Consider the following 220,453-nt stretch of genomic DNA (forward strand, 5'->3'; position numbering starts at 1 on the left):
ACGGGCTGGAGCTGGTCGGTCTCGGGGGTGAGGGGCGTGGCGGTGGGCACCACGACCGTCGTGTTGATGAACTCGGTGAGGACTGCGGTCATGTCGGACTCGCCCGCCTGGCCGCGCGCGATGGCCTGCTCGAGGGGGGTGGGCTCTCGGTCCTGTGAATCGGTCATGCGTCCATCGTGCCCGATCCGGCGGGGCGGCGGCTGACCGCGACGCCCGGACCGGGCCTCCTCGCGGCCGCGCGCGGAGTTAGGATCGTCTCTTCCACCCGCCATACGTCCCGAGGGGAGACGCCCGTGTCGATCGGACGCCAGCGCCCCCGCGGCGAGCTCGAGGCCGCCATCATGGACGCGCTCTGGGACGCCGACGAGCCGCTCACGGCCAAGGACGTCGTCGCCCGCATCCCGGATCCGCGCCCCGCGCTCACGACCGTGCTCACGGTCCTGGAGCGGCTCGGCCAGAAGGGGCTCGTCACGCGCTCCGACGAGGCGCGCGCGCTCACCTTCGCGCCCGCCCGCTCGCGCACCGATCACGCGGCGTCGCTCATGTCGGGCGCGCTCGCGGCCACGAAGGACCGCGAGGCCGCGCTGCTGCGCTTCGCCGGCACGCTCGACGGCGACGACCTCACGGCGCTGCGCCGCGCGCTCGGCGGGGACGACCGGGCGTAGGCGGTCCGTTCGCCCGGCTAGCGCGGGTCGTCGGCGCCGTCGTACGGACCGCCGACGCTCTCGCCGTCCTCGCCGGGGAACCGGCGCGACGACCGGCGCACGACGCCGACCACCACGAGCACGGCGGCCGCGAGGATCACGAGGCCGATGAGCACGAACACCCAGACGGGCGTGGTCTCCGCAGCGTCGGCGAGCGGCACGGACTCGCCGGACCGCGCGTCCGACGTGGGAGCGGGGGCGACGGACTCGGCGCCCTGCGTCGTCATGGTGCCCTCGGGCTCGGGCGTCGCGGTCGCCGCGCTGCCCGCCCAGGCGTCGCCGCAGGCGGGGGCCGCGGTGATGGCCGGGGTGCCCGTCGTGTCGCCGGTCGGCGCGTAGGTGAAGGAGTAGGTGCCGTCGATGGGGTGGCTGTCGCTCGAGACCGCGCGCCAGGTGACCTGGTAGGTGCCGGCCGTGCCGAGCGCGATGCGGGTCGTGGCGGTGGATCCGTCGACCGTGACGCAGCCGTCCTCATGGAAGGAGCTGTCGGAGGCGTTGACCACCTGGATCGCGAAGCCGGAGGCCTGCGCGTCGAGCGCGAGCAGCTCCTCGCTGAAGTCGAGCGCGATGGTGCCGGGCTCGTCCGTGACGGTGGCGTCGGCGGCGGGGGTGGATCCCACGAGCCGGTCGTGCGCGGACGCGGCGCCCGCCGGGATGAGCGCCCCGCCCAGCACGAGGGCCGCGGCTCCCGCGGCGAGCGCGGCACGACGGAGGAGGGACGGGGTGCGGGGGTGGTGCGGAGACGCCATGGGTCCATCATCCCCTGCGCTCCGCGCAGGCGGGGAAGGGCATCCGTGACGCCACGCCCGCGCCCGTGTTGCGCCGAGGGCCGCGGCGCGATGGACTCGTCGGATGCACATCGCTCCGCACGACAACCCCGGCCACGGCCCGGCGCGATCCGCCGGCCTCACCGCCGACGAGATCGACCGGATCCGCCGTGACTTCCCCCTCCTCGACTCACGGGTGAACGGCCACCCGCTCGTCTACCTCGACTCGGCCGCCACGTCCCAGAAGCCGCGCCAGGTGCTGGATGCGGAGCGCGCGTACCTGGAGCACCGCAACGCCGCCGTCCACCGCGGCGCGCACACGCTCGCGGCCCTCGCGACCGAGGAGTTCGAGGAGGCGCGCGAGAAGGTCGCGCGCTTCGTGGGCGTCGACGCGGGCGAGATCGTGTGGACCTCCAACGCGACCGAGGGGCTGAACCTCGTCGCGTACGGCCTCGGGAGCGCGGCCGCGCCCGCGTCCATCCGCGTGCGGGAGGGCGACGAGATCGTGGTCACGGAGTCGGAGCACCACGCGAACCTCATCCCGTGGCAGCAGCTCGCGCTCCGCACGGGCGCCACGTTGCGGTTCGTCCCCGTCGACGACCAGGGCGCGCTGCGGCTGGAGACGCTGGGCGACGTCATCACGGAGCGGACCCGTGTCGTCGCGCTCGCGCACGTCTCCAACGTGCTGGGCGGCGTCGCGCCGCTCGCTCCCGTAGTCGCGCGGGCGCGGGAGGTCGGCGCGCTCGTCGTGCTCGACGCCTGCCAGTCCGTGCCGCACCTGCCCGTGGACCTGCGCGCCCTGGACGTCGACCTCGCCGTCTTCTCCGGGCACAAGATGCTCGCGCCCACGGGCATCGGAGTGCTGTACGGGCGCCGCAAGGTGCTCGAGGCGCTGCCGCCGTTCCTCACGGGAGGGTCGATGATCACGACGGTGACGATGGAGTCGGCCGAGTTCCTCCCGCCGCCGCAGCGCTTCGAGGCGGGCACGCAGCGCATCTCGCAGGTCGTGGCGCTGGGAGCGGCGGTCGACTACCTGGAGGCGGTGGGCATGGACCGGATCCAGGAGCACGGGCGGCGCATCGGCGCACGGCTCGTCGCGGGCCTCTCCGGGATCCGGGGCGTGCGCGTGCTCGGACCCCGCGACGACCGCATCGGGCTCGCCGCGTTCGACCTGGCGGGCGTCCACGCGCACGACGTGGGGCAGATCCTCGACGACCGCGGCATCGCCGTGCGCGTCGGCCACCACTGCGCGCAGCCGCTGCACCGCAGGCTCGGGCTCACCGCGTCCACGCGCGCGAGCGGGACGCTGCACACGACGGACGCCGAGATCGACCTGCTGCTGCAGGGCGTCGAGGACGCCGCCGCGTTCTTCGGGGCCGGCCGATGAGCGCTCCCGCGTCCGGCGGCGGCGCGCTGTACCAGGAGCTGATCCTCGACCACTCGCGCACGCCCGAGGGCACGGGCGATCCCACCGGCTGGCCGCTGCACGCGCACCAGGTGAACCCGACGTGCGGGGACGAGATCACCCTCGGCGTCCGCGTCGAGGACGGCCGGCTGGTGGAGATCGCGTGGACGGGCCACGGCTGCGCGATCTCGCAGGCGTCGGCGTCGATGCTCGTCGGCGTGCTCGACGGCGCGGATCTCGACACGGTGCACGCGCGCGCCGCCGCGTTCCGCGAGGTCATGCGGAGTCGCGGGGCGTCCCACCTCGACCCGGAGGAGTTCGGCGACGCCGTCGCGCTCGACGGGGTCTCCCGGTACGTCGGCCGCGTGAAGTGCGCGATGCTGCCGTGGACGACGCTGGAGGACGCACTCCGGAAGAGCTGACGCGCCCGCGGCCAGCCGGGGCGGGCAGAGTGGGGGACGGCGACCGCGCGAGGCGGCGCACCGCGACACCAGGAGGATCCGTGGCCCCCGACGACGACATGCCGAGCACCATCCGCCGCTCCCCCGAGCACGCGCAGGCCACCTGGTCGGCGGCGCACGCAGCGGCCGAGGAGCAGTACGGATCCGGCGAGCGCGCCGAGCGCACGGCATACGCCGCCCTCAAGCACGGCTTCGAGAAGGTCGGCGACCACTGGGAGCCGAAGGAGTCGGCGGGGCCGTCGGACGCGGGCGCCGAGGAGCGCGGCGCGGGCACGGCAGGCGGGGTCGACGCGAACGCCTCGAAGGCGCACCTGATGGAGGTCGCGCGCCGCCTCGACGTCGCCGGCCGCAGCCGCATGACGAAGGACGAGCTCGTGGACGGGATCCGGAAGGCGAACGACCGGGAGACCCGGCGGGCGCGGCAGCGCGAGAGCTGAAGCGGGGCGCCGGACGCGCCTAGGGCAGGTCGACCCGGAAGAGCGCGCACTCCTTGTCGTAGTAGGCGCGCGTGACGCCGAGGGGACGCATCCCGATCCGCCGGCACACGGCCTGCGACGGCGCGTTCGCCGGGTTCGTCACGGCCAGCACGCGCGTCAGCCCGCCCTCGGCGGCGTGCGCGAGCACCCGCCGCGCCGCCTCCGTCGCGACGCCGCGACCCCAGGCGTCCGGGTGCAGGTGCCAGCCGATCTCCGTCTCGCCGTCCTCCGGCGCGTCGCGCGGGGCCGGGTCGTCGCCGGCGAGCGGCGCGGCCGACGCGGGCAGGTCCTTGAGCAGCAGCGTGCCGAGGAGCGCACCGCCGTCGCGGTCCTCGATCGCCCAGATGCCGCGCACCGGGTGGTCGAGCGCGGCGTAGCGGGCGGCGCGCGCCACGGCCTGCGCGGGATCCGTGTAGACCTGGCCGGTGCCGATCCACCGCATCACCTCGGGCCGCGCATGAAGGTCGAGGAGGAATGGGACGTCGGCCTCCGTGAAGCGGCGGAGGAGCAGGCGGTCGGTCGCGAGGTCGGGCATCGCCCCAGGCTAGGGGGACGTCGGTGGTCCCCCCTAGCGTGACGGCATGCCCGAGCCGGTGGATGCGTGGTGGGCGCGGCGCAGCTGGTCGCGCGGCCTCGACGTGCCGTACCCGGTGGGCACCTACCGGGAGGCGTGGGCGTCGTTCCCCGTGCTCATCCGGCAGTACCACCCCGAGTTCAACCGCGGCATCACGCTCACGCAGGTGCCGCCCGCCGCCGACGTGCTCCTCACCTGGCAGTGCGACGCCGGGCACGTCTTCGTCGCGACGCCCGAGGAGCAGCGGAGGCGGCCGGGGCGGGAGCGCCGCCGCTCGTCGTGGTGCCCGGACTGCGCGGAGGCCGCGGCGCCGCGCACGCCCGTGCTGCCGATGGTGGATCAGGTGCGGTGGCCGGGGGCATCGCCGCTGGTGGCGGGGCCGGTGGCGGGCGGATCCGCGTCCGCCGCGTCCGCCGCGTCGGGCGCATCGCCGTCGACGACCGGCGGCTCGGCGCGTCTCCGGCGGGGCGCGCGCGACGGACGGCCCGCGGTCGGCGGCACGTCCCGCGACCGGCGCGGGAAGGACGGCACCCCGAGCGCTGTCGGGCCCGCCGAGCGCCGCGGATCCCCCGCCCCGGCCACGTCACCGGCGCGCGCCCGCCGCTCCCCCGCCGTCTGCGCGAAGACGCCCGACCTCCCCGTCGGCGAGCCGTTCGCCAGCGCGTGCGCGCCGCCACCCGCATCCGCCGTCGAGGAGCGCCTGCGGCAGGATCTGGCCGCGCGCCTGGATCACACGCCCGGCCTGAACGCCGTCCGGCTCGCGCGCCCGTTCTTCGAGCACCTCGAGGCGTGGCCCGACATCGTGCTGCCGGAGCTGCGGGTCGCGATCGAGTACGACTCCACAGGCCGCCACGGCCTCGAGCACGTCGGCCGTCGCGAGGAGGCCGACCGGCGCAAGGACCGCGCGCTGCGGGCCGCCGGATGGGAGGTGATCCGGATCCGCACCGGCAAGCTCCCGCCCCTCGGCCCCTACGACCTGTGCGTCGCGGGCCTCACCCGCGGCACGATCGACCAGATCCTCGACCTGCTCCGCGAGATCCGCGGGCCGCTGTTCGTGGACGCCTACCTGCGCGAGGCGCCGCCGTCGGCCGCAGCCGGATGAACCGCGCCTACGCCCGCCTCAGCTGACCCGCAGCGCCAGCGCCTCGCTCCGCCAGCGCGCGAGGAGCTCCCACGGATCCGGCTGCCCGGCGGCGAGCGCGGCCACGTGGACCCGCAGCTCCGCGTCGAGCTCGAACCACTCGGTGCGGGCGAAGCGCTGCCGGGCGAACAGCGCGTGCCGCGCCCGCTCCACCGATCGCCCTCCGCGCTCGAAGGCCAGCAGCTCGTCGTGCCGGAGCGTGCCGAGCCGCTGCCGCGGGTTCGCGCTGGTGCCGATCTTCAGCCGGTCGCCGAAGCGGATGTAGTAGACGACGTCGACCCGCGGCGGCGCCAGCTCGCCGTCCGGGTGGTCGCCGTGCCGCCACTCGCACACCGCGCAGAGCCAGCTCGACGGGTACCGCACGCCGAGGCGGGATCCGCAGGCAGGGCACGGCGACGGCAGCACGTCCTCGACGCCGTGCTCCCGCTCCGCCCACGCGGCCGCGGCCACGAGGTGCGCGGCGCACAGCCGCACGGGTGCGCCGGGCTCGGCTCGCGCCGCGCACCCCTCGGCGAGGCAGGGTGCTGATCCGGTCGAGGTCATGCCCCGACGCTAGGCGCGGGCGCCGACACCGGCACCCGCGGGAGGCGGCCCGGAACGCCTCAGCGCGACGCCCGCACGACGACGGGCGCCTGGTCCTCGAGCCCGCGGCGGAGCTCGACCGAGGTCCACGGCACGGGAGCGTCGGCGAAGATCGGCTCGAGCACCTCCCACATGATGCGGCGGTCCGGGCCGACGAAGTAGACGTCGTAGGAGTCCTCGCCGAACTCGTTGCCGTCCATCCATCCGGCCTCGAGCAGCTGCAGGGCGTCGTCGCCCGCGATCTCGGTCGCGGCCAGCGACTCGAACGCCTCGTACGCGGTCGCCGCCTCGCCGGCCTCGAAGCGCAGCACGACCCAGTCGTCGGGCTCGTCCTCGCGCGTCCACGGACGCGCGGCCGCGACGATCGCCATGGTCAGGCCGGTGATGATCCCGGTGAGGAGGAGCGCCCGGATCCGCGGCGTCATGGCCGCGCCCGCCCGGCGTCTCCTGCTGCTGCGCTCATGCGACATCCCCGTCCCGGCGGCCGTCCACCCGGGACCCCGCACCACGTCCCAGTATCCCCGCACGATCGCCTCCGTGACGTGTCGACCGCGAACCTGGACCGGGAACGGTCCTGATGGGTACCTTTCCCTCCACGAGCAGGCGGTCCGCCTGCTCACCCCGTCCGCTTGGCCGAAGGAGCGCCGTGTCCGAGCCGAGCGCACACGAGGAGTTGATCTCCTCGATGGCGACCGTCTTCGACCTCATGGATGCCGCGACGCTCGACGCCTGGGAAGGCCTCACCGGCCTGCAGATCCAGCTGCTGCGCGTCGTCGCCACCGGGATGCAGGTGGACCGCCAGTCGCTCTCCATGTGGACCCGCACCTCGCGCGCGGCCCTCGTGCCGAGCCTCGCGGCGCTGCTGCAGCGGCGGATCCTCGTGGAGGAGGCGGATGGGGAAGGGGCGCGCCTGGTCGTCGGGCCGGCCGGCCGGCAGCTCCTCGAGACGGTGATGCGCGCCCGCACCGGCTGGATCCGCGGGGCCTGCGCCTCCGTGCAGCCGCCCGTCGACGAGGGCGAGCTGCGGCGCGCGATCGGCGCGCTGCAGCGCATCGCCGACGGCGCCTGACCCGGGGATACCACGGGACGCCGGCCGATCCTGCCCCCTCGACCCCTCGCCAGCACGCCCCTAGGGTGGGGAAATGGCGAATCCCATCGAGGCCCAGGCACCCCCGAGATCCGAGCTGAAGCGCTCCATCACGGTCAAGCAGCTGTACTTCTACGTGGTCGGCGACGTCCTCGGATCCGGCATCTACGTGCTCGTCGGCCTCGTGGCCGCGGCCGTGGGCGGCGCGTTCTGGATGGCCTTCCTCGTGGGCGTCTCCATCGCGACCATCACCGGCCTCGCCTACGCGGAGCTCGTCACGAAGTACCCGCAGGCCGCCGGCGCCTCCCTCTACATCAACAAGGCGTTCCGCAGCCCGGTGCTCACGTTCTTCATCACCATCTGCATGCTCAGCGCCAACATGGCCGCCGTCGGATCCCTCGCGGCCGGCTTCGTGCGCTACCTCGCCGACCTGATCGGCCTCCCCGAGTCCGCGATCTGGGCGACGACCGGCATCGCGGTCGCGTTCGTGGCGGTCATCACGCTCATCAACCTCATCGGCATCAGCGAGTCGGTCATCGCCAACGTCGTCATGACGTTCGTCGAGATCAGCGGCCTCATCATCGTCGTCGCCATCGGCGTGATCGCGCTGGTCGAGGGCGTGGGCGACCCCGCCGTGCTGCTGCAGTTCCAGGTCGAGGGCGGCCCCGGATCCGCGGTGCTGGCCGTGCTCGCCGGCGTCTCGCTCGCGTTCTTCGCCATGACCGGCTTCGAGAACGCGGCCAACGTGGCCGAGGAGACCATCGACCCGTCGCGCGCGTTCCCCCGCGCGCTCATCGGCGGCATGATGACCGCCGGCGTCGTCTACGTGCTGGTCTCGATGGCCGCCGCCCTCGCCGTGCCGATCGACGACCTGGCGGGCAACACGCTCCTCGAGGTCGTCCGCGCGGACCTCTTCTTCATCCCGGCGGCCGTGATGCTCGTGATCTTCGGCCTCATCGCCATGGTCGCCATCAGCAACACCGCGCTCGTGACCGTGGTGGCGCAGTCGCGGATCCTGTTCGGCATGGCCCGCGAGAACGTCGTGCCGGCGATCTTCGCCAAGGTGCACCCGGCCCGCCGCAGCCCCTACGTGGCGCTGATCTTCGGCGGCGCGGTGGTGGCCGGCCTCCTCATCATCGGCGCGGCGATCCGCTCCAGCCAGGCCGGGATCCCCGAGGACGAGCGGCTCGACATCGTCGACCGCCTCGCGACCATCACCGTGGTGTTCCTCCTCTTCATCTACGCGCTCGTGATCGTCGCGTGCCTGAAGCTCCGCGGCCACGACGAGCGCGACGACACGTACCGCGCGAACACGCCGCTGCTGATCGTCGGGATCCTCGGGAACGTCGCCGTGCTGATCTACACGCTCGTCGACGACCCCGGAGCGCTGTTCTGGGTCGGCGGGCTGCTCGCGCTGGGGCTCGTGCTCTACCTCGCGCAGCGCACGTTCGGCGCGAAGAAGCCGGACCTTGAAGCGGCGGCGGGCGTCGCCGCCGCCGGACCCACGGACAGGGAGGTCTGACCCGTGCACGTCATCGTCACCACCGACGGATCCCAGGCGTCGCTCCAGGCGGCCCGCCAGTTCCAGGTGATCGCGGACTCCCGCGAGATCACCGAGGTCACCGTGCTCGCGGTCGTGAGCCCCTACGCGGCCGCGCCGTTCGCCAACGAGCTCGGCCCGCGCCGCGCGACCGGCCAGACGGAGCTCAGCTACCGCCGCGACGCCGAGGCCGCCGTCGACACGGTCGCGGCGGTCTTCGACGGCTGGGGCCCGACCATCCACCACGACGTGCGCAGCGGCTCCCCCGCCACCGAGATCATCCGCGCAGCCGAGGACCTGTCCGCGGGCCTGATCTCCATGGCCGCCGGCAGCCGCGGCCTCACCGCCACGATCCTGCTGGGCAGCACGGCCTCGCGCGTGCAGCACTCGGCGCCGTGCCCGGTGCTGATCTGCCGGCCGACGGTGCGCGGCGTTTAGCGAGAGCAGAGCCGGGTGCGACTCGGTCGAGCCGCCAAGCCACCATGCCGCGACTCCAGTCACCCGCCCGAGTGCAGGAAACATGAGTCGCGCTTAATAATTGCCTTTACGGCAGCGCGGCATAACCTGGCCCGCAAGCTAGCCTGTTCCACGCAGCGCATTGCCGAGTGGCACTCCGCCATCACGAAAGCGCTGGCGCCTTACAGGGCCGAAAGCATCGCCACCCGCACATGCGCAGCCTCGGCAACCTGACCAAGCAAGCCCTGCTCCTCGAATACAAAAATGCAATACCCCCGAAAGGGATTGCAAGGCGCCGCCCAACCCGGCGTGCGCACCATATACTCATAGCAATTGGCGAGTCGTCGCCAAGTGCCCAATGAGGTCGAGCACGCGAGAGCATGCGATGACCTCAGCCATCGCCAGGCAGCTGGCGACAAGTCCACTTGTCGCATTTATCACGTAGCGATAGGGCAGCTGTCCTCTCAAGAGCCGCCTGGGTCGTAGAGAATCACCAAGAACAATTTCCTCGGCGCGCCGACATCTACCACACATATCAAAGGACAAGCATGACCGATGCAGCGCACGCTTCGCGAGACGCCCTTCCCATGTGGATGACGCCGCAACGGGTCACATCGGCCGAGAAAAACGAAGCGGCCTTGTCCTGGCATGACGAATCAGATCCTCGTTTTCAAGTCTCGATACCGAAGCTCAGGGAGCTACTCGAAAGCGGCTACGTCGCCACTCCCCGGTACTACTTCAAAGTCGTCGGCGACGCCCTGGGTGACACAGGATTCAACGCGTGGTGCCGCAAACTCGGTCGTGATCTGCACGAGCTTGTCGCACAACACGTCGACGACACCATAGCTGCTGAGCTTGAACCGCTGAGCAGGGACATCGGCAATGTCATGTCATGGACCCAAGGATTCGAATCTATTTTTCCGTATCTCGACGCCATCGAGCGCCGCACAGACATCGACGTCACGACGTTGACGGTCGTTGGTCGACCCGGACGCCCCCTGCTCGACGCCGCCAGAGGCCTCGCGCTCGAGGCTGAGCCGAGTGGAACCCACAGCGCGCTGAGGCGGGAAGGAAATGTCGACCGAGTTCACCGGCTGCTCCAGCAGGAAAAGAACGTGGTCGTCGAGGGCGTCGCCGGATCCGGCAAGTCACATCTGCTTGGAGGATTGACCTCGCTTTACAGTCACGTCGAGGTGGTCGTGTTTCATCCGTCCACCAGCTATGAGGAATTCGTCTCCGGTCTGCGCCCCACACAGAAGGGTGCATTCGAAGGAGTAGCCGGCACCTTTGTACAGGCATGCGAACGTGCTGCTCAAGACCCGGAAACACAACACCTCTTATTCATCGACGAGATAAACCGCGCAAACACGTCCAAGGTCTTCGGCGACCTTTTGCTCCCAATCGAGAAGAGCAAGAGAGCCGACGTGCATCGACTAGATGGGCGAGCGCTCTTCGTGAACGCACCCGACGACACCACCAGCGTGACACTGCAGACACCTATAGGCCGAGACGGCTGCAATCGCTTGGTGGTTCCCGACAATCTCCACGTCCTCGGCACCATGAACTCCACGGATCGCTCGGTAGGAACGATCGACCTCGCTCTCAGGCGTCGATTCACGTGGTTCTCTATGGAGCCACTGACTGCTGAAGCCCTTCTGCAGGACACCGACTTTCAGTCGAAGAAAGACGGCGAGAGTGCGGCTGCGCAGGAAGACTGGGATCAGGTGGTGGAGTGGTTTGGAGAGACGAACGAGACCTTGCTCACGCAAATCGGACCTGATGCACGGCTGGGACACGCATATGTGTTCGGCGCGTCATCTCCCTTGGCGGCGGCACGCAGTCTCGTGACACAGCTGGCCGAGATCGCGTTCACATTTAATCTGGCTCCCGAGACGCTCGACGAGATGCCCGCCGTCGAACTTCGCGGCGAGGCCCTCAGCCTGAACGCGACCTATCGGGGCCAGGGGCTCGGTCGCAGGCCGTCAGTAGTCATCCAGCGGCTCTCGCCGACGGAAGTCATACCGGGCAGCTCAGCGTGATGAACAAATCTGAAGACTCCGACCTGTTGTGGCTGCGGGCAAGCCGCAGAGGAGACGGTGTGGGCTTGACTGCCCTTTTTGACACGTCGACGAAAACAAAGCTGATAGTGCATGTCCTCCCGAAGCTCTGGCGTCCTTCGCGTGAACCGAGTGCGGTGGTGACACCGGACTCAAGCGCCACGCTACATGTTTACGAGGGTGACTTCGTCGGCTTCGGTTCCCGATGGCTAAGCCTCGCGGACAGACGGCTGGCTCCCGCCACTTGGTCTTCTTCGACGGCCGCGCAAGACGCGCAGAATAACGAGGCCCAGACCGTCGGCGACCCTCTATGGTCTCGCGAAATACCACTGAGACGGGTGCCACGTTCCCTCGGCGGCGATCCCGGTAAGTATGTCGAGAGCATGTGGAGATTATTGCTCGGTACCGGACAGGAGCCTGCACTTACGAAGGGAACGGTTCTCCCCTCCACAGCAGGAGTCCGGGTGCTGAACGAGATCCCGCAACTCGAAGCCCTGGTCAAGGCTACGTTCATCGCCGCTTCCTCTGAAGCTATTCCGAGAAGACGTCCGGTGTATCAATCGACCACGCAGCGAACCGATTCTGTCCGGGGACGCCTCGTCGTGAACGACCTCTTCATTCGTGACCTGCGTGGGGAGGCAGCGATCAGCTGCGAGTTCGACGAACTCACGGGGGACCATCACTACTGGCAGGTCGTGCGGGCAGCCCTAGTGGCCTGCATCAGCTCACCCGGCCAGGCTGAGCTGGTGATGGACAACCTCGCACGACTGCACGATGTCGGCACTCCGTCACTGGGGCAGGCTCTGCGGTACGCGACGAGTCTCAATCAGACCACGCGCGACCCCGCGCTCCTCAACCTACTCAGCCTCGCTGTCTTCGTACTCTCGCGCGATTTTCCGCTTGCGAGCGAGACATCGGAAATTCCTGGTGTGCTGGCGAACGTGAAGTTTTCGACCAGCTCACTATGGGAGGTGCTCTTGGAACGTGCATTCGTCCAGGCGGGTTGCTCGGTGACCCGACACGAGTCCCTCGATGTCGTTTATCGACCCACAGGACGAGGCTGGGTTCGAAGTCCCGCGAAACATCCCGACCTCTGGGTGACGACTCCCTCGGGCCAGCAATTCCTTGTCGACGCCAAGTACAGCGAGAAGACAGACTTCACAAAGGCCAGCATGAGCGATCAATATCAGGCGATCGCCTACGCGCAACGAACAGAACTCACCACATTGCTAGTGTTCACTCGGTCCAACCGCAATCCTGAGACTACCGAAACCTCGGCTAGTGAACTCGTACTGCGGGCGACACCGCCTCCAGGCTTCGACGCTGGAAGGGCAACATCACACGAGCTCTCAGACGGATGGGGCCTAGTCGGTTCTGCTTCATTCGACTTCCCCGACCCAAGCCTAATCGGCGACCTCAAAGAGGCATTGGGGGGCCTAAAGAGGTCCGCTGAAAGCGCCGTCGAGCAAGTCGAAGGGGCACGCGCCGTCAGATGACGCGTATCTGATCACCCGGGTGACGGCGCTCCAAAACGAGAGCCTCTGCTGCCCTATCCCCCGTCAGCAGGTCGAGCAGGGCGCGGCCGTTGTGCTCGTGAGGCACGGATGCCCGCGTGAATTTGGCCGGGACGAAGGCGTCACGTCCGACGGCTTGAGCGCAACATTGTGCGGCAGGGACGTGTGAGTTGTTCGCGGGACCAATGCTCGCAGCCCAGGACCAACGGCGCCCTCGATGTTGGTCTGCCGGGTGAAACCGCCACCCCGGGCGCATACCGCGATACTCAAATCTCCTCTGCCCTCAGTCGATCGCCTCAAACACCATCGTCGCCTGGATGCGGTCGCCGCCGCCGAGCCCCTTACTGCCCGACACAGCCGTCGAGATGGTGTGCAGCCGGTAGCCGCGAGCCGCCTGCGCGTTGATCGCGTTCTCCAGCTCGGTGAGGTTGCCGGATCCGGTGCCCCACACCTTCTCCTTGAGGATGGTCTGAAGGACCACGTAGCTCTTGCCGCGCTTCCGCGGAGCTGCATCCGACGTCGTCGCGGCTGCTGCTCCGGCGGAGACGGGCGTTGCCGCCGACGCGCCATGTCCCGGAGGCGGCGGAGGCTGCACCGTCTCCGTCCAGCGCGTGCCGTCCCACCAGCGCATGGTCCCGGAACCGTCGTCGTACCAACCGGCCTGCGTCTCAGCTGCCATCGTCTCGCCTCTCGTCGTGTGATCCTCCGGCCATCGTGCTCCCTGGGAAGGCGGCGGGCTCGTCCGCGGGCGGTCGGTAGCGCAGCACGGCCGCCGGCCCACCACGCCCGCCGCCCGAATGTAAAGCCCTTGTGAACACTTCGCGGTCGGGTCGATACCGTGCGTATCGTGCTCAGCACCTCCCGGCCCGACGCGTCGCCGGCTGACCGGGAGGATCCCCCACCGGAGAACGCCGACCCCCTCGGAGGCATCCATGGCATCCGCGCCCCAGCTGCGCAAGAGCCTCACGCAGAGGCAGCTCACCATGATCGCGATCGGCGGTGTCATCGGCGCCGGCCTGTTCGTCGGGTCCGGGGTGGTGATCAACGGCGCGGGTCCCGGCGCGTTCCTCACCTACGCGATCTCCGGCGTGCTGATCATCCTCGTGATGCGCATGCTCGGCGAGATGGCGACCGCGAACCCGAGCACCGGATCCTTCGCCGACTACGCCCGGCACGCCCTCGGCGGCTGGGCCGGCTTCTCGATGGGCTGGCTCTATTGGTACTTCTGGGTCATCGTCGTCGGATTCGAGGCGGTCGCCGGCGCGAAGGCGCTCACCTACTGGTTCGACGCGCCGCTCTGGCTCCTCTCCCTCGGCCTCATGGCGCTGATGACCGCCACCAACCTCATCTCGGTCGGCGCGTTCGGCGAGTTCGAGTACTGGTTCGCGGGGATCAAGGTGGCGGCGATAATCCTGTTCCTCGGCCTCGGCAGCCTCTACGTGCTGGGCATCTGGCCTGGCCGCTCCCTCGACTTCTCGAACCTCGTCGTGCACGGCGGCTTCTTCCCGAACGGCGTCGGCGCGATCTTCTCCTCGGTCGTCGTGGTGATCTTCTCCATGGTCGGCGCGGAGATCGCCACCATCGCAGCGGCCGAGTCGAAGGATCCCGCGAAGGCCATCCGGAAGTCCACCAACTCCGTGATCCTCCGCATCTCGCTGTTCTTCGTCGGCTCGCTCTTCCTGCTCGCCGTGATCCTCCCGTGGGATTCCACGGAGCTCGGCGCCTCCCCGTTCGTGAGCGCATTCGACCGCATGGGCATCCCGTTCGCGGGCGACGTGATGAACGCGGTCGTCCTCACCGCCGTGCTCTCGTGCCTGAATTCCGGCCTCTACACGGCGAGCCGCATGCTCTTCGTGCTCGCCGCGCGGCGGGAGGCACCCGCACGACTGGTCAAGGTGACGGAGCGCGGAGTTCCGCGCGCGGCGATCCTGCTCTCGTCGGTCGTCGGCTTCCTCTGCGTGATCGCGGCGGCCGTCTCCCCCGACACCGTCTTCCTGTTCCTGCTCAACTCCTCGGGCGCGATCATCCTGTTCGTCTACCTGCTCATCGCGATCTCGCAGATCGTGCTCCGCCGCCGCAACGGATCCTCGGGTCTCGTCGTGCGGATGTGGCTGTTCCCGGGCCTCTCGATCCTCACCGTCGTGGGGATCGTCGCGGTGCTCGTGCAGATGGCGCTGGATCCCGAGATCCGCCCGCAGCTCGTGCTGAGCCTCGTGGCGTGGGCGGTCGTGCTCGTGCTGTACGTGGTGACGAAGGCGCGGGGCGGGTCGGTGGATCCGGTGGCGGCGGAGCCCGTCGACGCACCGGAGACCGCCGTCCCGGTGGCGCGCGAGGCCTGATCCCTCCCGCCGGGGTCGGCGGGCACGCTGGTTAGGCTGGCCGCATGGCGACAGTGATCCTCGTGCGGCACGGACGAACGACAGCGAACGCGACCGGGATCCTGGCGGGGCGCACCCCCGGCGTCGACCTCGACGACACCGGGCGCGACCAGGCGGACCGCGCCGGCGACCGGCTCGCGGCGGTGCCGCTGGCGGCCGTGGTGTCCAGCCCGCTGCAGCGCTGCTGGGAGACGGCGCAGCGGATCCTCGAGCGGCAGTCGGGGAAGCCCGCCCAGCCCGTCGACCCCGACCTCACCGAGTGCGACTACGGCGACTGGCAGGGCCGCGCCCTCGCCGACCTCGCCAAGGAGGACCTCTGGTCGCGCGTGCAGTCGCACCCGTCCGCCGTCGTCTTCCCCGGCGGCGAGTCCATGGCCGGGATGCAGGCGCGCGCGGTCGCCGCGATCCGCCGCCACGACGCCGCCATCGAGGCCGAGCACGGGCCGGCCGCCGTGTGGGTCGCGGTCAGCCACGGCGACGTCATCAAGTCGATCCTCGCCGACGCCCTCGGCACGCACCTCGACCTGTTCCAGCGCATCGACGTGGGCCCCGCGTCGATCTCCATCGTGCGCTACGGCGCCGGCCGGCCGACCGTGCACGCGACGAACACCGACGCGGGCGACCTCTCGTGGCTGGCTGCGAGCGTCGGATCCGGTGACGCTCCCGTGGGCGGCGGCGCCGGGCACGCGACGCCGTGATCCACCGCGCATAGAGTGGACGCATGCCCACACGAGCCCTCGAATTCGACTGGCCGGACCGGGCCGTGGTCGGCACCATCGGCCTCCCGGGCGCGCGCACGTTCTACTTCCAGGTGCGATCCGGCCCGCAGCTGGTGACCATCGCCCTCGAGAAGCAGCAGTCCGCGCTGCTCGCCGAGAAGATCGACGAGATCCTCGACCAGCTCGTCACCGTCGAGGGCAACCCGTTCAGCATCCCCGAGAGCACGCCCCCGGAGCTGGTGGACAACGACCCGCTCGAGGATGTCGACGAGCGCTGGCGCACCGGTGCGATGGGCCTCGGCTGGGATCCGTCGATGGCCCAGGTGGTCATCGAGGCGTACCCGCTCGCGGAGGACGACGACAGCGACGACTTCGACCTGCCGGGCGTCGACGACGACGAGGCGGACGACACCGAGATGCTCGTGGTGCGGATGCCCGTGGGCGCGGCCCGCGCGTTCGCGAAGCGCACCCACGAGATCGTGGGCGCCGGCCGCCCCATCTGCGAGCTGTGCGGCTACCCCATCGACCCCGACGGGCACATCCACACCTTCCCCGACGAATGATGTCGGAGACGGACCCGCTGGACGGCGAGCTGATCGTCACCGGCCGCATCCGCACCGCGTCGAACGCGACCTTCCTCGGGACGATCGGCGACGTCGCCGTCGTCTACAAGCCCATCCGCGGCGAGAACCCGCTCTGGGACTTCCCCGACGCGGTGCTCGCGCATCGCGAGGTCGCCGCGTACCTGGTCTCCGAGGCGCTCGGCTGGGGCGTCGTCCCTCGCACGTGGCTCCGCGACGGCCCCGCGGGCGAGGGCATGGTGCAGCTCTGGCAGGACGAGGATCCCGACCAGGACGCCGTAGACCTGGTCCCCGCGGCCGAGATCCCGGAGACGGGCTACCGGACGGTCCTCGGCGGCGAGGACGAGGAGGGCAACACCGTCGCCCTCATCCACGAGGACACTCCCGCGCTGCGCCGCATGGCCGTCTTCGACGTCATCGTCAACAACGCTGACCGCAAGGGCTTCCACGTGCTCGCCATGCCCGACGGCCACCGCTTCGGCGTCGACCACGGGCTCACGTTCCACCAGGAGCACAAGCTGCGGACGGTGCTGTGGGGGTGGGTCGGGGAGGCGCTGACCGCGGAGGAGCTCGAGGGTGTGGATCGGGTGCTCGCGGGGCTCGATGGGGAGCTGGGGCGGGAGTTGGCGGGGTTGCTGACGGCGGCGGAGGTCTCGGCGTTGCGCGCTCGGTGCGCGCGGTTGCGCTTAGAGGCGCGATTCCCGGCGCCTGCGGGGCAGCAGTCCGCGGTGCCGTGGCCGCTCTTCTAGCTCCCCGGGAAGATCAGGCTGCACCGACGGTGCGGCGCACCGACCTTAGTTGCGAAACAAGCACCCCACTACGCGGCCCGAGCAGCGCGACTAGAGCCGAATTTGAAAAGCCAGCTCAGCCTGACGACCGCGCCTAGCGATGCGGGACGCGTCGGAGGCACGGTTTGCTCATGCAATGATTCGGACATGACTATTCCGCTCTGGCTTCAACTCGTGACGCTCGTTGTTCCAGCAACCATCAGTATCTTCTCGGCGGTTTGGGCCACGCGGGCCGCCCGCCGCGCCCAGCAAGCCGAACACGAGTCAGCACGACTTCGTGCCCTGGAAGACAGAATTGCCCAGAAGAAATACGAACTTTATCAGCCGTTCCTACAAGTTCTAGGTGACACCCTCACGCCAGCTCGGACAAAAGAGGCCTTATTGCGCGTAGAGGACGTGATGGCGGACTTCCAGACCTTTGTGACGATTTGGGGTTCCGACGACGTGGTGGACAAGTTCTTCCGCTACCGAACCGCAGCGCCTACGTCTCCGCCTACAGCCGTCATCATGAGACTGATGGCCGACTTCCTTTTGGCGGTCCGCCGCGACATTGCATGGCCGGACACAAGCATCACCGGCCTGCACGTGATCGGTATGCGCATTAACGATCTTGCGGAACACCCCGAAATGTCGGCCGCGTTGTCAGTACCGATCAAATCGCTCTTCGAGTCGGAGGGCTGGACTCCCCCGTTTGATATCGACGATTGGCTCTCGACCGGGACGGACAAGAGGAAACCAAAGTGCTAATTGCACTGAACGTCTCCGGCGTCACCAGCCGCCGGCGCCGCCGTTTAGCCACGAGCCGGGACGATACTTCACGGCGTAGCGACCTCCCCCGAGCGGCGAAATCTCGACCTCAATGCAGTGCTCACCTCGGATATTTGCCATGTAAAACGGCTGGTCATACTCGTACTCCCACGTGTCCGGCCCCCCGCTAATCCCCGGACCCATCGCTGTGGCGTACTCATCGTTCTCGAGCTTGCCCGTGAAGTACTGCCGCCCACCATCGAAGCCATCTCGCCGTGGGTTTATCAACCCAAAACCCTTCAGTGGGATCCAGCCATTTCCCTCTGCTACCTGCCACTCGTCAGTCATGACGCTCCTTTGCGGTCTGTGAGACTTTAATTGCGGAAGTGATCCGTAACGGACTCAGTTGTTAAACCGGAACTCCACCACGTCGCCGGCCCGCATGACGTATTCCTTGCCCTCGATTCGGGCCTTGCCCTTGGAGCGCGCCTCGGCGATCGATCCGGTCTCGACGAGGTCGCCGCAGGGGATGACCTCGGCCTTCGGGGACGCACCCGTATCGATTCGGTGCACTGAACTACTCCCCCGCCCCCGCTACACGCCACGTGGGATCGTTGGGATCCTTGTCGTTCTGTTGAAAAAACCTCGCTAAATCCTCGAGGTTCTCGTCTGAGAGATTTACGTCTCCATTGATGATAATGGTCTTACCATTGTCCACGTGCACATTAATAGGCTGCTCGGGGTGCTTCTTGAAAAGCTCGATGAACAAAGCCGCGATCCCCGTACCAGCACCAATAAGGCCGGTCGCGGAATCAAGTATAGGCTGAATCGACAGGTAAATTTCGTATGGACCCGCCCACACCTCCGTTGACTTGGAGACAACAGCTCGACCTTCAGCTTCTCTGCCGAGGTCATCGTAAATCTCTTTGAACTCAGACCATTCCAAGTCGGAGTCCATTCGGACGCTACCCGTCTTTGATGCCCTGAAGTGCAGTCCCGCTACGCCGTCGTTGGTCATGAGCCAATAGTAGAGCCGGGTCTAACTGATATCCACCCCCAAAAGGTGGCCACGACCGCGCTGCCGCAACTCCGCCTCAGGCGCGTTATAGCTGATCACTTGCACTTACCGCCGCAGTGCAGCACCAATACCTCTACTCAAGGCTATGGCCGCTAAACGAACCTACGGCCGAGTCTCGCATAGGACGCTGAGATTACTTGGCCCAACGAACAGGCTCGTCGAACAAGCGAACCGCAATCTAGTTGTTGAACCGGAACTCCACCACATCGCCGTCCTGCATGACGTACTCCTTGCCCTCGATGCGAGCCTTGCCCTTGGAGCGCGCCTCGGCGATGGAGCCGGTCTCGACCAGGTCGTCGTAGGAGATGACCTCGGCCTTGATGAAGCCCTTCTCGAAGTCGGTGTGGATCACGCCGGCCGCCTGCGGGGCCTTCCAGCCGCGGCCGATGGTCCAGGCCCGCGTCTCCTTGGGGCCCGCCGTCAGGTAGGTCTGGAGGCCGAGGGTCTCGAAGCCGATGCGAGCGAGCTGGTCGAGGCCCGACTCCTCCTGGCCGGTGCTCGCGAGCATCTCGGCGGCGTCCTCGGGGTCGAGCTCGATGAGCTCCGACTCGATCTTCGCGTCGAGGAACACGGCCTGCGCGGGCGCAACCAGAGCGGCCAGCTCGTCCAGACGACCCTTGTCGCCGAGCACCTGCTCGTCGACGTTGAACACGTAGATGAAGGGCTTGGCGGTCAGCAGGCCGAGCTCACGCACCGGCTCCAGGTCGATCGAAGACGCCGACAGCGGCTTGCCCGAATCCAGCCACTCGCGCGCCGCCTTCGCGGTCTCGAGCACGACGGGCTCGATGCGCTTCGTCTTCAGCTCCTTCTCGTAGCGCGGCTCGGCGCGCTCGAGGGTCTGCAGGTCGGCGAGGATCAGCTCGGTGTTGATGGTCTCCATGTCGCTCGCCGCGTCGACGCGGCCGTCGACGTGCACGACGTCCTCGTCCTCGAATCCGCGGACGACCTGCGCGATGGCGTCCGCCTCGCGGATGTTGGCGAGGAACTGGTTGCCGAGGCCCTCGCCCTCGCTCGCGCCGCGGACGATGCCCGCGATGTCGACGAAGGAGACGGGCGCGGGGAGGATCTTCTCGCTGCCGAAGAGGCCGGCGAGCACCTCGAGGCGCGGGTCCGGGAGGTTCACCACGCCCACGTTCGGCTCGATCGTCGCGAACGGGTAGTTCGCGGCGAGCACCTGGTTCTTGGTCAGGGCGTTGAAGAGCGTCGACTTGCCGACGTTGGGGAGACCGACGATCGCGATAGTGAGAGCCACGGGAGTCCATCGTACGGGGCCCTCCGGCTCCTCCCCCGCCCGCGCCGGGCTGGGCTGTCCCGGGATCCGGCGTCGGTCGTGCGTGGAACACTCGAACCCATGCCGTTGGACTTCACCGCGATCGACTTCGAGACCGCCAACAACTCGTCGGCGAGCGCGTGCTCGGTGGGTCTCGTGAAGGTGCGCGACGGCGTCGTCGTCGAGACCGCGTCCTGGCTCATCCGGCCGCCGGCGGGGCACGACACCTTCTCGGTCTGGAACACGCGGATCCACGGCATCGTCGAGGACGACGTGGCCGGCGCCGACGGCTGGGCCGACCAGCTGCCGCGCCTCATGGCCTTCGCGGGCGACGACCACCTCGTCGCCCACAACGCGCGCTTCGACATGGGCGTGATCCAGGGCGCGTGCAAGGCCACCGCGCTCATCACGCCGCCGTACTCCTACCTCTGCAGCCTCCAGGTCGCGCGTCGCACCTACGCGCTCGACTCGTACCGGCTGCCGGTCGCCGCGCGGGCCGCGGGCTTCGAGGACTTCTCGCACCACGAGGCGCTGGCGGACGCACGGGCGTGCGCAGCGATCGTCGTGCACGCGGCCGGACGGCACGGCGCCGCGTCGATCGCCGGGCTGGCGGAGGCCGCGGGCGTGGGCCTCGGCCGCATCGGCGCGCCGCGCACGCAGACCGTCACGCAGGCGTCCGCCGCCGCGACGCCGCCCATCGACTGGGCCTGATCCTCCCCAGGCGCACCCCGCCGGATCCGTCCCTCGGGCGCGCGCCCCGCGTCCCGGCCGTGTCGGGGGCCGCTGGCACACTGCACGCATGGATCCCGTCATCGCCCTGCTCGTCGGCCTCGTCATCGGCCTGGCCGTGGGCGCGGTGGTCGGGCTCGCCGTGTCGCGCGCCCGTTCCGGGGTGGATGCGCCGGGTCGCGCGGGCGAGGCCGCGCGCCTCGCCGCCGCGGAGGCCACGGTCACGGCGCTGCGCGAGCAGCTGGATCGCACGGAGCGGCTCGCCGAGGAGCAGGTCGCCCACACCACCGCGCAGTTCGCGGAGCGCGCCCAGACGCAAGACGCGCTGCACCGCGAGCGGCTCGACGCGCAGGAATCCCACCTCCGCGAGCAGATCGGCCAGCAGGAGGACCGCATCGCGGAGCTGCAGACCCGGCTGCGGGAGATCCAGCGCGCCGAGGTCGCCCGCACCGAGGAGGACGGCCGCGTGCTCACCGCGCTCAGCCCGGTCGCCGAGAGCCTCAAGCAGGTGCAGGCGAAGGTACATGAGCTGGAGGAGCAGCGGCGGCAGCAGCACGGCGAGCTGAGCGAGCAGCTGCGGAGCGCCACCGAGGCGGAGGAGCGGCTGCGCGCCACGGCCGAGACGCTCGCGTCCGCGCTCCGTTCCAACAGCACGCGCGGCGTGTGGGGCGAGACGCAGCTGCGGAGCGTGGTCGAGGCGGCGGGCCTCATCCACCGGGTCGACTTCGATGTGCAGACCTCCGTCTCCACCGCGCAGGGCGTCGGCCGGCCCGACATGGTCGTGCACCTGCCCGGCGGCAAGCACATCGCGGTGGATGCGAAGGCGCCCTTCACCGCGTACCTCGAGGCGAGCGCCATCCCCGCGTCCGCCACCGGGCCCGAGGGCGCCCGGCGCGACGCGCTCATGAAGCAGCACGTGCAGGCGGTGCGCGACCACATCACGGCCCTCGGCAGCCGCGCGTACTGGGAGGGGCTCGACGCGAGCCCCGAGATGGTCATCGCGTTCATCCCGAGCGAGTCGCTGGTGTCGTCGGCGCTGGAGGCGGATCCGAGCATCATGGAGTTCGCGTTCTCCCGCCGCGTCGCGCTCTCCTCCCCCGTCACGCTGTGGTCGGTGCTGAAGACCGTCGCCTTCAGCTGGCAGCAGGAGGTGCTCACGGAAGACGCGAAGCAGCTCTTCGACCTCAGCCGCGAGCTGCACGCGCGCCTCGCCACCAGCGGCGAGCACATCGCCAAGCTCGGCCGCTCGCTCACGGGCGCGGTGGGCGACTACAACCGCGTCGTCGGATCCCTGGAGCGGCAGGTGCTCCCCACCGCCCGCCGCCTCACCCGGCTCGACGAGTCGAAGGTCATCGGCACGCTCGAGCCGCTCGAGGCCACCACCCGGGAGCTCACCGCGGACGAGTTCACGCGCCCGCCCGCCCCGGCCGCTGGCACCCCCGCTGGGTAGAGTGGCGAGCACGCGGGGCCCGGCCGCACGACTCCATCCGCCGGCCGATCAGGATCCCGCGACAGCCGCACGGCGTCGCCGTGGATCCGCCGAAGGAGATGCACCATGCCCGTAGCAACCCCCGAGCAGTACGCCGAGATGCTGGATCGCGCCAAGGCCGGCGGATTCGCGTACCCGGCCGTCAACGTCTCGTCGTCGCAGACCATCAACGCGGTCCTCCAGGGGCTCACCGACGCCGGATCCGACGGCATCATCCAGGTCACCACGGGCGGCGCCGACTACTTCTCCGGCCACACCGTGAAGAACCGCGCGGCCGGCGCCCTCGCCTTCGCGCGCTTCGCCACCGAGGTCGCCAAGAACTACCCCATCACCGTCGCGCTGCACACCGACCACTGCCCGAAGGACGCCCTCGACGGCTTCGTCATCCCCATGATCGAGGCCAGCGAGGAGGAGGTCCGCGCGGGCCGCAACCCCATCTTCCAGTCGCACATGTGGGACGGATCCGCCATCCCGCTCAACGAGAACCTCGACATCGCGACGGACCTGCTCCCCCGCATGAAGGCGATCAACGCGATCCTCGAGGTCGAGATCGGCGTCGTCGGCGGCGAAGAGGACGGGGTCAGCCACGACACCGGCTCGCACCTCTACACGACCCTCGAGGACGCGATCTCCACGGTCGAGGCCCTCGGCCTCGGCGACAAGGGCCGCTACATGGCCGCGCTCACCTTCGGCAACGTCCACGGCGTCTACAAGCCCGGCGGCGTGCAGCTGCGCCCGGCGCTGCTCAAGGAGATCCAGGACGGCATCGCCGCGAAGTACGGCACGGGCGAGAAGCCGTTCGACCTCGTCTTCCACGGCGGATCCGGCTCCTCCGACGACGAGATCTCCGAGGCCGTGCGCAACGGCGTCGTGAAGATGAACATCGACACCGACACGCAGTACGCGTTCAGCCGCTCCATCGCCGACTCGGTGCTCCGGAACTACGACGGCTTCCTCAAGGTCGACGGCGAGGTCGGCGACAAGAAGACGTACGACCCCCGCGCCTGGGGCAAGACGGCGGAGTCGGCCATGGCCGCCCGCGTCGTCGAGGCCACGCGCCAGCTCGGCTCGCACGGGAAGTCGCAGAGCTAGCCAGACGCAGCGCGACGCGCGGCAGCAGCACGCGAACGACGGCGGGGCCGGTCCACCAGGACCGGCCCCGCCGTCATGCGCGCAGGAGGATGCGGGCGCGTCAGGGCCCGCGGCTCGACATGATCTGCTGGAACGCCGGATCCTGGACGATCAGCGTCAGCACGAGCACGCTCGTGATCACGGTGGCCACCACCGCACCGACGATCGGCACCCAGAAGGCCAGGCGCTTGCGCTTCACGAGCTCGAGCGAGATCCACGCGGCGAGCACGAAGACGACGATGTTCACGACGTTGACCGCTATGCCGATGACGGAGGTCTGCGGGGTCACCTCGTAGGTGCCGCCGCCGAAGAGCGCGTACGACTGGTTGATGGCCTGCGACGGATCCGCGTTCGCGCCGATGCTGCCGGCCACGTTCACGAGGCCCGCGGCGAGCAGGCCGACCGTGATGGCCGCGTCGAAGCGACGCGGTGCGCGGCGCGGCTCCTGGCCGGCGAGGTAGCCGGGGCGCTCGGGGCGGGTGCCCGGGGCGGAGGCGGCGGGATCCGGCGTGGACGCGATGCCCGGCGCACGGCGCGTGCCCCGGCGCTCGGCCGCGGCGGCCTTCTCGGCGACGCGACGGGCATCCGCCGCGGCCTTCTCGGCGTCGCGGCGCTCCGCCTGCTGACGCTCGCGCGCGGCCTTCCGCTCCTCGGCCATCTGCTCGGCGAGGGTCTGCGGGGCGGCCGACCTACCGGGCTTCCTGCCGCGGCCGGCGGACGCGGGGGCATCGCGCTCGGCCTGCGCCCGGCGGTACTCGGCAGCCTCCGCGACGATGCGCGCATCCGCCTCGGACAGCCCAGCGTCCTTCGACGAAGAGGACGAGGACGAGGTCGACGACGACGCGTACTCGCCGTAGCGCGGAGCGGGTCGACCGGGACGGCGCGCGCCGTCGTCGTCGCTCACGCGCGGGTGCGCCCGCCGATGGCGCGGGAGTCCGTGTTGCCGGACTGGTCCTTGCGCAGCTCCTTGGGGAGCGAGAAGACGAGGTCCTCCTCGGCCGTGACGACCGCGGTGACGTCGCCGTAGCCCGCGTCGGCCAGGTCGTCGAGCAGCTCCTGCACGAGGACCTCGGGCACGGACGCGCCGCTCGTGACGCCGACGGTGTTCACGCCGTCGAGCCACTCCTGCTTGACCTCGGACGCGTAGTCGACCCGGTAGGACGCCTTGGCGCCGTACTCGAGCGCGACCTCGACGAGACGGACGGAGTTGGAGCTGTTCGCGGATCCGATGACGATCACGAGGTCGGCGTCGACGGCGACCTTCTTGATGGCGACCTGACGGTTCTGCGTGGCGTAGCAGATGTCGTCGCTCGGCGGGTCCTGCAGGTTCGGGAATCGGGCGCGGAGTCGGCGGACCGTCTCCATCGTCTCGTCGACCGACAGCGTGGTCTGCGAGAGCCAGACGAGGTTGTCGGGGTCCTTGACCTCGATCACGTCGGCGTGCTCCGGGGAGTTGACGACGATGGTCTGCTCGGGCGCCTCGCCCGCGGTGCCCTCGACCTCCTCGTGGCCCTCGTGGCCGATGAGGAGGATCTGCATGTCGGCCTTCGCGAAGCGCACGGCCTCGCGGTGGACCTTGGTGACGAGCGGGCAGGTCGCGTCGATGGCCTGGAGCCCGCGGTCGGCCGCGCCCTGGACGACGGCCGGCGAGACTCCGTGCGCGCTGAAGACGACGTGGGCGCCTTCGGGCACCTCGTCGACCTCCTCCACGAAGATCGCGCCCATGCGCTCGAGCGTCGAGACGACGTGCACGTTGTGGACGATCTGCTTCCGCACGTAGACGGGGGCGCCGTAGCGCTCGAGCGCCTTCTCGACGGCCACGACCGCGCGGTCGACGCCGGCGCAGTAGCCCCGCGGTGCGGCGAGCAGGACCTTCTTGGGCCCTGCCACCGGGTTATCCTTGAGCCTGTTGCGGACGCCGGGCATCCGCGGCATCGACAGGCTGACGACGGGTGCTCCCACGAGTCGCTGGTCAGTGGTCGCTGTAGTCACAGTCCCGAGTCTAAGCGCCCGTGCTGGGCGACGAGTGGGGGAGCCATGAGCGAGACGCGCAGCGTGTCCATGCCCGCGGCAGATGCCCCGACGGTCGACGCGCCGTGGCCCGTCTCGGTGCTGTCCGGCAAGATCAAGGGCTGGATCGACCGGCTCGGCACCGCCTGGGTCGAGGGCGAGATCACCCAGTGGGGCGGATCCGGCGGCAATGTCTACGGGAAGCTCAAGGACCTCGACGTCGACGCCACCATCAGCTTCACCGTCTGGTCGTCGGTGCGCGCGAAGATCCCGGCCGACCTCGGGCAGGGCGCCCGCGTGGTCGCGCTCGTGAAGCCCAACTACTGGGTCAAGGGCGGCACGCTCACGATGCAGGTGCTGGAGATGCGCCACGTCGGCCTCGGCGACCTGCTCGAGCGGCTCGAGCGGCTGCGCCAGACGCTGCGCGCCGAGGGCCTCTTCGACGCCGACCGCAAGCGCCGCCTGCCCTTCCTGCCCGGCTGCATCGGCCTCATCACAGGCAAGGACTCGGACGCCGAGAAGGACGTGCTCCGCAACGCGCAGCTGCGCTGGCCGAGCGTCAGGTTCCGCGTCGTGCACACCGCGGTGCAGGGCGACCGGGCCGCGGGCGAGGTCACGCGCGCCATCGGGGTGCTCGACGAGGATCCCGAGGTCGACGTCATCGTCATCGCGCGCGGCGGCGGCGACTTCCAGAACCTGCTCGTCTTCAGCGACGAGAAGCTCGTGCGCACGGCGGCCGCGTGCCGCACCCCGCTCGTCAGCGCGATCGGGCACGAGGCCGACCGGCCGCTGCTCGACGACGTAGCCGACCTCCGCGCATCGACCCCCACCGACGCCGCGAAGCGCGTCGTGCCGGACGTGTCCGAGGAGCTGTCGCGCGTGCAGCAGGCCCGCGCGCGCATCGGCATGCGCCTCACCTCGCAGGTGCGCGGCGAGATCGACCGCATCGAGCAGCTGCGGTCGCGGCCGGTGCTCGCGAGCACCGCGTGGATCGTCGACTCGCGCGCCGAGGAGCTCGGCCGCTACATCGCGCGCTCCGCGGAGCTCGCCGGCCGCGTCGTCGAGCGCGGGATGCAGCAGACGAGCGAGCTGTCGCGGCAGCTGCGCACGCTCTCGCCGCAGCACGTGCTCGACCGCGGCTACGCCATCGTGCAGACGGCCGACGGATCCGCCCTCCGCGCCCCCGAGGACGCGCCCGACGGCACCGGCCTCGTGCTGCGTCTCGCGGCCGGCGCGCTCGGGGCCACCTCCACCGGCCCCACCGACGACATCCCGTCGTCGGCCGCGCGGCTGCCCGCATCCCCCGCCCCGGACGCCCGGCCGGCGTCCGGCGCCGAAAGCTAGGATCACCCCCATGCCCACCAGCCCCGCCGACACCGGCGCACGCCTGCCCGACGTCTCCGAGCTCAGCTACGAGGAGGCGCGCGACGCCCTGGTGCGCGTCGTCAACGACCTCGAGCAGGGCGCGTCCACGCTCGAGGAGTCGATCGCCCTGTGGGAGCGCGGCGAGGCCCTCGCGGCCCGCTGCGAGGAGTGGCTGCTCGGCGCCAAGGCGCGGCTCGACGCCGCCCGCACCACCGCATCCGACGCCGGCTGACCGTGGCGAAGGACCGCACCCCGAACGTCGTCGCCGAGCTCGGCCGACCGGAGACGCCCGAGGAGACCGCCGCCCGCAAGGCCGCCGACTCCCGCCGCCACCGCGCCAAGCAGACGTTCCGCAACCTGCTCTACTCGCTCATCGTGACGGTCGCGACCGTCGCCGTGATCGTCGCGCTGGTCCCCCGCTCGAACACCACGATCCTGCCCGACGTCGACTACGGCGCCGCGGCCGCCGAGGCGCAGGGCGGCTTCCCGCAGACGCTCGTGGTGCCCGACCTGCCGACGGCGTGGAAGAGCAACGACGCGGAGATCCGCCCGGCCGGCCGCGACGGCGTGGCCGTCTGGTACATCGGCCTCATCACGCCGAGCAACCGCTACATCGGGATCTCGCAGGGCATCGACGCGAACCCCACCTGGCTCGACGAGACGCTGCAGTCGGCGCCCGAGGTGAGCTCCGAGGAGATCGGCGGCCTCGAGTGGACCCTGTACGACAACTCGCAGGCGGACGACCCGGGCAACGTCGTCCTGGCCGCGAGCGCCGTCGACGGCGACAGCACCTACGCGATCTACGGCACGGCCGACGCGAACGAGCTCCGCACCGCGATCGACGCGGTCGCCGCCGCGCGCACCGCCCCGGCCGGGTCGACGCCAGCGCCCACGAGCAGCGGCGACACGAGCACCGACGGCACCACCAGCACCACCGCACCTGGAGAGGGGATCGAGGGATGACCGATCAGGACGACACCGTGCAGGCGCCCGCCGCAGTCTGGGCGGAGATGGTGGAGGGCAACGCGCGCTTCGTCGCCGGCACGCCCGAGCACCCGCGCCAGGACGTCGAGCGCCGCGCCGCCCTGGCCCACGTGCAGCGCCCGGTCGCTGCGCTCTTCGGCTGCAGCGACTCGCGCCTCGCGGCCGAGATCATCTTCGACAAGGGCCTCGGCGACCTCTTCGTGATCCGCAACGCCGGCCAGATCATCTCCGACTCCGTGCTCGGCAGCCTCGAGTACGCCGTCGCCGTGCTGGGCGTGCCGCTCATCGTGGTGCTCGGGCACGACGAGTGCGGCGCCGTGCGCGCCGCGATCGAGAGCGCCGCGCCCGGAGCAGAGGCGCTGCCGCCGCACATCGCGAACCTCATCGCGCCCATCGCGCCCGCCGTCCGCCGGGTCGCGGGCGACCACGTCGTCCCCAGCGAGGTCGACGCGGGCGAGGTCGGCCGCCAGCACCTGCGCGGCACCGTGACCCGCATGCTGGAGGCGTCTGAGATGATCTCCGACCGGGTGGCGGCCGGTAGCCTGGCCATCGTCGGCGCCAACTACAAGCTCCTCGAGGGCACCGCGGTGCCCGACGTCATCGTGGGCGACATCCCTCGCTAGAGGGCCCGTCCGCGCTGACCCCCCAGACCCCCGCGGCCCACGGGCCCGGGTGCATCACCCGTTCCCGAAGGAGAGAAGCAGCGTGGCCGACATCGCCCCAGGATCCCCGAGCAGCGCGGACGAGTTCCGCATCGAGCACGACACGATGGGCGAGGTGCGGGTCCCCCGGGATGCGCTGTACGCCGCCCAGACGCAGCGGGCCGTCGAGAACTTCCCCATCTCCGGCCGCGGGCTCGAGCCCGCCCAGATCCAGGCGCTCGCCCGCATCAAGCGCGCCGCCGCGATCGTGAACGGCGAGATGGGCATCATCGACGCCGACGTCTCGGCCGCCATCGTGTCGGCCGCCGACGAGGTGGCGGGCGGATCCCACCACGAGCACTTCCCCATCGACGTGTACCAGACGGGCTCCGGCACGAGCTCGAACATGAACATGAACGAGGTCCTCGCGGCCCTCGCGACCGCGTCGCTCGGCAAGCCCGTGCACCCGAACGACCACGTCAACGCGTCGCAGTCCTCCAACGACGTATTCCCCACCTCGGTGCACGTCGCCGTGACGGGCGCGCTCCTCGCCGAGCTGATCCCCGCCCTCGAGCACCTCGCGGAGGCGCTGGAGACCAAGGCCGAGGCGTGGAAGGGGCTCGTCAAGGCCGGCCGCACGCACCTCATGGACGCGACCCCGGTCACGTTCGGGCAGGAGTTCGCGGGCTACGCGCGCCAGGTCCGCCTCGGCATCGAGCGCGTGCGCACCGCGCTCCCCCGCGTCGCGGAGGTCCCGCTCGGCGGCACCGCGACGGGCACCGGCATCAACACCCCGCTCGGCTTCCCGCAGAAGGTGATCCGCGTGCTCGCGGACGACACCGGCCTGCCGGTCACCGAGGCGCTCGACCACTTCGAGGCGCAGGGTGCGCGCGACGGCCTCGTCGACGCCTCCGGTGCGCTGCGCACCCTCGCGGTGAGCCTCACGAAGATCTGCAACGACATCCGCTGGATGGGCTCGGGCCCGAACACGGGCCTCGGCGAGCTGCACATCCCCGACCTCCAGCCCGGGTCCTCGATCATGCCCGGCAAGGTCAACCCGGTGATCCCCGAGGCGGTGCTCATGGTGTGCGCGCGCGTCATCGGCAACGACGCCACCGTCGCGTGGGCGGGTGCCTCGGGCCTCTTCGAGCTCAACGTCGCGATCCCCGTCATGGGCTCGTCGCTGCTCGAGTCGATCCGCATCCTCGCCTCCTCCACGCGCCTGCTCGCCGACAAGACCGTCGACGGCCTGCGCGTCAACGAGGAGCACGCGCGTGCGCTCGCGGAGTCGTCGCCGTCGATCGTGACGCCGCTCAACCGCATCATCGGCTACGAGGCCGCGGCGAAGATCGCCAAGCACTCGGTCGCGCAGAAGATGACCGTGCGCGAGGCCGTGGTCGACCTCGGCTACGTCGAGCGCGGCGAGATCACCGAGGAGCAGCTCGATGCGGGCCTCGACGTGCTGCGGATGACGGCGCCCGGCCTGTAGCCGCCGCTTTCTCCCCGACGCCGACGGGCGCCGATCCCCTCGGGGACCGGCGCCCGTCGTCATGCGCGGGGCGGGTGGATCACACCGGGTCGCCGTCGAGCAGCCCCGTCACGAGCGCCGCGATCGCGCTGCGCTCCGAGCGGGTGAGCGTGATGTGCCCGAACAGCTCGTGGCCCTTCAGGGTCTCGATGACGCTCGCGACGCCGTCGTGCCGGCCGACGCGGAGGTTGTCGCGCTGCGCCACGTCGTGCGTGAGCACCACGCGCGAGTTCTGGCCGATGCGGCTGAGCACCGTGAGCAGCACGTTCCGCTCCAGCGACTGCGCCTCGTCGACGATCACGAACGCGTCGTGCAGCGAGCGCCCGCGGATGTGGGTGAGCGGCAGCACCTCGAGGATCCCGCGCTCCACCACCTCGTCCATGACGTTCTGCGAGACGACCGACCCGAGGGTGTCGAACACGGCCTGCGCCCAGGGGTTCATCTTCTCGGCCGCGTCGCCCGGCAGGTAGCCGAGCTCCTGGCCGCCCACGGCGTACAGCGGCCGGAACACCATGATCTTGCGGTGCTGCTGCTTCTCCAGCACCGCCTCCAGCGCCGCGCAGAGGGCGAGCGCCGACTTGCCCGTTCCGGCGCTGCCGCCGAGGGACACGATCCCCACCTCGCGGTCGAGGAGCAGGTCGATCGCGAGCCGCTGCTCGGCCGAGCGGCCCTTGAGGCCGAACACCTCGCGGTCGCCGCGCACCAAGTTGACGGTGCCACGGCGGACGACGCGACCGAGGGCGGATCCCCGGTCGGAGTGCAGCACGACGCCCGTGTTCACGGGCAGGTCCTGCACGACGCGCGTCTGCAGCGACTCGCCGTCGTAGAGGTCGGCCATCTGCTCGCTGGAGAGCGTGACGTCGGCCATGCCGGTCCAGCCGCTGTCGACGGCGAGCTCGGCGCGGTACTCCTCCGCCTGCAGCCCGATGGAGGCCGCCTTCACCCGCAGCGGCATGTCCTTGGAGACGACCGTGACCGCGAGGCCCTCGGCCGACAGGTTGAGCGCGACCGCGAGGATCCGGGAGTCGTTGTCGCCCAGCTGCAGGCCGTTCGGCAGGCCGGCCATGCTCGAGTGGTTGAGCTCCACCCGCAGCGTGCCGCCGGCCTCGCCCACCTCGATGGGGAAGTCGAGCCGCTCGTGCTCCTCCCGGAGCTGGTCGAGGAGGCGGAGGGCCTGGCGCGCGAAGTAGCCGATCTCCGGGTCGTTCCGCTTCGACTCGAGCTCGGTGATCACGATGACCGGGATCACCACCGCGTGCTCGGCGAAGCGGAAGAGCGCACGCGGGTCGGACAGGAGGACGGAGGTGTCGAGCACGTACGTGCGCTCGGCCTGCGGCGTCCCCTCCTGCCTGCTCGCGCGTCGTGCGGTGCTGCTCTGGCTGTCCATCGGGGCCACGGGCCACTCCATCCCCGAGCGGTCGCGCTCGGATCCTGACGGCGATCGGGCCACGGTGGCGAGAAGAGATCCTGCGGCCCTCTCGATCGGGCGCCATGCCCGATGAGTGCGAACCTACGTCGCGCACCGTCGACATGACCAGAGCGACGCGGGTCCGGATGTGTCGTGGACATTAACTCTTGCCCGGCGCGGTCGACCGACCGCGTCGGCGGCCCGGATCGGGCGTCTCAGGAGCCGAAGCGCCGCTGCCGCGAGGAGTAGTCGCGCAGGGCGCGGAGGAAGTCGACCTCGCGGAGGTCCGGACCCAGCGCCTCCATGAAGTAGAGCTCGCTGTGCGCCGACTGCCACAGCATGAAGTCGCTGATGCGCTGCTCGCCCGAGGTGCGGATCACGAGGTCCGGGTCCGGCTGCCCGCTCGTGTAGAGGTGCTCGCCGATGAGGTCGGGGGTGAGGAGCGCCGCGAGGTCCTCCAGCGTGCCGCCCGCGAGGTGGTGCTGCTGCACGATGCTGCGCATGGCGTCGGCGATCTCGGTGCGCCCGCCGTAGCCGACGGCCAGGTTGATGTGGAGCCCGGCGTTGCCCTTGGAGCGCTCCTCGGAGGCGTCGAGCCGGGCGATGAGCTCGGGCGGCAGGCCCTCGTCGGATCCGACGTGCTTGACGCGCCAGTCGCGGTGCTTGGAGAGGTCCTCCGCGAGCTCGCCGATGATGTCGATGAGCGCCGTGAGCTCGGCGCTGCCGCGGCCCGTGAGGTTGTCGGTGGAGAGCAGGTACAGCGTGGTGACCTTGATGTCGAGGTCGTCGCACCACTCGAGGAACTCGAGGAACTTGGCCGCTCCCGCGCGGTGCCCGTGCGCCGCGGACTCGAGCCCGAGCTGGCGGGCCCAGCGGCGGTTGCCGTCGAGGATCATCGCGATGTGGTGCGGCAGCGCGTTCCTGTCGAGGCCGCGGCGGATGCGCTTCTGGTACGCCCGGTAGAGCAGACCGCGCCACGGTCGGATCGGCTTCTCTCGCACGGGGGCAACGCTATCCCACGCGCCCGGGAGCCGGATCGCCCTCCCGGCCGACGTCGTGGACGGCTGTCCTACACTCGCAGGATGACGCGCGACGCCTCCTCCCCCGGACCGCTCGGCAGCCCGGAGGACGCGTCGTCGGGTGAGCAGGCGCACGTCGCCCACCTCCCGCTCGTCGAGGACGCGCAGGACGCGGGCCCCGAGCCCAAGCCCACGTGGCGCGGCTGGCTGCATGCGGGCATGACCCCGGTGGCGCTGGTGCTCGGGATCGTGCTCATCGCGGCCGCCGACGGGGCCGCGGCGAAGATCGCATGCGCCGTGTTCGTGGCGTCGTCGCTGCTGCTGTTCGGCGTCTCGGCCGTCTACCACCGGTTCGACTGGTCGCCGCGGGCGAGGATCCTCCTCAAGCGGATGGACCACGCCAACATCTTCCTGCTCATCGCGGGCTCGTACACGCCCATCACCGTGCTCGCGCTGCCGCACGGGAAGTCGGTGCTGCTGCTCTGGCTGGTGTGGTCGGGGGCGGCGCTCGGCGTGCTGTTCCGCGTGTTCTGGATCCACGCCCCGCGCTGGCTCTACGTGCTGCTCTACCTCGTGCTCGGCTACGCGTCGCTCGCGTTCATCGTCGACTTCTTCCGCGCCGACGCCGCCATGATGACGCTCATCCTCGCGGGCGGCCTCGCCTACACGGTGGGCGCGGTCGCGTACGCGCTGAAGCGGCCGAACCCCTGGCCCGGCCGCTTCGGCTTCCACGAGATCTTCCACGCGTTCACCCTCGTGGCGTTCCTCTGCCACTGGACGGGCATCCTCCTCGTGGCGACTCACCCGCCCGTCGTCTGACCGGAGCTCGCACCGGCCTGCGCAGCCGGGTCAGGCGTCCGCGTTCAGGCGCCCGCGCGCCCGAAGCCGGGGAACCGCGCGACGAACCCCGGGTTTGCCGCGAGCAGCTCGCGGGCGTACCGGGGGTGGTTCGCCGTGGTCGCGTCCACGTCGAGCTCCACGATGCGGCGCACCTCGCCCGGTCCCTCGAGGAGGGACGCGTGCACGCGGAGCCCCGCGTCGTGCAGCCCGTCCACGAGCGACCGCGTGAGACCGCGCCACGGCAGCATGATGGTGCGCGCCCGCGTGGGCGCGACCGCATCGCGCCACTCGCCGTCGATGTCGGCGACGAGCAGGCCCGTGCCGCGCGGGAGGTCGGGCAGCCCGGCCATCACGTCCACGAGCGCCTGCGGGTGGAAGCTGATGACCGTGCAGCGTGCCCGGTCGGCGTCGCCGCGGGCGCGCAGGAGCGCGACCAGGGGTCCCGCCGCCGCCGGCGCCTTGACCTCCACCTGCACGAGCCCACGCGTGCGGTCGAGCACCTCGTCGAGGGTCGGCACGCGCTGGCCCGAGCCGAGGTCCACCGAGCGGACCTCGGCCAGCGTCAGCTCCTCGACGGGCGTGTCGAGGTGCGGGCCGGGCGCCGCCGCCGTGCGCTCGAGCGTGCGGTCGTGCAGCACGACCACCTGCCCGTCGCGCGTGAGGCGCACGTCGAGCTCGATCTCGTCCGCCCCGGCCCGCTCCGCCGTCGTGAACGACAGCATCGTGTTCTCCGGGCAGTCCGCCATGCTGCCGCGGTGGCCCGCCAGCAGGAAGGTGCGCGGAGCGCCGGTCACAGGTACGGCTCGACGTTCTCCGTGTAGGCGGACGTGAGCTGCGTCGCGGCGGCCGGGAACACGGCGGCCGGGTCGGCGTCCTGCGTGAGGATCTGCGACCACGGCTGCTGCAGGTCCGTGTCGCCGTTCGGGATCAGTGTGCGCGCCCAGTCCTGCGAGCGCACGTGGTCGAGGCTGTCGTACACGGTGCGGAAGGCCGGGTTCGACGCCCAGAAGCCCGTGAGGTCGGACGACTCGCCCGCCGAGGTGCGGGAGGGCGCGTAGCCGGTCTTCTTCGCCAGGGCGACTTGCTGGTCGACCTCGGTCAGGTGCTTGATGAACATGGCCGCGGCGAGCTGCTGCTCCTTGGTCTTGCTGCCGATGACCGCGAGACCCGTGCCGCCCGTGGGGACGAACTGGCCCTGGGGGCCGCCCGGCAGGACGCCCGTGCCGATGGGGAACTTCGCGCTCGCGGTGACGATGCCGACCGCGCCAGCCGAGGCGATGGTGCAGGGTGCGAGGCCGCCCGCGAAGTCGACCGCGGTGTCGCCGCTGGCCGCCGCGACGTTGGCGATCTTGGAGTCGAAGACGAGGCCGCGCGCGTATCCGGCCGCCTCGAGCGTCTCGGGCTGGTCGAGCTTCAGGTCCCAGCCGTCGGAGTACTGGCCGCCGCGGCCCCAGAGGACGTTGCTCATCGCCCAGGTGCCGATGGATCCCTGCGGCAGGCGCACCGCGGGGTTGCCGCCGGTGACCTTCATGATCGCGGGCGCCCACTCCTCGAGCTCGGCCCAGGTGTCGGGCGCGCGGTCCGGGAGGCCGGCCTTCTGCCAGATCGACTTGTCGTAGTAGAAGATCGGCGTCGAGCGGGCGTACGGCACCGCGTAGCGCGCTCCGTTGTAGAGGTAGTCGTCGAGGAACACCTTGTTGAAGTCGTCGACCTCGAAGCCGAGGTGCGACATGAGGCCGTCCATCGCGATCGACTGCTTGTTCACCATGTAGCGGAACCACCAGGTGTCGCTGGCGTTCACCATGTCGGGCATGCTGTCGGTGCCCGCGGCCGCCTGCAGCTTCTGCGCGATCTCGTCGTAGCTCGCGCCGCCCGTCACCACGTTCACGGTGATGCCGGTCTTCGCGAGGAAGTCCGCCGCGAACTGGGCCTCGAGGTCGGAGGTCTGGCCGGGGTGCGTGGTCCACCACGTGATGTCGGTGGCGGGCTGGATCCCGTCCCAGTCCGTGTCGGGGGCCGCGGTGGCCGCCGTGTCGCCGCCGACCGACGGGCCGGAGCAGGCGGCGAGCATCGCGGTGCCGCCGAGGACGGCGCCGAGCTTCAGGACGCTGCGGCGGTCGAACGGGCGGGCGGCGAAGCCGCCGAGGGCCGAGCGGGGATCGATGGGCATGGTTCTCCTGGGTTCGGGATGCGGGTCGTGCGGGAGGGGATGAGGCGGGGAGGGAGGGGCGTCAGCCGGTCACGGCGCCGGCGGTGAGGCCGCCGACGATGCGCCGCTGGAAGACGAGGAAGACCGCGAGCACCGGGATCGTGACGATGACGGTGCCCGCCATGAGCACGCCCCAGTTGGTGATGCCCGTGGTGTCCTGGAGCAGGGTCAGGCCGACGGGCAGCGTCATCATGCGCGGGTCGGTGGTGACGAGGAGCGGCCAGAGGTAGTCGTTCCACTCGCCGACGATGGAGACCAGCGCGACCGCGGCGATCGTGGGGCCCGACATGGGGATCACGAACGACCACAGACGGCGGAGGTGGCCGGCCCCGTCCATGGAGGCGGCCTCGAGCACGGAGCCCGGCAGCGTGAGGAAGTGCTGGCGGAACAGGAACGTGCCGTACGCGCTCGCGACGCCGGGGAGGATGAGGCCCGGGTAGGTGTTGATCCAGCCGAGGCCCGCGATGACCTGGTAGTTCGGGATCATCACGATCTGCTGGGGCACGAGGAGCGCGAGGATCACGACGCCGAACCACACGTTCTTGAACGGCACGCGGATGAAGACCAGCGCGTAGGCGGTCATCAGGCCGAGCAGCACCTTGAGGCCCGAGCCCGCGATCGTCTTGATGAGGCTGTTGGTCGCGAGCGTGGAGAACGAGACGGTGTCGGACGCGGTCGCGTAGTTCGTCGGGGCGAAGGACGACGGCAGGAGCTTCAGCGGCAGCGAGTAGATCTCGCCGAAGTCCTTGAAGCTCGTGAGCACCATCCAGACGAGCGGGAGGAGCATAACGACCACCGCGAGGGCGAGCGCGAGGTAGGTGCCGGCGAGGGGCGGGCGGGAGGAGCCGGACGCGTCCGGGCGGCGGCGGCCGGAGCGCGGACGGCGCGACCCTGCGGTCGCCCCCGCGGACTCGGGACGGGCGAGGGTCGTGGTCACGAGTAGTGCACCTTCCGCTGGACGATCACGAGCTGGACGAGCGTGACGACGAGCAGCACGAGGAAGAGGATCGTGGCGACGGCGGACGAGTAGCCGGCCCGTCCGGCCACGAAGCCCTCGTGGTAGATCTGGTACATCATCGTGGTGGTCCCCTGCAGCGGCCCGCCCTTGGTCATGGCGCTGATGAGGTCGAAGGTCTGCAGCGAGCTCAGCAGCGTGGTCACGCTGAGGAAGAACGTGGTCGGGCTCAGCAGCGGCAGCACCACGCGGAGGAACGTCCGCACGCGTCCGGCGCCGTCGAGGGCGGCCGCGTCGAGCAGGTCCTTCGGCACCGCCTGGAGCCCCGCGAGGTAGATGAGGGCGCAGTAGCCGAGATCGCGCCAGACCTGCACGGTCGTGACCATGGCGAGGGCGGCGCCCGGGTCGCTGTACCAGTCGGGCGACGGGAGCCCGATGAACTGGAGGCCCGCAGAGATGAGACCGAAGTTCGGGTCGAAGACGTAGAGCCAGAGGAAGCCGACGGCCACGCCGGAGAGCACGTACGGCGCGACGATGATCGTGCGCACGGGCCCGCGCAGCCGGATCCGCCTGTTCAGCAGCACAGCGACGCCGAGCCCCAGCACCATCGAGCCCACCACCGTGACGCCGGTGAAGATCAGCGTTACCCGGATGACCGTGGGCGTCTGCGGGTCCTGGAACCAGGCGACGTAGTTGGCGAGGCCGATCTCGCGGGCCACCGAGGAGCCGATGTTCCACTGCAGCGTCGAGTAGTAGAAGGACTCGAGCAGGGGCTTGTACGTGAAGACCGCGAGCAGCAGCACGTTCGGACCGACGAAGGCGAGGAACAGCAGGCCGTCGCGCAGCCGGCCCGGGCGACGACGGCGCGGGCGCGGCGCGGCGGACGCGCGTGCGACCGTCGGCGGGATCGGGGCCGATGCCGCTCCGGGCGGCGGTGCGACCCGGGCGGGCGCGGGGGCATGCGTCATGTCGGGCTCCTCATGCGGCTCACGAGAGGGAACGTTCCCTCCGCGCCTGGCAAACGTAGGCAGGGATGGTTAATCGCGGACGACCAGCTCGTGACGCGCCGGGGGACGGGCGACGGCCGGCGTCCCCCTCATGGGGGACGGGCGACGGAGACGGGTCAGCCGGTGGAGTCCGGCATGGGTCCCGTGCGCACCAACCGCTCGCGGCCCGAGGTGGTCTCGTCGGCCCGCGCGGACGACGACGAGCCGCTCACCTCGGGTCAGGGTGCGGACGCGGTCGCCGGACCGATGCGGCCTGCTGGGCGAGGGCGTGGTGGAGGGCACGGCGGTGGAGCTCCGATCTCGGGTGGAGCCCGAGACTAAGGAGCGGACGGAGCGGCGGGACGCGCGGCTCCACAGGGATCGGACGGACGCGCCCCCGGGTGGGGGCGCCCTTCAGCCGCGGGGCGGGGCGCCCGTTCAGGCGCGGGGCGGGACCGCCGGGTCGTCGGGATCCACGGTGCCGTCGGTGCCGTCGGCGTCGGCGGCCGCGGTGCCCGTCATGCGACGGTCGCGCTCGGGCGCGGCGTCGCGGGCGAGGTCGGCCTCGAGCTTCTCCGCCTCCAGCCGGCCGCGGATCTCCTCGCGGTAGCGGGTGCGGCGGATCCGTCGGGTCATGTCGACCATGAGCAGCAGCACCATGACGGCCACGAAGAAGATCGCGATGAAGCCGACCGGGCCGGGCGAGACGGTGTCCGGGTCGAACTCCGCGGAGGGCGTGGGGCTCGGGGTGGTGACCGCCGCGGCGACGCGCAGGACGATGTCGGCGCCCATCACGCGACGGCCGCCTGCTCGTCGTCGACGATGCCGGCGAAGAGGTCGTGCTCCTCGTCGGGCGCGGCGACGCGCGACTCCACGAGCTGGAAGTCCTCGAACGGCCAGGCCCGCTGCTGCAGGTCGCGCGGCCAGCGGAAGAACGAGCTGTCGGGCGCCACCTGGCTCGCGTGCGAGAGCAGGGCGCGGTCGCGGGCCTCGAAGTGGTCGGCGACGTGCACGTGCGTGGTCGCGAGGTCGGGACGGTCGCCCATCCAGCCGAGCATCTCGTCGACGGCCTCGAGCATCTCCGGAGCGGCGTCGCCGGCGACCAGGTGCTCGCGCACGGCGCGGAGCTTGGCGCCGTTGAAGATCCGGTCGAAGTAGAGCTTGGAGATCTCCCACGGCTCGCCCGCGTCGGGGTACGAGCCCGCGACGCCGGACTCGCGCCACGCCTCCATCGCGACCACGTGAGCCTGGATGTGGTCGGGGTGCGGGTAACCGCCGTTCTCGTCGTACGCCACGAGCACGTGCGGGCGGAACTCGCGCACCAGGCGGACCAGCGGCTCAGCCGAGACCTCTACCGGGATGCTCGCGAACGACGCGGGCGGCAGCGAGCCGTCCTCGCGGGCCATGCCCGAGTCGACGTAGCCGAGCCAGCGGTGCTGCACGCCCATGACGGCCTGCGCGCGCGCCATCTCGATGCGGCGGAGTCCCGGCAGGTCGCGCTCGGCCATCGCGCGCTCGGCGAGGCCCTCGTTGAGGATGTCGCCGGCCTCGCCGCCCGTGCAGCTGACGACCATGACCTCGGCGCCCTGGCGCGTGTAGTGGGCGTACGTCGCCGCGCCCTTGCTGGACTCGTCGTCGGGGTGGGCGTGCACGGCCATGAGGCGCAGGGTCACGGGGCTCCAAGGGTGGGGAAGGTAGTCTGGATCCCCAGAGTACAAGGTGCGTGTGAGGAGATCGCCGTGACGACCGAGTCCCGCTCCCCCGCCCCCGCGGCGCCGCACGCGGACGACGACGAGACCGTCGAGCACCGCGTCCCCGCCCCGCGCTCGACCGCCGCGCTCGACGAGCGGTACGGCCGCACCCGACCGGCGCGCATCCGCCAGCGCTGGCTCTACGGCACGGCCGGCGGCCTCGTCGCCCTGGTGTTCGGCGCGTGGGTGCTGTGGGCCGGGCTCGACCAGGCGTCGGGGAACATCGACGCCACCGACCGCGCCTTCGACATCGTCGACGACCGCACCATCGACGTCACCTTCTCCGTCGTCATGCCCGCCGGGACCCGGGCCTTCTGCGCGGTGCAGGCGCAGGACGAGCAGCGCTCCATCGTCGGCTGGAAGGTCGTCGAGCTGCCGGCCCAGGACGGGTTCGAGCGCATGGAGACGGTGCGCCTCCGCACCACCGGTCCCGCGGTGACCGGGTTGATCCACAGCTGCTGGCCCGCCTAGAGTGGGGGATTCGCCTCGACGGTTCCGTCGGGGCGTCCGTGCGAGTGCAAGGAGTCCATCGTGGCGCAGGAGCAGGCAGTCACCTGGCTGACCCAGGAGGCGTTCGACCGCCTCAGCAGGGAGCTCGACACCCTCAGCGTGCAGGGCCGCGAGGAGATCGCGAAGAAGATCGAGATCGCCCGCGAGGAGGGCGACCTCAAGGAGAACGGCGGCTACCACGCCGCCAAGGAGGAGCAGGGCAAGATCGAGGCCCGCATCCGCCAGCTCACGCAGCTGCTGCGGACGGCCGAGGTCGGCGACGCCCCCGAGAGCCACGGCGTCGTGGAGCCCGGCACGGTCGTCACCGCGCTCATCGCCGGCGACGAGACGAAGTTCCTGCTCGGCAACCGCGAGATCGCGGGCGACAGCGACCTCGACGTCTACAGCGAGCAGTCGCCGCTCGGCGCCGCCATCATCGGCTGGGAGGTCGGGCAGAAGGGCGCGTACACCGCGCCGAACGGCCGCGAGATCCCCGTCGAGATCCAGGCCGTGGAGAACTACACGCCCTAGGGCGAGGGGCACGAGGACCAGGGGCGCGGACCGCATGGTCCGCGCCCCTCGTCGCGTGCGCGCCGCTCAGTCGCGCTGGAGGCGCGGGTCGTAGCCCGCGTCGCGCAGGCGCTGGACGACCTCGCCCGTGTGCTCGGGTCCGCGCGTCTCGACGCTCACCTCGAGCTCGACCTCGCTGATCTGCAGGCCGCGGCCGTGGCGCGTGTGCAGCACCTCGACGACGTTCGCGTTCGCCTCGGAGATGATCTGCGAGGTGCGCGCGAGCTGGCCCGGGCGGTCGGGCAGCATGATCCGCAGCTTCACGTACCGGTCGCTCGCGGCGAGGCCGCGGCTGATGACGCGCTCCATCATGAGCGGGTCGATGTTGCCGCCGGAGAGGATCACGACGGTGCGGCCGGCGTCCGTCACGAGTCCCGCGAGGATCGCGGCGACGCCCACAGCACCCGCGGGCTCGACCACGAGCTTCGCGCGCTCGAGGAGCAGCAGCAGGGCGCGCGCGGTGTCGTCGTCCTCGACCGTGACGACCTCGTCGACGCTCTCGCGGATGATGTCGAAGTTCAGCAGGCCCGGCTTCGCGACCGCGATGCCGTCGGCGATGGTGGGCGTGATCTCGATCTCGGTCGCGCGTCCGGCGGCGAGGGACGGCGGGTAGGCGGCGGCGTTGCGCGCCTGGACGCCGATGACGCGGATCGTGCGGCCCTCCTCGGCGGCGCGCAGCTTGAGCGCGGTCGCGACGCCGGAGATGAGCCCGCCCCCGCCGATCGGCACGACGACCGTCTCCACGTCGGGCGTCTGGTCGAGGATCTCGAGGCCGAGCGTGGCCTGGCCCGTGATGACGTCTTCGTGGTCGAACGGCGGGATGAGCACGGCTCCCGTCTGCGCGGCGAACTCGGCGGCCGCGAGCAGCGGCTCGGCGACCGTGTGCCCGCGCAGGATGACCTCGGCGCCGTACTGGCGGGTGGCCTGGAGCTTGGGGAGCGCGACGCCGACCGGCATGAAGATCGTGGCCCGGATCCCGAGCTCGCGAGCGGCGAACGCCACGCCCTGCGCGTGGTTGCCGGCCGACGCGGCCACGACGCCGCGCGCCTTCTCCTCGTCGGTGAGGCGCGAGATGCGGTTGTACGCGCCGCGGATCTTGTACGAGCCGGTGCGCTGCAGGTTCTCGCACTTGAGGTGCACGGGGCTCCCGAGGATCTCCGCGAGGAACCGCGACGACTCCATCGGCGTCACCTCGGCGACGCGGCTGACGACCTCGCGGGCGGCCTCGATGCGCGCGAGCGTGGGCGCGGATCCGCGGGGCAGCTCCCCGGCGAGCGCCGCGGCCTCCTCCCCCAGCTGCGACGGGTCGAGCTCGTCGCCGACGGCGCGCAGGTGCGGCAGGTCGGCGTGCGGCGCGGCGGCAGCCTCTTCGGCGGGGGTCCGGGCGGGTGCGGCGTCGGTCATCGGGTGGGCTTCCTCGGGTTCGGGCGGCGGGTGGCGTGCGCGGCGTCGGCGGGGACCGCGGGAGGCGGCGGTTCGGGCTGCCCCCGCCACGCCCCGCTGGCGACGTGCTTGACCATGGAGTTGAGGGTCGCGACGAGCGGCACGGCGAAGAAGGTGCCCGCGATGCCGGCGACCATGCCGCCGGCCGCCACCGAGAGCACGACCGCGAGCGGGTGCACCTTGACGACCGAGCCCATGATGAGCGGCTGGAGGATGTGGCCCTCCACCTGCTGCACGAGGAGCACGATGCCGACCATGATGAGCGCCTGCGTCAGCCCGTTGTAGACGAGGGCGACGAACACGGCGAGCGTCCCCGTGACGACCGCGCCGACGATCGGGATGAAGGAGCCGAGGAACACGAGCACGCCGATGGGGATCGCGAGCGGCACCCCGATGATCGCGGCGCCCCCGGCGATGCCGACCGCGTCGATGAGGGCGACGAGCACCTGCACCTTCACGAAGTTCTGCAGCGTGCTCCAGCCGGCCCTGCCCGCGCCGTCGACCGCGGGACGCGCGAGCCGCGGGAAGAGGCGCACGACCCAGCGCCACATGCCCGCGCCGTCGATGAGGATGAAGAGGGTCGAGAAGAGCACCAGCAGCACGCCCGTGAGCACGTGGCCGAGCGACGAGGTGACGGACAGCGCGCCGCTGAGGAGCGCGCCCGCATCCCGCTGCACGGCGTCGACCGCCTGCGCGTAGGCGTCGTTGAGCTGCTGCTCGGACAGCTGGAGCGGCCCGTCGGTGAGGAAGCCGCGGAGGTCGGCGTAGCGGGTGAGGGTCTGCGCGCGGAGGGAGTCGTACTGGCCGATGATCTGCGTCGTCACGAGGTAGACCAGGGCGGCCACCGCGACGATCACGCCGATCTCGGAGATCGCGACGGCCAGCCACTTGGGCACGTGGTGGCGCTGCATCCAGTTCGAGATGGGGACGAGCAGGGCAGCCAGCACGATGGCGAGGAACAGCGGGATGACCACGTACTCCAGCTGGATCACGAGCCACGCCACGACCCCGAGCACGCCGAGGATGAGGAGCAGCCGCCAGGCCCACGCGCCCGCGATGACCATCCCGGGCGGCACCGCCTCGGCGACGGTGCGTGCGACGGGCTGGACGGTGTCGATGTCGGGCTCGGCGGGCCGCTCGGCCGCGCGGGCGGCCGCCGCGGCGCGCGCACGGGATCGCTGGCCGAAGATCATGCTGGGAGTCTAGGACGGGGCTCCCGTGCGGCCGCTCCCCGCCGGGCCGGTGCCGGCCGGTCCCCGCCGCCCGGTCGGGGGTCGCCGCTAGCGTCGCACCATGGCCGACACCGTCTCCCCCGCCCTCGCCCGCCGCGTGGCCCTGGGGGCGCAGGGGCTCGGCCGGCCGCATCCGGGAGCCGCAGGCACGCGGCGCCTCGCTGCGGAGATCCGGCGTCTCGGGCTGCTGCAGATCGACTCCGTCAACGTCTTCGAGCGCAGCCACCACCTGCCGATGCTCGCCCGGGTCGGGCCCTACGACCGGGCCGCGCTCGACCGGATGCTGTTCGGCGGCGGCGGCGCGTACACCGAGTACTGGGCGCACCAGGCGGCCGTGCTGCCCGTCGACGACCTGCCGTTGTACCGCTGGCGGATGGAGGCGGAGCGGGCCAGGCGGACGCGCCCCGGCTCGTGGGCATCCGAGCACCTGCCGCTGATCGCCGAGGTCCGGGCCGAGCTCGCCCGCACCGGTCCGGTGCCCGCGAGCGCGATCGAGCACGAGTCCAACGTCCGCACGGGACCGTGGTGGGGCTGGTCGGACGTGAAGCGCGCGCTCGAGGCGATGTTCGCGTGGGGCGAGATCGCGAGCGCCGGACGCCGCGGGTTCGAGCGGGTGTACGGGCTCGCGGAGGACGTGCTGCCCGCCGACGTCCTCGCGCGCGCGGTGCCCGAGGAGGACGCCGTGCGCGAGCTCGTGCGCCGCGCCGCCGTCGCGCACGGCATCGGCACGGCCGCCGACCTGGGCGACTACCACCGTCTGTCCCGCGCCGCGACCGACCGCGCGCTCCGCGACCTCGCCGACGCGGACGAGGTCCTGCCCGTCACCGTGCCCGGCTGGGAGGTGCGCGGGAAGCCGCTGCCCGTGTGGCTGCACCGGGATGCGCGACTGCCCCGGCGGATCCGCGGCGAGGCCCTGCTCTCCCCCTTCGACCCCGTCGTGTGGTTCCGCGACCGGGCGCTCCGCCTCTTCGACCTGCACTACCGGATCGAGATCTACACGCCGGCGGCGCAGCGCGTGCACGGCTACTACGTGCTGCCGGTGCTGGTGGACGACGAGATCGTCGCCCGGGTGGACCTCAAGAGCGACCGGCAGGCGGGCGTGCTGCGCGTGCAGGCGTCGTGGATCGAGGGGCGGCACGATCCCGCGACGGTCGCCGAGCGCATCGCGCCGCTGCTCGAGCGGGCCGCCGCGTGGCAGGGGCTCGACGTCGTCGGTGTCGTCGACCGCGGCACGCTCGCCGCCTCGCTGCGGGCGCACCTGCCCGCTGCAGCTGCCACCTCGGAGGAGACGCCGTGACCGACTCGCCCACGACCCATGCGCTCGGCCGGATCGACGTCGTCATCCTGGAGGACGCTCCGGCACTCAGCCGCGACGTGCCGCTCGACATCGAGGCGGTGCAGGCGGCCTGGCCGGTCTTCGAGGCGGGCTTCGACTCCCTGCGCGGACGACGGATGATGGGGCTCGTGCTCGCCGCGGACCACGTGTACCGCATGGCGTCGGTCCGGCTCGAGCGCGACGGCGAGGCCCCCGCGGACCTGGACGAGACGGTCGTCCCCGGCGGCTCCTACCTCCGGCTGAGGCTGCGCGGGAGCGCCCCGGAGATCTACGAGGACATCGGCCCCGCCTTCGACGTGCTGTTCGGCCTGGCGGACCACGACCCGGATCGACCCCACATCGAGCGGTACCGCCGGGCGGGCGAGATCGACTGCCTCGTGCCGATCCGCTCCACGAGCCAGCCGGCGGTGTGAGGCGGCGCCGTGAGGCGGCGCCGCTAGAACTGGACGCGGGGCGGCTCGGCGATGGACGCGAGGCTGGAGACCTCGTAGAAGTCCCGCTCGCCGAAGCCGAGCCCACGGACGAAGAGCGTGTTCGGGAACTGCGTGATCTTCGTGTTGAGCTCGCGCACGCCGCCGTTGTAGAAGCGGCGGGACGCCTGGATCCGGTCCTCGGTGTCCACGAGCTCGCCCTGCAGCTGCAGGAAGGTCTGGCTCGTCTGCAGCTGCGGGTAGGCCTCGGCGACCGCGAAGAGGGACTTCATCGCGCCCTGCAGGTGCTCCTCGGCGGTGCTCGCCTCCGCGGGGCTCGCGGCGCTGATCGTCTCGGTGCGCGCGGAGGCCACCTTCTCGAAGACCTTCTGCTCGTGGTTCGCGTAGCCCTTGACCGACTCGATGATGGTCGGCAGCAGGTCCGCGCGCCTCTTCAGCTGCACCGTGATGTCGCTCCACGCCTCGTCCACGCGGACGTTGAGGGTGACGAGGGCGTTGTACGTGGCCCAGAGGTAGATGCCGACGAGAACTGCCAGGAGCACGACGACTCCGAGCGCGATCCACAATTCCATGCTCAGGATCCTACGCGCGGGCCTGGGGAGGACCCGGGGGATCCGCGGCCCGCGCACCCGTTCTGGGGGCGTCGCCGGGCCCCGCGCCCGGACCCGGCGTCAGCCGCGCTCGCGCAGGGTGTCGCGGAGGAAGCGGTACGAGGAGCGGGGCGTGCGGTCGCCGGTGCGCGGATCCACGTGGACGAGGCCGCGCGGATGGGCGCGTCCCGCCTCCCACTCGAACCCGTCGAGGAGGCTGCCCGCGATGACGGCCTCGAGCCGCACGCCCTCCGCCGCTCCCCCGGGCGCGACGGCGGCGATCGCCTGCACGAGGTGGTCGGAGATCGCGTGGGCCCGGCGCGGATCCCGGCGGGAGCCGTCGCGGTCGTCGACCTGCTCGGGGTGCGCGGCGTCGAGGCCCGAGAGCACGACGGGCGGCAGGGCGTCGCCGTAGCGCGCGCGGAGGTCGGCGAGGACGGCGGGCACGAGGTCGGGGGCGACGGGGTGGCCGTCGAGGGAGGCGGGGTGGTCGGTCCAGGGCAGCTCGGCGAACGGGATCGCGGTGGATCCGGTGACGAGTCGCGGCACGGCGGCCACGCGGATCGGGTCGGCGAGCGCGACGCCGTAGTGGTCGAGCGGCTCGCCGATGACGCGGAGGTCGGCGGGGTCCACGCGCCCGAGCCGCTCGAAGGCCTCGGCGTGCGGCCCGCCGAGGTCCGGGTAGCGGCCGAGGAGCACGGCGTCGGCGAAGAGGTCCTGGTGCAGGGCGCGCGCCACGGCGGCGGCGGCGCGGTCGTCGTCGTCCGCGGAGGCGGCCTCGACGACGCGGTGGGCGTTCACGATGCCGACGCGGGCTGCGGAGCGCGAGCCGCGGATCGCCTCGACGGCGAGCCCGTGGGCGAGCAGCTGGTGGTGCACGGTGGGGAGCGCGTCGAGGCCGAGGCGGGAGCCGGGCGCGTGCGTGCCCGTGACGTGGCCGGCCATCGTCGTGAGCCCGGGCGTCCGGAGCGTGACCCAGTCGGGCACGCGGTCGGCGAGCGCCTCCGCGGCGAGGTACGCGAGGTCGCCGAAGCGGAGCGCGGTGTCGCGGTGGAGCCAGCCGCCGCGATCCTGCAGCTCGACGGGCAGGTCGTGGTCGTGCAGTGCGGCGCGCGGACGGATCCCCGCGGCCAGCAGGGCGTCGACCAGCTCGTCGTAGAACGCGATGCCCTCGCGGCGGAGGCCCCCGCGCGCCTCGGGTTGGAGCCTCGACCAGGAGAGGGAGAAGGAGAGGACGTCGACGCCGAGCTCGGTCGCGAGCGGGACGTCCTCCCGGTACCTCTCCATGTGCCGGGCCCCGCGCTCCGGGTCGCTGCCGTCGGCCACCGCGCCGGGCAGCCGCGAGAACGCGTCCCACACGGACTCGGTGCGGCCGCCCTCGTGCGCGCGGCCCTCGACCTTGGTCGCGCTCGTGCTCACCCCGATGCGCGGGCCGCCCGCGAGCAGACCCGCCAGCTCGGTCGGCGTCGGGCGGTCGGGGGCGGCGTCGCGAGGGGTCACGTGAGCCAGTATCGGGCACCGGCGACGCACACCCCGCGCACCGGCGCCGGGCACGCGGCGCACAGGTTCCCGTACCACTTCCGTCACGGTCGGTGCGTGCGGTTGACACGCCCGGATGCACCCGCCTGAATGGACGCACGGTGCAGCGACTGGCGAGGAACGAGGGTCGTCCGTCCACGGGGGGTGGAGCGGGCGGCGTCCGTCGATCCCGGCAGCGGCTCGCCCGCACGGCCTCGGTGCTCCTGCTGCTCGCGGCGCTCACCGCCGGCGGCGCGGTCGCCGCCTCCGCCGCCACCGACACCCCGACCCCCACGCCGAGCCCGATCCCCTCCGGCGCGCCGGCACCCGCCCCGACGGTGGAGACGCCGCCCTTCTCCACCGACGGCGCCATCGCGGTCACCGGCACCCGGCCCGCGGGCGCCGACGTGCAGGTCACCATCGCGAGCGTGCCCGCCGCCGTCACGCTCACCTCGTCCACCACCTGGCGCGCGACCGCGACCGGCGTCCCGGACGGGCAGAGCCAGGTGCGCGTCAGCGCGGGAGGGCAGGAGGCCGCCGCCACGGCATCCGTCCTGCGCGCCCCCGGCGTCAACAGCTTCTCGGTCGTGACCACCGGGCTCGTCAGCGGCACCGGCTACCCGGGCGCCATCGTCGACGCGCGCTCGGGATCCGCCGCCTGCCGCGCCACCGTCGGCGCCTCGAGCACGTGGGCATGCCTCCTCTCCCCTCCGCCGCCCTCCGGCACCGGCATCCCGGTCACCGCGACGCAGACCACGCCGTGGAGCTCGGGCACGCCCGCCGTCGGACGCGGCACGGGCAGCTTCGACACGACGGCCCCCGGCGCCGCGGTCATCACGGCCCCTGCGGCGGGAGCGACGGTCGAGGCGACGGGGATCACGATCTCCGGCACCTCCGACGAGGACGGCGCCCTGGTGCGCGCCTACCTGTCGGGCTACGGCGACGCCGCCTGCCAGGCGCAGGTCGCCGGCGGTCGCTGGTCGTGCACCACCGGCACGCTGCCGCCCGGGCCGCTCGGGATCACGGCGACGGTCACGGATCCGCTCGGCAACATCAGCACGCTGGCCCCAGAGGTCGACGTCACGGTCGCGACTCCCGCCTCCTCGCCCACCCCGGGCGCGACCACGCCCCCCGCGAGCCCCACTCCCGAGGCGACCAGCTCGCCCGAGGGCACGCAGGCGGCTCCCGCGCCCGGATCCGGCTCCGGTCCCGGCGGCGAGGACGGCGGCGGCGGCGGGGCGACCGGGACCGCGCCCGGACCGGATGGCGCTCCCGGATCCGGATCCGCGCCCTCCGCCGCCGCGCCCGGCACCTGGAACGCGCCCACGCGCTTCGGCACATCGCTCCAGCCGCTGCCCGCGGCGTTCACCGACGGCCGCGGCCTCCTCCCGCTCCTCCTCGCGCTCGGCGCCGTGCTGCTCGTGACCCTCCCCGCCCTCCTCCTCCGTGGGGCGCTCATCGCGCGCTTCGGCGGCCGCCACCGCGCGGCGGAGGACGTGACTCCGCTGCGGATCATCGTGCGCGGCGACGCCGGCGCCCTCACGACCCGGGCCGCGGCCGCCGCCTTCACCGACTCGACCGCGACGACCGGCCAGCTGCGCATCGTGCCGGGCCGGCTCGACTCCGCCCCCATCCCCGTGCCCGCCCGTCGCGAGCCAGCGCCGACGCTCCTCGGAGCGCGACCCGTCCGCGAGCCCGGCCGCGCCGGCCGCTGGAGCGCCGCCGCGGCGGCCCTCGCCCTCGCCGCCGCGCTGGCCGCGCTCTCGCTGCCCGTGGGATCCGACCCCAACGCCGTCCGCCTCTTCCTCGCCGCCCTCGTGGGCCTCGCCGTCGTCAACGGCGTCGGCGTGGTCGCCATCGCCGCGGTGGCCGGACGCGTCGGCGCCGGCCCCGCCCGCGTGCGCGCCGTGCCCGCCCTGCTCGTCCTGTCGGCGACGGCCGTGCTCGCGTCTCGGGCGTTCGGGCTGGCCCCGCCCGTCGTCATCGGCCAGGTCCTCGGCCTCGTCGCCGACGACCGCGACGACCGGTCGCGCGCTCGCCTCGCGCTGGTGCAGTCGGGGTCGCTCGCGACGCTGGGCCTCGTGGCCTGGATCCTCTACGGCTTCGTCCCCGCCGACGGCGCCATGTGGCCGCAGCTGGCGAACGAGCTGCTCAGCGTGGTCACGCTCGCCTCCCTCAGCTCCGCAGCACTCGCGCTCGCGCCCGTCTCCCTCGTGCTCGGCCGCTCGCTGCTGCTGCGCTCCCTGCCGCTCTGGGCCGTCGTCAGCGTCGCCGTGCTCACGCTCGCGTTCGCGGCGGTCGCCACGACCGCGAGCGGCGTGCCAGCCGAGGTCTGGATCACCGCCCTCGTCGTCGCCGGCGCGTTCGCCGCGGTGAGCGTCGCCGTGTGGCTCTGGATCCGCGTGGTCGAGCCCTCGCTCCAGCGCCCGTAGCACCCGTCCCCCGCCGCTGTCCGGCTCCCGCGCCGCGTCTGGTGCGGATCGACGGCCGGGGCCACACTGGGTCCGTCGCCGGCTCCGGCGGCCTCGACCCGGCCCGCGCGGCCCCGACGGCAGGAGTCCTGCATGAGCACATCGAGCACATCCCTCTGGGCGGCGCTCACGCGGCGGAAGCCCGTGGAGACGATCGAGGCGGAACCCGGCGCGGCGATCGAGGAGGGCGGCCTCACCCGCTCGCTCGGCCTCTGGCAGCTCACGGCGATCGGCGTGGGCGGCATCATCGGCACCGGCATCTTCACGCTCGCGGGCACGGTCGCCAACCAGACCGCCGGTCCCGCGGTCCTCATCTCGTTCCTCATCGCCGGCATCGCGAGCGCGGCGGCCGCCCTCTCGTACGCGGAGTTCGCGGGCATGATCCCGAAGGCCGGATCCGCCTACACCTACGGCTACGCGGCGCTCGGCGAGATCGTCGGCTGGTTCATCGGCTGGGACCTGCTGCTGGAGTACACCGCCATCGTCGGCGTGGTCGCCATCGGCGTCTCCGGGTACGCCGGCTTCCTCCTCGACCAGTTCGGCGTCGACCTGCCCGCGTGGATGCTCGGCGCCGCCGGCACGGGCGACGGCCACGTGGTCGACCTCTTCGCCGTGATCCTCTGCCTCGGCACCGCCTTCGTCCTCACCCGCGGCATGAAGAGCGTCGGCCGCTTCGAGCTCTACCTCGTGGGCCTCAAGGTGACGCTCGTGCTCGTGATCGTCGTCATCGGCTTCACGCAGATCACCGGCGCCAACTACCAGCCGTACTTCCCGTTCGGCGCGGCCGGCGTCTTCACGGGCGCCGCCACCGTCTTCTTCGCGGTGTTCGGCTACGACGCGATGAGCACCGCGGCCGAGGAGTCGAAGGACGCGACCAAGCACATGCCGAAGGCGATCCTGCTGTCGCTCGCGATCGCGATGGTGCTCTACGTGCTCGCGACCATCGTGCTCACGGGCATGCAGAAGTACAGCGACATCAACCCGGAGAGCGGCTTCGCGACCGCGTTCGAGTCCGTGGGCCTGCCCGCCGTGGCGAACGTGGTGGCGGTCGGCGCGATCGTCAGCGTCGTCACCGTGATGCTCACGTTCATGCTCGGCGCCAGCCGGGTGTGGTTCTCGATGAGCCGCGACGGCCTGCTGCCGAAGTGGTTCGCCGTCACCGACCGGAAGCGCAACGTGCCGACGCGCGTGACGTGGATCATCGGCATCGGCTCCGCCCTGTTCGCGGGCTTCCTGCCCATCACCGTGGTGGCGGAGCTGACGAACATCGGGATCCTGCTGGCGTTCGTGGTGGTGTGCGCGGCCGTGATCGTGCTGCGCTACAAGCGCCCGGAGATCCCGCGGGCGTTCCGGCTGCCGCTCATGCCCGTGGTGCCGATCATCGGCATCGGCTTCTCGCTCTGGCTCGTCTCGTCGCTGCCGTGGGAGACGTGGGTGCGGTTCGCGGTGTGGCTCGTCATCGGCCTCGTGATCTACCTCACCTACTCGCGCCGCAACTCGGTGCTCGCGCCGGACAGCCCGCGCAACCGGCGCTGACCGGTCGCTCCCCCACCGGAGTCCCCCGCACTTGCGACAGGGGCGCCGCCCCCCCCGCGAGGGGGGCGGCGCCCCTGCTGCATGTCGCCTGCTGGCTAGTTCGCGCCGCTGGTGTTGATGCCGCCGTTGACGCCGTTGGGGTAGAACCCGCCCTTCGTCACGGCCTTGTTGTTCAGGTACACGATGTTGAGGACCTGACCCGTGGTGCGGCTGAACGCGATGCCGTTCGCGTCGGTCGGCACGAGGTTCGCGCCGCCCGAGATCGTGATGCCCTGGTCGAGGTCCGTGGACCCGTCGAGGGAGTCGCGGGCGTTCGAGATCGCGTTCGTGGGAGCCGCGAGGCCCTTCGCGAACAGCGACGTGCGGATGATGCCCGCGTGGTAGGCCTCGACCGCGAGGATGCCGGCGGCCGCCTCGAGGTAGGTCTTGTTCGTGATGAGCGGGGCCGCGCCCTTGTAGGCGGTGACTCCGACGTCCTCGAACACGAACGACGCGAGCAGGAAGTTCTCGTCGCTCGCGAACGCGTCGAACTTCTCGCCCGCCTTGATGAGGCCGGCAGCCTGGGCCGCGGCGGAGAAGGCCGCGTCCAGGTCGATCGCGGGACGCGCGACCTTCGCCGAGCCGAGCGCAGAGCGCAGGAACTTGACGTGGGCCTTCTCGTCCTGGGCGATCTCGCGGGCGTACTCGCGGATGGCGCGGTCCTTGAACTGCACCTGGCGACCGCCCGTGACGCCGCCGGCCGTGCCGACGCCGGAGATGTCGTTCGGGACGAGGCCCGCACCCGTGGAGGCGCGCAGGTAGAACTCGGCCTCGAGGTACTCGAGGTTCAGCGCGAAGTTGAGGACGGCGAGGTCGGTCGCCTGGCCGGAGTCGGCCTCGGCCTGGGCGTCGGCCGCCTGGGCTCCGGTCGCGGGGATGAGGGCCGCGGCGCCGACGCCGAGTCCCGCGACGCCCGCGGCGCTGAAGAAGCGACGACGGTCCAGCGGCGACTGCGCGCTCCGGTCGATGGCCTGGGTGATGAACTTCTTGTCGAACATGGATTGAGCTCCCTTGATCGGCGCGTCCGTATCCCAGATACCGAGCGCGTGGTGGTTCGAACGCTAAACGGGTGGTTGGCATCCGGATAGGGGCGCGATGCACTGTTTCGCCGGATGTCACGAACCCTTCGGAACGCGGCTCTCCGCGGATTGGCCCGGGAGGCGGCGGATCTCGGGGAGCCGGATCAGGTCGGGATGACCTTGAACAGGAACTTGCGCTTGACCATGAACCAGATCACCGCGAGCACGAGGGTGTGGATAGCTGTCCCCTGCCAGAAATTGGACCTGTCGAGGAACGGCAGGCTGCCCACCAGCAGCACGAAGAACACGTGGACGATGAACACGTAGAGGCTCGCGGATCCGAGCGGCGTGTAGAACCAGCCGAACGCGCGGTCCACGGGCTTCCACACTCGGGTGAGGAACGTGTACGCGACCACGAGCATCAGCGCGAGGTCGATGAGGCGGCCGGGCTGGAGGAACGTGCGCTGGTACATGGACTCGTACAGCGACGAGTAGAGGCCGTCGGGCACGCCGGGGATCGCGACGCCGAACGTGTGCCCGGCCCAGAGGACCGCGAGCCCGCCCGTGTAGGCGACCAGCAGGATCGTCACGAGCACGCGGCCGACGCGGCCGGTGAGGGCGCGCGTGATCTGCCTGCGGTAGTAGCCGATCACCATGCCGTTGAGGAACGCGACCTGCCAGGTGAGCAGCGGGAACACGTCCTCGAACATGGACGGCAGCACGCGGATGTCGAACTGCGCGTTGAGCACGTACGCGGCCCAGCTGACGATGAGCACGACCCACCACATGCGGCGGCGGAGCAGCCACACGATCGCGGGGACGAGCAGGGTGAGCACCACGAACAGGCCCATGATGTTGAACACCCACGGACCCATGCGGATCAGCAGCAGGTCGCGGATCGCGTACCAGGGCGGCGGGTAGTCGAGCAGGCGCGCGCCGTTCGGGTAGAGGTCGTAGACCTGACCCGTCGTGACCTTGCCGTCGGCGCCCGTGCCGCGGTCGGTGAACGTGGTGATGACGTCGGTGTTCAGGAACGGCACGAACGTGAGCGCGAAGACGATGACGACCACCGCGATCGCCACGATGTACTGCTTGAAGGCTCGCCGGAGGATCGAGACGAGCGCCTTCGCCTCGCCGAACTTCTTCACCGCCATCGGGTAGACCATGCCGAGCACCAGGCCGGAGAGCAGCACGAACATCTCGGCGCCCGTGATGGCGCCGATCGCGTTGATGCTGACGAAGGAGTACGGGCTCGCCACCTCGATGTGCGTGACGACCACGACGACGATGATCCAGCCGCGGAAGAGGTCCAGGCGGCGGTCGCGAGGCGAGTTCTCGTCGGGGTAGCGCCAGCCGGGCTTGAGCCGCCCGATGGGGCCGGAGATCGCGAACAGCAGCAGGAGCACGACCGCGCAGAGCACGATCCAGCCCATCTGCTCGTCCTCCGGCGATCCCGGGTCGCGGTACTGCGCGGTCGCGACGTTGGCGCGCTCCTGGTCGAAGACCTGCGTGACGGCGCCGAGGGTGGCGGTCGCCGGATCCAGGTGCGCGAGCAGGGCGGACGCGATGGCAGGAGCCCCCGTGGCCCGCCAGTCGATGACCGCGCCGTCGGCCTCCGCCTCCGTGCGCTGGACCTCGCGCCACACCACCATGCCGATGCCGGGGTGGGCGGCCCGGATGTCGGCGGAGAGCACCTGGTCCCACCACGCGCTCTTGATGTCGATCTCGCTCGCGCCGTCGGTGCGGGCCGGGTCGTAGAGGGCGCCCGTCTCGATGACGGCGGGCTTGCCGGTGCCCTCGATCCACTCGGCCGCGAAGTCGCGCCCGGCGCCGCCCTGGTCGGCGTACCCGTACTGGCCGGCGAGCTCGCGGGCGAACTTGCCGTCCTCGGGCACCACGTTCTTGCCGAACTCCTGCTGCGGGATCACCTCGCTGCCCAGGTAGTCCCGCGTGGGCTGCCCGATCGTGAAGTCCTGCTCCGCGCCGAAGTGCGACGCGGACAGCCCGACCCAGTCGACGGCCTCGTCGCCCGGGTAGTAGGGCCGGTAGGCGTCGTCGTCCACGTCGACGCGGCCGTTGCCGTCGGTGTCGAGCTCCGCGATGGACCGGGTGCCGGACGCGTCCGTGAGCCCGTCGGCGGATCCGAACGGGTAGCCGGCCGCGTACGCGGGCGACCACACGGTGACGGCGCCCGCGTCGGATGCGTGCACGGCGTCGGCCACCTGGCGGAACGCGGTGACGTACGCGGTGGGCTGCTGGCCCCACGGGGTCCACGAGCCGTTCATCTCGGGGGCGAACCGCACGAGCGCGCGGGAGTCGTAGCGCTCGCGCAGCGCCTCGAGCCGGCCCATGAGCGCGGTCGCGTCCGCCGCGGTCAGGTCGGCGAGCGGCTTCGTCGGCTCGAGCGTGAGGAAGAGGAGCGATCCCTGCTGCGCGGCCTGCTGCGCGAACTGGTCGAGGTAGGTGACGTCGTCGGATCCGAGCGGGTAGCGCACCGACTGGCCGAGCACCGCCGGGGTCGCGCCGAGGCGGTCGGCGTAGCTCTGCGCATCGTCGGCGGTCCAGTCGATGATGCCGCCGAACCACGGCGCGGCGGGCGCGCGGGTGAGGTCGACCTCGTCCGCGGGTGCCGCGGGCGCGGCCGCCCGGGGCGATGCAGCCCGCGGCTCGGCAGGCGCCGCAGGCACGGCGAGCGCCGCCGTCGCCGGGACGACCGCGATGGCGAGCGCCACCATGGCCGCGACCCAGCCGCCGAACCGTCCCCGCGTGCGCCCGCCCCCGCGTGCACGCATCCCCCCGTCGCGCATCAGCCGCGCAGCCTGACCAGCCGCCAGCGGTTGCTGCCGTCGGTGCGCTCGTAGGTGAGGTCGTCGAGGACCGCCTGGGCGAGCGCCAGCCCGCGGCCGCTCTCGCTGAGGTCGTCGGGCATGGAGACGCGCGTCAGGTCGACGACGGCGGGCTTCCCGTCGTCCTCGAACAGCGCCACGATGCGGTCGTGCTGGCAGATCACGGTCATGGTGAACGTCACGGGGTATCCCGCGCGCTCCCCCACCGAGACGCCGTGCTCGACCACGTTGCCCGCGATCTCCACCACGGCCGTCTCGAACAGCATCCGCTCCTCGTCGCTCACGTCGGACGCCTGGTCCCAGACCGCGGCGATCACGGCGTGCACCGCCGCGAGGCTCTCGTCCACCGCGGGCAGCGTGACGTTGGCGCGCACCGGCGGCGCGTGGTGCGTCATGCCCTCATCGGTCACGGAACACTCCCTCGGGCGACTCGTGCACCGTCAGCACGCGGTTGAGGTTCGTGAGCTCCAGGACCGCCTTCACCTGCGCGTTGGGGCGCGCGAGCCGGAGGTCACCTCCTGCCTGACGAGCGCGCTTGAGGCCGGACACGAGGGCGCCGAGGCCGGAGGAGTCCATGAAGTCGGTGCTGCCGAGGTCGACGACGACGAATGGCCGTCCGCCGTCGATGACCTCGGTGACGATGGCGGTGAGCTGGCGCGCGGAGACCATGTTGAGGCGACCGGTCGGCGTGACGACGCTCACGTGCGTGCCCTGCTCGTTGACTGCGATGTCGATCATGCGTCCTCCTTGGCCGGCGTGAAGCCCCGGTAGCGGGCCGCACGGATGATGATGCTGAAGATCGCCAGGTCGAATACGACCCAGGCGAGGTTGGTGAACGTGCCGAGCGGCGTCGCCTGCCCGACCCCGAGGCGCAGCAGTCCGATCGCCGACGCGACGATGAGCGCGCCGATCACGTAGAGCTGCGGCTTCACGAGGTCGTACCGCGGCTTCCCGCTCGCGGCGCGGACCTTCGGGGTGACCGCGAAGTCGAGGGGCTTGCGGAAGAACACGTTGGCCACGGCCGTGGTGACCGAGGAGATCCACACCGGGAACAGCGCGAGCGAGTACTGCTGGCCCCGCCAGGTGCGCTTGCCGCGGCCGACCACCGCGAACAGGAGCTGGTTTACGAGCAGGAACGGGATCAGCCGGATGAAGAAGTCCGTCGAGATCGCCTGCACCGGCAGCACGCCGAAGACGAGGTAGATGATCGGCGCGGCCACGTAGACGATCGCCGTGAAGCCGGAGAAGTAGCTCCACATCGTCGCGAAGTACATGAGGCGCTGCGGGATGGAGAGCGCCTTCTGCAGCAGCGGGTTCTCGCGGAAGAACACCTGGATCGTGCCCTGCGCCCAGCGGAGCCGCTGCGTGAGCATGGTCGGCAGGTCCTCCGGCGCCAGCCCGTACGCGAGGACCTCGTCGTGGTACGCCGACTTCCAGCCGAGCCCGTGCAGGCGCATGCAGGTTGCCATGTCCTCGGTGACGGAGATGGTGGCCAGCGGCATGATCGACTGCGCGTCGTCGTCGCGGTGCACGTCGATGTCGCGGACGATCGCGCGCACGGCGTCGAGCGCCCCGAGCGGCGACCAGTCGCGCTGCGCGAGGCGCGTCATGGCGCTCTCGTCGACGAGCGAGACCGCGTCGCGCTCGGCGGAGTGCCGTCCGGCCAGCGCGGCGATCTCGGCGAGGTCCGCGTTCAACGCGGCCATGTCGTCCTGCACCATGCGGGCGGCGATGGAGTCGACGCGCTTCTGGAAGCGGTAGGTCACGTCCGCCAGCGCCTGGCCGCGGCGGAGCTCGGCGCGGGCGCGGCGCACGTCGTAGGCGACGTCGTCGAGCGCCTTGCGCAGCTCCTGCTGGTCGGGCTCGAGCTCCTCGCGGGCCTTGTCGATCACGTCGCCCGCCGTCCGGAGCGCGCGGAACACGGTGATCTCGATGTCCGTCACGTAGCGCGAGACGCCGAGGAGCATGAGGGCCTCGCGGCGGAGGATCGCGTTGGAGCCGCAGAAGAACGCCGCGTTCCAGCCGTCCTTGCCCTGCTGGATGGGGCCGTAGAACAGCGGCGCCTGGCTGCCGAGCGGATCCGCGTCCGGCACGTTCACGAACACCTGCGGCGTCTGCACGAGCGCCATGCGCCGGTCGTCGAAGTAGCCGAGCGTCTTGTCGAGGATCTCGGGTGTGGGCACCTGGTCGGCGTCGAGGATGAGCATGAACTCGCCCTCGGTCGTGAGCAGCGCGTTGTTGAGGTTGCCGGCCTTGGCGTGGCGGGCGCGACCCGACCAGTCGGCCGAGCGGGTGATCCAGCCGATGCCCTCCGCCTCCGCGAGGTCGCGGAGCTCGGTGCGGTTGCCGTCGTCGAGCACCCACGTCTTGTGCGGGTAGGTGATGCGCTGGGCGGCGCGCGCCGTCTCCATCACGAGGTCGAGCGGCTCGTTGTACGTCGCGATGAACACGTCGACCGTGAGGCCCGGCTGCGGCGCGGGCGGCTTGGGCCGGTCGCGGGCGCGCCACATCGTGAGCCCGAACAGCAGCGAGTCGATGAGGCTGTACGTCTCCGCGAGCACGAGCGGGATCGCGATCCAGAGCGCCTCGGTGTTCACCGAGAACAGCAGCCGCCAGATGATGTAGTTCAGGCCGAGGATCGCCGTCACCACGGCCAGCAGGCGGATGAACGCGAACCGCAGCGGCGACCTCCCCGTGGTCGGTGCGCGGTGCGTCGAGCGGCTCACGCGCGGCTCACGGCGAGGACGGTCACGTCGTCGAGCGGCGTGCCGGCTGAGGCGAGGATGCGGACGCGCTCGACGAGCGCGTGCACGCCGCCTGCCTCGGTGACCAGGCGGCCGATCGACGCGAACGCGGGCGCGCTGCCGCCGAACATGTCGAAGAGGCCGTCGCTGAAGGTGACGAAGGTGTCGCCGCGCCCGAGCACGACGTGGCGCTCCTCCCAGCGGTGGTCGACGTCGATGCCGACCGGCAGGTCGCTCGTGTCCAGGTGGGTGACGCGGCCGTCCGGGTGGACGACGATGGTCAGCCCGTGTCCCGCGTCGGCGTAGCGGAGGAGGCCGGACGCCTGGTCGAGGTGGCCGTGCTGCAGCGTGACGAAGGATCCCGTGCGGTCGAGGTCGGCGTCGAGCGAGCGCGCCGCGTCGGTGACCATGAGGCCCGTGTCCTCGAGGACGCCCGCGCCGTAGCGGTCGGCGGTGCTCGCGATGCCGCGGAGGACGGCGCGGACGGTGGCCGTGAGGATCGCCGCGCCCGTGCCCTTGCCCATCACGTCGGCGATCGAGAAGCGGATGCCGGATGCGGTGCGCTCGTAGTCGTAGAAGTCGCCGCCCACGACCTGCGCGGGCACGCACACGGCGGCGATGTCGTAGCCGGGGATCTCGACCTCGGCGGCCGGCAGCAGCGCCATCTGGACCGCCTGGGCGCGCTCCATCTCCGCGTTCGCGATGAGCTCGCGCTGCGCCCACTCGGCGAGCTCGGCGAAGAGCGCGAGCTGGCCGGCGTCGAGACCGCGCGGCTCGACGTCGTACAGGCAGAAGGTGCCGACGACGAGGCCCTCGGGGTCCCGCAGCGGATGACCGGCGTAGAAGCGGATGTGGGGCTCGCCCGCGACGGTGGGCAGGTGCCGGAAGACGGGGTGGTCCCGCGCGTCCTCGACGACGAGGATCCGCTCCTCGCGCACCGTGGTGTCGCAGAAGACGGTGCTGATCGGCGTCTCCGAGAGCTCGGCGCCGGCGCACGACGCGAACCACATGCGGTCGTGGTCCGCGAGGCCGATGGTCGAGAGCGGCACGCCGAACGCCGTGCGAGCCAGGCGCGTGACCCGGTCGAAGCGCTCCTCGGGAGGTCCGTCGAGCAGTCCCAGGGCCTCCACGGCACGCTGCGACGCGCTCGACCGTGCGTCCTCGATCAGACTCATCCCCGCCCCCACCTCGCCGACGTGGACCCCCATCCACGACCCGATTCCACGGGCGCGCTCAGCTTACGTGCCCGGATCCATAGGGGACGTACTAAGTAGCGCTACGCGGATGACATGAGTGGTCGTCCCAGTGGTGGCGGTGGCGGCTGCTAGCTTCGGGACGAGGATCGGGGGATCGCATGGCATCAGAACGGCGACCGGAGCTGCCCTACCTCGACGGCATGCGGGGCGCCGCCGCCCTCGCCGTCGTCGCGTTCCACGCGTTCCTCTACACCGGGCTCAGCGGCCAGGCCTGGCGGGACCTGCCGCTCCTCGGCTGGATCACCGGCTACGGCTACCTCGGCGTGCCCGTCTTCATCGTCCTGTCCGGCTACGTGCTGATGCTCCCCGTCGCCGGCCGCCCCGGGCTCGACCTCCGGCACGGCACGGCGACCTTCCTCCGGCGCCGGGCCAGGCGGATCCTCCCGCCCTACTTCGCGGCCCTCGCGCTCAGCCTGCTCATGGCGCTCGCGATCCCCGTGATGCGCGACGGCGCCGGCACCGAGTGGGAGAGCGCGGCGCCCGCCACCCCCGCGGGCATCGTCTCCCACGTGCTCCTGCTGCAGGACCTCTCCCCCGCCTGGGTCAGCCAGGTGAACGCGCCGCTGTGGAGCGTCGCCGTGGAGTGGCAGATCTACTTCCTCATGCCGCTGGTGCTGCTGCCGCTCTGGCGTCGGTGGGGCGGGCTGCCCGTCGTCGCCCTCGCCACGGTCGCGATGACCGGCGCGTCCCTCGCCGGCTTCGCCCCGTGGGCCTGTCCCTGGCTGCTCGGCCTCTTCGCCGCCGGAATGCTCGCGGCCGAGCTCACCGTCACCGCGCGCCCGCGCTGGGCGTCCGACCGGCTGCTCCTCGCGGTGGCCGTGGGCGCCGCGGCCGTGCTGCTCCTCGGGATCACCGTGCTGCAGGGCAGCGTGTGGGCCGCGGAGCTCGTCGCCGGGGCGGGCTTCGCGTCCCTCCTCGCGTGGGCGGGCGGGCGCACCATGGCCGGATCCCGTCCCCGCGCGCTCGGCGCATTCGTCACCCGGCCGGCGCAGCGGCTCGGACTCGTCTCCTACAGCGTGTACCTCGTGCACAGCCCGTTCCTCGCGCTCGGGAACCTCCTGCTGCTGCCCCTCGGGCTGCCGACCGCCGCGCACGCCGCGGTGATGCTGCTGGTCGTCGCGCCGCTCGCGGTCGCGGCCGGCTTCGGCTTCTTCCACCTCGTGGAGCGGCACTTCCTCAACACACGGCAGGTGCACGTGACGGAGGCGGCGGTTCCGGATGCGGCGCGCGTCGTGCCCCGGCCCGAGGCCTGAGCAGCTCGCCTCGACGGTGCCCCCGCAGGGACTCGAACCCTGACCTGTAGCGATTTTAAGTCGCCCGTCTCTGCCAATTGGACTACGGGGGCGGCGCGCGATGCGCTCCCGACAGCCTAGGTGCCCGCATGGAGACCCCGGGCATGACGACGGCCCGCAGGCTGCTGCCTGCGGGCCGTCGTCGGTGGTGCGGGTGGATCAGGCCGAGGGCTTCTCGTCCGCGTTCTCCGCGCTGGGCGAGGAGCTGTAGCTGCCCGCGAGCGCCGGGGACTTCTCGCCCTCGGCAGGCGCGTCGGCCTTGTCGTCCGCGGCCTTCTTGGCGGGCGCCTCCTCCTTCTTCACGGGAGCGGCGGGCGCGGCATCCGCGGCCGGACGCGGGCGCGACGCGAACGTCTCGAACGCGGTGCGCGGGGTCTCGCGCGCCTCGAGCGAGACGATGTCGCGGCCCCAGACCAGGTTGTTCAGCCAGCCGGTGACGACGCGCGCCTTGCGCTCGAAGGACGGGATCGCGAGGCCGTGGTAGCCGCGGTGCATGACCCAGGCGGGGAAGCCGGTGATGCCGAGCTTGCCGGACTGGAACGCGCCCTGGTACAGGCCGAGGCCCGCGACGGCACCGAGGTTCTTGTGGAAGTAGTCGGTGATCCCCTCGCCGCGGATGCTCGCGGTGAGGTTCTTCGCCATGAGCTTGCCCTGGCGGACGGCGTGCTGCGCGTTGGGCACGCAGAAGCCGCCGACGCCGCCGCCCGTGAGGTCGGGGGTGGCCGCCACGTCGCCGGCGCCCCAGGCGTCCGCCACGATGCCGTCGTCGCCCTCGACGCGACCGTCGGCGCGCACGCGCAGTCGCCCGCGCTCCTCGATCGGGAGGTCGGTGTTCTTGAGCATGGGGCTGGCCATGACGCCGGCGGTCCAGACGATGACGTCGGACTCGAAGGACTCACCGGTCGACAGCTCGACGACGCCGCCGACGGCGGACTTGAGCTGCGTGTCGAGGTGCACGAGCGCGCCGCGCTCGGCGAGGTTCTTCAGCACCCAGTGGCTCGTCTCGAGCGACACCTCGGGCATGATGCGGCCCATCGCCTCGATGAGGTGGAAGTGCGTGTCCTCGAAGTCGATCTCGGGGTACTTCTTCACGAGGTCGGTCGCGATGCTGCGCATCTCGGCGAAGACCTCGATGCCGGCGAAGCCGCCGCCGACCACCACGAAGGTGAGGAGGCGCTCGCGCTCGGGGCCGGCGGGCAGGGTCGCCGCGCGGTCGAAGTTGGCGAAGATGCGGTCGCGGATGGCGACGGCCTCCTCGATCGTCTTCAGGCCGATGGCCTCGTCCGCGACGCCCGGGATCGGGAACGTGCGCGAGACGCTGCCCGCGGTGACGACGATGATGTCGTACGAGAACTCGTAGGGCTCGCCCACGGGCGGCGTGATGGTCGCGGTCTTCGACGCGTGGTCGATGCCGGTGACCTTCGCCGTGACGACGTTGGTGGTGCGGAGGTGGCGCCGCTGCGAGACGACCGCGTGGCGGGGCTCGATGGATCCGGAGACCACCTCGGGCAGGAACGGCTGGTACGTCATGTACGGCAGCGGGTCGACCATGGTGACCTCGGCCTCGCCGGATCGGAGGTGCGACTCGAGCTTCCATGCCGTGTAGAAACCGGCGTAGCCGCCGCCGACGATCAGGATTTTGGGCACGATGGATGACTCCCTGCAGGTTGTGGTCGAAATCAGGCTACCCCTTCCGGAGCAGCCGCCTGAAATGCCGCGATGCGACGACGGCCATGGCCGCCGCGAGCGCCGCGAAGACGGAGAGGACGAGGGCGGGGATCCCCACCTCGCGGAGCGTGCCGACGGTCGGCAGCGCGCCGGCAGCGGGGTCGGGGGTGGGGCCGCCGGCGGGCACCGCGGGCGCGGGGTCCGGAGTGGCGGATGCGGCCGGATCCGGCGTCGCGGCGGGCGCGCGGCGGTACAGGCGCACCCACTCGGCGAGGTCGCCCAGCGGCTTGCCGCTCGCGGGCGCGACGTCGGCCGTGACGGCGGCGGCCGCGTCGACGAGCCCGCGTCCGTAGATCTCCGGCTGCCCCTTCTGCCGGGCCGTGGCGAGCACGCGCTCCACCACGTCGTCGGCCTCGAGCTCCGGATGCGCGGCCCGCACGAGCGCGACCACGCCGGACACGAGGGGCGCCGCGCCGCTCGTGCCGCTCCACTGCACGTACCGACCGCCGGGCTCCACGCCCACGAGCTGCTCGCTGGGAGCGGCCACCGCGATGGTGATGCCCTGCGAGGACGCGTCGAAGCTCGCGGCTCCCGCGCGGTCGACGCCCGCGACCGCGAGGACGCCGGGGATCGTCGCGGGCGCGCCGACCTCGGTGGTGCCGCTCCCCCGGTTGCCGGCGGCCGCGACGACCACGACGTCGTGCTCGTACGCGTAGAGGAAGGCGCGGTCCCAGCTCTCCGGCCAGTCGAGCGAGTTGCGGGTGAGGGACATGTTGATGACGCTCGCGCCGTTGTCGACGGCCCAGCGGACGGCGTCGGCGATCTGCGCGTCCTCGTCGCGCGCGCCCGGGGTCGGGCCGCCGAGCGCGACAGAGACGCTGAGGACGCTCGCGCCCGGGGCGACGCCGATGACGCCGGATCCGGTGCCCGTGCCGCGGCCCGCGAGGAGCGACGCGACCATCGTGCCGTGCTCGCTCGAGGCGCCCACGGGCTCGGTGCCGTCCGCGGATCCGACTCCCGAGACGTCGGTTCCGCCCACGACCGCGCCGCGCAGGTCGGCGACCGACGCGTCGACGCCCGTGTCGATGACTGCGATCTTCACGCCCTCGCCGCGGGTGGTCTGCCACGCCTGCTCGATGCCGTAGTCCGCGAGCCAGTACTCGCGCTCCCGCACCGGATCCGCGTGGGCGGGCGTCGCGGTGGGCAGCACGGCGACGAGGGCGAGGATCCCCACGGCGGCCGCGCGCGCGACGCGGCGCCCGGACCGGGCCGGCGCCGGCGTGCCTGGCGCGGGGAAGCCGGACCCTGGGGTCATGGCGCGTCGTGGTCGGCGCACTCGCAGACGTCCGGCGACCAGGAGGCCCGGGCCAGCGCGATGTCGCCGATGGGGTTCACGCCGGGACCGGCCGCGAGCGCGTGGCCCGCGAGGGCGTGCAGGCACTTGACGCGCACGGGCATCCCGCCCGCGGAGACGCCCGCGAGCTCGGGCACCACGAGGATCGACTCGCGGTCGGCGAGGTAGGAGGCGTGGGCGGCCGCGTACGCGTCGCGCAGCGCCTCGTCCTCCGCGAGGTCGTCCTGCAGCTCGGCCATGACGTGCTCGGCCTCGAGGTGCGAGATGGCGGCGGTGGCCGCGGGGTGGCACAGGTAGTACAGCGTGGGGAACGGCGTGCCGTCGGTGAGGCGCGGGGCGGTGCTCACGACGGTGGGGTTGCCGCAGACGCAGCGGGCGGCGATGCCGACGACGTCGCGCGCGGGGCGGCCGAGCTGGGCGGTGACGACGCGCACGTCGCGCTCGGAGGGCGGGTCGAAGGGGGGACGGGTCACTGGTCGCCTCCCTGGACGGATCCCTGGAGCTGGTCGGGCGGGGTGTCGCTGAGGGCGCTGGTGAGAGCGGATCCGAGGAGGGCCTGCACCCAGTCCTGCTTCGTCTCCTGCAGGTCGGCGCTGATGGGCGCGCCGTCCGGCGTGGTGGTGGCGGCGTCGCCTGTCGCGGCGGGCAGCCCGCGGACGAGGTAGCTCGTCTCGCCTGGCATGACGTAGAAGAGGCGATCCCGGACCTGCGCCTTGAGGAAGGCCGGGTCGTCGTAGCGGGCGCGCTGGTCCTGGAGCTGGGCGATGGTGCCCTTCTGGGCGTCCACCGCGCTCTGCAGGCTGCTGAGCTGCTGCCGCTGCTCGAGGTAGATGCGGAGACCCGGGGCGAGCACCACCACCGTGAGGACGAGCAGCACGAGCACCATCACCGAGAAGCCGGAGAAGCGCATGCTGCGGAGCCAGTTGCCCGCGGGGGCGTCGCCGTCGGGCAGCGCCACGGGGACGCGCTCGGTGCGCGGACGCGGAGCGCGTCGGGCGCGGAGGGTGTCGAGGCCGGGGAAGCGGGCCATCGGTCCTCCTTCGTGTGCGGGTCGGGTCGTGAGGGGGTGGAACGGCGATCCGCCCGCGCCACGAGGGCGCGGGCGGATCGGCCGGGTCAGGCCTGGAAGCGCGGGAAGGCGCTGCGGCCGGCGTAGACCGCGGCGGCGCCGAGGTCCTGCTCGATGCGGAGGAGCTGGTTGTACTTCGCGACGCGCTCGCTGCGGGCGGGGGCGCCGGTCTTGATCTGGCCCGCGTCCACCGCGACCGCGAGGTCGGCGATGGTCGTGTCCTCGGTCTCGCCGGAGCGGTGCGAGAGCACCGTCGTGTAGCCGCTGCGCTGGGCGAGGCTGACCGCGTCGAGCGTCTCGGTGAGCGTGCCGATCTGGTTGACCTTCACCAGGATCGAGTTGGCGACGCCGCGCGTGATGCCGTCGGCGAGGCGCTTCGGGTTCGTGACGAACAGGTCGTCGCCGACGATCTGCACCTTGGAGCCGAGCTCGGCGGTGAAGTGGTCGTAGCCGGCCCAGTCGTCCTCGTCCAGCGGGTCCTCGATGGTGATGAGGGGGTAGGACGCGACGAGGTCGGCGAAGTACGCGGTGAGGTGCGCCGCATCCACCTTCTGGCCCTCGAACGTGTACGCGCCGTCGGAGAAGAACTCGCTCGACGCGACGTCGAGGCCGAGCGCGATCTGCTTGCCGGCCGTGAAGCCCGCGGAGTCGATGGCCTCCATGAGCAGGTCGAGCGCGGCGCGGTTGCTGTCGAGGTTCGGCGCGAAGCCGCCCTCGTCGCCGAGGCCGGTGGAGAGGCCCTTCTTCTTCAGCAGGCTCTTGAGCGCGTGGTACGTCTCGACGCCCCAGCGCAGGCCCTCGGAGAAGGTGGACGCGCCGACGGGGAGGAGCATGAACTCCTGGATGTCGACGTTGGTGTCCGCGTGCGAGCCGCCGTTGATGACGTTGAGCATGGGGACGGGCAGCGTGTGCGCGTTCGGGCCGCCGAGGTAGCGGTACAGGGGCAGCTCGGCCGAGTCGGCCGCGGCCTTCGCGACCGCGAGGGAGACGCCGAGGAGCGCGTTGGCCCCGAGGCGGGACTTGTTCTCGGTGCCGTCGAGCTCGATCATCGTGGCGTCGATGATGCGCTGGTCCGCGGCGTCGAGGTCCTGGATGGCCGGGCCGATCTCGTCGACGACGGCGGCGACGGCCTTCTGGACGCCCTTGCCCAGGTAGCGGCCCGCGTCGCCGTCGCGCAGCTCGTACGCCTCGAATGCGCCGGTGGATGCGCCCGACGGGACGGCGGCGCGGGTGAACGTGCCGTCCTCCAGGAGCACCTCGACCTCGACGGTCGGGTTGCCCCGGGAGTCGAGGATCTCGCGTGCGTTGACTGCTTCGATGGCTGCCACGGGATGGTCTCCTTGCGTTGCGGTGAGGGGTGGGAAGTCGGATCCATCCTAGCCGCGGGGTCATTCCGGGCCGCGGGCGGCGAGGCCCGCGCGCAGGTGTCGCGCAGGTGACGGATCAGCCGCGCGGGCCGCCGTCGAGCGGTCGCTCCTGGAGCGACGCGGCGTCGCCCGTGTCGGCGTCGACGGAGGCGAACGTGCGGAATCCCTGCTGCTTGAGCGCCTCGAGGAGCGGCGCGACGTTCTTCGGGCGCGGCTCCAGGCGCACGCGACGGCCGGATGCGACGAGCTCGGCCTTGAGGCGCGCGAGCACGGCGACCGGGGTGCGCCGGTCGTGCACGAGCGCGATGGCGTCGGCGTCCTCCGCCGCGGGCAGGACGGCCAGGTCGACGATGCGCTCGAAGCCGATGGAGAAGCCGGCCGCCGGCACGTCCTGGCCGAGGAAGCGGCCGATCATGCCGTCGTAGCGGCCGCCGCCGCCGACCGAGCTGCCGGACGCGGGGTGCGCGATCTCGAAGATCGTGCCCGTGTAGTAGCCCATGCCGCGCACGAGGGTCGGGTCGAAGCGGAGGGTGACGCCGTCGGGCAGGCCGACGAGCGCGTCCGCCAGGGTCTCGAGGTCGGCGGCCGCGTCGGGGTCGACGCCCGCGGGGAGGATCCCGGTGATCGCCTCGGTCGTGAGCGGCACGCCGCCGTCGGCGAGCGCGGGCTCGATGCGCTCGAGGATCCCGCCGAGCACGTCGGCGGCGTCGGCACCGCCCTCGGCGAGCTCCGCGACGACGCCCTGGGCCCCGATCTTGTCGAGCTTGTCGATGCTGATGAGCGCCTGCGCCTGGCGCTCCGGCGCGAAGCCGCACGCGTCGAGGATCCCGCGGAGGATGCGGCGGTCGTTCACGCGGATGGTGCAGCCCGTGAGCCCGAGGGCGGCGAGCGTGGCGGCGGTGGCGGAGATCAGCTCGACCTCGGCCAGCTGCCCCGCCTCACCGATGATGTCGATGTCGCACTGCATGAACTGGCGGTAGCGGCCCTTCTGCGGGCGCTCGGCGCGCCAGACGGGCGCGGCCTGGATCGACCGGAAGACGCCGGGCAGCTCCGCGCGGTGCGAGGCGTAGAAGCGCGCCAGCGGCACCGTGAGGTCGAAGCGGAGCCCGAGGTCGGAGAGCGCGAGCACGTCGCCGGCGTCGGCCGCGGCGTGCAGGTCGTCGCCCGAGAGGCCGCGCTTCAGCACCGAGTAGGCGAGCTTCTCGTTGTCGCCGCCGAGGCCCGCGTGCAGCCGGCCGGACTCCTCGACCACGGGGGTCTCGATCTCGTCGAAGCCGTGCGCGCGGTAGGTGCGGCGGATGATCGCGAGCGCCTGCTCGCGGCGGGCCTTCTCGGCGGGCAGGAAGTCGCGCATGCCGCGGGGCGGCGTGATCTGCTGGGGCATCCCCCGATTCTGTCAGGCGGCGGGCGGCCGCTCCGGCGCTGCGGGAGGACCCTGCTCCTCGGCCAGGTCGAGCCACGGCTGGATGCGCGGGGTGAACGCGTCGATGAGCGCCTCGAAGCCGCGCATGGCCCGGTCGCGGTCGCCCGAGATCACGAAGTCGAACTGGAGGCCGTAGGACCCGGCCTGCAGGAGGTCGGCCGTGTCGAGGGCGACGTCCTCCGGGACGCCGTGCGCCAGCATCCACTCCAGCCCGAACCGGCGCCACGCGGTGACGCTCGCGATGGCGTGCGGCCGGACGACGCCGTCGCGCGTGCGGAGGAGGGCGGCCTCGAACTCGAGGCGCTGGAAGTCGCGGTTCACGTCGGTGAGGCGCCAGCTCCAGGCCCGGGTGATCCACTCGCGGAGCTCGCCGGGTCCGATCTCGCGCGGATCGCCCTCCACCATCTCCGCCTGGCGGTGGTCGATGGCGTCCATCGCGGCCTCGAGCAGCCGCTCCTTGGACCCGAAGTGGTAGACGAGCACGAAGGTGCTCTCGCCGAGCGCGTCGGCGAGGCCGCGGAAGGTCACCGACTGGAGCGGGTGCGCGCGCAGGTGGTCGAGGATGTGGGCCAGCAGGTCCTGGCGGCGGTGCGGATCCGGGGCTGCCACGCCTCACCATAACAACCGTGATGGACATGCGGCGAAGGCCGTTACCGTGTGATCGCCCAGATCTGTCCGCCGTCTCCTTCGGGTGGAGGCGACGGACGTGGCCGCTCGGGATCGGGTAAATCCCGGGCGATGCCCCCGCGGGCCGGAGCTCGCCTCAGGCGGTCCGGCCCGCGCCGGGGGATGCGTCGTGGGCGTCGATCCCGTCGTCGCCGAGCTCCGCCGTCTGGAGCTCCGCCGTCTGGATCTCCGCCGTCAGCGACCGCAGCGTCGTCCGCAGCGCGCGCTCCGCGTCGAGCCCCCGCGACCGCGCCGAGACCACGACCGCGAGCAGCAGCCGGCCGAGGTCGTCCTCGTCGTCGACCGGGATCGCGGCCGGCGCGCCAGCCTCGAGCAGCCCGACCCGCTCCGCCCGGCCGAGCAGCTTGTCGGCGAGCGCGAGGGACGGCATGCTCATCGGGATCCCGTCGACGACGCTCGTGCGCGCCGCCTTCTCCTGGTCCTTGGCGGCGCCCCAGACGCGCAGGACCTCCTCGACGGTGTCCGCGCGCTCGTCGCCGAAGACGTGCGGGTGGCGGCGCACCATCTTCTCCGTCGCGGTGCGGGCGACGTCGGCGAGGTCGAACCCCTCGCCCTCGGTGCGCGCGATGTCGGCGTGGAAGACGACCTGCAGGAGCACGTCCGCGAGCTCCTCGCGCATGCCGGGCACGTCGTCGGTCTCGATGGCCTCGACCAGCTCGTGGCTCTCCTCGAGGAGGTACGGGACGAGGCTCCGGTGCGTCATCTCCCGGTTCCAGGCGCAGCCGTCGGGTGCGCGGAGGACGGCCATCGCGGCGGCGAGCTCGGCGACGGCGGCGGATGCGGGCTCGGATCCCGATGCGGTGGCGGATGCGGACGGGGACGCGGGCTCGCTCATCCCGCCATCCTCGCACCGGGCCGCCGGTAGGCTGAGGGTCGGTGTGCCGGGAAGTCTGGTCGGCGGCGGGTGACCGTCTCCCCCATTCCCGACCCCGGAAGGCCCAATGACCTCCCTCATCCGCTCCGAGCGCGTCGCCGCCGGGCTCCTCCTCCTCGCCGCCGTCGTCGGCCTCGTCGTCGCGAACACGCCGGCCGGTCCCGGCCTCATCGCGTGGGCCGACGGGCACCTGGCGATGCCTGCGATCGGCGTCGACCTGTCGCTCCGGCACTGGGTCAGCGACGGCCTGCTCGTCGTCTTCTTCTTCATCGTCGCGGTCGAGCTCAAGCACGAGTTCCTGGCCGGCGGCTTGAACAGCGTCTCCGCGGCGCTCGTGCCCGCCATCGCCGCGGTCGGCGGCGTGGTGGTGCCCGCGGGCGTGTACCTCGCGATCACCGCGGGCAGCGGCTTCGAGCGCGGCTGGCCCGTGCCTACCGCGACCGACATCGCCTTCGCGCTGGGCGTCCTCGCGGTGTTCGGCCGCGGCCTGCCCGCGGCCGTGCGCGTGTTCCTCCTCGCATTGGCGGTGCTCGACGACCTCATCGCCATCGGGATCATCGCGGTCTTCTTCACGACCGACCTCGCGATCGTGCCGCTCGTCGTCGCCGTGTTCGGCGTCGTGCTCTTCGCCGTCGTCGGCCGCCTCGGCGTCGGGCGCACGGGCGCCGCGCGGATCGCCGTGGTCGCGCTGCTGGTGCTCATCGCGCTCGTGACGTGGTGGGCGACGCTCTCCTCCGGGATCCACGCGACCATCGCGGGCGTCGCCCTCGGCTTCGCGCTCCCCCGCCTCTCCGGCCTCCGCGCGGCGCATGCGCTGGAGCCGTTCTCGAACGGGATCGTGCTGCCGCTCTTCGCGTTCTCGGCCGCGCTCGTCGCGATCCCCGCGATCGGGCTGGCGGAGCTCGCGCCCGCGTTCTGGGGCATCGCGCTCGCGCTGCCGCTCGGCAAGCTCGTGGGAATCACCGCGGGCGGGCTGCTCGGCGCGTGGGTCGCGCGCCGCCGCGGATCCGCCGGCGGCCTCGCCGTGCCCGACCTCGTGACCGTGTCGCTCCTCGGCGGCATCGGGTTCACGGTGTCGCTGCTGATGAGCGAGCTCGCGTTCGCGGGCCTCGATGAGGTGCGCGACGAGGGCACGCTCGCGGTGCTGCTGGGATCCGGCGTGTCCATCGTCGCGGCAGCCGTCACGCTGTCGATCCGCAGCCGCCGCGCCCGCCGCGACGGCACCCCCGCGGACGGGGACGCGGATGGGGACGACGCGACACGGGACGACTTCCCGGCGCACGTCGACGGCGGACCGGCGCGCGTCTAGGCGCAGCCCGCCCGCCGCCGGGTCACGCCTTGGGCGCGGACTCCTTCGCGGCCGGGGCCGGCTCCACCGTGAAGACGGCGTCGAGCAGCTGCCGCACCCAGTCCACGAGCTCGGCGTCGGGCAGCGGCTCGCCGTCGCGCTTGGGCAGCGGCACGGTCACGGCGTTGGTCTGCGCGAACAGCCGGCTGCCCGGGTACATGCGCTGGAGTCGCACCTGCTTGCTGTCGGCGAGGTCGGCCGGCGCGATGCGCAGGTTCGGCCCCATCGCGACGACCTCGCTGAGCCCGGCCCGCTGGGCGACGCGACGCAGGCGCGACACCCGCACCAGGTTGTCGACCTCCACGGGCGGCTCGCCGTAGCGGTCGGACAGCTCCTCGATGACCCGGTCGATCTGGTCGTCGGTGGCCGTGGGCGACGCCGCGGTGGACAGCTTCTGGTACGCCTCCAGGCGAAGCCGCTCGCTGTCGACGTACTCCTCGGGGATGTGCGCGTCGACCGGCAGCTCGAGCCGCAGCTCGGTCTGGCCCTCCGCGACGTCGCCGCGGAAGGTGGAGACGGCCTCGCCGATCATGCGGAGGTAGAGGTCGAAGCCCACGCCCTGGATGTGGCCCGACTGCTCGCCGCCCAGCAGGTTGCCCGCGCCGCGGATCTCGAGGTCCTTGAGCGCGACCTGCATGCCGGATCCCAGCTCGTTGTTCGCCGCGATGGTGGACAGCCGGTCGTGCGCGGTCTCGGAGAGCGGCTTGTCGGCGTCGTAGAGGAAGTACGCGTAGGCCCGCTCCCGCCCACGGCCGACGCGACCGCGCAGCTGGTGCAGCTGGCTGAGGCCGTACTTGTCGGCCCGGTCGATGATGAGCGTGTTCGCGTTCGCGATGTCGAGGCCGGTCTCGATGATGGTGGTCGACACGAGCACGTCGAACTTGCGCTCCCAGAAGTCGACGATGACCTGCTCGAGCATCGCCTCGCTCATCTTGCCGTGGGCCACGGCGACGCGCGCCTCGGGCACGAGCTCGGCCAGCTCGGACGCGACCCTGTTGATGCTCGACACGCGGTTGTGCACGAAGAACACCTGGCCCTCGCGCAGCAGCTCGCGCCGGATGGCGGCGGCGATCTGCTTCTCGCTGTTCGGGCCCACGAAGGTGAGGATCGGGTGCCGGTCCTCCGGCGGCGTCGCGAGCGTCGACATCTCGCGGATGCCCGTGACCGCCATCTCGAGCGTGCGCGGGATAGGCGTGGCCGACATCGCGAGGATGTCGACGTTGGCCTTGAGCTTCTTCAGCGCGTCCTTGTGCTCGACGCCGAACCGCTGCTCCTCGTCGATGATGACGAGCCCCACGTCCTTGAACGCGATGTTGCCCGTGAGCAGGCGGTGGGTGCCGATGACCACGTCGACCGAGCCGTCCTCGAGGCCCTTGACGGTCTCGCGCGACTCCTTCTCCGACTGGAAGCGGCTGAGCTGGCGCAGGTGCACGGGGAACCCGGCGAAGCGCTCCGAGAAGGTCTCGAAGTGCTGCTTCACGAGCAGCGTCGTGGGCACGAGCATCACGACCTGCTTGCCGTCCTGCACGGCCTTGAACGCGGCGCGCACGGCGATCTCGGTCTTGCCGAAGCCGACGTCGCCGGAGACGAGGCGGTCCATGGGGATGGGGCTCTCCATGTCGCGCTTGACCTCGTCGATGACCGTGAGCTGGTCCGGCGTCTCCATGAACGGGAACGCCTCCTCGAGCTCGCGCTGCCACGGGGTGTCCGGCGGGAACGAGTGCCCGCGCGACGCCATGCGCGCGGAGTACAGCTTCACGAGCTCGACCGCGATGTCGCGGACGGCCCGGCGCGCCTTGCCCTTCGCGGCGGCCCAGTCGCTGCCGCCCATCTTGCTGAGGGCCGGCTCCTCGCCGCCGACGTAGCGGCTGAGCAGGTCGAGCTGGTCGGTGGGCACGAAGAGCTTGTCGCCCGGGTAGCCGCGCTTCGAGGGCGCGTACTCGATGACGAGGTACTCGCGGCGGGTCTTCACGGCGTTGCGGCCGCCCGAGGAGACCTCGCGCTGCGTGAGCTCGACGAACCTCCCGATGCCGTGCGTGGTGTGCACGACGTGGTCGCCGGGCTTGAGCTGCAGCGGATCCACCACGTTCTTGCGGCGGGTGGCGAGCTTCTTGACCTGACGGCTGTCGTAGCCGGCCGCCCGCCCGTAGAACTCGCTCTCGGTGAGGAGCGCGAGCTTCACCTCGGGCATCTCGAAGCCCGCGTCGATGGCGGAGCGGAGCAGGTAGGCGATGCCGGGCTCGGGCTCGGCGGGGAACTCCTCGACCACGCGCGCCGGGACGCCCGCCTCGCGGAGCACGGTGTCGGCTCGTTCGACCAGTCCGGATCCCTGGGCCACGACGCCCACGCTCCAGCCGTCGGCGAGGCGCTGGCGCACGTGCTCGATGGCGCCGTCGGCGTTGCCCGCGAAGCTCGGCACGGGATCCGCCTGGATGCGCACGGTCATGACCTCGTCGATGCCGAGGTCCTCCGGCAGCACGTCGGTGGCCTGGAAGCCGGACAGGGTCCACCAGCGGCGCGGGCCGCGGGCGTCGCGCAGGCGGCCGAGCGAGAGGAAGTCGCCGGACGCGAGGTCGATGGGCGCCTGCGCTCCCGCGGTGGCGGCGTTCCACGCGGCGTCGAGGAACTCGCGGTTGGTGTCGGCGAGGCTCTGGGCGCGCGTGGACACCCGCTCGGGCGAGACGACGGCGATGGCCGCGTCCACCGGCAGGTAGTGCGTGACCGGGACGAGCCTGTCGACGAGCGCGGGGGCCAGCGACTCCATGCCCTCCACCGGGATGCCCTCGGCGATCTTCGCGAGCATCTGCTGGAGGTTCGGGAACTCGTGCTGCATCTCGCGGGCGCGCTGGCGCACGGGCGCGCTCAGCAGCAGCTCGCGACTCGGCGGCAGCTCCACCGAGGTGATCTCCTCCTCGAGCGAGCGCTGGTCCGCCACCGCGAACGGCCGCATCTGGTCGACCTCGTCGCCGAAGAACTCCACGCGCACCGGGTGGTCGGACACGGGCGGGAACACGTCGAGGATGCCGCCGCGCACTGCGAACTCCCCGCGGCGCGTGACCATGTCGACGCGCGAGTAGGCGAGGTCGACGAGCCGCACGGCGAGCTCGGAGAGGTCGTGCCCGCGGCTGCCGGTGGCGAGCTGCACGGGCGCGAGCTCCGTGAGGTTGTCGGCGACGGGCTGGAGGGCCGCGCGCACCGAGGCGACGATGACGAGCGGGCGCACCCGGTCGGCGGGCACCTCGCGCGCACCCTGGCCGAGCGCGGCGTGCCACTGCTCCATGCGGCGCAGCGCGTGGATCCGCTTGCCCACGATCTCGGCGCTCGGGCTCAGCCGCTCGTGCGGCAGCGTCTCCCATGCCGGGAACTCGAGGATCTCGGCGTCCGGCAGCACCGCGTCGAGGCTGCGGCGCATGCCCTCGGACTCGCGGCCGGTGGCGGTGACGACGAGCAGGCACCCCGGGATGCCGCGCTGGATGCGCTGGCGCAGGAGCCCCGCGAGCAGCGGCCCCTGGAGCCCCTCGGTGAGGGAGAAGTCGGCGTCGCGGGAGGCCGATGCGAGGGCGTCGTCGAACGTGGAGGCGCGCGAGAGCGCCGGGATCAAGCCCTGGAGGATCACCAGATGATCGTACGCGCCGCCACCGACGCGCTCGCCGTCGTCCGCCGAGGGCGGACGCGGGATGCGCAGACCGGGCCGGCCGGGCGGATCAGGACGCGGCGGTGTGGAACCGCAGCTGCGCCGCGATGAGGCCGTCGGAGGCGATCATCTCGATGGCGTCGGCGGCGTCCTCCAGCACGTTCGGCAGCACCTGCCGCTCCGTGGAGGAGAAGGGCTTGAGCACGAAGTCGGCCGCGTCCTGGCGACCGGGCGGGCGGCCGATGCCGATGCGGACGCGCGTGAAGTCGCCCGTGCCGGCGGAGGAGATGATGTCGCGGATCCCGTTGTGGCCGCCGTGCCCGCCGCCCTGCTTGAGCTTCATGGAGTCGAAGGGGATGTCGAGCTCGTCGTGCGCGACCACTAGCTGCGCGGGCTCGAGCGAGAAGTACTTGAGGAGGTTCGCGACCGGGCCGCCGGACAGGTTCATGAACGAGCTCGGCTTCGCGAGGATGAGCTTCGGCCCGCCGGGGACCGCCCGCCCCTCCGCGACCTGCGCGTTGGCGCGGTGCGAGCGGAACGTGGCGCGCATCCGGTCGGCGAGGACGTCGAGCGCCATCTGGCCGACGTTGTGCCGCGTGCCCGCGTACTGCGGGCCGGGGTTGCCGAGGCCGACCACGAGCAGGGTCCGGTCGTCCACGTGCGCTCTCCTCGTCCGTCGATCGCATCCGGGGCGGATGCGCGGAGCCCGCCGGCCGCTGCCGGTGTCCCGGACGGCGGCCGACGGGCTCCGTGGTGCTGGTGGTGCGGTGCCGCACGTCGCGGCGACGCGGCCCGGGGGCCGCGGCGGATGCTACTTGTCGTCGCCCGACTGGTCGCCGGTGGCGCCGTCGTCGGTGACCGCGACGTCCGCGTCGCCCTCGGCCACGACGTCCTCGTCGACCGCGTCGGTCGTGAGGTCGAGCTGGGGCACGGAGATCGCGAGCACGAGGGTCTCGGGGTCGGTGACGAGCGTCGCGCCGGCGGGCAGGTCGACCTGGCCGGCCGTGATCTGCGTGCCCTCCTCGAAGCCCTCGATGGAGACGACGAAGCGCTCCGGGATGTGGGTGGCCTCGACGTCGACCGTGATGGACGTGTACTCGAGGTTGTGGATCGTGCCGGGGTAGGACTCGCCCTCGACGTGGATCGGGACCTCGACCTCGACGCGCTCGCCCTGGCGGACGACGATGAGGTCGACGTGCTCGATGATCTGGCGCACGGGGTCCTTCTGGACGTCCTTCACGAGCACCAGCTGGGGCGTGCCCGCGATGTCGAGCGTGATGATCTGGTTGGCCTTGCGGATGATGAGCATGAGCTCGTGACCCGGCAGCGTGACGTGCTGCGGGTCGGTGCCGTGGCCGTAGATGACCGCGGGGATCTTGCCGATCGCGCGGATCTTGCGAGCCGCGCCCTTGCCGAACTGCGTGCGCAGCTCCGCGGAGAGGTTGTTGTCAACCATGGTGTCGCTCCAATTGCGGCCCGTGAGGGCTCGCGTCGTGTGTCTGTGTCTGCTCGAACGCTTGCGCGTGAGGAATGAGGTGCGAGCCCCGTCCACCGCGTCGATAACGGACCGCCGCCGCGCTCTCGCGCGGCCCCTGCGATCCCTCGCCGAAGTTCAACCCCCGATGCTACCGGACGGACGGGTCCCCGGTCGACGCATCCAGTTCGTCCAGTGCGGCCGGTGCGGCCGTCGGCGACGGGGATCCCGGCAAGGCCGGCGTGGACTGGCCGACCCGGAGGCGCAGGCCGTCGTGGACGCCGTCGACGACGTCCTCGAACGCGACCGGCGCGCCGAGCGTGGCCGAGACGTAGACGCTCACCACGGTCGCGAGCGACAGGAAGGCGTCGTCGACCGTGACCCCGGCCGGTCGGCCCGAGCGCAGGGCATCGGCGATGTCGTCGTACTGGCGGTAGTGGCCCTCGAGGTACGTGTTGTCGAGGCGCGGCGACCGCGGCAGGTCGGCGGCGTGGATCTCGAGCTCGGCGTCGTTGCGCACGTCGGCCTGGGCGGGCACGCCCGACTCGGGCGCCGCGTGGAAGTAGGTGAGGGATCCGGCCTCGATGACGGCGGATCCGCGCGTGCCCTGCACCTGCACGCGGGTGTCGAGGCCCGGGTAGCCCGCGGTGGTCGCCTGCAGGGTCGCGAGGGCGCCGGAGGCGAAGCGGATCACGGCGACCGCGACGTCCTCGACCTCGATGCCGTCGTGCGCGAGCAGCGCCGTCTGCGCGTACACCTCGACCGGGCGGCCGAGGTAGGAGACGAGGAGGTCGAGCGTGTGCACGCCCTGGTTCATCAGCGCGCCGCCGCCGTCGAGGTCCCACGTGCCGCGCCAGTGGCCGGAGTCGTAGAAGCCCTGGCTGCGCCACCACGGCGCGCTGGCGACGGCGGAGGTGAGGCGGCCGAGGCGGCCCGAGCGCACGGCCCGGTCGACGACGACGCTCGACGGGTTGAAGCGGTGCTGGCTGATGACGGTCGAGAGGATCCCCCGCCCGGCGGCCTCGCGCGCGAGCTCGGCGATGCGTCGGCCGCGGGCCAGGTCGACGTCGAGCGGCTTCTCGATGACGACGTGGAGGCCGGCGGCGAGCGCCTCCTCTGCGAGGCCGATGTGCAGGCCGCTTGGCGTGCAGATGACGACGAGCTCGGCGGCGTCCGCGCGGATCATGTCGCCCAGGTGCGCGAAGACGCGCGGGCGGTCGGCGTGCAGCTCGTCGACCACCACGTCGGCGAGCTCGGCGGCGGTGGCGGCCGTGACGTCCACGAGCGCGGCGACGCGGAACTCGGGGTGCTCGGCGAGCACGCGCGCGTGGTGCGTGCCGATGACGCCGCAGCCGACGATCGCGACGCGGATGGGCTCGTGGACGGCGGCGGCGGGCGCGCCCTCCGGGCCCGCGGACGGTGCCGCGTCGGCGCGGAGCACGTCGACGCGCGGCACGTCGGCCTCCGACCGCGCCTCCCTGACGACAGCGGGGACGTCCGCCTCGGGCACCGCGGCGGCGGGCTCGGTCGCGGTGGCCGGCGCGTCGTCGACCCGGCCGGGCGACGCCGTGCGGCCGCCGGGCAGCAGCTCGCGGACGGCCGCGTCGGCGAGCGCGACGGGATCGTCGGTGATGTCGAGCGTGATGCCCTGCTCGTCGTCGCCGAGCGGCTCGAGCGTGCGCAGCTGCGACGCGAGCAGGCTCGACGGCATGAAGTGGCCCTCGCGGCCGCCGAGGCGCTCGGCCAGCAGCTCGTGGTCGCCGGCCAGGTGCACGAAGACGGCGTCGGGCGCGGCGGCACGGAGGACGTCGCGGTAGGAGCGCTTCAGCGCGCTGCACGCGACGACGGGTCCGCCATCGGGGCGCCCCGCGAGCGCGCGACCGACCTCCTCCAGCCAGGGCCGGCGGTCGTCGTCGTCGAGCGCGTGGCCCTCGGCCATCTTGCGGCGGTTGGCCTCCGGGTGGAGGTCGTCGCCGTCGATGAAGGGGACGCCGGCATCCTGCGCGAGCAGCTCGCCCACCGTGGACTTCCCGGATCCGGAGACCCCCATCACGATCACGGGCGGGAACGGGCGGACGGCGTCGATGCGGATCACTCCCTGCGGTTCGGTGAGGAACTCGTGCGGCGCGACCGTGTGGGTGCGCTCGTCCATCCTACGAGACGCTCCCCGACGCCCCGCTGACGGTCGGGGGCCCGGGCGTAGCCTGATGGCGACTGTCGACAAGGAGGCATCAGATGTCAGATGACCAGCAGGCCACGGCGAACATCGGGGTGGTGGGGCTCGCGGTGATGGGGTCGAACCTCGCCCGCAACCTCGCCAGCCGCGAGGGCAACACGGTCGCGGTGTACAACCGCACGACCCAGAAGACCACCGACCTCGTCGAGGAGCACCCCGAGGCGGGCTTCGTCGCCGCCACCACGATCGAGGAGTTCGCCGCGTCGCTGCAGCGCCCCCGCACCGCGATCATCATGGTCAAGGCCGGGCGCGGCACGGACGCCGTCATCGAGCAGCTGACCGAGGCGTTCGAGGAGGGCGACATCATCGTCGACGGCGGCAACGCGCTGTTCACCGACACGATCCGCCGCGAGAAGGAGGTCCGCGCGAAGGGCCTCCACTTCGTCGGCGCCGGCATCTCCGGCGGCGAGGAGGGCGCGCTCAAGGGCCCGAGCATCATGCCGGGGGGCACGGCCGAGGCGTACGAGACGCTCGGCCCCATCCTCGAGTCGATCGCCGCGGTCGCGGAGGGCAAGCCCTGCGTGACCCACATCGGGACCGACGGCGCCGGCCACTTCGTGAAGATGATCCACAACGGCATCGAGTACGCCGACATGCAGCTCATCGCGGAGTCGTTCGACCTGCTGCGCCGGGTCGGCGGCCACGAGCCGGACGCCATCGCCGACGTGTTCGAGGAGTGGAACGGGGGCGACCTCGAGTCGTACCTCATCGAGATCACCGCCGAGGTGCTCCGCCAGAAGGACGCCGCGACCGGGAAGCCGCTCGTCGACGTCATCGTCGACCAGGCCGGATCCAAGGGCACCGGCGTCTGGACCGTGCAGAACTCGGTGGGCCTCGGCGTGCCGGTGGGCGGGATCGCGGAGGCCGTGTTCGCGCGCGCCGTGTCGTCGAAGCCCGAGCAGCGGAAGGCCGTGCAGGCCACCATCACGAGCCGTCCGGAGATCCAGTCGGGCGGCGACACCTTCGAGGACGACGTCCGCGCCGCGCTCTACGCGAGCAAGGTCGTCGCGTACGCGCAGGGGTTCGACGCGATCATCGCGGGCGCGAAGGAGTACGGCTGGGACATCGACAAGGGCAAGGTCGCGGAGATCTGGCGCGGCGGCTGCATCATCCGCGCGCAGTTCCTCAACCGCATCGTCGAGGCGTACGAGAAGGACTCCGGCCTCGCGACCCTCCTCGAGGACCCGTACTTCGCCAAGGCCGTCGCCGACGGCGAGCAGGCCTGGCGCCGGGTCGTCTCGGTCGCCGCGCTGTCGGGGATCCCGGTGCCCGGCTTCGCGTCGGCGCTGAGCTACTACGACTCGCTCGCCTCCGAGCGCCTGCCCGCCGCCCTCGTGCAGGGCCAGCGCGACTTCTTCGGCGCGCACACGTACCACCGCACCGACAGGGAGGGCACCTTCCACACGCTGTGGTCCGGCGACCGCTCCGAGGTCGAGGCGGAGGACACGCACTAGCGTCCACCGACCGTCGCCGACGCCCCGCCGCCCCTCGTGGGCGGCGGGGCGTCTGTCACACTGGGGCGGATGGACGAGGACGAGCACCCGGAGCTCGCGGGCTACGAGCCGCACCGCCCGCGGAGCCTGCGCAGCAAGCGCACGCTCGTCGTGATGCGGGTGGTCGTCGTGGTCGGGATCGTCAGCCTGCTGCTCCCCGGGGTCGTCACCATGGTGCGCGTGGGCGCGAGCACGGCCGACATGGCCTGCAAGGACTTCGTCGCGTACGAGCGGCCCGACTCCCCCTCCTACGAGGTGCGGTTCCAGCTGTTCGGCCCCGGCGGCGTGGGCTACGAGTGCTACACGAGGTACGCCTTCGGCGGCGACGAGCACATCGTGTCGCTCGGGCTCATCCCCTCCGGCCGCGTCGCGCGCGAGGTCGTCGAGCGGAACTCCCGGGACTGATACCCCGGGCGTCCGAGCCGCCGACCCGGACCGCGGCGCTGGGGCCTAGGCCGCGCCGTCGAACATGCTCGTGACGGATCCGTCGTCGAACACCTCGTGGATCGCGCGGGCCAGCAGCGGCGCGATGGGCAGCACCGTGAGCTTGTCCCAGCGCTTGTCCTCGGGGATCGGCAGCGTGTCGGTGACCACGACCGAGTCGATGTGCGGGCTGTCGAGGATCTGCGTGGCCGGGTCAGAGAAGACCGCGTGCGTGGCCGCGACGACGACGCCCGTGGCGCCGTTCTTCTTCAGGGCCTCGGCGGCGGAGACGATGGTGCGGCCGGTGTCGATCAGGTCGTCCACCAGGAGGCACACGCGACCGGCGACGTCGCCGACGATCTCGTGGACGGTGACCTGGTTGTGCACCTTCGGGTCGCGGCGCTTGTGGATGATGGCGAGCGGGGCGCCGAGCTTGTCGCTCCAGATGTCGGCGACGCGCACGCGGCCCATGTCGGGCGAGACGACCGTGAGGGTCTTGGAGTCGAGCACGGAGCGCATGTGCTCGAGGAGCACGGGCATGGCGAAGAGGTGGTCGACGGGGCCGTCGAAGAAGCCCTGGATCTGCGCGGCGTGCAGGTCGACCGACATGATGCGGTCGGCGCCCGCGGCCTTGAACAGGTCGGCGACGAGGCGGGCGGAGATCGGCTCGCGGCCGCGGCCCTTCTTGTCCTGCCGGGCGTAGGGGTAGAACGGGGCGACCACGGTGATCCGCTTGGCCGATGCCCGCTTCATCGCGTCGACCATGATGAGCTGCTCCATGAGCCACTCGTTGATGGGCGCGGTGTGCGACTGGATGACGAACGCGTCGCTGCCCCGGACGCTCTCGTCGTACCGGATGTAGAGCTCGCCGTTGGCGAAGGTCCGCGCGTCGGTGTGCACGAGGGTCGTCTCGAGCTCCTCGGCGATCTGCTCGGCGAGCTCGGGGTGCGCGCGACCTGTGACGATCACGAGCCGCTTCTCTCCGGCGGTCTTGATTGCGGACACGGGACTCCGTCTCGTCAGTGCTGCTCGGTGTGCTCGGTCCCGGACGGATCGTCCTGGTGCCCCTCGGCCGCCTCGACGGCGGCCCGGGCCTCGGGGGTGCCCGGTCGCTTCGCCTCGGTCCAGCCGACCATGTTGCGTTGCGGCGCCACCGAGATGCCGAGTGCGCCGGGCGGGACGTCCTTGCGGATGACGGCACCGGCACCCGTGTAGGAGCCGGTACCGATCCTAACCGGTGCGACGAGGACGTTCCGCGAGCCGAGGTGCACGTGGTCGCCGACCTCCGTGCGGTGCTTCGTGTGCCCGTCGTAGTTCGCGAAGACCGCGCCCGCGCCGATGTTGGTGTGCGCGCCGATGGTCGCGTCGCCCACGTAGCTGAGGTGCGGGACCTTGCTGCCGGCACCGATCTCGACGTTCTTCGTCTCGACGTAGGCGCCGATCTTGCCGTCGTCGCCGAGGCGCGTGCCGGGTCGCAGGAAGGAGAACGGGCCGACCGTCGCGCGGGCGCCGATGACGGCCAGCTCGGCGTCGGTGCGGCGGACGGTCGCGTCCTCGCCGACCTCGGTGTCGCGCAGGGTGGTGTCCGGGCCGACCGTCGCGCCCGCGGCGACCGTGGACGCGCCGAGGATCTGCGTGCCCGGGAGGACCGTGACGTCGGCGGCGAGCGTCGCCTTGACGTCGATCCAGGTGGTGCGCGGATCCTGGATCGTCACGCCCGCGAGCTGCCAGCGGCGGATGATGCGGGCGTTCAGCTCGGTGGCCGCGGCCGTGAGCTGCAAGCGGTCGTTGATGCCGGCGACGAGCCAGCTGTCGCGGACCGGGAGGCCCTCGATGGCGCCGCCCGCGCGGCGGATCACGTCGGCCGCGTCGGTCAGGTACTTCTCGCGCTGCGCGTTGTCGGTGCCGATCGCGCCGAGGGTCTGCCGGAGCGCCTCCGCGTCGAACACGTAGACGCCCGCGTTGACCTCGTCGATGCGGAGCTGCTCGCCGGTCGCGTCCTTCTGCTCGACGATGGCCTCGAACGCGCCGTCCTGGCCGCGGATGATGCGGCCGTTGCCGGTCGGGTCGTCGAGGCGGGCGGTGAGGAGCGTGAGGTCGTTGCGCGCCTGGCGGTGCGCGGAGACGAGCGAGCGGAGCGTGGCCGCGTCGAGCAGGGGCACGTCGCCCGAGAGCACGACGACCTGGCCGGTGAAGCCGTCGGGCAGGGCCGTGATGCCCACCTCGACCGCGCGGCCGGTGCCGGGGATCTCGTCCTGGTCGACCACGAGGGCCTCGGGCGACAGCGCGCGCACGACCTCGACGACCTGGTCGCGGTCGTGGCGCACGACCGTGACGATGTGGCGCGCGCCGAGCTCCTCCGCGGTCGCGAGCACGTGGCCGACGAGCGGCAGGCCGGCGAGCGGGTGCAGGACCTTCGGCAGGCGCGAGCGCATGCGGGTGCCCTGGCCGGCGGCGAGGATCACGACCGCGATGGAGGGGCTGCGCGGCTCGCCGTCGACGTCGAGCTCGCCCGTCACGATGGGGATCTCGCGGGTCGTCGGCGTGATGTCTGAGTCGGTCATGGCGATCTCCCTGATCCTCGTGCGTCTGTCCGGCGCGGCCGGCGGGCGTGGCTCCGCCCCCAGGATTCGAACCTGGACCTCACAGCTCCAAAGGCTGAAGTGCTGCCGTTACACCAAGGCGGACCGCTCACGGTCCGGCCGTGCGCAGGACGAGTCTGCCAGAGGTGCCCGGACGCGGAGACCGGGACGCGGCGGGCGCTCAGGCCCCGCGCGCGCGGCGCCGGCGGAGGACGCCGCGGATCCGCAGCACCAGGAGCAGCGCGCCGCCGACCGCGAGCCCCACGGCCCCGCCGACGAGCACGCGCGCATCGAACGCGCTCTGCTGGAAGGGCCACAGCTGGCTGGCGAGGGCGGCGATCCCGAGCAGGAGCGGCGTCAGCACCGCCGCGACGAGGGCCTCCTGCGACGGCGTCATGGGCTCGGCGCCGCGTCGGCGGTCGCGGATCGTCGTGCCAACGAGGGCGCCCCACAGCGGCAGCACCAGACCGAGGTTCGCGACCGGGACGAGGACGAGGGCGATGAGGAGGGCCAGCGCGGCCCCGCCCACGTACCACCACGGCATGACGGAGCGGATGGAGGGGAGGTCGGCCATGTCCCTCACGCTAGCGACGGGACGGGTGGCCCCGGACCGGCATGATGGGGGGATGCCCAGCCGCGACGAGGTCGACCGCATCGTCGACGCGTGGCGGCGCGAGCGGCCCGACCTCGATTTCTCCCCGCTCGAGGTCCTGTCCCGGGTCGGCCGGTTGTCGCGGCTGCTGGAGCGCGCCCGGCGCTCGGCGTTCCAGGAGTCGGAGCTCGAGTCGTGGGAGTTCGACGTGCTGTCGGCGCTCCGGCGGGCGGGCGATCCCTACCAGCTGAGCCCCAAGGCCCTCCTGCAGCAGACGCTCGTCTCCTCCGGGACCATGACCAACCGGATCGACCGGCTCGTGGCGCGCGGGCTCGTGGAGCGGCGGACGGATCCGCACGACGGGCGCGGGATCCTCGTCGTCATGTCGGACGCGGGGCGCACGCGGGTCGACACCGCGATCACCCGGCTCGTCACCGAGGAGGCGGAGCTGCTCGAGACCCTGCCCGCGGCCGACCGCGACGTGCTCGCGGGGCTGCTGCGGCAGCTGATCCTCGACCTCGACGACGACGGGGCCTGACCCGCTCCACCCCGCCCGCCCGGCTCAGGCGTGCGCGACGCAGCGGCGCGCGGCGGGGCGGATCTCGAGCCGGCCCGCGGGGATCGCCTCGCCGCAGACCTCGCACCGGCCGTAGGTCCCCGCGTCGAGGCGGGCGACCGCCGCGTCGACGTCGGCGAGGCGGACGCGGGCCTCGCGGATCATCGCGTCGGACTGCGAGCGCTCGAACGCGAGGGTCGCACCCTCGGGGTCGTGCTCGTCGTCGGAGTTCGCGTCCTGGCGTGCCTCGACGATCGCGGCCACGTCGCGGTCGAGCCCGCGGATGAGCGCGAGCGTGTCAGCTCGCACCGCTGCGAGCGCCGCGCGCGGGTCGGCCGAGGCGGGCGCGGCGTCGTCGGCCACGGATCCCGCGCTACGCGGCGACGAGCGCGTGCGCGTCCGCCATCAGCTCGACCGAGCGGAGGCGCTCGGGCGTCTGCTGCGACGCGTGTCCGACGATTACCTCGTCGACGCCCGCCTGCTCCGCGAACCGGTTGGCGTAGTCGGAGACCTCGGCGCCGGTGCCGACCGCCGTGTAGGTCATCATGCTGGCGACGTGCGCGCCGACGGGCGCCTCGAGGAGCCGGTCGAGCTCGTCGTCGGTGAAGGTCTGCGTGGCGGGGATCTGGCCGCTCTGGCGGAGCAGCATCATCAGGCGCGCGCGGCGGACGCCGGCGAACTGGCGCTCGGCGTCGGCGCGGTCGTCGGCCGCGATGGCGTTGATGCCGGCGATCGCGTAGGGCGCGTCGAGCTGCTCCGACGGGCGGAAGTCGCGGCGGTAGATCGCGATGGCGTCGAGCAGCATGTCGGGCGCGAAGTGCGAGGCGAAGGCGAACGGCAGGCCGAGTGCCGCGGCCAGCTGGGCGCCGAAGGTCGAGGATCCGAGGATGTACAGGGGGACGCGCGTGCCGGCGCCGGGCGTCGCGGACACCCCGGGGACCTGGCTCTCGCCGGCGAGGAAGGCCTGCAGCTCGACGACGTCCTCCGGGAAGCGGTCGGAGGATCCGGGGTCGCGGCGGAGCGCGCGGAACGTGGCCTGGTCGCTGCCGGGGGCGCGGCCGAGGCCGAGGTCGATGCGTCCCGGGTGCAGCGTCTCGAGCGTGCCGAACTGCTCCGCGATGGTGAGCGGCGAGTGGTTCGGCAGCATGACGCCGCCGGATCCGAGCCGGATCGTCGACGTCTGGCTGGCGACGTGGGCGATGAGCACGCTCGTCGCGCTGGACGCGATCGACGCCATGTTGTGGTGCTCGGCGTACCAGACGCGACGGTAGCCGCTCCGCTCGGCCTGCTGGGCGAGGGCGACGGAGGCCTGGAAGCTGTCGCGGGCGGTCTCCCCGGGGGCGATGGGGGCGAGGTCGAGGATGGAGAGCGGGACGGTCATGCTCATCCCAACAGCGCGGACGCCTCCGGTGTTCCGAGCCCGTCCGGGGCGGGGGCGGCGGGCGCGTCGGCCGTCGTCTCGTCGCGGCGCGCGGCGTCCGCGCGACGACGGCGCACGACCGACCACACGGCCACGACGCCGGCGAGCGCCGCGCAGATCGCGGTGGCGACAGCGATCCGCGCCGCCTCCCCCAGCCCGGTCGGCGTCAGCGGAAGCAGGATCTGCACGGCGAGCACGAGCATCACCCCGGCGATCACGGTGTCGAGCACGCGCCAGGCGGCCGGCCGCGCGAGCACGGGCGCGAAGACGCGGGCAGCCGTCGCGAGCAGCGTGAACCAGACGCAGCTGGCGACCATCGCGCCGACCCCGAACGCCCAGCGGCCGTCGCCGTGGCCCGCCGCGACGGATCCGACGAGGAGCACGGTGTCGAGGTACACGTGCGGGTTCAGCCAGGTGAGCGCGAGGCATGCGGCGACCACGGTGCCGAGCGCGCGGGGCGCGGACCCGGCGACGGCCAGGCCCTGCGGCGCGACGGCCCGCAGCAGCGAGAGCGCCGCGTAGCCGGCGAGGAAGCACGCGCCGAGGATGCGGATGACGACGATCGCGAGGGGCGCCGCCTCGATGATCGCGCCGATCCCCGCGACGCCGAGGCCGATGAGGATCACGTCGGAGACCGCGCAGATGAGGACGACGACGAGCACGTGCTCGCGCCGCGTGCCCTGCCGCAGGATGAAGGCGTTCTGCGCGCCGATCGCGGCGATGAGCGAGAAGCCGAGGCCGAAGCCGGAGAGCGCGTGCGCGAGCGGGTGCATGACCTCCACGCTAGGCATCGGGCGCGCATCAGGCCAGCTCATGTTCCTGCTGCACCATTAGCATCGCTGATGATGGACATCCGCACCGAGCACCTGCGCACCCTGGCCGCCGTCATCGACACGGGCACGCTCGACGCGGCCGCGCGCGCGCTGCGGCTCACGCCCTCCGCGGTGAGCCAGCGGATCACCGCGCTCGAGCGCAGCGCCGGCCGCGTGCTCCTGCGCCGCACCCGGCCCGCCACCACCACGGAGGCGGGCGACGCCGTGCTGCGGCACGCGCGCCAGGTGCTCCTGCTCGAGCGCGACCTCGACGGGCTGCTCGGCGTGGGCGACGGGGACGGCGACGCACCGCGGGCGGGGACGGCGGCCGTGCCCGTGGTCGTGAACGGCGACTCGCTCGCGTCGTGGCTGCTGCCCGCGTTCGCCGCGCTCGCGGCCGAGACGGGCCAGGCGGTCGAGGTGCTGCGCGAGGACGAGCACCACTCCCTCGACCTGCTGCGCGACGGATCCGCGATGGCCGCCGTCACGAGCGTGAAGGACCCGGTGCAGGGCTGCACCTCGGAGCGCCTCGGGCGGATGCGGTACCGCGCGCTCGCGACGCCCGCCTACGTCGCCGCGCACCTGCCCGACGGGCCCACTCCGAGCGCGCTGGCCGTGGCGCCGCTCGTGATGTTCGACCGCAAGGACGCCATGCAGGACCGCTGGCTCCGCGGCCGTCGCGCGTCCGCGGGACAGCCGCGGCACTACGTGCCGTCCTCGGCGGAGTTCGTCACGGCGGTCACGCTCGGCATGGGCTGGGGCATGCTGCCCGACCTGCAGAGCGAGGAGCTCGTCGCGTCGGGCGCGCTCGTGCCGCTGGACGCCGGATCCCACGTGGACGTGGCGCTGCACTGGCAGCGCTGGAGCGTCGACTCCCCCGTGCTCGCCGACCTCACCCGGCACGTGCGCGCCGCGGCCGCCTCGCTGTGATAGCGAGGCGAGCCGGGCGGCCGCGGCGGGTGGCGCGCGGGACGGTCAGCGCCGGAGCGCCGCCCGCGCCATCCGGTTGCCGGCGAGCTGCACCACCTGCACGAGCACGATGATGATGAGCACCGCCGCCCACGTGACGACCGGCTCGAACTGCCGGTACCCGTAGACGATCGCGAAGTTCCCGAGGCCGCCGCCGCCGATCGCGCCCGCGACTGCCGTCATGTCCACGATGCCGACGAATGCGAAGGTGTACCCGAGGATCAGCGGGCCGAGCGCCTCGGGGATCAGCAGCGTGAAGATGATCCGCACCGGGCTCGCGCCCACGGACCTGGCCGCCTCGATCACGCCCGGCTGCACCGTGAGCAGGTTCTGCTCGACGATGCGGCTGATCGCGAACGACGCCCCGAGCGACAGCGTGAAGATGACCGCCGGCTGCTGGATGCCGGTGCCCGTGACCAGGCGGGCGAGGGGTTGCGCCGCGACCAGGAAGATCACGAACGGGATGGGGCGGAAGGTGTTGACGACCAGGTTCAGCACCGCGTATACGGCCCGGTTCGGCAGCAGGCTGCTGGCGCGCGTGAGGTAGAGGCCGAGGCCCATCAAGAGGCCGCCGAGCCCGCCGAACAGGAGCGTGAGGAGCACCATCACGAGCGTCTCGACCGTCGACTGGCCGAGGAGCGGCAGGAGCGGGTTCAGCGTGTCCATCTCAGACCACCTCCGTCACGGTGACGCCGGCGCGGTCGGCCGCGAGCACCTCGTCGATGCGCGCGGGGTCGCCCCCGAGCGCGAGGGTCAGGTTGCCGAACGTGCGGCCCTGGATGTCGGTGATGCCGCCGTGCACGACCTCGAAGGCGATGCCCGCCTCCGCGAGCGCCCGGAACACCTCGGCCTGCGTCGCGCCGCCGTCCGCGAAGGACAGCGTGACGAGGCGTCCCGGGTGCCGGCGGCGGAGGCGCTGGACCTCGTGCGGCTCGGGCACGCCCGCGACCACGGTCGACACGAAGCGGCGCGCGGCGTCGCTCGTGGGACGCGAGAACACGTCGAACACGTCGCCCTGCTCGATGACGCGGCCCGAGTCCATGACGGCCACGCGGTCGGCGATGGACTTGATGACCTCCATCTCGTGCGTGATGACGACGATGGTGACGCCGAGCTCCTCGTTGACCCGGCGCAGGAGCGAGAGGACCTCGCTCGTGGTCTCGGGATCCAGCGCGCTCGTGGCCTCGTCGGCCAGGAGGATCGCGGGGCTCGTGGCGAGCGCCCGGGCGATGCCGACGCGCTGCTTCTGGCCGCCGGACAGCTCGTCGGGCCGCGCGTGCGCCTTGTCGGCGAGGCCGACGAAGTGCAGCAGGTCGCTGATCCGCCGCTGCTGCTGGTCCTTCGGCATGCCCGCGACCGTGAGCGGGTACGCGACGTTGCCCCACACCGTCTTCGACGTGAAGAGGTTGAACTGCTGGAACACCATGCCGATGCCGAGGCGCAGCTTCCGCAGCTCGCGCTCGGGGAGGGCCTGGATCTCGCGCCCGTCGACCGCGACGGTGCCTGCGGTCGGCCGCTCGAGCGCGTTCACGAGCCGCACGAGCGTGCTCTTGCCCGCGCCGGAGTAGCCGATGATGCCGAACACCTCACCGCGGCGGATGTCGAGGTCGACGTCGGCGAGGGCGTGGAGCCCCGCCTCCCCCTTCGCGCGGGGCGGGTACTGCTTGCCGACGCCGCGGAGGGAGACGTGCGGGGCGTCCGTCATCGAGCCGCCTTCTTCTCGGCGACGGCCTTCTCGGTGGTGGTGAGGAGGCTCTGCAGCTCGTCGGCCGGCGTCTGCAGCGGGATCGCCGTGCCGCCGGAGTTCTCGACGACCGCGTCCACGACGGCCGGGGTGTCCCGGAAGATCTGCGCGAGCTTCAGGTACGTCTCGTTGTCGGCGTCGGCGGCGCGGGCCGCGAAGACGTTGACGTAGGCGAGCGCCTTCGGGTCGCTGGGGTCGTCCTGCGCGATCGCGGCGTCGGCGGTGAGGCCCGCGTCGGTGACGAAGTCGTTGTTGATGATGACGGCGTCCGCGTCCGGCAGCGAGGTGGCCGTGAGCGCGGCGTCCACCGTGGTGACGGTGACCTTCGAGGCGGACTGGTCGATGTCGTCGAGCGTGGAGACGCTGGATCCGCCGCCCTTGAGCGTGAGGAGTCCCTCGCGCTGGAGCAGGAGGAGGCCGCGCGCGAGGTTCGACTCGTCGTTGGGCAGGATCACGGTGCCGCCCTGCGGGATGTCGGCGACCGACGCGTGCTTCGACGAGTACAGCCCGAGCGGGTAGATCGCCGTGGCGCCGATGGGCGTGAGGTCCTCGCCCGCGCCCTCGTTGTACTGAGCGAGGTAGACGAGGTGCTGGAACTGGTCGAGGTCGATCTCGCCCTCCGACAGCGCGGGGTTCACCTGCGGGTACTCGGTGAAGTCGACGATCTGCACGTCGATGCCCTCCTCCTTGGCCGCCTCGACGAACAGGGGCCACTGCGGGTCGCTCGCGCCCACGACGCCGATCCTCACGGCCTTCCCGCCGCCCGAGAACGCGCCGACGGCGAAGAGGACGGCCGCGACGATCGCGAGGACGACGACGACCGCGCCGATGATGAGGCCGAGGCGGTTCCTCCGCTTCGGGGCGTCGATCAGGGGTGCCTGGGTGGTCATGGTGGTCCTCTCGGTGGTGCGGGGCCGGTGCTGTCCGGTGGTGGTGCGGGTGCGGTCGTGCGTATGCGGTCGTGCGGGGATGCGGGGCGGCCGGATGGCGCGCGGGTGCGCGCGCCGACGCGGTCGAGCGGACGCGCCTCGGCACCCGGTCGGATCGCCGGGGAGGCGTGCACGGGACGACGCTCCCGCCTGCGGTGCGGGACGCCGACGACGGCCGGTGGCCGCGTCCCTGCAGCACCTCGACGGTAGGCGGACGGACGGGGGCGTGTCGAACCCGGCCGTAACACGGGGACACCCCGCATCGCCCGCGGGATGTGGCAGGGTCGGCCACGGAGGTGCCCATGCACGAGGACGACGACGCCGTCTCCGCGCTCCCCGTCGAGGAGCTGCGACGCCGCGTCTACGCGCAGGGGGCCGACGAGGCCGACGAGCGGTGGATCCGCGCGGCCGCCGAGCTCACCCGCCGCGAGCGCGCGTCCCGGCCCGCCGCGGGCGACGCGGTCCTCGAGGCGGGAGCGAGTGCGGGACCGGGTGCAGACGGGCGGGCGGATGCGGCGGATGCGGCGGATGCGGCGGATGCGGCGGATGCGGCGGATGCGGCGGATGCGGCGGATGCGGCGGATGCGGCGGTCCCCGCGTCCGCCGACGCGACGGCGGACGACGGGTCCTCGGACGACGGGTCCTCGGACGACGACGCCGACGCCTCCCCCTCCCCTCCCCGCGGATCCCGACGCGTCCTCGTCGGGATCGCCGCCGCCGCGCTGGCCGTGGGCCTCGCCGCGGGCGGAGCGGTCGGCGCATCGCTCGGCGCCGGATCCGCCGTGACGGACTCCGCCGACGGCACCCCGAGCCCCGGCGCGGACGCGCCGCCGGCCGCCGCGGGATCCACCCCGGCCGCCGCCGCGAGCCCCGACGGCCCCGCGCTCCTCGGCCCCGACTCCACCTCCGACCAGCGCAGCCGCCCGGTCGGCGCGATCTTCGACGGCCCGCAGGAGGACGGCGACCGCCCGCCCAAGGCCGTCCGCGCCGACGTCGACGCCACCACGATCCGCGCCGTGCAGACGAGCGTCGGCCTCTACGCCGGGCTCTCCGTGTCGGGCGACCTGTGCCTGCTGGTGTTCCCGAGCGGCGGCGCGGGCGTCGTCACGTGCGCGTCGCCCGACCGCATCGCCGCCGACGGCCTCCGCATCGCGTGGACCACCGAGTTCCCGTCGCGCAATCGCGACGGCTCGACGGGCATGATCACGGGCGACGTGACGGCGACCTGGTCGGGCGACGACCTCATCACGCTGACGACGCCTGACCGCATCCTCGCGTACTGAGCGGCGCCTCCGGGACCGCGTCGGACGTGTGGGAGGGTCGTCGCGGGAAGGGGACACCACCATGGACGCACGCGCATCGGGGTCGGACGACGACCTCACCACGCTCCCGCTCGACGCGCTCCGCGAGCTCGTGTACGCGCAGGGGGCCGACGAGGCCGACGAGCGGTGGATCCGCGCGGCCGCCGAGCTGACGCGCCGCGAGCGCGCGGCCTCCCCCGCCGCCCGTCCGGCGGAGGCGGACGGACCGGACGCGGAGGGCGACGGGGCCGACGCGGCGGATCCGCCCGCGCGCTCCCGCCGGACGCTCGCGTGGGCCGGCGGCGCCCTCGTCGTCGGGCTGCTCGCGGGCGCGGGCATCGCCACCGGGCTCGGCGGATCCGCGGCGCCGTCCGCCGACGCGACGGCGACCCCCTCCGCCGCTGCCACCGACTCCGCCGCTGCGCCGCCGGATCCCGCGAGCGTGCGGTCGCTGCTCGGCACCGACATCAGCCGCACCTCGGCCGCCCTCGCGGTCGACGGGATCCTCGCCGCTCCGCAGCAGGAGGCCGACCGGCCGCCGCGCTCGCCCGGCGGCGACATCGACCTCACCTCCATCCGCGGGGTGCAGACGAGCGTGGGCCTCTACGTCGCGCGCACGATCTCCGGCGACGCGTGCCTGCTCGTGTACCCGTGGACGGGATCCGTCCCGGACGACGAGAGCAGCCCCGGCTCCGGCGTCGCGTCGTGCGCCCCGCCCACGCAGCTCGCCGTCTCGGGCCTGGAGATGACGTGGATCGCGAACGTGCCGGTGCTCAACATGGACGAGACCGTGCGCATGGCCGGGGGCGGGCTGACCGTCGTCTGGTCCCCCGACGGGAAGCTCACCCTGAGCTCGCCAGACGTCCCCGTCGCGTACTGACCGCTCGGCGGATCAGCCCTCGAGCAGCTCGCTGAGCTCCATCCACCGGCTCTCGAACGCCTCGACCTCGGCCTCGATCGCGCGCACGCCCTCGTTGAGCTTCCCGAGGCCGTCGTAGTCGTTCGGGTCGTGCTCGGCCATGGCGTCGAGCGCCTGGCGGCGGCGCGTGTCCGCCTTCTCGAGCTTCCGCGTGATGCTCGCGAGCTCCTTCTGCGCGTTCCGCAGCTCCGCGCCCTGGAGGGACGAGCCGCCGGATCCGCCGAGCGTCGCCGTGGCCTGACCGCCCACCTCGTCGGGCCGGGCGATGGTCGCCTTCTCGGCGTTGCCGGGCTGCGACCGGAGCTTCAGGTACTGCTCCACGCCGCCGGGGAGGTGGCGGAGGTTCCCGTTCATCACCGCGTACTGCTGGTCGGTGACGCGCTCGATGAGGTACCGGTCGTGGCTGACGACGAGGAGCGTGCCGGGGAACGAGTCGAGCAGGTCCTCCATCGCGGCGAGCATGTCGGTGTCGAGGTCGTTGGTGGGCTCGTCGAGGATCAGCACGTTCGGCTCGTCGAGCACGATGAGGAGCAGCTGGAGGCGGCGCTTCTGGCCGCCCGAGAGGTCCTTCACCGGGGTGGACAGCTGCGCGCTCGTGAAGCCGAGACGCTCGAGCAGCTGGCCGGGCGTCATCTCCTTCCCGCCCGCGACGTAGGTGGTGCGCTGGCGGCCGATGACGGTGGACACGCGGTCCTCGAGCACGTCCTTCAGCTCGTCGAGCTGCTGCGTGAGCACGGCGACCTTGATGGTCTTGCCGCGCTTCACCCTGCCGGTGGTGGGCTGCAGGGATCCGGCGACGAGCGACAGGAGAGTGGACTTGCCCGCGCCGTTGACGCCGAGGATGCCGGTGCGCTCGCCGGGCGCGATGCGCCACTCGACGTCCTTGAGGATCTGCTTCTCGCCGTAGCTGACGGACACGTCGAGGAGGTCGACGACGTCCTTGCCGAGCCGCTGCATCGCCATGGACGCGAGCGAGACGGTGTCGCGCGCGGGCGGCTCGTCGGCGATGAGGGCGTTGGCCGCCTCGATCCGGAACTTCGGCTTGGCCGTGCGCGCGGGCGCCCCGCGGCGCAGCCACGCCAGCTCCTTCTTCATGAGGTTCTGGCGCTTCGCCTCGGAGACCGCGGCGCTCCGGTCGCGCTCGACGCGCTGCAGGATGTACGCCGCGTACCCGCCCTCGAACGGCTCGATGAGCCGGTCGTGGACCTCCCACGTGGCGTTCGCGACCTCGTCGAGGAACCAGCGATCGTGGGTCACGACGATGAGGCCGCCGGAGTTGGGCGCCCAGCGGCGGCGGAGGTGGCCGGCGAGCCAGGCGATGCCCTCGACGTCGAGGTGGTTGGTGGGCTCGTCGAGGAAGAGGATGTCGTGGTCGCCGATGAGGAGCTTCGCGAGCGCGACCCGGCGGCGCTGACCGCCCGAGAGGTTCGCGACGTCGGCGTCCCACGGCACGTCCGAGGCGAGGCCGTCGATCACGTCGCGGACGAGCGGGTTGCCCGCCCACTCGTGCTCGTCGATGCCGCCGACGATGGCCTCGCCGACGGTCTGGCCGTCGGGCAGCGTGTCGCTCTGGTCGAGCACGCCGATCGTGATCCCGCGACGGCGCGTGACGCGGCCGCGGTCGGGCTCGAGCCGGCCGGCGAGGAGGGAGAGGAGGGTCGACTTGCCGTCGCCGTTGCGTCCGACGATGCCGATGCGGTCGCCCTCGTTCACCCCGATGGTCACGTCGTCGAAGATCACGCGCGTCGGGAACTCGAGGTGGAGCGCTTCGGCTCCCAGCAGATGGGCCACCGCACGAGCCTAGGTGACCCCCGGCCGGGGAATTCCCGCGAGCCGCCCGCCGTTGCCACTGATCGTGGCCCGCGCAGGGCCGCGCGCTCGACGGGGAGCAGCCCGCCCCGCCGCCCGTGCGCCGGGATCCGCCCACCGCGAGGAGCGCACATGACGACCAGCCGCACCGAGACCGCATCGATCCCCGTCACCGGCTCGACCGCCGCATCCGCCGCGTCCCCCGCCCGCCGCGAGTCCGCCGCCGGCCTCCTCGTCTACGCGCTCACGCTGCTCGTCCTCGTCGCATCCGGCGCCGCGCCCTCGCCGCTCTACCCCGTGTACCAGGAGGAGTGGACGCTGCCGCCCGTGGTGCTCACGCTCGTGTTCGCCGTCTACGTCGCCGGCCTCCTCGCGACGCTCCTGACGGCCGGCCGGCTCTCCGACCACATCGGCCGCCGCCCGGTGATCCTCGGCGCCCTCGTCGTGTCCGTCGCCGCCATGCTCGTCTTCGCCTTCGCGCACGACGGGCTCGCGCTCGTGGTCGCGCGCATCCTCCAGGGCCTCGCGATCGGCCTCGCGACCGGCGCCCTCGGCGCCGGGATGATCGACCACCAGCCGTCGCGCCGATCCGGCCTCGCCGCCTTCCTCAACGGCGTCGTGCCGCCCGTGGCGCTCACGGTCGGCGCGCTCGGCAGCGGCTTCCTCGTCGCCTACGGCCCCGCGCCCGAGGAGACGGTGTTCCTCGTGCTCGCCGCGCTCATGGTCGCCGCGGGGATCGCCGTCGCGTTCGTGCCCGAGCGCCAGCCGCGTCGCGCGGGCGCGCTCCGCTCGCTCGTGCCGTCGGTCGCCGTGCCGCGCGCCGCCCGCTCCGTCTTCACCGCGGTCGTCGGCGGGATGATCGCGAGCTGGGCGCTCGGCGGCATGTTCCTGGCCTTCATCGGATCCGTGCTCGGCACGACGTTCGGCCTGCACAGCGCCGCGCTCACGGGGACCGCGATCGCGCTGTTCACCGGCACGGGCGCGATCACCGGCATCGTGATCCGCACCCGCGACGCCCGCCGCAGCCTCATCGTCGGCGTGGTCGCGCTCGTGCTCGGCCCGATCGGCCTCGTCGCCGCGATCTGGACCGCGTCGCTCCCCCTGTTCGCGATCGCCGCGGTGATCGGCGGCGTCGGCTTCGGCGCGGGCTTCCAGGCGGGCCTGCGGCTCGTGCTCGCGGAGGCGCCGGTCGACCAGCGCGCGAGCCTCCTCTCCTCCGTCTACGTCGCGAGCTACCTCGCGTTCGGCGTGCCGAGCATCGTCGCGGGCGTGTTCGTCGAGGCGGACGGGCTGCCGATCGTGCTCACCGTCTACGGCGCCTTCGTCGCGGCGAGCGCCCTGGTCGCGCTCGTGCTGCAGCTCACGGGGCGCCGCACGCGCCGCGCCGAGCGGATCGCCGACGCGCTGGACGCCGCCGCCCGCTGAGGATCGCCGCCCCGCGGGCATCCGGGTAGCATCGTCGTCGCCGTGCGGCCGAGCTGTCCCGGCGCGCGTCCTACCGGACCGGCATCCCGCCCGGCGCCGGCCCCGAACGGAAGGTCGCCCCCATGGCGTTCATCGTCGTCCTGCTCGTCCTCTGGCTGATCCTCACGGTCGTCGGCTTCGCCATCAAGGGCCTCATCTGGCTCGGGATCATCGGCATCATCCTGATCCTCGGCACGATCGTGCTCGGCAGCCTCCGCCGCCGCTACAACGCCGCGAAGACCCCCAGGGCGTAGCCGCCGGAGGGGCCCGCGACCGCGGGGGCCGCGGGGACGACGGGCTATCCTCGTCTCGGACCGCGGGACCGCCACGTGCAGGTCGCCGTCCGCAGGGGGCCCGCCGGCCGCTCCTGTCCGCACGCGCTGCACGTCCCGGAGAGACCATGATGCGAACGCCCCCGCACGCCCGCGCCCCGCGCACCGACGGCCGGCCGGGCAGGGCGTCGCTCCTGGTGTTCCTCGCGGCCCTCATCGGGATCGGCGTGCTGAGCGCGCTGTGGGCGGTCACGACGCCGCTCGGGGCGAGTCCCGACGAGCCCGCCCACATGAACAAGGCGGCCTCCGTCGTGCGCGGCCAGTTCCTCGGCGACGTGACGGACGACCCGCAGGTGCGCGTCGTCCAGGTGCCCGCTGGCGTCGCGTACTCGGATCCCTCGGCGTGCGCCCGGCACGACGGCGACAGGACCGCCGACTGCGCGCCCGGCTTCCCCGCCGGCGACGCGGCCGACCGCATCGTCTCCACCGAGACGAGCGCCGGCCTCTACGACCCCGTCTACTACCTGCTCGTCGGCTGGCCGACCCTCATCTGGGGCGGCAGCACCACGGCCGTCTTCGGCATGCGCCTCGTGAGTGCGCTCCTCTGCACGCTGCTCGCGGCGGGCGCCATCGCCTACCTCGCCCGCCTCCCCCGCCCGGTCCTCCCGGTGCTCGCCACCTTCGCGGCGCTCACGCCCATGACGCACTCGCTGTTCGGATCCGTGAACCCGAACGCCTTCGAGATCGCGGCGACCGCGGCGTTCGCGGCCGCGTACGTCACGGGCCTCGTGCGCGGCGGGCCCGTGAGCTGGCGCACCGCGGCGTTCCTCGCGGTCACCGGCGGGCTGCTCGTGCACGCGCGCGGCCTCTCGCCCATGTGGCTGGGCGTCGTCGTGGTCGCCGGCGCGTCCCTCGTCGGCTGGTCCCGCTTCTGGACGTACCTCCGCCGCCCGCAGGTGCTCACCGCGGTGGGCGTCGTGGCGGTGTCGACCGTGCTCGCGATCGTGTGGATCCTGCGCACCGGCTCGCTCGCGGCCGTCGGCGTCTACGAGCGCGCGGGCACGAGCTTCGCCGAGGGCCTCGTGATCATGCTCGAGCGCACCTTCGACTACGCGCGCGACATGGTCGGGAACTTCGGCTGGCTCGACACCGCCATCCCGTCGTACGCGGTCTTCCCCTACTTCGTGGGCTGGGGCGTCATCGTCGCCGCGGCCGTCATGATCCCGTCCGCGAAGGGCGGGCGACGCGCGGTCGTCGTCGCCCTCGTCGGCTTCGTGCTCCTGCCCGCGCTCGTGCAGGCATCGTCGGTGACGAAGTCCGGATTCGTGTGGCAGGGCCGCTACAACCTGCCGGCGTACCTGTTGCTGATCATCGTCGCGGCCGTCGTCGCCGCGCCCGCGTTCGACCGGGTTCCCGCCCTCGTGCGCCGCCGGATCCTGGTGCTCGTCGCGGTCGTGCACGCCGCGGCCGGGTTCGTGGGCCTCATGACCTTCCTGCGCCGCAACTCCGTGGGCCTCAGCGCCTCGTGGTCCGACCTCCTGCTGCGGCCCCGCTGGTCGCCGCCCGTCGCGGGCGTCGAGCCGTGGATCCTCGCGATCGCGGTCGCGTCGGTCGTCGCCGGCGCCGCGCTGCTCCTCGCGGTGCTGGCCGCGCGCCGCGACGCCCCGGCGGGGGCGACGCTGGACGCCGGGCCCCGCGGGCTCCCGGGCGTCGGGATGCCCACGGCGGCAGGGACCGGCCGCGGCACCGTGGCCGCATCGGCCGAGGCGCATGCCGACGGGGATCCCGCGTCGACGCCGATCCCGCACGCGTCGGCTGACGCGTCGTCCGACGGATCGCGCGGCGCATGAGCACCGGCATCCCCGGCCGCCTCGCGCGCTTCCGCTCCGGCCGCCTCTACGGGCCGTTCGTCTACCTCGCGGTGGGCGGCGTGGCCTTCGTCGTCGACCTCGGCCTGCTCATCGTCGGCCGCGACCTCCTCGGCTGGCCGCTGGCCGCCGCGAGCGCGACCTCGTTCTGGGCGGGCCTCGTCGTCAGCTACGTGATGCAGCGCTTCCTGACGTTCCGGGACCAGCGGTCGGACTGGCACAGCCTCTGGAAGTACGGCGTGCTCGTGGCCGTCAACTCGCTCGCCACCGTGCTGATCATCGAGCTGTTCGACCGCATCGGCCTCGGATACATCGTCGGCAAGTTCGTGTCGACGGCGCTCACGACGCTCTGGAACTACGCGGCCTACAGGTTCTGGGTGTTCGCGGACCGCTCGGGGGACGCGGGCGCGGCCGGCGACGCCGGAGACGCGGACGACCCGCGCCCCTCGGAGCCCGCCGCCGGCTGATCCCGGTCGGCGGGCGTCGCGGCCGTCGCGTCGGTACGGCCGGCGCGCGCCTCCTGCTCGAGGTCGCGCAGGCGCAGGTCCGTCATCGCGCTCTCCTCCGCGAGGCGGCGCACCTTGTCCTCCAGGTCGGTGAGCTCAGCGCTGAACTGCACGCACACCAGGAAGATCACCACGATGCTCGCGAAGAACGCGAGGTTGAGCGGCTCCTGCACGCCGAGGAACCGGGCGGCCCCCGAGAGCAGCGGCGGGAAGACGCTGATCACGAGCGCGACGAGCCCCGCGACCAGCCACCACACGGCGTGGCGCTCCCGGAGGCGGCGACGACGGAGGCGCTCGATCACGACGCCCACGGCGAGCAGCGCCGCGACGAGGGTGAAGACGTAGCTGGTGGGGTTCACGCGGTGACCGCCTTGACGGGTCGGCTGATGGGACGGATGAGGGCGATCACGAGCGCCATGCCGGCGCGCGCCAGGTAGATGGCGGCCTTCGCCGGGTTGTGCGAGGCGACGCCGCCGGCGCGGGGCCGCATGGACACGGGCACCTGCTCGATGGTGAGGCCGTGGCGCGCCGCGATCACGAGCGACTCGACCGTGTCGCCGAGGTACTCGGCCGGGTAGTTCTCGGCGAAGAGCGCGACGGCCCGGGGGCCGGATCCGCGGTACCCGGAGGTCGTGTCGGTGAGTGGCGTGCGCGCGATGCGGCTGAGCGTGAAGCTCAAGAACCTCATCGCCCACTTGCGCGGACCGGAGACCTCGTAGTCGCCCTCGCCGGCGAACCGGGCGCCGATGACGACGTCCTTGCGCTCGAGGGCGGCGAGCAGCTGCGGCACGCTCTCGGGGTTGTGCTGGCCGTCGGAGTCGATCTGGATGACGTTGTCGAAGCCGTGGCGCTGCGCGTAGCGGAAACCGGCGCGCATGGCGCCGCCGACGCCGAGGTTGAACGGGAGCTCGAGTACCCGCGCGCCCGCGGCCTGTGCGACCTCGACCGTGCGGTCCTTGGATCCGTCGCTGACCACCAGGCACGCGATGCCGGGGAGCGTGTCGAGGACCTCCCGCACCACCTGGCCCACCGCCTCCTCCTCGTTGTACGCGGGCATGACGATGAGGGTCGTGCTCAGGCTGGCGGGCATGCTGAGAGGGTAGCAAGCCGGCGCCGGGCGCCCGCGCGGGATCGCCGGGTCAGCCGAGGGACGCGACCCACTCGCTCGTGCCGTCGTCGACGATGCCGACGGCACCCGAGCCGCCCTCACTCACCGCGCTCATGACGTCCGTGGCGCACGACGGCCGAGATCGCGAGGCCGCCAATGACGATGACGATCCCGAAGGCGACCGACCCGATGACACGGACCATCACGGATCGTTCGAACGTGAGGCACTGGATGAGGAGGACGGCGCCCAGTCCGAGGGCGACGATCCCCGCAATTCTCTTCTTCACGAACGCCCCGCTTCCGGTGATGGGCACCGCCGAGCGGGTCGGTCCCGCCGTGGCTGTCGAGCGCGAGGGTAAGGATGCGCCGCGCGCCCTCGCCTGAACCTAGGACGCGCGCTCCGCCCCTGCCGCCCCTGTCCACCTCCCCGGGTCCTCCGGCGCTCGATGCGGCGGGTGCCTGGCCTAGCCGAGGGACGCGACCCACTCGCTCGTGCCGTCGTCGAAGGCCTGCTGCTTCCAGATCGGGACGCGCTGCTTGACCTCGTCGACCAGCAGGCCGCACGCGGCGAACGCGTCGGCGCGGTGCGCGGAGGAGACGGCGCAGGTGAGCGCCACGTCGCCGATGCCGAGGCGGCCGATGCGGTGCTCGACGGCGATCCGCACCTCGGGGTAGCGCGCGGAGACGTCGAGCGCGACCTGCCGGATCGCCTGGCGGGCGGCCGGATGCGCGGAGTAGTCGAGCCAGAGGACGCCGCGGCCGTCGTCGTGGTCGCGCACGAGGCCCTCGAAGGTCACGACGGCGCCGGCGTCGTCGGCGCGCACGGCGTCGGCGGAGTCCTCGACGCGGATCGCGCCGCCGGCGATGCGCGCGAAGAGCACGCGGTCGGCGGTCACGAACGGGCCTCGGCGTCGGGACCGGTGTCGGCGGCCGCGTCCGTCGCGGGGTGCACGGCGCCGCGGGCCTGCTCGAGCACGTGGTCGAGGATCCGGTCGAGGAGGCCGAGGCCGTCGCGCACGCCGCCCGGCGAGCCCGGCAGGTTCATGACGAACGCGCCGCCCGCGAGGCCGGCGTGCCCGCGCGTGAGGACGGCCGTGGGCGTGTGGGCCGTGCCGATGCGGCGGGCCTCCTCCATGATCCCGGGGATCTCGAGGTCGAGCAGCGGCAGGGTCGCCTCGGGCGTGCGGTCGGTGGGGGTGATGCCCGTGCCGCCCGTGGTGAGGATCACGCGCGCGTCGCCCGCGACGGCCTCGGCGAGCGCCGCGGCGACCCCGGGGCCGTCGGCGCGGACGACCGGCGCGGCCACCTCGAACCCGCGCTCGGCGAGCCAGGCGACGATGACGGGGCCGGTGCGGTCCTCGTACTCCCCCGCGGCGGCGCGCGTGGAGGCGACGATCACGACGGCGCGGCCGCGCGGATCCGCGGCGCTCACGATCGCTCCCAGTCGCCGGACTTGCCGCCCTGCTTCTCGCGCACGAGCACGTCGGTGATGACGGCGCGGGCATCGACGGCCTTGACCATGTCGTAGAGCGTGAGCGCCGCGACCGAGGCGGCGGTGAGCGCCTCCATCTCGACGCCCGTGACGCCCGTGGTGCTGACCGAGGCGACCACCGTGAGCCGGTCGTCGTCGCCCGTGATGTCGATCTCGATGCGGCCGAGGGGCAGCGGGTGGCACAGCGGGATGAGGCTGGAGGTCTGCTTCGCCGCCATGATCCCCGCGATGCGCGCCGTGCCGACCGCCTCGCCCTTGGGCAGGTCGCCCGAGATCACGGCCGCCACCACCTCGGGCCGGGTCACGAGCACGGCCTGCGCGACGGCCCGGCGCTTCGTGACGGCCTTGTCGGTGACGTCGACCATGTGCGCGGATCCGTCCTGCCGCAGGTGGGTGAGGGACGTCGCGGCGGCGCCCGTCGCGGCTTCAGTCATCGATGCTCCAGACGGTGACGGGGTCGCCGGCCTCCAGCCGGTCGACACCTGCGGGGACGTGGACGAGGTGGGTGGCGGTCGCGTACGCGTGCAGGAGGTGGGATCCGGGTCCGCCGACCGCGACGACCCGGCCGTCGGCGTCGATCCGGCCGCGCCGCACCTGGTGCTTGGCGGCGGGCGAGTCGAGCGGCGCGGCGAGCGGCGCCTCGCGGGACGGGCGGTCGGGGCGCGGGTGACCGGCGATGGCGCGCAGCACCGGCCGGAGGAACAGCTCGAAGGAGACCAACGCGCTCACGGGGTTGCCGGGGAAGGCGACCACGGGGATCCGCGCGCCGGCGACCTCCGCCGACCCGAGCCCCTGCGGCCCGCCCGGCTGCACCGCGACGGAGACGAACTCGACGCCGCCGCCCTCGAGCACGTCGCGCACGACCTCGTAGGCGCCGGCGCTGACGCCGCCCGTCGTGACCAGGAGGTCGATCCCGGCGGCGGCGGCGCGGATGGCGTCGCGCACCCGGTCGGCGTCGTCGGACGCGACCCGCAGCGCGCGGACCTCCGCCCCCGCGCCGGAGAGCGCGGCGGCGAGCGCGACCGAGTTGGCGTCGTGGATCTGCCCGGGCGCGAGCTCCTCGCCGGGCCCGCGCAGCTCGAGGCCGGTGGACAGGAGGAGGACGACGGGTCGGCGGCGCACGGCGACGGTCGCGATGCCGGCCGAGGCGAGCACGCCCCAGTGCGACGAGAGGAGGCGCGTGCCGGCCGTGACCAGCACGGCACCCGCGGCGAGGTCGCTGCCCTGGGCGCGGACGAAGGCGCCGGGATCCACGGGGGCGGCGAAGGAGACGGTCGCGTCGGTCGCCTCCTCGTCGACGAAGCGGTCGGGGATCGCGGCCTCGATGGGCACGATGGCGTCGGCGCCGGGCGGGACGGGCGCGCCGGTCATGCAGGGTGCGGCTGTGCCGGGCGCGAGGGGCTCGGGGGCGACGCCCGCGGGGATCCGCGCGGCGATGCGCAGGACGGTCGGGACCGCGTCGCTCGCGCCCGCGAGGTCCGCCGCGCGCACCGCGTAGCCGTCCATCTGCGAGTTGCGGAACGGCGGCAGGTCGAGGGGGCTCGTGACGTCGCGGGCGAGCACACGGTCGGCGTACCGGTGCGGATCCGCGCTCACGGCGTCCGCGGCGACGCGCAGCTCCTCGGCGGGCAGGCCCGCGAGCGGGGCGAGCAGCGCGGTCACGGCCGCGCGGTGCTCGTCGACCGTGCGTCGTCGTCGGTCCGCGGGGCGGTCGGGGGTCATGGGACCATCATCCCCGACGCGGGTGCGTCCTCTCCGGTCGCCATCGGATCCCGAGTCGCGGTCGCCCTCCCCGTCATCCGCCCCCGGACACGGGCCTTGCCGTCGCGGTCCGGGCGCGGGACCCTGTGCGCATGGATCCGCACGAGCGCCGCGCCGCCCTCCGCCGCCGCACGGCCACCGCGATCGGCGCCGTGCTGCTCGCCGCCGGGATCGCGCTGGGCGTCGCCGGGGTCGTCGTCTACACGGGCGGATCCGACCTCGGGCTGCTGCTGCTCGTGGCGGCGCTCATGCTCCTCACGGCGAGTGCGGGCCTCGTCGTCGCGGCCGTGCGATCCGCCGCGGACCGCCCGCGCTGACGCGCACCCGCTCCTCCCCGGTACGCGTCGGCGGATCCGTGTCCGCCTCCCGAACGAGCCCCTGCCGCACGCCGCGCAGCCGCCCTAGGGTCGGAGCATGACCATCGCCGCCCGCGGGCAGACCCTCGTCGACCTCCACACCGCACCCGAGCTCCTGAGGGTGGTGAACGTGTGGGACGCCATCACGGCCGCCGCCATCGGCGCTCTCCCCGAGACGAAGGCCCTCGCCACCGCGAGCCACTCCATCGCCGCCGCATTCGGCTACGAGGACGGCGAGAGGATCCCGCTCGACCTCCACCTCGACATGATCGGCCGCATCGTCGCCGCCGTCGAGCAGCCCGTCTCCGCCGACCTCGAGTCGGGCTACGGGGACGCGGGCGAGACCGTGCGCCGCGCCATCGGCGTCGGCGTCGTCGGCGCGAACCTGGAGGACGGCATGCGCCCCCTCGACGACTCGATCCGTGCCGTCGAGGCGGCCGTCGCAGCGGCGCAGGCCGAGGGCGTGCCGTTCGCGCTCAACGCCCGCACCGACGCCTACGTGCTGGGCGGCGACCGCGACCGGTCCGAGATCCTCGCCGACGCCGTCGAGCGCACGCGCGCCTACATGGCCGCGGGCGCCACGAGCGTCTTCGTGCCCGGCCCGCTCACCGAGGACGAGGTGCGCACCCTCGTCGAGGCCGTCGGCCCGCAGCGCCTCACCGTCATCGGCGTCCCCGGATCCCTCTCCCCCGCGCGCTTCGAGGAGCTCGGCGTCGGCCGCATCTCCTACGGCCCGTGGACCCAGCGCGTCGCGCTCACCGCCCTGCAGGACACGGCGAAGGACCTCTACGCGGGCGGCGCGCTGCCCGAGGGGACGCGGCCGCTCAACTGACCGGATCCCGGCGTCGTCTCGGTCGACGTCGACCGGGGCGCGGCGGATGCGGTCGAGCCCGCGTCCACCGCGCCCTGGTTGACTGGGCACCCACCCGAAGGAGCACGACGTGACCGACACCCCCGCCCCGGCGACCGCCGCACCCGTCCCCCGCGCCGACATCGGCGTCATCGGCGGATCCGGCCTCTACTCCCTGCTCGATCCCGCGACGAGCGCGTCGCACCGCATCGAGACGCCGTTCGGCCCCACGTCCAGCGAGGTGACGGTCGGCGAGCTGGCCGGGCGGCGCGTCGCGTTCCTCACCCGTCACGGCGCCGACCACTCGGTCGCGCCGCACCTCATCGACTACCGGGCGAACATCTGGGCCCTGGCGTCGCTCGGCGTCTCCGCCATCGTCTCGTCGTCCGCGGTCGGCGGCGTCTCCCCGGACTACCCGCCGGGATCGCTCGTGCTCACCGACCAGCTGCTCGACCGCACCTGGGGCCGCCCCGACACCTTCTTCGACGCCGGCGTCGTGCAGCACCTCTCGGCAGCGGATCCCTTCGACCCCGACCTGCACGCGCTCGCGGCCGCCGCGCTCGTGGAGCTCGAGGGCGGCGACCGGGCGGATCCGGCCGGGCCGCTGCGCACCTCGGGCACCGTCGTCGTGATCCAGGGCCCGCGCTTCTCCACGCGCGCCGAGTCGCTCTGGTTCCGCCAGGCGGGCGCGCACATCGTGAACATGACGCAGTACCCCGAGGTCGTGCTCGCCTCCGAGCTCAACATCGGCACGGTGAACCTGTCGTTCGTCACCGACGCGGACGCGGGGCTCGCGCCGCTCCCCGGTGAGCAGGGCGACGCGGTCACGGCCGAGCTGGTGTTCGCCCGGCTCCGGGAGGCGCAGCCGCGCATCGTCCGGGCGATCGAGGCGGTCATCCGCGCCATCCCCGCCGACTACCGCGGACGGCCGCTGATCGATCCTGATGCCGTGGCGTCCGTGCTCGCGCGGCCGGTCTCCGGCACCGGCCCGACGACCGGCAGCGCTGACACGACGGACGGGCGATCGTGACCGACGGGATCCTCCTCGTCACGGGAGGCGCCGGCTTCATCGGCGGCGCGATCGTGCAGGCCGCGCTCGAGGAGGGGCGGCGCGTGCGCGTGCTCGACTCGCTGCGCGCCGACGTGCACGGCGGCGACCCGGAGATCGACCCGCGCGTCGAGCTCGTGCGCGGCGACGTCACGGACCCGGGCGCCGTCGCCGGCGCGCTCGACGGCGTGGACGTCGTGTGCCACCAGGCCGCGAAGGTCGGCCTCGGCGTCGACTTCCTCGACGCGCCCGACTACGTCGCCACGAACGACGGCGGCACGGCCGTGCTCCTCGCGGCCATGACCCGCGCGGGCATCGACCGGCTCGTGCTCGCGAGCTCGATGGTCGTGTACGGCGAGGGCGCGTACGCGGGCGCCGACGGGCCCGTGCGCCCGCCCGCCCGCCGCGTCGCCGACCTCGACGCCGGGATGTTCGACCCCCTGGATCCCGCGACCGGCGAGCCGCTCGTGCCGCAGCTCATCGGCGAGGACGTGCCGCTGGATCCGCGCAACGTCTACGCCACCACCAAGCTCGCGCAGGAGAACCTCGCGAGCTCGTGGACCCGCGCCACCGGTGGTCGGGCGGCCGCGCTGCGGTACCACAACGTGTACGGGCCGGGCATGCCGCAGAACACGCCGTACGCGGGCGTCGCGTCGCTGTTCCGCTCGGCGCTCGCGCGCGGCGAGGCTCCGCGCGTCTTCGAGGACGGGCGGCAGCGCCGCGACTTCGTCCACGTGCGCGACGTCGCCGGCGCCAACCTCGCCGCGCTGGCGTGGACCGGGACCCGCGAGGCCGGGTCCTTCCGCGCGTTCAACGTCGGCAGCGGCACCGTGCACACCATTGGCGAGATGGCGGCTGCGCTCGCGCGGGAGGCCGGCGGATCCGCGCCCGTCACCACGGGCGAGTACCGGCTCGGAGACGTGCGGCACATCACGGCGTCGTCGGAGCGGCTGCGCACGGAGCTCGGCTGGGAGCCGCGGATGACCTTCGAGGAGGGCATGCGCGAGTTCGCGACGGCGCCGCTGCGCAGCGCGGTGGTCTGAGCCGCGGGAGCCCGGCAGCGGCGGCGGATCCTCCGCGGGTCGTACCCGGGTGCCGCTCGTGCGCCGAGCCCGGCACCTCCGACGGACGAGGCCGGGGCCGTCCGCTCGCCACACTGGGGGCATGACCTCCGCATCGCCTCGCCGCACGGCCGCGCGCTCCGGCATCGCCCTGGCCGTCGGCGCCGCATCGCTCGCCCTCGTCGGCTGCTCGGGCATCACCGACGACATCGCCGACATCTACTCGATCACCTACGAGGTGACGACCTCCGGCCCGGCCGACAGCGGCCTGGCGGACGTCTCGTACGCCGAGGCCTCCCACCGCGGGCGCCCGTCGATCGTGAAGGAGGTCGGCCAGGCCTCGCTCGCGCCCGGCGACGACTCGGCGAGCTCCGTGTGGTCGGTCGAGTCCGTCGTGACCGCCGAGGACTGGGCGTTCGTGCAGGCCGCCCCGGTGGACGGCGAGGCGCTCACCTGCCGGATCCTCGTGGACGGCGTGAAGGAGATCGCCACATCGACCGCGGCACCGGGTCAGCCCGTGACGTGCCAGGTCCCGACGGCGCCGTTCGACTGAGCGCACCCGCCGCGCGCGGCCCGCCGCCCGAGCCGACCGCGCCGTCCGCCCTCGCGGCCGACGCGGCCCGCGGGCATCAGTACTTCGCGGACTGCCCGCCGTCGATCGGCAGCACGGCCGCGTTGACGTACGCCGCGTCGTCCGAGAGCAGGAACGCGACGACCGACGCGATCTCCTCGGCCTCGCCGTAGCGCTTCGTCGGGTTGCCCTGGATGAACTGCTCGGCCGCTCCGCGCGGGTCGTCGGCGCTGATCTGCTTCATGGACGCCTCGACCATCGGGGTCCAGATGGCGCCGGGCGCGATGGCGTTGATGCGGATGCCGAACTCCCCGTACTCGACGGCCGAGTTGCGGGTGAGGCCGACGACGCCGTGCTTCGCGGCCGCGTAGCCGGACTGGTTGCCGACTCCGCGGATCCCGCCGACGCTCGCGGTGTTCACGACCATGCCGGAGCCCTGCGCGCGCATGACGGCGAGCACCTTCTCGAGACCGAGGAACACGCCGCGGAGGTTGATGGCGACGACCTTGTCGAACTCGGCGGCCGTGAAGTCCTCGGTGAGATTCTGGCGGCCCTCGATGCCCGCGTTGTTGAAGAAGCCGTCGATGCGGCCGAATCGCTCGACGGTCTGCTGCACGTAGGCGTCGACGTCGGACTCCTGGGACACGTCGGCGATGACGGTCAGGACCTCGGCGTCGGGCGCGGCGGCGCTGACGGCCTCGACGGTCGCGGCGAGGCCCTGCTCGGAGATGTCGACGAGGGCGAGGCGGGCGCCCTCGGCGGCGAGGCGCACGGCGGCGGCGCGGCCGAGGCCGGATCCTCCGCCGGTGATGAGGACGACCTTGTCGGTGAAGCGGGTGGTGGTCATGGGGTCTCCTGACGAGTGGGGCGGTGGCCCGCGTCTCGTGGGCGGAGCCACTGGTCCATGCGATCGCATGGACATGCCTACCGTAGGTCGGTTTCCTGGACGCGGGCTCCGCGGGTCGGCCGCAGCTCGGGCTGCCGCCGCTCCATCCGCTTCCGCACCGCGACGAAGACGAGGCCGGCCAGGACGATGTGCACGAGCACCAGCGCGATCGCGTCCGGCTCGACGAACGCGACGTCCCAGCCCGACGACGCCCAGTCCATCCCGCCCAGCAGCATCCGCGTGACCGTCAGCTGCGTCCAGTGGAACGCCATGGCGATGAGGAGCGCGCCCTCCATCGGGATCCGCCGTGCGGCGATGAGCGCGAGGCCGAACAGCCCGAGCTGGAGCACGTACACGATCGCGTCGTTCCCGGCGGGGATCGGCGTGAAGTCGCCGGTGTCGGATCCCGCGATCGTCCGCACGATCCAGCGGCCGGACTCGATCACGACGCCGATCGCCGGGAAGAGGGCGGTGGTCACGAGCGTGGCGACGACGAGGCCGGTGCCGTCGCGGAGGTTCGTCCACATGTACCCGCGGAGGGCGAGCTCCTCGGGGATCGCCTCGTAGAGCGCGAGGACGACGCCGTTGAGGAGGAGGAAGCCGGCGAACGCGGCGAGGTCGACGCCGTCGACGCGGATCCAGCCGAGGAGGCCGGCCGGGACCCAGACGACCGCGCCCGTCACCGCCCCCACCCCGACGCCGAGCGCGATCGGCCGCCCGATCCGCCGCGAGAGGCCGAGGCTCGCGAGGCTCCTGCGGTCGAGCCGCCGCCGCAGGAGCACGACGGCGGGCACGACGATCGCGGACATCAGCACGGCCTGCAGCACGACCTCCAGGAGGAGGCCGGCGCCGGTCGACTGCACCACCGCGTCCGCGAGGCCGATGGCGAGGCCGAGCCCGAGTCCGAGCACGACCCAGGCGAGGAGCGCGACCGCGACGGCGCGGATCCAGGACTGCGGGCGTCGCGTCTGCGCGTCGAGGCGGCGATCCGGGGACTCGGCGCGCGCGGCGGTCAGCTCGGAGGACACGGCGGCAGGGCGGGCGGATGCGGGCACGGGACTCGTCTCGTAGGCGTCGGGCGGTCGATCCAGACTGGCGGGAGGGTCGATGCCGCGCGACCCCGGCGGCGGCCCGGCCCGCATCTGGGGCGCGGGATCAGGCCGCTGGCGCCCCCGCCTGCACGTCCGCCGACGTCGACGGCTCCGTGAAGTCGAACACCAGCACCCCGTGCGGATCCGGCGCGAGCAGCGGCCCGACGAAGTCCTTGAAGGCGGCGTGCTGGTGATCGATGCGCGCGGGATCCGCGATGAGCGGCTCCCCGAGGTAGAGGTTGCGGTCGCCCTCCGAGGAGAAGGTCAGCACGAAGCCGAGCTCGAAGCCGCGGCCGACGCCCTCGGGGCTCGACTGCCGGCCGGCGTGCAGGGAACGGATGTACGGCCCCGACCCATCCGGGTGCGGCGAGTCGGCGAGCGCCCGGAAGCGGCGCTCGACCTCGTCGCGGTCAGCGGGCGACGCGTCGTCGCGGAGCCGGAACAGCACGACGTGGTGCACGAGGCCGGGGACGTGGTCGCGGGCGGTGAGCTGGGCGTCGGTGAGGGCGGGGCGGTCGTCGATGGTCATGTCCGGATCCTGGCCCGATCCGGGCGCGACGGCGCGGTCACGAGGTGACGGCGCGGCCAGGATGCGGCGGCGCGGTCAGGAGGTGACGAGGAGCGGGACGCCGAGCGCCAGCCCGGCGGCGCCGACCGCGAGCTGCGGCCACGTGCGGCGGGCGATCCTGCGGCCGACTCGGCGCGCGACGACGATCGCGGCCAGCGCGTCGAGGGTGACGAGGGCACCGGCGACGGTCAGGGTCCAGGCGATGACGGTGGTGGCCACCCGCCCAGGGTACGGGCCGCCCCGCCGTGACCCGGACGGGGCCTCGCCGTCCCGGATCCGCCGCCGTAGCCTGGCGGTACGCGACCACCGCCCCGGCCGCGACTCCCGGCCCTCGACGAGGAGGCCTCATGACCGACCGGCTCGACGGACCCGACGACGCGCTCGCCCGGCGCCTCCGCGACGACCCCGAGGCCGCGCGCCGTCTCGAGGAGCTGCGACGCCGCGCCTACGGCCGGGACGGATCCACGGCGCCGCTCGTCGAGATCCCCGCCGACCTCCGCGCGCGCACGGGCTACGACGCGGACGAGCTGCCGGCGCCGCTCGTCGCCCTGCTCGCGGAGGAGGCGCGGCTCGTCGACGAGGGCGCCGCGCTGCTGGCGTCCGAGCGTCCGGCGGCCGATGCCGCGCGGGCCGCGCAGGCGGACGCGGGAGCGCGATCCGGAGACGCCGCCGAGGCGGCCGCTCCACGCCGGCCACGCGCCCGCGGGATCCTCGTGATGGTCGTCGCGGGCCTCGTCGTGCTCGCCGGTCTCGGCACCGCGGCGGCCGTGGGGTCGCTCGACGCCGGATCCACCACCTCGACGCCCCCGACCGCCGAGGGCGTCGGATCCGCCGTCACCTCGACCGCCACCCCGCGCGGCCAGGCGATGGGCACGCCGGACGGCCGACGCGGATCCGTCGTCCCCGACTTCACGGCGGATCCGCCCGTCCGGGTCCCGATGACCGACGCCGAGCTGGCCGAGGACCTGCAGGTCCGCGCCGACCGGGCCTGGGACATGGTGCTCGAGCAGCAGCCCGACGCGGTGCGGCCGGACGTGGGGACGGAGCGGGTGGTCGACGAGGAGGACTACGTCGATCAGCAGGTGGCCTGCCTGCGGGACGCGGGGATCACGGCGTCCGTGATCGGCCAGGACAGCTACAGCCTCACCGACGCGGATCCGGTCACCGTGTACACCTGCCAGGTCCGGTTCCCCCAGCGCGAGGCCGGCCCGCGCACCGACGCCGAGCTCGCCTACATCCACGACTACTACGTCTCCTACCTGATCCCCTGCTACGCCGCGGAGGGGAGGCCGTACGAGGGTGACGTCCCCGCCGTCGACGACTTCATCGCCGACGTGCGCGCCGAGCGGCCCTGGACCCCCTTCCCCGACGTGATGGACGGCGGGCTGGCGGCGGCGTGCCCGGTGCTCCCCGCTGCGTACCGGTGACGACTCCGGGCTCGCCCGCCGACGCCCTGGGTCGACGGCTGCGGGACGACCCGGACGCCGCTCGCGCCCTCGACGCCCTCCGGCGCGCCGCATACGGTCGCGAGGACGGAGACGCTCCGCACGTGGGGGTGCCCGAGGAGATCCGGCTGGCAGCCGGGATCGAGGTCGACGCGCTCCCGGCACCGCTCGTCGCGCTGCTGGTCGCGGAGCACCGCCTCGTCGGCGAGGGCCGGGAGCTGCTCGCCGCCGATGCGCGGACGACCCCGCGCGCGTCGGAGGACGTCCCGACCGCGGCCGCGGAGACCGCGGATCCGCGCGCGCACCCGCCCGCCCCGCGCCGCCGTCGCCTCCTCCGCCCCGGCCCGGTCGCCGCGGTGCTCGCGGGCGGGCTCCTCCTCGTCGGGCTCGGCACCGCATCCGCGGCCGGCCTCCTCTCCGACGACGACAGCTGGCGATCGCAGGAGCCGACCTCGACGCCCGGCCCGCCGAGCACGCCGGATCCCCGCATCGGCACGCCCGTGCCCGCGTTCACGGAGGAACCGCCGGCGAGGCTGCGCGAGGACCTCACCGACGTCGAGACCGCGCAGGCGCTCCGGGAGAGCGCCGACTCCCTCTGGGACCGGGTGCTCCTCGAGCGTCCCGACGCCGTGCGCCCGGATCTGCCCGTCGAGCGCGTCCTCGACGGCGAGGAGTGGGTCAGGCAGCAGGCCGCGTGCCTGGGCGAGTCGGGGGTGCGCGTCCAGGTCATCGGGACGGGCGAGGACACCCGGCTGGGCGCCCACTCCGCGGATGTCGCCGTGGAGTACGCCTGCTCGGTGCGCTTCCCGACCACGCCCGGCGGCCCGTTGACGGACGCCGCGCTCGGCTGGCTGCACGACTACTACGTCGACTTCCTCATCCCCTGCTACGCGTCCGAGGGCGAGCCGTTCGAGGGCGAGGTCCTGGATCGGGAGGCGTTCATCGCCTCGTCCCGCGCCGGGGATCCCTGGCAGCCGTACGTCGCGACGCGCGACGGCATGCTCGAGTCACGCTGCTCGCAGGCGCCCGCTGGCCTCCGCTGACCCGCCGCCGCACCTGCTGAGGACGCTTCTCAGCGCGGTTAGGGTTGAAGCCGTGTGCGCCCCCATCGGACCCCGGCCCCGCGCCACCGGTCCGCGATGACGGATCGGCACACACCGTGGGCGCCGGACGACGACGACGCGTCCCCCTTCGACCGGCGCGCGCGCCCGCGCCGCGAGCGGGCACCCCGCGCACGACGGACCCGTGAGGACCGGACCGCGGACGGATCCCCCGCCGCGACCGCCACCGCGACGGCGACCGCCACCGCCGCCCGCACCCGCCAGGACCACGACCACCCGCACGACCACGACGCCCCGCGCTCCACCCTCGCCGCCCCCGCCGGGATCCGCACCGGCCTCGCGACGGGCCTCGCCCTCGTCCTCCTGCTCCTCGCCCTCCGCGCCGCCTCCCCCGCGCTCGGCGACGGCATCCTGCCCGACCGGCTCCAGGACCTCGTCACCCTGAGCGTCAGCGTCATCGTGGAGTCGCTGCCGTTCGTGATCCTCGGCATCGTCCTGTCGATCGTCGTGCAGGTGTGGGTGCCGCCCGGCGTCATCGAGCGCCGCCTCCCCCGCAACCCGTTCGCGCGCCGCGCCTGCATCTCGTTCCTCGGCATGGCCCTGCCGGTGTGCGAGTGCGGCAACGTGCCGCTCGCGCGCGGCCTCGTGGTGCGCGGCTTCACGGTGCCGGAGTCGATCACGTTCCTGCTGGCGGCGCCGATCCTCAACCCGATCACCATCATCACGACGCACGCGGCCTTCGGCTGGGACGGCTGGATCCTCGTGGCCCGCCTGGTCGGCGGCTTCCTCATCGCGAACGTGGTCGGCTGGCTGTTCAGCCTGCACCCCGAGCCCGACCGCCTCCTCACCGACGAGTTCCGCGCCGAGTGCGCCCTCCCCGATCCGCATGCCCACGGCGGCGCGCGCGTCCGGAAGTCGATCTCGCTGTTCGGCCGCGAGGCGACGACGATCATGCCGGCGCTCGTCATCGGATCCCTGCTGGCCGGCCTCATCCAGGTCGCGGTGCCGCGCGAGGTGCTCGTCACGCTCGGCGGCAGCCCGATCCTCTCGGTGCTCGCGCTGATGCTGCTCGCGTTCGTCGTCTCGGTCTGCTCGAACGTGGACGCGTTCTTCGTGCTCTCGTTCGGATCCGTGTTCCTGCCCGGCGGCATCGTCGCCTTCCTGGTGTTCGGCCCGGTCATCGACGTGAAGATGCTCGCGCTCATGCGCACCACCTACTCGACCCGCACGCTCGTGATGATCACCTCGGTCGTCGCGCTGATCAGCCTCGCGCTGGGATGGGGTGTCAATGCCATCGCCTGACGACCGGGAGCCCGCCGACCGGGAGCCCGCCGACCGGATGCCGACCGCCCTCCGCCGCGCCCGACGCCGCCGCGCCGCGGGCGGCCGCGCCTCCTCCACGGTGGGCCTGGTGCTCCTCGCCGCGTGCATCGTCTCGACGCTGTGGCTGACGATCACCGGCCAGCTCGGCCTCTACATCCACCCGCGCTACTTCGTGTTCACCGGGATCATGGCGGTCATCGGCCTGGTCGCGACGGTCGCCGGGTTCGCGCTGCGCCCCGCCGACGCCGCGGAGGAGCACGACCACGACCACGGATCCGCCGCGCTCGACGACCCCGCCGCCGGACCCGTCGAGTCCGCCGCCGCCCGCGCCTCGCTCCGCGCCCGCGTCTCCCGCGTGGCCGTCGCCGCCGTCGTCACGGTCACGGTCGTCGCCGTCCTCGTGCTCCCGCCGCGCACGCTCACCCAGAGCACCGTCACGCAGCGCGCGCTCAACTCGAGCACGGTCGCCTCCGACGCGGCGCCCGACCAGGAGCTCCTCGGCACGAACGACTTCTCCACCCTGGGCGTGAAGGACTGGTCGCAGCTGCTCGCGCAGACCACGGATCCGACCTTCTTCACCTCGAAGTCCGTCGACATCACGGGCTTCGTGAGCGCCGACCCGGACGATCCCGACGACGTCTTCTACGTCACGCGCTTCGTCGTCACCTGCTGCGCGGTCGACGCGCAGCCCGTCGGCGTGCCCGTGTACCAGCCCGGCTGGAAGTCGACGCTGCAGACCGACGAGTGGGTGGAGGTGAAGGGGCCGTTCGCCTCGAACCCGAGCGCGAAGAGCCGGCAGCCGCTCGCCGTCATGCCGCAGGGCGTGTCGAAGGTCGACCAGCCCGCCGACCCCTACGTCTACTGAGCCGCCCGTGACCGACGCCCCCGCCTCCCCGCGCGCCTTCCGCCGGGCCTTCACCGCCGTGATCCTCGTGCTCGCCATCGCCTGCGGCGGCCTGCTCGCGGTCGCCGGCAGCCAGGGGCCGCGGCTCGTGCGCACCGACGTGGATCCGCTCGCCGTCGTGCAGCAGTCCCGGCAGCGACTCGTGCTCGCGGCCAACCGGCCGATCCAGCCGGTCGACGCCTCGCGCATCAGGATGGAGCCCGGGGCCGACTTCACCGTCGACACGCAGGCCGACCGCATCATCATCGACTTCACCCGGCCGCTCGCCTACGACGCCGCGTACACGGTGTCGATCGACGGCGTGCAGGGCGTCGGCGGCGGCCCCGCGTCCGACCTCGCGACGTCGTTCCGCACGGGCGACCCCGGCATGTACGTCCTCGTCCGCGGCGGCGAGCAGCAGGCGGACCGGATCCTCCGGCAGAGCGTCGCCGGCGGCGGCCAGGGCGCGAGCGACGAGGTGTTCGAGGCCACGAAGATCCAGGAGTACGCGGTCGTCGGGCAGTCGCTCGTGGTCGCGACGCTCCAGGACGACGGCACGAACGGCCTCGTGATCGCGGGGCTGGACGGATCCGGCCAGGTCGACCTGCCGCTCCCCGGCCGCGGCACGCTCCAGGACCTCCATGCCGAGGACACCGGGACCACGATCGGCTTCCGCTTCACGAGCACGGACGGCGGCCCGTACGACGACACCCTCATGGTCGACGACGTCGGCGCCGGGGCGACGCCGACGCCCGTGCTCGGGCTCGACGGGCAGGCGATCAGCGCGCAGGCGTGGGGCTTCGTGCCCGGGCGCCCGCAGCTCGTCGCGCACGGGCAGGACGGCGACCTCTACCTGGTCACGGTCGACGGGTCGTCGCCCATCGTCCCGCTCGGCCGTCACGGCACGCTCGGCCCGTTCTCCGCGGACGGCACGCGGCTCGCGGTCACGGATCCCGGCTCGACGACCGAGATCGACCTGCGCACCGCCCAGCAGACGACGCTGCCCACCGAGACCGGCGGCGCCGACCTCCAGTACGACGGCGCGATCTCGTTCGTGCCCGGCGACGACGGCGCGGTGCTCCGCGTGCGCACTGCGCTCGATCCCGCGACGGGCACCGCGACGCAGCGCCTCGTCGTCGTCCGCGACGGGACGGCCAGCGACGTCTACGTGCCCGCGGACCCGGCCACCCGCATCACGGGCCTCTCCGTCACCCCGAACGGGCGCTTCGCCCTGCTCGAGACGGTGCCGGATCCGGCGCGCGGCGCCAGCGACGACTACCCGCGCAACCCGCGCGACACGTCGGTGACCACGCTCCTCGTCGAGCTCGCGACCGGCACGGTGACCCGCAGCGTCGCCGGTTTCGAGGTCACGATCGGCTGACCCGCCGACCGTCGGATGATGGACCCATGACGACTCCTGCCGTGACCGATCTCGCCGCCGAGCTCCGCGAGGTGACCGCCCTCTGGACGCCCCGGGTCGTGGGGCGGGTGAACGACCAGTACGTGAAGGTCGCGAAGCTGCTCGGCGAGCTGACGTGGCACGCGCACGACGCCGAGGACGAGATGTTCCTCGTCGTCTCGGGCCGCCTCCGCATCCAGCTGCCGGACGATCAGGAGGTCGTGCTCGGTCCCGGGCAGTTCCACGTCGTGCCGCGGGGCGTGCCGCACAACCCGGTCGCGGACGAGGAGGTGGAGATCGTCCTCATCGAGACGGTCACCACCGCGCACACCGGCGACGTGGTCGTGCCGGGCACCGTGCCCGTGGAGCGGCAGGTGGGCGACTTCCGCTGACGCGACGGGCGTCGCGGCCCGACCCCGCACGCGCCGACGGCCCCGGCTCCCCGGAGGGAGACGAGGCCGTCGATGCGTTCTGCTGTGATCGCAGGTGGTGCTGTCCCGGGGTCGAGCCCGGGAGAGGTGCTACTTGGTGTTGACGGTGATCTTGGCGATGCCGACGACGAGCTGGTCGGTGACGGCGGTCGTGCCGAACGTGCTGTTCAGGAGCGACGCGGCGTCGGGGCTGACCTTGACCGTGGTGCCCTCGAGGACGGCGTTGTCACCCTCCATGGCGAGGGGCTTCAGGGTCGTGCCGTCGAGGTTGAAGATGTAGACGTCGTTCATGACGGCGCCGTCGCCGACCTGGACCGAGCCGGTGAGGCGGCTGGTGCCGGGGTCGATGACGAAGTCGGTGAGCTTCACGACGGTGGAGCCGGCGGTGAGGCTGATGCCGGAGCCGGAGTGGTCGATCTCGCCCTGGACGTAGGGGCGGTAGGACTGCTCGGGGTCGAAGTACTTCACGTTGCCGCCGGTGATGGGGAACGCGAGGGTGCCGGTGGAGCCGTCGAGGGTCGCCGTGCCGATGACGCCGGGGGTCAGGCCCAGGGTCGTGAGGGCACCGGTGAAGCCGCTGTCGAGGGTGACCTTCGTGTCGACGCCGGTCAGGGTCGGGATCGTCGCGAGGGGCGTGGGGTTGGCCTCGGTCGTCGCGGTCGCGGCGGGCTTGGAGGAGGTCGAGGACGACGGGGTCTCGGCGGGGGTCGAGCAGGCCGCCAGGCCGACGACGAGGAAGCCCGCGGTGGCGAGGCCGAAGACGGACTTGGTGAGATTGCGCATGGGATGTCCTTCGCTGTGTGGAACGGGGATCCGCCCGGTACCCCCGGGCGACACAGGGACTTCGGCGCGGCAGGAGAACGGGTTGGGGTTGGTTCTGCTTTCCCAGGGGAAGGCCAGGTTGACGCGCGGATCCCCTGGGATCACGCGGATCGACGAACTGCGCCATCGAATCGGACGGTTGACTTCCGACTGTCGCCGATATATCGTCGTTACATCGCGACAGCACGCCGCGATCCACGACATCACCTGACCGGAAGGAGCGCTCATGCGCACCCACGACCACGACGACCACCTCTCGTCCCCCTCATCCGCCGAGGCCCCCGCCGACCGCCACGAGCCCCGCATGCAGCACCACCGCGGCGGGCGCCCGCGCATCATGCCGGGTCACCCCCTCGCCCGCGGCTTCCGCCCGGGCGACGGCCCCGGCTTCCCCGGGTTCCCGGGCTTCCCCGGGATGGGCGGCTTCGGCGGCCCCGGCTTCGGACCGGGTCGCGGACGCGGCGGACGGGGTCGCGCCCGCCGCGGCGACGTCCGCCTCGCGATCCTCTCCCTGCTCGCCGACGCGCCCTCGAACGGCTACGGCCTCATCACGGGCATCGCCACGAAGACCGAGGGCGCCTGGCGGCCGAGCCCCGGATCCGTCTACCCCACGCTCCAGCAGCTCGTCGACGAGGACCTCATCGTCGCCGACGAGACCGGCGCCAAGAGCGTCTACTCCCTCACCGACCAGGGCCGCGCCCACGTCGAGGAGCACAAGGAGGAGATCGACGCCGCCTGGGCCGCGACCACCGACAAGTCCGAGGGCGAGGACGCGTTCCAGACCAGCCTCATGAAGCTCATGGGCGTCGTGAAGCCCCTCATGCACGACGCGACCGACGCCCAGCGCCAGGCCGCGGCGGCGAAGCTCGACGAGACGCGGCGCGCGCTGTACGCGATCCTCGCCGACTGACCCACCTGGGCCGCACGGCCCGGCACGACGACGGCCCCCGCTGATGCGGGGGCCGTCGTCGTGCGTGCGGGGCGGATCAGCGGATCGCCGCTCCTGTGTCGAGGTCGTCGCCGGCCTCGAGGTCCGGGCCGTCCGACTCGGTGATGTCGATGCCCAGGCCGCCGTCCGCGTCGTCGTCCACGACGCCGTCGTCGTCGCCGAGCGGCACGATGCGCTCGGCGTCGACGGCCTCCTGCGCCTCACGGGCGTCGGCCCCGACGAGCTCCTCCTCGTCGACGCCGGTGTCGTCCAGGTCGCGGTCGGCGGGGTCGCGCGGGTTCTCGATGTCGCTCACGGTGCTCTCCTTCGCTCGTCGATGCGGCGCGGACGCGCCGTACGTCGACGGTACGCGCCCCGGCTCCGTGCCCGCTGGCCCGATGCCTCCGCCGAGCGAGGGGAGGGCGGCTCGGCTCAGGAGACGCCGACGGTGATCCGGTGCCAGCCCGTCGCGCCGTCGGGGGCGGGCGGCGCCTCGTCGGAGGTCTGCGTCGCGCCCGTGGTGTCGGTCGCGCGCACCTCGACGCTGTGGGATCCGCTCGTCGCGTCCCACGCGTACGACCACTGCCGCCACGTGTCGGCCCCGACGCCGTCGCCCAGGGTCGCCTCGACCCAGTCGCCCTCGTCGACGCGCACCTCCACCTTCTGGATGCCGGTGTGCTGCGCCCAGGCCATGCCGGCGATCGCGGTGCGTCCCGCGTCGACGCGCGCGCCGGAGCGCGGGGTGTCGATGCGCGAGCCCGTCTTGATGGGGCCGCGCTCGGTCCAGCCGCGGGTCGACCAGTACGCGACGTCCTCGGCGAACGTCGTGACCTTGAGCTCGGTGACCCACTTGGTCGCGGAGACGTAGCCGTAGAGGCCGGGCACCACCATCCGCACGGGGAAGCCGTGCTGCTGCGGCAGGGGCTCGCCGTTCATGCCGACCGCGAGGATCGACGCGCGGTCGGGATCCGTGAGCGCCTCCAGCGGCGTGCTCGCGGTCCAGCCGTCCTGGCTCGTGGAGAGCACCATGTCGGCGCCCGCGGTGGGCTTCGCGCGCTCGAGCAGGAGGCGGATGGGATAGCCGAGCCAGAGCGCGTTGCCGATCAGGTTCCCGCCGACCTCGTTGGACACGCACGTGAGGGTGGTCACGTGCTCCTCGAGCGGCAGGGCGAGCAGCTCCGCGAACGTGATCTCGACCTCCTGCTCGACCATGCCGGTGATGCGCAGCTTCCACGACGCCGCGTCGACCGACGGCACCTGGAGCGCGGTGTCGATGCGGTAGAAGTCCGTCGCGGGCGTGAGGAAGGGCGCGAGGCCGGGCACGCCGAGCTCCGCCGACGCGGGGATCGCGGCGGCGGGCGTCACGGCGCGCGGGAGCACGAGCGTGCGGCGGAAGTCGTCCACGCGGGCGGCGGCGGCGTTGAGGCCGCGGGCCACGGATCCGGCGACGACGGAGGTGACGCCCGCCACGACCGTCATGAGTAAGAAGGCGCGGCGCTCGACGCGCGCGCCTGCGCCCGGGGTGAGCGGGGCGCGCGCGGCCGGGCGGGCGATGCCGCGCACGGGCTCGGCCACGGCCGCGGATGCGGATGCCGCGCGGTCCGCCGCGTCCCGCCAATCGCGGAGGCGCTCGGCGCCGCGGTGGAGGACGAAGACGCCGGCGATCATGCCGACGATCGTGGGGATCGCCGCGGCGCCCGTCGCCCCGGCGCGCGTGGTGGCCGCCAGCACGGCGACCCCGGCGAACAGCGCGAGGACGACCACGCCGAAGGGCGGTCGGCGCACCTGCAGGATCCCGGCGAGCGCCGCGGCGGCGAGCACCACCACACCGAGCACGACGATGAGCGCGACCTTGTCGCCCGTGCCGAACAGGGCGATCACCGTGTCCTTGACGCCCGCGGGCACGAGGTCGATGACGAGCGCACCCACCGCGAGCACGGGGCTCGCCGCCGGGGCGACGAAGGCCGCGGCGATCTCGGCGACGGCCAGCACGGCGAGCGCCGCCACGACACCGATGCACGCGGACCACCAGCGGAGGGCCGCGCGGGTCACGAGGCGACCGGCTTGCTGTACGGGAGGATCACGTCGAAGCGGCAGCCGCCCTCGATGTTCTGGACGGTGACGTCGCCGTCGTGCGCGCGCACGATGCCGCGGACGATCGCGAGGCCGAGCCCGGCCCCTCCGCCGCCCGACGCGTAGCCGCCGTCGTGCGTGCCCTCGGCCTGCACCGCGGGGTCCGGCGGCGTGGCCTCGACGGGCGCGGCCGGGAAGTCGGGGCCGAGCGCGGTCCTCTCGGCGGCGCTCTTCCCGTAGGCGCGCGGCGTGCGGGACCCGGTCGACCGCCAGCCGGCGTCGAACACGCGCGGGAGGTCGGCCTCGGGGATGCCGCCCGCGGTGTCCTCGACGGAGAGGACGGCGAGGTTGCCGGAGTCGCGGTGCGCGGAGATCACGATGCGGCCGCCGGGGAGCGACTGCTGGATGGCGTTCATCACGAGGTTGCCGACGACGCGCGAGAGCTCGCGCGGGTCGCCCTGCACCACGAGGTCGTCGTGCGCGGTCTCTCCGCGGAGCTCGACCTTGCGGGCTTGGGCGACCGGGCCGAGCTCGGCGACGGTGTCGCTGACGACGTCGTAGAGGGAGACGCGCTCGACGGCGAGCTCGAGGCTTCCCGAGTTGATGCGGGACAGCTCGAACAGGTCGTCGACCATGCCGTTGAGGCGGTTCGCCTGCACGCGGATCTGGCGGAAGTAGCGGTGCTCGTCGTCGACCATGCCGTCCTCGAGGGACTCGGCCATGGCGCGGATCCCGGCGAGCGGCGTGCGCAGGTCGTGCGACATCCACGCGATGAGCTCGCGGCGGCTGCGCTCCTGCGCCTCCATCTTGTCGCGGGCGTCGGCGAGGCGGCGGTTGGCGGCGCTGAGCTCGCGGGCGAGCTGGGCGAACTCGGTGCTGGTGGGGCGTCCCGGCTCGACGGCGGCCTCCTCGCCCATGGACGCGGCGTAGCGGCCGAGCTCGCGGCTGCCGCGCACGAGGGTCATGCCGAGCATCGCGGCCATGACGAGCGAGACGAGCGCGGAGACGGCGGCGACGGAGAGGAACGCGGTGAGGCCGGCGTCGTCGACGAGCATGCTCGCGGTGACGGCGACCATGCCGCCGACGACCGAGAGCACCGCGGCGAGCGCGACCACGCAGATCTGGAGCACGAGGGAGCGGCGGCGGAGGGCGCGCAGCAGGACGCTGGCGCCGAGGCCGACGACCGCGGCGCAGACGAGCGCGGTCAGGACGACGACGAGGAAGGAGTCGGCGGTCACGCGTCGGCCTCGGCGGGCGTCGCCGGAGTGGCGGGCGTCGCGGCGTCCGGGTCGAAGCGGTAGCCCACGCCCCAGACGGTGCCGAGGAGCACGGGGTGCGCGGGATCCGCCTCGATCTTCTCCCGCAGGCGCCGCACGTGCACGGTGACGGTGGAGAGGTCGCCGATCTCCCACCCCCACACCTGGCGCAGCAGGTCGTCGCGCCCGAAGACGCGGCGCGGGTTCCGGAGCAGGAAGGCGAGCAGGTCGAACTCGCGGGAGGTGAGCGACAGCATGACGCCGGCCTGGTGGATCTCGCGCGCGCCGAGGTCGAGCACGAACGGTCCCGCGACGAACGGCGGCTCGGGCACGGCCTCGGGGACGGTGCGGCGGAGGACGGCGCGCACGCGGAGCACGAGCTCGCGCGGCGAGAAGGGCTTGGCGAGGTAGTCGTCCGCGCCGGCGTCGAGGCCGTTGACGCGGTCCTCGCCCTGGCCGAGCGCGGTGAGCATCACGACGGGGACGGGCGACTCGGGGTGGTGGGCGCGGATCCGGCGGCACACCTCGAGGCCGTCGAGGCCGGGGAGCATGCGGTCGAGCACGACGAGGTCGGGCATGCGCTCGGTGGCGACGCGCACGGCCTCGAGGCCGTCGGCGACGGTCTCCACCTGGAAGCCCGACGCCTTGAGGTAGCGGCACACGACCTCGTTGACCGTGGGGTCGTCCTCGACCACGAGGATGCGGCGGCCGCGCAGCGGATCCGGCCGCGAGGGATCGGGCCGCGCGGGGTCGGGGCGCCCGGCGTCGGCGCGCGCGGGATCGTAGGTGGGGCTCACCCGGTCAGACTATGCGCGGTCCCTGGGCCCGACCCCGCGGGTGTCCGGCTTGCGAGCGAGCCGTCACCCCTCATGGCGCGAGGCGGGGGCACGTGGCGGCCGGACGCAGGCGCGGCCTCCTAGGCTCGACGGATGACGCCAGCGCTCGTGGACGTGGTCCTCCCCTGCCTCGACGAGGAGGAGGCCCTGCCCTGGGTCCTCTCCCGCCTGCCCGAGGGGTACCGCGCGATCGTCGTCGACAACGGATCCACCGACCGCTCCGCCGAGGTCGCGCGTGCTCACGGCGCCCTCGTGGTGGCGGAGTCGCGCCGCGGGTTCGGCGCTGCCGCGCACGCGGGGCTCGAGGCCGCGACCGCGCCGCTCGTGGCGTTCTGCGACGCCGACGCGTCGATGGATCCCGCGCTCCTCCCCCGCGTCGTCGACCCGGTCCGCGACGGCGAGCGCGACCTGGTGCTCGGCCGCCGCGTGCCCTCGGCCCGCGGGGCGTGGCCGCTGCACGCGCGGATCGCGAACCTCGAGCTGGCCAGGCGGCTGCGGCGGATCACGGGCGTGCCGCTGCACGACCTCGGTCCCATGCGCTGCGGGCGGCGCACGGAGCTGCTCGATCTCGGGATACTCGACCGCCGCAGCGGCTATCCGCTGGAGATGCTGCTGCGGGCATCCGCGGCGGAGTGGCGCATCCTTGAGGTGGACATGCCGTACGCGCCGCGCGTGGGGCGGTCCAAGGTGACCGGCACCGTGCGCGGGACCGTCACGGCCGTGCGCGACATGTCGCGCGTGCTGGCCGAGGCGCGAGCGGCGGCAGCGGGAGCCGACCGCACCCCGGGAGGATCCGCGTGACCGCCGTCGTCGTCATCGCCAAGGAGTGCATCCCGGGCCGCGTGAAGACGCGCCTGCACCCGCCGTTCACGCTCGAGGAGGCGGCCGAGCTCGCGTCCGCCGCCCTCGCCGACACGCTCGCCGCGGTCGACGACGCCGCGCCCGAGCGGCGTGTCCTGCTCTTCGACGGCGCGAACCCGCCCGCGGAGGCCGCCGGCTACGACGTGATCCCGCAGGTGACGGGCGACCTCGACGAGCGGCTCGCGGCGATGTTCGACGCGCTCGACGGCCCCGTGCTCCTCGTGGGAATGGACACCCCGCAGCTCACCGCGCCCCTCCTCCGCCCCGTGCTCGACTCCTGGGCCGACGGCGCGCGCGGCCCCGACGCCTGGTTCGGCCCCGCCAACGACGGCGGCTTCTGGGCGCTCGGCCTCCGGGATCCGGACGGCGCGCTCGTGCGCGGCGTGCCCATGTCGCGGGACGACACGGGCGCCGTGCAGCTGTCGCGCCTCATCGACGCCGGGCTCGACGTGGCGATGCTGCCCGAGCTCACCGACGTGGACACGGTCGACGACGCGCGGGAGGCCGCCGAGGCCGCGCCCGCCCATCGCTTCGCCCACGTGCTCCGAACCCTGGAGACCGGCGCGAGCACCCGCGCCGCCACCACCGCACCCGCGACATCGCAGAGGGACCCCGCATGAGCCTGGCCGTCGAGCACCCCGAGGACCGCGCCTCCGCGCGCGTCCGAACCTTCGGATCCGGTGGCGGCGAGCCCTACGCCCGGGCCCTCCGCGACTCCGGCGAGGTCCTCTTCCTGTCGCTCGCGTCCTCCGACGACGACAGCGCCGAGGTCATGGACCTGGGCCGCTGGAGCGCCGACGCCGACGCCGTGGACGCGAGCCTCCTCGCCGACGCCGCCGGCCCCGTGCTCGACATCGGCTGCGGCCCGGGCCGCATGGTCCGCGCGGCCATGGACGCCGGGCTCGGCGCGCTCGGCATCGACGTGTCCCCCACCGTGGTCGAGATGGCCGCGGGCCTCGGCCTCCCCGTCCTCCACCGCTCGGTCTTCGAGCGCCTGCCCCGCGAGGGCGGCTGGGGCACGCTCCTCCTCCTCGACGGCAACATCGGCATCGGCGGCGACGCGGCCGCGCTCCTCGCGCGCTGCGGCGACCTCCTCGACGACGAGGGCGCGCTCGTGGTGGAGACCCACCCGGATCCCGCCCGCGACCGCACCTTCGAGTGCACGGTCGAGGACGGCCAGGGCCGGGCGAGCGACCCGTTCCCGTGGGCGCAGGTCGGCCGCGACGCCGTCGCGCGCATGGCGGTCGACGCGGGCCTCGAGCTCGTTCAGTGCTGGGAGACCGAGGGCCGGTCCTTCTGCCGCCTCGTCCGCGCGTAGAGCGCCGCGACGACGCCGGTCGCCACCGCGGTGGCGACCCACATGAGCGCGAGGCGCGGCGCGTAGTCCGCGATGAGGATCGTCGGGTTGTCGTTGCCGATGGCGCGGGCCCGGATCTCGGGGACGACCACCAGGGTCATCACCGCCATCACGACCACGCCCGCCTGGACGATCACGAGCGATCCCGGTGGGAGGCGCCGGCCGGCCTTGCGGATCAGCAGGCCCGCGACGAAGACGACGGGCGACAGGATCGCGTCATGGACGAGGATCGCGATCAGCAGGAACACGGCGACGCCCACGACCTGGTCGGTGCGCTGCGAGTCGAGCAGCACGAGCGCGCCGACCACCAGGCCGACGATGCCGACCGCGATGAGCGCGATGCGGGCCGCGCGGACGCCGCGCGTCGCGGGGATGCGGGTGCCGGTCATCACATGACCTCCAGGGTCGAGAGCCACTTGGTCTGCAGCACGCCGGGACGCCCGGGCGCGATCATGCGCGCCGGGTAGCCGTGCTGGATGTCGAGGGGCGCGCCGTCGAGCTCGAGCGCCACGAGGGTGAGCGGGTCGCGCACGTACTCGGGGCCCATCTCGGTGCGCCGGAAGCCGCCGCTCTTCTCGAGGCTCGTGACGCGGAGGCGGGCACCGGGGTCGGCGCCGACCTGGTCCATGAGGTCCATGAGGCGCACGCCGCGCCAGGTCGCCGACTGGCTCCAGCCCTCGACGCAGGAGATGGGGAGCGTCGCGGTGACCAGCCCCATGCCGCGGAGGTCGTCCATCGTGAAGGCGCGGGAGGAGGATCCGTTCGAGACGGTGAGCGTCCACCCGGCGTCCATGGCGGTCTCGGTGACCCCCGCGGCCTCGGCCGTGCGGTTGACGGGCAGCCCCTGCGGGCCGGTGCCCATGACGCGCGGGCCGAAGGCGTTGAACGGGGCGAGGATCCGGGACGACTGGCCCGCGGTGAGGCCCACGACCGCGGCCACGGATGCGCCGACCGCCACGAGGAAGCCGCGACGGGCGACCGGGGTGGGCGTGACGGGGGTGTCGTCGATCCAGGCGAGCACGCGGCCGGTGATGCCGCGGGGCGCGCGGGCCGGAGTGCCGTCGGGCGCGTCGGCGGGCGCGTCCTCCGCCTCCACGATGGGCGACTCGTCCGCCTGCCCGCGCCGCCAGTGCCTGGCGATCGCGGGCAGCTTGACGCCGATGTGGATCGCGAGCGACCCGATCACGACGAAGGCCAGCGCGAAGTGCGTCTGCCGGAAGTAGAAGGGGAACGGCACCCACTGGAACGTGTTGAGGAGGCCCATCGTCACCTCGAGCAGCGACGCCCCGACGAACACGGCGATGGACGCGCGCTCCAGGAACGACACGACCCCGGTGACGGGCGGATACGTGAGCAGCTCGGGGAAGACGATCCAGAGCTTGGCGAGCAGCAGCGGCACGCAGGCGATGCCGGCCGTGATGTGGATCCCCTGCGTCAGCCGGTAGAGCGACACGGGCGCGGTCGGGAAGCGCATCCACGGCAGCGGGTCCTGGAGGAAGTGGCTGTAGAGGCCCGTCGTGAAGCACACGAGGAAGGCGAGGCCGAGGAGGCGGCCGATCACGACCGCCAGCCGGGTCGTGCGCGCGGGCGAGGCCAGGCGGCGCCTGGCCTCGTGCATCAGCGTCCGCATGGGGGTCGTCCTTCGTCCGGGGAACGGCGGGTCGGGGCCGGTCGGCGGTCGTCGAGCTGCGCGCCGCCATGATGGAGTGTGCGCACCGCCCTCACCGCCCTCGTCCTCGCCGTCATGGCCGCGCTCACCGGGTGGTCGGTGGTCGCGTTCGATCTGTTCGGCGATGCCGACGACGAGGCGTTCTTCCGTCGCGAGGGTGCCGCGCCGTTGTTCTGGCTCGTGGTCGTCATCTGGGTGGTGTTCGGAGCGGCGGTCCTCCTGGTGCGGAAGCTGCCGGCCCGATCCGCCGCTGCGCTCATCATCCTCGGATCGGTGGGCCTCGGCGCGGTCGCGATGGCCGGACCGCCGAACACCAGCACCGACTCCGCGCGATATGCGTGGGACGGGATCGTGCAGAACGCGGGCGAGTCGCCCTACCGGTACACGCCGGCCGACCCTGAGCTGCGGGACCTCCGGCCCGACTGGCTCTATCCGAAGACCGTCGTCGGGTCGGACGGGGCCGCCACCTGCGAGGGGAAGCGGATCATGGGCGTCCGCGAGGAGGAGACGCACGAGCCGATGTGCACGGCGCTCAACCGCCCCAAGGTCCCGACGATCTACCCGCCCATGGCCGAGCTGTTCTTCGCCGGCGTGCGCGCGGTCGTCCCGGTGACCGCCGAGTACTGGGCGTTCCAGGCCGCCGGGCTCGTGATGATGACGGCTGTGACGCTCCTGCTCGTCCGCGCGCTGCGGAAGCGCGGCAGGCCCGTGTGGTGGGCGGCGCTCTGGGCGTGGTGCCCGCTCGTGGCGAGCGAGGTGGTCACGAACTCGCACGTCGACGCGCTGGGGGCGCTGCTCGCGCTCGCGGCGTCGCTGCTCGTCGCCGGGGGGATGCGGTGGCGCGGCGGCATCGCGCTCGGCGCGGCCATCGCGACCAAGCTCATCCCGGTCATCGCGGCGCCGGCGCTGCTCCGCAAGCAGCCGTGGAAGGTGATCACCGCGGCCGTCGTCACGTTCGCCCTGCTCTACGTGCCGTACGTGCTCAGCACCGGGATCGCCGTGCTCGGATACCTGCCCGGCTACCTGCAGGAGGAGGGCTACGACGACGGCGGGCGGTTCCCCCTCGTGGAGCTCGTCGTGCCCGGGCAGTACGGGCTCATCGCGGTCGCGCTGATCCTCGTGGTCACCGCCGGCCTCGTCTGGTGGAGGACCGACCCGGCGGATCCGTGGCTCGGCCAGCTCGTGATGATCGGCGTCACGCTCCTCGCCGTCAGCCCGCGCTACCCCTGGTACGCGCTGCTGCTCATCCCGTTCATCGCCATGACCGGCCGCGGCGAGTGGTTCGCGGTGGTGGCTGCGCTCGCGCTGCGCCTGTTCGCGCCGGACGAGTGGGCCTGGCAGATCGCGCTCGCGACGGCGCTCGTGATCGTCGTGGCCGGGTCGCTCGTGCGCCTCGGGCCGGACGGGCGCGCGCGCCTCGTGCCGGCGGCGGTGCGGCGGCGGCTCGGTCGGGGGCGCGTCTCCGCTGGCGGGCCCGACGCGGGCTGATCAGGCGCCGTGCGGGATCCGCACGGCGAGGCGCTCGCCCGCGACCGGGCGGAGGGCGGCGAAGGACACGGCGTCGAGCTCGGCGGTGACGTCGCCCTCGAGCGCCGACGGGCCGTCGGGTGCGAGGCGGAGCGTGACGAGGATCCGGCCGGCGACGCCCTCGATGCGGCGGACCACGCCGGTCGCGACGTGGCAGGCGGGGGCCGAAGACGACTCGGACGCGCGGTCGCGGTCGCGGTCGCGGTCGCGGGACAGCCGCACGTCCGCCGGCGCGGCGATCAGCGCGGTCGGCCGCCCGTCGGGATCCCCACCCGTCAGCCGGTTCATGCCCACGAGTCGGGCCACGTACGCGGTCGCGGGCCGCGCGGCGACCTCGGCGGGAGAGCCCTCCTGCACCTGCCGCCCGTCCTCGAGCACGTGGATCCGGTCGGCCAGCGCGAGCGCGTCCACCGGGTCGTGGGTGACGAGGACCGCCGCGCCGCCGAACCGCAGCAGCTCCTCGGCGAGGAGGTCGCGCACGTCGAGCCGCGTGCCCGCGTCGAGGGCCGCCATCGGCTCGTCGAGGAGGAGCAGCGCCGGCTCGAGCACGAGGGCGCGGGCGAGCGCGACGCGCTGCGACTGGCCGCCCGACAGCGCGGCGGGCCGGCGGTCGGCGAGGTCCGCGATCCCGAGCCGGTCGAGCAGGGTGCGCGCCCGGTCGTCGGCGACCGCGCGCGCGACGCCCTGCGCGCGCGGGCCGAACGCGACGTTCTGGACTGCGGACAGGTGCGGGAAGAGGAGGTGGTCCTGGAAGACGACGCCGATGCCGCGGTGCTCGGCGGGGATCCGCACGTCCGCGAGCCCGCCGGACGCCGCCGAGCCGCCCGCATCCTCCAGCACGCGCCCGTCGAGCGCGACGCGGCCGTCGGTGAGCGGCGCGAGCCCGGCGAGCGCCCGGAGCAGCGTGGACTTGCCCGCGCCGTTCGGCCCGACGACCGCGGTCGTGGATCCGGCCGGCACCGCGAGCGCGACGTCGAGCCGGAACGCGGCGCGCTCCACGACGACTCGCGCGTCCAAGCCAGCGGAGGCCGTCCGAGCGTCCCCGCTCACGTGTGCACCCCCGACGCCCAGCGGTCGCGCAGGCTCACCAGCACGACCACCGACACCGCGAGCAGCACGAGGCTCAGCACGACGGCGGCGTCCGGATCCGTCTGCAGCGCGAGGTAGGCCGACAGCGGCACGGTCTGCGTCACGCCCGGGAAGCTGCCCGCGAAGGTGAGCGTCGCGCCGAACTCGCCGAGCGCGCGGGCGAAGCACAGCACCGCGCCCGCGCCGATCCCGGGTGCCACGAGCGGCAGCGTCACGCGCCGCAGCACCGTCCAGCGGCTCGCGCCGAGCGTCGCGGCGGCGTCCTCGAAGCGGCGGTCCGCCCCGCGCAGCGCCCCCTCCACCGCGAGCACGAGGAACGGCATGGCCACGAAGGTCTCGGCGATCACCACGGCGGGCGTCGTGAACGGGATGGTGATCCCCGTCAGCGCCTCGAGCGGTCCGCCGATCAGCCCGCGGCGCCCGAGCAGGAGCAGCAGCGCCACGCCGCCGATCACGGGCGGCAGCACGAGCGGCACCGTCACCAGCGCGCGGAGGATCCGCTGCACCACGGGCGGCCGGCCCGCCGAACGGGAGAGCACGAACGCGAGCGGCACCCCGAGCACGAGGCTCAGCGCGGTCGCGGCGAGCGCGCTGCCGAGCGAGAGGCCGAGGGCGCGCGCGATGCCCGGATCCGCCAGCCGCTCCCCCAGCGTCGCCCACGGCGCGCGCACCACGAGGGCCGTGAGCGGCAGCACGAGGAACGCGAGGGCGACGCCGGCGGGGATCCAGAGGAGCGCCGGGACGCGGTCGGCGCGCTCGCCCGAGCGGACGCGGGTGCGGGTGCGGACGCGGACGCGCGCGCGGGCGCCGGTGCCCGCGCGGTCAGGGCGCACGGAACCCGGCGGCCTGGAACACGGCCCGGGCGTCGTCGCCGGCCACGTAGTCGGCGAACGCGGCGGCGACGGCGGGCGACGCGGATCCGGCGAGCGGCGCGACCACGCAGTCGGTCGTCGCATTCACCTCGTCCGGCAGCGGCACGCCCTCGACCTCATCGCCCGCGGCGCGCACGTCCGTCTCGTAGACGACCGCCGCGTCCACCTCGCCGAGCTCGACGCGGGTGAGGGCGGCGCGCACGTCCTGCTCGAGCGAGTCCGGCTGCGGCGTGATGCCCGCGGCGGCGAAGGCCTGCGCCGCCGCGGCCCCGCACGGCACCTTGGGCGCGCAGAGGGCGAGCGTGCGGGCGGGGTCGGCGAAGTCCGCGAGGCCCGCGATGCGGCCGGGGTTCCCGGGCGGCACCGCGATCTCGAGCGCGTTGCGGGCGAACACGCGCGGATCCGCGGCCGTCTCCCCCGCGTCCACGACCGTCGTCATCGTCGCGTCGGATGCGGACGCGAACACGTCCGCGGGCGCGCCCTGCACGATCTGCTGCGCGAGCGTCGAGCTGCCGCCGTACGACACCGTGACGGTCACGCCCGGGTGCGCGCTCTCGAAGCCGCGGGCGACCTCGTCCATGCTGCCGGTGAGCGACGCCGCGGCCTGCACGACGAGCGTGCCGGCGAGGGAGTCGGGGGCGGGATCGGGGACGCCGACTGGCGCGGATCCGGCCGCCGAGCACCCGGCGAGGAGCCCCGCGGCGATCGCGCCGACGACGGCCGCGCGCGCCACGGTCGCCCGACGTCCCCGGCGCATCACGCCCGCCCGCCCGTCAGCGTCTCGGGCGCGAGCAGCTCGACGCCCACGTTCGTGGCCTTCACGGTCGCGGCGGCGGGCGCGCCCACCTCGAGCTCGAGCTCGTCGGCGGCCTCGCGGCTGATGAGCGACACCATCCGGAACGGCCCCGCCTGGATCTCGACCTGCGCCATGACCCCGTCGCGCACGACGCGCGTGACGATGCCGGGCATGCGGTTCCGCGCCGAGGTCGGCGGACGACCGGCTCCGGATGCGGCGAGCGACCCGTCCGCCGCGAGCTCGATCGCGAGGTGCGCGAGCTGCACGCCGTCGACCTGGATCAGCCGCCCCTCGCCGCGCACGAGGTCGAGCCGGCCGGCGTCGGCCCAGCGGCGGAGGGTGTCGTCGCTCACCCCGATGAGCGCCGCGGCCTCGCTCACGCGGTAGCGGAAGGGTCCCGGGGCGTTCGCCCCGGCGATGGGCGGCTCGGCATCCGCGGCGCGGGCGGGCGTGCTGTCCCTCTTCTGCGTCATGCGACGATCCTAGGCACCGCAGGCGCGGCGCGCGCCCGTCGCCCTCATCCGCTCCACGTCGGCCCCGCTCCGGCGCGCGCGTAGCCTGGGGTGATGAGCACCTCGCTGGGGATGCCGGCGATGCCGCGTCCCGCCGCCGCTCCGGGCCCCGCCCGGCCGGACGATCCGGCGCTCCTCGACCCCTTCGGCCGCCGCGCGACCGACCTCCGCATCTCGCTCACCGACCGCTGCAACCTGCGCTGCACGTACTGCATGCCGGCCGAGGGACTCCCGTTCACGCCCGACCGGCAGGCGCTGCAGCTCGCCGAGATCGAGCGGCTCGTGCGCATCGGGACGCGCGACCTCGGCGTACGCCAGGTGCGGTTCACGGGCGGCGAGCCACTGCTGCGCCGCGACCTCATCGAGATCGTCGCCGCGTGCGCCGCCATCCCCGACCGACCCGAGATCTCGCTCACCACCAACGCGATCGGCCTCGCGTCGCGGGCGCAGGCCCTGAAGGACGCGGGGCTCGACCGGATCAACGTCTCGCTCGACTCCGTGCACGCCGAGACGTTCCGGCTCATCACGCGCCGCCCGTTCCTCGACCGAGTGCTCGACGGGATCGACGCCGCGGCTGCTGCGGGGCTGGCGCCCATCAAGATCAACGCGGTGCTCGTGCGCGGCGTCAACGACGACCAGGCGGCGGACCTCCTCGAGTGGGCCGTCGCGGGCGGCCACCAGCTGCGCTTCATCGAGCAGATGCCCCTCGACGCCGACCACGCGTGGGACCGCGACGAGATGATCACGGCCGCCGAGATCCGCGCGCGCCTCTCCGAGCGCTTCACGCTCGTGCCCGACGAGGAGCCGCGCGACGGATCCCCCGCCGAGCTCTGGCGCGTGCACTCGCGCGAGGGCGGGGCGGGCACCGCGATGCTCGGCCGCGTGGGCGTCATCGCGAGCGTCACCGAGCCGTTCTGCGCCGACTGCCGCCGCACGCGCCTCACCGCGACGGGCGGCGTGCGCAGCTGCCTCTTCTCTCACACCGAGACCGACCTGCTCGCTCCTCTCCGCTCCGGCGCGTCCGACCAGGAGATCGCCGACCTCTGGCGCGGCGCGATGTGGGCGAAGCCGAAGGGCCACGGCATGGACGACGCCGACTTCATCCAGCCCGCCCGCTCGATGAGCGCGATCGGGGGCTGACGTGATCGTGCCCGTGGAGCTCTTCGCGGCCGCAGCAGCTGCGCTCGGCCGCACCACCGACGATCTCGAGCTGCCCGACGGCGCAGTGCTCGGCGATCTGATGGACGCGCTCGGGTCCCGTGCCGCCACCTCGGCGGATCCCGCGAACGCCGCCGCCGTCCTCGCCCGCTGCACCTACCTCGTCGAGGGCGTCGCCACCACCGACCGCGACGCGCCCCTCACCGCAGGCAGCGCGGTGGATGTGCTGCCGCCGTTCTCGGGCGGCTGAATCCGGGATCGCCTGCCCACGCTGCGGCCCTAGCCAGCGGCGCCCGGGAGCGGGAGGGTGGGGGATGCCCGCCGAACCCGAACCCGATTCCACCCGCGTCCGCGACCAGCCCGCGATCCGCACCGGGCGCCGGCGCCAGTGGCTCGTCCCCGCGGGTCTGATTGCGGGGGTCACCGTCGGGCTGCTCGTCGCGGCGCTCCGGCTGGAGACGGCGATCCCGCTGGCTGGCATCGCCGCGACGGCGCTCCTCTACCTCGCCATGCTCGTCGTCGCCGCGACCGTGCGCACGGCGCGCATCCGGAACCTCGCGTTCGCCTGGCTCATGGGCCTCATCGCCGTCGTCGCGCTCGGTTCGCTGCTCCTCCTGCTGCTGTCGGAGCGCGCAGGGACCTGACGGGGAGGCGCCGCACCCGGCGGTCCCCTACGCGCGGAGGTCCAGCTCGGCCACGACCGCGGCGACGCGCGCAAGGGCAGAGGCATCCAGCCCCCGCACCGGGCGCGGCAGCGAGTCAGGCGCGACGAGGCCCAGGTGCTCGGCGATCGCGGCGATCACCCGGAAGCTGCCGCCGTGCTCGGCGAACAGGTCCCACAGCGGCCGCAACCGGGCGGACTCCGCGGCAGCGGCCTCGGGATCCCCGGCCTGAGCCGCGCGGGTGATCCGCAGGGCGGGCTCCGGCAGCGTGCCGGCGATCGCCGAGTACCAGGCGTCGCAGCCCGCGACGAGGCCGGTCGCGCCGAAGCCGTCGCCGGAGACGCCGATGGTCACGTCTGCGGGGATCCGGGCGCGGATCGCCTGCACGCGCTCGGCGGCCTCGGCGGGATCCGCGGGAACGCCCGGGATCTTGATCGACGCGACGTGCGGCAGGCACGCGATGGATGCGTACAGGTCGTCCGTGAAGGTCACGTGCGTGGTGCCCGGGTTGTCGTAGACCACGAGCGGCACCGACAGCTCGGCCGTGACGTCGGCGAAGAGGCCGTGCACCTCGTCGTCCGTGAGCGCCTGGTAGGTGATGGGCGCGAGGAGCACCGCGCTCGCCCCGGCCCGCTGCGCGTCCTCCGCGAGCGCACGCACCTGCGACGTGCGCAGGGCGCCGATCCCCACGATCACCGGCACGGGACCCGCGTGGTCCACGGTCGCGGTCGCGACCCGGCGGCGCTCCTCGCGGTCCAGGTACGCGTACGAGCCGGTGGACCCGAGGGCGGTGATGGAGTCGACCCCGGCGACGGCGAGCCGCTCGACGAGACCCGCGTACGCGGCCTCGTCGACAGTGTCGTCGCGGAGCGGGGTGAGGGGGAAGGCGCTGAGACCCGTGAGCATGGGCATCCGATCCGATCGAGGGCGGCCGATCCCGCCGCGTGGGCGGGTGCGGGGATCACCCCATCCTGACGGGACGGGCGCCGGGACGGGCGCCGGCTCCGTCAGCGCCCGTCGTACGCGGCCTGCAGCTCCGCCACGACGAGCCGGCCCATGCCCATCATCGCGGCCATGGCGCGCGCGGCGCCCTCGGGGTCGGAGCCGCCGATCGTGGACGCCATCGCCTCCGGGACGACCTGCCACCAGAAGCCCCAGCGGTCGCGCACCCAGCCGCACCGGCCCTCGGTCCCGCCGTCGGCGAAGGCGTCCCAGTAGCGGTCGACCTCCTCCTGGTCCGCGGCCGAGATCGACAGCGACACCGCCTCGGTCGCCTGCATGCCGGGGCCGCCGTTCAGCAGGCGGATCCCCTGGCCGTCGAGCTCGAGGTCGACCACGAGGGCCGTGCCGCGGAGAGCCGGGTCCGGGAAGTCGTCCGGGTAGCGCGAGGTGTCGGTGATCCGCGATCCGGGGAACAGGTCGACGTAGAACCGAGCCGCCTCCTCGATCTCCTCGCCGAACCAGAGGGTGGGGGTGATGCGCGGCATAGGGGCTCCTCGTGTCCGACGGCGGCCTCGTCGCGCGCCGTCGTGGCCACGCTAGCCACCGGCGAGCGCGCGGACCAGAGTCCGACCGACAGCGGATGCGGCGGGCGACTCAGACCGCGCGGCGCCCCGCGAGGAGCGCCTCGAGGACGGCGGCGCCGCGATCCGCGTCCGCCACGGTGACCAGCCGCGCGCGACCGCCGCCGAGCCGCACGACGAGGCCGGGCCCGGAGCGCGTCACGTAGGCGACGCCGCGGCCCGAGACGCGCAGGCCCCATCCGCCCCACTGCCCCGGGGAGACGTCCTCCCACCCGGCCGACTCCATGCGGGCGAGGGGCACGCGCATGATCGGGATCCGCGTCCACGTCGAGACGACCCGGAGCCCGCGCCGGTCGACCGTCACGTCGACGCGCGCGAGCGCCAGCATCGCGAGGCCGGCGACGACGAGCGGGATCCCGGAGAGAGCGGCCGTGCCGACGTCCCCCGCCGACGCGCTGGCCGCGGCGACGATCCCGAGCACCACGACGACCGCGCCGATCCCCGCGAACCATCCGCTCCCGGTGCGACCGCGCCAGGCGACCCGGGCCGTGGCGGGGATCTCGAGCGGCGCCACGTCGTGCGCGGGGACGGGTCCCGCCGCGCGGACCAGGACGGCCACGGGGATCCCGGCCGCCACTGCCCCCACCCCGAGGAGCACGACGCTCCACGCGACGGGGAAGGTGCCGTCGCCGACGGCGGCGGACGCCGCGATCGCGATCCATGCCGCGGCGAGGATGCCCGTCACGAGGTTCGCGACGAGGAGCACCGTGGCCGCCGTGCGCCGATCCCGCGACCGCAGGGCGGCGACGGCCAGCGCCACGGCCACGACCGCGAGGCCCAGCGCGACCGCGAGCATCACCCAGGGCGAACCCCATCCGTCTGGCGTCCCGTCGGCGGCGAAGTGGACCGCGATGCGGGCGGGCAGCTCCGGCGCGAGCAGGACGGCCGCGGCGCCGAGCGCCAGGGCGATGACCGCTGCCGGGGCGACCACCGCCACGCGCGCGCCGGTCGGCAGCGGCAGGGGTGCTGTGGTGGTCATCGTGCTCCCTTGATCATGGTGAGGAGGTCGTCGAGCGGCACCTCGAGGGTGTCCGCCTGGTCGCGCAGCTCCTCGACGAGCGTCCGCAGGCGGTCGAAGGACGCGTTGCCCGAGCGGATCACCGTCGCGCCGCGGCCTCGACGCAGCTCGATCAGCCCGTCCGCCTGGAGGCTCGCGTACGCGCGGAGCACCGTGTGCATGTTCACCTCGACGGAGGCGGCGAGGTCGCGCGCCGACGGCAGCCGCTCCCCGCTCGCGAGCTCGCCGCGCGCGATCGCGTAGCGGATCTGCGTGGCCACCTGCTCGGCGAGCGAGGCCTTCGCCGCAGGATCCACCGTGATGAGCATGTTCGCATTCTATGCGAACAATTCCCCTCAGAGCGAGGGGCGGGTCACGCCGACTCGCGCACGACCAGCTGGTGCCGCACCGTGCGGATCACTCCGGGGCCGGAGCGCGGCAGGTCGCCCGCGATCATCGCGACGGCGAGGTCGAGCGCGTGGCGGGCGAGCTCGTCGAGGTCCACCGCGAGCGTCGTGAGGGTGGGCGCGAGCAGTCGGCCGAGGGACAGGCCGTCGATGCCGACCACGCGCACGTCGCCCGGAACATCGACGCCCGCGCGGCGGCAGGCGGAGAGCACGCCGAGGGCGCACACGTCGTTGAAGGCGACGATCGCGTCGGCCGTGCGCGGGCGGGCGACGACGCGCTCGGTCGCGGCGGCGGCGGCCTCCGCGGTGGGCGCGGACGCGCGGACGACGGACACGTCCATCGACCGCGCCTCGAACACGCGCACGAGCAGGGCGGCGCGGGGGCTGGGGCCCGCGGCGACGGCGGCGTCGAGCACGACCGGGTGCCGCACGCCGACCGCCTCGAGGTGGTCGGCGAGCGCGTCGATCGCCTCCGAGGGATCCAGCTGCACGGCGGCACGGAGGGGGTCGCCGCGCGGATCCAGCTCGACGACGGGCACCGAGCCGAGCCGGGCGATCCACTCGGCGGCGCGCGACCCGAGGGTCCCGATCACCGCGTCGGTCTGCGCGCCGAGCGCCTCGACCATGCGGTCGGAGTCGGCGGCGAGGCCCACGTCGGCGAGCGACACGTTCCAGCCGCGGGCCGCCGCGATCCGCACCACGGCGGCCGCGAGCTCGGGCGACCACGGGTTCCGCAGGTCGTCGACGACGAGGCCGAGCTGGTGATCCCCGCCCGTCACGAGCCCGCGGCCGAACCGCGACGGGCGGTACGCGAGCTGATCCGCAGCGTCGAGCACGCGCCGCTTCGTCTCCTCGCTGATGCCCGCCATGCCGTTCATGGCGCGGGTCACGGTCTGACGGGAGACCCCGGCGGCGGCCGCGACGTCGTGGATCGTGGCGCGGCCGGCCGGGCCATCGCCCGAGCCCGAGCCCGAGCCGGAGCCGGAGCCGGACCCCTGGCTGCGGCCGCCCGCGCCCGATCCGCTCAGCCGCGCAGGTCCAGCCACGCCACCTGCTCCGGGGTGAGCTCGACGGACAGGCCGCGCATCGAGGAGCGGACCTCCGTGATGGTGCGCGGGCCGAACAGCGGGAACGTCGGGAACGGCTGCGCGAGCACGTAGGCGAGCGCGATCGCCGTCGCCTGCACGCCGTGCTCCGCGCCCAGCTGCTCGGCGCGACGCAGGCGCTCGAAGTTGTCGTCGCCGTAGTAGCAGCGCACGAGCTCCGGGTCGCTCAGGTCGTCGGGGCGGGCGCGGCCCGTGAAGAAGCCGCGCGCCTGCGACGACCACGGGAGCAGCGGGATCTGCCGCTCCTCGAGCCACGCCTTGGACGCGGGATCCGTGACGTGCACGCATCCCGCCCACGGCACGTCGTACGCCTCGGCCAGGCCGAAGTGGTCGCTCAGCGCCTGGAACCCGGCGCGGCCATTGGCCTTCGCGTACGCCTGCGCCTCGTCGAAGCGCTCGGGCGTCCAGTTGGAGACGCCGTAGGAGCGGATCCGCCCGGCGCGCTGGTGCTCGTCCATCACGTCGACGAACTCCCCCACCGGCACCTCGAGGTTGTCGCGGTGCATGAGGTAGATGTCGGCGTAGTCGGTGCCCTGGCGCTCGAGGCTCTCGAGCAGCTGGCTCGTGAGCGACTCGGGGTCGCAGTGCGGGGTGTGAGCGCCCTTGGTGATGACGACCACGTCCTCGCGGATGCCGCGGTTCCGGATCCACTTCCCCAGGCGCCCCTCGAGCACGCCGCCGCCGTAGATGTAGCCGGTGTCGAAGGCGTTGCCGCCCTGCTCGACGAAGTGGTCGAAGATCGCGGAAGCGTGCGCCAGGTCGGGCTGGTTGTCGACGCCCATGACGAGGCGCGACATGCGCTTGCCGACGCCGGGGATCTCGCCGTAGAGCATGGGGCTGTCGTCGCGGACCGCGAGGGGTCGGCCGGAGACCGTGGGGATGTCGGCGTCCTCCGCCTCGAACGGGTAGCGCAGCTCCAGCGCGGCGCGCCAGCGGTCGAGGGTGCGGGCGGTGGCGAGCGTCTCGTCGAGCGTCATCTGCGCGGCCTCGCCGAGGCCGGCCGCGAGGGCGTCGGTCGTGGCGTCGGCCTCGATCGCGTACGGCTTCGCGCCCGCGAACGAGAGCGTGCGCGGCTCCTCGCCGACGACGGAGACCTCGATGGTGGGCGCATCACCGAGGGTCCACGGGTCGCTGAGGTGGATGCGGCCCTTCGAGCCATGGACCGTGAGCGCCTGCGGCTCGTCGAGCGCGACACCCGTGCGGAGCGTCGCGGTGATGCCCGGCTGGCCGGCGCCGGCGCGGTAGGTCGCGCGCGCGACGGACCACTCGTCGACACCGGTCGGGCCGACCGTGCCGTCGACCTCGATCGTGAGCGGCTCGGCGACGGCGATGCCGGTCGCGGCCTGCACGACGGCGGCCGCGGCGGTGACGGTGTAGCCGCCGACGTCGAGGATCCCGCCGCCCGCGGTCGCGGTGTCGTAGAGGCGGCCGGTGGGGGATCCGGTGCGGAAGGAGAAGGACGCGTCGACGTGGGCGACCTCGCCGATCACGCCGTCGCGCAGCAGCTCGAGGAGCGCCGCGGTCTGCGGGTGGAAGCGGTACATGTACGCCTCGACGAGCGGGAGGCCGGCCGCGCGGGCCGCGTCGACGAGCGCCATCGCGGTGCCGTGGTTGACGGCGAGCGGCTTCTCGCAGAGGACGGCCTTGCCTGCCTCGAGCGCGCGGATCACGAGGTCGGCGTGGCCAGTGTGCACCGTGGAGATGTAGACGGCGTCGACGTCTGGGTCCGCGAGGACGGCGTCGTAGTCGGCGCCCGTGACGTCGGCGAAGCCGTGGTCGGCGGCCTCGGCGGCGAAGGCCCCGGCGCGCTCGGCGCTGGAGCTGCCGGCCGCCACGAGGCGCGCGTCGCGCTCGCTCGCGGGCAGCTGGGAGAGGAAGCGGCGGGCGATGCTGCCCGGGCCGAGGACCGCCCAGCCGGGGGCGGTCTGCGTGGTCGGGGTGGGGTCGGTCATGGTGGGGCCCTTCGCGGCGTCGTCGGCGTGAACGTTCACGACGAAGCTACGGCCAGCCGAGGCGGGTAGTCAAGAGCGCGGGCGGGGCCGGTTCGTGAACGTTCACGTCCTAGCAGCCGAACCAGCGTCTGCGCGCCGACGATCCCGAGACCTGCCCGGAGGGATCCGGCATGTGCGCTGCACGCTCCCCGCGCCCGGCGCCGTCGCTAGCGTCCGCTCGCGGAGGAGGGCGGCCGCCAGGACATCCTGGCGCGGCCGCCCGGTGCCTCCGCTCTCTCGTCGCGCGGTCGCGCGGCGCATCCCTGAAGGAGAAGCATGCATCTCGTCCGATACCGCAGACCCCGCGATCCGAGCGGCCCCCGCCGCAGGATCCGCTCCCGACTGCTCGCCCTCGTCGCGGCCGTCGCCGCCGTCGCGGCCCTGACGACCGCGGGCGCGGCGCCGGCGAGCGCCGATGACCGGTACACCCTCCCCGTCATCGCGGGCTCGAAGATCAACTCGTCCGCGGGCACCTGCACGGTGGGCGCCGTCCTCATTCCGCGCGCCTGGTACCTGACCCTCACCCCGTACCAGAAGGCGACGCGGTACATCGTCACGGCGGCGCACTGCGGGCCGATGTACTCCTCGGTCCACGTCGGCATCGCGGCCATCGGCACGGTCGACTGGATCTCGCCCCACAACTCCGACATCGAGCTGATCCGCGTCTCACCCCAGCCCGACGAGCGCACGCTCTACTGCCGGTCGCACCACTCGTCGGCGGCGTTCTGCAGCCCCATCCAGACGTACACGGCGCGCGCCAACGGCCAGGTGTTCATGCCGAACCGCGGCCGCATCGGACGCCAGCCGGTCCAGGGCACCGCACGCCCGGAGGGACGGTTCTGCACCAGCGGATTCGCATCCGGGGTGAAGTGCGTGTTCCAGCCCGTGAGCCTTCCCCCGGGCGTCGAGACGAGGTGGAACCACGTGTCGGCGGGCGAGTCGGACGAGCACGACGCCATCACCGGCGGCGACTCAGGAGGACCGGTCGTGACCTACGGACACAAGCTGGTCGGCATCATCTCCGGTCAGACGGAGAACGGGCATTTCCTGCTCTACACGTCGATCGACCAGGTGCTCGCGGAGCTGCCGGCCTACGTGCTGGCGCCCGTGCGCTGATCCCATCCGGTGGCCGGCGGACGCCCGACGGCCACCGGACCCCTCGCCAGCGGGTGCTCGCCGTGTCACGTTCCGTCACGCGGGCCCGGATCGCAGCCCGGCTGCCTATCGTCGAGCGCACCACGGCGGGCCGGCCGACCCCGACCCGCACGACGAAGGAGCGCACCATGCCGCAGCACCCCAAGGGATCCGTCCTCGAGTTCGACCTCCGCGGGACGGGTTCCGGCGTCCTCCAGGAGGTGGCGATCGCGGGGAGCGAGCACGCCGTCCGCGCCGAGGGCCATCCCGCGTTCGGCGGCACGGACAGCGCGCCCAGCCCGCTCGACCTCGTGCTCTCCGCGTACGTCTCGTGCAACCAGGTGACGGCGACGATCGTCGCGCTCGGCCAGGGGATCACCCTCGGCGCCTTCGAGGGCCGCGTGCAGGCCGAGCTCGACAACTCCGTGCTCGTCTTCGGCGCCGAGGGCGACGGCACGTTCCAGCGCCTGACCCTCACGGTCGATCTCGAGACCGAGCTCGACGACGCCGCCTTCGACGCGTTCGTCGCCGAGGTCGCGCGCCGCTGCCCGCTCACGCAGCTCTTCGAGCGGGCCGGCGTGGAGATCACGAACGCCTGGACGAACCGGGCGCTCGCGCGGGTCTGATCACCCCACCGGAGACGCCCTGCACCGGAGGCGTCCGTCGCCGGACCGCGCTGCTCACCGGGCGGCGCGGTCCGCGGCGTCGGCCGTCCGACCTCCGCCCGCCTCCTCGATCTCGGCGACGAGCCGCCCGAGCAGCCGGATCAGCTCGGTGCGCTCCCGCGGCGACCACTCCCCCACGAGCTCGCCGAGGAGCGCGCGGGCGGTCGCGGAGTTGCGGTCGAGCACCCGCTCGGCGTCGGGCGTCGCGCGCACGAGGACGGCGCGCCGGTCGTCGGGATCGGGCTCGCGGATCACGAGACCCCGCTCCTCGAGGCGCCGCACGTGCGCGGTCATCGTCGACTTGTCGACGCCCTGCCAGTCGGCGAGCACGCGCATCCGGGTCGCGCCGCACTCGGCGAGGTGGGCGAGGAGCCACGTGTCGGTGGATGAGAACGCCCCGCCCTCGTCGGCGAGCATGCGCCGTCGCACGTCGGGCCGCGACGCCCAGCGGGTGATCGCGAGGACCGCGCGCTCCATCGCCGCGCCGACGGCATCACCGCCCTTGCCTGGGAGCTCGCTCACCGTTCGATCCCCGTCCCCTCCGTGCTCGCCGACCGTTGGTATCCTCAAACCATATCGTCCGGACCCGGACGGAACGCACGCCCCGCACGATCCGAGAGGAAGCACCCCATGTCCACCCCGAGCACCGACCCCCGCGCGCACGCCGTCCCGGCCACGCCCCGCGAGGTGATCGCGAGCTACACCGACTACGCCGACGCGCAGGCCGCCGTCGACACGCTGTCCGACAAGGAGTTCCCCGTCGCCTCGACGCAGATCGTCGGCCACGACGTCCGCACCGTCGAGACCGTGACGGGCCGGGTCACCAACGGCAGCGCCGCCGTGCGCGGAGCCGCGGGCGGCGCGTGGTTCGGCCTCATGCTGGGCCTGCTGTTCGGGATCTTCACGCCCGGCGTCGCGTGGCTCGGCGTGCTGCTCGTCGCGGTCGGCATCGGCGCGCTCTGGGGTGCGCTGTTCGGCTTCGTCGGCCACTACGCGACCCGCGGCAAGCGCGACTTCGCCTCCATCCAGACGCTGACGGCCGGCCGCTACGACGTGCTGGTCGACAGCGCGCGGGCAGCCGAGGCGTCGCGCATCCTGTTCGACACGACGGGCGCGCCGCGCGCCTGACCCGCCGCAGCATGACGATGCGGACGGACGGCTCAGCCGCCCGTCCGCGTCGTCATGTCCGGGGTGCGTCCTCGGGCGCCTCGAGAGTGAGCCACTCCTCGTCGATGCGGTAGCCGAGAGACGCGCCGGCCGCGATGATCGCCGCGTTCTCGCTCGATCCGCCGGTGCGGAACGACGTGACGACCGCCTCGAGGAGCGCCTGCACGGAGGCCGCCTTCACGGCCGTGCCGAGGCCGCGCCCGCGGTGGGCGGCGTCGACGACCGTCACGTCGGTCTCGGCGGCGCGGCTGGTGGGATCCAGGTCGACGAACGTCATCGCGAGGAGCGCGCCAGCGGCGTCGAACGCGCCGTAGCCGCGGCGGCCGGGTGCCGGGACGCGGGCGGAATCGGCCGTGAGTCCCGCGTGCCGGGTGGCCGGGCCGCCCGGGTAGTCGTCGAGCGTGGCGGCGTCGAGCGCGAGGATCGCACCGACGTCGGCCGGGCCCAGCTCGCGGAGCACCGCGGACCCGGCGACCCGGTCGACCAGCGTGCGCAGGCGGGCGGGATCCACGTCCGCCGCGTCGAGCTGCGCGCCCCACGACCGGGCGGTCACGATCCAGCCGGCGGCGAGCAGCTCCGCCACCCGCGGATCGTCGGATCGGGCGATGACGGGCTCGGCGCTCATTCCGCGAGCCTGGCACGGCGCGGCCGTCCGGGGAACGCGACCGATCGGCACCGTCGGCACCGGCGCCTGCTCGGTGGAGCCACGGGACGCTGCGCCTCCTCGGAGCAATCGGGCGCAGCGGCGAAGGGGAGGTGCCCCGATCGGGGGCGACACGGGCGGCCTGCTCGGTGGGAGGCTCAGGCCGTGCCCGACCAGGCTGCCCGCCCACCCGAAGGAGTCCCCGTGGATGACGACGTCCAGCTGATCAGCGATGGCGACGGCCTGGCCGTCATCGGCGAGCCGGCCGCGGTGGAGCGCTTCCTCGCGGCCAACGACTTGCCGAAGGGTCGGGACCTCGGGCTCGAGCGGTTGAAGCCCGTGGCCGGCATGGCGGCGGCCGCGATGCAGGCGGGATCGGTCGTCGCCGAGAACCACGGGCGATGGGTGAAGCTGTCGGAGAAGTCGACGGCGCTCCTCAAGCAGCACTCCGCCATGAAGGGGTCGCTGCCCGGCCTCGACCGCGGAGTGATCATGGACGGCAACAAGATCAAGGGCATCGTCGAATTCGCACGGGGTCCGGGCGCGTACCTGACCAACCCGGCGATCCTCTCCGGCGCCGCCGGGATCATGGCCCAGTACGCCATGCAGCAGACGATGGACGAGATCAGCGACTACCTCGCCGTCATCGACGAGAAAGTCGACGACATCCTCCGCGGGCAGAAGGACGCCGTGCTCGCCGACATGATCGGCGTCGAGATGGTGATCGACGAGGCGATGATGATCCGGGAGAAGGTCGGACGCGTCTCCGAGACGACGTGGTCCAAGGTGCAGGGCACGTCCATGACGCTCGGGCGCACGCAGGGCTATGCGCTCCGTCAGCTCGATTCCCTCGCCGAGAAGATGGAGAAGACGACGAAGGTCGACGACCTCGTACGGGTGACGAAGGACGCCGAGTCCACCGTGCGTGAGTGGCTCGCGGTGCTCGCCCGCTGCTTCCAGCTCCAGGAGGCCACCGGTGTCCTCGAGCTCGACCGCGTCCTCGACGCCGCACCCGATGAGCTCGACCAACACCGCCTCGCGCTGCGCACCGTGCGGCAGAACCGCCTCGCCGTGATCGGTCGCACGACCGACCGGCTCCTCGAGCGCATGGACGCCGCGGCCGGCACCGCGAACGCGAAGGTGCTGCTGAACCCCTTCGACTCGCGGGCCGTCGTGGGATCCAGCAACCGGGTCGCCACCGGCGTCGTGCAATTCAACGGCCTGCTGGGCGTGGCCGACGAGCGCGAGTCGCTGAAGGCGCGGCCCTGGCTGGTCGCGGTGGGCGACACCTGGGACTCGGCACGCGACCAGGGAGCGGAGGGAGTGGACGCCGCGCGTCGCTTCGGCGCCGCGGCGTTCGGTCGGGGTCGTGCGGCCGCCGACGGACTCCAGCTCAAGCTCGCGGAAGGCGCGCTCCGGCGCCGCAAGGGCAAGGGCGACGGTCCGGGCGAGCTCGAGACCGGCGACGACGCGCAGCCCTGAGCCTCGGATCAGCCCCCGAGCGCGATCCCGTCCCGCCGCACCGCCTCGACGAGAAGGAGCTCCACCGCGTCGACCGCGCGGAGCAGCTCGGCGGGCTCGGTGCCCATGCGCCCGACGACCGCATCGATCCCGCGGAGCCCCGCCCGCGTCAGCAGCTGCTTCTCGTTGGTGATCCACTCGCCGCGGTGGGCGAGGATCGCGTGCGCCGCGGAGCACGCCGCCTCCGAGAGGAGACCGGCGCACTGTGCGACCCGACCGTGGCGGGCGTGACCCTCGCGGGCGTAGTGCAGCGTGAGCTCGGCGCGCTGCCACCAGATCCCGGGCGCGGACGCGCGCAGGGCCGGCGGGTACGGGAACGCCGGCACCTCGCCGCGGAGGGGACGGTTCACGCCGACCTCGGCGAGGAGGATCGTGCTCGGCAGGCCCGCCTGGTGGAAGAGCAGCGTGTCGAGGGTGAAGCGGCCGGCGAGCGCCTCCTCGTGGACGGCCTCGATCGCGTCCAGGTCGCGGTAGTGCACGTCGACCGTGCGGCCGTCGACGCGGAGCGCGCCGCCGCCGTCGAAGATCCGGCCCCAGCCGCCGCGCGCGCTGAGGACGCCGGGCCAGCCGAGGGCGCGCAGGGCCTCGGGATCGAAGGATCCGCGGTAGAAGACGGCCACGTCCCAGTCGCTGTCGGGCCGGGCGACACCCTGGGCGCGGGATCCGCCGAGCGCGACGCCCCGCACGGCGGGCACCGCGGCGAGGGCATCGGCGACGTGCTCGAGGAACGCGTCGTCGTCGAGCCCGAGGATCGGACCCGCGTCGACGCCGCCCGTCATGCCCGCCCCGCCACGCTCCGCCAGGACTGGATCCCGCCGCGGAGGCTCACCGCGTCCCGGCCCGCCTCGCGCAGCGCCGCCGCGGCCGCCCGCGAGCGCACGCCGGAGGCGCAGTAGACGATCACGCGGTCGGTGATCTCGCCGGGCACCGCGCCCGGATCCACCGTGACGATGCGCACGGGCACGGCGACATGGCCGGGGATGGAGTCGACGAGGCGCTCGTCGGGCTCGCGCACGTCGAGGAGCACCACCTCCTCTTCGGAGGCGAGGATCCGCTCCACCTCCTCCGCGTCGAGCTCGGTGCCGTCGGTCGCCGCGCCCACGCCGCAGAACAGGTCGTAGTCGGCGAGCGCCGTGACCCGCTGGCGGCCCTTCGCGCGCTTCACGCCGATGGTGCGGCTGGTGCCGGCGAGCGCGTCGAGCACGACGACCCGGCCGATCAGCGGCGTCCCCGCGCCCGTGACGAGCTTGATGACCTCGGTCGCCATGAGCGCACCGACCGTGCCGCACACCGCGCCGAACACGCCCGCCTCCTCGCAGGAGAGCACGGCGCCGTCGGCCGGCGGCTCGGGGAACACGTCGCGGTAGTCGATGCCGCGGCCGCCGGGCGCCGCGTCCCAGAAGACGGTGACCTGCGCGTCCCACCGGTACACGGATCCCCACACGCACGGCACGCCGACCAGGGCCGCCGCGTCGCTGATGAGGTACCGGGTGGCGAAGTTGTCGGTGGCGTCGACGACCACGTCGTATCCGCTGAGGATCCGGATGGCGTTGTCGTTCGTCAGGCGCTCCGCGTGCTCGACGACCTCGACGCCGGGGTCGGTGCGGTGGACGGAATCCGCTGCTGACGAGGTCTTCGGTCGGCCGACGTCGGGCGTGCCGTGGATGGTCTGGCGCTGGAGGTTGGAGAGGTCCACAGCATCGTCGTCTACGATTCCGAGGGTCCCGATCCCCGCCGCGGCCAGGTACTGCAGCACGGGGGAACCGAGGCCGCCCGCGCCGATCACGAGCACGCGCGCCTGGTCGATGCGGGACTGACCCCCCATCCCGATGCCGGGAAGGGCGAGGTGCCGGGAGTGGCGTTCGCGCCGTTCGTGCGCATCCTGCCCGGAGCCATGACCACCGAGGCCCCGCCCCCCGGGGTGCGTGCCGTCCAGATCGACGAGCGGCAGAGACGACCCCATGACAGACCTCCGTACGGACGGCGGACGCGGACGCGCGTCGACCGGACCCAGCGTACGACGGCCCGCCGACGGTCCCCGCGGCGGCCGCCCGTCCGGCCCCCTCGGCCGTTTCCACCACCGCCGCTGGGGCGACGCCTGGCTCATCGGCCTCCTCGGCTTCCTGCTCGCGCTCCCCCTCGCCGGCGCCCCCTCCGTCTGGTACGACGAGGCCGCCACCGTGATCTCGGCCACGCGCGGCTGGGACGACCTCCTGCGCGAGCTCAGCACGGTCGACGCCGTCCACGGCCTCTACTACGCGGGCATGAAGGTGTGGTTCGAGCTGGTCGGCTACTCGCCCACGTCGCTGCGCTTCCCGAGCGCGGTGTTCATCGGCCTGGCCGCCGCGGGCGTGGTGCTGCTCACCCGCACGATCTCCACTCGCGCGACCGGCATCGTCGCCGGCATCGTCTTCGTCGTGATCCCGCGCTCGGCGTGGATGGGCACGGAAGGGCGCTCGTTCGCGCTCGGCACCCTCATCGCGGTGGCGCTCACCGTCGCGTTCGTGCTCGCGGCCCGCCGTGCCGGATCCCGCTGGCAGGTGCAGGCCAGATGGTGGGCGCTGTACGGGCTGCTCGCGTGGCTCGGCGCATCCACCTTCGTGTACCTCGCGCTGCTCGTGGGCGCGCACGGCGTCGTGATCCTGTGGGCCATCGCATCCGCGCGCGTCGGCCGCCGCAGCCGCCGGCCCATGGTCGTGTCGCTGCTCGGCTGGGCGCTCGCCTCCATCACGGCGGGGCTGCTGTCGCTGCCGCTCGTGCGCGTGGTGACGGAGCAGTCGGGCCAGGTCGGGTGGATCAAGCCCATCGGGCCGAACACGATCACGCAGGTGATCTCGACGCAGCTCTTCTACCAGAACGACGTCTTCGGCTTCCTCGCCTGGGCGCTCGCGCTCGTGGGCCTCGCGCTGCTGGTGCGCCGCGGGATCCGCCTGGTGCGCGCCCGCCGCGCCTCGCGCCTCGAGCCAGAGGGAGCCCTCGCCGAGTTCGAGTCCGCGTACCTTCACGCCGGATGGTCGCCGACGATCCTGCAGCTCGCGGTCGTCTGGTTCGTCGTGCCGACGCTGCTGCTCATCGGCGCGTCCACCCTCATGTCGCCGCTCTACTCGCCGCGCTACATGGCGTACACGGCGCCCGCCTTCGCGATGCTCATGGCGGTCGGGATCCTCGCGCTGAAGTGGAAGCCGCTCGTCGCCGCCGTCACGGCCGTGCTCGTCGCGCTGTCGGTGATGCAGCTGGTGCACGACCGCACGACGACCGTGAAGGCCGACTCCGACTGGGCCGCCATCGCGCGGATCGTGTCGGAGGAGCGCGCGCAGGAGGCCCCCGGCACCACCGAGGCTGTGATCTTCGGGCCGGTCCGCCGCCACCCGAAGGCGACCTCGCGCATCGTCGCGTACTCCTACCCGGACGCGTTCCGCGGCATGGACGACATCCTCCTGCGCACCCCGCCGGGCGACACCGACGGCCTCTGGGAGCAGACCTACCCGCTCGCCGACCGGGTCGACGAGGTCGACGGCGCCGACGTCGTGTGGCTGGTCACGAGCGACAAGCAGGACATCCGCGACGACGTGGCCGAGGCCCTCACCCCGCGCGGCTTCGCCAAGACCGACGCCTGGCACGTGATGAACGCGAACGTCGAGCGCTACGAGCGGGTCGCGGCGGGCTGATCCCGCGGCACCTCAGGCCACGGGGCTCCACTCCCCGATCGCCGCCACGACGCGGTCGAGGTGCGACTCGAGCAGGAAGTGCCCGCCGTCGACGAGCTCGATCCGCGCCTGCGGGGCGTCACGGCGGAAGGCCTCGGCGCCGGCCGCGGCGAAGATCTCGTCGTTCCGTCCCCAGATCGCGAGCAGCGGCACGCGGGACTCGCGGAGCCAGGCGTGCACCGCCGGGTACAGCTCGCGGTTGGTGGCGTAGTCGCGGAAGAGCGCGAGCTGCACGTCGTCCTGGCCCGGGCGGTCGAGGAGCGCGAGGTCGTGCTCCCAGGCGTCGGGATCCACGGCCGTCGGGTCCGGCACGCCGTGCGTGTACTGCCACTCGACGGCCGCGCGACCGAGGGCGGGGCGGAGGGCGTCGCGCGTGGCGTCGGTGCGCTCGGCGGCGTCGGCCCAGATCGGATCCCAGAACGACGGCACGAAGCCCTCCTCGTAGGCGTTGCCGTTCTGCGAGATGACGCCCGTGACGGCGGACGGATCCGCGAGCGCCAGCCGCCAGCCGACGGGGGCGCCGTAGTCCTGCACGTAGATCGCGTAGCGCTCGACCCCGATCGCGGCGAGGAAGCGGGCGGTCACCTCGGCGAGCGCGGCGAACGTGTAGTCGAAGTCCTCGACGGACGGCGCGGAAGAACGGCCGAACCCGACGAGGTCCGGCGCGATGACGCGGAAGCGACCCGCGAGCGCCGGGATCAGGTGCCGGAACATGTGCGAGCTCGCCGGGTAGCCGTGCAGGAGCAGGAGCACGGGCGCGTCGGCGGGCCCGGCCTCGCGCCAGAAGACGTCGAGGCCGTCGAGCCCGTCGACGGAGACCGAGACGGTGCGGTGGTGGACGGTGACCATGGCTAACCCCTTTGAGTTGTTTTGGTGGTTAGCAGGACGGTAGCATGGATCCATCGCGCCACCCGGGCGCGCAGGATCGAGGAGCCGTGGAGCCGGACGAGGAGCTGCTGCTGGCCGTGCTGAACAGCGCGCCGGTGGTCGACGGGCGGCGCGAGGACCGGCTCGCCGGCGCATCTGGCCGCGAGCTCGCCCGCGAGTGGGGCGGCACCGGCACCGCCGCCGAGCTCGAGCGCCTGCGCCGCGCCCGCGACGCGATCCAGGCCGTCGTCCGCGGACACGCCGCGCCCGCCGCGGTCGAGGAGCTCGCCGCCGTCGTCGACGGCGTCGTGCGCAGGCCGCGCGTCACCGCCGATGGCGTGGACTGGGAGATCCGCGTGCCGCGCGACGACCGCCTCCCGGTCGACGCCGTGCTCGCCTGGTCGAGCGTCACCGCCCGCCTGCCCGGCCGCCTCCGCCCGTGCGCCAACGCCGAGTGCGAGCTCTTCCTCGTCGACCACAGCCGCCCGGGCACCGCGAAGTGGTGCTCCATGGCGACGTGCGGCAACCGGATGAAGGCCCGCGCGCACGCGCAGCGGGTGCGCGACTGACGCGCGGCGGTCGCGTTCCCCGCCCGTACGGTGGGCGCATGGGCGACGCGCTGATGGTGTTCTGGGACTTCGACGGCACCCTCGCCGCCCGTGACGGGATGTGGCCGAGCGTGCTCCAGGAGGCGATCCTCGCCGTCAACCCGACGCAGGCGGTGGACCTGGAGGCCCTCGACCGAGTACTTCGCACCGGCTTCCCGCGCTGGGGCCCCGGCGGCATGGGCCTCCACGCCCGCGCATCCGACTGGTGGGCGGAGGCATCCCCGGCCCTCGGGAGCGCGTGCCGGGAGGCGGGCGTCGACGGGGCGACCACGGAGCGCGTGATGGCCGAGGTCCCACGCGTCTACTACCGGCCTGATGCGTGGCGGATCCTCCCGGGCGCGCACGAGGCCCTCGACGCCGTCTCGCGTGCGGGGCTCCCGAGCGTCATCCTCAGCAACCACGCCCCCGAGCTTCCGGACCTCGTGCGCGCGCTCGGGTTCGCACCCCCGGTCACTCGGACCATCACCAGCGCATCGCTCGGGATGGAGAAGCCGGATCCCCGCATGTTCGAGGCCGCGCTGCGGATGACGGGCGCAGCCAGGGACAGCTGGATGGTCGGCGACCACCCCGTCGCCGACGTCGCGGGCGCGCGGGCGGTCGGCATGCGGGCCATGCTCGTCCACCGCCCGTCGGGCGACGACGCAGCGCTCACGCTGGGCGACGCTGCGGCGCGTATCGTCGACGGCCTCCCTGTCTCCCGATGAGACAGATCGCCGCACGCCGCCGCCCCAGCCCCGTCGCCCGCAGTAACGTCACCCCGTGAGCACCTTCTTCGTCGCCGGCAGCTGGCGCAGTCGTCAGGCGATCGCCGATGTCCTCGACGCGCTCGACGGCGTGGGCGCGCGGTCCACCTGCTTCATCCGGGCCTCCTACGACGCCGAGGCCGCCGCCTTCGCGGTTCCGGGCGGCGCGGACGACGCCGACCTCGACGCCCCGGGGATCCGCGGGCTGTTCGAGCAGGACCTCGCCGCGCTCCGTGCCGCCGACCGGTTCGTGCTGGTGCTCCCGGCAGGAGCTGCCGCGCACATGGAGGCCGGCATCGCGTTCGGGCTCGGGAAGCCCTGCGTCGCTGTGGGCCCGCCGGACCGCACCGAGACGCTCCACCTGGTGTTCGAGGCGATGTGCGCCGATCCCGCCGACCTGATCCACCACCTCCGCGCGACGGGCGCCGTGCGCTAGACGGGCTCCCGCGCCGGCCGCGGCCGCAGCTCGCTGACGACCGTCCCCGCGACGATGAGCGCCGCGCCGAGGATCGCGAGCGCGGGCAGCCGCTCCCCCGCCACGCGTCCGACCACGCCCGCCCAGACCGGCTCGCCCGCGTAGATGATCGTGGCGCGGGTCGGCGAGACGGAGCGCTGCGCCCAGTTCATCGTGAGCTGGATGAGGCAGCTGCTCGCCCCGAGCGCCACCGCCGCCACGAGCCACACCCACGAGAAGGCGGGGATCGCCTCCCCGGCCAGCGGCATGCACGCGAGCGAGAGCGCGCCGGCGACGAAGAGCTGCACGACGGTCACCCGGCCGACGTCGACGCGACCGGCGAACAGTCCGATGAGGATGATCTCGGCGGCGATCGGGAGCGTGCTGACCAGCGTCGCCAGCTCCCCCGCACCCAACGCCACGCCCTCCTGCGGACCGGCGACGAGGAGCAGCCCGACGAAGGCGAGCGCGACGCCCACGAGGGCCAGCGCGCTCGGCCGCTTCCGGAACGCCGCCCACTGCAGCAGCGGCACCAGCGGCACGTATAGCGCGGTGATGAAGGCGGACGTGCTGCTCGGGATCGTCTGCAGCCCGTACGTCTGGAGGCCGTAGCCGAGGAAGATCATGACGCCGATCGCCGACCCGGCCGCGAGGTCGATCCGGCGCATCCCGCGGAGGGCCCGGCGGAAGAGGACCGCGCTGATCAGCCCCGCCGCGAGGAAGCGGAGCCCGACGAAGAAGAGCGGCCCGCTGTGCTCCATCGCCACGTGCACCGCGAGGAACGTGCCGCCCCAGATCGCCGTGATGCCGATGAGCGCCCACTCGGGGCGGGACGGCCGGATGGCGCGGGGCAGCATCGTGCGCATGGTGCGGAGCGGGCCGGGTCAGCCGGTGATGATGCGCGCGCCGTGCACGGGCCCGGTGGCCCGGATGACCGTGAGGCGGGCGGCGCTCAGCGCGATCTGCAGCTCGAGCGCGCTGTCGAGGTCCGCCGCGAGGAACGCGACCGTGGGGCCGGATCCCGAGACGATGCCCGCGAGCGCGCCGTTCTCCTCGCCGAGCTGCAGCACCTCGCCGAGGCCGGGCGCGAGGTGGAGCGCCGGCGCCTGGAGGTCGTTGTGGAGGACCTCGGCGAGCATGTGCGGATCCCCCGCCCGCAGCGCCTGCAGCACGCCCGAGTCGACCTGCGGGATCTGCTGCGCCGGGAAGATGTCCTGCGCGTGGCGCTCGCGGTGCCGGTCGAGCTCGCCGTAGACGTCGGGCGTGGAGACGCCGAACTCGGCGATGGCGAGCACCCACTGGAAGGTGCCCTTGGCGAGCGCGGGGCTCAGGCGGTCGCCGCGGCCCGTGCCGATGGCGGTGCCGCCGGCGAGCGCGAACGGCACGTCGGCGCCGAGCTCCGCGCCGAGCGCGAGCAGCTGGTCGCGCGTGCGCTCGGTGCCCCACAGGGTGTCGCAGGCGAGCAGGGTGGCCGCGGCGTCCGCGGATCCGCCGCCCATGCCGCCCGCGATCGGCACGTTCTTCTCGATGCGCAGGTGCACGCCGCCGCGGTAGCCGGTGCTCCGGGCGAGGAGCCGCGCCGCGCGCACGGCGAGGTTGTCTGCGCCGGTGGTGAGGTGCGACGTGTCGATCGATCCGCCGAACTCGACCGAGAACCCGTCGGCCTTCGTGGCCCACACGTCCTCGTAGAGGCCGACGGCCTGGTACGCGGTGGCGACGTCGTGGTAGCCGTCCTCCTGGAGGGCGCCCACCGTGAGCGAGACGTTGATCTTGCCCGGGGCCCGCGCGTGCACCACATCTGAGGTGGTGGCCGCGGAGGTCATGTGATCCAACCTAGCGGAGGCTGGGAGGCACTCCGTCCGCGTCGCGATCCGCCCAGGCATGGGCTACGCGGAGGTAGTCGTGGACGCTCAGCTCCTCGCCCCGCGAAGTGGGGGCGACCCCTCCGGCCTCGAGGAGCGCGGACGCGGCCTCGCTCCCGCCGAGCAGCTCGGCGAGCGCCTGGCGGAGCATCTTGCGGCGCTGCTGGAAGGCCGCGTCGACGATCTTGAAGGTGCGCCTCCGCAGCTCCTCCGAGGCGAACGGCTCCGCGTGCCGCTCGAACGCGACCAGCACCGAGTCGACGTTCGGCACCGGCCAGAACACCTGGCGGCTGACCTGGCCTGCCGTGCGCCACGCGCCGTACCAAGCGGCCTTGACGCTCGGGGATCCGTACACCTTGGACCCCGGCGCCGCGGCGATGCGGTGGCCGACCTCGGCCTGCACCATGACGACGCCCGTGCGGATCGCCGGGAAGTGCTCGAGCAGGTGCAGCAGCACGGGCACGGACACGTTGTAGGGGAGGTTCGCGACGAGCGCGGTGGGATCCCCGGGCAGCTCGGCGACGCGGAGCGCGTCCTCGTGCACCACCGTGAGCGCGGCGTCGGGCTGGTAGAGCGCCACCGTGATCGGCAGCTGCTCGGCGAGCCGGCCGTCGATCTCCACGGCGACGACGCTCGCGCCCGTCTCGAGGAGGCCGAGGGTGAGGGATCCGAGGCCCGGCCCCACCTCGACCACGTGCGTGCCCGCCTCGACGCGGGCGACCCGGACGATGCGGCGCACGGTGTTCGCGTCGATGACGAAGTTCTGGCCGAGCTTCTTGGTGGGCGCGACGCCGAGCAGCTCGGCGAGGTCGCGGATCTCGGCGGGGCCGAGGAGGGTCGGCGCCGCGGCGGGAGCGGGAGCGCCGGGCTCCGTCTCGTCGCTCACGCGCGGCCCGCCGGGTCGATCTCGGCGGGGTCCTTCGACGGCGACGTCACGGGCTCGTCGTCCCAGCGCCCGTAGACGAGCTCGGTGTTGGAGGAGATCTGCGCGGCGAGCATCGACACGTCGGTGCCGAGGTGCGCGGCCATGGCGCGGAGCGTGTGCGGGATCAGGTACGGCGCGTTCGGCCGACCGCGGAACGGCACGGGCGTGAGGAACGGCGCGTCCGTCTCCACGAGCAGCAGCGAGCGCGGCGCGAAGGCGAGCGCCTCGCGGAGGTCGTGCGCGTTCTTGAAGGTGACCGTGCCGGAGAACGACATGTACCAGCCGTTCTCCGCGCAGATCCGGGCGAGGTCCTCGTCGCCGGAGAAGCAGTGGAAGACCGTGCGCTCGGGGGCGCCGACGCGCAGCAGCGTCGCCACGACCTCGTCGTGCGCGTCGCGGTCGTGGATCTGGAGGGCGATGCCGCGCTCCTTGGCGATGCGGATGTGCTCCTCGAACGAGCGCTGCTGGGCCGCGCGGCCCTCCTCGCCCGTGCGGAAGAAGTCGAGGCCGGTCTCGCCGACGGCGCGCACGCGCGGGCGTCCGGCCAGCTCGTGGATCTCCGCGAGCGCATCGTCGAGCGTGCCCGCCTCCTCGTAGACCGGGGCCTCGTTCGGGTGGATGGCCACGGCCGCGAGCATGCGCGGCTCGTGCGCCGCGGTCTCGGCGGACCAGCGGGAGGTCTCGAGGTCGCCGCCCACCTGGATCACGCCGCGGACGCCGACCGAGCTCGCCCGGTCGAGGTGCTCGGTGAAGTCGATGGGCGACTCGCCGTCCGCGATCTCGAGGTGCGTGTGGTTGTCGTAGACCGGGACCGTGAGCGCCTCGGGCAGCGGCGGGTACGTGAGGTCGCGCGTCTGGCCGTGGACCGCGGTGGTGTCGCGCTGGCGCACGTAGTTGGAGTCGGACATCGCGCTCACTCTACCGAGGGGCGGGTGCCGCGCCGGGCGGGCGCGGCGTCAGGCGACGGGCGTCGCCGGCTCCTGCTCGATGCGCGGGAACAGCGGCGCCTCGAGCGGGGTGACGGTGCCGGATCCGGTCCACTCGTCGGCGAGGTCGATGCGCTGCTGGCCGACCGTGCCGGTGCCGCCGAGCGCGGTCCAGAGCTTCGCGGTGGCGCCGGGCAGCACGGGCGCGAGAAGCACGGCGAGCGTGCCGAGGCCGCGGACCGCCGTGTGCAGCACGGTCTCGAGGCGCTCGCGGCCGTCCTCCTTCTTGGCGAGGGCCCACGGCTCCTGGCTCGTGATGTAGCCGTTGAGCTCGTCGACCAGGGTCCACACGGCGGCGAGCGCCTCGTGGATCGCGAGCCGCTCGATGGCCTCGTCCGCGGTGGACGCCGCGGTGCGCGCGACGCTCTGCACGCGGAGATCGGCCTCGGTGAGCTCGTTCGCCTCGGGGACCCGGCCGTCGAAGTAGCGGCCGACCATGGCGATCACGCGGGAGGAGAGGTTGCCGAAGCCGTTCGCGAGCTCGGCCTGGTAGCGCGCCGACAGGTCCTCCCAGCTGAACGAGCCGTCCTGCCCGAAGGCGAAGGCGCGCATGAAGTGGTAGCGGAACGCGTCGATGCCGAAGGTGTCGGTGATGGTCTGCGGCACGATGCCGGTGAGCTTCGACTTCGACATCTTCTCGCCGCCGACGAGCAGCCAGCCGTGGCCGAAGACGCGCCGGGGCGGCTCCTCACCGAGCGCCATCAGCATGGCCGGCCAGATGACCGCGTGGAAGCGGAGGATGTCCTTGCCCACCAGGTGCGTTGCGGGCCAGCGGCGGCGGAACTGCTCGTCGTCGACGCCGTAGCCGATGGCGGTGACGTAGTTCATCAGCGCCTCGAACCACACGTAGACGACGTGGCTCTCGTCCCACGGGATGGGGATGCCCCAGTCGAAGCTGGAGCGCGAGATCGACAGGTCCTCGAGGCCCCGGCGGACGAACGACAGGATCTCGTTGCGCGCGCTCTCCGGCTGGATGAAGTCGGGGCGCTCCTCGTAGAACGCGAGGAGCCGCTCGCCGAAGTCGCTCATGCGGAAGAAGTAGTTCTTCTCCTCCAGCAGCTCGACGGGCTTGGAGTGGATGGCGCAGACGAGCTGGCCCTCGAACGGACCCGTGCCCTCGAGGAGGTCGGAGGGCTGCTTGTACTCCTCGCAGCCGACGCAGTAGTAGCCCTTGTACTCGCCCGTGTAGATGTACCCGGCGTCGTGGAGGCGCTGCAGGAAGACCTTGACGGACTCCTCGTGGCGGGCGTCGGTGGTGCGGATGAAGTCGTCGTTGGAGATGTCGACGGCCTCGAGCAGCGGCTGCCAGCTCTCGGTGACGAGGCGGTCGGCCCAGGCCTGCGGGGTCGTGTCGTGCGCCGTGGCGGTACGGAGGATCTTCTGCCCGTGCTCGTCCGTGCCCGTGAGGAACCAGGTGTCGTCGCCGCGCTGGCGGTGCCAGCGAGCGAGCACGTCGGCGGCGACCTCCGTGTACGCGTGCCCGATGTGCGGGACGTCGTTCACGTAGAAGATCGGCGTGGTGATGTAGAAGGGCTCGCCGCGGGACATGGGCTCCATCCTAACGATCGGCGGGAGCGCTCCCGGCCGTGTGACGCGGGCCCCGGGCGGCTGCGGCGGCGGTCAGGACAGGTGGCGCTCGGCGGGTCCGTCGTACTCGGAGAGCGGCCGGATCAGCGAGTTGGCCGCCCGCTGCTCCACGATGTGCGCGGTCCAGCCGACCACGCGCGCGGCGACGAACAGCGGCGTGAAGGCGCGGGTCTCGAAGCCGAGGAGCGCGTACGCGGGGCCGGACGGGTAGTCGAGGTTCGGCAGGATCCCCGTGCGCTCGGCCATGCCGCGCTCGAGCGCGTCGTACAGGTCCATGGTGCGCCGGGCGGACTCCCCCGCCTCGCCGCCCGCCTCGACCCGCACCGCGACGAGGTCGTCGAGCGCCGCCTTCATGGTGGGAACGCGCGAGTCGCCCGCGCGGTAGACGCGGTGGCCGAAGCCCATGACCTTGCGCTTCGCGGCGAGTGCCTCGTCGAGCCACGACTCGACGCGCGACGCGTCGCCGATCTCGTCGAGCGTCTCGAGCACGGCCTCGTTGGCGCCGCCGTGCAGCGGGCCCTTGAGCGCCCCGATCGCGCCCGTGACCGCCGAGTGCAGGTCGGCGAGGGTCGAGGTGATGACGCGGGCCGTGAACGTGGAGGCGTTGAAGGAGTGCTCGGCGTAGAGGATCAGCGAGACCTCCATGGCCTTAGCGTCGGCCTCGGTGGGGCGCTCGCCGTGGACCATGAGGAGCAGGTTCTCGGCGAGGCCGAGGTCGTCGCGCGGCTCGACGGGCGCGAGGCCCCGGCGGCGGCGCTGGTCGTACGCGATGAGCACCGGGATCTGCGCGAGCAGCCGCACGGACCGCTCGAGGTCGGCGTCGGCCGAGTGGTCGTCGGGCGCGGGATCCGCGGCGCCGATCGCGCTCACCGCGGTACGGAGGACGTCCATCGGGTGGGCGTCGACGGGCAGCGCGTCGACGATCCGCAGCACGGCGTCGGACGGCCGCCGCTCGGACCGCTCCTGGTTCTCGAAGTGCGCGAGCTCCTCGTCGGTGGGCAGCTCGCCGTGCCAGAGGAGGTACGCGACCTGCTCGAAGGAGCAGTGCGCCGCGAGCTCCTGCACGGGGTACCCGCGGTAGAGGAGGGAGTTGGTGGCCGGCTCGACCTTGCTGATGCGCGTCGTGTCGACGACGACCCCGGCGAGGCCCTTGCGAATGTCGGCCATGGTGCTCCTTCGCGTCATGCCGCACCCGCGTTGGTCGGGCGGATCGGGTCGCCTCGGGGTGCGTTCGTCACTGTATCGGGGCGGGTGGCGCGGGGGCGAGGGGCGCCGACGTCGATGCGGTGGACGCGCGGCGGCGGGCTGCGGAGGAGGCGCGGGGCGACCGCGCGATGACCGGCGCCTCCGCACCCGGGCCGCCGCGGGATCCGCTCGGTAGCCTCTCGATCAGGCGCGCCCGAGGCGCCGCCCGCGCAGCAGCGCCGACCCGGAGGACGCCATGCCCGAGAGCACCGACCACGCCGATCCCGCCGCCGAGACCGCCGAGCGCGCGGCCGGCGAGCAGCGCGACCACGCGCAGCCCGACGCCGCGACCGAGCCCGACCACTACGACGTCGCCGTAATCGGCGCCGGACCCGCGGGCACCGCCGCTGCCCTCCGCGCCGCCGAGCTCGGCGCGAGCGTCGTGGTGCTGGAGGCCGGCCGCGTGGGCGGCACGTGCGTCAACACCGGATGCGTGCCCACGCGCGTGCTCGCGAAGACCGCGCGGCTCGTGCGCGAGGTGCGCTCCGCGGGCGAGAACGGGATCGGCGTGGGCGAGCCCGCGCCGCACTGGCCGTCGATCGTCGCGCGCGTGCACGCGCAGGTCGACCGGGTGCGCTCCCTCAAGGACGAGGCCGCCCGGTTCGAGGCGGCGGGCGTGACGCTGATCCACGAGGGCCGCGCGCGCTTCGTCGACGACCGCACGCTCCGGCTCGACAGCGGCAGGCGCATCACCGCGGGCTCGATCATCGTCTGCGTCGGCGGCCACTCGCGCCGCCTGCCCGTGCCCGGCGCCGAGCTCGCGACCGTGCCCGAGGACGTGCTCGCGCTGCCGGGGATCCCCCGCCGCCTCGCCGTCATCGGCGCCGGCAACACGGGCGCGCAGCTCGTCACCGTCTTCCGCTCGTTCGGCTCCGAGGTCACGCTGCTGGACGTCGCGCCGCGCGTGCTCACCGCATCCGACGAGGCGATCTCGGAGGCTGTCGCCGAGGCCTTCACCGCGCAGGGCGTGCGCGTCCACACCGGCATCGACACCGTGACGGGCCTCACGAAGACGGGCGACGGATCCATCACCCTGCTCTGGCGTGACGGCGACCGCCCGCAGTCCTCCAGCTTCGACGCGGTGATCATGGCCACCGGCTGGCCCGCCGACGTCGACGACCTCGGGCTCGAGCACGCCGGCGTGGAGGTGGAGCGCTCGGCGATCCCGGTCGACCGCTACCTCCGCACGCGCGTGCCGCACATCCTCGCGGTGGGCGACGCCAACGGCAAGGACATGCTCGTGCAGGCGGCGCAGTCCGAGGGCGAGGCGGCGGCCGAGAACGCGGTGCTCGGGGTCAACCGGCGGATCCCGCTGCAGCTCCTCCCGGCCGGCGGCTTCACCGACCCCGATTACGCGGGCGTCGGCCTCACCCAGGCGGAGGCGCGCGAGCGCGACGGCGCGTGCGTGATCGCGCGGGTGCCGTTCGCCGAGGTCGACCGCGCTGTGATCGACGACCGCGAGGCCGGCTTCCTCCTCCTCATCGCCGACCGCCGCCGCGAGCTGATCCTCGGCGCGCACGCCGTGGGCGAGAACGCGGTCGAGGTGATCCAGTCGGTCACCACCGCGATGGCCGCGGGCGTCGACGTCGCCACACTCGCGCACGTGCGGTTCGCGTACCCGACGTACAGCGCGATCATCGGGATCGCCGCCCGGCGCCTGCTGCAGGAGGACGACCGGGAGGGCGAGCTCGACTGAGGCGCTGCCCGGGCGGGCGTGATCGGATGGAGGCATGACCGCGCTCATCGTCACGGCCCATCCCGATCCCGACTCCCTCACCCACCACGTCGCCCGCCGGCTCGTCGCCCAGCTCGGGGCCGACCGGACGGAGGTCGCGCACCTCGCCCAGGAGGGCTTCGACCCGGTGTTCGGCATGGCCGACCGGGCCGCCTACGCCGGCGGCCCCGCGCCCGCGGACGTCCTCGCCGAGCAGGCGCGCCTTGACGTCGTGGACCACGTCGTGCTCGTCTTCCCCGTGTGGTGGTGGTCGATGCCGGCGCTCCTCAAGGGCTGGATCGACCGCGTCTTCATCGGCGGCTGGGCGTTCGACATCGACGATGACGGCCGCGTCCACACGCACCTGGAGCGCCTCACCGTGCACCTCCTGCCCGTGGCCGGCTTCGGTCGCGCGTCCTTCGCCCGGCACGGCTACCTGTCCGCGTTCCAGACGCAGATCGGCCACGGGATCCTCGACTACTGCGGCGCCCGCCACGGCGCCCTGGCGTTCGTGCACGACTCCGAGTCGGGTGACCGCGACGCCGTGGGCGCCGAGGTGGAGCGGGCCGTCGCGGAGGTGGCGGCGGCGGTCGGCTGATCCCGCGGGCCTCCCCGGACCCGCAGCCGCCGCCCGTGCGCGGATCCCATCGGCCGGCAGCCCGTCGTCGTCCGCGGCCGTCGGTACAGTGCCGACATGGCCTCCCGCACCGCCAACTTCTGCATCGACACCCTCGACCCCCGCGCCCAGGCGCTCTGGTGGGCGCAGGTTCTCGACGACTTCGCGATCGTGCCCGGGGGGACGATGGAGGACGACGAGGCCGAGCTCCGCGGCCCGGGCGGCCGGTGGCTGGAGTTCATCCGGGTCCCGGAGCCGAAGGCGGTGAAGAACCGCATGCACATGTGCCTCCGCCCGGCCGGCACGACGCGCGACGCCGAGGTGGAACGGATCCTGGCGCTCGGCGCGAGCATGGTGGACGACCGCCGCGAGACCGACGGCTGGGCGGTGCTGGGCGATCCGGAGGGCAACGAGTTCTGCGTCCTTGCCACGTCCGCGGAGGACGCCGGGATCGGCGCTTGATGCGGAGCGCGACGCGACGCTGACGACCGGGAGCCGCCTCGCCATTCCGTGCCGAGGACGAGACGGTCTCCGCGGCGCGCGGCCGGCATCGCCTACCTTCGGGCGCATGACGACCTCCGATCCCCTCCCCGGCCGGCCGCACGTCGCCGGCCGGCCGCACGTCGCCGGCCGCTCCCGTCCCGATCCCGGCGAGGTCGTCATCCGCGCCGCAGAGCCCGCGGACATGACGTCGGTCGCGGAGCTGCGCTGGCGGTGGTCGGTGGACGAGGAGGGCGACGCGCCTGTGACGGACATCGCGGGCTACGTCGCCGCCACCGCGGCCTTCGCGACCGCGCATCCGCGCACGCACGGGTGCGTCGTAGCCGAACGGGACGGCGTCGTGGTGGGACTGGCCTGGCTCGCCCTCACGGATCGGCCGCCCACCCCCGACGACCTGAGCCGCGTCGCGGGCGACATCCAGTCCGTCTACGTCGTCCCGGAACTGCGCGGGTCCGGGACCGGGCCCCGGCTGGTGGCCGCGCTCCTCGACGAAGCCCGCGCCGCCGGCTGCCGGTACGTCCGCGTGCACTCGAGCCCTCGCGCGGTCCCCGTCTACGCCCGTGCCGGATTCGCCGTTGACGAGGAATATCGCGTCGTCCGCCTCTGAGGCCTGCTCAGACGCCGTCGTCGATCCCCGTCATGTCGAGCACGAAGCGGTAGCGCACGTCGTTGCGGCGGAGCCGGTCGATCGCGGTCGCGACCTCGGCCGCGGGCAGCACCTCCACCTCCGCTGTGATGTCGTGCTCGCCGCAGAAGTCGAGCAGGTCCTGCGTCGCGGGTCGTCCGGCACTGCCCGAGGAGGCGAGCCGACGCCGGCCGCCGAGCAGGTCCATCGCCTGGACCCCAAGCGGGCCGAGGAAGCCGAGGACGCACAGCGTGCCGTCGAGGTCGAGCACGCGCAGGTAGGGGCCGAGGTCGTGGGTGGCCGAGACGGTGTCGAGCACGAGGTCGAGGCTTGAGGCGGCGGCCGCCATCGCGGCGGGGTCGGTTGAGACGACCACGCGGCTCGCGCCGAGCCGCTCGGCGTCCGCCGCCTTGGCCGCGCTCGTGGTGAACACCGTCACCTCCGCGCCGAGGGCGCTCCCCAACCGCACCGCGAGGTGGCCGAGGCCGCCGAGGCCGACGACCCCGAGGCGCGTGCCCGGGCCGACGCCCGCGGCCCGCAGCGGCTCCCAGACCGTGACGCCCGCGCACATGAGCGGGGCGACGGCGGCGGGATCCAGCGACGCCGGCCGGCGGTAGACGAAGGACTCGCGGACCACGTAGCGGCCGGACCAGCCGCCGCGGGTCGTGGATCCGTCGACGCGGTCGCGGCCGCCGTAGGTGAGCGTCGGGAACTCGACGCACATGTTCTCGTGGCCGCCGCGGCACATGGCGCAGACGCCGCACGAGTCGACGATGTTGCCGACCGCGACCGGGTCGCCGGGCGCGAAGGCCGTGACGGCGGATCCGACGGCCACCACCTCCCCGACGAACTCGTGGCCGGGGACGAGCGCGTCGTCGCGGCCGTGCTGGTCGAGCGCGTGCAGGTCGGAGAAGCAGACGCCGCAGTGGGTGACGCGGACGTCGACATCGTCGGGACGGAGGTCGCGGCGCGCGATCTCGGTGGGGCGGAGCGGCAGGCCGGACGCGGGAGACAGAAGGGCTGTGGTTCTCATGCCCTTACTCTACCTACTAGTTGGTAGCTACGTATGCTCGATGCATGACCTCGACCGCCGACCGCACGCGCCAGCGCATCCTCGACGCCGCGACGGAGGAGTTTGCCGCCCGCGGCATCGCCGGGGCGCGCGTCGACCGGATAGCCCAGGCGTCCGGCATGAGCAAGCCGATGCTGTACTCGCACTTCGGCGGCAAGGACCGGCTGTTCGACGCGGTGTTCGCCGAGCACGTGATCGCGAACGGCGACCGCGTCCCCTTCACGGGCGACGACCTGCCCGGCTACGCGGCCAGCCTCTACGACGACTATCTCGAGGATCCCGCGCTCGCCCGCCTCGTGATGTGGAAGCGGCTCGAGCGCGACGGCACCGGGTACCTCTACCCCGGCCTCGAGGAGCACGACGCGGCGCACCGGCGCGACATCGTCGCGGCCCAGGCGTCCGGCCGGATCCGCGCGGACCTCCACCCCGACGACGTGTGGACCCTGCTCATCGCCACCGCCGCGAGCTGGGCGCAGATCTCGATCACGACGGTCGCGGCGGCAGACGACCCGGCGGCCCTCCATGCGCGGCGCCGCGCGGCCCTCGCGGCGCACGTGCGCGACGGGCTCTGCGGAGGCTGATCCCTACGGCGCGAGGCGCAGCGCCTCGTCGCCCTCCGGCAGCTCGACGACCACGTCGAGCGCATCCCGGTCGCGCAGCCCGTCGGGCACGTCGAGCGCGTAGCTGGTGGGCGAGAGGTCGGCGGAGCAGGCCGCGCCGCCGGTCTGCCCGGTGAGGACCGTCGAGATGCGCAGGACGTCGTCGTCGACCCGCATCCCCATGGGCGCCGTCGGGCAGCCCGATGAGCCGAACGTCGTGAGCGAGAACCGCTCGCCGGGCTCGATCCATAGGATCACCGCGTCCCCGTCGCGCCCGCCCATGCCCGTGCGCAGGTCGTCCAGCGGCACCTCGTAGGGGTCGCCGATCGGCGTGCGCGAGCACCCGGCGAGCAGGCTGAGCGCGACGAGAGCCGCCGCCACCGCTCGGACACCCGGATGCCTCACCCGCGGGCCTGCGCCCGGGTCGCCCGGCCACGTTCGACCGCCGTCATCACGAGGTACAGCGTCGTCCAGAGCACGAGGCCCGTGGCGAGGAAGATCCCGACGACCGCGACCACGCCTCCCGCGGTGTCCGTCGGGAACCAGCCGCTGAGCAGGAGCGCCGGGAGCACGGTGACGAGCATGAGCGCGAAGTGCGTGACGGATGCCCGGGTGACGCTCCAGCGGTCCACCTGGTAGAGGAGCGAGCCGGCGGCGGTCGCCGCGGCGATGACGCCGACCGCGAGGGTGGAGCGGCCGTCCGCGATCTGGCCGGCGGCGAGCAGGGACGCGCCGATCGCCGACATGACCACGAGCGGGATCCCGCCGAGGAGCGCGGCGCGGAGGAGCAGGCGCGGTCGGCGGCGCGCGGCGGGCGCGCCCGCGGGGCTCTCGGCCGGCGCTGATGCCGGTGCCGGTCTCGGTGCTGGTCGCATGGCTCCTCGTCCCGCCCAGTCGACCACGCGCGCGACGCCGGACGGAACCCCCGATGAGGGGGCCGTGTCGCGCGCCCCCGCGGGGACCCCCCCGATCGCTACGGTGGGTCTCGGCCTCCGCACCGGGTCGCATCCGCCCACCAGGGAGTCCGCCGTGCTCATGACCCTCACCTCGACCGCGCCCTCGGCGTCGGACCTCAGCCACCTGCTCCGCAAGCACCCGGCGAAGGCGCAGTCCTTCGACCTCGCGGTCGGCACCGCGCACGTCCTCTACCCGGAGGCGACCGACGAGCGGTGCACGGTGGCGCTGCTGCTGGAGGTGGATCCGATCGCGCTCGTCCGCTCCTCGCGCTTCCGGAGCTCAGGTGCGTCGAGCATCGCGCACTACGTGAACGACCGGCCCTACGCGTCGTCGTCGATGCTCGCGGTCGCGCTCGGGCACGTCTTCCGCACGGCGATGGGCGGCCGCAGCGAGACCTTCCCCGAGCTCGCGGCGAACGCACTCCCGCTCCGCATCACGGTCGCCGCCCTGCCCGCGCGCGGCGGCGCCGACCTCGTGCACGCGCTGTTCGCGCCCCTCGGCTGGCAGGTGGAGGCGACGCCCGTGCCGCTGGATCCCGCGTTCCCCGCCTGGGGCGACTCCCGCTACGTCGACCTCGTGCTCACGGGCGAGGTCCGCCTCGCCGACGCGCTCCGCCACCTCTACGTGCTGCTGCCCGTGCTCGACGACGGCAAGCACTACTGGGTCTCCGAGGACGAGGTGGGCAAGCTCCTGCGCGCCGGCGAGGGGTGGCTCGCCGAGCACCCGTCGCGCGACCTCATCACCCGCCGCTACCTCGCGCACCAGCGCGACCTCGTGGGCGAGGCGGACGAGCTGCTCGACGCGGGATCCGATGCGCCCGCGGACGCCGCTCCCGCCACGGAACCGCCCGCGCCGCGCTCCCCCTCGCTCGCCCGCCGGCGCGCGGAGACGGTCCACGCCGTGCTCACGGAGCTCCGTGCCCGCACGGTCGCGGACGTGGGCTGCGGATCCGGCGCGCTGCTGCGGCACCTGGTGGCCGATCCCGCGTTCACGACGATCATCGGCACCGACGTCTCCGCGTCCGACCTCGAGGCCGCGGCCCGTCGCCTCGACCTCCGGGAGGCGGGCGACCGGGTGCGCGAGCGGATCCGGTTGCTGCAGTCCTCCGCGACCTACGAGGATCCGCGCATCGCCGGCCTCGACGCGATCGTGCTCATGGAGGTCATCGAGCACGTGGATCCCGACCGGCACGCGGCCCTCGAGGCGAGCGTGTTCGGATCCGCGTCGCCGGCCGCCGTGATCGTCACGACCCCGAACGCCGAGCACAACGCGCTCTACCCGGGCCTCTCCGCGGGCGCCCTGCGCCACCCCGACCACCGCTTCGAGTGGACCCGCGCCGAGTTCGCCGCCTGGGCGCACCGCGTCGCCGGCCGCTTCGGCTACCGCGTGGAGATCCGGCCCGTCGGCGACGCGGATCCCGTCCACGGCTCCCCCACCCAGCTCGCGCTCTTCCGGAAGGCCACGCGATGACCGACGTCACCGATGCCGCTCCCGCGGCGCTCCCCATCCCCCGCATGTCGCTCGTGCTGCTCGTCGGCGCGAGCGGATCCGGCAAGTCCACCTTCGCCCGCACCCACTTCGGCCCGTACGAGGTGCTGTCGAGCGACGTGTTCCGCGGCCTCGTCTCGAACGACGAGAACGACCAGTCGGCGACGTCGGCCGCCTTCGAGGCGCTCCGGCACGTCGCCGCGCACCGCCTCCGCCGGGGTCTGATGACCGTGATCGACGCCACGAACGTGCAGCCCGAGTCACGCCGATCCCTCGTGCAGCTCGCCCGCGACCACGACGTGCTGCCCGTGGCGATCGTGCTCGACGTGCCGGTCGGCGTGTGCGTGGAGCGGAACGCCGCCCGCACGGATCGCACGTTCGGCGCCTCCGTCGTGAAGCGCCAGCACGACCAGCTCCAGCGGTCGCTGAAGGGCCTCGGCCGCGAGGGCTTCCGGAAGGTGCACGTGCTCCGCGGCGTGGACGAGATCGCCGCGGCGCGCTTCACGGTCGCTCCGCTCCTCAACGACCTCCGCCACGAGCGCGGTCCCTTCGACGCGATCGGCGACGTGCACGGCTGCCGCGCGGAGCTCGAGACGCTGCTCGGGGAGCTGGGCTACGAGATCCAGCGCGACGAGCGGGGCCGACCCGTCGACGCCGCGCACCCGGAGGGCCGGCGGGCGGTGTTCCTCGGCGACCTCGTGGACCGCGGACCCGACACCCCGGGCGTGCTCCGCCTCGTGATGGGGATGGTGCGCGCCGGCCACGCCTTCGCGGTGCCGGGCAACCACGAGGACAAGCTCGTGAAGGCGCTGCAGGGGAAGAAGGTGCGGGTCGCGTACGGCCTGGCCGAGTCGCTGGCGCAGCTCGCCGAGGAGGACGACGCGTTCCGCGTCGGCGTCGAGCGCTTCTGCCGCGAGCTCGTCTCGCACCTGGTGCTCGACGGCGGCGACCTCGTCGTCGCGCACGCCGGCCTCATCGAGGCGTACCAGGGCCGAGCGTCCGGCCGCGTGCGCGCGTTCGCGCTCTGGGGCGACGCCACGATCGGCGAGACCGACGAGCACGGCCTGCCCGTGCGCCGCGACTGGGCGCTCGACTACCGCGGATCCGCGACGGTCCTCTACGGGCACGTCGCCGGCGTCGGCACCGAGTGGGTCAACGGCACCATGTGCCTCGACACCGGATGCGTCTTCGGCGGCGAGCTCACCGCCCTCCGCTGGCCCGAGCGCGAGGTCGTCGCCGTGCCCGCGGAGCGCGTCTGGTCGGAGCCGGCCGTGCCGCTGGGGCGCCGGTACGCCTCGTCCTCCGCCGCCGCCGCATCCGGTTCGGGATCCGCCGGGGACGACGAGCGCGCCCCCGGCCTGCTCCGCATCGACGACGTGCTCGGGAAGCAGGTGGTGGAGACGCGCGCCTTCGGCCGGGTCGGGATCCGGGAGGACGCCGCCGCCGGCGCCCTCGAGACCATGAGCCGCTTCGCCGTCGACCCGCGGCACCTCCTCTACCTGCCGCCGACGATGAGCCCGCCCGCGACCTCGTCCCGCGACGACGTGCTCGAGCACCCGGCCGAGGCATTCGAGGCGTACCGCCGCGACGGCCTGGAGCGGGTGATCTGCGAGGAGAAGCACATGGGATCCCGCGCGGTCGTGCTCCTCACCCGCGACCCGGCCCGCTTCGGCGCCCCCGCGGGCTGGCGCGGCGTCGTGCACACGCGCACGGGCCGCCCGTTCTTCGACGCAGCCGACACGGACGCCCTGCTCGCTCGGCTCGACGCCGCCGTGGAGACCGCCGGCCTCTGGGCGGAGCTCGACACGTCGTGGCTGCTCCTCGACGCGGAGCTGCTGCCGTGGTCGGTGAAGGCGGGGCCGCTGATCCGCGACCAGTACGCCTCCGTCGGCGCCGCCGCGACGGCCGCGCTGCCCGCCGCGGTCCGCACGCTCGAGCAGGCAGCCGCCGCCGGGATCGACGTGGCCGGCCTCCTCGACCGCACGCGCGCTCGGGCCGCCGACGCGGAGGCGTACGTGGCCGCGTACCGCCGGCACGCCGCGCCCTCCACCGGCCTCGACGACGTCCGGCTCGCCCCGTTCCAGCTCCTCGCCACCGAGGGCGCGACCCACCTGGCGCGCGAGCACTCCTGGCACCTGGCGCTCGCGGACCGGCTGGCGGTCGCGGATCCGGGCCTCGTGATCCCCACCCGCTCCGTCGCCGTCGACCTCGCGTCGCCGGAGTCCGAGGACGCCGCCACGCGCTGGTGGCAGGAGCTCACGGACGCGGGCGGCGAGGGCATGGTCGTCAAGCCCGTCGCGGGTCTCGTCCGCGGGCGGAAGGCCCTCGCGCAGCCGGGCATCAAGGTGCGCGGCCGCGAGTACCTGCGCATCGTCTACGGGCCCGACTACACGGAGCCCGCGAACCTGCATCGCCTGCGCGACCGCGACGTGGGCCACAAGCGGTCGATGGCGCTCCGCGAGTACGCCCTCGGCGTCGAGGCGGTCGAGCGGTTCGTCGCGGGCGAGCCGACGTGGCGCGTGCACCAGGCGGTCTTCGGCGTGCTCGCGATGGAGTCCGAGGCGGTGGATCCGCGGCTGTGATCCCGGCTGCGTGTGGACGCTCCGGCGCCGCGCGGGACGCCCACGGCTAGCCTCGCCGGATGCCCGCCGCCCCCGCCGCCCGATCCGGCGGGGTGCGCGCGGTCACCCGCGCGGGGCACGTCCTGACGTCGCTCGCGATGGGGATCCTGCTGGCCGTCATGATGCTGGGCCTCGCGCTCGACGGGTCCCTCCGGCGCCTCGACGAGCGCGACTAGCGGGCCTCACGCCCCGCCGCGGTTCCCCTCCAGCGTGAAGGTGAAGACGTCCTCGTCGAACGCGCTGTACCCGGCGTAGTCGAGGAGCTCGTAGAGGCGGGCGCGGGTCTGCATCTCCGGCACCTTCGAGGCGAGCGTGCCCTCCTCGAGGATCGCGTCGAGGCCGCGCTCGGCGGCGCCCATCGCGAGGCGCAGGAGCGACACCGGGTAGATGACGATGTCGACGCCCACGTCGGCGAGCTGCTGCGTCGTGAAGAGCTCGCTCTTCCCGAACTCGGTCATGTTGGCCAGGATCGGCACGTCCACCGCGGCGCGCATCGCCTCGAACTCGGCGAGGTCCGCCATCGCCTCGGGGAAGATCGCGTCGGCGCCGGCGTCCACGAGCGCGCGCGCCCGGTCGACGGCCGCGGCCATGCCGTCGACGCCGCGCACGTCGGTGCGGGCCATGACCAGCAGGTCGGGGTCGCGGCGGGCGTCGACGGCCGCGCGGATCCGCTTCAGCGCCGTCGACTCGTCCACCACCTGCTTGCCGTCGAGGTGGCCGCAGCGCTTGGGGTTCACCTGGTCCTCGATGTGGAGGCCCGCGACGCCCGCGTCCTCGAGCATCTGCACGGTCCGCGCGACGTTCATCGGCTCGCCGAAGCCCGTGTCGGCGTCCACGAGGCACGGCAGGTCGGTGACGCGCGCGATCTGCTGCGAGCGCCCGGCCACCTCGGTGAGCGTGGTGAGGCCGATGTCCGGCAGGCCGAGATCCGCCGAGAGCACGGCGCCCGAGATGTAGACGCCGTCCATGCCCTTGTCCTGGATGAGGCGGGCCGACAGCGGGTTGAACGCACCGGGCATCCGGAGCAGCTCCCCGCTCGCGAGCCGCTCGCGGAACGCGCGGCGCTTGGCGGCGGAGGTGAGGTTCGAGTGCAGCACTAGAGGAGTCCCTTCGGGGAGCCGGCGCCGTCGAGGAGGCCGGGCCTGGCGGTCACGGTGAGGCCGGCGAGCTCGTCGGCGCCGAGCTCGGGCAGGCGCTCGACGAGCGCGAGGAAGCGGTCGACCTCGCTGTCCTCCAGCACTCCGTCGGCGAGCGTGCGGAGCTTGGCGACGTAGTCGGCGCGCGCGAACGGCCGGGCACCGAGCGGGTGCGCGTCGGCCACGGCGATCTCGTCGACGATGGTCGAGCCGTCCGTCAGGCGGATCTCCACCCGGCCGCCGAACGCCTTCTCGGCCGGGTCCATGGAGTGGTACCTGCGGGTCCACTCCGGGTCCTCGGTCGTGGTGACGCGGCGCCACAGGTCCACCGTGTCGGGGCGGCCGGCGCGCTCGGGCGCGTACGAGTCGACGTGGTGCCAGGCGCCGTCCTGCAGCGCGACGGTGAAGATGTACGGGATCGAGTGGTCGAGCGTCTCGCGGCTGGCGCGCGGGTCGTACTTCTGCGGGTCGTTCGCGCCGGATCCGATGACCACGTGCGTGTGGTGCGAGGAGTGGATGAGCACGCGGTCGATCGCGTCCGCGTCGGCGAGCACCGGGTGCGCGTGGTGCAGCCGGCGCGCGAGGTCGATCCACGCCTGCGCCTGGTACTCGGCCGAGTGCTCCTTCGTGTACGTGTCGAGGATCGCCCGCTTGGCCTCGCCCGGCGCGGGCAGCGGCACCTCGTAGGAGGCGTCGGGGCCGTCGAGCAGCCACGCGATCACGCCGTCCTCGCCCTCGTAGATCGGGGTCGGGCTCGTCTGGCCGCGCATCGCCCGGTCGATCGCCTCGACGGCCATCTTCCCCGCGAACGCGGGCGCGTGCGCCTTCCACGTGCTGATCGCGCCCTTGCGCGACTGGCGCGTGGCGGTCGTGGTGTGCAGGGCCTGGCCGACGGCCTGGAAGACGGTCTCCTGATCCAGCCCGAGGAGCGTGCCGATGCCGGCGGCCGCCGACGGGCCGAGGTGCGCGACGTGGTCGATCTTGTGCGCGTGCAGGCTGATGGCCTTCACGAGGTCCACCTGGATCTCGTAGCCGGTCGCGATGCCGCGGATCACGTCGGCGCCCGTGAGCGCACGCCCGTCGGGGCGGCCGGCCGCGGCGGCGTGCTGCGCGGCCGCGAGGATCGGCGGGATGTTGTCGCCCGGGTGCGAGTACTCGGCGGCGAGGAACGTGTCGTGGTAGTCGAGCTCGCGCACGGCCACGCCGTTCGCCCAGGCCGCCCACTCGGCGCTGACGCGGGTGGCGGGATCCGCGCCCACGACGGTCGCGCCCGCGCCGCCCGTGGACGGCCCGTGCGCCAGGGCCTGCGCGCGCGCCGCGACGACGGGCGCGCGGGTGAGCGATGCGGTCGCGACGGCCGCGTTGTCGATGATGCGGTTGACGATCATCTCGGTGACCTCGGCGTCGACCTCGACCGGGTCCGCGGCGACGGCGGCGATGCGCCCCGCCAGCTGCTCCCCGGGAGGCAGGGCCTCGTCGCTGCGGTGGACGCGGACGCGGTGGATCTGCATGCTCTTCCTCACGGTCGGGCGCCTGTCGCGGAGGGCTCGTGGCCTCGTCCGCGCGGCACCGGTCCAGCGTATCCACCGCCGGACGCTCCTACGCTGGGGCGTGCCCACCGTCGCCCCGGAGTCCCCGCGCCAGGACGACGTGCTGCCGCTGCTGCGGCAGGCCGACGAGTTCGCGCTCGCCCTCTACCCGGCCGAGAACTACCACGCGCTCGACGTCACCGATCTCGAGCGGCCCGGCGTCACGTTCCTCGTGGCGCGCGAGGACGGCCGCGCGCTCGGCACGGCGGCGGTCGTCGACGCGGGCGACGGATCCGCGGAGCTGAAGCGCGTGTTCGTCACGGACGCGGCGCGCGGCCTCGGCGTCGGACGCGCGCTCCTGGTCGCCGCGGAGGAGCGCGCCCGCGCGCTCGGCGCGACGACCATGCGGCTCGAGACCGGCCTGCCGCAGACCGCCGCCATCGCCATGTACGAGCGCGGCGGCTACCGGCACGTGCCGCGCTTCGGGCCGTACGCCGAGGATCCGACCAGCGTCTGCATGGAGCGGGACCTGCACGCGGATCCCGGGCTGCTCCCCCGCTGGATCCTCCGCCCCGCCCTCCCGGACGACGCGACGTGGATGGCCGAGCTCCGCGCCGTCGCGCTGCGGGCCGACCTCGAGCGCCTCGGGCGATGGGATCCGGTGCGGGTCCGCCGCCGCTTCCTCGACGGCTGGGCACCCGAGCGCACCTCGGTGATCCGCGTCGGCGGCCACGACGTCGGCCTCATCGCCTGCCGCGACGAGCCCGACGCGCACTGGATCGAGCACTTCTACCTGGATCCCGCGGTGCAGGGCGCGGGGATCGGCGGCGAGGTCCTGCGCGATCTGATGGCCCGGCACGACGACGACCGCCCGTTCCGCCTCGACGTGCTCCAGGGCAGCGCCGCGCGGCGGCTCTACGAGCGCGCGGGGTTCCGGGTCGAGCGCGAGGATGCGGTGGACGTGTGGCTGGTGGCGCTGTCCAGCCTCACGACCTAGTCGCTGGGGTGCAGACCGGCGTCGGCCGGCCCGGTCCTCCACGCGGTGAAGTGGACCGTGAATCCCGCGCGCGTGGGCGCGCAGCACATCGGGCCCGCGGTCACGGCGGCATCGGGATCGAGGGGTGCCACCCGCACGAGTCGCCACGGCTCGTCGTCCACCCGTGCGCGGACCGTCAGCGCGTCGCCGGAGCGGCTGGCGCGGATCGTGACGAGCCGGCCGTACCAGTCGGGGACGGGCGCCAGCGACCAGTCGGACATCCCGCGGGTGACGACCGCGCCGAGGCCGTCCTCGCCGTCGCTGCGCTCGACGCCGGCCTTGATCCACGTGCTCTCGTCGACGCGGACGAAGATGCCGGCCTGGTCGAACTGGGCGGAGAGGTCGAGCCGGAACGACACCTCCATCGCCGCGCCCTGGTCGAAGGGCACGAGGAGGGCGTGCTCGGTGTCGTGCACGAAGCCGTAGGAGGTGATGCGCCAGGCATCGCTGCCCTCGACGGCGGTGACGCGCATCCCGTCGTCGACGACCGCCACGTGGGCGGGCGCGTTCGTCCAGGAGCCGGAGTTCCAGTCGATGTCGGTCATGGCCCGAGCGTACGCATCCCGCCATCCTCGGTCGGGTCCATCACCGCGTCCCGCACCGCCGAGAGCGAGCACTCGAGCGCGGGGCGCCCGTCCGCATCCCTAGAGCCGCTGCGCCGCCCGACCGGGAGTTCACGGAAGCAGAACATCCCGTTCATGCACGGGGCCGCGCCGCGCCCCATGATCCTGATGCCGATCTCCCGCGCGCCTGCGCGGACCGGCCTGCGCGACCCCGCGCGCATCCCCCCTCGAGAAGGACGAACGTGACGATCACCCCTGCCCGCCGTGCCGCCCCCGCGCGCATCGGCGCCCTCACCGCGGCAGCCGCTGCCGTGGTGCTCTCCGTCGGCATCGGCGCACCCGCCGCGCACGCCGCCGCCGACCCCGCGCTCCAGCCCGCGCCGACCGCGAGCGACCACCTCATCACCGACGTGCCCGGCCTCGTCAACGGCCGCGAGCTCGGCGCGTTCACCGGTCTCGACGGGCGCACGGTCGCCGCGAGCCGCCTGATCCGCACGGAGTCGCTCGACAAGATCACCGCGGCCGGCGCCGCGACGCTCGCGAGCGTGCACCACGTCGACCTCGTGATCGACCTGCGCACGCCCGGCCAGATCCAGGCGAAGCCCGACGTGCCGATCCCGGGCGCGAAGACCGTCGCCATCTCGATGTTCGGCGCCGACGGCGACTACCCGGACGACACGGTCATGTACCGCGACCTCATCGACAAGGGCCACGTCGACGCGGCGGACCCGGGCGTGATGATCAGCGCGTACCGCAGCATCCTGCGGGCCATCGCGTCGCACACCGGCAACGGCACGATCCTCATCCACTGCTCGCACGGCATGGACCGCACGGGCACCGTCATCGACCTGCTCGACCGGATCCTCGGCGTCGGCAGCGCGGACATCCTCCACGACTACCTGCTCTCGAACACGCAGCTCGGCGTCGACTGGGCCAAGCCCGCGCTCCTCCAGGGCACCTTCGAGGCGGGCATCGCGTCGCGCTACGCGGGGATGGACTCCTACATCCGCACCACTCTCGGCGTCGACGACCAGGAGATCAGCGCCCTCCGCGCGCAGCTCCTCGTCTCGGACGACGCGGCAGCCGCCTCCATCACCGTGGGCGGCGTGACCGTGCCGCTCGGCGACGCGGCCGGATCCGCCGGGGCCGTCGTGCCCGTCGGCCTCCCCGCACTCACGGCCGCCGACGTCCACGTCACCACCGCGGACGGATCCGCCACGTCGTCCGTCGCGGTCGACGGGCGCACGGTCACCGTCACGGTGACCGCGGCGGACGGGCGCACGACGCGCACGTACCGGATCACGGCCGGGCTCGCGGAGATCGCGCTGCCTGCGGGATCCGCGCCGACCGCGGGCGGCACCGTCGCGTTCCGCGCCGCCGGCCTCACCCCGGGCGCGACCTACCGCGTCATCCTGCACTCCACGCCGACCGACGTCGGATCCGTCACCGCGGCATCCGACGGCACCGCGTCGGGCACCGTCACGATCCCCGCGGGCACCGACCCCGGCACGCACACGCTGACCCTCGTGGACGCGCAGGGCCGGGCGGTCTCGGATCCCGCGACCATCACCGTGAGCGCCGCCGCCGCCGTCTCCGCCGTCACGGCGACCGCGACCGGCGCGCGCCACGCGGGCCCCGCGGTCGCGACCGGCGGCGCGTCCGTCGCCGCCGACCCGTGGCCGGGCCTCGCGCTCGCGGCCCTCGGGCTCGCGGGACTCGCGGCGATCGCGGGCCGCACGGTCGCGCGCCGTCGCGCCGCGCTGCGCAGGCCGTGACGACCGACGTGACCACGGATGGCCGAACGACCCGGCGGCGGATCCTCACCGCCGCCGGCGTCGTCGTCGCGTCCGCGGCCGTCGTCGCGGGCGCGCTGGCCGCGGTCGGCGGCTGGCCCGCCGCCTCCGGCCTCCCGCGCGACCTCGCGGGCGCCCCGGTGCAGGCCGACGTGCCGGCGCCCGCGGCGAGCGCCGACGCGGCCACGTCCGTCGACTCCGGCCTCGGTCGGTTCCGCGCCCCCTCGGTCGGGCTCGACGTGCCGCTCGGCGCGGTGGACGTGGTCGGCGGCGTCGTGGATCCCCCCGGCTTCTCCTCCGCGTACCGCGTGCGCGACCTCGGCGTCGCGCCCGAGGACGCCGCCTCCGGCACGGTGTTCGTCGTGATGCACTCGGTGCGCGGCGGCGGCACCGGCCCCGGCGACCTGCTCATCGACGACCGGGCGGGCAGCGCGAGCGTCGCCCCCGGCGCGGTGATCGAGGTGGCGGGCGTCGACTACTCCGTGGGATCCAGCCGGGCGGTCGCCAAGGGCGCGCTCCCGGACGACGCCGAGGTCTGGGCGGACACCCCCGGCCGGCTCGTCGTCATCACGTGCCTCCAACGTCCGGACGGCAGCCCGTCGCGCGACGACATGGTGATCGAGGCAACGCGCGCCTGATCCCGGCGGGAGCGCGCGACGGCCGACGCGGTCGCGCGCTCCCCGCCTCGCTAGCCTCGGGACATGGGGATGGACAGCGCACGGCACGAGGTCGCGCGCGCCTGGCACGCCGCCGTCTCCCCCGACCGGCTGCTGCTCGCCGCCAAGACCGCGCTCGCGGTCGGCATCGCGTGGGCCGTCGCGCCCTACGTGCCCGGGGTCGCGAACGAGTACCCCTACTACGCGCCGCTCGGCGCGCTCGTGAGCATGTACCCGACGCTCATGGGATCCGCGCGCACCGGCCTCCAGACGCTCCTCGGCCTCGCGGCGGGCATCGTCCTCGCGACCGCCGTGATCGTCACCACCGGCCCCTCGTGGTGGTCGATCCCCGTGATCGTCGGCATCGGCGTGATCCTCTCCGGCTCCGGCTGGTTCGGCGCGGGACGCGAGTACGTGCCGATGGCGGCGCTGTTCGTGCTGATCATCGGCGGGCAGGACGCCGACACGTACTCGCTCGGCTACCTCGTGCAGATGGCGGTCGGCGTGGTGACCGGGCTCCTCATCAACGTGCTCATCGCCCCGACGCTGTCGAGCGGGCGCGCGGCGGCCCGGATCAGCGCGTTCCAGCGCGAGGTCGCCCAGCGGCTGCGGGAGGTCGGCGACGCGGTCGAGTCCGACTCCCCGCCCGCGCACGCCGACTGGATCCGCGCCAGCGAGGACCTCGCCGGCACCGCGCGAGCCGTCCGCGCCGACCTCCGGGAGGCCGACGAGAGCCGCAAGGGCAACCCGCGCACGCTCGTCGACAAGCGCGACGTGCGCATCGACCACGCCCGGCTGGAGGCGATGGACCAGATCGTGTTCCACGTCCGCGACATCTCGGCGGCGCTCGCGGACACCATCTGGGAGCAGCGCGGATCCCTCGGCCTCGACCACGGGATCGCCGCTCCCATCCGCGACGCGTGCCACGCGGTCGCGGGCGTCCTCGACCTCGACGACCCGGACTCCCCCGAGCGCCACCGCGCGATGGGCGAGGCGGCCCGGCAGGTCCGGCTGCTCGTGGAGGCGGTGGACCGCCAGTCGCAGGAGCTCGGTCGGGCGATGGGGCCGGGCGTCCTCACGGCGATGCACCTCAAGCGCGTGCTGCGGCACCTCGAGCCGGTGGACGCGGCGGAGTCACCGGCCCCGTAGCGCGGGGTCGGGCCCGGCCTCCTCCGCGCCCTCCGCCGCTGCCGCCGCGGATCCCGTCTCGCCGCCGACCGGCAGCGCATCCGCCCGCGCGTCGAACCGCACCGCGACGATGCCCGCGACGATGAGGACGCCGCCCACCAGCTGGAGCAGCGTCAGCGCCTCGCCGAGCAGCAGCCAGGCCCAGGCGCCGGCGGCCGCCACCTCGAGGAGGCCGGTGAAGGACGCGAGGCGGGATCCGAGCATCGCGCCCGCCGTGATCCCCGCGCCGTACGCGAGCGCCGTCGCGACCACGCCCACCACGAGCATCGGCACCCACCACGGCACGACGCTGCCGAGCATCACGACGTCGGCGACGGATCCCGTGAACGGCAGGATCCCGGTCGCACCGACCAGCGCCAGCAGCACCGCCGCGACGAGCAGCCCCGCGGCCGCGAGCGCCACCGGCGGCAGCCCGTCCGCGCCGCGGGCGGCGATCGCGAAGTAGCCGGCGCAGCCGACCATCGCGCCGAGCGCGAAGAGGAGGCCGACGGGATCCAGCGCCCCGCCACCCGACGGCGACACCACGAGCGCGAGCCCGCCCGCCGCCGCGACGGATCCGAGGAGCACCGGCACCGCGGGCCGCCGCCGGCTCAGCGCCCACGCCACGGCCACGAGCAGCAGCGGCGCCATGAACTCGATGAGGATCGCCGTGCCGACGGGGATCCGCTCGATGGCCGCGAAGTACATGACCTGCGCGCCCGCGACGCCCACGAGCGCCATGCCGAGCACGCGCCGCCACGCCCGCAGCACCGGGCGCAGGTCGCCGCGCAGCTGCACGAGCGCGACGGGCGCGAGGATCAGCCCGCCGACGAGCGCCCGCAGCGCGACGGCGGCGACAGGGCTCCACCCGGCCTCGAGCAGCGGCTTCACGAACGCGCCCGACAACCCGAAGGAGCAGGCGGCGACGATCGCGAGGACGAATCCGGTGGTCAGGTGGCGTCGATCCATGGTGCGCTCGTCTCGTCAGGGGCCATGCGGCCTACGGTCCTGACGTTAGACTCGTCATGGATAAGGAGTCAACTTGCTTTTCACCCCTGACACGGAGGACGTGCTCACGTTCGACGCCGTGATCCTCAACACGGCCCCGCGCGCCACCCGATCCGGCGACGACCTGCTGGCGACGCCCGAGCAGCTCGCCGACCTGATGACCCGCAGCGGCTTCTCCGGCCGCTTCGACCGCGACGAGCGCGAGCTCCGCGATGTCCACCGCGCCCGCACGAGCCTCCGGGAGCTGTGGGGCCTCGACCGCGACGCCATGGTGGATCCCGTCAACGAGCTGCTCGCCCGTCACCACGCGGCACCGCGGCTCGTCCGGCACGACGCCCTCGACTGGCACCTGCACGCGACGCCGGAGGACGCGCCGCTCGCCGACCGGATCCTCGTGGAGGCCGCCATGGCCCTCGTCGACGTCGTGCGCTCCGACGCCACCGACCGCCTCCGCGAGTGCGCCGCCGACGACTGCGACGGCGTGCTCGTCGACCTCTCCCGCAACGGGTCGAAGCGGTTCTGCAGCGTGCGCTGCGGCAACCGGATGAACATGGTCGCGTTCCGGGAGCGCCGGGCGGCGGATCCGGTCGGCTAGGCGCCTTCGGGTCGGCGCGCGGCGAGCGCCGCCTGGTACAGGTCGCGCTTGCCGAGGCCGGTCGCCTCGGCGATGGTGCCGGCCGCGTCCTTGAGGCGCGCGCCGTCGGACACCAGCTCGAGCACCTGCGCCACGCCGGTCGCGAGATCCACCTCGAGCGCCGCGGCGCCCTCCGCCACCACGACGATCTCGCCGCGCACGCCCTCTGCGGCCCAGGCGGCGAGCTCGGCGGCGGATCCGCGGCGCACCTCCTCGTACAGCTTCGTGAGCTCGCGGCACACGACGAGCCGGCGGTCGGGTCCCCACTCGGCGACGACGTCCTCGAGCGACGCCTGCAGCCGGTTCGGCGACTCGAAGAAGACCATGGTGCGGCGCTCGCGCACGAGCTCGCGGAGCACGCGGCGGCGGTCGCCGCCCTTGCGCGGCAGGAAGCCCTCGAACGTGAAGCGGTCGGTGGGGAGGCCGGAGACGGCGAGCGCGCTCAGCACGGCGCTCGGTCCGGGGATCACCGTGACGCGGACGCCCGCCGCGGCCGCCGCCTCCACCAGGTGGAAGCCGGGGTCGGAGATCGCGGGCATGCCGGCGTCGGAGAGGACGAGCACGTCGGTCTCGCGCGCCAGCTCGACGAGGTCGGCCGAGCGCTCCTGCTCGTTGTGGTCGTGCAGGGCGATGAGGCGCGGCCGGTTCTCGACGCCGAGCGCGCCGAGCAGGCGGATGGTGGTGCGGGTGTCCTCGGCGGCGATGACCGTGGCGGACGACAGCGCCTCCACGAGCCGCCGCGACGCGTCGCCCAGGTTGCCGATGGGGGTCGCGCCGAGGATGATCACCGGTCGATCATCCCATCCGGGGCGGGGCGGCCCGGGCCATCCCCGTCCGGGTCAGGCAGGCCGGAGCGGTCGCCGACGTGGGGAGGATCGTCGACCTCGGCGTCGCCCGGGTCGCTCCAGCCGCGGATCCAGTTCACGATCCCGCCGCCGATAGAGACGAGCCCGAGGGGCACGCCGAGCAGGACGATGGTGTCGAAGCGCCCTCCGTTGCTGATCTCCCCGAAGGCGCCCGTGAGGCCGAGCACCGAGACGACGCACAGGACGACGCCGAGGATCACCAGCCCGAGGGTCTCGTTCCCGCGCGACCCCTTCCGCAGGAACACGGGTCAGCGCACCGCGGGCGCGTCGGGGTCCGCGGCGGCGGGTGCGAGCGCGGAGACGCGGCGGGGATCGAGGAGGGGCACGGATCCAGCCTGGCACGGCGGGCGCGGGCGGCGAGGCCCATGCCGCCGAGGCCAGCACGACCCCGCGGGATCACCCACCCCGCCGCGCAGGGATTTGACTCCCCCGCCCACAGCGTCCTACGGTCGTTGAACGTTCAACGAAATAGCGCGGAGTGTCCGGGGGCATGTCGGGACAGCCGATCGCAGGCGGTCCGGCCGGCTCATGAGCCGCATCCCGGCACGGTCGCGAGCAGCGCGGCCGGTCGTCCGGCGTCCGATCGCGGATGAGCCGGGACCTCGCCGCCCCGCTCGCTGGCGGCGGGCATGGCCGTGGCCCCTCGAGTGCGCCGAGCCCGCGACGCTCCCCCACGAGATCGCCCGATCGGGCTCCGCCGAGATCCGCGCGTCGATCACGGGGGCCGACCCGGCCCCGGCCCCTCGGCCCACACGAACCGATCCGCTTCCACCACCACCATCACCGAACAGAGGAGAACCCCGCATGCGCACGCTGCTCCACCCCGCCCGCACGTCGCCCGCCCTCCAGGACGCCGCCCTGCTCATCGCCCGCGTCGCGATCGGCTTCATCCTCATGGCGCACGGCCTGCAGAAGTTCCTCGACTACACGCTCGACGGCACCGCCGCCTCCTTCACGCAGATGGGCATCCCGATCCCGGCCGCGGCGGCGGTCTTCGCCGCGACGGTCGAGACCGTCGGCGGGGCCGCGCTGATCCTCGGCCTCCTGACGCCCGTAGTCGCGGCCCTCAACGTCCTCAACCTGCTCGGCGCCTTCGTCATCGTGCACGCCGACAAGGGCGTCTTCGTCGACGGCGGCGGCTACGAGCTCGTGCTCGCCCTGATCGCCGGTCTCATCGTCCTGGTGCTGCTCGGCGCCGGCCGCTTCAGCGTCGACGGCCTCCTCGGCCGACGCCGGACCGCCTGAGCGGTCGCACGGGGACGGATCCCTACCGCACGTCCAGGGTCCGCAAGGGCGAGCACACGGCGACCACGGCCGCGGCGAGGAACACGACGACCACGACGAGCAGCGCGGGTCCGCCTCCGACGGTGGACATCAGCGCGCCACCGCCCACGGCACCCGCCGCGGCGAGCGTGCGGTTCGCGCTGCGCATCGTGCCGTTCATGCGGCCGAGGAGCTCGTCCGGCGTGACCGTCTGACGGAGGCTCATCTCGTTCGCGTTCTCGCATCCGGCCGCAGCGCCCTGGACGGCGAACGCCACGAACAGGGTGGCCACCGTCGCGAGCGGCGCCCCGGTACCGGACCCGAACGTCGCGACCGCGATCGCCGCCCAGGCGAACGGGTAGGCGGCACGGGCCGCGATGATCGTCCGGCCGGCGCCGAACCGCGCGCCGAGGCGGGGTGCCGCTGTCGCGCCGACGAGCATCGCGACCCCGCTGACGGCGAGGATCGCTCCGTAGACGGCCGCGGGGAGCGCGAGCGTGCGGAGCGCGAGGATCGCGAACGCCGTGAGGCCGGCGGCGTTCGCGAGGAACCACAGGTGCGTGGACACCGCGAGCGGCGCGAGGGCCGGGTGGCCGTACGTCCATCGCAGCCCGTCGGCGATGTCCCGGCCCAGGCGCGCACCCGCGGGACGTGTCGGGGCATGCTCGACCACGCGCACGCGGGCGATGAGGACGGCGTCGACGAAGTAGCTCACCGCGTCGAGTGCGATCGCGACCGGCGCCGTCACGATGCTGACCAGCACACCGCCGAGCGCTGGGCCCGCCGTCTGGGCGGCGGCCTCGCTCTGGTCCACGCGCGCGTTCGCCGCCAGGAGCAGGGGGCGCGGCACGATCCGGGGCAGCAGGGACTGCGTCGCGGCGAATCCGACGACGGACAGGACGCCGAACACGAACAGCGCCGCCGCCGTCATCCAGAGGTCCAGGACCCCCAGCACCCACAGGACGGGGATCACGCCGAGGCACAGCCCGCGGCCGACGCTCGCCGCGATCAGCAGCGGCTTCCGCGGGAAGCGGTCGACGTACGCCCCGACGATCAGGCCGAGCAGCGCGTACGGGAGGAACTGGGCCGCGTTCACCAGACCGACCTCGAACGGCGTCGCGTGCAGCACCGTCACCACGAGGACCGGGACGGCCACGGCGCTCACCGCAGTCCCGAACGAGGACACCGTCGCGGCGGCCCAGTAGGGACGGAAGCCGGGCACCCGACGCAGCGTGGTCCCGTCGTCGCCCATGCGGCAACGCTGGCAGACCGCGGCACGGCGGGCAAGGGAGCCGGAGACGACGGCCCGGGCCCGGTCGTCGCACGTGCGTCGCTACGGTGACCACATGGTCGATCACGCGAAGCAGGTCCTCGGCCGCCGACACGTCCTCGAGGGCTTCCGCTGGATCGACGGCGACGCGGACACGTGGACGATGCTGCGCGACGCGGATGCGCTGCGGGCGATCGTGAAGGCCCTCGCCGACCTGCTGGCCGACCAGGAGCTGGACGTCATCGTCGGCATCGAGGCGAGGGGCTTCGCCCTCGGACCGGCGGTCGCGTTCGCCCTCGGGATCGGCTTCTCCCCCATCCGCAAGGACGGAGCGGTGTTCCCCGGCGATGTGATCCGCCATCGGAGCGAGCCGGACTACCGCGGCAGGACGCAGGCGCTCGGGTCCCGACGGGACCACTTCGCGCCGGGCCAGAGGGCCGGCCTGGTCGACGACTGGATCGAGACCGGCAGCCAGGCCCTGGCCGTGCAGCGGTTGATCGCGGACGCGGGCGCCGAGCTGGTCGCCGTGGCGGTGATCGTCGATGAGGCCGCTGCCGACGCGCGCGTGGCGCTGCCGCCCATCAGATCGATCGTGACGGCGGCCGACCTCCCCTAGGACCGGCCCGCGCGTGCCGCGGGCGGTCAGAGCCCCCGCCGCGCCATCCACCGGTACAGGAAGAACCCGATGACGCCGAGCACCATGAGAGCGGGCCCGACGATGAGGAAGATCGAGCCCAGCTCCCCGGTCGCACCGCGGTAGGTCGCGATCGCGCCGCCGATCATCGCGGCCCAGGCCGCCACGCGCCGCGGGAAGTCGAAGGGCTTCGGGCGTCCCGGAGGGCGCTCGCGCGCGTCATCGCTCATGTGGCCAGGCTAGCCGCCGGCTCCGGGCGACGGACGCCGTCCGACGTCACCGCGGCGCGCCCGGCCGCCCCGCGACCCCTCACGGCGCCCCCGCATCCTGCGTACGCTCGTGACAGCGGCCCCGCGGGCCGACGCTGCCCGGATCGGGCACGACGCACCACCCCACCACCCCGAGGAGCACCAGTGGACGACGCCATCGAGACGAACGCGATCCCCGAGCCGGAGCCCACGGAGATCACGTACGACGAGGAGCGCTTCCCTGCCCGCCCCGCCCGGCTCCGCGCCCGTCCGCAGCTGCGCGCCAGCGGGATACGCCGCTCGTCGAACGACCCGCGCGCCGCGGACGCGTCGAACCCCTCCTACGTGGAGTGGCTCCGCCGGCAGTCGATGCTCGGCGACGCGGACGTGCTGAGCCGCGGCCTCTCGGGATCCCCCAGCATGTGGTCGAACCCGTACGCCCGGCCGGACGCGCGCCGCGCCATCGACACCGCCTCGGTCTGGTTCACCGCCTACCCGATCTCGCTCATCACGAAGGAGGGCGAGTCGTACCTCGGCGCGCTCGGCGACCCGCAGCTGTGGGAGATCTTCCAGTCGATCGGCATCGAGGCCGTGCACACCGGGCCCGTGAAGCTCGCCGGCGGCATCACCGAGTGGTCGCAGACCGCGAGCGTCGACGGACACTTCGACCGCATCAGCACCCAGATCGACGCCGCGTTCGGCACGGAGGACGAGTTCCGCCGCCTCACCGAGGTCGCCGACCAGCACGGCGGCAGCGTCATCGACGACATCGTGCCCGGCCACACCGGCAAGGGCGCCGACTTCCGCCTCGCGGAGATGGGCTACAAGGACTTCCCCGGGATCTACCACATGGTCGAGATCCCCGAGGAGGACTGGGGCCTTCTGCCCGACGTGCTCCCGGGCCGCGACGCCGTGAACCTCGACGTGGCCGCCGAGCAGGCGCTCGCCGACCAGGGCTACATCATCGGCCGCCTGCAGCGCGTAATCTTCTACGCGCCCGGCGTCAAGGAGACCAACTGGAGCGCCACCGCGCCCGTGCTCGGCGTCGACGGCCGCACGCGCCGCTGGGTCTACCTGCACTACTTCAAGCAGGGCCAGCCCTCCATCAACTGGCTGGACCCCACGTTCGCCGGGATGCGCATGGTCATCGGCGACGCGCTGCACTCGCTCGGCGACCTCGGCGCGAGCGCGCTCCGGCTCGACGCGAACGGCTTCCTCGGCGTGGAGAAGAGCGTCGAGGGCCCGGCGTGGTCCGAGGGCCACCCGCTCTCGGAGGCCGCGAACCACCTCATCGCGAGCATGGTGCGCAAGGTCGGCGGGTTCTCCTTCCAGGAGCTGAACCTCACGATGGAGGACATCCGCGACACCGGACGCGTGGGCGCCGACCTCTCCTACGACTTCATCAACCGGCCCGCGTACCAGCACGCGCTCGCGACCGGCGACACCGAGTTCCTCCGCCTCACGCTCCGCACCTCGCTCGAGGTCGGCGTCGAGCCCGTGACCCTCGTGCACGCGCTCCAGAACCACGACGAGCTCACGTACGAGCTCGTGCACTGGGCGACCGAGCACTGCGCGGACGTGTTCCCGTTCCGCGGCGAGGAGGTGACCGGCGCGGACCTCGCCGTCACGATCCGCGGCGACCTCCTCGAGGAGCTCACGGGCGAGAGCGCCGACTACAACCACGTGTTCACGACGAACGGCATCGCCTGCACCACGGCGTCGGTCATCGCGGCCGCGCAGGGCTTCACGACGCTCGACGCGATCGGGGACGACGACGTCGCGGGGATCCGCGCCGCGCACCTCCTGCTCGCGAAGTTCAACGCGTGGCAGCCGGGCGTCTTCGCGCTCTCCGCGTGGGACCTCCTCGGCGTGCTGCCGCTGCGGGCGTCGCAGGTGGCCGACCTCATCGAGGGCGGCGACACCCGCTGGGTGCACCGAGGCGGGCACGACCTGCTCGACGCGGCGCCCGAGGCGACCGGATCCGGATCCGGCATGCCCCGCGGCCGCTCGCTCTACGGGTCGCTGCCCGCGCAGGTCGACGACCCGCGGTCGTTCGTCTCCGGGCTCCGCAGCGTGCTCGAGGTGCGCGAGCGCTTCGACGTCGCGCTCGGCACGCAGGTCGACGTCCCGGACGTCGGCCACCCCGGCATGCTCGTGATGGTGCACCGGCTCGACAACGGCGACCCGGAGGCCGACGCCCGCCTGCAGCTCACGGTGCTGAACTTCACGGGCGAGGCGATCCTCGCGACCGTCCGCTCCGAGGAGCTCCCCGCCCGCCGCGTCGTCCGCGACGCGACGACGGGCGAGGAGGTCGGCACGGTCGACGACCTGTCCAGCTTCCCCGTGCAGCTCGAGCCCTACGCGGGCCTGTTCCTGCTGCTCGACGAGGAGCAGGAGGCCGAGGAGGCGTAGGCCGGCCGGCCCCAGGGCCGCGCGACCTCCCGCCGGCGGATCAGCACCACGCCTCGAGGGCGACGTCGCGGATCCGCCGGTCGCGGATGTCCGCCCACTCCACGGCGATCCGCGGCGCCGCGATCGGGTGCCGCACGAGGTCGACGACCCGGTTCGTGAGGAGCCGGGGCGTCACGCAGCCGGACGCGAGGATCCCCGTCACGGCGACGTCCGCGCCGCGCGTGCGCTCCAGCCCCGCGTGCGTGCGCACCACCCAGGCGTCCAGCGCGCGGAGGTCGGGCCGGATCGCCCCGACGCGCCCGCCGACCACGACCACCAGGTGCCGCAGCTCCGGCAGGTGATCCGGCACCCTCACCGCACGCAGGCACCGGGCGACGGCGTGCACCCCGCGGATCCCGCCGGCCTGGGCGTCGACGCCCACGACGAGCGCCCGGACGGGACGCGGATCCTCCTCGTCCCGGCCGTCGAAGGCGGCGCGCAGGTCGGCGAGCGCCGGGATGGCGTCGCCCGCGAACGCGAGACGCGGCGTCCGGGGTCGGCTGCCGCCGGCTGACGGGTCGAGGAGCGGCGCGCGCACCTCAGGGCCTCCGCCGGCGACGCGGCGGCACGCGGCGCTCCCCCGCGCCGCGGCCGCCTCGGACGAGCCCCGTCCCCACGGGGCGCCCGCTCAGTCGCACGTCGTGCAGGGCGGGCGATCCCCCGCACGGCACGACGACGAGGTCGCCCACGGCAAGGTCGTCGGGCAGCGGTACCGCGGCCGTCCCCGACGTCGGCGCGGCCGCGACGATCCGCGCGACCGAGCATCCACCGACCGCCCGGCCGAGGACCCGTGCCTCCGCCCAGCGCGCGTCCACGCCGTCGAGATGCCCGTCGACGCACACGACGCGCTCCCCGACGGGTCCCGCGAGGACGGCCGTCACCGCCACGACGACGAGCGCGCCGCAGCCGTCCCCGCCCGCGCGGATCCCCATGGCCTCGGCCGAGTGCACGCACGGGGTCCCGCACACCTCCACGAGCCGCCGCATCGAGACCCCGGCGACCACGACGTCGTCGAGCGCGGCGGGCGCGGTCGCGGCCGGTGCATCCACGCGCGGCGGCGCGACCGCCGCGAGGACGCTCATCGCCGCACCCGCGCACGGCGGTCGCGGACGGGACGGACGGGGACGGGACGGACGGGGACGGGAGGCACGCGGCACGGGAAGGGCATGCGCCCAGTCCATCCACCCGCGACCCCGCTGCGCGAGCGCGCTCACGACACCCCTACGGCTCCCGACCGGAACCTCACGGGGTCTCGACGCGCCCGGGCCGCGCAGCGTCCGCGACCCGGGCACCCGCGCACCTGCATGCGATGATGAGCCGTGCCCGACTCGCCCTACCGCCCCGCCGAGCACGGGGACGACGGCACTCAGGCGGCCGGCACCGTTGCTCCCGTGACCGCGGACACCGCCCTCGAGGCGGACGCGTCGCCGACCCGCGCATCCCAGCGCGCCGGCGAGCGCGCGGTCACCGCACGCGGATCCCGCCTCGACGAGCTCTGGGCGCGCCTCGTCTCCACCCCCACCCGACGCCGCGCCTGGCACTGGGGCGGCCCGATCGCGATCACGCTGCTCGCGGCGATCCTGCGGATCCAGAGCCTCGGCCATCCGGCGACCCTCGTGTTCGACGAGACCTTCTACGTGAAGGACGCGTGGACCCTCCTCCACCTCGGCTACGAGGGGTCGTGGCCCGACGATCCGAACCCTGACTTCATCGCCGGGCAGACCGACGGCTACCTGCAGGCGCCGGCGTTCGTCGCGCATCCGCCGCTCGGCAAGTGGATCATCGCGCTCGGCCTCGCGGTCTTCGGCGCGGCGGATCCCGTCGGCTGGCGCATCGCGACGGCCGTCGTCGGCACGCTCGCCGTGATCCTGCTCATGCTCATCGCCCGCCGGCTCACGGGCTCCGCGGTCGTCGCGACGATGGCCGGGTTCCTCTTCGCGATCGACGGCCACGCCATCGTGATGAGCCGCATCGCGCTGCTCGACACCCACGTCATGTTCTTCGGCCTGCTGGGCTTCGGCGCGATCCTCCTCGACCGCACCTGGCACGAGCGCCGGTTCGAGCGGCTGCTCGCCCTCCGCCGCGACGCCCGCCCGAGCGACGCGCGACCGCTGGAGTTCGGCCCGGTCATCCTCTGGCGCCCGTGGCTCATCGCGGCGGGCCTCGCGTTCGGCGCGACCTCCTCCGTGAAGTGGTCGGGCATCTTCTTCCTGGCGGGCTTCGGCCTCTACGTGGTGCTCACCGACATGCTGCTGCGCCGACGCCACGGGCTCGCCGCGTGGTTCACGGCGGGCGCCGCGGTCCAGGGTCCCGTCTCCTTCCTCCTCCTCGTCCCACCTGCGATCGCCGCGTTCCTCGCCTCGTACGCGGGCTGGTTCGCGACCTCGAACGGGTACTTCCGGAACTGGGCGGCCGAGGGCGCGAACGCCTGGCAGGGCGGGCTCGCGTGGGTGCCCCTGTCGATCCAGAGCCTGTGGCACTACCTCGCGCAGCAGTACGCGTTCAACGTGGGACTCGACGTCACGCACCCGTACCGCGCGGATCCGCGCCTCTGGCTCCTGCTCTACCGGCCGACGCAGTTCTACTACGAGGGCTACGGCTACGGCGAGGCGGGCTGCACGATCGACGCGTGCTCGACGTCCATCACCTCGATCGCGAACCCGATCATCTGGTGGCTCTCGGTGGCCGCGATGCTCTACCTCGTCTACCGGCTCGCCGCCCGCCGCGAGTGGCGCGTGGGCCTCGTGCTCATGGGGATGGTCGTCGGCTACCTGCCGTGGCTGCTCTACGTGAACCGCACGGTCTTCCAGTTCTACTCGATCGCCTTCGAGCCGTACCTCATCCTCTGCCTCGCGATGGTGCTGGGGATGATCCTCGGCGACCGCCGCGATCCCCGGCCGAGGCGCACGCGCGGGATCGTGATCGTCGGCGTGATCCTCGTGGTCTGCGCCCTCGTCAGCGCGTTCTTCTACCCGCTGTGGACCGGGCAGCTCGTGCCCACCTGGTTCTGGCGGCTGCACGCGTGGATCCCCTCGGGCTGGATCTGATGCCCGCCACCGCCACCCGCATCCACCCCGCGCTCCCCGGCCTCGGCGCCGCGGCGGCGGCCGCGCTCGTCGCGTGGGCCGTGCACGCGCTCGTCCCGGCGATCCCGCTGCTCACGGTCGCGGTGGCGCTCGGCATCGTCGCCGCGCAGATCCCCGCCGCGCGTCCCGCGCTCACCGGCCCGTTGAAGCCCGGCCTCACGCTCGCGTCCAAGCGGCTGATGCGGATCGGCGTCGTGCTCCTCGGCCTGCAGCTCGGCCTCTCCGACATCGTCGGCCTCGGCTGGCGCGCGGTGCTGCTCGTGGTCGCGGTCGTGATCCTCTCGTTCGCGGGCACCTACGCGATCGCCCGCGCGCTGCGCATGCCGGGCCAGCAGCCGCTCCTCCTCGCCACCGGGTTCTCGATCTGCGGCGCGAGCGCGATCGGCGCGATGGCCGGCGTCACGCGCGCGAAGCCCGCCGACCAGGGCGCGCCCGTCGCGCTCGTCACGCTCTGCGGCACCCTCGCGATCGCCGTGCTGCCACCGCTCGCGAGCCCGCTCGGCCTCGACGACGTCGCGTTCGGCCACTGGGTGGGCGCGGGCGTGCACGACGTGGGGCAGGTCGTCGCGACCGCGCAGATCGCGGGATCCGCGGCCCTCACCATCGCGATCGCCGTGAAGCTCACGCGCGTGCTGCTGCTCGCGCCCGTGGTCGCCGTCGCGGGCGTCGTGATGCGCCGCCGCGAGGGCCGGGTCGAGGGCGCCGCGCGTCCGCCGATCGTGCCGCTGTTCGTGCTCGGCTTCCTCGCGGCCGTGCTCATCCGCACCTTCGTGCCGCTGCCCGACGGCGTCCTCGACGCCGCCCAGCTCGTGCAGACCGCGCTCCTGGCGATCGCGCTCGTGGCGCTCGGATCCGCGGTGCGCCTCCGCGAGCTCGTCGGCCAGGGTGGATCCGCGCTCGCCGCCGGCCTCCTCTCCTGGGCCCTCATCGCGGGCCTCGCGCTCGCGGCCGTGCGCCTGTCCTGATCCGCCGGCCGCGTCGGCGGCCCGCATGTCGCCGCATTACGGCGCGGCCGGGGAACCGTCGGGAGCGCGGGCTAGCGTCGTCCCCATGGTCGATCGCGAGTACGGGTTCAAGACGAGGGCGATCCACGCGGGCAACATCCCCGACGCCACCACGGGTGCGCGCGCCCTCCCCATCTACCAGTCGAGCGCGTTCGTCTTCGACGACACCGCAGACGCCGCGGCGCGCTTCGCGCTGCAGAAGTACGGGAACGTCTACTCGCGCCTGTCGAACCCTACGGTCGCCGCGTTCGAGGAGCGCGTCGCGAGCCTCGAGGGCGGCCTCGGCGCGGTCGCGACGTCGAGCGGGCTGAGCGCGCAGTACATCACCTTCGCCTCGCTCGCGGGCGCCGGCGACCACATCGTCGCGTCCGCGAACCTCTACGGCGGATCCATCACCCAGCTCGACGTGACCCTCCGCCGCTTCGGTGTCGAGACCACCTTCGTGCAGTCGAGCGACCCGGCCGACTACGCCGCCGCGATCACCGACCGCACCAAGCTCGTCTTCGCGGAGACCGTCGCGAACCCGTCGGGCGAGATCGCCGACATCGAGGGGCTCGCCGCCGTCGCGCACGCGGCCGGCGTCCCGCTCGTCATCGACTCCACCATCGCCACGCCCTACCTCAACCGCCCCATCGAGTGGGGCGCCGACATCGTCATCCACTCGGCCACCAAGTTCCTCGGCGGGCACGGCACGACGCTCGGCGGCGTGGTCGTCGAGTCCGGCCTCTTCGACTGGGAGAGCGCGCGCTTCCCGCTCCTCGACCAGCCCGTGCCGAGCTACGGCGGCCTCAACTGGACCGGCAACTTCGGCGAGTACGCGTTCCTCACGCGGCTCCGCGCCGAGCAGCTCCGCGACATCGGGCCCGTGCTCGCGCCGCACTCCGCGTTCCTCCTCGCGCAGGGCGTCGAGACCCTCCCGTACCGGATGCAGGCGCACATCGACAATGCGCGGGCCGTCGCCGAGTGGCTGGATGCGGATCCGCGCATCACCGCCGTCAACTGGGCCGGCCTCCCCGCGCACCCGCACCACGAGCGGGCGCGCAAGTACCTGCCGACGGGACCCGGATCCGTGTTCACGTTCGAGGTCGCGGGCGGCCGCGCGGTGGGCCAGCGCTTCATCGAGTCGGTGGAGCTCGCGAGCCACCTCGCGAACATCGGCGACGCGAAGACGCTCGTCATCCACCCGGCGTCCACGACCCACGCGCAGCTGAGCGAGGCGCAGCTGGTGGACGCGGGCGTGCTGCCCGGGATCGTCCGCATCAGCGTCGGCATCGAGGACGTCGCCGACATCATCCACGACCTGGACCAGGCGCTGGCCGCCGCCACGGAGGGAGCGAAGTGAGCTTCGACACCGGCGGAGTGCCGCCCGAGCGCACCGGATCCGCGCCCCACCCGGCCGCCGACGCGGCCGACCTCGATCCGCTCGACCCGGCCGAGGAGGCCGCCGACCGCGCGGCGGGCGACGCCGCCGAGGCGGACGCATCCACTCCCGTCGAGCCCGTCGCCACAGCGCCAGCCGGAGGGGGCGACGCCGACGGCACCCAGACCACGCAGCTCCAGAACGGCCTCACCTGCGCGATCCCCCGCTCCAGCCCGCTCGCCGCGCTCCTCCGCTCCGAGCGCACGTGGACCGGCCCGAGCGCGAAGGAGCGCCAGGCGATCCTCCGCCGCGCGAAGTCCGTCGCCATCGTCGGCGCCTCGCCGAACCCGGCCCGCTCCAGCTACTTCGTCGGCACGTACCTCCAGCAGTCGAGCGACTACCGCGTGTACTTCGTGAACCCGAACGCCACCGAGATCCTCGGCCAGGAGGCGTATCCCGACCTCGCGTCGCTGCCCGAGGTGCCCGACATCGTCGACGTGTTCCGGAAGGCGAGCGACATCCCGTCCGTCGTGGACGACGTGGTCGCGATCGGCGCGCCCGTCATCTGGGTGCAGCTCGGCATCTGGAACCAGGAGGCAGCCGTGGACGCCGAGGCCCGCGGGCTCACGGTCGTCATGGATCGCTGCATCAAGGTCGAGCACGCGCGCTTCCACGGCGGTCTGCACCTGCTCGGCTTCGACACCGGCGTGATCAGCTCGCGGAAGGCCGCGGTGTAGCGGAGACGCCCGCCCGCATCACCAGCCGAGCGTGCCCGGCGCGCCCTTGAACGGGCCGACCACGCGCGGCGTGATCCAGCCGCCGTAGAAGTCGCCCTCCTGCGCCTCCACCGTGACGCCGTCGACCGTGATGCGGTCCATCCGAGACGGGTACACGGCGACCTTGTCGGCGAGCACCTCGAAGCCGCGCGTGGGCGACGGGTACCACCAGGCGGCGCGGTCGGCCGTGACGCCGCCCGCCGTGAGCGAGAGGTACGACGCCTCCCCCTTGTACTCGCACCACGACCGACCGGCGGCGGAGGAGAGCACGCCCGCGGCGAAGTCGGCGGAGGGGAGGTAGTAGACCGGCGGGTGGCTCGTCTCGAGCACGCGCACCGCGGATCGGCTGTCGGCGACGACGCGTCCGCCGAGCTCGATCACGATGCGCTCGGACGACGGATCCACGCGCGGCGGACGCGGGTAGTCCCACACCGACTCCTGGCCCTCGCCGGGGATCTCGCGGGGACGTCGGGCGGGTGGGATGCGCATGCGCCGACGGTACCGCGGGCTCCTGAGCGCCCCGGATGCCCCGGCCGGACGGGGTCTCGCGCCCCCGTCCGGTAAAGACGTATCCACTAAACGTTTTTGCACGAATGGTCCTCAGGGTGCTTGACTAGGGCACGTCCACCCGCATTCGGGTGTCACACAGCACGAAATCTTCGAGGAGTAACGCACATGGGCATCATCGGTTTTCTGGTTCTGGGTCTGATCGCCGGAGCGCTCGCCAAGCTGATCCTCCCGGGCAAGCAGGGTGGCGGAATCATCGTCACGCTGATCCTGGGCGTCGTCGGGGCCTTCCTCGGCGGCTTCATCGGCAGCGCGCTCTTCAACAAGCCGGTCGACGGCTTCGACCTCGGCTCGCTCGCGCTCGCCATCGTCGGCGCGATCATCGTCCTGCTGGTCTACGGCGCGATCGTGGGCCGCAAGAAGGCCTAGTCCTTCCTGCTCCGCGGAGCCCCCGCCGCCTGATCCGGACCGGATCGGCAGCGGGGGCTCTCGTCATACCGGAGGTCATGTCGGACTCCTGATCCGGGCGGGTCGCGCCGTGGGCCGTGCCTACGATGACCGCATGCCCGACGCCGTCGCCCCGCCCTCCTCCTCGCCCTCCCGCTCCCGCACGGCCGCCGTCCTCGTCGCCGTCGCGCTCCCGCCGCTGGCCCTCGCCGCCGCGGGCCTGTCGCACCCGAGCTCGCTGACCGACGACACCGCGATGCACTGGCGCGACCTGCACATCGCGCTCCTCCCCGTCTTCCCGCTGCTCGCCATCGCGCCGATCCTCGTCACGCGCCGCCACGACCGCCGCCTCGGGATCCTCGCGGTCGTCCTCGGCTTCGCGTACGCCGTCTGCTACCAGGCCCTCGACATCCTCGCGGGCATCGCGGCCGGCGCCCTCAAGCTCGAGGGCGGGCAGGGCGTGACCACCATGTACGCGCTCGCGGACGGGATCGTCATCACGGGCGTCTGGTCGTACGTCGCCGTGACGGTGCTCGCGAGCGCGCTGGTCCTCCGGCACGCGGGGCTGCGGGCGCTGCCGGGCGCGGTCATCGCCGTGGTCGCGGCCGTCTCGTTCGTCGACAGCCACATCTTCTTCCCGCGCGGCGTGATCACCATGCTCGGCCTCGCCGTCGGCTGGACCTGGCTGGCGCTCGCCTCGCGCGGGCCCGCCCGTAGGTCGTCCGGCGCATCCGCCGGTCCCGCGAGCGCCCCCGCGACCGGCTCCGCGGAGGCGGCGGCATAGTCTGACGGGATGACAGCGTACGTCTCGGCACTCGACCTCTTCTCCATCGGGATCGGGCCGTCGAGCTCGCACACCGTCGGACCCATGCGCGCGGCCCTGCTCTTCGCCGAGGAGTGCCGGGCGTCGCCCCGGTTCACGGAGATGGCGCGCGTCACCGTGCGGCTCTTCGGATCGCTCGGGGCGACCGGCCTCGGGCACGGCACGCCCGACGCGGTCGTCGCGGGGCTCGCGGGCCTCGCGCCGGAGACGTGCGACCCCGACGAGGTGCGCGGCCGCTGGTCCGGGCTCGGCGAGGGCGTCGACGTGCCGCTCGCGGGGATCCACCCGGTGCGCATGGTCGGCCGCGACCTGACGTTCGAGCCGTTCACGCGCCTCCCCCGCCACCCCAACGCCATGCACCTCGCGGCGCTCGACGCCGACGGCTGCACGGTGCTCGAGAGCACGTGGTTCTCGGTCGGCGGCGGCTTCGTGCTGCGCGAGGACCAGGCGCCGTCGGCCGTGCTGCCCACCGGACTGCCGCACTCGTTCTCCAACGCCGACGAGCTGATCGCGCTGGCCGAGACCACCGGGCGCTCCATCGCCGACGTCGCGCGCGACACCGAGGAGTCGATCCACGGATCCCGCCGCGCGGTCGCCGGCCTCGACGCGATCTGGGACGCCATGGCCGCGTGCGTGACCGCGGGCCTCGGCGGCCAGGGCACGCTGCCGGGCGGGCTCAACGTGCGACGCCGGGCGGCGCGCGTCGCGTCGCAGCTCGCGACCATCGACGCCGAGAGCGCGCGCGACACCTCGCACGAGTGGCTGCACGCGTTCGCGCTCGCGGTCAACGAGGAGAACGCGTCCGGTGGGCGCGTGGTCACGGCGCCCACGAACGGCGCGGCCGGCATCATCCCCGCGGTCGGCTCCTACTACCTGCGCTTCGTGCCGGGCGCCGACCGCGACGGGATCCGCGACTTCCTGCTCACCGCCACCGCGATCGGCTCGCTCGTGAAGGCAAACGCCAGCATCTCGGGCGCGGAGGCCGGCTGCCAGGGCGAGGTCGGCACGGCGTGCGCGATGGCGGCCGGCGCGCTGTGCGCGGTCCTCGGCGGATCCCCGCGGCAGGTCGAGAACGCCGCCGAGATCGCGATGGAGCACCACCTCGGCCTCACGTGCGACCCCGTGGGCGGGCTCGTGCAGATCCCGTGCATCGAGCGCAACGCCATCGCCGCGTCGACCGCCGTGAACGCCGCCCGCATGGCGCTGCACGGCGACGGCACGCACCTCGTCTCGCTCGACACCGTGATCGAGACCATGCGCCAGACGGGCCTCGACATGTCCACCAAGTACAAGGAGACGTCCACCGGGGGCCTCGCGGTCAACGTCATCGAGTGCTGAGCGCCCCGGCGGCGGCCGGCCGTGTCAGGCTGGGTGCATGGGTGTCCCCGCGCTGCTGCTCGCCGTCGCGGCGCTGCTGGTCCTCGGCACCACGCAGCTCGCGGCCTGGGGCCTCCTCAAGCGCAACGGCTGGATCGGGATCCGCACGCGCCCCCTCATGGCGAGCGACGAGGCCTGGCGGGCCGGGCACGTGGCCGCCCTGCCCGCGCTCCGCAGCACGTGCCTGCCCGTCGCGATCGGCGGCGTCATCGGCGGGATCGCGGCCGGTGCCGGGATGAACAGCGTCGCGAGCTGGGGCGGGCTGCTGCTGGTCGGCGGGATCGTCTGGAGCACGTTCCGCGCGGGGCAGGCGGCCAAGCGGGTCGCCCGCCGGCAGGAGGCCGAGCGGCAGGACGCCGAGCGGTACGGGCCGCCGCGGACCCGGCGCGACTAGCGCGGCGCTGCCGCCGCACGCAGCGCGTCGCCCACGGCCGCCAGGCGCTCTCGGCCGATGAGGCCGAGGTGGTACACGTACGTGTCGTCGAGCCCGCGCACCGCGTCGGGCCAGCCGGCACGGATGCTCGCGGGGCTCGCCGGCGGCAGCGCCCAGAGGTAGCCGCCGATGGGGGTGCCGGGCAGCCGCTCGCGGAGCCCGCGCATGGCCTCGGGGTCGTGGGCCACGGCGTCGAGCACCACGACGCCGTCCACCTCGTCGAGGTCGTCGAGGAGCGCGGCGAACGGACCGGTGGCCCAGGGATCCGCCTGGGCGTGCACCACGACGCGCTGCACGCCGGCCGCGCGCGCCACCCCGACGCACGCGTCGAGGAGCTGCCGCCTGGCCCGGCCGCGCACACGGAGGACGGCGTCGAGGCCGTCGAGCCCCGCGGATGCGTCGACGCGGGCGCGCACCTCGGCACGGAGCGCGTCCGGATCCTCGCCCTCCTCCGCCAGCAGCGCGACGCACACCGTGCAGAAGCAGATCGAGAGCAGCGCCTCCTGGGCGGCCGACCAGTCGGCGCCCGCGGTCTTCTCGTGGTGGCCGAGGTGGCCGAGCCCCATGGGGCCGCACGCCTCGAGCATCACGCCGTCGAGGTCCACCGCCGCGGCCGTCTCGGCGACGAGGGCGGCCGCGTACTCCCGCACCTCGGGCCGCGCGGGGCAGAGCCCGTAGGCGTACGCCTCGCCGAACGCGTTGACGACGCAGCTGTCCGGGTGGCGCGTGCCGACCGACGTCGAGTGCGTGAGCACGATCCACGCCTCCACGCGCAGGCCCGCCGCGCGCGCGACCGCGGCGGCGCGCGCGAACGCGTCCGGGCCGACCCAGTGAGTGTCGTCGTCGGGCCGGAGCTCGCCCCACGCCCCGTCGCGCACGGGCAGGTAGAGCGCGGCGGAGCGCGCGTCGACGATGCGGTGCCGCGGATGCAGCGGCGTCGCGGCCCGCACGGAGTGGTAGGCCGCGGCGATGGCCACTCCGTCGGCGCCCGCCGCCCGCACCCGCGCCACGGCGTCCGGGTCGTCGATCAGGTCCCACGGGTAGGCGCAGAAGGAGACGCTCACCGCACGCCCGCCGACCGCAGCGTCTGGGCGAGCCGATCCGCGTGCGCGCCGATGATGCGGGCCACGCGCTCCGCCTCCTTCGGCGTCGCGCGGTCGATCGGCATGGAGCAGCTGATGGCGTCGGTCGCGGGGATCCGGTAGCCCACGCTCACCGCCACGCAGCTGACGCCGGCCAGGTTCTCCTCGCGCTCGTGCGCGTAGCCGCGCTCGTGCGCCACATCGAGCTGCGCGTCGAGCGCCGCGGGGTCGGTCACGGTCTGGGGCGTGAGGGCGGCGAGCGGGCCGGATCCGAGCGCCTCGCGCCGCTCCTCGGCGCTGAGCTCCGCGAGCAGGGCCTTGCCGAGCGAGGTCGCGTGCGCGGGCAGCTGGCGGCCGACCCGCGAGGTCGCCCGCCGGGACTCGGTCGTCTCGCGCGTGGCCAGGTAGAGCACCCGGTCGCCCTCGCGGCGCGCGTAGTGCGCGGTGTACCCGGTCTCGTCGCGGATCCGCTCGAGCGCGGCGAGCGCGTGCGGCAGGGCCCTGTCGCGGTCGAGGTAGGCGGTGCCGACGACGAGCGCGCGGGATCCGATGGAGACGTGCGTGCCGTCCTGCAGCATCTCGATCCAGCCGCTCGCCGCCATCGTGTGCAGCAGCTGGTGCAGGCTCGAGCGCGGGTAGCCGGACGCGCGGTGGAGCTCCACCACGGAGACGGGCTCGGATGACGCGGCGAGCCGCTCCAGCAGTGCGAGCGTGCGCTCCGCCGACTTGACCGGCCGGGCGCCGCGCTCGGCGGCCTGCTCCTCGGTCACCATGCGTCTCCCAGTGCGTGCTCCGGGGCGGCCCACTCGCCGCCGATGAGGCCGTTCCCGTCGGCGTCGTCCACGTCGTCGATGCCGCCCGCGAAGGCCTCCGCGTCGTCCTCAGGGTAGTAGCCGATCCGCTCGCCGGCGTCGGGCCGGAACCACGCGCGGGTGTTGCGCGAGACGCCCCAGACGACGTGGTGGCCGGGCTCCTCGAGCGCGGCGACGGCCTCGATGAGCCGCGCGAGGTCGGGGAAGGAGAGCCAGGTGGAGAGCGAGCGGCGACCGTTCGGCCGGTCGAGGAGCGTGCCGATGCGCGCGCTCACGACGCTCATCGCGTGGCGGTCGGCGTACACGGATCCGAGCGCCTCCATGGCCGCCTTCGTCACGCCGTAGAGGCTGTCCGGCCGGGGCGGCAGGTGGTCCATGGGCTCCGCGGGCGCGGGGTGGAAGCCGACGGCGTGCGTGGAGCTCGCCAGGAGCACGCGGCGGACGCCCTCCTCGCGCGCGGAGTCGAGCACGGTCCGCGTGCCGTCGACGTTCGCCGCGAGGACGTCCTCCCACGGCCGCTCCCGGCTGATGCCCCCGAGGTGCACCACGACGTCCGCGTCGCGCACGGCCTCGCGCATCGCGGCGACGTCGCGCACCGAGGCGATGGTGACGCGCTCCCCGTCGACCGGATCCGGATCCACCAGGTCGAGGAGCACGAGCTCGTGGCCCGCCGCCCGCAGCAGGGGTCGGACGCCCCGCCCGGCCATGCCGGCCGCTCCCGTGATCACGATGCGCGTCGAGGTCGTCATGCCTTCTCCCCAGGGTCGGGCCGCGGCGATTGACATCGCCGTCGAGTCCACCTACGTTAGCACCGCATTCACACTGACGTAATGCATTCATGCATGTAAATGGAGATTCGATGATGAAGACTCGACTCGGGCGGAGGGCGATCGCCCTGGCGTCCGTCGCCGCGCTCGCGGGGACCCTGAGCGCCTGCTCCGCGTCGGACGACGGGGGCGGCTCGTCCGCGGACGACCGCTCCCTCGAGGTGTGGACGCGCAGCACGCCGGACGACGCCGCGTCGTACCAGTTCGTGTTCGACGCCTTCACCGCGAAGACCGGCATCAAGATCGACTACAAGCCCATCCCCGAGTTCGACACGCAGCTGCAGGCGCGCGCCCAGCAGAGGAGCCTCCCGGATGTGATGGTCACCGACGCGGGCAACCTCGGCGCCTACGAGTCGCAGGGGTTCCTCCGCCCCGTCGACCGCGACGCCGTCGCCGGCGGCGACCAGATCTCCGACGCCACGTGGAAGAGCACGCTCGGCACCGACGGCGACCACTACGGCATCCCGTGGTCGCGCCAGGCGAACATCACCTTCATCCGCAAGGACTGGCTGGCCGCCGTCGGGATGCAGGTGCCGAAGACGTGGGACGAGCTCACCGCGGTCGCGAAGGCGTTCGCCGAGGACGACCCCGACGGCGACGGGAAGGCCGACACCTACGGCATGGTCGTTCCGGGCAGCGCCGAGAACGGCTACATCGCGCGTTGGGCCGCGTCGTACATCTGGCAGGCCGGCGGCGACATCCTCAAGGACGGGGGCGACGGCACCTACACCGCCGACTTCGACACCCCGGGCACCGCGACGGCCGTGAAGTGGATCCGCGACCAGTTCTGCACGCCGGGCGTGGTCGTCCCCGGCTCCGTCAACCTCACCACCGCCAACACGCCGTTCTTCGCGCAGGGCACGGCCGGCATCTACCAGACGGGTCCCTACAACCTCAGCTCGTTCGACGCGGCGGTCGGCAAGGACAACGTGGAGGTGATCCCGACCCCGGCCGGCCCGGGCGGCGGCACGGACTCGTTCGCGGAGGGGGAGAACATCTACTTCGGCGCCTCATCGAAGAAGCAGGACCTGCAGGAGCAGCTGGCGGAGTTCATAATCACGCCCGAGGCGCAGGAGCTCGCCATGCAGGTGAAGACGAACGACCAGGGCGTGCTCGCGCAGCCCGTGGTGCGGATCCCCGTCACCACCTCGGTCGACATCGGCCAGGTCAAGGCCGACCCGCGCTGGGACACCGCGAAGGAGGTCTACGACGAGCACGGCAGGTCGTTCCCGTGGGCGATCGACTTCACGCCGTACCGCCAGATCGTCGCGGACGGCCTGAACGGCGTCATCGCGGACTGCTCGAGCGACATCCCCGGGGCGCTGTCCGACATCCAGTCCCAGCTCTCCGACGAGCTCGACGAGCAGGGGGTGCAGGGATGAGCATCGGCGCCCCCGCCCCTCTCCTCGTGGAGACCGAGCGCCGCGCGCCCGCGGGACGCAGCCCCGTGCAGCCGAAGGGCCGCCTGCCGTTCCGGACGCGCTCCCTCATCCCGTGGGCCTTCCTCGTGCCCGGCCTCGTGCTCGGCGCGCTGTTCAAGTTCATCCCCATGCTCGAGGGCTTCCGGATGAGCTTCGTGAAGGTCCAGCCGTTCCTCGGCGACGAGTTCCTCGGGCTCGACAACTACGCGCACGTGCTGCGCGACCGGCGCTTCACGGAGGCGCTCGGGCACACCGTGCTGCTCGGCATCGGGCAGACCGTCGGCGCGCTGATCATCGGCCTGGCGCTCGCGCTGCTGCTCGAGGGCACGTCGCGTCGGCTGTGGTTCGTGCGCACGGCCGTGTTCCTGCCCGTCGTGACGGCGGTGGCGGTCATCGGCGAGATCTGGCGGATCCTCTACTTCCCGACCGAGACCGGGTTCCTCAACTCGCTGCTCGGGATGGTGGGGATCCCGCCGCAGGGCTTCATCAGCGACCAGTCGACGGCCCTCGGGTACGTGATGCTCGTCGGCGTCTGGACGGGCGCGCCCTACAACATGGTCATCATCCTCGCGGGCCTGACGGGCATCGACCGCACGCTCTACGAGGCCGCGGCGGTCGACGGCGTGACCATGCGCCAGCGCTTCCGGTACATCGTGATGCCCGCCCTCCGCCCCGCCGTCAGCGTCGTGCTGACGCTCGCCGCGATCCGCAGCCTCCGCACCTTCACCGAGGTGTACGTGCTCACGGGCGGCGGACCCGCGGGATCCACCGAGGTCTGGATGACCCGGGTGTTCTCGCTCGGCTTCAAGGCCAACGACCTGGGCGTGGCGTCGGCGGCCTCCGTGCTGCTCCTGCTCGCGACCCTGGGCCTCACCCTGGGCGTCCGCGCCCTGTCATCCCGCAAGGAGAAGGCCAGATGAGCATCCTCGAGCGCCCGACGGGCGCATCCCGCCGCGGCAACGACGGCCAGTTCGACAGCGCGCTCGGCTGGAAGCCCGGCCTCCGCCCGTCGAACGTGATCCGCTTCGCGCTCTGCGCCGTCGCCTTCGTGGTGTTCGCAGCGCCCTTCGTGATCATCGTGTCCGGCGCGTTCGACGCCTTCACGTCGTCGACGAGCATCCACCTGCTCCCGCAGAAGCTGTCGCTGGAGTCCTTCCGCGTCGCGTTCGACTCGGGCGTGCTCGGCTACCTCCGCAACTCGCTCGTGATCGCGGGCGGCGGGCTCGTGCTGCAGGTGAGCGTCGCGATCCTCACGTCGTACGCGCTCGCCCGGCACCGGTTCCGCGGGCAGTCGTTCGTGCTGCTGCTGTTCCTGCTCACGATGATGCTGCCCGAGGAGGTCATCGCGATCCCGCTGTCGCAGGTCATCGGCGACGTCGGCGGCACGGGGCTCGACCTCCGCGGCACGCCGTTCGGCGTGATCCTGCCGGTGGCGGTGTGGGGCTTCTCGATCCTCGTGATGACGGAGTTCATGAAGGACATCCCGCTCGAGATCGAGGAGGCCGCGCGCCTCGACGGCTGCGGCGAGCTGCGCATGCTGTGGACCGTGATCCTGCCGCTGTGCAAGCCGGTGCTGGGCGTCGTCACCATCTTCGGCTTCATGATGATCTGGGACCAGTACCTGCTCCCCCTCATCGCCGCGAACGACCCGAGCGACTACACGCTCACGGTCGCGCTCAGCGTCCTCCGGACCGACCCCACGGTCGGCTCGGGCGTCCTGCTCGCCGGGGCGCTGCTCGCGCTCCTGCCGAGCCTCGTCATCTACCTGCTCATGCAGCGGTCGCTCATCCGGGGGATCACCTCGGGCGCGACGAAGGGATAGCACCATGATCATCCACGACCTCGTCGTCACCCCCATCGCCTTCCGCGACCCGCCCCTGCTCAACGCCGACGGCGTGCACGAGCCCCTCGCGCTCCGCACGATCGTCGAGCTCGTCGTGGACGGCGGGGTCGTCGGCCTCGGCGAGGGACAGGGCGGCGCCGTCGTGGCCGCGCGCGTCGCGTCGGTGCGGGACGCGATCGTCGGCCTCCGCGTCACCGACCTGCACGGCATCGAGCGGGCGGTGGACGCCGCGCTCGGCGGGGACGCCGGACCGCTCAGCCGGCAGGAGCGCCGCGTCGTGTTCTCGATGATCGACGTGGCCGCGCACGACGCGTGGGGCCGCATCACCGGGCTGCCCGTGAGCGAGCTGCTCGGCGGGCGCGTGCGCGACCGGGTCCCGTACAGCGCGTACCTCTTCTACAAGTGGGCGGCGCACCCGGGCGCCGAGCCCGACGCGTTCGGCGAGGCGCTCGATCCGGCCGGCATCGTCGCACAGGCGCGCCTCCTCATCGACCGGTACGGCTTCGGATCCATCAAGCTCAAGGCCGGCGTCTTCCCGCCCGACGAGGAGGTCGCCGCGATCCGCGCGCTGGCCGAGGCGTTCCCGACGCACCCGCTGCGCATCGACCCGAACGGCGCGTGGACCCACGAGACGGCCGTGCGCGTGGCGGCCGAGCTCGACGGCGTGCTCGAGTACCTCGAGGATCCGGTGCTCGGCATCGACGGGATGGCGCGCGTCGCCGCCGAGCTGCCGCAGCCGCTCGCCACGAACATGTGCGTCGTCACGTTCGAGCAGATCCGGGAGGCGTTCGCGAAGGACGCCGTGCAGATCGTGCTCTCCGACCACCACTACTGGGGCGGGCTCGCGCACACCCGGGAGCTCGCGGCCATCTGCCGCACCTTCGGCGTGGGCCTCTCGATGCACTCCAACTCGCACCTCGGGATCTCGCTCGCCGCCATGACGCACGTCGCCGCGGCCAGCCCCGAGCTCGCGTACGCCTGCGACACGCACTACCCGTGGAACCGCGGCGACGACGTGATCGTGCCGGGCGCGCTCGAGATCGTCGGCGGATCCGTCGCCGTGCCGACCGGCCCCGGGCTCGGCGTCGAGCTCGACCACGCCGCGCTCGACCGCCAGCACCTCGTGTACGTCGAGTCGGGACGCACCGCGCGCGACGACTCCGGCTACATGCAGGCCATCCAGCCCGCCTACGACCCCACCCTCCCGAGGTTCTGATGACGACGACCGACACCGCCGCCCACCCCGCCACCGCCCCGGCTCCCGCATCCACCGGCCTCCTGCCGCCGTTCGAGGGCGTGCTCTTCTTCCCGGTCACGCCGTTCGACCAGGCAGACCGCGTGGACGTCGACGTGCTCGCCGCGCACGTGTCCCACGGCCTCGACCAGGGCGCCGGCGCCGCGTTCGTCGCCTGCGGCACGGGCGAGTTCCACGCGCTCGACATCGACGAGTACGCGCAGGCCGTGCGCGCCGGGGTGTCCGCGGCGGGCGGCCGCCACCTCGTCATCGCGGGGGTCGGCGGACCCCTCGGGCACGCGCGCCGCTGCGCGCAGCTGGCCACCGAGCTCGGCGCCGACGGCATCCTCGTGCTGCCGCCGTACCTCGTCGCCGGCCCGCAGGAGGGCCTCGCCGCCTACGTCGAAGCCGTCGCCCGCGCGACGCCGCTGCCGCTCATCGCCTACCACCGCGGCCAGGCGCAGTTCACGGAGGACACGGTCGAGCGGCTCCTCGCGCTGCCGACGCTGGCCGGGATCAAGGACGGCGCGGGCGACGTGGCCCTGTTCCAGCGCTTCGTGCTCGCCGCCCGCCGGGCCGGACGCGACGACGTGCAGTTCTTCAACGGGCTCCTCACGGCGGAGTCGAGCCAGGCCGCGTACCGGGCGATCGGCGTGCCGCTGTACTCGTCGGCCGTGTTCGCGATGGCGCCGCGCATCGCGAGCGCGTTCCACGCCGCCTACCGCGCCGACGACCTCGAGCGGCAGCGCTTCCTCCTCGACGAGTTCTTCACGCCGCTCGTGCGCCTGCGCGACGAGACGCCCGGGTTCGCGGTGTCTCTCATCAAAGCGGGTCTGCGGCTGGGCGGGGTGCCCGTGGGATCCGTGCGGGCGCCGCTCGTGGATCCGTCGCCGCGTCAGCTGGCCGAGCTCGAGCGGATCCTGGCGCACGGGGAGGACGTGGTCGGCTAGGGGGTCAGGCCCCGTCGGCCAGCTGCGCCCGCAGCGCGTCGGCCGTCGTCACCGGGAGGCGGCAGACGAAGTCGGCGCACAGGTAGGCGGTGGCGGTGGATCCGGCGACGCGGTCCGCGAGCAGCTCGAAGCCCGCATCGGCCCAGGCGCGCGCGGCCGTCTCCGTGACCACCAGCGACACGTGCGGCGGGCGGATCAGCGCGTGCGCGATCGCGGCGAGCGGGTCGTCGCCGGCCTCCGCCTGGTCGGGCAGCACGACGACGAGCTGCCGCCCGGCCGCCTCGATCGCCGCCGCCTGCTCGAGCGCGCCGCCGAACGCGATCGGTCGGCTCGCCCCGCCCGCGGCGACCGTCGCGAGCGCGGCGCGGGCCGCCCGCTCGTAGCGCGGATCCGCCGTCAGCCGCCCGAGCACGCGCGCGGCCGACGACGCAGCCGTGAGGCCGGACGGGTACGCACCCTCGGAGGGGTCGGACGCGAGGTCGAGGCCGAAGCCCGCGAGCACCGGATCCGCACCCGTCGGCACCCGGAACCCCGCGGCGCCGCGCTGCGGCTCCCCCGGTCCGGGCTGCCCGGCGGCGGCATCCGCGGCTGCGTCCGCGGCGGCGATGAGCGCGTCCACGATCCCCCGCGCCCGCACCGCGTAGCCGACCTCGCCCGTCGCGAGCGCCAGCGCGAGGAGCCCGTCGGCGAGCATCCCGTGGTCCTCGAGCGTCGCGACGGCGGGCGAGACGCGGCCGTCGATCGAGGCCCGCACGAGCGACCCGTCGGCGCGCACGTGCTCCGCGAGCAGCATGTCGGCGGCGCCGCGGGCCGCGTCGATCCACTCCCCGCGTCCGAACGCGCGGCCCGCCCGGGCGAGCGCGCCGATCGCGAGCCCGTTCCAGCCGGTGAGCACCTTGCCGTCGACGGCCGGCGGTTCCTCGGCCGCGCGCCCGGCGGCGTCGAGCACGTAGTAGCCGCCCTCGACGCGGCGCCCGGCGACCGTGCTCTCGGAGTCCTGCGCCGACGCGAACCCGCCGGACGCGCGCCGCAGCGTGCCGGTGAGGAACGCCGCGATGCCCGCCGCGACCTCCTCGTCCCCGGCCCGCGCGTACGCGTCGAGGAGCAGCGCGTTGTCGTAGAGCATCCGCTCGTAGTGCGGCTCGGACCAGTCGCGGCGCGTGGAGTAGCGGAAGAAGCCGCCCTCCACGGGATCGCGCAGGTCGGATCCAGCTATCGCGTCGAGCGTGCGCCGTACGAGCGCGCCCGTCGCCGCGGCGCGCTCGGGCGCGAGGGCGCCCGAGGTCGCGAGCGTGTCGAGCAGCAGCACCACAGGCGCGACGGGGAACTTGGGTGCGGATCCGAACCCGCCGTGCTCCGCGTCCTCGAACGCGGCCAGCTCGGCGGCGACCCGGTCGAGCGCGGCGGCGTCGGGGAGCGGCGACGCGACGGATCCGCGCTCCGAGGCCTCCCGGATCGCCTGGCTCAGCTGCCCCGCGCCCTGCTCGACCTGGTCGCGGCGGGTCGTCCAGGCGTCGGCGACGGCGTCGAGCACCTGGCGGAACGACGGGTGCCCGGCACGCGGCTCGGGCGGCGAGTAGGTGCCCGCGTGGAAGGTGCGGCCCTCGGGCGTCGTGAACACGTTGAGGGGCCAGCCGAGCTGGTCCGTGAAGGCGCCGGCCGCGGTGATCAGCGCCGCGTCGACCTCGGGGTGCTCCTCGCGGTCGACCTTGATCGCGACGAAACCGTCGTTGAGACGCGAGGCGAGCGCGGGATCCGAGAACGTCTCGCGCGCCATCACGTGGCACCAGTGGCAGGTCGAGTAGCCGACGGAGACGAGCACCGGCACGTCGCGTCGGGCCGCCTCCGCGAACGCCTCGGGACCCCACGGTCGCCAGTCGACCGGGTTGTCCGCGTGGCTGAGGAGGTACGGGCTGACGGCGTCGGCGAGGCGGTTGGGCATGCGTCCACGCTACGCGCGGGTCGCTCGACGGGACCGGGCGACCGATCGGGCGTCAGATCCAGTCGCGCTTGCGGAAGATGCCGTAGAGCACGCCGCTCACGCCGAGCATCAGCACCAGGGAGAAGGGGTAGCCCCACTCCCAGTGCAGCTCCGGCATGATGTCGAAGTTCATGCCGTAGACGCTCGAGACGAGCGTGGGCGCGAAGAGGATGGCCGCCCAGCCGGAGATCTTGCGGGTCTCCACGCTCTGCCGGTTGCTCGACTCGCTGAGCTCCCGCATCTCCTCGTTCTGGCGCTGGCCGACGAGCGTCGAGTTCACAGTGAGGATGTCGCGCAGCAGCACGCGGAACTCCTCCACCCGCTCGTTCACGACGATGACGTGGTCGGCCACGTCGCGGAGCGCCTGCTGCAGGTCCTCGCTCACCTCGTACTTGCCGGATCCCGCCTGCAGCTGCTGGAGCATGCCGCCGAGCGGGCGCACCGCGCGCTGGAAGTCGATGACCTCGCGGCTGAGCTCGTAGATGCGGCGGGACACGGCCGGATCCCCGTCGAACACCTGGTCCTCGATCTCGTCGATGTCGTTCGCGAGGCCGGTGACGACGGGCGCGTACCCGTCGACGACGGCGTCGAGGATCGCGTACAGCACCGACTGCGGGCCGTGGGTGAGCAGCTCGGGCCGCTCCTGCATGCGCGTGCGGATGGCCGAGAGATCGGGCGACTCCGCGTGCCGCACGGTGATCACGAAGTTGCGGCCGAGGAACACGTGCAGCTCGCCGAACTCCACCTCCTCGCGGTCGTCCACGTAGCGGGCCGCGCGCAGCACGGTGAAGAGGGTGGAGCTGTACCGCTCGGTCTTGGGCCGCTGGTGGGCCTGCACCGCGTCCTCCACCGCGAGCTCGTGCAGGTCGAACTCCTCGGCGAGCGCCTGCAGCTCCTCGACCGTGGGGCGGTAGAGGCCGATCCACGCCATCGCGTCGGGCCGCTCGTCGAGCTCGCGGAACGTGTCGGCGAGGGTGGCGGGCGAGGCGACGCGGCAGCCGTCGACGTAGACGCCGTTGTCGACGAGGCTCGGGCGGCGCGCGCCCGACTGCTCCGCCGGATCCTCCCGCTCGGCGCGCGCCCGGGACGCGCCGCCCGCATGGCCGCCGAGGGGCGCGACGCCCCGGGAGACCACGGACTTGAGGCGCGTGCGGATGCGGTGCTGGGACATGACGGACACCGTACCCGGCCGAGGTGACGCCTCCGTGCCGCTGGGGAGCGGTCGGCTAGACGACCTGATCCGGATGGCTGCCGACGCGTCCGGCGGCCTCGAGCGCGGTGATCCCGGCCATCTCCTCGTCGGTCAGCGCGAAGTCGAACACGTCCGCGTTCTCGACCAGGCGCGCGCGCCGTGTGGTCTTCGGGAAGACGATCGTGCCGCGCTGCACGTGCCAGCGGAGCACGACCTGCGCATCCGTGCGGTCGTGCGCGCGGGCGGCGTCGCGCACCACCGGCGCGTCCGCGACGGCGCCGCGCGCGAGCGGGCTCCACGCCTGCACCGCGATCCCGTGCTCCGCGAGGTACGCGGTCGTCGCGCGCTGCTGGTGCCGCGGGTGCAGCTCGATCTGGTCCACCGCGGGCGCGGGCAGCCCGGCGGCATCCAGCGCCTCGAGGTGCGGGACGAGGAAGTTGGATACGCCGATGGAGCGGGTCAGCCCCTCCTGGCGCGCCTGGGCGAGCGCCTCCCACGTCTCCACGTAGAGGCCGCGCTCGGCGGCGGGCCAGTGGATGAGGATCAGGTCGACCGCGGGCAGGCCCAGCCGGTCGAGGCTGCGGCGCATCGCCTCTGCCGCCCGGTCGCGCCCGTGGTCGTCGTTCCAGACCTTGGTGGTGACGAAGAGCTCGTCGCGAGGGATCCCGGACGCGCGGATCGCCCGCCCGACGCCCTCCTCGTTGCCGTACATGGCCGCGGTGTCGATGTGCCGGTAGCCGACCTCGAGCGCCTCCGAGACGATCCGCTCGGCGTCGGGATCTGACACCTTGTAGGTGCCGACGCCGAACTGCGGGATGGGGACGCCGTCGCCCATGGCGACCGACGGGATGGGGCTGCGGAGGTCGCCGCCGCTCACGCGCCGAACCGCTCGACGAGCGTCCGCTTGAGGATCTTGCCGCTCGGCCCGAGCGGCAGCGCCTCGACCACCTCGACCCGCCGCGGGTACTTGTACGACGCGATGCGCTCCTTCATGTACGCGACGACCTCCGCCGCGTCGACCATGGCGTCCGCCTTCGGCACGATCGCCGCGACGATCTCCTGCCCGTGCTCCTCGTGCGGCACGCCGAACACGGCGCACTGCGCGACGGCCTCGTGCCGGGCGAGCACCTCCTCGACCTCGCGCGGGTACACGTTGTAGCCGTTGCGCAGGATCATGTCCTTCGTCCGGTCGACGACGCGGATGTAGCCGTCCTCGTCGATGGTGCCGAGGTCGCCCGAGCGGAACCAGCCGTCGACGACCGCGCGGGCCGTGTCCTCGGGGCGGTGCAGGTACCCGTTCATGAGGTTGTGGCCGCGGATCACGATCTCGCCGAGCGTGCCCCGCTCGACGAGCTCCACGCGGTCCTCGTGCTCGGGGTCGGCGATCTCGATCTGCACGCCCCAGATCGGCTTCCCGACGGTGCCGGGCCGGGCAGGCACGCCGACGTGGTTGAACGACGCGACGGGCGAGGTCTCCGTGAGGCCGTAGCCCTCGTGGATCTCGGCGTCGAACTGCTCGCGGAACGCGTCGATGACGGCCACGGGGATCGCGGCGCCGCCCGAGATGGCGTAGCGCAGGGACGGGCGCGCGGGGTTCCGGGCGGCGGCCGCGAGCAGCGCGAAGTACATGGTGGGCACGCCCATGAACACCTGCGTCTCGTGCTCGACCATGAGCGCGAGCGCGGTGTCGCCGTCGAAGCGGGGCACCATCACGATGGTCGCGCCGGCCCGGAACGACGCGTTCATGGTGCAGGTCTGCCCGAAGGTGTGGAACAGGGGCAGGCAGCCGAGGATCCGGTCGCCCGCACGCAGGTCGAAGGTGTCGAGGATGAGCACGTCGACCTGCATCACGAGCGCCAGGTGGCTGCCCTCCGCGCCCTTCGGCTGGCCGGTGGTGCCGGACGTGTAGAGGATCGTCGCGGTGTCCGACGGCCGACGCGGCACGTAGGTGCGGATGGGCGTCGCGGCCCGCGCGAGCTCCTCCAGCCGGTCGGGCCCGCCCTCGGTGGCGGCCGGCACGAGCACGCTGATCACGGGCACCTCCGCGAGCGCGGCACCCCTCGCGCCCTGCTCGAGCAGGGGGCCGGCGCAGACCATGAGCGTGGATCCGGAGTCGCGCAGCACGTACGCGATCTCCTCGCTCTTCAGCAGCGCGTGCACGGGCACGACCACGCCGCCGAGCGCGAGCACCGCGTAGTAGACGCGCGGGAAGTCGGCGACGTTCGGGATGAGCATCGCGACGCGCGTCCCCTCCCCCACCCCGCGGTCGCGGAGGGCGCCGGCGTAGGCGCGCGTCTCGTCCCAGAGCTCGCGGTAGGTGGTGGAGACGTCGCCGACGACCACGGCGACCCGGTCGGCGTGCCGTTCGGCGGACTCGGCGAGGATCGCGGCGACCGAGACGGTGGAGAACCCGCCGTGCGGCTGCTCGTGCTCGGGCTGGAGGGGCGTGTCGGAGCTCATGGGCGGATCCCGTCGGTCGTCGTCGACTCGGGCGGCGACTGCGACCCGCGCGCCGTGATGTGCCCGGCGCCTTTCCCCGACGCTACCTCCGGGCCGCGGCCACGGGGAGGGGCGGCGCCCCGCGGATAGACTCAAACCAGCATGGAATTCAGCATCGCGTACCCGCCCGAGCTCCCCGTCAGCCGGATGCGGGACGAGATCGCCGACGCCATCCGCGACAACCAGGTCGTCATCGTCGCGGGCGCGACCGGCTCGGGCAAGACGACGCAGCTGCCGAAGATCTGCCTCGAGCTCGGCCGCGAGAGCATCGGCCACACGCAGCCCCGCCGGCTCGCCGCGCGCACCATCTCGGAGCGCATCGCGGAGGAGCTCGGCGGCGAGGTCGGCCAGCTCGTCGGCTACCAGGTGCGCTTCACCGACAAGGTATCGTCCGACACCCGCATCAAGCTCATGACCGACGGGATCCTGCTCAACGAGCTCCAGCGCGACCGGCTGCTCAAGAAGTACGACACGATCATCATCGACGAGGCCCACGAGCGCAGCCTCAACATCGACTTCCTGCTCGGCTACCTCAAGCAGCTGCTGCCGCGCCGGCCCGACCTCAAGCTCATCATCACGTCGGCCACCATCGACCCGCAGAGCTTCTCGAAGCACTTCGGCGACGCGCCCATCGTGGAGGTCTCCGGGCGCACGTACCCGGTGGAGATCCGGTATCGCCCGCTCGTCGCGGAGGCCGCCGTCGCGGGCGAGGACGACGACCTCGCCGACGCGCCCATGGAGCGCCCGGCCGACGATCGCGACTTCCTCGAGGGGATCAACGCCGCGCTGGATGAGCTCGCCGCCGAGTCCTCGGGCGACGTGCTCGTCTTCCTCAGCGGCGAGAACGAGATCCGCGACGCCGAGGACGCGATCCGGAGCAGGAACCTCCCGCACACCGAGGTGCTGCCGCTCTACGGCCGGCTCTCGTCCGCCGACCAGCACCGCGTCTTCCAGCCGTCCACGCAGGCGGGCGTGCGCCGACGCATCGTGCTCGCCACCAACGTCGCCGAGACGAGCCTCACCGTTCCCGGCATCAAGTACGTGATCGACGCCGGCACCGCGCGCATCTCCCGCTACTCCGTGCGCTCGAAGGTGCAGCGGCTCCCCATCGAGGCGATCTCGCAGGCCTCCGCGAACCAGCGCTCCGGCCGCTCCGGCCGCACGAGCGACGGCATCGCGATCCGCCTGTACTCCGAGGAGGACTTCGCCCGCCGCCCCGAGTTCACCGAGCCGGAGATCCTGCGCACGAACCTCGCGGCCGTCATCCTGCAGATGGTCTCGCTCGGCCTCGGCGACATCGCCGCGTTCCCGTTCCTCCAGCCGCCGGACTCGCGCGGCATCAAGGACGGCGTCGACCTGCTCACGGAGCTGGGCGCGGTCGTCCGCTCCCCCGACGGCACGCCCGCCCTCACGAAGGTGGGCCGCGACCTGTCGCGCCTGCCGATCGACCCGCGGTTCGCGCGCATGGTCGTCGAGTCGCGCAAGCACGGCGTGAGCCGCGAGGTCATGATCATCGTGGCCGGCCTCACCATCCAGGACGTCCGCGAGCGGCCGCTCGAGAAGCGCCCGCAGGCCGACCAGCAGCACGCGCGCTTCGTGGATCCCGCGAGCGACTTCATCACGCTCCTCAACCTCTGGAACCACCTCGAGGAGAAGGAGGCCGAGCTCTCCTCGAGCGCGTTCCGTCGGATGTGCAAGGCCGAGTTCCTCAACTACGTGCGCGTGCGCGAGTGGAAGGACGTCTTCCGGCAGCTGCGCCAGCTCGCCCGCCCGCTCGACCTGCAGATGAACGAGCCGAAGGCCGACCCGGACGGGATCCACAAGTCGCTGCTCGCGGGCCTCCTCAGCCACATCGGACTGAAGGACGCGCAGAAGAAGGACTACGTGGGCGCGCGCCAGTCGCGCTTCGTCGTGTTCCCCGGATCCGCGCTCGCGAAGAAGCAGCCCGACGCGATCATGAGCGCCGAGCTCGTGGAGACCAGCCGCCTGTTCGCGCGCACCAACGCGGCCATCGACCCGGCGTGGGCCGAGCCGATCGCGGGCGGGCTCGTCAAGCGCACCCACAGCGAGCCGCACTGGGAGAAGAAGCAGGGCGCGACCGTGGCATGGGAGCGCGTGACGCTCTACGGCGTGCCGATCATCCTGAAGCGCCGCGTGCAGTTCTCCCGCATCGATCCCGCGTACGCGCGCGAGCTCTTCATCCGGCACGCGCTCGTCGAGGGCGACTGGGAGTCGCAGCAGGCGTTCGACCGCGCCAACCGGAAGCTGCGCGAGGAGCTCGCCGAGGTCGAGGAGCGCACGCGCCGCCGCGACATCCTCAACGACGACGAGGCCGTGTTCGAGTTCTACGACAAGCGGCTCCCGCGCGACGTCGCCTCCACGCGCGCCTTCGAGGGCTGGTGGAAGAAGCAGCGGCAGGAGACGCCGGAGCTCCTCACCATGACCGCCGAGGAGCTCCTCGCGGAGGACGCGGTGGACGTCGACGAAGCCGCGTTCCCGCCCACCTGGCAGCAGGGCGACCAGCGCCTCTCGCTCACCTACCGCTTCGAGCCGGGCGCGCCCGACGACGGCGTGACCGTGCAGGTGCCGCTCGCGCTCCTCGCGCGCCTCAGCCCCGCCGGCTTCGACTGGCAGGTGCCGGGCATGCGGCGCGACCTCGTGACCGCCATGATCAAGGCCCTCCCCAAGGCGCTGCGCAAGAACGTCGTGCCCGCCGCCGACTGGGCCGACCGTCTCCTCGAGGGGCTGCCCGAGCCAGATCCGCAGCACCCGGTCGCGTTCACCACCACGATCGCGGGCCTCATCATGCGGAAGGCGCACGTGCGCGTCGCCGACGACGACTTCGACCTCGACCGGATCCCCGCCCACCTCCGCATGGCGTTCCGCGTGGTCGACGAGCGCGGCCGCGAGGTCGCCGCCGGCCGCGACCTCACCGAGCTGCAGGCCCGGCTCTCCAGCCGCGCCCGCGACAGCGTCGCCCGCGCGACGGCTCGTCCCGTCGAGCGCGTCGCGGGCGCATCCGGATCCGCCACGCGCGGCATGGAGCGCACCGGCCTCACCACGTGGGACCTCGACGAGCTGCCGCGCTTCGTCGACACCGCGCAGGGCGGCACGGGCGACAGCCGGCACGTCATCCGCGCCTACCCCGCGCTCGTCGACGAGGGTTCCACCGTCGCGATCCGCCTCATGGCGACCGCGGAGGACCAGGCCCGCGCCATGCCCGGCGGCGTGCGGCGCCTGCTCGTGCTCGCCATCGCGAACCCCTCGGCGTACGTGAAGCAGCACCTCACGAGCCAGGAGAAGCTGATGCTCGCGACGAGCCCGTACCCGAACGTGCAGGCGCTCTTCGACGACTGCCTGCTCGCCGCGATCGACCAGGTGCTCGAGCGCGTGGCCCCCGGCGGCGCGATCTACTCCAAGGAGCTGTTCGAGACGGCGCGCGACCGCGTCTCGGGCGTCGTCATGGACTCGATGTTCGACACGGTGGCGCTCGTGAACCGGATCCTCACGGGCGCGCGCGACGCCGAGCGCGCCATCAAGGCCGCGACGAGCATGCAGCTGATCGGCGCGCTCACCGACGCCCGCGAGCAGCTCGCCGGGCTCGTGCACCCGGGCTTCGTGTCGGCGACCGGTCTCGCCCGGCTCCAGCGCCTGCCTGCCTACCTCTCCGGCCTCACCCACCGCGTCCAGCGCCTGCCCGACCAGCCCGCGCGCGACCGCGCGTGGATGACGGAGGTGCAGAAGGCGACCGACCTCTACCGCGAGGCCGGCGGCGTCATCCCGTCCGCGCCGCACGCGCCGGAGTCGCTCGTGCACGCGCGCTGGATGCTGGAGGAGCTGCGCCTCAGCCTCTTCGCCCAGCACCTGCCGACGGCGGAGCCGGTGTCGCTGCAGCGGATCCGCAAGGTGCTCGCGGGCTGAGGCGCCGGGCGTCAGCTGCCTGGCTGGACGGGATCGGGCAGGGCGGGCTCGCCGGTGGGCCTGGCGTAGTACGCCCACGGGATCCACATCGTGCCGATCCGCGTCCAGCCCGCCGCCTCCAGCGCATGATGCGAGGAGAACATGCTCACCCGCCGGTGCTCCCACCGCTGATCGGAGCGCACGAGGTCGTGGTACAGCGTCCCGAACCCGACGGAGTGCCACCCGTGCCTCCCGGCCTCGTCGAGCTTCTCCATCTCGGTGAACGCGGTCACCGGCTTCATCCTCCAGACCGACGTGTCGGCGGGCGGGGTCGGTCCCCCGAACCTCTGCTGCGCCGCCTGACGCGAGATGCGCAGCACGTCGCCGATGCGCTCCCAGCTCACTCCCGCGGCCCGCGCGGAGACGACGGCCTCGCGGAGGGAGTCGCCGGCCTCCATGGAGATGTCCGTCGCCGCTTGGACGAGGCGGAGGTACGCGTCCGGGTCGTGGTCGAGGTCCTTGCCGATGTCCGGCTCCAACCCCGCCATGATCGAGGTGAGCCCGTCGCGGATGATCTCCTGCTTGTCTGCCATGCCGTCAACCTATTGTTGACATCTCGCGACGTCAACCAGTGATTGACACCGGTCGACCAACGGCACCCGCCGCCGCGTACCGTCGACGCATGACGCGGATCCTCCTCACCGGCATGTCCGGCGCCGGGAAGTCGACGCTCCTCGGCGAGCTAGCCAGGCGAGGGCACCGCACGCTCGACACCGACCACGACGGCTGGACCCTGCCGGACGGCCGATGGGACGATGCCCGGATGACCCGTCTCCTCGACCGCGAGCCGCGCATCGTCATCTCGGGCACCGTCGAGAACCAGGGCGCGTTCCGCGATCGCTTCGCGCGCGTCGTGCTCCTGAGCGCGCCTCTCGACGTCCTCCTCGCCCGCGTGGCCGCGCGCACCGGGAACGACTACGGGAAGGATCCCGTCGAGCGGGAGGAGATCCGCCGGCACACGCGGGAGGTGGAGCCCCTGCTCCGCCGGTCGGCTGATGTCGAGCTCGACGGCCGGCGCCCGATCGCGGACCTGGCCGACGAGCTGGAGCGCCTCCTCGGCTGACCCGCGGTCAGACCCCGCCCGGCTCCGCGCCCGTCGCGACCGGCCGCTCCGGCCGGTTCGACCAGGCCGACCACGAGCCCGGGTACAGCGCCGCATCGATCCCGGCGATGGCGAGCGCCGCGACCTCGTGCGCGGCCGTGACCCCGGAACCGCAGTACACGCCCACCGCGTCGCCCGGCCGGATCCCGAGGGCCGCGTACCTCTCGCGCAGCGCCTCCGACGACAGGAACGCGCCGTCCGCGTCGAGGTTCTCGACGGTCGGCGCGCTCACGGCGCCCGGGATGTGGCCGGCGCGCGGATCCACCGGCTCGACCTCGCCGCGGTACCGCTCCCCCGCCCGGGCGTCGAGGAGCGCCCCGGTGCGCGCGAGGCCGGCCGCCGCATCCTCGTCCAGCGTCGGGAGGCTGCCGCGGGTGAGCGTCACGTCGCCGGGCTCGGGCGCGGTGGAGCCGGCCGCCAGCGGCAGCCCCGCCGCGACCCACGCGGGCAGCGCGCCGTCGAGGATCCGCACGTCGGCGATCCCGGCGTCGCGCAGCAGCCACCACGCGCGCGCGGCCGCCGTGTTGCCGCCGCCGTCGTGCACGACGACCGTGTCGCCCTGCCGGATCCCCCAGGCACGCGCCGCCCGCTCGAGGTCCGCCGTCGCGGGCAGCGGGTGCCTCCCCTCCTCGGGCGCGCCGTGCCCGGCGAGCTCGGTGTCGAGATCCGCGTACACGGCGCCCGGGATGTGCCCGGCCTCGTGCAGCGGCCGGCCGGGAGGACCGCCGAGCGACCAGCGGACGTCGATCACGCGCACGTCGTCCCGGGTGCGGAGGGCGTGGTCGAGCTCGGTCGGCGTGATGAGGATCCCCATCACCCCATGCTCGCAGGCCCCGCGGCCCGGCCCGTGTCAGCGCAGCGGCTTCTCGAAGCAGACCGAGTTCGTCACGGGGATGTACGGCGGGTACACGTCGATCGGCAACCATCCCGCGGTCGCGTAGAGCTGGATCGCGTCCGGCTGCCGGTCCCCCGTCTGCAGGATCAGCCGACGCGCGCCGCGCTCCCGCGCCACGCGCTCCAGCTCCGCCATGAGCACCCGCGAGAGCCCGGTGCCGCGGTGCGCCGGATCCACGACCACCTTCTTGAGCTCCAGCTCGTCGCCGAGGTGCCGGATGACGCCGTGCGCCGCCGCGTCCCGGTCGTCCCCGTCGAGGACGAGCAGCACGACCGCCTCGACGTCGGCCGGGTCGAACGCGAACGCGACGGCCGCCTTCGCGGGCCAGTCGGGGTCGTCGGCGTGCCGCCCCTCGTACCGCACGTCCATCTCGGCCTCCATGGCCGCTCGGATCCGCGCCCCGCGCGGGTCGTCCCAGCCGACCACCTCGGTGCGGTACGCCCGTCCGTCGCGCGCGACGTGCCGGGTCCCGGCCTGCTCCTCGGTCATGCTCCCTCTTCCTCCGGGCCCGACCGGATGCCGGCGCGGGCATGACGACGCCCGCACCGGCATCCGGGTGGATGCGCGGCGCGGGCGGCGTCGATGGTGCGGTGCCGCGGTCTCCCGCGGCAGGTGGTGCGGTCCTACTTGGCGCCGACGGTGGCCGACGCGTTCGACTCGTACGACGTGTTGGTCGACTCGAAGAAGTTGACGAGCTGCAGCGTGTCGTTCGCCGTCGCCATCCACTTCGCCGGGTTGGAGACCTTGTACTCGGCCTCGAAGCCGAGCTCCTCCAGGCGGCGGTCGGCCAGGTACTTCACGTACTGGTTGATGTAGTTCGCGTTGAGGCCGAGGATCCCGTTCGGCAGGAGGTCGCGGTTGTACTGCTCCTCCATCTCGACGGCGTCGAGGATCATCTGCTTGATCTCGGCGGCGAACTCCTCCGTCTGCAGGTCGGGGTTCTCCTCGAGCACCGTGAGGATGAGGTTGATCCCGAACTTGAGGTGCAGCGACTCGTCGCGCACGATCCAGTCCATGAGCGAGCCGAAGTTGCGCAGCAGGTTCCGCTGGCGGAACGACAGCGACACCATGAAGCCCGAGTAGAACCAGATCCCCTCGAGGATCACGTTGTACGCGACGAGGTTCCGGACGAAGTCCTTCTTGCCCTCGGTGGTGGTGATGTCGAGGGTCTGCTCGGTCATGCGCTTGATGAACTTGACCTCGAACTCCTCCTTGCGCGCCATCGACGGGATGTCGACGTGGGAGTTGTACGCGGCCTCGCGGTCGATCGGGAACGTCTCCAGGACGTACTCGAACGACATGCAGTGGTTCGCCTCCTCCCACATCTGCTTCGCCAGGTAGAGGTGGCACTCCGGCGCGTTGATGTAGGGGTAGACGCCGAACGCCAGCGCCTTGTTCACCAGGAGCTCGTTCGGGTTGAAGTAGCTCATGAGGAACGTGATCGCGTGGCGCTCCTCGTCCGTCATCTTCTTGAAGTCCGCGATGTCCTCGCCGAGCTGGATCTCGTTGGGGAACCACGTGTTGGCGACGGCCTGGTCGTACAGGTCCATGGCCCACTGGTAGTTGACGGGCTTGAGGAGGAGGCCCTCCTGGATTCCCGTGCCGAGGATCTTCGACATTGGTGTCTCTACTTTCGCGCTGCGTTACGGGTCGTGCGGGTGGGGGCGGCTGCGTTCACCGCGACGGCGAACCTGCCTACTGGCAGGAGTCGCACTGGAGCTCGTCCATGGGGTCCATGGGGACGACGTAGTCGCCGAACGTGTCGTCGTTCATCAGCGTGCACCTCCCACTCCGCCGAAGCCGAAGCCCTTGCGGGGCGACGGGGCGGACTGCGGGGCCGGGGCCTCCGCGGTCGCGGTGGATGCGGGAGCCGCCGCGGGCGCGACAGCGGGTGCGCCGCCGCCGAATCCGCCGAAGCCCTTGCGCTTGGTGCCGTCGGCGTCCTGCGACTTGTCGACCTTCACGGTCGACTGCTCGGCCGTGTGACGCGGCTTCATGTGCAGGTAGTACGTGGTCTTGACCCCGCGCTCCCAGCCGGCGAAGTAGATGTCCATCATGTCGCCGAGGTCGCGCGTCTCGAGGTACATGTTGCGGCTGATGGCCTGGTCGATCCACTTCTGCGCGCGCGCCGCGACCTCGAGGAACGCGTACGGCGAGAGCTGGAAGCTCGTGCGGTACGTGGCCTTGACGTGGTCGGGGATGGCGGCGATGTTCTGGATGTCGCCCTGGCTGCGCAGGATGTTCTCGCGCACGGTCTCCCAGATGCCGAGCTCCTGGAGGTCCTTCACCAGGTTCCGGTTGACCTCGAGGAACTTGCCCGAGGAGGTGGAGCGGCTGAAGATCTGCGAGAACTGCGGGTCGAGGCCGGGCGTGGTGCCGGCGACGAGGCCGATGGAGGCGGTGGGCGCGATCGCCATGAGCGTCGCGTTGCGCATGCCGCCCTTGACCTTGGCGCGCAGCGCGTCCCAGTCGAGGCGCGTGGTGCGGTTGACCTTGACGGGCACGCCGCGGTCCGCCTCCATGAGCGCGATCGAGTCGAGCGGCACGAGGCCCTCCGACCAGCGGGAGCCCTCGAAGTTCGGGTACGCGCCGCGCTCCTTCGCGAGATCCGCCGACTCGTCGATGGCCGCGTAGGAGACGTGCTCCATGATCTCGTCGATCAGGTCGTACGACTCCTCCGACTCGTACGAGAAGCCGAGCTTCTCCACGATGTCGGTGAAGCCCATGACGCCGAGGCCCACCGCGCGGTTCTGCTGGTTGGAGAAGTCCGCCTCCTTCACGCTGGAGCGCGTGATGTCGATGAGGTTGTCGAGCTGGCGCACCGCGAGGCGCGCGCTCTGCTCGATCTTCGCGAAGTCGACCTTGCCGTCGGCGAAGTGCTGCGACAGGTTGATCGACGCCAGGTTGCAGACGGAGACGTTGTCCTCGTCCTGCGGCAGCGTGATCTCGGTGCAGAGGTTCGAGAGGTGGATCGTGCCCGTGTTGTTGTTCAGGGCGCGGTTGTTGATCGTGTCCTTCCAGGTGAGCCACGGGTGGCTGGTGGTCTGGAGCGAGATGAGGATCGACTTGAACTGCTCGCGCGCCTTGATGCGCTTGAACATCCGGATGCGACCGGCCTCGGCCTCGCCGACGTAGAACGCGTAGCGCTCCGAGAAGGCCTTGCCGTACAGCTCGTTGAGGTCGGAGACCTCCAGCGGGTCGAAGAGGTACCAGTCGTCGTCGTTCTGCACGCGCTTCATGAACTCGTCGCTGATCCACACGGCCGTGTTGGCGGTGCGGGTGCGGCGGTACGGGTCGCCCGAGTTCTGGCGCAGGTCGAGGAACTCGGGGAAGTCGAGGTGCCAGTTCTCCATGTAGAAGCACAGGGCGCCGAACTTCTTGCCGCCGCGGCTGACGGCGCGGAGCACCGAGTCGATGGTGTGCATGAACGGGATCGGGCCCGTGGAGGTGGTGTTGTTCGAGCGGATGGGCGAGCCCTGCGCGCGCAGCTTGGAGACGGAGAGGCCGATGCCGCCCGTGCCCTTGGTGAGCCACATGACGTCGCGCGTGGTCTTCGCGATGTGCTCGATGTCGTCCTGCATCTCCATGACGAAGCAGTTCGCGAGCTGCGGGTAGATGGTGCCCGCGTTGACGAGGGTGGAGCCGGCCGCGAGGTACTCGAGCTTCGACATCTTCTCGTAGAAGGCGATGGCCGTCTCGGTGGGGTTCTGCTCGTTGAGCGTGAGGCCCATCGCGATGCGCATCCAGAAGTACTGGGGCACCTCGAGGGCGTCGCCGTTGCGGCCCTTGATGCCGTAGCGGTTGTTCAGCGTGACGACGCCGATGTACTTGAGCAGCTCGTCGTGCGCGGGCTCGAGGGCCTGGGCGAGGCGCTCCAGGTCGAACAGCTGCACGAGGCGGGAGTCGAGGAGCATCTCGTCGACGCCGCGCTGGATGTTGCGGGCGAAGTGCTCCGCGTGGAGGCGCTTGAGCTCCTCGGGCGACGAGTAGTCGCCGAGGACGCGCTTGTAGATGGTCTTGAGGAGCAGGCGCGCGGCGACGGTGTCGAACGCCGGGTCGTCCTTCACGTTCTGGAGCGCGACCTGGATGACGGCCTCATCCAGCTGCTGCGTGGTGATCCCGTCGAAGAGGGTGATCTCCAGCTCGGACGCGATCTGCGTGACCCAGCCGATGTTCTCGTCGAGGCCCTGCGTCGCGTCCTCGATGGCCAGGTTGATGCGGTTCGCGTCGTACGGCTCCCGCGTGCCGTCGCGCTTCACTACGGTGATGGACACTCTGCTCCTCGTCGTCTTCATCGTCCGCGCTGATCGGCGGCGGACTGTCCTGCGGTCGGCGGTGACGCGGTGCGGGACGTGCCCGTCGCCTGCGTCTCACCAGCCCTGGTCCTCACCAGGGGAAATGCTCGGCGAGCCCTCGTCCGCCCTGCTCCGCGGAGCCAGGACGATGGGGTTGCCCGCCGTCCCATCACTATATATGCGGGCACCCGGCCGGGCCCAACCCCATATGTAGTGGGCGTGTCGTCCACAGGTGTGGACAACTCCGCGGACTTGTCCACAGGTTCCACAGGCTACGGAGCGCCGCCGACATCGCTGTCCGGTGGCGCCCGGCGCTGCGGGAGCAGGCCGTCCGGCCGGTAGGATCTGACCCTCGTGAGCACGTACGGAAGCCTCCTCAAGACCCGCGGCGTGGGCCGGATCATCGCCGCCCAGCTCGTGGCGCGCTTCCCGGGCGGCATGCTCTCGCTGGCGTTCCTCATGCACGTCGAGCGGATCCACGAGTCGTACGGCGCCGCGGGCCTCGTGCTCGCCGCGACGAGCATCGGCCAGGCCGTCGCGGGCCCCCTCACCAGCCGCTGGATGGGCGTGTGGGGCATGCGACCGGTGCTCATCCTCACGTCGGTCGTCTGCACGGTCGCCGTCGTCGCGGTGGCGCTCGGCGACGAGAGCACGTCCGTCCCCGTGTTCATGGTGCTCGGGCTCGTCGCGGGTCTCGCCAACCCGCCGGTCCAGCCGGCGGTCCGCACCATCTACCCGAAGATGGTCAACTCCAAGCAGCTCACGCCCCTCTTCTCCCTCGACGCGTCGGCGCAGGAGATCATCTGGGTGCTCGGCCCCGTCATCGCGACGTTCCTCGCCATCCAGGTGGACACGAGCGCCGGGATCCTCGTGGCGGCCGCCTTCCTCGTCGGCGGCGGCGCGTGGTTCATCTCCTCCCCCGAGCTCGGCCGGGTCCGCATCCCGCGCAGCAAGCGCCGCTTCGGCGTGGTCCTGGGGCGGCCGCCCGTGCTCCTCAGCACCGTCGTCGGCTTCCTGCTCATCGCGGCGTGCGCCGCCATCGAGGCGGGCGTCGTCGCCGTGTTCGGGCACGGCGGCCCCGAGGCCGGCTTCGTCCTCGCGATCTTCGCGGTCGGCTCGCTCATCGGCGGCCTCTCGCTCGGCCACATCCCCATCAGCCCGTGGGCCATGGCCAGGCGCATGGCGATCATCCTCGTCGGCACGGCGGTCGCGGCCGTCTCGATGAACGTCGTCTGGCTGTCGGTCTTCCTCTTCCTCGCGGGCGTCGGCATCGCGCCGGCGCTGGCCGTGCTGTTCGCCGTGGTCTCGTCGTCGGTCCGCTTCAGCGACACCGCGGAGGCGTACGGCTGGGTCGGCACCGGGCAGCTCATCGGGGCCGCGCTCGGATCCGCCGCGGCCGGCTTCGTCATCGACGCCCAGGGCGCGCAGGGCGCGTTCGTCGTCGCGGCGGCGCTGCTCGCGGTCGGCGCGGCCATCGCCGCCGTCTTCCACCGGCACAGCCCGGACCTCCGCGGCCGCGACGCCGGACCCATCCCGGACACGGAGCCCGTCCCGGTCATGACCTGACGGTCGGGCCACGCCTCGGGCACCCCGCCGGATCCGCGCCCCAGAGTCTCCGCCCCCGCGGAAAAACGACTCCTCGCGCTGGATAGTGTGAGGGCATGACCTCTCAGCAGACCCCTCTGACCACGCGCCGCCTGCGCGCCGGGATCGCGGGCCTCGGCCTCGTCCTCGGGCTCACGCTCGCCGGGTGCAGCTCGCCGGCCGCCGACGACGCCGCGACGCCGACCCCGTCCGCATCCGCGAGCCCCTCCGCCGAGGCCGCCAGCCCCACTCCCGAGGCTGCCACCGAGGGCGACGCCGGCTCCGGCGACGCCGCGGCCCCCGGATCCCGCGAGGCCATCGCCGCGAAGACCCGCGACATCGCGTGCGGCCTGAAGGACAAGTCCACGCTCGAGGAGTCGGACGTGCAGGCGTTCCGCGACCTCGGCACCGAGATCTCCGCCTCCACCGAGAGCGGCGCCGCGGCGGCCGGCCAGCAGATCACGGCCCTGGCCGATCAGATCGCGCCCGGCGTCGGCCAGCCGATCAGCGACGAGCTGAAGACGCAGATGTCAAGCGCCTGCGATTCGCTGCAGTAGCCCTCCCGCACGTACGACGGCCCCGGTCAGCGCGAAGCCGATCGGGGCCGTCGTGTGCCTGGCGGGACTACCAGCGCGGGTGGACCGCGGCGCGGAAGTACCGGTCGTAGACGTCCGCGACCTGGCGCTCGAAGACCTCGCCGAGCGCGGGGGCGTCGCCGGCCTGCGCGTTCGCCCGGGCCTGCTCCGCGTTGCGGGCGCCGGGGATCACCGCGGAGACGCCCTCGCGCTGCACGATCCAGGCGAGCGCCACCTGGGCGGGCGTGAGGTCGGGCGCTGCCTCGTGCGCGGCGGCCGCGAACTCGCGGGCCGCGGCGACGCCGTCGTCGTAGTCGACGCCCGAGAAGGTCTCCCCCACGTCGAACGCCGCGCCGCCGCGGTTGAAGTTGCGGTGGTCGGTCTCGGCGAAGGTCGTGTCCGCGGTGTAGCGGCCGCTGAGGAGGCCGGAGGCGAGCGGCACGCGGGCGATGATCCCGACCCCTGCCTCGACGGCGGCCGGCAGCACGCGGTCGAGCGGCTTGAGGCGGAACGCGTTGAGGATGATCTGGACGCTCGCGACGCCGGGGCGCGCGATGGCGAGGAGGGCCTCGTCGGTCGTCTCGACGCTCACGCCGTAGGAGGCGATGGCCCCATCGGCGACGAGCTCGTCGAGGGCGTCGTAGACGCGGTCGCTCGAGAAGACGGGCGTGGGCGGGCAGTGCAGCTGCACGAGGTCGAGCGTGTCGACGCCGAGGTTCCTGCGGGAGCGGTCGGTCCACTCGCGGAAGCGGTCGAGGGTGAAGTTCGCGGGGTCCTGCGCGTCGCGGCGGCCCATCTTGGTGGCGACCGTGACGCCGGCGTCGGGGTGCGCGCGCAGCCAGGACCCGATGATCGTCTCGCTGCGGCCGTCGCCGTAGACGTCGGCCGTGTCGAAGAAGGTGATGCCGGCGTCGGCCGCGGCGTCGAGCACCGCGAGCGCGTCGTCCTCGGCCACGTCACCCCAGTCCCCGCCGAGCTGCCAGGTCCCGAGTCCGATGACCGAGACGTTCCGATGGGTCCTGCCGAGGCTTCTCTGCTCCATGCGTCGAGCCTACGCGCGGGGGACGTCCGCCTCGCGGTCGTCGCTCGCGGCCCGGGCGGGCCGGCGGCGCAGGGCGTGCACGGCGAGCGCGGCGATCACGGCCATCGGGCCACCCGCGACGACGCCCGGCGCGAGGGTCACGAGCAGGGGCACGGCGTCGAGGAGCCAGCGCTCCCCCAGCGGGTCACCGAAGCTGGAGTACGGCATGGAGGTCGCGATGCCGGCGGCGAGCGCACGGAGGCCCAGGCCCGCGGCGGGGAAGGCGACGGCGAGGATCCAGAGCGTCGGGGCGAGCCAGCCGGCGAGGGCCGGGCGGTCGGCCGCTCGGGGGACGTACGGCGCCGGCGTCCCGGGCGTCTGCGGGTCCCCGGTGGGCGCGGACGGACCGGGAGCCTCGGCGCCCGCCTGCGGACCCGTCAGCGGATGCGGCGCCGGAGCTGGTCCCGAGGCCCGCTGGAACGCCGGGTCGAACCGCGGATCCACGTCGACGGGCTCGCCCTCCCCGTCCGACCTCCGCGTCATGACGGTCAGGCTACGCCCGGGTCTGGCCCAGGATGCTTGGCGGACGCTAGTGCTCGTCATGGGGTGCTCATAGGGTCGCCGGGTGTGATCTCCTCATGGCCCTCATCGGGCCACCCGAGACACGAAGGACCCGTCATGAACGAGACACCCCAGGAGCCGACCGGACGTCCGGACGAGGCCCCCACCGACGACACCCGCTCGACCGATGCCGCCCCGGCCGCGGCCGAGACCGCGCAGCCCGCCTGGCCGGCGCCTGCCGGTCCCGCGGCCGACGGTCCCGCAGCGCCCGACGCGCCCCGAGCACACGCCGCGCCCGCGGCCCCCGCGGCGTGGACCGCCCCGACCGACGCGCACGCCACCGCGGGCCCCGCGGTCGGCGCCGGCGCCCCCACCGCGCAGCAGCCGACGGCGCAGCAGCCCACCGCCCAGCAGCCCACCGCCGCCTACGCCACCGCGATGCCCGCCGGGGGCCACCCCTCGGGATCCCCGTGGCCCGCCCCCGCCACCGATGCCTTCGGCCGCCCCCTCCACGTCGACGCGGCCGGGAACCCCGTCCCGCCCAAGCGCATGCGCCGCGGCCTCCGCACGGGCCTCATCGCCGGGGCGTCCGCCCTCGCGCTCCTCCTCTCCTTCGGCAGCGGCACGGCCGTGGGCTTCATGGCCGACCTCGGTCGCTCGAGCTCGCAGGCCGGGAGCACGCAGATCCAGGACCCGGGCTCCTTCACGCCCGGCCAGGGCTTCGGCCGCGGCACGACCACGCTGCCCGGGCAGGGCTCCGGCAGCGGCTCCGGATCGGGATCCGGCACGCAGTCCGGCACCGGGAAGGGCACCTCGGTCACCTCCCCCGAGGCGACCACCGCGCAGAAGGCCGGCGTGGTCACGATCGACTCCGCGCTCACCTACGAGAACGCGGCCGGCGCGGGCACGGGCATCATCCTGTCGTCCGACGGCACGATCCTCACGAACAACCACGTCGTCAGCGGTGCCACCAGCATCCGCGTCACGGTCGAGTCGACCGGCAAGGCCTACGTCGGGAAGGTCGTCGGCACCGACGCCACGCACGACGTCGCCGTCCTCAAGCTCGAGGGCGCGTCGGGCCTCACGCCGGCGAAGCTCGACACCGACGGCGCCCAGGTCGGCGAGGCCGTCACGGGCGTCGGCAACGCGGGGGGCACGGGCACGCTCACCGCGGCGACCGGCCAGGTCACGGCGCTCGGCCAGACCATCACGACGCAGTCCGAGGGCACGGCCGCGGGCGAGACGCTCACCGACCTGATCCAGACGGACGCGGCGATCGTCTCCGGCGACTCCGGCGGGCCGCTCGTGGACGCGGATGGCGAGGTCGTCGGCATCGACACCGCGGCCTCCTCGGGCTCCGAGCAGATCGCCGGGTTCGCCATCCCGATCGACAAGGCCGTGTCCATCGCGAAGCAGATCGAGAGCGGCGTCGAG

221 protein-coding genes, 2 tRNA genes and 1 pseudogene (2 of these 224 running past the window's edge) are annotated in these 220,453 nt (G+C 73.2%); 103 read left to right on the forward strand and 121 right to left on the reverse strand.

Annotated elements, in window-relative coordinates; translation table 11 throughout:
- Nucleotides 1-167: the start of an SseB family protein gene (locus KYT88_RS11450; protein ID WP_043588550.1), read on the reverse strand. Its footprint begins 289 nt before the window's first position; only the first 167 of its 456 coding nucleotides appear in the window; the start codon lies at nt 165-167; the stop codon falls past the left edge of the window.
- A 126-nt stretch (nt 168-293) separates the two neighbouring features.
- Between KYT88_RS11450 and KYT88_RS11455 the strand changes: the two genes are divergently transcribed.
- On the forward strand, nt 294-665 hold the full coding sequence (locus KYT88_RS11455; RefSeq protein WP_012038889.1) for a BlaI/MecI/CopY family transcriptional regulator: 372 nt from the start codon (nt 294-296) through the stop codon (nt 663-665).
- 17 nt (nt 666-682) lie between these two features.
- On the opposite strand, the gene KYT88_RS11460 is transcribed toward KYT88_RS11455, so the two are convergent.
- Nucleotides 683-1,453: a copper resistance CopC family protein gene (locus tag KYT88_RS11460; protein WP_043588555.1), complete on the reverse strand. Its 771-nt coding sequence runs from the start codon at nt 1,451-1,453 to the stop codon at nt 683-685.
- Nucleotides 1,454-1,556: 103 nt separating this feature from the next.
- On the opposite strand from KYT88_RS11460, the gene KYT88_RS11465 reads away from it, so the two are divergent.
- The 3 genes from KYT88_RS11465 to KYT88_RS11475 all read left to right on the forward strand — a co-directional run bounded on the left by KYT88_RS11465 (nt 1,557) and on the right by KYT88_RS11475 (nt 3,774).
- Nucleotides 1,557-2,858 (forward strand): SufS family cysteine desulfurase, encoded by a 1,302-nt coding sequence (locus tag KYT88_RS11465; RefSeq protein WP_051629445.1) that lies wholly within the window; start codon nt 1,557-1,559, stop codon nt 2,856-2,858.
- Entirely contained in the window at nt 2,855-3,298 is a 444-nt protein-coding gene (gene sufU, locus KYT88_RS11470; protein ID WP_043588558.1) for a Fe-S cluster assembly sulfur transfer protein SufU, read from the forward strand. Before KYT88_RS11465 ends, sufU begins: the two co-directional genes overlap by 4 nt.
- Before the next feature lie 80 nt (nt 3,299-3,378).
- On the forward strand, nt 3,379-3,774 hold the full coding sequence (locus KYT88_RS11475) for a ChaB family protein (RefSeq protein WP_081841008.1): 396 nt from the start codon (nt 3,379-3,381) through the stop codon (nt 3,772-3,774).
- A gap of 19 nt (nt 3,775-3,793) precedes the next feature.
- Here KYT88_RS11475 and KYT88_RS11480 read toward each other — a convergent pair whose 3' ends face one another.
- Complete coding sequence (locus tag KYT88_RS11480; protein ID WP_043588560.1) at nt 3,794-4,348, reverse strand: GNAT family N-acetyltransferase; 555 nt, start codon at nt 4,346-4,348, stop codon at nt 3,794-3,796.
- A gap of 46 nt (nt 4,349-4,394) precedes the next feature.
- Between KYT88_RS11480 and KYT88_RS11485 the strand changes: the two genes are divergently transcribed.
- Nucleotides 4,395-5,489 carry a zinc-ribbon domain-containing protein gene (locus tag KYT88_RS11485; RefSeq protein WP_237583657.1) on the forward strand — a complete coding sequence of 365 codons (1,095 nt, stop codon included), beginning with the start codon at nt 4,395-4,397 and terminating at the stop codon, nt 5,487-5,489.
- An 18-nt stretch (nt 5,490-5,507) separates the two neighbouring features.
- Here KYT88_RS11485 and KYT88_RS11490 read toward each other — a convergent pair whose 3' ends face one another.
- Together KYT88_RS11490 and KYT88_RS11495 are read right to left on the reverse strand one after the other, a co-directional pair.
- The gene (locus tag KYT88_RS11490) at nt 5,508-6,071 is read right to left on the reverse strand and encodes a GIY-YIG nuclease family protein (RefSeq protein ID WP_043588564.1); all 564 of its coding nucleotides are present in this window, start codon (nt 6,069-6,071) and stop codon (nt 5,508-5,510) included.
- 59 nt (nt 6,072-6,130) lie between these two features.
- On the reverse strand, nt 6,131-6,535 hold the full coding sequence (locus KYT88_RS11495; protein WP_043588566.1) for a hypothetical protein: 405 nt from the start codon (nt 6,533-6,535) through the stop codon (nt 6,131-6,133).
- A 221-nt stretch (nt 6,536-6,756) separates the two neighbouring features.
- Here KYT88_RS11495 and KYT88_RS11500 point away from each other — a divergent pair, with 221 nt between their 5' ends.
- The 5 genes from KYT88_RS11500 to KYT88_RS11520 all read left to right on the forward strand — a co-directional run bounded on the left by KYT88_RS11500 (nt 6,757) and on the right by KYT88_RS11520 (nt 12,746).
- The gene (locus KYT88_RS11500; RefSeq protein WP_043588568.1) at nt 6,757-7,179 is read left to right on the forward strand and encodes a hypothetical protein; all 423 of its coding nucleotides are present in this window, start codon (nt 6,757-6,759) and stop codon (nt 7,177-7,179) included.
- Nucleotides 7,180-7,252: 73 nt separating this feature from the next.
- On the forward strand, nt 7,253-8,719 hold the full coding sequence (locus KYT88_RS11505; RefSeq protein ID WP_043588570.1) for an APC family permease: 1,467 nt from the start codon (nt 7,253-7,255) through the stop codon (nt 8,717-8,719).
- Between the two features lie 3 nt (nt 8,720-8,722).
- Entirely contained in the window at nt 8,723-9,175 is a 453-nt protein-coding gene (locus tag KYT88_RS11510) for a universal stress protein (RefSeq protein ID WP_043588572.1), read from the forward strand.
- 566 nt (nt 9,176-9,741) lie between these two features.
- Nucleotides 9,742-11,232, forward strand: coding sequence for an McrB family protein (locus tag KYT88_RS11515; RefSeq protein ID WP_081841009.1), 1,491 nt, complete (start codon nt 9,742-9,744; stop codon nt 11,230-11,232).
- A 482-nt stretch (nt 11,233-11,714) separates the two neighbouring features.
- On the forward strand, nt 11,715-12,746 hold the full coding sequence (locus KYT88_RS11520) for a 5-methylcytosine restriction system specificity protein McrC (RefSeq protein ID WP_162178082.1): 1,032 nt from the start codon (nt 11,715-11,717) through the stop codon (nt 12,744-12,746).
- A 301-nt stretch (nt 12,747-13,047) separates the two neighbouring features.
- Here the strand turns inward: KYT88_RS11520 and KYT88_RS11525 are convergent, their stop codons facing one another.
- Complete coding sequence (locus tag KYT88_RS11525) at nt 13,048-13,443, reverse strand: DUF2510 domain-containing protein (RefSeq protein ID WP_081841011.1); 396 nt, start codon at nt 13,441-13,443, stop codon at nt 13,048-13,050.
- Nucleotides 13,444-13,696: 253 nt separating this feature from the next.
- On the opposite strand from KYT88_RS11525, the gene KYT88_RS11530 reads away from it, so the two are divergent.
- From KYT88_RS11530 to KYT88_RS11550, 5 genes are all read left to right on the forward strand, one after another.
- Nucleotides 13,697-15,103 carry an amino acid permease gene (locus KYT88_RS11530; RefSeq protein ID WP_043588579.1) on the forward strand — a complete coding sequence of 469 codons (1,407 nt, stop codon included), beginning with the start codon at nt 13,697-13,699 and terminating at the stop codon, nt 15,101-15,103.
- 44 nt (nt 15,104-15,147) lie between these two features.
- Complete coding sequence (locus tag KYT88_RS11535; RefSeq protein ID WP_043588581.1) at nt 15,148-15,840, forward strand: histidine phosphatase family protein; 693 nt, start codon at nt 15,148-15,150, stop codon at nt 15,838-15,840.
- A 23-nt stretch (nt 15,841-15,863) separates the two neighbouring features.
- The gene (locus KYT88_RS11540) at nt 15,864-16,424 is read left to right on the forward strand and encodes a DUF3090 domain-containing protein (RefSeq protein ID WP_043588584.1); all 561 of its coding nucleotides are present in this window, start codon (nt 15,864-15,866) and stop codon (nt 16,422-16,424) included.
- Nucleotides 16,424-17,191, forward strand: a complete 768-nt coding sequence (locus tag KYT88_RS11545) for an SCO1664 family protein (protein WP_043588587.1) — start codon at nt 16,424-16,426, stop codon at nt 17,189-17,191. The genes KYT88_RS11540 and KYT88_RS11545 overlap by 1 nt, the downstream gene beginning before the upstream one ends.
- 186 nt (nt 17,192-17,377) lie before the next feature.
- Complete coding sequence (locus KYT88_RS11550) at nt 17,378-17,977, forward strand: hypothetical protein (RefSeq protein ID WP_147362319.1); 600 nt, start codon at nt 17,378-17,380, stop codon at nt 17,975-17,977.
- A gap of 21 nt (nt 17,978-17,998) precedes the next feature.
- Here KYT88_RS11550 and KYT88_RS11555 read toward each other — a convergent pair whose 3' ends face one another.
- The 4 genes and pseudogenes from KYT88_RS11555 to ychF form a co-directional block, all read right to left on the reverse strand.
- Nucleotides 17,999-18,325, reverse strand: a complete 327-nt coding sequence (locus KYT88_RS11555; protein WP_043588592.1) for a hypothetical protein — start codon at nt 18,323-18,325, stop codon at nt 17,999-18,001.
- Nucleotides 18,326-18,379: 54 nt separating this feature from the next.
- Nucleotides 18,380-18,520: pseudogene (locus KYT88_RS11560) on the reverse strand (DUF933 domain-containing protein); the annotation flags it as partial.
- Nucleotides 18,521-18,554: 34 nt separating this feature from the next.
- Nucleotides 18,555-18,995: a hypothetical protein gene (locus tag KYT88_RS11565; protein WP_147362320.1), complete on the reverse strand. Its 441-nt coding sequence runs from the start codon at nt 18,993-18,995 to the stop codon at nt 18,555-18,557.
- A 238-nt stretch (nt 18,996-19,233) separates the two neighbouring features.
- Nucleotides 19,234-20,307 (reverse strand): redox-regulated ATPase YchF, encoded by a 1,074-nt coding sequence (ychF, locus tag KYT88_RS11570; protein WP_012038913.1) that lies wholly within the window; start codon nt 20,305-20,307, stop codon nt 19,234-19,236.
- Between the two features lie 99 nt (nt 20,308-20,406).
- Between ychF and KYT88_RS11575 the strand changes: the two genes are divergently transcribed.
- The 3 genes from KYT88_RS11575 to fbaA all read left to right on the forward strand — a co-directional run bounded on the left by KYT88_RS11575 (nt 20,407) and on the right by fbaA (nt 23,635).
- The gene (locus tag KYT88_RS11575) at nt 20,407-21,036 is read left to right on the forward strand and encodes a 3'-5' exonuclease (protein ID WP_043588594.1); all 630 of its coding nucleotides are present in this window, start codon (nt 20,407-20,409) and stop codon (nt 21,034-21,036) included.
- An 88-nt stretch (nt 21,037-21,124) separates the two neighbouring features.
- Nucleotides 21,125-22,504, forward strand: a complete 1,380-nt coding sequence (locus KYT88_RS11580; protein ID WP_043588596.1) for a DNA recombination protein RmuC — start codon at nt 21,125-21,127, stop codon at nt 22,502-22,504.
- A 105-nt stretch (nt 22,505-22,609) separates the two neighbouring features.
- Entirely contained in the window at nt 22,610-23,635 is a 1,026-nt protein-coding gene (gene fbaA, locus KYT88_RS11585) for a class II fructose-bisphosphate aldolase (protein ID WP_043588598.1), read from the forward strand.
- Between the two features lie 100 nt (nt 23,636-23,735).
- Here the strand turns inward: fbaA and KYT88_RS11590 are convergent, their stop codons facing one another.
- Together KYT88_RS11590 and KYT88_RS11595 are read right to left on the reverse strand one after the other, a co-directional pair.
- Nucleotides 23,736-24,578: a DUF6264 family protein gene (locus KYT88_RS11590; RefSeq protein WP_043588600.1), complete on the reverse strand. Its 843-nt coding sequence runs from the start codon at nt 24,576-24,578 to the stop codon at nt 23,736-23,738.
- Entirely contained in the window at nt 24,575-25,609 is a 1,035-nt protein-coding gene (locus KYT88_RS11595; protein ID WP_041465029.1) for a 4-hydroxy-3-methylbut-2-enyl diphosphate reductase, read from the reverse strand. The genes KYT88_RS11590 and KYT88_RS11595 overlap by 4 nt, the downstream gene beginning before the upstream one ends.
- A 102-nt stretch (nt 25,610-25,711) precedes the next feature.
- Here KYT88_RS11595 and xseA point away from each other — a divergent pair, with 102 nt between their 5' ends.
- The 5 genes from xseA to KYT88_RS11620 all read left to right on the forward strand — a co-directional run bounded on the left by xseA (nt 25,712) and on the right by KYT88_RS11620 (nt 30,163).
- Nucleotides 25,712-27,028: an exodeoxyribonuclease VII large subunit gene (gene xseA, locus KYT88_RS11600; protein WP_043588604.1), complete on the forward strand. Its 1,317-nt coding sequence runs from the start codon at nt 25,712-25,714 to the stop codon at nt 27,026-27,028.
- A gap of 10 nt (nt 27,029-27,038) precedes the next feature.
- Nucleotides 27,039-27,281, forward strand: a complete 243-nt coding sequence (locus KYT88_RS11605; RefSeq protein WP_012038920.1) for an exodeoxyribonuclease VII small subunit — start codon at nt 27,039-27,041, stop codon at nt 27,279-27,281.
- Between the two features lie 2 nt (nt 27,282-27,283).
- Nucleotides 27,284-28,012, forward strand: coding sequence for a DUF4245 domain-containing protein (locus tag KYT88_RS11610; protein ID WP_043588606.1), 729 nt, complete (start codon nt 27,284-27,286; stop codon nt 28,010-28,012).
- Nucleotides 28,009-28,656: a carbonic anhydrase gene (locus KYT88_RS11615; RefSeq protein WP_043588608.1), complete on the forward strand. Its 648-nt coding sequence runs from the start codon at nt 28,009-28,011 to the stop codon at nt 28,654-28,656. The genes KYT88_RS11610 and KYT88_RS11615 overlap by 4 nt, the downstream gene beginning before the upstream one ends.
- 82 nt (nt 28,657-28,738) lie before the next feature.
- Nucleotides 28,739-30,163 carry a class II fumarate hydratase gene (locus KYT88_RS11620; protein WP_081841012.1) on the forward strand — a complete coding sequence of 475 codons (1,425 nt, stop codon included), beginning with the start codon at nt 28,739-28,741 and terminating at the stop codon, nt 30,161-30,163.
- Between the two features lie 79 nt (nt 30,164-30,242).
- Here KYT88_RS11620 and phoH2 read toward each other — a convergent pair whose 3' ends face one another.
- The gene (gene phoH2, locus KYT88_RS11625) at nt 30,243-31,589 is read right to left on the reverse strand and encodes an RNA 5'-3' helicase PhoH2 (protein ID WP_043588715.1); all 1,347 of its coding nucleotides are present in this window, start codon (nt 31,587-31,589) and stop codon (nt 30,243-30,245) included.
- Between the two features lie 236 nt (nt 31,590-31,825).
- The gene (locus KYT88_RS11630) at nt 31,826-32,611 is read right to left on the reverse strand and encodes an isoprenyl transferase (RefSeq protein ID WP_043588610.1); all 786 of its coding nucleotides are present in this window, start codon (nt 32,609-32,611) and stop codon (nt 31,826-31,828) included.
- Nucleotides 32,612-32,692: 81 nt separating this feature from the next.
- On the opposite strand from KYT88_RS11630, the gene trhA reads away from it, so the two are divergent.
- Nucleotides 32,693-33,448, forward strand: a complete 756-nt coding sequence (gene trhA / locus KYT88_RS11635; protein ID WP_043588612.1) for a PAQR family membrane homeostasis protein TrhA — start codon at nt 32,693-32,695, stop codon at nt 33,446-33,448.
- Nucleotides 33,449-33,492: 44 nt separating this feature from the next.
- Here trhA and KYT88_RS11640 read toward each other — a convergent pair whose 3' ends face one another.
- The 6 genes from KYT88_RS11640 to mca form a co-directional block, all read right to left on the reverse strand.
- Nucleotides 33,493-34,263: a glycerophosphodiester phosphodiesterase gene (locus tag KYT88_RS11640; protein ID WP_043588615.1), complete on the reverse strand. Its 771-nt coding sequence runs from the start codon at nt 34,261-34,263 to the stop codon at nt 33,493-33,495.
- The gene (locus KYT88_RS11645) at nt 34,260-35,639 is read right to left on the reverse strand and encodes an extracellular solute-binding protein (RefSeq protein WP_043588617.1); all 1,380 of its coding nucleotides are present in this window, start codon (nt 35,637-35,639) and stop codon (nt 34,260-34,262) included. The genes KYT88_RS11640 and KYT88_RS11645 overlap by 4 nt, the downstream gene beginning before the upstream one ends.
- A gap of 61 nt (nt 35,640-35,700) precedes the next feature.
- Nucleotides 35,701-36,615, reverse strand: coding sequence for a carbohydrate ABC transporter permease (locus KYT88_RS11650; RefSeq protein WP_043588618.1), 915 nt, complete (start codon nt 36,613-36,615; stop codon nt 35,701-35,703).
- Nucleotides 36,612-37,601 (reverse strand): carbohydrate ABC transporter permease, encoded by a 990-nt coding sequence (locus KYT88_RS11655; RefSeq protein ID WP_043588621.1) that lies wholly within the window; start codon nt 37,599-37,601, stop codon nt 36,612-36,614. Before KYT88_RS11655 ends, KYT88_RS11650 begins: the two co-directional genes overlap by 4 nt.
- 456 nt (nt 37,602-38,057) lie before the next feature.
- Nucleotides 38,058-38,411, reverse strand: a complete 354-nt coding sequence (locus KYT88_RS11660; RefSeq protein ID WP_043588623.1) for a hypothetical protein — start codon at nt 38,409-38,411, stop codon at nt 38,058-38,060.
- Nucleotides 38,411-39,292 carry a mycothiol conjugate amidase Mca gene (mca, locus tag KYT88_RS11665; protein WP_237583658.1) on the reverse strand — a complete coding sequence of 294 codons (882 nt, stop codon included), beginning with the start codon at nt 39,290-39,292 and terminating at the stop codon, nt 38,411-38,413. The genes KYT88_RS11660 and mca overlap by 1 nt, the downstream gene beginning before the upstream one ends.
- 66 nt (nt 39,293-39,358) lie before the next feature.
- On the opposite strand from mca, the gene KYT88_RS11670 reads away from it, so the two are divergent.
- A complete protein-coding gene (locus KYT88_RS11670) occupies nt 39,359-39,841 on the forward strand; it encodes a DUF4307 domain-containing protein (protein WP_043588625.1) in 483 nt (160 codons plus the stop codon).
- Nucleotides 39,842-39,901: 60 nt separating this feature from the next.
- Complete coding sequence (greA, locus tag KYT88_RS11675; RefSeq protein WP_012299701.1) at nt 39,902-40,390, forward strand: transcription elongation factor GreA; 489 nt, start codon at nt 39,902-39,904, stop codon at nt 40,388-40,390.
- Between the two features lie 66 nt (nt 40,391-40,456).
- On the opposite strand, the gene ilvA is transcribed toward greA, so the two are convergent.
- Both ilvA and KYT88_RS11685 read right to left on the reverse strand, forming a co-directional pair.
- On the reverse strand, nt 40,457-41,833 hold the full coding sequence (gene ilvA, locus KYT88_RS11680; protein ID WP_081841013.1) for a threonine ammonia-lyase: 1,377 nt from the start codon (nt 41,831-41,833) through the stop codon (nt 40,457-40,459).
- A complete protein-coding gene (locus KYT88_RS11685; protein WP_043588628.1) occupies nt 41,830-43,065 on the reverse strand; it encodes an AI-2E family transporter in 1,236 nt (411 codons plus the stop codon). Before KYT88_RS11685 ends, ilvA begins: the two co-directional genes overlap by 4 nt.
- A 100-nt stretch (nt 43,066-43,165) precedes the next feature.
- Here KYT88_RS11685 and KYT88_RS11690 point away from each other — a divergent pair, with 100 nt between their 5' ends.
- Nucleotides 43,166-44,401 carry a winged helix-turn-helix domain-containing protein gene (locus KYT88_RS11690; protein ID WP_043588631.1) on the forward strand — a complete coding sequence of 412 codons (1,236 nt, stop codon included), beginning with the start codon at nt 43,166-43,168 and terminating at the stop codon, nt 44,399-44,401.
- Entirely contained in the window at nt 44,398-44,853 is a 456-nt protein-coding gene (locus KYT88_RS11695) for a hypothetical protein (RefSeq protein WP_043588633.1), read from the forward strand. Before KYT88_RS11690 ends, KYT88_RS11695 begins: the two co-directional genes overlap by 4 nt.
- A 23-nt stretch (nt 44,854-44,876) precedes the next feature.
- On the opposite strand, the gene KYT88_RS11700 is transcribed toward KYT88_RS11695, so the two are convergent.
- Both KYT88_RS11700 and KYT88_RS11705 read right to left on the reverse strand, forming a co-directional pair.
- On the reverse strand, nt 44,877-45,443 hold the full coding sequence (locus KYT88_RS11700; protein WP_043588635.1) for a LemA family protein: 567 nt from the start codon (nt 45,441-45,443) through the stop codon (nt 44,877-44,879).
- 99 nt (nt 45,444-45,542) lie between these two features.
- Nucleotides 45,543-46,961 (reverse strand): glycoside hydrolase family 1 protein, encoded by a 1,419-nt coding sequence (locus KYT88_RS11705; protein WP_043588638.1) that lies wholly within the window; start codon nt 46,959-46,961, stop codon nt 45,543-45,545.
- Between the two features lie 236 nt (nt 46,962-47,197).
- Between KYT88_RS11705 and KYT88_RS11710 the strand changes: the two genes are divergently transcribed.
- A complete protein-coding gene (locus KYT88_RS11710; protein WP_237583659.1) occupies nt 47,198-49,411 on the forward strand; it encodes a hypothetical protein in 2,214 nt (737 codons plus the stop codon).
- 132 nt (nt 49,412-49,543) lie between these two features.
- Nucleotides 49,544-50,986: an amino acid permease gene (locus tag KYT88_RS11715; protein ID WP_043588641.1), complete on the forward strand. Its 1,443-nt coding sequence runs from the start codon at nt 49,544-49,546 to the stop codon at nt 50,984-50,986.
- A gap of 95 nt (nt 50,987-51,081) precedes the next feature.
- Here the strand turns inward: KYT88_RS11715 and KYT88_RS11720 are convergent, their stop codons facing one another.
- From KYT88_RS11720 to KYT88_RS11745, 6 genes are all read right to left on the reverse strand, one after another.
- Nucleotides 51,082-52,023: a ferritin-like domain-containing protein gene (locus KYT88_RS11720; RefSeq protein WP_043588643.1), complete on the reverse strand. Its 942-nt coding sequence runs from the start codon at nt 52,021-52,023 to the stop codon at nt 51,082-51,084.
- A 185-nt stretch (nt 52,024-52,208) separates the two neighbouring features.
- Nucleotides 52,209-54,779 (reverse strand): OpgC domain-containing protein, encoded by a 2,571-nt coding sequence (gene opgC, locus KYT88_RS11725; protein WP_043588723.1) that lies wholly within the window; start codon nt 54,777-54,779, stop codon nt 52,209-52,211.
- 71 nt (nt 54,780-54,850) lie between these two features.
- Entirely contained in the window at nt 54,851-55,300 is a 450-nt protein-coding gene (locus KYT88_RS11730; RefSeq protein ID WP_237583660.1) for an ATP-binding protein, read from the reverse strand.
- Nucleotides 55,290-55,628: an STAS domain-containing protein gene (locus KYT88_RS11735; protein WP_043588647.1), complete on the reverse strand. Its 339-nt coding sequence runs from the start codon at nt 55,626-55,628 to the stop codon at nt 55,290-55,292. Before KYT88_RS11735 ends, KYT88_RS11730 begins: the two co-directional genes overlap by 11 nt.
- Nucleotides 55,625-57,616 carry a glycosyltransferase family 2 protein gene (locus tag KYT88_RS11740; protein ID WP_043588650.1) on the reverse strand — a complete coding sequence of 664 codons (1,992 nt, stop codon included), beginning with the start codon at nt 57,614-57,616 and terminating at the stop codon, nt 55,625-55,627. The genes KYT88_RS11735 and KYT88_RS11740 overlap by 4 nt, the downstream gene beginning before the upstream one ends.
- Nucleotides 57,613-58,809 carry a PP2C family protein-serine/threonine phosphatase gene (locus tag KYT88_RS11745; protein WP_051629446.1) on the reverse strand — a complete coding sequence of 399 codons (1,197 nt, stop codon included), beginning with the start codon at nt 58,807-58,809 and terminating at the stop codon, nt 57,613-57,615. Before KYT88_RS11745 ends, KYT88_RS11740 begins: the two co-directional genes overlap by 4 nt.
- Before the next feature lie 179 nt (nt 58,810-58,988).
- On the opposite strand from KYT88_RS11745, the gene KYT88_RS11750 reads away from it, so the two are divergent.
- Nucleotides 58,989-60,143, forward strand: coding sequence for an acyltransferase family protein (locus KYT88_RS11750; RefSeq protein WP_043588652.1), 1,155 nt, complete (start codon nt 58,989-58,991; stop codon nt 60,141-60,143).
- A gap of 17 nt (nt 60,144-60,160) precedes the next feature.
- Here the strand turns inward: KYT88_RS11750 and KYT88_RS11755 are convergent.
- The 9 genes from KYT88_RS11755 to KYT88_RS11795 all read right to left on the reverse strand — a co-directional run bounded on the left by KYT88_RS11755 (nt 60,161) and on the right by KYT88_RS11795 (nt 68,585).
- A tRNA-Leu gene (locus KYT88_RS11755) sits at nt 60,161-60,235 on the reverse strand.
- Nucleotides 60,236-60,341: 106 nt separating this feature from the next.
- Complete coding sequence (locus KYT88_RS11760; protein WP_043588654.1) at nt 60,342-61,829, reverse strand: NAD(P)/FAD-dependent oxidoreductase; 1,488 nt, start codon at nt 61,827-61,829, stop codon at nt 60,342-60,344.
- A 37-nt stretch (nt 61,830-61,866) separates the two neighbouring features.
- On the reverse strand, nt 61,867-63,165 hold the full coding sequence (locus KYT88_RS11765; RefSeq protein WP_051629447.1) for a S8 family peptidase: 1,299 nt from the start codon (nt 63,163-63,165) through the stop codon (nt 61,867-61,869).
- Entirely contained in the window at nt 63,162-63,677 is a 516-nt protein-coding gene (locus KYT88_RS11770) for a DUF501 domain-containing protein (RefSeq protein ID WP_043588656.1), read from the reverse strand. The genes KYT88_RS11765 and KYT88_RS11770 overlap by 4 nt, the downstream gene beginning before the upstream one ends.
- Nucleotides 63,674-64,234 carry an FtsB family cell division protein gene (locus KYT88_RS11775; RefSeq protein WP_043588659.1) on the reverse strand — a complete coding sequence of 187 codons (561 nt, stop codon included), beginning with the start codon at nt 64,232-64,234 and terminating at the stop codon, nt 63,674-63,676. The genes KYT88_RS11770 and KYT88_RS11775 overlap by 4 nt, the downstream gene beginning before the upstream one ends.
- An 86-nt stretch (nt 64,235-64,320) precedes the next feature.
- Nucleotides 64,321-65,601, reverse strand: a complete 1,281-nt coding sequence (gene eno / locus KYT88_RS11780; protein WP_043588661.1) for a phosphopyruvate hydratase — start codon at nt 65,599-65,601, stop codon at nt 64,321-64,323.
- Nucleotides 65,602-65,716: 115 nt separating this feature from the next.
- Nucleotides 65,717-67,024, reverse strand: a complete 1,308-nt coding sequence (hisS, locus tag KYT88_RS11785) for a histidine--tRNA ligase (RefSeq protein ID WP_043588663.1) — start codon at nt 67,022-67,024, stop codon at nt 65,717-65,719.
- Nucleotides 67,025-67,036: 12 nt separating this feature from the next.
- A complete protein-coding gene (locus KYT88_RS11790; RefSeq protein ID WP_043588665.1) occupies nt 67,037-67,672 on the reverse strand; it encodes a TetR/AcrR family transcriptional regulator in 636 nt (211 codons plus the stop codon).
- Nucleotides 67,673-67,826: 154 nt separating this feature from the next.
- Nucleotides 67,827-68,585: a nucleoside triphosphate pyrophosphohydrolase gene (locus tag KYT88_RS11795; RefSeq protein WP_043588667.1), complete on the reverse strand. Its 759-nt coding sequence runs from the start codon at nt 68,583-68,585 to the stop codon at nt 67,827-67,829.
- A gap of 106 nt (nt 68,586-68,691) precedes the next feature.
- Between KYT88_RS11795 and KYT88_RS11800 the strand changes: the two genes are divergently transcribed.
- Nucleotides 68,692-69,933, forward strand: coding sequence for a Na+/H+ antiporter NhaA (locus tag KYT88_RS11800; RefSeq protein WP_043588669.1), 1,242 nt, complete (start codon nt 68,692-68,694; stop codon nt 69,931-69,933).
- Between the two features lie 22 nt (nt 69,934-69,955).
- Here KYT88_RS11800 and mfd read toward each other — a convergent pair whose 3' ends face one another.
- The 4 genes from mfd to KYT88_RS11820 form a co-directional block, all read right to left on the reverse strand.
- The gene (mfd, locus tag KYT88_RS11805; protein WP_043588671.1) at nt 69,956-73,588 is read right to left on the reverse strand and encodes a transcription-repair coupling factor; all 3,633 of its coding nucleotides are present in this window, start codon (nt 73,586-73,588) and stop codon (nt 69,956-69,958) included.
- Nucleotides 73,589-73,676: 88 nt separating this feature from the next.
- On the reverse strand, nt 73,677-74,264 hold the full coding sequence (pth, locus tag KYT88_RS11810) for an aminoacyl-tRNA hydrolase (RefSeq protein ID WP_043588674.1): 588 nt from the start codon (nt 74,262-74,264) through the stop codon (nt 73,677-73,679).
- 153 nt (nt 74,265-74,417) lie between these two features.
- A complete protein-coding gene (locus KYT88_RS11815; RefSeq protein WP_043588676.1) occupies nt 74,418-75,062 on the reverse strand; it encodes a 50S ribosomal protein L25/general stress protein Ctc in 645 nt (214 codons plus the stop codon).
- Between the two features lie 169 nt (nt 75,063-75,231).
- A complete protein-coding gene (locus tag KYT88_RS11820; protein ID WP_043588679.1) occupies nt 75,232-77,232 on the reverse strand; it encodes a gluconokinase, GntK/IdnK-type in 2,001 nt (666 codons plus the stop codon).
- 83 nt (nt 77,233-77,315) lie between these two features.
- On the opposite strand from KYT88_RS11820, the gene gnd reads away from it, so the two are divergent.
- On the forward strand, nt 77,316-78,770 hold the full coding sequence (gene gnd / locus KYT88_RS11825) for an NADP-dependent phosphogluconate dehydrogenase (RefSeq protein WP_043588681.1): 1,455 nt from the start codon (nt 77,316-77,318) through the stop codon (nt 78,768-78,770).
- 69 nt (nt 78,771-78,839) lie between these two features.
- Nucleotides 78,840-79,214 (forward strand): hypothetical protein, encoded by a 375-nt coding sequence (locus KYT88_RS11830; RefSeq protein WP_043588682.1) that lies wholly within the window; start codon nt 78,840-78,842, stop codon nt 79,212-79,214.
- A 45-nt stretch (nt 79,215-79,259) separates the two neighbouring features.
- Here KYT88_RS11830 and KYT88_RS11835 read toward each other — a convergent pair whose 3' ends face one another.
- The 4 genes from KYT88_RS11835 to KYT88_RS11850 all read right to left on the reverse strand — a co-directional run bounded on the left by KYT88_RS11835 (nt 79,260) and on the right by KYT88_RS11850 (nt 82,388).
- Nucleotides 79,260-80,237 (reverse strand): ribose-phosphate diphosphokinase, encoded by a 978-nt coding sequence (locus tag KYT88_RS11835; RefSeq protein ID WP_012038964.1) that lies wholly within the window; start codon nt 80,235-80,237, stop codon nt 79,260-79,262.
- Nucleotides 80,238-80,251: 14 nt separating this feature from the next.
- A complete protein-coding gene (gene glmU, locus KYT88_RS11840) occupies nt 80,252-81,796 on the reverse strand; it encodes a bifunctional UDP-N-acetylglucosamine diphosphorylase/glucosamine-1-phosphate N-acetyltransferase GlmU (protein ID WP_051629448.1) in 1,545 nt (514 codons plus the stop codon).
- Between the two features lie 48 nt (nt 81,797-81,844).
- Nucleotides 81,845-81,919 (reverse strand) — tRNA-Gln (locus KYT88_RS11845).
- A gap of 76 nt (nt 81,920-81,995) precedes the next feature.
- The gene (locus KYT88_RS11850; protein WP_043588683.1) at nt 81,996-82,388 is read right to left on the reverse strand and encodes a hypothetical protein; all 393 of its coding nucleotides are present in this window, start codon (nt 82,386-82,388) and stop codon (nt 81,996-81,998) included.
- A 52-nt stretch (nt 82,389-82,440) separates the two neighbouring features.
- Here KYT88_RS11850 and KYT88_RS11855 point away from each other — a divergent pair, with 52 nt between their 5' ends.
- Nucleotides 82,441-82,944 carry a MarR family winged helix-turn-helix transcriptional regulator gene (locus KYT88_RS11855; protein ID WP_043588684.1) on the forward strand — a complete coding sequence of 168 codons (504 nt, stop codon included), beginning with the start codon at nt 82,441-82,443 and terminating at the stop codon, nt 82,942-82,944.
- 24 nt (nt 82,945-82,968) lie between these two features.
- Here the strand turns inward: KYT88_RS11855 and KYT88_RS11860 are convergent, their stop codons facing one another.
- The 3 genes from KYT88_RS11860 to KYT88_RS11870 are packed head-to-tail and all read right to left on the reverse strand — an operon-like array spanning nt 82,969 to nt 85,155.
- Complete coding sequence (locus KYT88_RS11860; protein WP_043588687.1) at nt 82,969-83,325, reverse strand: TraR/DksA family transcriptional regulator; 357 nt, start codon at nt 83,323-83,325, stop codon at nt 82,969-82,971.
- Nucleotides 83,326-83,335: 10 nt separating this feature from the next.
- Nucleotides 83,336-84,343 carry an LLM class flavin-dependent oxidoreductase gene (locus KYT88_RS11865; protein WP_043588688.1) on the reverse strand — a complete coding sequence of 336 codons (1,008 nt, stop codon included), beginning with the start codon at nt 84,341-84,343 and terminating at the stop codon, nt 83,336-83,338.
- A gap of 2 nt (nt 84,344-84,345) precedes the next feature.
- The gene (locus KYT88_RS11870; RefSeq protein WP_043588732.1) at nt 84,346-85,155 is read right to left on the reverse strand and encodes a LysE/ArgO family amino acid transporter; all 810 of its coding nucleotides are present in this window, start codon (nt 85,153-85,155) and stop codon (nt 84,346-84,348) included.
- Between the two features lie 69 nt (nt 85,156-85,224).
- Between KYT88_RS11870 and KYT88_RS11875 the strand changes: the two genes are divergently transcribed.
- Nucleotides 85,225-86,124 carry a LysR family transcriptional regulator ArgP gene (locus KYT88_RS11875; protein WP_043588691.1) on the forward strand — a complete coding sequence of 300 codons (900 nt, stop codon included), beginning with the start codon at nt 85,225-85,227 and terminating at the stop codon, nt 86,122-86,124.
- 45 nt (nt 86,125-86,169) lie between these two features.
- Here KYT88_RS11875 and KYT88_RS11880 read toward each other — a convergent pair whose 3' ends face one another.
- Genes KYT88_RS11880 through KYT88_RS11890 form a run of 3 tightly spaced genes read right to left on the reverse strand, consistent with a single transcriptional unit; the run spans nt 86,170 to nt 88,797 of the window.
- Entirely contained in the window at nt 86,170-86,829 is a 660-nt protein-coding gene (locus KYT88_RS11880) for a methionine ABC transporter permease (protein ID WP_043588693.1), read from the reverse strand.
- A 1-nt stretch (nt 86,830) separates the two neighbouring features.
- Nucleotides 86,831-87,868 carry a methionine ABC transporter ATP-binding protein gene (locus tag KYT88_RS11885; RefSeq protein WP_043588696.1) on the reverse strand — a complete coding sequence of 346 codons (1,038 nt, stop codon included), beginning with the start codon at nt 87,866-87,868 and terminating at the stop codon, nt 86,831-86,833.
- Nucleotides 87,865-88,797 carry a MetQ/NlpA family ABC transporter substrate-binding protein gene (locus tag KYT88_RS11890; protein ID WP_043588698.1) on the reverse strand — a complete coding sequence of 311 codons (933 nt, stop codon included), beginning with the start codon at nt 88,795-88,797 and terminating at the stop codon, nt 87,865-87,867. Before KYT88_RS11890 ends, KYT88_RS11885 begins: the two co-directional genes overlap by 4 nt.
- A gap of 341 nt (nt 88,798-89,138) precedes the next feature.
- On the opposite strand from KYT88_RS11890, the gene KYT88_RS11895 reads away from it, so the two are divergent.
- Entirely contained in the window at nt 89,139-90,119 is a 981-nt protein-coding gene (locus KYT88_RS11895) for a hypothetical protein (protein WP_237583661.1), read from the forward strand.
- A gap of 61 nt (nt 90,120-90,180) precedes the next feature.
- Nucleotides 90,181-91,017, forward strand: coding sequence for a hypothetical protein (locus KYT88_RS11900; protein ID WP_237583662.1), 837 nt, complete (start codon nt 90,181-90,183; stop codon nt 91,015-91,017).
- 12 nt (nt 91,018-91,029) lie between these two features.
- Here the strand turns inward: KYT88_RS11900 and KYT88_RS11905 are convergent, their stop codons facing one another.
- Nucleotides 91,030-92,847 (reverse strand): ABC-F family ATP-binding cassette domain-containing protein, encoded by a 1,818-nt coding sequence (locus KYT88_RS11905; RefSeq protein ID WP_043588423.1) that lies wholly within the window; start codon nt 92,845-92,847, stop codon nt 91,030-91,032.
- Between the two features lie 150 nt (nt 92,848-92,997).
- Between KYT88_RS11905 and KYT88_RS11910 the strand changes: the two genes are divergently transcribed.
- The 4 genes from KYT88_RS11910 (at nt 92,998) to KYT88_RS11925 (ending at nt 96,936) form a co-directional block, all read left to right on the forward strand.
- On the forward strand, nt 92,998-94,290 hold the full coding sequence (locus KYT88_RS11910; RefSeq protein WP_043588426.1) for an MFS transporter: 1,293 nt from the start codon (nt 92,998-93,000) through the stop codon (nt 94,288-94,290).
- Nucleotides 94,291-94,412: 122 nt separating this feature from the next.
- On the forward strand, nt 94,413-94,583 hold the full coding sequence (locus KYT88_RS11915; protein WP_043588427.1) for a hypothetical protein: 171 nt from the start codon (nt 94,413-94,415) through the stop codon (nt 94,581-94,583).
- A 146-nt stretch (nt 94,584-94,729) separates the two neighbouring features.
- Nucleotides 94,730-96,451 carry a DUF2142 domain-containing protein gene (locus tag KYT88_RS11920; protein WP_043588430.1) on the forward strand — a complete coding sequence of 574 codons (1,722 nt, stop codon included), beginning with the start codon at nt 94,730-94,732 and terminating at the stop codon, nt 96,449-96,451.
- On the forward strand, nt 96,448-96,936 hold the full coding sequence (locus KYT88_RS11925) for a GtrA family protein (protein ID WP_043588432.1): 489 nt from the start codon (nt 96,448-96,450) through the stop codon (nt 96,934-96,936). Before KYT88_RS11920 ends, KYT88_RS11925 begins: the two co-directional genes overlap by 4 nt.
- Here KYT88_RS11925 and KYT88_RS11930 read toward each other — a convergent pair.
- The 7 genes from KYT88_RS11930 to KYT88_RS11960 all read right to left on the reverse strand — a co-directional run bounded on the left by KYT88_RS11930 (nt 96,834) and on the right by KYT88_RS11960 (nt 101,297).
- The gene (locus tag KYT88_RS11930; protein WP_043588434.1) at nt 96,834-97,334 is read right to left on the reverse strand and encodes a DUF2304 domain-containing protein; all 501 of its coding nucleotides are present in this window, start codon (nt 97,332-97,334) and stop codon (nt 96,834-96,836) included. The genes KYT88_RS11925 and KYT88_RS11930 overlap by 103 nt on opposite strands.
- The gene (locus KYT88_RS11935) at nt 97,331-98,065 is read right to left on the reverse strand and encodes a glycosyltransferase family 2 protein (RefSeq protein ID WP_012039000.1); all 735 of its coding nucleotides are present in this window, start codon (nt 98,063-98,065) and stop codon (nt 97,331-97,333) included. The genes KYT88_RS11930 and KYT88_RS11935 overlap by 4 nt, the downstream gene beginning before the upstream one ends.
- Before the next feature lie 116 nt (nt 98,066-98,181).
- Entirely contained in the window at nt 98,182-98,397 is a 216-nt protein-coding gene (locus tag KYT88_RS11940) for a hypothetical protein (RefSeq protein ID WP_043588436.1), read from the reverse strand.
- A 150-nt stretch (nt 98,398-98,547) separates the two neighbouring features.
- The gene (locus tag KYT88_RS11945; RefSeq protein WP_043588438.1) at nt 98,548-98,979 is read right to left on the reverse strand and encodes a molybdenum cofactor biosynthesis protein MoaE; all 432 of its coding nucleotides are present in this window, start codon (nt 98,977-98,979) and stop codon (nt 98,548-98,550) included.
- Nucleotides 98,976-99,515 (reverse strand): MogA/MoaB family molybdenum cofactor biosynthesis protein, encoded by a 540-nt coding sequence (locus tag KYT88_RS11950; RefSeq protein ID WP_043588440.1) that lies wholly within the window; start codon nt 99,513-99,515, stop codon nt 98,976-98,978. The genes KYT88_RS11945 and KYT88_RS11950 overlap by 4 nt, the downstream gene beginning before the upstream one ends.
- Nucleotides 99,512-100,009 (reverse strand): cyclic pyranopterin monophosphate synthase MoaC, encoded by a 498-nt coding sequence (gene moaC, locus KYT88_RS11955; RefSeq protein ID WP_043588442.1) that lies wholly within the window; start codon nt 100,007-100,009, stop codon nt 99,512-99,514. Before moaC ends, KYT88_RS11950 begins: the two co-directional genes overlap by 4 nt.
- Nucleotides 100,002-101,297, reverse strand: a complete 1,296-nt coding sequence (locus KYT88_RS11960) for a molybdopterin molybdotransferase MoeA (protein ID WP_043588444.1) — start codon at nt 101,295-101,297, stop codon at nt 100,002-100,004. Before KYT88_RS11960 ends, moaC begins: the two co-directional genes overlap by 8 nt.
- A 131-nt stretch (nt 101,298-101,428) precedes the next feature.
- On the opposite strand from KYT88_RS11960, the gene KYT88_RS11965 reads away from it, so the two are divergent.
- The 5 genes from KYT88_RS11965 to KYT88_RS11985 all read left to right on the forward strand — a co-directional run bounded on the left by KYT88_RS11965 (nt 101,429) and on the right by KYT88_RS11985 (nt 105,204).
- Nucleotides 101,429-101,653 carry a hypothetical protein gene (locus KYT88_RS11965; RefSeq protein WP_043588447.1) on the forward strand — a complete coding sequence of 75 codons (225 nt, stop codon included), beginning with the start codon at nt 101,429-101,431 and terminating at the stop codon, nt 101,651-101,653.
- 97 nt (nt 101,654-101,750) lie between these two features.
- On the forward strand, nt 101,751-102,524 hold the full coding sequence (locus KYT88_RS11970) for an isocitrate lyase/PEP mutase family protein (RefSeq protein ID WP_043588449.1): 774 nt from the start codon (nt 101,751-101,753) through the stop codon (nt 102,522-102,524).
- A 109-nt stretch (nt 102,525-102,633) separates the two neighbouring features.
- A complete protein-coding gene (locus KYT88_RS11975) occupies nt 102,634-103,572 on the forward strand; it encodes an MTAP family purine nucleoside phosphorylase (protein WP_043588451.1) in 939 nt (312 codons plus the stop codon).
- Nucleotides 103,569-104,633, forward strand: coding sequence for an NAD-dependent epimerase/dehydratase family protein (locus tag KYT88_RS11980; protein ID WP_043588453.1), 1,065 nt, complete (start codon nt 103,569-103,571; stop codon nt 104,631-104,633). The genes KYT88_RS11975 and KYT88_RS11980 overlap by 4 nt, the downstream gene beginning before the upstream one ends.
- 121 nt (nt 104,634-104,754) lie before the next feature.
- Nucleotides 104,755-105,204, forward strand: a complete 450-nt coding sequence (locus KYT88_RS11985; protein ID WP_043588455.1) for a hypothetical protein — start codon at nt 104,755-104,757, stop codon at nt 105,202-105,204.
- A 76-nt stretch (nt 105,205-105,280) separates the two neighbouring features.
- Here KYT88_RS11985 and KYT88_RS11990 read toward each other — a convergent pair whose 3' ends face one another.
- The 4 genes from KYT88_RS11990 to KYT88_RS12005 form a co-directional block, all read right to left on the reverse strand.
- Nucleotides 105,281-106,069: a glucose 1-dehydrogenase gene (locus KYT88_RS11990; protein ID WP_043588458.1), complete on the reverse strand. Its 789-nt coding sequence runs from the start codon at nt 106,067-106,069 to the stop codon at nt 105,281-105,283.
- A gap of 77 nt (nt 106,070-106,146) precedes the next feature.
- A complete protein-coding gene (locus KYT88_RS11995) occupies nt 106,147-107,163 on the reverse strand; it encodes a CPBP family glutamic-type intramembrane protease (RefSeq protein ID WP_043588460.1) in 1,017 nt (338 codons plus the stop codon).
- A 100-nt stretch (nt 107,164-107,263) separates the two neighbouring features.
- A complete protein-coding gene (locus tag KYT88_RS12000; protein ID WP_043588463.1) occupies nt 107,264-107,728 on the reverse strand; it encodes a Dabb family protein in 465 nt (154 codons plus the stop codon).
- Nucleotides 107,729-107,803: 75 nt separating this feature from the next.
- Nucleotides 107,804-107,986 carry a hypothetical protein gene (locus tag KYT88_RS12005; protein ID WP_043588466.1) on the reverse strand — a complete coding sequence of 61 codons (183 nt, stop codon included), beginning with the start codon at nt 107,984-107,986 and terminating at the stop codon, nt 107,804-107,806.
- Between the two features lie 128 nt (nt 107,987-108,114).
- On the opposite strand from KYT88_RS12005, the gene KYT88_RS12010 reads away from it, so the two are divergent.
- The 6 genes from KYT88_RS12010 to KYT88_RS12035 all read left to right on the forward strand — a co-directional run bounded on the left by KYT88_RS12010 (nt 108,115) and on the right by KYT88_RS12035 (nt 114,270).
- Nucleotides 108,115-109,194: a hypothetical protein gene (locus KYT88_RS12010; protein WP_043588469.1), complete on the forward strand. Its 1,080-nt coding sequence runs from the start codon at nt 108,115-108,117 to the stop codon at nt 109,192-109,194.
- A 122-nt stretch (nt 109,195-109,316) separates the two neighbouring features.
- Nucleotides 109,317-110,255 carry a hypothetical protein gene (locus tag KYT88_RS12015; protein WP_237583663.1) on the forward strand — a complete coding sequence of 313 codons (939 nt, stop codon included), beginning with the start codon at nt 109,317-109,319 and terminating at the stop codon, nt 110,253-110,255.
- 426 nt (nt 110,256-110,681) lie between these two features.
- On the forward strand, nt 110,682-111,575 hold the full coding sequence (locus KYT88_RS12020; RefSeq protein ID WP_043588478.1) for a permease: 894 nt from the start codon (nt 110,682-110,684) through the stop codon (nt 111,573-111,575).
- Nucleotides 111,562-112,461: a TIGR03943 family putative permease subunit gene (locus KYT88_RS12025; protein ID WP_237583664.1), complete on the forward strand. Its 900-nt coding sequence runs from the start codon at nt 111,562-111,564 to the stop codon at nt 112,459-112,461. Before KYT88_RS12020 ends, KYT88_RS12025 begins: the two co-directional genes overlap by 14 nt.
- Before the next feature lie 7 nt (nt 112,462-112,468).
- The gene (locus tag KYT88_RS12030) at nt 112,469-113,860 is read left to right on the forward strand and encodes a hypothetical protein (RefSeq protein ID WP_043588474.1); all 1,392 of its coding nucleotides are present in this window, start codon (nt 112,469-112,471) and stop codon (nt 113,858-113,860) included.
- Between the two features lie 26 nt (nt 113,861-113,886).
- Nucleotides 113,887-114,270: a cupin domain-containing protein gene (locus tag KYT88_RS12035; RefSeq protein WP_043588476.1), complete on the forward strand. Its 384-nt coding sequence runs from the start codon at nt 113,887-113,889 to the stop codon at nt 114,268-114,270.
- Between the two features lie 129 nt (nt 114,271-114,399).
- On the opposite strand, the gene KYT88_RS12040 is transcribed toward KYT88_RS12035, so the two are convergent.
- Entirely contained in the window at nt 114,400-115,092 is a 693-nt protein-coding gene (locus tag KYT88_RS12040) for a hypothetical protein (protein ID WP_237583665.1), read from the reverse strand.
- A gap of 265 nt (nt 115,093-115,357) precedes the next feature.
- On the opposite strand from KYT88_RS12040, the gene KYT88_RS12045 reads away from it, so the two are divergent.
- The gene (locus KYT88_RS12045) at nt 115,358-116,041 is read left to right on the forward strand and encodes a PadR family transcriptional regulator (protein ID WP_043583491.1); all 684 of its coding nucleotides are present in this window, start codon (nt 115,358-115,360) and stop codon (nt 116,039-116,041) included.
- A gap of 76 nt (nt 116,042-116,117) precedes the next feature.
- Here KYT88_RS12045 and KYT88_RS12050 read toward each other — a convergent pair whose 3' ends face one another.
- The 4 genes from KYT88_RS12050 to KYT88_RS12065 form a co-directional block, all read right to left on the reverse strand.
- Nucleotides 116,118-116,375 (reverse strand): hypothetical protein, encoded by a 258-nt coding sequence (locus KYT88_RS12050; RefSeq protein ID WP_043583489.1) that lies wholly within the window; start codon nt 116,373-116,375, stop codon nt 116,118-116,120.
- 116 nt (nt 116,376-116,491) lie between these two features.
- Nucleotides 116,492-118,111 carry a molybdopterin-dependent oxidoreductase gene (locus KYT88_RS12055; protein WP_051629190.1) on the reverse strand — a complete coding sequence of 540 codons (1,620 nt, stop codon included), beginning with the start codon at nt 118,109-118,111 and terminating at the stop codon, nt 116,492-116,494.
- The gene (locus tag KYT88_RS12060; protein ID WP_043583487.1) at nt 118,108-119,370 is read right to left on the reverse strand and encodes a sensor histidine kinase; all 1,263 of its coding nucleotides are present in this window, start codon (nt 119,368-119,370) and stop codon (nt 118,108-118,110) included. The genes KYT88_RS12055 and KYT88_RS12060 overlap by 4 nt, the downstream gene beginning before the upstream one ends.
- On the reverse strand, nt 119,367-120,185 hold the full coding sequence (locus tag KYT88_RS12065) for a response regulator transcription factor (protein ID WP_051629189.1): 819 nt from the start codon (nt 120,183-120,185) through the stop codon (nt 119,367-119,369). Before KYT88_RS12065 ends, KYT88_RS12060 begins: the two co-directional genes overlap by 4 nt.
- Nucleotides 120,186-120,317: 132 nt before the next feature.
- Here KYT88_RS12065 and KYT88_RS12070 point away from each other — a divergent pair, with 132 nt between their 5' ends.
- From KYT88_RS12070 to KYT88_RS12080, 3 genes are read left to right on the forward strand one after another with little or no spacing between them, the layout of a single operon-like run.
- A complete protein-coding gene (locus KYT88_RS12070; protein ID WP_043583485.1) occupies nt 120,318-121,025 on the forward strand; it encodes a glycosyltransferase family 2 protein in 708 nt (235 codons plus the stop codon).
- Nucleotides 121,022-121,705, forward strand: coding sequence for a TIGR04282 family arsenosugar biosynthesis glycosyltransferase (locus KYT88_RS12075; RefSeq protein ID WP_043583483.1), 684 nt, complete (start codon nt 121,022-121,024; stop codon nt 121,703-121,705). The genes KYT88_RS12070 and KYT88_RS12075 overlap by 4 nt, the downstream gene beginning before the upstream one ends.
- Nucleotides 121,702-122,403: a class I SAM-dependent methyltransferase gene (locus tag KYT88_RS12080; RefSeq protein ID WP_043583481.1), complete on the forward strand. Its 702-nt coding sequence runs from the start codon at nt 121,702-121,704 to the stop codon at nt 122,401-122,403. Before KYT88_RS12075 ends, KYT88_RS12080 begins: the two co-directional genes overlap by 4 nt.
- Here KYT88_RS12080 and KYT88_RS12085 read toward each other — a convergent pair.
- Entirely contained in the window at nt 122,352-122,831 is a 480-nt protein-coding gene (locus KYT88_RS12085; RefSeq protein ID WP_051629188.1) for a hypothetical protein, read from the reverse strand. The two genes, KYT88_RS12080 and KYT88_RS12085, sit on opposite strands and share 52 nt — an antisense overlap.
- Nucleotides 122,831-124,072: a molybdopterin-dependent oxidoreductase gene (locus KYT88_RS12090; RefSeq protein ID WP_043583479.1), complete on the reverse strand. Its 1,242-nt coding sequence runs from the start codon at nt 124,070-124,072 to the stop codon at nt 122,831-122,833. The genes KYT88_RS12085 and KYT88_RS12090 overlap by 1 nt, the downstream gene beginning before the upstream one ends.
- A 78-nt stretch (nt 124,073-124,150) precedes the next feature.
- On the opposite strand from KYT88_RS12090, the gene KYT88_RS12095 reads away from it, so the two are divergent.
- Nucleotides 124,151-125,599: a glycosyltransferase family 87 protein gene (locus KYT88_RS12095; protein WP_043583477.1), complete on the forward strand. Its 1,449-nt coding sequence runs from the start codon at nt 124,151-124,153 to the stop codon at nt 125,597-125,599.
- Here KYT88_RS12095 and KYT88_RS12100 read toward each other — a convergent pair whose 3' ends face one another.
- Genes KYT88_RS12100 through KYT88_RS12115 form a run of 4 tightly spaced genes read right to left on the reverse strand, consistent with a single transcriptional unit; the run spans nt 125,600 to nt 128,868 of the window.
- Entirely contained in the window at nt 125,600-126,655 is a 1,056-nt protein-coding gene (locus tag KYT88_RS12100) for an ABC transporter ATP-binding protein (RefSeq protein WP_237583666.1), read from the reverse strand.
- Nucleotides 126,656-126,684: 29 nt separating this feature from the next.
- On the reverse strand, nt 126,685-127,560 hold the full coding sequence (locus KYT88_RS12105; RefSeq protein ID WP_043583473.1) for an ABC transporter permease: 876 nt from the start codon (nt 127,558-127,560) through the stop codon (nt 126,685-126,687).
- On the reverse strand, nt 127,550-128,332 hold the full coding sequence (gene modA / locus KYT88_RS12110) for a molybdate ABC transporter substrate-binding protein (protein ID WP_306729434.1): 783 nt from the start codon (nt 128,330-128,332) through the stop codon (nt 127,550-127,552). The genes KYT88_RS12105 and modA overlap by 11 nt, the downstream gene beginning before the upstream one ends.
- Before the next feature lie 23 nt (nt 128,333-128,355).
- Complete coding sequence (locus tag KYT88_RS12115) at nt 128,356-128,868, reverse strand: TOBE domain-containing protein (RefSeq protein WP_043583469.1); 513 nt, start codon at nt 128,866-128,868, stop codon at nt 128,356-128,358.
- 93 nt (nt 128,869-128,961) lie between these two features.
- On the opposite strand from KYT88_RS12115, the gene moaA reads away from it, so the two are divergent.
- From moaA to KYT88_RS12130, 3 genes are all read left to right on the forward strand, one after another.
- The gene (gene moaA / locus KYT88_RS12120) at nt 128,962-130,047 is read left to right on the forward strand and encodes a GTP 3',8-cyclase MoaA (RefSeq protein WP_370644771.1); all 1,086 of its coding nucleotides are present in this window, start codon (nt 128,962-128,964) and stop codon (nt 130,045-130,047) included.
- Between the two features lies 1 nt (nt 130,048).
- The gene (locus KYT88_RS12125) at nt 130,049-130,315 is read left to right on the forward strand and encodes a MoaD/ThiS family protein (protein ID WP_043583467.1); all 267 of its coding nucleotides are present in this window, start codon (nt 130,049-130,051) and stop codon (nt 130,313-130,315) included.
- A 64-nt stretch (nt 130,316-130,379) separates the two neighbouring features.
- Nucleotides 130,380-130,709 carry a hypothetical protein gene (locus tag KYT88_RS12130; RefSeq protein WP_043583465.1) on the forward strand — a complete coding sequence of 110 codons (330 nt, stop codon included), beginning with the start codon at nt 130,380-130,382 and terminating at the stop codon, nt 130,707-130,709.
- Nucleotides 130,710-130,736: 27 nt separating this feature from the next.
- Here KYT88_RS12130 and KYT88_RS12135 read toward each other — a convergent pair whose 3' ends face one another.
- From KYT88_RS12135 to KYT88_RS12160, 6 genes are all read right to left on the reverse strand, one after another.
- Complete coding sequence (locus KYT88_RS12135; protein WP_043583536.1) at nt 130,737-131,633, reverse strand: dihydrodipicolinate synthase family protein; 897 nt, start codon at nt 131,631-131,633, stop codon at nt 130,737-130,739.
- 101 nt (nt 131,634-131,734) lie between these two features.
- The gene (locus KYT88_RS12140; protein ID WP_043583463.1) at nt 131,735-132,214 is read right to left on the reverse strand and encodes a VOC family protein; all 480 of its coding nucleotides are present in this window, start codon (nt 132,212-132,214) and stop codon (nt 131,735-131,737) included.
- Nucleotides 132,215-132,323: 109 nt separating this feature from the next.
- The gene (locus tag KYT88_RS12145; protein WP_043583461.1) at nt 132,324-133,289 is read right to left on the reverse strand and encodes a DUF1648 domain-containing protein; all 966 of its coding nucleotides are present in this window, start codon (nt 133,287-133,289) and stop codon (nt 132,324-132,326) included.
- Nucleotides 133,286-133,636 (reverse strand): GntR family transcriptional regulator, encoded by a 351-nt coding sequence (locus KYT88_RS12150; protein WP_043583459.1) that lies wholly within the window; start codon nt 133,634-133,636, stop codon nt 133,286-133,288. Before KYT88_RS12150 ends, KYT88_RS12145 begins: the two co-directional genes overlap by 4 nt.
- A gap of 44 nt (nt 133,637-133,680) precedes the next feature.
- Nucleotides 133,681-134,760: a LacI family DNA-binding transcriptional regulator gene (locus KYT88_RS12155; protein ID WP_081840881.1), complete on the reverse strand. Its 1,080-nt coding sequence runs from the start codon at nt 134,758-134,760 to the stop codon at nt 133,681-133,683.
- Nucleotides 134,739-136,772 (reverse strand): aldo/keto reductase, encoded by a 2,034-nt coding sequence (locus tag KYT88_RS12160; RefSeq protein ID WP_043583532.1) that lies wholly within the window; start codon nt 136,770-136,772, stop codon nt 134,739-134,741. Before KYT88_RS12160 ends, KYT88_RS12155 begins: the two co-directional genes overlap by 22 nt.
- Nucleotides 136,773-137,087: 315 nt before the next feature.
- On the opposite strand from KYT88_RS12160, the gene KYT88_RS12165 reads away from it, so the two are divergent.
- Together KYT88_RS12165 and KYT88_RS12170 are read left to right on the forward strand one after the other, a co-directional pair.
- A complete protein-coding gene (locus tag KYT88_RS12165) occupies nt 137,088-137,927 on the forward strand; it encodes a trypsin-like serine protease (protein ID WP_051629187.1) in 840 nt (279 codons plus the stop codon).
- Between the two features lie 167 nt (nt 137,928-138,094).
- Complete coding sequence (locus tag KYT88_RS12170; protein WP_043583528.1) at nt 138,095-138,571, forward strand: OsmC family protein; 477 nt, start codon at nt 138,095-138,097, stop codon at nt 138,569-138,571.
- A gap of 54 nt (nt 138,572-138,625) precedes the next feature.
- On the opposite strand, the gene KYT88_RS12175 is transcribed toward KYT88_RS12170, so the two are convergent.
- Entirely contained in the window at nt 138,626-139,132 is a 507-nt protein-coding gene (locus KYT88_RS12175; RefSeq protein WP_051629185.1) for a MarR family winged helix-turn-helix transcriptional regulator, read from the reverse strand.
- 108 nt (nt 139,133-139,240) lie between these two features.
- On the opposite strand from KYT88_RS12175, the gene KYT88_RS12180 reads away from it, so the two are divergent.
- Complete coding sequence (locus KYT88_RS12180) at nt 139,241-139,738, forward strand: YflT domain-containing protein (RefSeq protein ID WP_043583457.1); 498 nt, start codon at nt 139,241-139,243, stop codon at nt 139,736-139,738.
- A 52-nt stretch (nt 139,739-139,790) separates the two neighbouring features.
- On the opposite strand, the gene KYT88_RS12185 is transcribed toward KYT88_RS12180, so the two are convergent.
- Nucleotides 139,791-140,402, reverse strand: a complete 612-nt coding sequence (locus KYT88_RS12185) for a GNAT family N-acetyltransferase (RefSeq protein WP_043583455.1) — start codon at nt 140,400-140,402, stop codon at nt 139,791-139,793.
- 222 nt (nt 140,403-140,624) lie between these two features.
- Here KYT88_RS12185 and KYT88_RS12190 point away from each other — a divergent pair, with 222 nt between their 5' ends.
- Nucleotides 140,625-141,902, forward strand: a complete 1,278-nt coding sequence (locus KYT88_RS12190) for a hypothetical protein (protein ID WP_043583453.1) — start codon at nt 140,625-140,627, stop codon at nt 141,900-141,902.
- Nucleotides 141,903-141,910: 8 nt separating this feature from the next.
- Here KYT88_RS12190 and KYT88_RS12195 read toward each other — a convergent pair whose 3' ends face one another.
- Together KYT88_RS12195 and KYT88_RS12200 are read right to left on the reverse strand one after the other, a co-directional pair.
- Nucleotides 141,911-142,720 carry a nucleotidyltransferase domain-containing protein gene (locus tag KYT88_RS12195; RefSeq protein ID WP_043583452.1) on the reverse strand — a complete coding sequence of 270 codons (810 nt, stop codon included), beginning with the start codon at nt 142,718-142,720 and terminating at the stop codon, nt 141,911-141,913.
- The gene (locus KYT88_RS12200; RefSeq protein WP_043583450.1) at nt 142,717-143,904 is read right to left on the reverse strand and encodes a ThiF family adenylyltransferase; all 1,188 of its coding nucleotides are present in this window, start codon (nt 143,902-143,904) and stop codon (nt 142,717-142,719) included. The genes KYT88_RS12195 and KYT88_RS12200 overlap by 4 nt, the downstream gene beginning before the upstream one ends.
- On the opposite strand from KYT88_RS12200, the gene KYT88_RS12205 reads away from it, so the two are divergent.
- Nucleotides 143,903-145,609 (forward strand): glycosyltransferase family 39 protein, encoded by a 1,707-nt coding sequence (locus tag KYT88_RS12205; protein ID WP_043583448.1) that lies wholly within the window; start codon nt 143,903-143,905, stop codon nt 145,607-145,609. The genes KYT88_RS12200 and KYT88_RS12205 overlap by 2 nt on opposite strands.
- A 12-nt stretch (nt 145,610-145,621) precedes the next feature.
- Here KYT88_RS12205 and KYT88_RS12210 read toward each other — a convergent pair whose 3' ends face one another.
- A complete protein-coding gene (locus KYT88_RS12210) occupies nt 145,622-146,497 on the reverse strand; it encodes an alpha/beta fold hydrolase (protein ID WP_043583446.1) in 876 nt (291 codons plus the stop codon).
- A gap of 44 nt (nt 146,498-146,541) precedes the next feature.
- On the opposite strand from KYT88_RS12210, the gene KYT88_RS12215 reads away from it, so the two are divergent.
- The 3 genes from KYT88_RS12215 to KYT88_RS12225 are packed head-to-tail and all read left to right on the forward strand — an operon-like array spanning nt 146,542 to nt 148,302.
- Entirely contained in the window at nt 146,542-147,084 is a 543-nt protein-coding gene (locus KYT88_RS12215) for a CGNR zinc finger domain-containing protein (RefSeq protein ID WP_051629184.1), read from the forward strand.
- Nucleotides 147,085-147,122: 38 nt separating this feature from the next.
- A complete protein-coding gene (locus KYT88_RS12220) occupies nt 147,123-147,827 on the forward strand; it encodes an HAD family hydrolase (protein ID WP_051629183.1) in 705 nt (234 codons plus the stop codon).
- 55 nt (nt 147,828-147,882) lie between these two features.
- A complete protein-coding gene (locus KYT88_RS12225) occupies nt 147,883-148,302 on the forward strand; it encodes a hypothetical protein (protein ID WP_043583442.1) in 420 nt (139 codons plus the stop codon).
- Here KYT88_RS12225 and KYT88_RS12230 read toward each other — a convergent pair.
- The 6 genes from KYT88_RS12230 to KYT88_RS12255 all read right to left on the reverse strand — a co-directional run bounded on the left by KYT88_RS12230 (nt 148,299) and on the right by KYT88_RS12255 (nt 154,865).
- Nucleotides 148,299-149,186, reverse strand: coding sequence for a DMT family transporter (locus tag KYT88_RS12230; RefSeq protein WP_051629182.1), 888 nt, complete (start codon nt 149,184-149,186; stop codon nt 148,299-148,301). The two genes, KYT88_RS12225 and KYT88_RS12230, sit on opposite strands and share 4 nt — an antisense overlap.
- Nucleotides 149,187-149,204: 18 nt before the next feature.
- Complete coding sequence (locus tag KYT88_RS12235; protein ID WP_043583440.1) at nt 149,205-150,143, reverse strand: 4-(cytidine 5'-diphospho)-2-C-methyl-D-erythritol kinase; 939 nt, start codon at nt 150,141-150,143, stop codon at nt 149,205-149,207.
- A 10-nt stretch (nt 150,144-150,153) separates the two neighbouring features.
- On the reverse strand, nt 150,154-151,068 hold the full coding sequence (rsmA, locus tag KYT88_RS12240) for a 16S rRNA (adenine(1518)-N(6)/adenine(1519)-N(6))-dimethyltransferase RsmA (protein ID WP_051629181.1): 915 nt from the start codon (nt 151,066-151,068) through the stop codon (nt 150,154-150,156).
- Nucleotides 151,065-152,015 (reverse strand): TatD family hydrolase, encoded by a 951-nt coding sequence (locus KYT88_RS12245; protein ID WP_043583438.1) that lies wholly within the window; start codon nt 152,013-152,015, stop codon nt 151,065-151,067. Before KYT88_RS12245 ends, rsmA begins: the two co-directional genes overlap by 4 nt.
- A gap of 48 nt (nt 152,016-152,063) precedes the next feature.
- Nucleotides 152,064-153,641, reverse strand: a complete 1,578-nt coding sequence (gene metG / locus KYT88_RS12250; RefSeq protein ID WP_043583436.1) for a methionine--tRNA ligase — start codon at nt 153,639-153,641, stop codon at nt 152,064-152,066.
- Between the two features lie 72 nt (nt 153,642-153,713).
- Nucleotides 153,714-154,865 carry a bifunctional 2-methylcitrate synthase/citrate synthase gene (locus tag KYT88_RS12255; RefSeq protein WP_043583433.1) on the reverse strand — a complete coding sequence of 384 codons (1,152 nt, stop codon included), beginning with the start codon at nt 154,863-154,865 and terminating at the stop codon, nt 153,714-153,716.
- 256 nt (nt 154,866-155,121) lie between these two features.
- Here KYT88_RS12255 and KYT88_RS12260 point away from each other — a divergent pair, with 256 nt between their 5' ends.
- The 4 genes from KYT88_RS12260 to KYT88_RS12275 all read left to right on the forward strand — a co-directional run bounded on the left by KYT88_RS12260 (nt 155,122) and on the right by KYT88_RS12275 (nt 158,363).
- Nucleotides 155,122-156,621, forward strand: a complete 1,500-nt coding sequence (locus KYT88_RS12260) for a dihydrolipoyl dehydrogenase family protein (protein WP_043583431.1) — start codon at nt 155,122-155,124, stop codon at nt 156,619-156,621.
- Nucleotides 156,622-156,655: 34 nt separating this feature from the next.
- The gene (locus KYT88_RS12265; protein WP_043583429.1) at nt 156,656-157,237 is read left to right on the forward strand and encodes an NAD(P)H-dependent oxidoreductase; all 582 of its coding nucleotides are present in this window, start codon (nt 156,656-156,658) and stop codon (nt 157,235-157,237) included.
- Between the two features lie 96 nt (nt 157,238-157,333).
- Nucleotides 157,334-157,717: a VOC family protein gene (locus KYT88_RS12270; protein ID WP_043583428.1), complete on the forward strand. Its 384-nt coding sequence runs from the start codon at nt 157,334-157,336 to the stop codon at nt 157,715-157,717.
- A 106-nt stretch (nt 157,718-157,823) separates the two neighbouring features.
- Nucleotides 157,824-158,363 carry a GNAT family N-acetyltransferase gene (locus tag KYT88_RS12275; RefSeq protein ID WP_081840879.1) on the forward strand — a complete coding sequence of 180 codons (540 nt, stop codon included), beginning with the start codon at nt 157,824-157,826 and terminating at the stop codon, nt 158,361-158,363.
- 7 nt (nt 158,364-158,370) lie between these two features.
- Here KYT88_RS12275 and KYT88_RS12280 read toward each other — a convergent pair whose 3' ends face one another.
- Nucleotides 158,371-159,414 (reverse strand): NAD(P)-dependent alcohol dehydrogenase, encoded by a 1,044-nt coding sequence (locus KYT88_RS12280; protein ID WP_043583426.1) that lies wholly within the window; start codon nt 159,412-159,414, stop codon nt 158,371-158,373.
- A gap of 44 nt (nt 159,415-159,458) precedes the next feature.
- Here KYT88_RS12280 and KYT88_RS12285 point away from each other — a divergent pair, with 44 nt between their 5' ends.
- A complete protein-coding gene (locus KYT88_RS12285; protein WP_043583424.1) occupies nt 159,459-160,034 on the forward strand; it encodes a TetR/AcrR family transcriptional regulator in 576 nt (191 codons plus the stop codon).
- Between the two features lie 3 nt (nt 160,035-160,037).
- Here the strand turns inward: KYT88_RS12285 and KYT88_RS12290 are convergent, their stop codons facing one another.
- Both KYT88_RS12290 and KYT88_RS12295 read right to left on the reverse strand, forming a co-directional pair.
- Nucleotides 160,038-160,433 carry a hypothetical protein gene (locus KYT88_RS12290; protein WP_043583422.1) on the reverse strand — a complete coding sequence of 132 codons (396 nt, stop codon included), beginning with the start codon at nt 160,431-160,433 and terminating at the stop codon, nt 160,038-160,040.
- Nucleotides 160,434-160,453: 20 nt separating this feature from the next.
- Nucleotides 160,454-160,927 (reverse strand): DUF3021 domain-containing protein, encoded by a 474-nt coding sequence (locus KYT88_RS12295; protein WP_081840878.1) that lies wholly within the window; start codon nt 160,925-160,927, stop codon nt 160,454-160,456.
- A 154-nt stretch (nt 160,928-161,081) separates the two neighbouring features.
- On the opposite strand from KYT88_RS12295, the gene KYT88_RS12300 reads away from it, so the two are divergent.
- The 3 genes from KYT88_RS12300 to KYT88_RS12310 are packed head-to-tail and all read left to right on the forward strand — an operon-like array spanning nt 161,082 to nt 165,294.
- Nucleotides 161,082-162,479, forward strand: a complete 1,398-nt coding sequence (locus KYT88_RS12300) for a 3' terminal RNA ribose 2'-O-methyltransferase Hen1 (RefSeq protein ID WP_043583515.1) — start codon at nt 161,082-161,084, stop codon at nt 162,477-162,479.
- Nucleotides 162,476-165,079: a polynucleotide kinase-phosphatase gene (locus tag KYT88_RS12305; RefSeq protein ID WP_043583420.1), complete on the forward strand. Its 2,604-nt coding sequence runs from the start codon at nt 162,476-162,478 to the stop codon at nt 165,077-165,079. Before KYT88_RS12300 ends, KYT88_RS12305 begins: the two co-directional genes overlap by 4 nt.
- Before the next feature lie 59 nt (nt 165,080-165,138).
- Entirely contained in the window at nt 165,139-165,294 is a 156-nt protein-coding gene (locus KYT88_RS12310) for a hypothetical protein (protein WP_156032167.1), read from the forward strand.
- 6 nt (nt 165,295-165,300) lie between these two features.
- Here the strand turns inward: KYT88_RS12310 and prpB are convergent, their stop codons facing one another.
- Nucleotides 165,301-166,215, reverse strand: a complete 915-nt coding sequence (prpB, locus tag KYT88_RS12315) for a methylisocitrate lyase (RefSeq protein ID WP_043583418.1) — start codon at nt 166,213-166,215, stop codon at nt 165,301-165,303.
- Nucleotides 166,215-167,765: an MmgE/PrpD family protein gene (locus tag KYT88_RS12320; RefSeq protein WP_043583416.1), complete on the reverse strand. Its 1,551-nt coding sequence runs from the start codon at nt 167,763-167,765 to the stop codon at nt 166,215-166,217. The genes prpB and KYT88_RS12320 overlap by 1 nt, the downstream gene beginning before the upstream one ends.
- Nucleotides 167,766-167,865: 100 nt before the next feature.
- Between KYT88_RS12320 and KYT88_RS15985 the strand changes: the two genes are divergently transcribed.
- Complete coding sequence (locus KYT88_RS15985; protein WP_081840882.1) at nt 167,866-168,780, forward strand: GNAT family N-acetyltransferase; 915 nt, start codon at nt 167,866-167,868, stop codon at nt 168,778-168,780.
- Here KYT88_RS15985 and KYT88_RS12335 read toward each other — a convergent pair.
- The gene (locus KYT88_RS12335) at nt 168,777-169,364 is read right to left on the reverse strand and encodes a DUF1349 domain-containing protein (RefSeq protein WP_043583413.1); all 588 of its coding nucleotides are present in this window, start codon (nt 169,362-169,364) and stop codon (nt 168,777-168,779) included. The genes KYT88_RS15985 and KYT88_RS12335 overlap by 4 nt on opposite strands.
- Nucleotides 169,365-169,624: 260 nt before the next feature.
- On the opposite strand from KYT88_RS12335, the gene KYT88_RS12340 reads away from it, so the two are divergent.
- The 3 genes from KYT88_RS12340 (at nt 169,625) to KYT88_RS12350 (ending at nt 172,980) form a co-directional block, all read left to right on the forward strand.
- Nucleotides 169,625-171,157 carry a tyrosine-protein phosphatase gene (locus tag KYT88_RS12340; RefSeq protein ID WP_237583668.1) on the forward strand — a complete coding sequence of 511 codons (1,533 nt, stop codon included), beginning with the start codon at nt 169,625-169,627 and terminating at the stop codon, nt 171,155-171,157.
- Complete coding sequence (locus KYT88_RS12345) at nt 171,154-171,813, forward strand: sortase family protein (RefSeq protein WP_237583669.1); 660 nt, start codon at nt 171,154-171,156, stop codon at nt 171,811-171,813. Before KYT88_RS12340 ends, KYT88_RS12345 begins: the two co-directional genes overlap by 4 nt.
- Nucleotides 171,814-171,876: 63 nt before the next feature.
- Nucleotides 171,877-172,980, forward strand: a complete 1,104-nt coding sequence (locus tag KYT88_RS12350; protein WP_043583409.1) for an FUSC family protein — start codon at nt 171,877-171,879, stop codon at nt 172,978-172,980.
- Here KYT88_RS12350 and KYT88_RS12355 read toward each other — a convergent pair.
- On the reverse strand, nt 172,966-173,967 hold the full coding sequence (locus tag KYT88_RS12355; RefSeq protein WP_051629180.1) for an EamA family transporter: 1,002 nt from the start codon (nt 173,965-173,967) through the stop codon (nt 172,966-172,968). The two genes, KYT88_RS12350 and KYT88_RS12355, sit on opposite strands and share 15 nt — an antisense overlap.
- A 73-nt stretch (nt 173,968-174,040) precedes the next feature.
- Between KYT88_RS12355 and KYT88_RS12360 the strand changes: the two genes are divergently transcribed.
- Nucleotides 174,041-174,601, forward strand: a complete 561-nt coding sequence (locus tag KYT88_RS12360) for a CGNR zinc finger domain-containing protein (protein ID WP_182480750.1) — start codon at nt 174,041-174,043, stop codon at nt 174,599-174,601.
- Here the strand turns inward: KYT88_RS12360 and rsmI are convergent.
- Entirely contained in the window at nt 174,598-175,428 is an 831-nt protein-coding gene (gene rsmI / locus KYT88_RS12365; protein ID WP_043583406.1) for a 16S rRNA (cytidine(1402)-2'-O)-methyltransferase, read from the reverse strand. The two genes, KYT88_RS12360 and rsmI, sit on opposite strands and share 4 nt — an antisense overlap.
- Nucleotides 175,425-175,751 (reverse strand): hypothetical protein, encoded by a 327-nt coding sequence (locus KYT88_RS12370; protein ID WP_043583404.1) that lies wholly within the window; start codon nt 175,749-175,751, stop codon nt 175,425-175,427. Before KYT88_RS12370 ends, rsmI begins: the two co-directional genes overlap by 4 nt.
- Before the next feature lie 559 nt (nt 175,752-176,310).
- Here KYT88_RS12370 and KYT88_RS12375 point away from each other — a divergent pair.
- Nucleotides 176,311-176,751, forward strand: coding sequence for a DoxX family protein (locus KYT88_RS12375; protein WP_051629179.1), 441 nt, complete (start codon nt 176,311-176,313; stop codon nt 176,749-176,751).
- Nucleotides 176,752-176,773: 22 nt separating this feature from the next.
- On the opposite strand, the gene KYT88_RS12380 is transcribed toward KYT88_RS12375, so the two are convergent.
- Nucleotides 176,774-178,021: an MFS transporter gene (locus tag KYT88_RS12380; RefSeq protein ID WP_043583402.1), complete on the reverse strand. Its 1,248-nt coding sequence runs from the start codon at nt 178,019-178,021 to the stop codon at nt 176,774-176,776.
- Nucleotides 178,022-178,115: 94 nt separating this feature from the next.
- On the opposite strand from KYT88_RS12380, the gene KYT88_RS12385 reads away from it, so the two are divergent.
- Complete coding sequence (locus KYT88_RS12385; protein WP_043583400.1) at nt 178,116-178,655, forward strand: phosphoribosyltransferase family protein; 540 nt, start codon at nt 178,116-178,118, stop codon at nt 178,653-178,655.
- A gap of 26 nt (nt 178,656-178,681) precedes the next feature.
- Here KYT88_RS12385 and KYT88_RS12390 read toward each other — a convergent pair whose 3' ends face one another.
- Nucleotides 178,682-178,903 (reverse strand): hypothetical protein, encoded by a 222-nt coding sequence (locus tag KYT88_RS12390; protein WP_043583398.1) that lies wholly within the window; start codon nt 178,901-178,903, stop codon nt 178,682-178,684.
- Nucleotides 178,904-179,086: 183 nt separating this feature from the next.
- Between KYT88_RS12390 and treS the strand changes: the two genes are divergently transcribed.
- The gene (gene treS, locus KYT88_RS12395; protein WP_043583397.1) at nt 179,087-181,333 is read left to right on the forward strand and encodes a maltose alpha-D-glucosyltransferase; all 2,247 of its coding nucleotides are present in this window, start codon (nt 179,087-179,089) and stop codon (nt 181,331-181,333) included.
- A 40-nt stretch (nt 181,334-181,373) separates the two neighbouring features.
- Here the strand turns inward: treS and KYT88_RS12400 are convergent, their stop codons facing one another.
- Together KYT88_RS12400 and KYT88_RS12405 are read right to left on the reverse strand one after the other, a co-directional pair.
- Nucleotides 181,374-181,910 (reverse strand): hypothetical protein, encoded by a 537-nt coding sequence (locus KYT88_RS12400; protein ID WP_043583395.1) that lies wholly within the window; start codon nt 181,908-181,910, stop codon nt 181,374-181,376.
- A gap of 1 nt (nt 181,911) precedes the next feature.
- Nucleotides 181,912-182,454 carry a hypothetical protein gene (locus KYT88_RS12405; RefSeq protein WP_043583393.1) on the reverse strand — a complete coding sequence of 181 codons (543 nt, stop codon included), beginning with the start codon at nt 182,452-182,454 and terminating at the stop codon, nt 181,912-181,914.
- Nucleotides 182,455-182,691: 237 nt separating this feature from the next.
- Here KYT88_RS12405 and KYT88_RS12410 point away from each other — a divergent pair, with 237 nt between their 5' ends.
- From KYT88_RS12410 to KYT88_RS12425, 4 genes are all read left to right on the forward strand, one after another.
- The gene (locus KYT88_RS12410) at nt 182,692-184,419 is read left to right on the forward strand and encodes a dolichyl-phosphate-mannose--protein mannosyltransferase (protein WP_043583388.1); all 1,728 of its coding nucleotides are present in this window, start codon (nt 182,692-182,694) and stop codon (nt 184,417-184,419) included.
- Nucleotides 184,419-185,423 (forward strand): YeiH family protein, encoded by a 1,005-nt coding sequence (locus KYT88_RS12415; RefSeq protein WP_043583386.1) that lies wholly within the window; start codon nt 184,419-184,421, stop codon nt 185,421-185,423. The genes KYT88_RS12410 and KYT88_RS12415 overlap by 1 nt, the downstream gene beginning before the upstream one ends.
- An 85-nt stretch (nt 185,424-185,508) precedes the next feature.
- Nucleotides 185,509-186,804, forward strand: a complete 1,296-nt coding sequence (locus tag KYT88_RS12420; protein ID WP_043583384.1) for an O-acetylhomoserine aminocarboxypropyltransferase/cysteine synthase family protein — start codon at nt 185,509-185,511, stop codon at nt 186,802-186,804.
- Nucleotides 186,805-187,040: 236 nt separating this feature from the next.
- A complete protein-coding gene (locus KYT88_RS12425) occupies nt 187,041-187,559 on the forward strand; it encodes a CoA-binding protein (protein WP_051629192.1) in 519 nt (172 codons plus the stop codon).
- Between the two features lie 18 nt (nt 187,560-187,577).
- On the opposite strand, the gene KYT88_RS12430 is transcribed toward KYT88_RS12425, so the two are convergent.
- On the reverse strand, nt 187,578-188,087 hold the full coding sequence (locus KYT88_RS12430; protein WP_043583380.1) for a DUF427 domain-containing protein: 510 nt from the start codon (nt 188,085-188,087) through the stop codon (nt 187,578-187,580).
- 186 nt (nt 188,088-188,273) lie between these two features.
- Here KYT88_RS12430 and KYT88_RS12435 point away from each other — a divergent pair, with 186 nt between their 5' ends.
- From KYT88_RS12435 to KYT88_RS12450, 4 genes are all read left to right on the forward strand, one after another.
- Nucleotides 188,274-188,534 (forward strand): GlsB/YeaQ/YmgE family stress response membrane protein, encoded by a 261-nt coding sequence (locus KYT88_RS12435; RefSeq protein ID WP_043583378.1) that lies wholly within the window; start codon nt 188,274-188,276, stop codon nt 188,532-188,534.
- A gap of 133 nt (nt 188,535-188,667) precedes the next feature.
- Nucleotides 188,668-189,336, forward strand: coding sequence for a hypothetical protein (locus KYT88_RS12440; protein ID WP_043583376.1), 669 nt, complete (start codon nt 188,668-188,670; stop codon nt 189,334-189,336).
- A 9-nt stretch (nt 189,337-189,345) separates the two neighbouring features.
- Entirely contained in the window at nt 189,346-190,713 is a 1,368-nt protein-coding gene (locus KYT88_RS12445; RefSeq protein ID WP_043583374.1) for an L-serine ammonia-lyase, read from the forward strand.
- Nucleotides 190,714-190,750: 37 nt separating this feature from the next.
- Nucleotides 190,751-191,146: an SdpI family protein gene (locus tag KYT88_RS12450; RefSeq protein WP_043583372.1), complete on the forward strand. Its 396-nt coding sequence runs from the start codon at nt 190,751-190,753 to the stop codon at nt 191,144-191,146.
- Here KYT88_RS12450 and KYT88_RS12455 read toward each other — a convergent pair.
- The 3 genes from KYT88_RS12455 to KYT88_RS12465 are packed head-to-tail and all read right to left on the reverse strand — an operon-like array spanning nt 191,143 to nt 193,828.
- Complete coding sequence (locus tag KYT88_RS12455; protein ID WP_043583367.1) at nt 191,143-192,249, reverse strand: hypothetical protein; 1,107 nt, start codon at nt 192,247-192,249, stop codon at nt 191,143-191,145. The two genes, KYT88_RS12450 and KYT88_RS12455, sit on opposite strands and share 4 nt — an antisense overlap.
- Nucleotides 192,246-193,040: an IclR family transcriptional regulator gene (locus KYT88_RS12460; protein ID WP_043583365.1), complete on the reverse strand. Its 795-nt coding sequence runs from the start codon at nt 193,038-193,040 to the stop codon at nt 192,246-192,248. Before KYT88_RS12460 ends, KYT88_RS12455 begins: the two co-directional genes overlap by 4 nt.
- Nucleotides 193,034-193,828: an NAD-dependent epimerase/dehydratase family protein gene (locus KYT88_RS12465; protein ID WP_043583363.1), complete on the reverse strand. Its 795-nt coding sequence runs from the start codon at nt 193,826-193,828 to the stop codon at nt 193,034-193,036. Before KYT88_RS12465 ends, KYT88_RS12460 begins: the two co-directional genes overlap by 7 nt.
- A gap of 110 nt (nt 193,829-193,938) precedes the next feature.
- On the opposite strand from KYT88_RS12465, the gene KYT88_RS12470 reads away from it, so the two are divergent.
- The 5 genes from KYT88_RS12470 to KYT88_RS12490 are packed head-to-tail and all read left to right on the forward strand — an operon-like array spanning nt 193,939 to nt 199,354.
- Nucleotides 193,939-195,288 (forward strand): ABC transporter substrate-binding protein, encoded by a 1,350-nt coding sequence (locus KYT88_RS12470; protein WP_043583361.1) that lies wholly within the window; start codon nt 193,939-193,941, stop codon nt 195,286-195,288.
- Complete coding sequence (locus KYT88_RS12475; RefSeq protein WP_043583359.1) at nt 195,285-196,247, forward strand: carbohydrate ABC transporter permease; 963 nt, start codon at nt 195,285-195,287, stop codon at nt 196,245-196,247. The genes KYT88_RS12470 and KYT88_RS12475 overlap by 4 nt, the downstream gene beginning before the upstream one ends.
- The gene (locus KYT88_RS12480; RefSeq protein ID WP_043583357.1) at nt 196,244-197,149 is read left to right on the forward strand and encodes a carbohydrate ABC transporter permease; all 906 of its coding nucleotides are present in this window, start codon (nt 196,244-196,246) and stop codon (nt 197,147-197,149) included. The genes KYT88_RS12475 and KYT88_RS12480 overlap by 4 nt, the downstream gene beginning before the upstream one ends.
- A 4-nt stretch (nt 197,150-197,153) precedes the next feature.
- Nucleotides 197,154-198,386, forward strand: coding sequence for an enolase C-terminal domain-like protein (locus KYT88_RS12485; protein WP_043583356.1), 1,233 nt, complete (start codon nt 197,154-197,156; stop codon nt 198,384-198,386).
- Nucleotides 198,386-199,354, forward strand: coding sequence for a 5-dehydro-4-deoxyglucarate dehydratase (locus tag KYT88_RS12490; protein WP_237583670.1), 969 nt, complete (start codon nt 198,386-198,388; stop codon nt 199,352-199,354). Before KYT88_RS12485 ends, KYT88_RS12490 begins: the two co-directional genes overlap by 1 nt.
- A 4-nt stretch (nt 199,355-199,358) precedes the next feature.
- Here KYT88_RS12490 and KYT88_RS12495 read toward each other — a convergent pair whose 3' ends face one another.
- The 4 genes from KYT88_RS12495 to KYT88_RS12510 are packed head-to-tail and all read right to left on the reverse strand — an operon-like array spanning nt 199,359 to nt 204,987.
- Complete coding sequence (locus KYT88_RS12495) at nt 199,359-201,296, reverse strand: thioredoxin domain-containing protein (protein ID WP_237583671.1); 1,938 nt, start codon at nt 201,294-201,296, stop codon at nt 199,359-199,361.
- A 52-nt stretch (nt 201,297-201,348) separates the two neighbouring features.
- The gene (locus tag KYT88_RS12500) at nt 201,349-202,515 is read right to left on the reverse strand and encodes a magnesium and cobalt transport protein CorA (protein WP_043583352.1); all 1,167 of its coding nucleotides are present in this window, start codon (nt 202,513-202,515) and stop codon (nt 201,349-201,351) included.
- A gap of 46 nt (nt 202,516-202,561) precedes the next feature.
- Nucleotides 202,562-203,404 (reverse strand): aldo/keto reductase, encoded by an 843-nt coding sequence (locus tag KYT88_RS12505; RefSeq protein ID WP_043583351.1) that lies wholly within the window; start codon nt 203,402-203,404, stop codon nt 202,562-202,564.
- A complete protein-coding gene (locus tag KYT88_RS12510; protein ID WP_043583348.1) occupies nt 203,401-204,987 on the reverse strand; it encodes a long-chain-fatty-acid--CoA ligase in 1,587 nt (528 codons plus the stop codon). Before KYT88_RS12510 ends, KYT88_RS12505 begins: the two co-directional genes overlap by 4 nt.
- Nucleotides 204,988-205,128: 141 nt before the next feature.
- Between KYT88_RS12510 and hrpA the strand changes: the two genes are divergently transcribed.
- On the forward strand, nt 205,129-208,947 hold the full coding sequence (gene hrpA, locus KYT88_RS12515) for an ATP-dependent RNA helicase HrpA (RefSeq protein ID WP_043583346.1): 3,819 nt from the start codon (nt 205,129-205,131) through the stop codon (nt 208,945-208,947).
- 11 nt (nt 208,948-208,958) lie between these two features.
- On the opposite strand, the gene KYT88_RS12520 is transcribed toward hrpA, so the two are convergent.
- Nucleotides 208,959-209,519, reverse strand: coding sequence for a hypothetical protein (locus KYT88_RS12520; protein WP_043583344.1), 561 nt, complete (start codon nt 209,517-209,519; stop codon nt 208,959-208,961).
- Nucleotides 209,520-209,608: 89 nt separating this feature from the next.
- On the opposite strand from KYT88_RS12520, the gene KYT88_RS12525 reads away from it, so the two are divergent.
- A complete protein-coding gene (locus KYT88_RS12525) occupies nt 209,609-210,049 on the forward strand; it encodes a shikimate kinase (protein WP_043583342.1) in 441 nt (146 codons plus the stop codon).
- A 7-nt stretch (nt 210,050-210,056) separates the two neighbouring features.
- Here the strand turns inward: KYT88_RS12525 and KYT88_RS12530 are convergent, their stop codons facing one another.
- From KYT88_RS12530 to KYT88_RS12545, 4 genes are all read right to left on the reverse strand, one after another.
- The gene (locus tag KYT88_RS12530; RefSeq protein ID WP_043583340.1) at nt 210,057-210,902 is read right to left on the reverse strand and encodes a sulfurtransferase; all 846 of its coding nucleotides are present in this window, start codon (nt 210,900-210,902) and stop codon (nt 210,057-210,059) included.
- 36 nt (nt 210,903-210,938) lie between these two features.
- Nucleotides 210,939-211,472, reverse strand: a complete 534-nt coding sequence (locus tag KYT88_RS12535) for a GNAT family N-acetyltransferase (protein ID WP_043583338.1) — start codon at nt 211,470-211,472, stop codon at nt 210,939-210,941.
- A 134-nt stretch (nt 211,473-211,606) separates the two neighbouring features.
- Nucleotides 211,607-212,602 carry a ribonucleotide-diphosphate reductase subunit beta gene (locus tag KYT88_RS12540; RefSeq protein WP_012039117.1) on the reverse strand — a complete coding sequence of 332 codons (996 nt, stop codon included), beginning with the start codon at nt 212,600-212,602 and terminating at the stop codon, nt 211,607-211,609.
- A 153-nt stretch (nt 212,603-212,755) separates the two neighbouring features.
- Nucleotides 212,756-215,257 carry a ribonucleoside-diphosphate reductase subunit alpha gene (locus KYT88_RS12545; RefSeq protein ID WP_043583336.1) on the reverse strand — a complete coding sequence of 834 codons (2,502 nt, stop codon included), beginning with the start codon at nt 215,255-215,257 and terminating at the stop codon, nt 212,756-212,758.
- Nucleotides 215,258-215,632: 375 nt separating this feature from the next.
- Here KYT88_RS12545 and KYT88_RS12550 point away from each other — a divergent pair, with 375 nt between their 5' ends.
- Nucleotides 215,633-216,844, forward strand: a complete 1,212-nt coding sequence (locus KYT88_RS12550) for an MFS transporter (RefSeq protein ID WP_043583334.1) — start codon at nt 215,633-215,635, stop codon at nt 216,842-216,844.
- A 95-nt stretch (nt 216,845-216,939) separates the two neighbouring features.
- On the forward strand, nt 216,940-217,419 hold the full coding sequence (locus KYT88_RS12555) for a hypothetical protein (protein WP_043583332.1): 480 nt from the start codon (nt 216,940-216,942) through the stop codon (nt 217,417-217,419).
- Nucleotides 217,420-217,486: 67 nt separating this feature from the next.
- On the opposite strand, the gene KYT88_RS12560 is transcribed toward KYT88_RS12555, so the two are convergent.
- Nucleotides 217,487-218,479: an aldo/keto reductase gene (locus KYT88_RS12560; protein ID WP_043583330.1), complete on the reverse strand. Its 993-nt coding sequence runs from the start codon at nt 218,477-218,479 to the stop codon at nt 217,487-217,489.
- A 9-nt stretch (nt 218,480-218,488) separates the two neighbouring features.
- Nucleotides 218,489-219,001 (reverse strand): hypothetical protein, encoded by a 513-nt coding sequence (locus KYT88_RS12565; protein ID WP_237583672.1) that lies wholly within the window; start codon nt 218,999-219,001, stop codon nt 218,489-218,491.
- A 135-nt stretch (nt 219,002-219,136) separates the two neighbouring features.
- Between KYT88_RS12565 and KYT88_RS12570 the strand changes: the two genes are divergently transcribed.
- A protein-coding gene (locus tag KYT88_RS12570) for a S1C family serine protease (RefSeq protein WP_237583673.1) crosses the window boundary here: on the forward strand, nt 219,137-220,453 show its 5' portion. It continues 300 nt past the right edge of the window; the window shows 1,317 of its 1,617 coding nt (coding positions 1-1,317); it begins with the start codon at nt 219,137-219,139; its stop codon lies beyond the right edge, outside the window.

This window comes from Clavibacter sp. A6099 (assembly GCF_021919125.1).
Taxonomy (GTDB): Bacteria; Actinomycetota; Actinomycetes; order Actinomycetales; family Microbacteriaceae; genus Clavibacter; species Clavibacter seminis.

What these genes read in the sequence shown, in the direction of transcription:
- KYT88_RS11575 (WP_043588594.1), top strand. Translation starts at nt 20,407, where the DNA reads ATGCCGTTGGACTTCACCGCGATCGACTTCGAGACCGCCAACAACTCG.
- KYT88_RS12185 (WP_043583455.1), bottom strand. Translation starts at nt 140,402, where the DNA reads ATGAGCGCCGAGCCCGTCATCGCCCGATCCGACGATCCGCGGGTGGCG.
- KYT88_RS12390 (WP_043583398.1), bottom strand. Translation starts at nt 178,903, where the DNA reads ATGAGCGATGACGCGCGCGAGCGCCCTCCGGGACGCCCGAAGCCCTTC.
- KYT88_RS12375 (WP_051629179.1), top strand. Translation starts at nt 176,311, where the DNA reads ATGCGCACGCTGCTCCACCCCGCCCGCACGTCGCCCGCCCTCCAGGAC.
- KYT88_RS11605 (WP_012038920.1), top strand. Translation starts at nt 27,039, where the DNA reads ATGCCCACCAGCCCCGCCGACACCGGCGCACGCCTGCCCGACGTCTCC.
- KYT88_RS11655 (WP_043588621.1), bottom strand. Translation starts at nt 37,601, where the DNA reads ATGACGCATGCCCCCGCGCCCGCCCGGGTCGCACCGCCGCCCGGAGCG.
- KYT88_RS12430 (WP_043583380.1), bottom strand. Translation starts at nt 188,087, where the DNA reads ATGCGCATCCCACCCGCCCGACGTCCCCGCGAGATCCCCGGCGAGGGC.
- KYT88_RS11925 (WP_043588432.1), top strand. Translation starts at nt 96,448, where the DNA reads ATGAGCACCGGCATCCCCGGCCGCCTCGCGCGCTTCCGCTCCGGCCGC.
- KYT88_RS12465 (WP_043583363.1), bottom strand. Translation starts at nt 193,828, where the DNA reads ATGACGACCTCGACGCGCATCGTGATCACGGGAGCGGCCGGCATGGCC.
- KYT88_RS11700 (WP_043588635.1), bottom strand. Translation starts at nt 45,443, where the DNA reads ATGGAATTGTGGATCGCGCTCGGAGTCGTCGTGCTCCTGGCAGTTCTC.
- KYT88_RS12480 (WP_043583357.1), top strand. Translation starts at nt 196,244, where the DNA reads ATGAGCATCCTCGAGCGCCCGACGGGCGCATCCCGCCGCGGCAACGAC.
- KYT88_RS12305 (WP_043583420.1), top strand. Translation starts at nt 162,476, where the DNA reads ATGACCGACGTCACCGATGCCGCTCCCGCGGCGCTCCCCATCCCCCGC.
- moaA (WP_370644771.1), top strand. Translation starts at nt 128,962, where the DNA reads ATGAGCACCTCGCTGGGGATGCCGGCGATGCCGCGTCCCGCCGCCGCT.
- KYT88_RS11505 (WP_043588570.1), top strand. Translation starts at nt 7,253, where the DNA reads ATGGCGAATCCCATCGAGGCCCAGGCACCCCCGAGATCCGAGCTGAAG.
- KYT88_RS12380 (WP_043583402.1), bottom strand. Translation starts at nt 178,021, where the DNA reads ATGGGCGACGACGGGACCACGCTGCGTCGGGTGCCCGGCTTCCGTCCC.
- KYT88_RS12435 (WP_043583378.1), top strand. Translation starts at nt 188,274, where the DNA reads ATGGGCATCATCGGTTTTCTGGTTCTGGGTCTGATCGCCGGAGCGCTC.
- KYT88_RS12490 (WP_237583670.1), top strand. Translation starts at nt 198,386, where the DNA reads ATGACGACGACCGACACCGCCGCCCACCCCGCCACCGCCCCGGCTCCC.
- KYT88_RS11480 (WP_043588560.1), bottom strand. Translation starts at nt 4,348, where the DNA reads ATGCCCGACCTCGCGACCGACCGCCTGCTCCTCCGCCGCTTCACGGAG.
- KYT88_RS12485 (WP_043583356.1), top strand. Translation starts at nt 197,154, where the DNA reads ATGATCATCCACGACCTCGTCGTCACCCCCATCGCCTTCCGCGACCCG.
- KYT88_RS12510 (WP_043583348.1), bottom strand. Translation starts at nt 204,987, where the DNA reads ATGAGCTCCGACACGCCCCTCCAGCCCGAGCACGAGCAGCCGCACGGC.
- metG (WP_043583436.1), bottom strand. Translation starts at nt 153,641, where the DNA reads ATGTCCCGCGGCGAGCCCTTCTACATCACCACGCCGATCTTCTACGTG.
- KYT88_RS12205 (WP_043583448.1), top strand. Translation starts at nt 143,903, where the DNA reads ATGACAGACCTCCGTACGGACGGCGGACGCGGACGCGCGTCGACCGGA.
- KYT88_RS12295 (WP_081840878.1), bottom strand. Translation starts at nt 160,927, where the DNA reads ATGCGACCAGCACCGAGACCGGCACCGGCATCAGCGCCGGCCGAGAGC.
- KYT88_RS12165 (WP_051629187.1), top strand. Translation starts at nt 137,088, where the DNA reads ATGCATCTCGTCCGATACCGCAGACCCCGCGATCCGAGCGGCCCCCGC.
- KYT88_RS11745 (WP_051629446.1), bottom strand. Translation starts at nt 58,809, where the DNA reads ATGAGTCTGATCGAGGACGCACGGTCGAGCGCGTCGCAGCGTGCCGTG.
- KYT88_RS11720 (WP_043588643.1), bottom strand. Translation starts at nt 52,023, where the DNA reads ATGTTCGACAAGAAGTTCATCACCCAGGCCATCGACCGGAGCGCGCAG.
- KYT88_RS12245 (WP_043583438.1), bottom strand. Translation starts at nt 152,015, where the DNA reads ATGTCCGACTCCAACTACGTGCGCCAGCGCGACACCACCGCGGTCCAC.
- KYT88_RS12260 (WP_043583431.1), top strand. Translation starts at nt 155,122, where the DNA reads ATGCCCGAGAGCACCGACCACGCCGATCCCGCCGCCGAGACCGCCGAG.
- KYT88_RS12520 (WP_043583344.1), bottom strand. Translation starts at nt 209,519, where the DNA reads ATGGCAGACAAGCAGGAGATCATCCGCGACGGGCTCACCTCGATCATG.
- KYT88_RS11550 (WP_147362319.1), top strand. Translation starts at nt 17,378, where the DNA reads ATGACTATTCCGCTCTGGCTTCAACTCGTGACGCTCGTTGTTCCAGCA.
- gnd (WP_043588681.1), top strand. Translation starts at nt 77,316, where the DNA reads ATGTCAGATGACCAGCAGGCCACGGCGAACATCGGGGTGGTGGGGCTC.
- KYT88_RS12280 (WP_043583426.1), bottom strand. Translation starts at nt 159,414, where the DNA reads ATGAGAACCACAGCCCTTCTGTCTCCCGCGTCCGGCCTGCCGCTCCGC.
- KYT88_RS12535 (WP_043583338.1), bottom strand. Translation starts at nt 211,472, where the DNA reads ATGACCGAGGAGCAGGCCGGGACCCGGCACGTCGCGCGCGACGGACGG.
- opgC (WP_043588723.1), bottom strand. Translation starts at nt 54,779, where the DNA reads ATGGTGGCGCTCGCCATCGCGGTCGTCCCGGCGACGGCGGCGCTCGCC.
- hisS (WP_043588663.1), bottom strand. Translation starts at nt 67,024, where the DNA reads ATGCCCCAGCAGATCACGCCGCCCCGCGGCATGCGCGACTTCCTGCCC.
- KYT88_RS12310 (WP_156032167.1), top strand. Translation starts at nt 165,139, where the DNA reads ATGCCCGCCGCCCCCGCCGCCCGATCCGGCGGGGTGCGCGCGGTCACC.
- phoH2 (WP_043588715.1), bottom strand. Translation starts at nt 31,589, where the DNA reads ATGGACAGCCAGAGCAGCACCGCACGACGCGCGAGCAGGCAGGAGGGG.
- KYT88_RS12070 (WP_043583485.1), top strand. Translation starts at nt 120,318, where the DNA reads ATGACGCCAGCGCTCGTGGACGTGGTCCTCCCCTGCCTCGACGAGGAG.
- KYT88_RS12440 (WP_043583376.1), top strand. Translation starts at nt 188,668, where the DNA reads ATGCCCGACGCCGTCGCCCCGCCCTCCTCCTCGCCCTCCCGCTCCCGC.
- KYT88_RS11815 (WP_043588676.1), bottom strand. Translation starts at nt 75,062, where the DNA reads ATGGTTGACAACAACCTCTCCGCGGAGCTGCGCACGCAGTTCGGCAAG.
- KYT88_RS12150 (WP_043583459.1), bottom strand. Translation starts at nt 133,636, where the DNA reads ATGCTCATCACGGTGGATCCTGCGGCGAAGGCCTCGCTCGCCGAGCAG.
- KYT88_RS12355 (WP_051629180.1), bottom strand. Translation starts at nt 173,967, where the DNA reads ATGGATCGACGCCACCTGACCACCGGATTCGTCCTCGCGATCGTCGCC.
- KYT88_RS11685 (WP_043588628.1), bottom strand. Translation starts at nt 43,065, where the DNA reads ATGATCTTCGGCCAGCGATCCCGTGCGCGCGCCGCGGCGGCCGCCCGC.
- KYT88_RS11935 (WP_012039000.1), bottom strand. Translation starts at nt 98,065, where the DNA reads ATGCCCGCCAGCCTGAGCACGACCCTCATCGTCATGCCCGCGTACAAC.
- KYT88_RS12555 (WP_043583332.1), top strand. Translation starts at nt 216,940, where the DNA reads ATGACCTCTCAGCAGACCCCTCTGACCACGCGCCGCCTGCGCGCCGGG.
- KYT88_RS12035 (WP_043588476.1), top strand. Translation starts at nt 113,887, where the DNA reads ATGACGACTCCTGCCGTGACCGATCTCGCCGCCGAGCTCCGCGAGGTG.
- KYT88_RS12080 (WP_043583481.1), top strand. Translation starts at nt 121,702, where the DNA reads ATGAGCCTGGCCGTCGAGCACCCCGAGGACCGCGCCTCCGCGCGCGTC.
- KYT88_RS11985 (WP_043588455.1), top strand. Translation starts at nt 104,755, where the DNA reads ATGACCTCCGCATCGCCTCGCCGCACGGCCGCGCGCTCCGGCATCGCC.
- KYT88_RS12090 (WP_043583479.1), bottom strand. Translation starts at nt 124,072, where the DNA reads ATGCGGACGCTGATGCACGAGGCCAGGCGCCGCCTGGCCTCGCCCGCG.
- KYT88_RS12000 (WP_043588463.1), bottom strand. Translation starts at nt 107,728, where the DNA reads ATGACCATCGACGACCGCCCCGCCCTCACCGACGCCCAGCTCACCGCC.
- KYT88_RS12350 (WP_043583409.1), top strand. Translation starts at nt 171,877, where the DNA reads ATGGGGATGGACAGCGCACGGCACGAGGTCGCGCGCGCCTGGCACGCC.
- KYT88_RS11795 (WP_043588667.1), bottom strand. Translation starts at nt 68,585, where the DNA reads ATGAGCGAGCCCGCGTCCCCGTCCGCATCCGCCACCGCATCGGGATCC.
- KYT88_RS12255 (WP_043583433.1), bottom strand. Translation starts at nt 154,865, where the DNA reads ATGACGCGAAGGAGCACCATGGCCGACATTCGCAAGGGCCTCGCCGGG.
- KYT88_RS12525 (WP_043583342.1), top strand. Translation starts at nt 209,609, where the DNA reads ATGACGCGGATCCTCCTCACCGGCATGTCCGGCGCCGGGAAGTCGACG.
- KYT88_RS11615 (WP_043588608.1), top strand. Translation starts at nt 28,009, where the DNA reads ATGACCGATCAGGACGACACCGTGCAGGCGCCCGCCGCAGTCTGGGCG.
- KYT88_RS11515 (WP_081841009.1), top strand. Translation starts at nt 9,742, where the DNA reads ATGACCGATGCAGCGCACGCTTCGCGAGACGCCCTTCCCATGTGGATG.
- KYT88_RS11990 (WP_043588458.1), bottom strand. Translation starts at nt 106,069, where the DNA reads ATGACCACCACCCGCTTCACCGACAAGGTCGTCCTCATCACCGGCGGA.
- KYT88_RS12540 (WP_012039117.1), bottom strand. Translation starts at nt 212,602, where the DNA reads ATGTCGAAGATCCTCGGCACGGGAATCCAGGAGGGCCTCCTCCTCAAG.
- KYT88_RS12230 (WP_051629182.1), bottom strand. Translation starts at nt 149,186, where the DNA reads ATGCGCACGATGCTGCCCCGCGCCATCCGGCCGTCCCGCCCCGAGTGG.
- KYT88_RS12040 (WP_237583665.1), bottom strand. Translation starts at nt 115,092, where the DNA reads ATGCGCAATCTCACCAAGTCCGTCTTCGGCCTCGCCACCGCGGGCTTC.
- KYT88_RS12160 (WP_043583532.1), bottom strand. Translation starts at nt 136,772, where the DNA reads ATGACCGACCCCACCCCGACCACGCAGACCGCCCCCGGCTGGGCGGTC.
- KYT88_RS12405 (WP_043583393.1), bottom strand. Translation starts at nt 182,454, where the DNA reads ATGAGCGTCCTCGCGGCGGTCGCGCCGCCGCGCGTGGATGCACCGGCC.
- KYT88_RS12275 (WP_081840879.1), top strand. Translation starts at nt 157,824, where the DNA reads ATGACGACCTCCGATCCCCTCCCCGGCCGGCCGCACGTCGCCGGCCGG.
- KYT88_RS12140 (WP_043583463.1), bottom strand. Translation starts at nt 132,214, where the DNA reads ATGCCGCGCATCACCCCCACCCTCTGGTTCGGCGAGGAGATCGAGGAG.
- KYT88_RS12560 (WP_043583330.1), bottom strand. Translation starts at nt 218,479, where the DNA reads ATGGAGCAGAGAAGCCTCGGCAGGACCCATCGGAACGTCTCGGTCATC.
- KYT88_RS12470 (WP_043583361.1), top strand. Translation starts at nt 193,939, where the DNA reads ATGATGAAGACTCGACTCGGGCGGAGGGCGATCGCCCTGGCGTCCGTC.
- KYT88_RS12285 (WP_043583424.1), top strand. Translation starts at nt 159,459, where the DNA reads ATGACCTCGACCGCCGACCGCACGCGCCAGCGCATCCTCGACGCCGCG.
- KYT88_RS12025 (WP_237583664.1), top strand. Translation starts at nt 111,562, where the DNA reads ATGCCATCGCCTGACGACCGGGAGCCCGCCGACCGGGAGCCCGCCGAC.
- KYT88_RS11690 (WP_043588631.1), top strand. Translation starts at nt 43,166, where the DNA reads ATGGCCGACACCGTCTCCCCCGCCCTCGCCCGCCGCGTGGCCCTGGGG.
- KYT88_RS12200 (WP_043583450.1), bottom strand. Translation starts at nt 143,904, where the DNA reads ATGGGGTCGTCTCTGCCGCTCGTCGATCTGGACGGCACGCACCCCGGG.
- KYT88_RS12270 (WP_043583428.1), top strand. Translation starts at nt 157,334, where the DNA reads ATGGCCTCCCGCACCGCCAACTTCTGCATCGACACCCTCGACCCCCGC.
- KYT88_RS12495 (WP_237583671.1), bottom strand. Translation starts at nt 201,296, where the DNA reads ATGCCCAACCGCCTCGCCGACGCCGTCAGCCCGTACCTCCTCAGCCAC.
- ilvA (WP_081841013.1), bottom strand. Translation starts at nt 41,833, where the DNA reads ATGACCGACGCCGCACCCGCCCGGACCCCCGCCGAAGAGGCTGCCGCC.
- KYT88_RS12320 (WP_043583416.1), bottom strand. Translation starts at nt 167,765, where the DNA reads ATGCAGATCCACCGCGTCCGCGTCCACCGCAGCGACGAGGCCCTGCCT.
- KYT88_RS11485 (WP_237583657.1), top strand. Translation starts at nt 4,395, where the DNA reads ATGCCCGAGCCGGTGGATGCGTGGTGGGCGCGGCGCAGCTGGTCGCGC.
- KYT88_RS11870 (WP_043588732.1), bottom strand. Translation starts at nt 85,155, where the DNA reads ATGCACCCGCTCGCGCACGCGCTCTCCGGCTTCGGCCTCGGCTTCTCG.
- KYT88_RS11830 (WP_043588682.1), top strand. Translation starts at nt 78,840, where the DNA reads ATGGACGAGGACGAGCACCCGGAGCTCGCGGGCTACGAGCCGCACCGC.
- KYT88_RS11850 (WP_043588683.1), bottom strand. Translation starts at nt 82,388, where the DNA reads ATGGCCGACCTCCCCTCCATCCGCTCCGTCATGCCGTGGTGGTACGTG.
- KYT88_RS12565 (WP_237583672.1), bottom strand. Translation starts at nt 219,001, where the DNA reads ATGACGCGGAGGTCGGACGGGGAGGGCGAGCCCGTCGACGTGGATCCG.
- KYT88_RS11565 (WP_147362320.1), bottom strand. Translation starts at nt 18,995, where the DNA reads ATGACCAACGACGGCGTAGCGGGACTGCACTTCAGGGCATCAAAGACG.
- moaC (WP_043588442.1), bottom strand. Translation starts at nt 100,009, where the DNA reads ATGACTGAAGCCGCGACGGGCGCCGCCGCGACGTCCCTCACCCACCTG.
- KYT88_RS12445 (WP_043583374.1), top strand. Translation starts at nt 189,346, where the DNA reads ATGACAGCGTACGTCTCGGCACTCGACCTCTTCTCCATCGGGATCGGG.
- KYT88_RS12180 (WP_043583457.1), top strand. Translation starts at nt 139,241, where the DNA reads ATGTCCACCCCGAGCACCGACCCCCGCGCGCACGCCGTCCCGGCCACG.
- KYT88_RS11915 (WP_043588427.1), top strand. Translation starts at nt 94,413, where the DNA reads ATGGCGTTCATCGTCGTCCTGCTCGTCCTCTGGCTGATCCTCACGGTC.
- KYT88_RS12415 (WP_043583386.1), top strand. Translation starts at nt 184,419, where the DNA reads ATGCCCGCCACCGCCACCCGCATCCACCCCGCGCTCCCCGGCCTCGGC.
- KYT88_RS11530 (WP_043588579.1), top strand. Translation starts at nt 13,697, where the DNA reads ATGGCATCCGCGCCCCAGCTGCGCAAGAGCCTCACGCAGAGGCAGCTC.
- KYT88_RS12460 (WP_043583365.1), bottom strand. Translation starts at nt 193,040, where the DNA reads ATGGTGACCGAGGAGCAGGCCGCCGAGCGCGGCGCCCGGCCGGTCAAG.
- KYT88_RS11885 (WP_043588696.1), bottom strand. Translation starts at nt 87,868, where the DNA reads ATGACGGACGCCCCGCACGTCTCCCTCCGCGGCGTCGGCAAGCAGTAC.
- KYT88_RS11965 (WP_043588447.1), top strand. Translation starts at nt 101,429, where the DNA reads ATGGATCCGCACGAGCGCCGCGCCGCCCTCCGCCGCCGCACGGCCACC.
- sufU (WP_043588558.1), top strand. Translation starts at nt 2,855, where the DNA reads ATGAGCGCTCCCGCGTCCGGCGGCGGCGCGCTGTACCAGGAGCTGATC.
- KYT88_RS11875 (WP_043588691.1), top strand. Translation starts at nt 85,225, where the DNA reads ATGATGGACATCCGCACCGAGCACCTGCGCACCCTGGCCGCCGTCATC.
- KYT88_RS11960 (WP_043588444.1), bottom strand. Translation starts at nt 101,297, where the DNA reads ATGACCCCCGACCGCCCCGCGGACCGACGACGACGCACGGTCGACGAG.
- KYT88_RS11460 (WP_043588555.1), bottom strand. Translation starts at nt 1,453, where the DNA reads ATGGCGTCTCCGCACCACCCCCGCACCCCGTCCCTCCTCCGTCGTGCC.
- KYT88_RS12475 (WP_043583359.1), top strand. Translation starts at nt 195,285, where the DNA reads ATGAGCATCGGCGCCCCCGCCCCTCTCCTCGTGGAGACCGAGCGCCGC.
- KYT88_RS11735 (WP_043588647.1), bottom strand. Translation starts at nt 55,628, where the DNA reads ATGATCGACATCGCAGTCAACGAGCAGGGCACGCACGTGAGCGTCGTC.
- KYT88_RS11750 (WP_043588652.1), top strand. Translation starts at nt 58,989, where the DNA reads ATGGCATCAGAACGGCGACCGGAGCTGCCCTACCTCGACGGCATGCGG.
- KYT88_RS12145 (WP_043583461.1), bottom strand. Translation starts at nt 133,289, where the DNA reads ATGACCACCACAGCACCCCTGCCGCTGCCGACCGGCGCGCGCGTGGCG.
- KYT88_RS11555 (WP_043588592.1), bottom strand. Translation starts at nt 18,325, where the DNA reads ATGACTGACGAGTGGCAGGTAGCAGAGGGAAATGGCTGGATCCCACTG.
- KYT88_RS11545 (WP_043588587.1), top strand. Translation starts at nt 16,424, where the DNA reads ATGTCGGAGACGGACCCGCTGGACGGCGAGCTGATCGTCACCGGCCGC.
- KYT88_RS11490 (WP_043588564.1), bottom strand. Translation starts at nt 6,071, where the DNA reads ATGACCTCGACCGGATCAGCACCCTGCCTCGCCGAGGGGTGCGCGGCG.
- KYT88_RS12010 (WP_043588469.1), top strand. Translation starts at nt 108,115, where the DNA reads ATGACCGACCGGCTCGACGGACCCGACGACGCGCTCGCCCGGCGCCTC.
- KYT88_RS12195 (WP_043583452.1), bottom strand. Translation starts at nt 142,720, where the DNA reads ATGACGGGCGGCGTCGACGCGGGTCCGATCCTCGGGCTCGACGACGAC.
- KYT88_RS11715 (WP_043588641.1), top strand. Translation starts at nt 49,544, where the DNA reads ATGAGCACATCGAGCACATCCCTCTGGGCGGCGCTCACGCGGCGGAAG.
- KYT88_RS11535 (WP_043588581.1), top strand. Translation starts at nt 15,148, where the DNA reads ATGGCGACAGTGATCCTCGTGCGGCACGGACGAACGACAGCGAACGCG.
- KYT88_RS11970 (WP_043588449.1), top strand. Translation starts at nt 101,751, where the DNA reads ATGACCATCGCCGCCCGCGGGCAGACCCTCGTCGACCTCCACACCGCA.
- KYT88_RS12450 (WP_043583372.1), top strand. Translation starts at nt 190,751, where the DNA reads ATGGGTGTCCCCGCGCTGCTGCTCGCCGTCGCGGCGCTGCTGGTCCTC.
- KYT88_RS11900 (WP_237583662.1), top strand. Translation starts at nt 90,181, where the DNA reads ATGGACGCACGCGCATCGGGGTCGGACGACGACCTCACCACGCTCCCG.
- KYT88_RS11540 (WP_043588584.1), top strand. Translation starts at nt 15,864, where the DNA reads ATGCCCACACGAGCCCTCGAATTCGACTGGCCGGACCGGGCCGTGGTC.
- KYT88_RS11855 (WP_043588684.1), top strand. Translation starts at nt 82,441, where the DNA reads ATGCCCAGCCGCGACGAGGTCGACCGCATCGTCGACGCGTGGCGGCGC.
- KYT88_RS12420 (WP_043583384.1), top strand. Translation starts at nt 185,509, where the DNA reads ATGGTCGATCGCGAGTACGGGTTCAAGACGAGGGCGATCCACGCGGGC.
- fbaA (WP_043588598.1), top strand. Translation starts at nt 22,610, where the DNA reads ATGCCCGTAGCAACCCCCGAGCAGTACGCCGAGATGCTGGATCGCGCC.
- KYT88_RS12045 (WP_043583491.1), top strand. Translation starts at nt 115,358, where the DNA reads ATGCGCACCCACGACCACGACGACCACCTCTCGTCCCCCTCATCCGCC.
- KYT88_RS11495 (WP_043588566.1), bottom strand. Translation starts at nt 6,535, where the DNA reads ATGACGCCGCGGATCCGGGCGCTCCTCCTCACCGGGATCATCACCGGC.
- KYT88_RS11660 (WP_043588623.1), bottom strand. Translation starts at nt 38,411, where the DNA reads ATGGGCGCCGACATCGTCCTGCGCGTCGCCGCGGCGGTCACCACCCCG.
- KYT88_RS11525 (WP_081841011.1), bottom strand. Translation starts at nt 13,443, where the DNA reads ATGGCAGCTGAGACGCAGGCCGGTTGGTACGACGACGGTTCCGGGACC.
- glmU (WP_051629448.1), bottom strand. Translation starts at nt 81,796, where the DNA reads ATGACCGACTCAGACATCACGCCGACGACCCGCGAGATCCCCATCGTG.
- KYT88_RS12220 (WP_051629183.1), top strand. Translation starts at nt 147,123, where the DNA reads ATGGGCGACGCGCTGATGGTGTTCTGGGACTTCGACGGCACCCTCGCC.
- KYT88_RS11880 (WP_043588693.1), bottom strand. Translation starts at nt 86,829, where the DNA reads ATGGACACGCTGAACCCGCTCCTGCCGCTCCTCGGCCAGTCGACGGTC.
- KYT88_RS11910 (WP_043588426.1), top strand. Translation starts at nt 92,998, where the DNA reads ATGACGACCAGCCGCACCGAGACCGCATCGATCCCCGTCACCGGCTCG.
- KYT88_RS11595 (WP_041465029.1), bottom strand. Translation starts at nt 25,609, where the DNA reads ATGCCGCGGATGCCCGGCGTCCGCAACAGGCTCAAGGATAACCCGGTG.
- KYT88_RS11580 (WP_043588596.1), top strand. Translation starts at nt 21,125, where the DNA reads ATGGATCCCGTCATCGCCCTGCTCGTCGGCCTCGTCATCGGCCTGGCC.
- KYT88_RS11890 (WP_043588698.1), bottom strand. Translation starts at nt 88,797, where the DNA reads ATGACCACCCAGGCACCCCTGATCGACGCCCCGAAGCGGAGGAACCGC.
- KYT88_RS12210 (WP_043583446.1), bottom strand. Translation starts at nt 146,497, where the DNA reads ATGGTCACCGTCCACCACCGCACCGTCTCGGTCTCCGTCGACGGGCTC.
- trhA (WP_043588612.1), top strand. Translation starts at nt 32,693, where the DNA reads ATGACGCGCGACGCCTCCTCCCCCGGACCGCTCGGCAGCCCGGAGGAC.
- KYT88_RS12235 (WP_043583440.1), bottom strand. Translation starts at nt 150,143, where the DNA reads ATGACCTCCGCGGCCACCACCTCAGATGTGGTGCACGCGCGGGCCCCG.
- KYT88_RS11775 (WP_043588659.1), bottom strand. Translation starts at nt 64,234, where the DNA reads ATGGCCCGCTTCCCCGGCCTCGACACCCTCCGCGCCCGACGCGCTCCG.
- KYT88_RS11865 (WP_043588688.1), bottom strand. Translation starts at nt 84,343, where the DNA reads ATGACCGTCCCGCTCTCCATCCTCGACCTCGCCCCCATCGCCCCCGGG.
- KYT88_RS12385 (WP_043583400.1), top strand. Translation starts at nt 178,116, where the DNA reads ATGGTCGATCACGCGAAGCAGGTCCTCGGCCGCCGACACGTCCTCGAG.
- KYT88_RS12335 (WP_043583413.1), bottom strand. Translation starts at nt 169,364, where the DNA reads ATGACCGACATCGACTGGAACTCCGGCTCCTGGACGAACGCGCCCGCC.
- hrpA (WP_043583346.1), top strand. Translation starts at nt 205,129, where the DNA reads ATGGAATTCAGCATCGCGTACCCGCCCGAGCTCCCCGTCAGCCGGATG.
- KYT88_RS11800 (WP_043588669.1), top strand. Translation starts at nt 68,692, where the DNA reads ATGACCTCCCTCATCCGCTCCGAGCGCGTCGCCGCCGGGCTCCTCCTC.
- KYT88_RS11920 (WP_043588430.1), top strand. Translation starts at nt 94,730, where the DNA reads ATGATGCGAACGCCCCCGCACGCCCGCGCCCCGCGCACCGACGGCCGG.
- KYT88_RS12215 (WP_051629184.1), top strand. Translation starts at nt 146,542, where the DNA reads ATGGATCCATCGCGCCACCCGGGCGCGCAGGATCGAGGAGCCGTGGAG.
- KYT88_RS12135 (WP_043583536.1), bottom strand. Translation starts at nt 131,633, where the DNA reads ATGCTCACGGGTCTCAGCGCCTTCCCCCTCACCCCGCTCCGCGACGAC.
- KYT88_RS11645 (WP_043588617.1), bottom strand. Translation starts at nt 35,639, where the DNA reads ATGCCCATCGATCCCCGCTCGGCCCTCGGCGGCTTCGCCGCCCGCCCG.
- KYT88_RS12530 (WP_043583340.1), bottom strand. Translation starts at nt 210,902, where the DNA reads ATGGGGATCCTCATCACGCCGACCGAGCTCGACCACGCCCTCCGCACC.
- KYT88_RS12170 (WP_043583528.1), top strand. Translation starts at nt 138,095, where the DNA reads ATGCCGCAGCACCCCAAGGGATCCGTCCTCGAGTTCGACCTCCGCGGG.
- KYT88_RS12085 (WP_051629188.1), bottom strand. Translation starts at nt 122,831, where the DNA reads ATGACCGGCACCCGCATCCCCGCGACGCGCGGCGTCCGCGCGGCCCGC.
- KYT88_RS12115 (WP_043583469.1), bottom strand. Translation starts at nt 128,868, where the DNA reads ATGACGCAGAAGAGGGACAGCACGCCCGCCCGCGCCGCGGATGCCGAG.
- KYT88_RS12265 (WP_043583429.1), top strand. Translation starts at nt 156,656, where the DNA reads ATGACCGCGCTCATCGTCACGGCCCATCCCGATCCCGACTCCCTCACC.
- KYT88_RS11765 (WP_051629447.1), bottom strand. Translation starts at nt 63,165, where the DNA reads ATGACCCCAGGGTCCGGCTTCCCCGCGCCAGGCACGCCGGCGCCGGCC.
- KYT88_RS11820 (WP_043588679.1), bottom strand. Translation starts at nt 77,232, where the DNA reads ATGGACGAGCGCACCCACACGGTCGCGCCGCACGAGTTCCTCACCGAA.
- xseA (WP_043588604.1), top strand. Translation starts at nt 25,712, where the DNA reads ATGAGCGAGACGCGCAGCGTGTCCATGCCCGCGGCAGATGCCCCGACG.
- KYT88_RS11895 (WP_237583661.1), top strand. Translation starts at nt 89,139, where the DNA reads ATGCACGAGGACGACGACGCCGTCTCCGCGCTCCCCGTCGAGGAGCTG.
- KYT88_RS12130 (WP_043583465.1), top strand. Translation starts at nt 130,380, where the DNA reads ATGCCCGCCGAACCCGAACCCGATTCCACCCGCGTCCGCGACCAGCCC.
- KYT88_RS11465 (WP_051629445.1), top strand. Translation starts at nt 1,557, where the DNA reads ATGCACATCGCTCCGCACGACAACCCCGGCCACGGCCCGGCGCGATCC.